This window comes from Bartonella sp. AA89HNZF (assembly GCF_042196905.1).
In the GTDB taxonomy this organism is placed as follows: Bacteria; Pseudomonadota; Alphaproteobacteria; order Rhizobiales; family Rhizobiaceae; genus Bartonella.
The window spans coordinates 1-230,686 of record NZ_JBHIRD010000002.1 but is presented as its reverse complement, the minus strand read 5'-3'; the positions used below and the strand labels follow the sequence as shown (position 1 = coordinate 230,686).

The 230,686-nt window shown below is 37.1% G+C and carries 182 protein-coding genes, 1 tRNA gene and 3 pseudogenes; 80 read left to right on the top strand and 106 right to left on the bottom strand.

All coding sequences use genetic code 11. From position 1 onward, the window contains the following. Window positions 1-340: 340 nt before the first annotated feature. The gene (locus ACFIN0_RS01930; RefSeq protein ID WP_375701801.1) at window positions 341-709 is read left to right on the top strand and encodes a TIGR02301 family protein; all 369 of its coding nucleotides are present in this window, start codon (window positions 341-343) and stop codon (window positions 707-709) included. A gap of 419 nt (window positions 710-1,128) precedes the next feature. Here ACFIN0_RS01930 and ACFIN0_RS01925 read toward each other — a convergent pair whose 3' ends face one another. Then, on the bottom strand, window positions 1,129-2,457 hold the full coding sequence (locus tag ACFIN0_RS01925; protein WP_375606300.1) for a dihydroorotase: 1,329 nt from the start codon (window positions 2,455-2,457) through the stop codon (window positions 1,129-1,131). 64 nt (window positions 2,458-2,521) lie between these two features. Between ACFIN0_RS01925 and ACFIN0_RS01920 the strand changes: the two genes are divergently transcribed. Together ACFIN0_RS01920 and ACFIN0_RS01915 are read left to right on the top strand one after the other, a co-directional pair. Further along, window positions 2,522-3,394 (top strand): YgfZ/GcvT domain-containing protein, encoded by an 873-nt coding sequence (locus tag ACFIN0_RS01920; RefSeq protein WP_375701800.1) that lies wholly within the window; start codon window positions 2,522-2,524, stop codon window positions 3,392-3,394. Continuing rightward, window positions 3,387-4,004 carry a YfbR-like 5'-deoxynucleotidase gene (locus ACFIN0_RS01915; protein ID WP_375606302.1) on the top strand — a complete coding sequence of 206 codons (618 nt, stop codon included), beginning with the start codon at window positions 3,387-3,389 and terminating at the stop codon, window positions 4,002-4,004. The genes ACFIN0_RS01920 and ACFIN0_RS01915 overlap by 8 nt, the downstream gene beginning before the upstream one ends. A gap of 591 nt (window positions 4,005-4,595) precedes the next feature. On the opposite strand, the gene panB is transcribed toward ACFIN0_RS01915, so the two are convergent. The 11 genes from panB to rpoZ all read right to left on the bottom strand — a co-directional run bounded on the left by panB (window position 4,596) and on the right by rpoZ (window position 13,988). After that, on the bottom strand, window positions 4,596-5,411 hold the full coding sequence (gene panB, locus ACFIN0_RS01910) for a 3-methyl-2-oxobutanoate hydroxymethyltransferase (protein ID WP_375701799.1): 816 nt from the start codon (window positions 5,409-5,411) through the stop codon (window positions 4,596-4,598). Beyond that, window positions 5,408-6,268 (bottom strand): pantoate--beta-alanine ligase, encoded by an 861-nt coding sequence (gene panC / locus ACFIN0_RS01905; protein ID WP_375701798.1) that lies wholly within the window; start codon window positions 6,266-6,268, stop codon window positions 5,408-5,410. The genes panB and panC overlap by 4 nt, the downstream gene beginning before the upstream one ends. A 23-nt stretch (window positions 6,269-6,291) precedes the next feature. After that, window positions 6,292-7,038 (bottom strand): DNA repair protein RecO, encoded by a 747-nt coding sequence (gene recO / locus ACFIN0_RS01900; RefSeq protein ID WP_375610149.1) that lies wholly within the window; start codon window positions 7,036-7,038, stop codon window positions 6,292-6,294. 25 nt (window positions 7,039-7,063) lie between these two features. Continuing rightward, window positions 7,064-7,969, bottom strand: coding sequence for a GTPase Era (gene era, locus ACFIN0_RS01895; RefSeq protein ID WP_375701797.1), 906 nt, complete (start codon window positions 7,967-7,969; stop codon window positions 7,064-7,066). Next, window positions 7,962-8,669, bottom strand: coding sequence for a ribonuclease III (gene rnc / locus ACFIN0_RS01890; RefSeq protein ID WP_375606306.1), 708 nt, complete (start codon window positions 8,667-8,669; stop codon window positions 7,962-7,964). Before rnc ends, era begins: the two co-directional genes overlap by 8 nt. Continuing rightward, the gene (lepB, locus tag ACFIN0_RS01885) at window positions 8,650-9,462 is read right to left on the bottom strand and encodes a signal peptidase I (RefSeq protein ID WP_375701796.1); all 813 of its coding nucleotides are present in this window, start codon (window positions 9,460-9,462) and stop codon (window positions 8,650-8,652) included. The genes rnc and lepB overlap by 20 nt, the downstream gene beginning before the upstream one ends. Window positions 9,463-9,540: 78 nt before the next feature. Next, window positions 9,541-9,942: a holo-ACP synthase gene (acpS, locus tag ACFIN0_RS01880; protein ID WP_375606308.1), complete on the bottom strand. Its 402-nt coding sequence runs from the start codon at window positions 9,940-9,942 to the stop codon at window positions 9,541-9,543. Between the two features lie 20 nt (window positions 9,943-9,962). Then, window positions 9,963-10,553 (bottom strand): DUF2062 domain-containing protein, encoded by a 591-nt coding sequence (locus ACFIN0_RS01875; RefSeq protein ID WP_375606309.1) that lies wholly within the window; start codon window positions 10,551-10,553, stop codon window positions 9,963-9,965. Window positions 10,554-10,644: 91 nt separating this feature from the next. After that, window positions 10,645-11,223 carry an orotate phosphoribosyltransferase gene (pyrE, locus tag ACFIN0_RS01870; protein WP_375606473.1) on the bottom strand — a complete coding sequence of 193 codons (579 nt, stop codon included), beginning with the start codon at window positions 11,221-11,223 and terminating at the stop codon, window positions 10,645-10,647. A gap of 16 nt (window positions 11,224-11,239) precedes the next feature. Further along, a complete protein-coding gene (locus ACFIN0_RS01865; RefSeq protein ID WP_375606310.1) occupies window positions 11,240-13,462 on the bottom strand; it encodes a RelA/SpoT family protein in 2,223 nt (740 codons plus the stop codon). 127 nt (window positions 13,463-13,589) lie between these two features. Then, window positions 13,590-13,988 carry a DNA-directed RNA polymerase subunit omega gene (rpoZ, locus tag ACFIN0_RS01860; protein ID WP_273791104.1) on the bottom strand — a complete coding sequence of 133 codons (399 nt, stop codon included), beginning with the start codon at window positions 13,986-13,988 and terminating at the stop codon, window positions 13,590-13,592. Window positions 13,989-14,558: 570 nt separating this feature from the next. On the opposite strand from rpoZ, the gene ACFIN0_RS01855 reads away from it, so the two are divergent. Beyond that, window positions 14,559-15,227: a uracil-DNA glycosylase gene (locus tag ACFIN0_RS01855; protein WP_375606474.1), complete on the top strand. Its 669-nt coding sequence runs from the start codon at window positions 14,559-14,561 to the stop codon at window positions 15,225-15,227. Window positions 15,228-15,275: 48 nt separating this feature from the next. On the opposite strand, the gene smpB is transcribed toward ACFIN0_RS01855, so the two are convergent. After that, window positions 15,276-15,752 (bottom strand): SsrA-binding protein SmpB, encoded by a 477-nt coding sequence (gene smpB, locus ACFIN0_RS01850; RefSeq protein ID WP_012231306.1) that lies wholly within the window; start codon window positions 15,750-15,752, stop codon window positions 15,276-15,278. An 18-nt stretch (window positions 15,753-15,770) separates the two neighbouring features. Beyond that, complete coding sequence (gene dapA, locus ACFIN0_RS01845) at window positions 15,771-16,655, bottom strand: 4-hydroxy-tetrahydrodipicolinate synthase (protein ID WP_375701795.1); 885 nt, start codon at window positions 16,653-16,655, stop codon at window positions 15,771-15,773. Between the two features lie 253 nt (window positions 16,656-16,908). Between dapA and ACFIN0_RS01840 the strand changes: the two genes are divergently transcribed. Then, window positions 16,909-19,002, top strand: coding sequence for a lytic transglycosylase domain-containing protein (locus ACFIN0_RS01840; RefSeq protein WP_375701794.1), 2,094 nt, complete (start codon window positions 16,909-16,911; stop codon window positions 19,000-19,002). A 1,015-nt stretch (window positions 19,003-20,017) separates the two neighbouring features. Here ACFIN0_RS01840 and ACFIN0_RS01835 read toward each other — a convergent pair. Further along, window positions 20,018-20,788 carry an energy transducer TonB gene (locus ACFIN0_RS01835; RefSeq protein WP_375701793.1) on the bottom strand — a complete coding sequence of 257 codons (771 nt, stop codon included), beginning with the start codon at window positions 20,786-20,788 and terminating at the stop codon, window positions 20,018-20,020. 243 nt (window positions 20,789-21,031) lie between these two features. Here ACFIN0_RS01835 and ACFIN0_RS01830 point away from each other — a divergent pair, with 243 nt between their 5' ends. From ACFIN0_RS01830 to ACFIN0_RS01810, 5 genes are all read left to right on the top strand, one after another. Next, a complete protein-coding gene (locus ACFIN0_RS01830; RefSeq protein WP_375701792.1) occupies window positions 21,032-23,209 on the top strand; it encodes a TonB-dependent hemoglobin/transferrin/lactoferrin family receptor in 2,178 nt (725 codons plus the stop codon). Window positions 23,210-23,472: 263 nt separating this feature from the next. Next, complete coding sequence (locus ACFIN0_RS01825) at window positions 23,473-24,516, top strand: hemin-degrading factor (protein WP_375610141.1); 1,044 nt, start codon at window positions 23,473-23,475, stop codon at window positions 24,514-24,516. A gap of 13 nt (window positions 24,517-24,529) precedes the next feature. Further along, window positions 24,530-25,432: a hemin ABC transporter substrate-binding protein gene (locus ACFIN0_RS01820; protein ID WP_375606315.1), complete on the top strand. Its 903-nt coding sequence runs from the start codon at window positions 24,530-24,532 to the stop codon at window positions 25,430-25,432. 5 nt (window positions 25,433-25,437) lie between these two features. Next, window positions 25,438-26,535: a FecCD family ABC transporter permease gene (locus ACFIN0_RS01815; RefSeq protein WP_375610140.1), complete on the top strand. Its 1,098-nt coding sequence runs from the start codon at window positions 25,438-25,440 to the stop codon at window positions 26,533-26,535. Beyond that, window positions 26,532-27,332 carry a heme ABC transporter ATP-binding protein gene (locus ACFIN0_RS01810; RefSeq protein ID WP_375610139.1) on the top strand — a complete coding sequence of 267 codons (801 nt, stop codon included), beginning with the start codon at window positions 26,532-26,534 and terminating at the stop codon, window positions 27,330-27,332. The genes ACFIN0_RS01815 and ACFIN0_RS01810 overlap by 4 nt, the downstream gene beginning before the upstream one ends. Window positions 27,333-28,476: 1,144 nt before the next feature. Here ACFIN0_RS01810 and ACFIN0_RS01805 read toward each other — a convergent pair. Then, window positions 28,477-29,451: a phage tail protein gene (locus ACFIN0_RS01805; protein WP_375610138.1), complete on the bottom strand. Its 975-nt coding sequence runs from the start codon at window positions 29,449-29,451 to the stop codon at window positions 28,477-28,479. A gap of 1,863 nt (window positions 29,452-31,314) precedes the next feature. Here ACFIN0_RS01805 and thiC point away from each other — a divergent pair. The 9 genes from thiC to ACFIN0_RS01760 all read left to right on the top strand — a co-directional run bounded on the left by thiC (window position 31,315) and on the right by ACFIN0_RS01760 (window position 43,025). After that, the gene (thiC, locus tag ACFIN0_RS01800; RefSeq protein ID WP_375701791.1) at window positions 31,315-33,150 is read left to right on the top strand and encodes a phosphomethylpyrimidine synthase ThiC; all 1,836 of its coding nucleotides are present in this window, start codon (window positions 31,315-31,317) and stop codon (window positions 33,148-33,150) included. Next, a complete protein-coding gene (locus tag ACFIN0_RS01795) occupies window positions 33,147-34,097 on the top strand; it encodes an FAD-dependent oxidoreductase (protein ID WP_375701790.1) in 951 nt (316 codons plus the stop codon). Before thiC ends, ACFIN0_RS01795 begins: the two co-directional genes overlap by 4 nt. A gap of 3 nt (window positions 34,098-34,100) precedes the next feature. After that, window positions 34,101-34,298 (top strand): sulfur carrier protein ThiS, encoded by a 198-nt coding sequence (gene thiS / locus ACFIN0_RS01790; RefSeq protein ID WP_375606321.1) that lies wholly within the window; start codon window positions 34,101-34,103, stop codon window positions 34,296-34,298. Between the two features lie 2 nt (window positions 34,299-34,300). After that, complete coding sequence (locus tag ACFIN0_RS01785) at window positions 34,301-35,074, top strand: thiazole synthase (protein ID WP_375606322.1); 774 nt, start codon at window positions 34,301-34,303, stop codon at window positions 35,072-35,074. After that, on the top strand, window positions 35,071-35,676 hold the full coding sequence (locus ACFIN0_RS01780; protein ID WP_375610135.1) for a thiamine phosphate synthase: 606 nt from the start codon (window positions 35,071-35,073) through the stop codon (window positions 35,674-35,676). The genes ACFIN0_RS01785 and ACFIN0_RS01780 overlap by 4 nt, the downstream gene beginning before the upstream one ends. Next, on the top strand, window positions 35,667-36,425 hold the full coding sequence (locus ACFIN0_RS01775; RefSeq protein ID WP_375701809.1) for a hydroxymethylpyrimidine/phosphomethylpyrimidine kinase: 759 nt from the start codon (window positions 35,667-35,669) through the stop codon (window positions 36,423-36,425). Before ACFIN0_RS01780 ends, ACFIN0_RS01775 begins: the two co-directional genes overlap by 10 nt. 446 nt (window positions 36,426-36,871) lie before the next feature. Beyond that, window positions 36,872-37,711: a uracil-DNA glycosylase family protein gene (locus ACFIN0_RS01770; protein ID WP_375701789.1), complete on the top strand. Its 840-nt coding sequence runs from the start codon at window positions 36,872-36,874 to the stop codon at window positions 37,709-37,711. A gap of 73 nt (window positions 37,712-37,784) precedes the next feature. After that, window positions 37,785-40,415: an aminopeptidase N gene (pepN, locus tag ACFIN0_RS01765; RefSeq protein ID WP_375701788.1), complete on the top strand. Its 2,631-nt coding sequence runs from the start codon at window positions 37,785-37,787 to the stop codon at window positions 40,413-40,415. A 288-nt stretch (window positions 40,416-40,703) separates the two neighbouring features. Next, window positions 40,704-43,025, top strand: coding sequence for an ATP-binding protein (locus ACFIN0_RS01760; RefSeq protein ID WP_375701787.1), 2,322 nt, complete (start codon window positions 40,704-40,706; stop codon window positions 43,023-43,025). On the opposite strand, the gene ACFIN0_RS01755 is transcribed toward ACFIN0_RS01760, so the two are convergent. Continuing rightward, window positions 43,022-43,543 (bottom strand): methylated-DNA--[protein]-cysteine S-methyltransferase, encoded by a 522-nt coding sequence (locus tag ACFIN0_RS01755; RefSeq protein ID WP_375606327.1) that lies wholly within the window; start codon window positions 43,541-43,543, stop codon window positions 43,022-43,024. The genes ACFIN0_RS01760 and ACFIN0_RS01755 overlap by 4 nt on opposite strands. A gap of 443 nt (window positions 43,544-43,986) precedes the next feature. On the opposite strand from ACFIN0_RS01755, the gene ACFIN0_RS01750 reads away from it, so the two are divergent. From ACFIN0_RS01750 to ACFIN0_RS01735, 4 genes are all read left to right on the top strand, one after another. Further along, window positions 43,987-44,178 (top strand): hypothetical protein, encoded by a 192-nt coding sequence (locus ACFIN0_RS01750; protein ID WP_375610132.1) that lies wholly within the window; start codon window positions 43,987-43,989, stop codon window positions 44,176-44,178. Window positions 44,179-44,353: 175 nt separating this feature from the next. Continuing rightward, window positions 44,354-47,839: a carbamoyl-phosphate synthase large subunit gene (gene carB, locus ACFIN0_RS01745; RefSeq protein ID WP_375610131.1), complete on the top strand. Its 3,486-nt coding sequence runs from the start codon at window positions 44,354-44,356 to the stop codon at window positions 47,837-47,839. Window positions 47,840-48,086: 247 nt separating this feature from the next. Next, entirely contained in the window at window positions 48,087-48,296 is a 210-nt protein-coding gene (locus tag ACFIN0_RS01740) for a cold-shock protein (RefSeq protein ID WP_012754908.1), read from the top strand. 318 nt (window positions 48,297-48,614) lie between these two features. Beyond that, complete coding sequence (locus ACFIN0_RS01735) at window positions 48,615-49,817, top strand: pyridoxal phosphate-dependent aminotransferase (protein WP_375701786.1); 1,203 nt, start codon at window positions 48,615-48,617, stop codon at window positions 49,815-49,817. A gap of 1,166 nt (window positions 49,818-50,983) precedes the next feature. Here ACFIN0_RS01735 and ACFIN0_RS01730 read toward each other — a convergent pair. Both ACFIN0_RS01730 and trxB read right to left on the bottom strand, forming a co-directional pair. Further along, window positions 50,984-51,889: a LysR family transcriptional regulator gene (locus ACFIN0_RS01730; protein WP_273791217.1), complete on the bottom strand. Its 906-nt coding sequence runs from the start codon at window positions 51,887-51,889 to the stop codon at window positions 50,984-50,986. Between the two features lie 42 nt (window positions 51,890-51,931). Then, complete coding sequence (trxB, locus tag ACFIN0_RS01725; RefSeq protein WP_375606331.1) at window positions 51,932-52,888, bottom strand: thioredoxin-disulfide reductase; 957 nt, start codon at window positions 52,886-52,888, stop codon at window positions 51,932-51,934. Between the two features lie 310 nt (window positions 52,889-53,198). Here trxB and ACFIN0_RS01720 point away from each other — a divergent pair, with 310 nt between their 5' ends. Beyond that, window positions 53,199-54,593, top strand: a complete 1,395-nt coding sequence (locus ACFIN0_RS01720) for a TrkH family potassium uptake protein (RefSeq protein ID WP_375606332.1) — start codon at window positions 53,199-53,201, stop codon at window positions 54,591-54,593. A gap of 1,233 nt (window positions 54,594-55,826) precedes the next feature. Here ACFIN0_RS01720 and ACFIN0_RS01715 read toward each other — a convergent pair. Together ACFIN0_RS01715 and greA are read right to left on the bottom strand one after the other, a co-directional pair. Further along, complete coding sequence (locus ACFIN0_RS01715) at window positions 55,827-56,885, bottom strand: glycosyltransferase family 4 protein (RefSeq protein WP_375607748.1); 1,059 nt, start codon at window positions 56,883-56,885, stop codon at window positions 55,827-55,829. 17 nt (window positions 56,886-56,902) lie between these two features. Further along, entirely contained in the window at window positions 56,903-57,376 is a 474-nt protein-coding gene (gene greA, locus ACFIN0_RS01710; protein WP_375606334.1) for a transcription elongation factor GreA, read from the bottom strand. A 336-nt stretch (window positions 57,377-57,712) separates the two neighbouring features. Between greA and ACFIN0_RS01705 the strand changes: the two genes are divergently transcribed. The 3 genes from ACFIN0_RS01705 to ACFIN0_RS01695 all read left to right on the top strand — a co-directional run bounded on the left by ACFIN0_RS01705 (window position 57,713) and on the right by ACFIN0_RS01695 (window position 62,047). Continuing rightward, window positions 57,713-58,027, top strand: coding sequence for an SH3 domain-containing protein (locus ACFIN0_RS01705; RefSeq protein ID WP_375606335.1), 315 nt, complete (start codon window positions 57,713-57,715; stop codon window positions 58,025-58,027). Between the two features lie 260 nt (window positions 58,028-58,287). Beyond that, window positions 58,288-60,597 (top strand): excinuclease ABC subunit UvrB, encoded by a 2,310-nt coding sequence (uvrB, locus tag ACFIN0_RS01700; protein WP_375701785.1) that lies wholly within the window; start codon window positions 58,288-58,290, stop codon window positions 60,595-60,597. Window positions 60,598-61,264: 667 nt separating this feature from the next. Beyond that, window positions 61,265-62,047, top strand: coding sequence for a BA14K family protein (locus ACFIN0_RS01695; protein WP_375701784.1), 783 nt, complete (start codon window positions 61,265-61,267; stop codon window positions 62,045-62,047). A gap of 69 nt (window positions 62,048-62,116) precedes the next feature. On the opposite strand, the pseudogene ACFIN0_RS01690 reads toward ACFIN0_RS01695, so the two are convergent. Further along, window positions 62,117-62,428: pseudogene (locus ACFIN0_RS01690) on the bottom strand (MBL fold metallo-hydrolase); the annotation flags it as partial. 4 nt (window positions 62,429-62,432) lie between these two features. On the opposite strand from ACFIN0_RS01690, the pseudogene ACFIN0_RS01685 reads away from it, so the two are divergent. Both ACFIN0_RS01685 and ACFIN0_RS01680 read left to right on the top strand, forming a co-directional pair. Next, window positions 62,433-62,831: pseudogene (locus ACFIN0_RS01685) on the top strand (sensor histidine kinase); the annotation flags it as partial. Window positions 62,832-63,313: 482 nt separating this feature from the next. Beyond that, window positions 63,314-63,937: a BA14K family protein gene (locus tag ACFIN0_RS01680; RefSeq protein ID WP_375701783.1), complete on the top strand. Its 624-nt coding sequence runs from the start codon at window positions 63,314-63,316 to the stop codon at window positions 63,935-63,937. A 69-nt stretch (window positions 63,938-64,006) separates the two neighbouring features. On the opposite strand, the gene ACFIN0_RS01675 is transcribed toward ACFIN0_RS01680, so the two are convergent. Beyond that, a complete protein-coding gene (locus tag ACFIN0_RS01675; RefSeq protein WP_375612975.1) occupies window positions 64,007-64,657 on the bottom strand; it encodes an MBL fold metallo-hydrolase in 651 nt (216 codons plus the stop codon). A gap of 144 nt (window positions 64,658-64,801) precedes the next feature. Here ACFIN0_RS01675 and ACFIN0_RS01670 point away from each other — a divergent pair, with 144 nt between their 5' ends. Both ACFIN0_RS01670 and ACFIN0_RS01665 read left to right on the top strand, forming a co-directional pair. Then, entirely contained in the window at window positions 64,802-65,506 is a 705-nt protein-coding gene (locus tag ACFIN0_RS01670) for a response regulator (protein WP_375606339.1), read from the top strand. Window positions 65,507-65,514: 8 nt separating this feature from the next. Continuing rightward, window positions 65,515-66,855: an ATP-binding protein gene (locus ACFIN0_RS01665; protein WP_375607754.1), complete on the top strand. Its 1,341-nt coding sequence runs from the start codon at window positions 65,515-65,517 to the stop codon at window positions 66,853-66,855. Window positions 66,856-66,900: 45 nt separating this feature from the next. Here the strand turns inward: ACFIN0_RS01665 and ACFIN0_RS01660 are convergent, their stop codons facing one another. Both ACFIN0_RS01660 and ACFIN0_RS01655 read right to left on the bottom strand, forming a co-directional pair. Next, the gene (locus tag ACFIN0_RS01660) at window positions 66,901-67,401 is read right to left on the bottom strand and encodes a YbjN domain-containing protein (RefSeq protein ID WP_375610126.1); all 501 of its coding nucleotides are present in this window, start codon (window positions 67,399-67,401) and stop codon (window positions 66,901-66,903) included. 403 nt (window positions 67,402-67,804) lie between these two features. Then, complete coding sequence (locus ACFIN0_RS01655) at window positions 67,805-68,050, bottom strand: accessory factor UbiK family protein (RefSeq protein ID WP_375606341.1); 246 nt, start codon at window positions 68,048-68,050, stop codon at window positions 67,805-67,807. 306 nt (window positions 68,051-68,356) lie between these two features. Between ACFIN0_RS01655 and lgt the strand changes: the two genes are divergently transcribed. The 4 genes from lgt (at window position 68,357) to ACFIN0_RS01635 (ending at window position 72,590) form a co-directional block, all read left to right on the top strand. Beyond that, window positions 68,357-69,235 (top strand): prolipoprotein diacylglyceryl transferase, encoded by an 879-nt coding sequence (lgt, locus tag ACFIN0_RS01650; RefSeq protein ID WP_375701782.1) that lies wholly within the window; start codon window positions 68,357-68,359, stop codon window positions 69,233-69,235. Continuing rightward, window positions 69,210-70,289 (top strand): class I SAM-dependent methyltransferase, encoded by a 1,080-nt coding sequence (locus ACFIN0_RS01645; RefSeq protein ID WP_375701781.1) that lies wholly within the window; start codon window positions 69,210-69,212, stop codon window positions 70,287-70,289. The genes lgt and ACFIN0_RS01645 overlap by 26 nt, the downstream gene beginning before the upstream one ends. A 102-nt stretch (window positions 70,290-70,391) precedes the next feature. Then, window positions 70,392-71,183, top strand: coding sequence for a peptidoglycan editing factor PgeF (gene pgeF, locus ACFIN0_RS01640; protein ID WP_375606344.1), 792 nt, complete (start codon window positions 70,392-70,394; stop codon window positions 71,181-71,183). 474 nt (window positions 71,184-71,657) lie between these two features. After that, window positions 71,658-72,590: a ribose-phosphate pyrophosphokinase gene (locus ACFIN0_RS01635; protein ID WP_375606345.1), complete on the top strand. Its 933-nt coding sequence runs from the start codon at window positions 71,658-71,660 to the stop codon at window positions 72,588-72,590. Here the strand turns inward: ACFIN0_RS01635 and ACFIN0_RS01630 are convergent. After that, window positions 72,587-74,086, bottom strand: coding sequence for a helicase HerA domain-containing protein (locus tag ACFIN0_RS01630; RefSeq protein WP_375701780.1), 1,500 nt, complete (start codon window positions 74,084-74,086; stop codon window positions 72,587-72,589). The two genes, ACFIN0_RS01635 and ACFIN0_RS01630, sit on opposite strands and share 4 nt — an antisense overlap. 287 nt (window positions 74,087-74,373) lie before the next feature. Between ACFIN0_RS01630 and ACFIN0_RS01625 the strand changes: the two genes are divergently transcribed. Together ACFIN0_RS01625 and pth are read left to right on the top strand one after the other, a co-directional pair. Continuing rightward, a complete protein-coding gene (locus ACFIN0_RS01625) occupies window positions 74,374-75,003 on the top strand; it encodes a 50S ribosomal protein L25/general stress protein Ctc (protein WP_375610123.1) in 630 nt (209 codons plus the stop codon). A gap of 76 nt (window positions 75,004-75,079) precedes the next feature. Then, on the top strand, window positions 75,080-75,655 hold the full coding sequence (pth, locus tag ACFIN0_RS01620) for an aminoacyl-tRNA hydrolase (RefSeq protein ID WP_375701779.1): 576 nt from the start codon (window positions 75,080-75,082) through the stop codon (window positions 75,653-75,655). Window positions 75,656-76,071: 416 nt separating this feature from the next. Here pth and ACFIN0_RS01615 read toward each other — a convergent pair whose 3' ends face one another. Then, a complete protein-coding gene (locus ACFIN0_RS01615) occupies window positions 76,072-76,815 on the bottom strand; it encodes a L,D-transpeptidase (protein ID WP_375701778.1) in 744 nt (247 codons plus the stop codon). Between the two features lie 265 nt (window positions 76,816-77,080). Between ACFIN0_RS01615 and ychF the strand changes: the two genes are divergently transcribed. Next, window positions 77,081-78,184, top strand: a complete 1,104-nt coding sequence (ychF, locus tag ACFIN0_RS01610) for a redox-regulated ATPase YchF (protein ID WP_375701777.1) — start codon at window positions 77,081-77,083, stop codon at window positions 78,182-78,184. Window positions 78,185-78,339: 155 nt separating this feature from the next. Here ychF and ACFIN0_RS01605 read toward each other — a convergent pair whose 3' ends face one another. From ACFIN0_RS01605 to petA, 4 genes are all read right to left on the bottom strand, one after another. Beyond that, window positions 78,340-78,780 carry a PRC-barrel domain-containing protein gene (locus ACFIN0_RS01605; protein WP_375701776.1) on the bottom strand — a complete coding sequence of 147 codons (441 nt, stop codon included), beginning with the start codon at window positions 78,778-78,780 and terminating at the stop codon, window positions 78,340-78,342. A 103-nt stretch (window positions 78,781-78,883) separates the two neighbouring features. After that, on the bottom strand, window positions 78,884-79,780 hold the full coding sequence (locus ACFIN0_RS01600) for a cytochrome c1 (RefSeq protein ID WP_375701775.1): 897 nt from the start codon (window positions 79,778-79,780) through the stop codon (window positions 78,884-78,886). Further along, entirely contained in the window at window positions 79,774-81,030 is a 1,257-nt protein-coding gene (locus ACFIN0_RS01595) for a cytochrome bc complex cytochrome b subunit (protein WP_375606353.1), read from the bottom strand. Before ACFIN0_RS01595 ends, ACFIN0_RS01600 begins: the two co-directional genes overlap by 7 nt. A gap of 4 nt (window positions 81,031-81,034) precedes the next feature. Further along, window positions 81,035-81,583, bottom strand: coding sequence for a ubiquinol-cytochrome c reductase iron-sulfur subunit (gene petA, locus ACFIN0_RS01590; protein ID WP_375610118.1), 549 nt, complete (start codon window positions 81,581-81,583; stop codon window positions 81,035-81,037). Window positions 81,584-82,304: 721 nt separating this feature from the next. Between petA and ACFIN0_RS01585 the strand changes: the two genes are divergently transcribed. Then, window positions 82,305-82,781 (top strand): tRNA (cytidine(34)-2'-O)-methyltransferase, encoded by a 477-nt coding sequence (locus tag ACFIN0_RS01585; protein WP_375701774.1) that lies wholly within the window; start codon window positions 82,305-82,307, stop codon window positions 82,779-82,781. Between the two features lie 497 nt (window positions 82,782-83,278). Here the strand turns inward: ACFIN0_RS01585 and ACFIN0_RS01580 are convergent, their stop codons facing one another. Continuing rightward, window positions 83,279-84,532 carry a CCA tRNA nucleotidyltransferase gene (locus tag ACFIN0_RS01580; protein ID WP_375610117.1) on the bottom strand — a complete coding sequence of 418 codons (1,254 nt, stop codon included), beginning with the start codon at window positions 84,530-84,532 and terminating at the stop codon, window positions 83,279-83,281. 245 nt (window positions 84,533-84,777) lie between these two features. Between ACFIN0_RS01580 and ACFIN0_RS01575 the strand changes: the two genes are divergently transcribed. The 5 genes from ACFIN0_RS01575 (at window position 84,778) to ACFIN0_RS01555 (ending at window position 93,090) form a co-directional block, all read left to right on the top strand. After that, entirely contained in the window at window positions 84,778-85,809 is a 1,032-nt protein-coding gene (locus ACFIN0_RS01575) for an AAA family ATPase (RefSeq protein ID WP_375701773.1), read from the top strand. Beyond that, window positions 85,810-86,721: a DUF58 domain-containing protein gene (locus tag ACFIN0_RS01570; RefSeq protein WP_375701772.1), complete on the top strand. Its 912-nt coding sequence runs from the start codon at window positions 85,810-85,812 to the stop codon at window positions 86,719-86,721. After that, window positions 86,718-89,516 (top strand): DUF4159 domain-containing protein, encoded by a 2,799-nt coding sequence (locus tag ACFIN0_RS01565; RefSeq protein ID WP_375609112.1) that lies wholly within the window; start codon window positions 86,718-86,720, stop codon window positions 89,514-89,516. Before ACFIN0_RS01570 ends, ACFIN0_RS01565 begins: the two co-directional genes overlap by 4 nt. Then, window positions 89,513-91,609, top strand: a complete 2,097-nt coding sequence (locus ACFIN0_RS01560; RefSeq protein WP_375701771.1) for a glutamine amidotransferase — start codon at window positions 89,513-89,515, stop codon at window positions 91,607-91,609. The genes ACFIN0_RS01565 and ACFIN0_RS01560 overlap by 4 nt, the downstream gene beginning before the upstream one ends. A gap of 596 nt (window positions 91,610-92,205) precedes the next feature. Further along, complete coding sequence (locus tag ACFIN0_RS01555) at window positions 92,206-93,090, top strand: metallophosphoesterase family protein (RefSeq protein WP_375611167.1); 885 nt, start codon at window positions 92,206-92,208, stop codon at window positions 93,088-93,090. 1,376 nt (window positions 93,091-94,466) lie between these two features. Here ACFIN0_RS01555 and ACFIN0_RS01550 read toward each other — a convergent pair. From ACFIN0_RS01550 to ACFIN0_RS01495, 12 genes are all read right to left on the bottom strand, one after another. Further along, the gene (locus tag ACFIN0_RS01550; protein WP_375701770.1) at window positions 94,467-95,291 is read right to left on the bottom strand and encodes an outer membrane protein; all 825 of its coding nucleotides are present in this window, start codon (window positions 95,289-95,291) and stop codon (window positions 94,467-94,469) included. Between the two features lie 769 nt (window positions 95,292-96,060). Then, window positions 96,061-98,985: a bifunctional [glutamine synthetase] adenylyltransferase/[glutamine synthetase]-adenylyl-L-tyrosine phosphorylase gene (locus ACFIN0_RS01545; protein ID WP_375701769.1), complete on the bottom strand. Its 2,925-nt coding sequence runs from the start codon at window positions 98,983-98,985 to the stop codon at window positions 96,061-96,063. A gap of 90 nt (window positions 98,986-99,075) precedes the next feature. Further along, window positions 99,076-100,458, bottom strand: a complete 1,383-nt coding sequence (locus ACFIN0_RS01540) for an ATP-binding protein (protein WP_375610111.1) — start codon at window positions 100,456-100,458, stop codon at window positions 99,076-99,078. Beyond that, complete coding sequence (locus ACFIN0_RS01535) at window positions 100,455-101,141, bottom strand: response regulator transcription factor (protein ID WP_273791552.1); 687 nt, start codon at window positions 101,139-101,141, stop codon at window positions 100,455-100,457. The genes ACFIN0_RS01540 and ACFIN0_RS01535 overlap by 4 nt, the downstream gene beginning before the upstream one ends. 72 nt (window positions 101,142-101,213) lie before the next feature. Further along, on the bottom strand, window positions 101,214-102,725 hold the full coding sequence (locus ACFIN0_RS01530) for a Do family serine endopeptidase (RefSeq protein WP_375606365.1): 1,512 nt from the start codon (window positions 102,723-102,725) through the stop codon (window positions 101,214-101,216). Between the two features lie 216 nt (window positions 102,726-102,941). Next, window positions 102,942-103,352, bottom strand: a complete 411-nt coding sequence (locus ACFIN0_RS01525; RefSeq protein ID WP_375695447.1) for a cytochrome c-type biogenesis protein CcmH — start codon at window positions 103,350-103,352, stop codon at window positions 102,942-102,944. Between the two features lies 1 nt (window position 103,353). Beyond that, on the bottom strand, window positions 103,354-105,333 hold the full coding sequence (locus ACFIN0_RS01520; RefSeq protein ID WP_375686391.1) for a heme lyase CcmF/NrfE family subunit: 1,980 nt from the start codon (window positions 105,331-105,333) through the stop codon (window positions 103,354-103,356). A gap of 7 nt (window positions 105,334-105,340) precedes the next feature. Then, a complete protein-coding gene (gene ccmE, locus ACFIN0_RS01515; protein WP_375606368.1) occupies window positions 105,341-105,820 on the bottom strand; it encodes a cytochrome c maturation protein CcmE in 480 nt (159 codons plus the stop codon). 310 nt (window positions 105,821-106,130) lie between these two features. Then, window positions 106,131-106,889, bottom strand: coding sequence for a tetratricopeptide repeat protein (locus ACFIN0_RS01510; protein ID WP_375607780.1), 759 nt, complete (start codon window positions 106,887-106,889; stop codon window positions 106,131-106,133). A 234-nt stretch (window positions 106,890-107,123) separates the two neighbouring features. Beyond that, window positions 107,124-108,542, bottom strand: a complete 1,419-nt coding sequence (locus ACFIN0_RS01505) for an ATP-binding protein (protein ID WP_375606370.1) — start codon at window positions 108,540-108,542, stop codon at window positions 107,124-107,126. Further along, window positions 108,542-109,207 (bottom strand): response regulator transcription factor, encoded by a 666-nt coding sequence (locus ACFIN0_RS01500; protein WP_375610107.1) that lies wholly within the window; start codon window positions 109,205-109,207, stop codon window positions 108,542-108,544. Before ACFIN0_RS01500 ends, ACFIN0_RS01505 begins: the two co-directional genes overlap by 1 nt. A 21-nt stretch (window positions 109,208-109,228) precedes the next feature. After that, window positions 109,229-109,465, bottom strand: coding sequence for a hypothetical protein (locus ACFIN0_RS01495; RefSeq protein WP_375606372.1), 237 nt, complete (start codon window positions 109,463-109,465; stop codon window positions 109,229-109,231). Window positions 109,466-109,812: 347 nt separating this feature from the next. Between ACFIN0_RS01495 and ACFIN0_RS01490 the strand changes: the two genes are divergently transcribed. The 4 genes from ACFIN0_RS01490 to ACFIN0_RS01475 all read left to right on the top strand — a co-directional run bounded on the left by ACFIN0_RS01490 (window position 109,813) and on the right by ACFIN0_RS01475 (window position 114,429). Further along, window positions 109,813-111,981: a transglycosylase domain-containing protein gene (locus ACFIN0_RS01490; protein ID WP_375701768.1), complete on the top strand. Its 2,169-nt coding sequence runs from the start codon at window positions 109,813-109,815 to the stop codon at window positions 111,979-111,981. Then, on the top strand, window positions 111,981-112,577 hold the full coding sequence (locus ACFIN0_RS01485) for a DUF1214 domain-containing protein (protein WP_375701767.1): 597 nt from the start codon (window positions 111,981-111,983) through the stop codon (window positions 112,575-112,577). Before ACFIN0_RS01490 ends, ACFIN0_RS01485 begins: the two co-directional genes overlap by 1 nt. Continuing rightward, entirely contained in the window at window positions 112,570-113,109 is a 540-nt protein-coding gene (locus ACFIN0_RS01480) for a hypothetical protein (protein WP_375687388.1), read from the top strand. The genes ACFIN0_RS01485 and ACFIN0_RS01480 overlap by 8 nt, the downstream gene beginning before the upstream one ends. Before the next feature lie 534 nt (window positions 113,110-113,643). Further along, window positions 113,644-114,429 carry a DUF1499 domain-containing protein gene (locus ACFIN0_RS01475; protein WP_375610103.1) on the top strand — a complete coding sequence of 262 codons (786 nt, stop codon included), beginning with the start codon at window positions 113,644-113,646 and terminating at the stop codon, window positions 114,427-114,429. Between the two features lie 1,248 nt (window positions 114,430-115,677). On the opposite strand, the gene ACFIN0_RS01470 is transcribed toward ACFIN0_RS01475, so the two are convergent. Both ACFIN0_RS01470 and ACFIN0_RS01465 read right to left on the bottom strand, forming a co-directional pair. Further along, a complete protein-coding gene (locus tag ACFIN0_RS01470) occupies window positions 115,678-115,839 on the bottom strand; it encodes a hypothetical protein (protein WP_375607786.1) in 162 nt (53 codons plus the stop codon). A gap of 2,298 nt (window positions 115,840-118,137) precedes the next feature. Continuing rightward, the gene (locus tag ACFIN0_RS01465) at window positions 118,138-118,734 is read right to left on the bottom strand and encodes a hypothetical protein (protein WP_375701766.1); all 597 of its coding nucleotides are present in this window, start codon (window positions 118,732-118,734) and stop codon (window positions 118,138-118,140) included. Between the two features lie 244 nt (window positions 118,735-118,978). On the opposite strand from ACFIN0_RS01465, the gene ACFIN0_RS01460 reads away from it, so the two are divergent. The 3 genes from ACFIN0_RS01460 to ACFIN0_RS01450 are packed head-to-tail and all read left to right on the top strand — an operon-like array spanning window position 118,979 to window position 122,425. Continuing rightward, complete coding sequence (locus ACFIN0_RS01460; RefSeq protein WP_375701765.1) at window positions 118,979-120,646, top strand: peptidase domain-containing ABC transporter; 1,668 nt, start codon at window positions 118,979-118,981, stop codon at window positions 120,644-120,646. After that, a complete protein-coding gene (locus ACFIN0_RS01455; protein ID WP_375701764.1) occupies window positions 120,636-121,961 on the top strand; it encodes an HlyD family type I secretion periplasmic adaptor subunit in 1,326 nt (441 codons plus the stop codon). Before ACFIN0_RS01460 ends, ACFIN0_RS01455 begins: the two co-directional genes overlap by 11 nt. Then, complete coding sequence (locus ACFIN0_RS01450; RefSeq protein ID WP_375610099.1) at window positions 121,961-122,425, top strand: toxin-activating lysine-acyltransferase; 465 nt, start codon at window positions 121,961-121,963, stop codon at window positions 122,423-122,425. Before ACFIN0_RS01455 ends, ACFIN0_RS01450 begins: the two co-directional genes overlap by 1 nt. A 224-nt stretch (window positions 122,426-122,649) precedes the next feature. On the opposite strand, the gene ACFIN0_RS01445 is transcribed toward ACFIN0_RS01450, so the two are convergent. Further along, a tRNA-Gln gene (locus ACFIN0_RS01445) sits at window positions 122,650-122,724 on the bottom strand. 875 nt (window positions 122,725-123,599) lie between these two features. Between ACFIN0_RS01445 and ACFIN0_RS01440 the strand changes: the two genes are divergently transcribed. Further along, window positions 123,600-124,202, top strand: a complete 603-nt coding sequence (locus ACFIN0_RS01440) for a superoxide dismutase (protein ID WP_375606385.1) — start codon at window positions 123,600-123,602, stop codon at window positions 124,200-124,202. 82 nt (window positions 124,203-124,284) lie between these two features. On the opposite strand, the gene ACFIN0_RS01435 is transcribed toward ACFIN0_RS01440, so the two are convergent. Continuing rightward, window positions 124,285-126,378, bottom strand: coding sequence for a S9 family peptidase (locus tag ACFIN0_RS01435; protein WP_375610098.1), 2,094 nt, complete (start codon window positions 126,376-126,378; stop codon window positions 124,285-124,287). 855 nt (window positions 126,379-127,233) lie between these two features. On the opposite strand from ACFIN0_RS01435, the gene ACFIN0_RS01430 reads away from it, so the two are divergent. Continuing rightward, window positions 127,234-127,671, top strand: a complete 438-nt coding sequence (locus ACFIN0_RS01430; RefSeq protein WP_012754848.1) for a MucR family transcriptional regulator — start codon at window positions 127,234-127,236, stop codon at window positions 127,669-127,671. Window positions 127,672-127,769: 98 nt separating this feature from the next. On the opposite strand, the gene ACFIN0_RS01425 is transcribed toward ACFIN0_RS01430, so the two are convergent. Together ACFIN0_RS01425 and ACFIN0_RS01420 are read right to left on the bottom strand one after the other, a co-directional pair. Beyond that, entirely contained in the window at window positions 127,770-128,180 is a 411-nt protein-coding gene (locus tag ACFIN0_RS01425) for a SufE family protein (RefSeq protein ID WP_375606387.1), read from the bottom strand. 166 nt (window positions 128,181-128,346) lie between these two features. Next, entirely contained in the window at window positions 128,347-128,664 is a 318-nt protein-coding gene (locus ACFIN0_RS01420; protein WP_375610097.1) for a DUF5330 domain-containing protein, read from the bottom strand. Between the two features lie 1,056 nt (window positions 128,665-129,720). Between ACFIN0_RS01420 and ACFIN0_RS01415 the strand changes: the two genes are divergently transcribed. After that, on the top strand, window positions 129,721-130,554 hold the full coding sequence (locus ACFIN0_RS01415) for a peptidoglycan-binding domain-containing protein (RefSeq protein ID WP_375610096.1): 834 nt from the start codon (window positions 129,721-129,723) through the stop codon (window positions 130,552-130,554). 892 nt (window positions 130,555-131,446) lie between these two features. Here the strand turns inward: ACFIN0_RS01415 and ACFIN0_RS01410 are convergent. The 4 genes from ACFIN0_RS01410 to ACFIN0_RS01395 form a co-directional block, all read right to left on the bottom strand. Further along, window positions 131,447-131,578, bottom strand: a complete 132-nt coding sequence (locus ACFIN0_RS01410; protein ID WP_375610095.1) for a hypothetical protein — start codon at window positions 131,576-131,578, stop codon at window positions 131,447-131,449. 716 nt (window positions 131,579-132,294) lie between these two features. Further along, complete coding sequence (gene ppdK / locus ACFIN0_RS01405; protein WP_375610094.1) at window positions 132,295-134,961, bottom strand: pyruvate, phosphate dikinase; 2,667 nt, start codon at window positions 134,959-134,961, stop codon at window positions 132,295-132,297. A 166-nt stretch (window positions 134,962-135,127) separates the two neighbouring features. Beyond that, window positions 135,128-135,784: a DsbA family protein gene (locus ACFIN0_RS01400; RefSeq protein ID WP_375606390.1), complete on the bottom strand. Its 657-nt coding sequence runs from the start codon at window positions 135,782-135,784 to the stop codon at window positions 135,128-135,130. Window positions 135,785-135,868: 84 nt separating this feature from the next. After that, window positions 135,869-136,369 (bottom strand): DUF721 domain-containing protein, encoded by a 501-nt coding sequence (locus ACFIN0_RS01395; protein ID WP_375701763.1) that lies wholly within the window; start codon window positions 136,367-136,369, stop codon window positions 135,869-135,871. A 202-nt stretch (window positions 136,370-136,571) separates the two neighbouring features. On the opposite strand from ACFIN0_RS01395, the gene mutY reads away from it, so the two are divergent. After that, window positions 136,572-137,630 carry an A/G-specific adenine glycosylase gene (mutY, locus tag ACFIN0_RS01390; RefSeq protein ID WP_375607797.1) on the top strand — a complete coding sequence of 353 codons (1,059 nt, stop codon included), beginning with the start codon at window positions 136,572-136,574 and terminating at the stop codon, window positions 137,628-137,630. A gap of 744 nt (window positions 137,631-138,374) precedes the next feature. Here the strand turns inward: mutY and ACFIN0_RS01385 are convergent. Next, window positions 138,375-139,511 carry a site-specific DNA-methyltransferase gene (locus ACFIN0_RS01385; protein ID WP_375701762.1) on the bottom strand — a complete coding sequence of 379 codons (1,137 nt, stop codon included), beginning with the start codon at window positions 139,509-139,511 and terminating at the stop codon, window positions 138,375-138,377. A 317-nt stretch (window positions 139,512-139,828) separates the two neighbouring features. On the opposite strand from ACFIN0_RS01385, the gene ACFIN0_RS01380 reads away from it, so the two are divergent. The 7 genes from ACFIN0_RS01380 to ACFIN0_RS01350 all read left to right on the top strand — a co-directional run bounded on the left by ACFIN0_RS01380 (window position 139,829) and on the right by ACFIN0_RS01350 (window position 150,607). Further along, window positions 139,829-140,524: an HAD family hydrolase gene (locus tag ACFIN0_RS01380; protein ID WP_375610091.1), complete on the top strand. Its 696-nt coding sequence runs from the start codon at window positions 139,829-139,831 to the stop codon at window positions 140,522-140,524. Window positions 140,525-142,442: 1,918 nt separating this feature from the next. Further along, complete coding sequence (locus ACFIN0_RS01375; protein WP_375606396.1) at window positions 142,443-142,799, top strand: hypothetical protein; 357 nt, start codon at window positions 142,443-142,445, stop codon at window positions 142,797-142,799. Between the two features lie 286 nt (window positions 142,800-143,085). Beyond that, window positions 143,086-143,358 (top strand): hypothetical protein, encoded by a 273-nt coding sequence (locus ACFIN0_RS01370; RefSeq protein ID WP_375610089.1) that lies wholly within the window; start codon window positions 143,086-143,088, stop codon window positions 143,356-143,358. Window positions 143,359-143,567: 209 nt separating this feature from the next. Next, the gene (locus tag ACFIN0_RS01365; RefSeq protein ID WP_375606398.1) at window positions 143,568-143,930 is read left to right on the top strand and encodes a hypothetical protein; all 363 of its coding nucleotides are present in this window, start codon (window positions 143,568-143,570) and stop codon (window positions 143,928-143,930) included. A 637-nt stretch (window positions 143,931-144,567) separates the two neighbouring features. Beyond that, on the top strand, window positions 144,568-145,965 hold the full coding sequence (gene thrC / locus ACFIN0_RS01360) for a threonine synthase (RefSeq protein ID WP_375606399.1): 1,398 nt from the start codon (window positions 144,568-144,570) through the stop codon (window positions 145,963-145,965). An 83-nt stretch (window positions 145,966-146,048) separates the two neighbouring features. Next, window positions 146,049-147,323 carry a M16 family metallopeptidase gene (locus ACFIN0_RS01355; protein WP_375606400.1) on the top strand — a complete coding sequence of 425 codons (1,275 nt, stop codon included), beginning with the start codon at window positions 146,049-146,051 and terminating at the stop codon, window positions 147,321-147,323. A gap of 398 nt (window positions 147,324-147,721) precedes the next feature. Beyond that, window positions 147,722-150,607 carry an EAL domain-containing protein gene (locus ACFIN0_RS01350; protein WP_375606401.1) on the top strand — a complete coding sequence of 962 codons (2,886 nt, stop codon included), beginning with the start codon at window positions 147,722-147,724 and terminating at the stop codon, window positions 150,605-150,607. A 42-nt stretch (window positions 150,608-150,649) separates the two neighbouring features. On the opposite strand, the gene ACFIN0_RS01345 is transcribed toward ACFIN0_RS01350, so the two are convergent. Continuing rightward, window positions 150,650-151,234 (bottom strand): YqgE/AlgH family protein, encoded by a 585-nt coding sequence (locus ACFIN0_RS01345; protein ID WP_375606402.1) that lies wholly within the window; start codon window positions 151,232-151,234, stop codon window positions 150,650-150,652. A gap of 71 nt (window positions 151,235-151,305) precedes the next feature. Between ACFIN0_RS01345 and ACFIN0_RS01340 the strand changes: the two genes are divergently transcribed. Further along, window positions 151,306-152,184, top strand: a complete 879-nt coding sequence (locus ACFIN0_RS01340) for a protein-disulfide reductase DsbD domain-containing protein (protein WP_375701761.1) — start codon at window positions 151,306-151,308, stop codon at window positions 152,182-152,184. 27 nt (window positions 152,185-152,211) lie between these two features. On the opposite strand, the gene rnhA is transcribed toward ACFIN0_RS01340, so the two are convergent. The 4 genes from rnhA to cyoE all read right to left on the bottom strand — a co-directional run bounded on the left by rnhA (window position 152,212) and on the right by cyoE (window position 155,806). Continuing rightward, the gene (rnhA, locus tag ACFIN0_RS01335) at window positions 152,212-152,679 is read right to left on the bottom strand and encodes a ribonuclease HI (protein ID WP_375701760.1); all 468 of its coding nucleotides are present in this window, start codon (window positions 152,677-152,679) and stop codon (window positions 152,212-152,214) included. A 5-nt stretch (window positions 152,680-152,684) separates the two neighbouring features. Then, complete coding sequence (locus ACFIN0_RS01330; RefSeq protein ID WP_375701759.1) at window positions 152,685-153,644, bottom strand: homoserine kinase; 960 nt, start codon at window positions 153,642-153,644, stop codon at window positions 152,685-152,687. Continuing rightward, window positions 153,644-154,699 (bottom strand): 4-hydroxy-3-methylbut-2-enyl diphosphate reductase, encoded by a 1,056-nt coding sequence (gene ispH / locus ACFIN0_RS01325; protein WP_375606406.1) that lies wholly within the window; start codon window positions 154,697-154,699, stop codon window positions 153,644-153,646. Before ispH ends, ACFIN0_RS01330 begins: the two co-directional genes overlap by 1 nt. Before the next feature lie 171 nt (window positions 154,700-154,870). Then, window positions 154,871-155,806: a heme o synthase gene (gene cyoE, locus ACFIN0_RS01320; protein WP_375610199.1), complete on the bottom strand. Its 936-nt coding sequence runs from the start codon at window positions 155,804-155,806 to the stop codon at window positions 154,871-154,873. 344 nt (window positions 155,807-156,150) lie between these two features. On the opposite strand from cyoE, the gene ACFIN0_RS01315 reads away from it, so the two are divergent. Then, complete coding sequence (locus tag ACFIN0_RS01315) at window positions 156,151-156,690, top strand: invasion associated locus B family protein (RefSeq protein ID WP_375606408.1); 540 nt, start codon at window positions 156,151-156,153, stop codon at window positions 156,688-156,690. Window positions 156,691-156,799: 109 nt separating this feature from the next. Beyond that, window positions 156,800-158,218 (top strand): metalloprotease TldD, encoded by a 1,419-nt coding sequence (gene tldD, locus ACFIN0_RS01310; protein ID WP_375606409.1) that lies wholly within the window; start codon window positions 156,800-156,802, stop codon window positions 158,216-158,218. Window positions 158,219-158,761: 543 nt separating this feature from the next. Here tldD and ACFIN0_RS01305 read toward each other — a convergent pair. The 8 genes from ACFIN0_RS01305 to ACFIN0_RS01270 form a co-directional block, all read right to left on the bottom strand. Beyond that, the gene (locus tag ACFIN0_RS01305) at window positions 158,762-160,015 is read right to left on the bottom strand and encodes a class I SAM-dependent RNA methyltransferase (protein WP_375701758.1); all 1,254 of its coding nucleotides are present in this window, start codon (window positions 160,013-160,015) and stop codon (window positions 158,762-158,764) included. Continuing rightward, on the bottom strand, window positions 160,012-160,755 hold the full coding sequence (locus ACFIN0_RS01300; RefSeq protein ID WP_375606411.1) for a TlyA family RNA methyltransferase: 744 nt from the start codon (window positions 160,753-160,755) through the stop codon (window positions 160,012-160,014). Before ACFIN0_RS01300 ends, ACFIN0_RS01305 begins: the two co-directional genes overlap by 4 nt. A gap of 16 nt (window positions 160,756-160,771) precedes the next feature. Continuing rightward, complete coding sequence (gene dxs / locus ACFIN0_RS01295) at window positions 160,772-162,679, bottom strand: 1-deoxy-D-xylulose-5-phosphate synthase (RefSeq protein ID WP_375701757.1); 1,908 nt, start codon at window positions 162,677-162,679, stop codon at window positions 160,772-160,774. Window positions 162,680-162,914: 235 nt separating this feature from the next. Then, entirely contained in the window at window positions 162,915-163,169 is a 255-nt protein-coding gene (locus ACFIN0_RS01290; protein WP_375701756.1) for an exodeoxyribonuclease VII small subunit, read from the bottom strand. Window positions 163,170-163,176: 7 nt separating this feature from the next. Continuing rightward, window positions 163,177-164,289, bottom strand: a complete 1,113-nt coding sequence (ribB, locus tag ACFIN0_RS01285) for a 3,4-dihydroxy-2-butanone-4-phosphate synthase (protein ID WP_375701755.1) — start codon at window positions 164,287-164,289, stop codon at window positions 163,177-163,179. A gap of 15 nt (window positions 164,290-164,304) precedes the next feature. Further along, the gene (gene aroC / locus ACFIN0_RS01280) at window positions 164,305-165,393 is read right to left on the bottom strand and encodes a chorismate synthase (RefSeq protein ID WP_375606415.1); all 1,089 of its coding nucleotides are present in this window, start codon (window positions 165,391-165,393) and stop codon (window positions 164,305-164,307) included. 148 nt (window positions 165,394-165,541) lie between these two features. Then, entirely contained in the window at window positions 165,542-166,360 is an 819-nt protein-coding gene (gene fabI, locus ACFIN0_RS01275; RefSeq protein WP_375701754.1) for an enoyl-ACP reductase FabI, read from the bottom strand. Window positions 166,361-166,488: 128 nt separating this feature from the next. After that, a complete protein-coding gene (locus ACFIN0_RS01270; protein ID WP_375606417.1) occupies window positions 166,489-167,391 on the bottom strand; it encodes a DnaJ C-terminal domain-containing protein in 903 nt (300 codons plus the stop codon). Between the two features lie 321 nt (window positions 167,392-167,712). On the opposite strand from ACFIN0_RS01270, the gene pdxH reads away from it, so the two are divergent. Further along, window positions 167,713-168,336 (top strand): pyridoxamine 5'-phosphate oxidase, encoded by a 624-nt coding sequence (gene pdxH / locus ACFIN0_RS01265; protein WP_375606418.1) that lies wholly within the window; start codon window positions 167,713-167,715, stop codon window positions 168,334-168,336. 438 nt (window positions 168,337-168,774) lie between these two features. Here the strand turns inward: pdxH and ubiA are convergent, their stop codons facing one another. Beyond that, a complete protein-coding gene (gene ubiA / locus ACFIN0_RS01260) occupies window positions 168,775-169,779 on the bottom strand; it encodes a 4-hydroxybenzoate octaprenyltransferase (RefSeq protein ID WP_375701753.1) in 1,005 nt (334 codons plus the stop codon). 90 nt (window positions 169,780-169,869) lie between these two features. Between ubiA and purD the strand changes: the two genes are divergently transcribed. Continuing rightward, window positions 169,870-171,144, top strand: coding sequence for a phosphoribosylamine--glycine ligase (purD, locus tag ACFIN0_RS01255; RefSeq protein ID WP_375701752.1), 1,275 nt, complete (start codon window positions 169,870-169,872; stop codon window positions 171,142-171,144). Between the two features lie 1,086 nt (window positions 171,145-172,230). Here the strand turns inward: purD and ACFIN0_RS01250 are convergent. The 7 genes from ACFIN0_RS01250 to ACFIN0_RS01220 all read right to left on the bottom strand — a co-directional run bounded on the left by ACFIN0_RS01250 (window position 172,231) and on the right by ACFIN0_RS01220 (window position 179,153). Further along, complete coding sequence (locus ACFIN0_RS01250) at window positions 172,231-172,758, bottom strand: DUF6101 family protein (protein ID WP_375609082.1); 528 nt, start codon at window positions 172,756-172,758, stop codon at window positions 172,231-172,233. Window positions 172,759-172,902: 144 nt separating this feature from the next. Further along, entirely contained in the window at window positions 172,903-174,312 is a 1,410-nt protein-coding gene (locus ACFIN0_RS01245; RefSeq protein WP_375701751.1) for an FAD-binding oxidoreductase, read from the bottom strand. A gap of 2 nt (window positions 174,313-174,314) precedes the next feature. Further along, complete coding sequence (locus ACFIN0_RS01240; RefSeq protein ID WP_375607815.1) at window positions 174,315-175,277, bottom strand: L-threonylcarbamoyladenylate synthase; 963 nt, start codon at window positions 175,275-175,277, stop codon at window positions 174,315-174,317. Next, the gene (locus ACFIN0_RS01235) at window positions 175,274-175,915 is read right to left on the bottom strand and encodes a ribonuclease HII (protein WP_375701750.1); all 642 of its coding nucleotides are present in this window, start codon (window positions 175,913-175,915) and stop codon (window positions 175,274-175,276) included. Before ACFIN0_RS01235 ends, ACFIN0_RS01240 begins: the two co-directional genes overlap by 4 nt. Before the next feature lie 279 nt (window positions 175,916-176,194). Beyond that, window positions 176,195-177,103 (bottom strand): 4-(cytidine 5'-diphospho)-2-C-methyl-D-erythritol kinase, encoded by a 909-nt coding sequence (locus ACFIN0_RS01230; protein WP_375606425.1) that lies wholly within the window; start codon window positions 177,101-177,103, stop codon window positions 176,195-176,197. Window positions 177,104-177,323: 220 nt separating this feature from the next. Further along, entirely contained in the window at window positions 177,324-178,175 is an 852-nt protein-coding gene (locus tag ACFIN0_RS01225; RefSeq protein ID WP_375614432.1) for a S49 family peptidase, read from the bottom strand. Between the two features lie 189 nt (window positions 178,176-178,364). Continuing rightward, entirely contained in the window at window positions 178,365-179,153 is a 789-nt protein-coding gene (locus ACFIN0_RS01220) for a tRNA1(Val) (adenine(37)-N6)-methyltransferase (protein ID WP_375701749.1), read from the bottom strand. A 179-nt stretch (window positions 179,154-179,332) separates the two neighbouring features. On the opposite strand from ACFIN0_RS01220, the gene ACFIN0_RS01215 reads away from it, so the two are divergent. The 4 genes from ACFIN0_RS01215 (at window position 179,333) to glyS (ending at window position 185,454) form a co-directional block, all read left to right on the top strand. After that, the gene (locus ACFIN0_RS01215) at window positions 179,333-180,409 is read left to right on the top strand and encodes a polyprenyl synthetase family protein (RefSeq protein ID WP_375701748.1); all 1,077 of its coding nucleotides are present in this window, start codon (window positions 179,333-179,335) and stop codon (window positions 180,407-180,409) included. Window positions 180,410-180,504: 95 nt separating this feature from the next. Beyond that, the gene (locus ACFIN0_RS01210; protein ID WP_375701747.1) at window positions 180,505-182,199 is read left to right on the top strand and encodes a tetratricopeptide repeat protein; all 1,695 of its coding nucleotides are present in this window, start codon (window positions 180,505-180,507) and stop codon (window positions 182,197-182,199) included. A gap of 91 nt (window positions 182,200-182,290) precedes the next feature. Beyond that, a complete protein-coding gene (locus ACFIN0_RS01205) occupies window positions 182,291-183,232 on the top strand; it encodes a glycine--tRNA ligase subunit alpha (protein ID WP_375606430.1) in 942 nt (313 codons plus the stop codon). Beyond that, window positions 183,232-185,454, top strand: a complete 2,223-nt coding sequence (gene glyS / locus ACFIN0_RS01200) for a glycine--tRNA ligase subunit beta (RefSeq protein WP_375701746.1) — start codon at window positions 183,232-183,234, stop codon at window positions 185,452-185,454. Before ACFIN0_RS01205 ends, glyS begins: the two co-directional genes overlap by 1 nt. Window positions 185,455-185,593: 139 nt before the next feature. Here the strand turns inward: glyS and ACFIN0_RS01195 are convergent, their stop codons facing one another. The 9 genes and pseudogenes from ACFIN0_RS01195 to ACFIN0_RS01155 form a co-directional block, all read right to left on the bottom strand. Further along, window positions 185,594-186,088, bottom strand: a complete 495-nt coding sequence (locus ACFIN0_RS01195) for a F0F1 ATP synthase subunit B (protein ID WP_375606432.1) — start codon at window positions 186,086-186,088, stop codon at window positions 185,594-185,596. Between the two features lie 11 nt (window positions 186,089-186,099). Next, window positions 186,100-186,666, bottom strand: a complete 567-nt coding sequence (locus ACFIN0_RS01190) for a F0F1 ATP synthase subunit B (RefSeq protein ID WP_375606433.1) — start codon at window positions 186,664-186,666, stop codon at window positions 186,100-186,102. 143 nt (window positions 186,667-186,809) lie between these two features. After that, window positions 186,810-187,040, bottom strand: a complete 231-nt coding sequence (locus ACFIN0_RS01185) for a F0F1 ATP synthase subunit C (protein ID WP_005773968.1) — start codon at window positions 187,038-187,040, stop codon at window positions 186,810-186,812. A 54-nt stretch (window positions 187,041-187,094) separates the two neighbouring features. Beyond that, window positions 187,095-187,853 carry a F0F1 ATP synthase subunit A gene (locus ACFIN0_RS01180; protein ID WP_375687449.1) on the bottom strand — a complete coding sequence of 253 codons (759 nt, stop codon included), beginning with the start codon at window positions 187,851-187,853 and terminating at the stop codon, window positions 187,095-187,097. 7 nt (window positions 187,854-187,860) lie between these two features. Continuing rightward, window positions 187,861-188,295 (bottom strand): AtpZ/AtpI family protein, encoded by a 435-nt coding sequence (locus ACFIN0_RS01175; RefSeq protein ID WP_375615297.1) that lies wholly within the window; start codon window positions 188,293-188,295, stop codon window positions 187,861-187,863. A 990-nt stretch (window positions 188,296-189,285) separates the two neighbouring features. Then, complete coding sequence (gene der, locus ACFIN0_RS01170; protein ID WP_375701745.1) at window positions 189,286-190,710, bottom strand: ribosome biogenesis GTPase Der; 1,425 nt, start codon at window positions 190,708-190,710, stop codon at window positions 189,286-189,288. A gap of 4 nt (window positions 190,711-190,714) precedes the next feature. Further along, a complete protein-coding gene (locus ACFIN0_RS01165; RefSeq protein WP_375701744.1) occupies window positions 190,715-191,386 on the bottom strand; it encodes a tetratricopeptide repeat protein in 672 nt (223 codons plus the stop codon). Window positions 191,387-191,880: 494 nt separating this feature from the next. Further along, a pseudogene (locus tag ACFIN0_RS01160) lies at window positions 191,881-192,146 on the bottom strand (XRE family transcriptional regulator). 104 nt (window positions 192,147-192,250) lie between these two features. Continuing rightward, complete coding sequence (locus tag ACFIN0_RS01155) at window positions 192,251-194,023, bottom strand: SLC13 family permease (protein ID WP_375606437.1); 1,773 nt, start codon at window positions 194,021-194,023, stop codon at window positions 192,251-192,253. Between the two features lie 354 nt (window positions 194,024-194,377). On the opposite strand from ACFIN0_RS01155, the gene ACFIN0_RS01150 reads away from it, so the two are divergent. Further along, complete coding sequence (locus ACFIN0_RS01150; protein ID WP_375701743.1) at window positions 194,378-196,084, top strand: hypothetical protein; 1,707 nt, start codon at window positions 194,378-194,380, stop codon at window positions 196,082-196,084. 148 nt (window positions 196,085-196,232) lie between these two features. Then, a complete protein-coding gene (nhaA, locus tag ACFIN0_RS01145) occupies window positions 196,233-197,594 on the top strand; it encodes a Na+/H+ antiporter NhaA (protein WP_375610070.1) in 1,362 nt (453 codons plus the stop codon). Window positions 197,595-198,805: 1,211 nt separating this feature from the next. Here nhaA and ACFIN0_RS01140 read toward each other — a convergent pair. After that, window positions 198,806-200,062 (bottom strand): aspartate kinase, encoded by a 1,257-nt coding sequence (locus ACFIN0_RS01140; protein ID WP_375701742.1) that lies wholly within the window; start codon window positions 200,060-200,062, stop codon window positions 198,806-198,808. A 189-nt stretch (window positions 200,063-200,251) separates the two neighbouring features. Between ACFIN0_RS01140 and ubiG the strand changes: the two genes are divergently transcribed. Beyond that, on the top strand, window positions 200,252-200,995 hold the full coding sequence (gene ubiG, locus ACFIN0_RS01135) for a bifunctional 2-polyprenyl-6-hydroxyphenol methylase/3-demethylubiquinol 3-O-methyltransferase UbiG (RefSeq protein WP_375701741.1): 744 nt from the start codon (window positions 200,252-200,254) through the stop codon (window positions 200,993-200,995). A gap of 17 nt (window positions 200,996-201,012) precedes the next feature. Here ubiG and grxC read toward each other — a convergent pair whose 3' ends face one another. Beyond that, entirely contained in the window at window positions 201,013-201,270 is a 258-nt protein-coding gene (gene grxC / locus ACFIN0_RS01130) for a glutaredoxin 3 (RefSeq protein WP_375606442.1), read from the bottom strand. Between the two features lie 46 nt (window positions 201,271-201,316). Then, a complete protein-coding gene (locus tag ACFIN0_RS01125; RefSeq protein WP_375606443.1) occupies window positions 201,317-202,102 on the bottom strand; it encodes a ComF family protein in 786 nt (261 codons plus the stop codon). 196 nt (window positions 202,103-202,298) lie between these two features. Here ACFIN0_RS01125 and ACFIN0_RS01120 point away from each other — a divergent pair, with 196 nt between their 5' ends. After that, complete coding sequence (locus ACFIN0_RS01120; protein ID WP_375701740.1) at window positions 202,299-203,177, top strand: methyltransferase domain-containing protein; 879 nt, start codon at window positions 202,299-202,301, stop codon at window positions 203,175-203,177. A gap of 7 nt (window positions 203,178-203,184) precedes the next feature. Here the strand turns inward: ACFIN0_RS01120 and ACFIN0_RS01115 are convergent, their stop codons facing one another. The 3 genes from ACFIN0_RS01115 to ACFIN0_RS01105 all read right to left on the bottom strand — a co-directional run bounded on the left by ACFIN0_RS01115 (window position 203,185) and on the right by ACFIN0_RS01105 (window position 208,677). Beyond that, the gene (locus ACFIN0_RS01115; RefSeq protein ID WP_375701739.1) at window positions 203,185-204,540 is read right to left on the bottom strand and encodes an L-cystine transporter; all 1,356 of its coding nucleotides are present in this window, start codon (window positions 204,538-204,540) and stop codon (window positions 203,185-203,187) included. 1,951 nt (window positions 204,541-206,491) lie between these two features. Then, on the bottom strand, window positions 206,492-207,865 hold the full coding sequence (locus ACFIN0_RS01110) for a glutamate--cysteine ligase (protein WP_375701738.1): 1,374 nt from the start codon (window positions 207,863-207,865) through the stop codon (window positions 206,492-206,494). A 68-nt stretch (window positions 207,866-207,933) separates the two neighbouring features. Continuing rightward, the gene (locus tag ACFIN0_RS01105; RefSeq protein ID WP_375610067.1) at window positions 207,934-208,677 is read right to left on the bottom strand and encodes a 16S rRNA (uracil(1498)-N(3))-methyltransferase; all 744 of its coding nucleotides are present in this window, start codon (window positions 208,675-208,677) and stop codon (window positions 207,934-207,936) included. A gap of 235 nt (window positions 208,678-208,912) precedes the next feature. On the opposite strand from ACFIN0_RS01105, the gene ACFIN0_RS01100 reads away from it, so the two are divergent. Then, complete coding sequence (locus ACFIN0_RS01100; protein WP_375701737.1) at window positions 208,913-209,056, top strand: hypothetical protein; 144 nt, start codon at window positions 208,913-208,915, stop codon at window positions 209,054-209,056. A 319-nt stretch (window positions 209,057-209,375) separates the two neighbouring features. Here ACFIN0_RS01100 and ACFIN0_RS01095 read toward each other — a convergent pair whose 3' ends face one another. Next, window positions 209,376-211,256 (bottom strand): AsmA family protein, encoded by a 1,881-nt coding sequence (locus tag ACFIN0_RS01095; protein WP_375701736.1) that lies wholly within the window; start codon window positions 211,254-211,256, stop codon window positions 209,376-209,378. A 306-nt stretch (window positions 211,257-211,562) separates the two neighbouring features. On the opposite strand from ACFIN0_RS01095, the gene folD reads away from it, so the two are divergent. Continuing rightward, on the top strand, window positions 211,563-212,462 hold the full coding sequence (gene folD / locus ACFIN0_RS01090; RefSeq protein WP_375701735.1) for a bifunctional methylenetetrahydrofolate dehydrogenase/methenyltetrahydrofolate cyclohydrolase FolD: 900 nt from the start codon (window positions 211,563-211,565) through the stop codon (window positions 212,460-212,462). Between the two features lie 60 nt (window positions 212,463-212,522). Here folD and edd read toward each other — a convergent pair whose 3' ends face one another. From edd to ACFIN0_RS01065, 5 genes are all read right to left on the bottom strand, one after another. After that, complete coding sequence (edd, locus tag ACFIN0_RS01085) at window positions 212,523-214,346, bottom strand: phosphogluconate dehydratase (RefSeq protein ID WP_375610064.1); 1,824 nt, start codon at window positions 214,344-214,346, stop codon at window positions 212,523-212,525. A 55-nt stretch (window positions 214,347-214,401) separates the two neighbouring features. Next, window positions 214,402-215,154 (bottom strand): 6-phosphogluconolactonase, encoded by a 753-nt coding sequence (gene pgl, locus ACFIN0_RS01080; protein ID WP_375701734.1) that lies wholly within the window; start codon window positions 215,152-215,154, stop codon window positions 214,402-214,404. Between the two features lie 10 nt (window positions 215,155-215,164). Continuing rightward, complete coding sequence (gene zwf, locus ACFIN0_RS01075; RefSeq protein ID WP_375701733.1) at window positions 215,165-216,637, bottom strand: glucose-6-phosphate dehydrogenase; 1,473 nt, start codon at window positions 216,635-216,637, stop codon at window positions 215,165-215,167. A gap of 119 nt (window positions 216,638-216,756) precedes the next feature. Continuing rightward, the gene (locus ACFIN0_RS01070; protein ID WP_375701732.1) at window positions 216,757-218,046 is read right to left on the bottom strand and encodes an NAD(P)/FAD-dependent oxidoreductase; all 1,290 of its coding nucleotides are present in this window, start codon (window positions 218,044-218,046) and stop codon (window positions 216,757-216,759) included. Between the two features lie 5 nt (window positions 218,047-218,051). After that, on the bottom strand, window positions 218,052-219,479 hold the full coding sequence (locus tag ACFIN0_RS01065; protein WP_375606455.1) for a glutamine synthetase family protein: 1,428 nt from the start codon (window positions 219,477-219,479) through the stop codon (window positions 218,052-218,054). A gap of 1,589 nt (window positions 219,480-221,068) precedes the next feature. Here ACFIN0_RS01065 and ACFIN0_RS01060 point away from each other — a divergent pair. The 3 genes from ACFIN0_RS01060 (at window position 221,069) to ACFIN0_RS01050 (ending at window position 224,649) form a co-directional block, all read left to right on the top strand. Then, window positions 221,069-222,490 carry a coproporphyrinogen-III oxidase family protein gene (locus tag ACFIN0_RS01060; protein ID WP_375701731.1) on the top strand — a complete coding sequence of 474 codons (1,422 nt, stop codon included), beginning with the start codon at window positions 221,069-221,071 and terminating at the stop codon, window positions 222,488-222,490. Between the two features lie 10 nt (window positions 222,491-222,500). Further along, window positions 222,501-223,721 (top strand): MFS transporter, encoded by a 1,221-nt coding sequence (locus tag ACFIN0_RS01055; RefSeq protein WP_375701730.1) that lies wholly within the window; start codon window positions 222,501-222,503, stop codon window positions 223,719-223,721. Between the two features lie 781 nt (window positions 223,722-224,502). Next, window positions 224,503-224,649, top strand: coding sequence for a hypothetical protein (locus tag ACFIN0_RS01050; protein WP_375608561.1), 147 nt, complete (start codon window positions 224,503-224,505; stop codon window positions 224,647-224,649). 46 nt (window positions 224,650-224,695) lie between these two features. On the opposite strand, the gene ACFIN0_RS01045 is transcribed toward ACFIN0_RS01050, so the two are convergent. From ACFIN0_RS01045 to ACFIN0_RS01005, 9 genes are all read right to left on the bottom strand, one after another. Next, entirely contained in the window at window positions 224,696-225,088 is a 393-nt protein-coding gene (locus ACFIN0_RS01045) for a hypothetical protein (RefSeq protein ID WP_375701729.1), read from the bottom strand. A gap of 446 nt (window positions 225,089-225,534) precedes the next feature. Further along, the gene (locus tag ACFIN0_RS01040; protein ID WP_375701810.1) at window positions 225,535-225,771 is read right to left on the bottom strand and encodes a hypothetical protein; all 237 of its coding nucleotides are present in this window, start codon (window positions 225,769-225,771) and stop codon (window positions 225,535-225,537) included. Continuing rightward, complete coding sequence (locus ACFIN0_RS01035) at window positions 225,696-225,890, bottom strand: NAD(P)H-dependent oxidoreductase (protein WP_375701728.1); 195 nt, start codon at window positions 225,888-225,890, stop codon at window positions 225,696-225,698. Before ACFIN0_RS01035 ends, ACFIN0_RS01040 begins: the two co-directional genes overlap by 76 nt. A gap of 351 nt (window positions 225,891-226,241) precedes the next feature. Then, the gene (locus tag ACFIN0_RS01030) at window positions 226,242-227,585 is read right to left on the bottom strand and encodes an MATE family efflux transporter (RefSeq protein WP_375701727.1); all 1,344 of its coding nucleotides are present in this window, start codon (window positions 227,583-227,585) and stop codon (window positions 226,242-226,244) included. Between the two features lie 122 nt (window positions 227,586-227,707). Then, window positions 227,708-227,848 carry a hypothetical protein gene (locus ACFIN0_RS01025; RefSeq protein ID WP_375701726.1) on the bottom strand — a complete coding sequence of 47 codons (141 nt, stop codon included), beginning with the start codon at window positions 227,846-227,848 and terminating at the stop codon, window positions 227,708-227,710. Window positions 227,849-228,437: 589 nt separating this feature from the next. After that, entirely contained in the window at window positions 228,438-228,815 is a 378-nt protein-coding gene (locus ACFIN0_RS01020) for a hypothetical protein (RefSeq protein ID WP_375701725.1), read from the bottom strand. A gap of 325 nt (window positions 228,816-229,140) precedes the next feature. Further along, a complete protein-coding gene (locus ACFIN0_RS01015; RefSeq protein ID WP_375701724.1) occupies window positions 229,141-229,623 on the bottom strand; it encodes a hypothetical protein in 483 nt (160 codons plus the stop codon). A gap of 405 nt (window positions 229,624-230,028) precedes the next feature. Further along, window positions 230,029-230,199, bottom strand: a complete 171-nt coding sequence (locus ACFIN0_RS01010; RefSeq protein ID WP_375633523.1) for a hypothetical protein — start codon at window positions 230,197-230,199, stop codon at window positions 230,029-230,031. A 65-nt stretch (window positions 230,200-230,264) separates the two neighbouring features. Continuing rightward, window positions 230,265-230,516 carry a hypothetical protein gene (locus ACFIN0_RS01005; protein WP_375701723.1) on the bottom strand — a complete coding sequence of 84 codons (252 nt, stop codon included), beginning with the start codon at window positions 230,514-230,516 and terminating at the stop codon, window positions 230,265-230,267. Between the last annotated feature and the right edge of the window lie 170 nt (window positions 230,517-230,686).

Below are 230,686 nucleotides of genomic sequence, written 5' to 3'. Positions count from 1 at the left end.
ATCGTAAAAACAATCTATTTTATTTGATTAGACAAAAACATTCTGTAGATAGAGATTTTTTCTCTCCTTGAAGAAAACGAGCTTTAAAAAATTCTATAGGCGTTACACTATAAATTTATGTGAAAAATAGATTGCAGGAAGCAAATCTTAAATTTTTCACTACAAAAAACTCCGTCAGTATTTTCAATATTTCATTATGGTTTCCTTACTGTCTCTTACGCCCTATATTTTATAAGTAAGTGAGAATAATGTAACAATTAACCCTATTTTTTGACATCGTTTTCATGACACAATTATTTTATTTGTACAGAGTTTTATTCCAAGGAAAACAATAACAATAATGCGTAATAGATTGATGAACATCATTATTTTAATATTCATTGTAAGTTCAATGCCAACCTTTGCGCAACAATCTCCACCTTATGAGAAAAAATTACTCCGACTAGCGGAAATTTTGGGATCTCTGCATTCTCTTCAAAATCTTTGCGAGACTCCAACAAACCAATGGTATGACTACATGAACGCATTGATTGAAGCAGAAAAGCCTATCCCACAAAGACGCGCTTATTTTTATGAAGCGTTTAATGAAGCATACCGTGCTTTCTCAGAAAATTATCATCATTGTACACAAGCAGCAATTGAAGCCAATCAAAGATACGTTGAGGAAGGAAGAACTTTATCCGAAAAACTCCTCATGCATTATAAATAATTAATCTATACAAAAAATATCTTCTTCAATTTCAGCAATATCAACCATGTTCTCTCACAAATGAGGGGAGCTGTAAACCTACTCTGAAAATAGAGAAATTTTTGAAAAATAATTCCTCGACACGTTTTTATTCTTGTGAGCGTCTTTCCCCTGAACAAAATCGCTCTTTGGCTTCCTGCCTACCCTCAGAGCTTGTTTATCAATAGGTTGGGTTCTTGTTGAACAGATTCTTCTTGACTTCTCACCCATGTTATTACTTAAACTAAAAGTACTAAAGGCTTGACAAACAAGTCTAAAAATATTCACCATACACTTAAAAAAATACTTATGTGCCAAGGAAGCTAGCATGCCTTATATCACCGCTCTAAAAGGCGATGTTTTATGGCATAATAAAATAAAACCTATAAAGTTTAATCTATTTACACCAAAGTTTCTATAAATTTAACAGGCTCTCCTTGTGAAGAAGTAACAATTTCACCTTCCCACATCACACGCATACCACGGATAATGGTCCCAACAGGCCAACCTTTAACCTTTTTACCATCATAAGGTGTCCAACCGGCACGCGAACCAATTAAGCCATTCGTAATAATTTCTTCTCGCTTAAGATCAACAATTGTTAAATCAGCATCGTATCCAACAGCAAGGCGTCCTTTACAGCTTATACCAAAAATACGACTAGGGCCATGTGACGTGAGATCAACAAAACGCTCAAGAGATATCTTTCCTGCATTCACATGTGTCAACATAATTGCTGCTGTTGTTTGCACCCCTGTCATTCCTGAAGGTGAAGAAGGATAAGATTGAAGCTTTTCTTCCAAAGTATGAGGCGCATGATCTGAGCCTAAAACATCAATAATCCCCTGTTGAACACCGTACCAAAGAGCTTCACGGTGGCGCGGCTCACGAATAGGCGGATTCATCTGAATTAATGTACCAAATTGCTTATAATCATCAGCCGTGAGCGTCAAATGGTGTTGTGTCACTTCAATTGTTGCAACATCCTTATGTTTTTTTAGAAAATCAATTTCTTCTTCTGTCGAAAGATGTAACACATGAATCCGAGCCTTCGTCTCATGAGCAATTTTTACCAAACGCTGCGTACATTTTAATGCCGCAACTTCATCACGCCAAATCGGATGTGATGATGCATCCCCTTCAATACGCAGTATTTTACGCTCTTTGAGCCTCGCCTCATCTTCAGAATGAAAAGCCGCACGACGGCGTATATTCTTCAAAATAAGGCGTACACTTTCATCATCATCGACCAAAAGATCACCCGTAGAAGACCCCATAAAGACTTTAATTCCAGCTGCACCAGGAAGTCTTTCTAATTCAGACAATTCATGAGCATTTTCACGCGTTCCTCCAACCCAAAATGCAAAATCACAATGCATTCGATGAAATGCGCGTTTAACCTTATCGCTTAATGTAGCTTCTGATGTTGTCAATGGATTGGTATTAGGCATTTCAAAAACTGCTGTCACCCCCCCTAACACAGCAGAATACGAGCCACTTTCCAAATCCTCCTTATATTCATTACCTGGCTCGCGAAAATGTACTTGGCTATCAATAATTCCCGGTAAAATATGAAGCCCCGTACAATCAATCACCTCACCTGCCGATGCACATGTAAGGTCGCCAATTTCAGCAATACGGCCATTTGTAACACCAATATCACGCTTGCTTCTTCCATCATGATTCACAAGTGTTGCACCTTTAAAAATTGTATCAAATGTTTTAAACATAGCCACGCTCCTTACATATTCCTCTCTTATCGATTATGTAACTTTGAGCAGAAAGGCAAGAACCATGATTGAAAAACAAAATGCCATTTGCTTAAAAAATCGCGCAATTATTCAAATTACAGGCGAAGAAGCAACAGATTTTCTGCAATCCCTAATCACAACAGATGTAAAAAAAATCAACCCGCAAGAAATTTTCCCTGGAGCCCTCTTATCCCCTCAAGGAAAGGTTCTTGCTGATTTTCTTATTGGCAAAAAAGAAGATGGTTATTTGATTGATATTATCATGCCTTTAGCTGATATACTCTACAAGCGTCTGTTGCTTTATAAACTGCGTAAAAAAATAGAAATTACACAACCATTCCAAGAAGTTGTTACAGTTTCTTGGAAAAATGAATCAGATACTTTAAATTTTGATTCAAGTTTTGTTGATAAACGATTCCCAGAAAAAGAAAAAATAATACGAATCTATGGCAAAACATCTTTTTTGGCTTCAGAATATCATAACATGTGGAATCAATTGCGTATCCGTTATGCAATTGCAGAAAGTGGTCAAGATTATGAAGTTGGTAAAGTCTTTCCTCATGATATTAATTACGATCAAATAAATGGACTTGCATTCAACAAAGGGTGTTATATTGGACAAGAAGTTGTTTCACGAATGCACCACCGCCAAGCAGCACGTCGCCGTATTTTAATTGTAAAAGGCCAGCATGAATTGTCCCCTCAATCTAGCATTGAAGCAGGAACAAAAGTATTTGGATCCTTGGGAACATGTGTAGACAATGAAGCTCTTGCTTTACTGCGTATTGACCACGTAAAAGATGCTATGGATCATAACATCCCCTTTACTGTAAAAAACATTCCTGTCACTATAAGCATTGCTGAAAATATGAATTTTACCTTTCCTGAAAATACTGTAGAAAATACGCATGGCTAAAGCTGAATTATTAAAAAATGGAGAAGCACGTGCTTGGCAAAGAATGCTTTCTGGAAGGCGACTTGATCTTCTCAACCCTTCTCCTTTTGATGTTGAAATTGAAGATATTGCCCATGGACTTGCTCGTGTAGCACGTTGGAACGGTCAAACACGAGGAGAACACGCCTATTCTGTTGCACAACACTCACTTTTGGTTGAACAAATATTTCAAAAACTTTTTCCACAATCGGGAAGCAATGAATGTCTTTATGCCCTTCTTCATGATGCTCCAGAATATGTCATCGGCGATATGATTTCCCCTTTTAAAGCTGTCATAGGAAAACAATATGAACGCGTTGAAAAGCGCATCCAAGATGCTATCCACATGCGCTTTTCTCTTCCCGTTGATCTTTCTCAAAAACTTTTAAAAAAAATTAAACAAGCCGACCGTATCGCTGCATATTATGAATCGATTACGCTTGCTGGATTTAATACAGAAGAAGCCCTTCGCTATTTTGGCTCTCCCAATAATATTTTACCCGATGATCTGAATTTATCCTCCTATTCTACCCAACACATTGAAAACGCATTTTTAACGCGCTTTAATGACTTGGATGTCCAAAGATTATAGCCCCTTCGCATTGTTGATTCCTTGTCATTACAGACTCATCACACTGACTTATAATAATAATTCATTGTTTTTTCATTTTGAATGAGAGCTCCTAATATCGTAAGCTTCACTCATTTCAAATCTGTTTATATTGGATCAATCAAAATCATTCTCTTGCACACCACAAGCGGGGCTGGCGTGTGAGTAAAATTTTTTAAAGAAAGAGTTAAAATGCTTCTTATGAACCATCTCAAGTGCTAAGCGCTGTCGCAGCATTGAAAATTGGAAAAGTGTGTGATGATACCGGCTTGCTCTCTTATGAAGCGTAAAGACGGGAGTACTCTATAAATTTTATACACTTCATAAGGGACTTACCACTATACTATTCACGAACGCCGTCGCGAAATAGGTTGGGTACCTTAAGAAAGCTTTCTTTAAAAAAGCATGTGAATTAGCGACCCAATGGCGTTCTGTTTTGCATGAGAGGCGTGACTTCATTAAAGAAATGGAAAAAATCACAGTTCAAATTGCATACAAAATATATTAAAAATGCACATTCATTATCAAAATAACAAATGTTCTCTTGTCAAACCTTTCATCTTAAACTGAAGTTTATTTTAGTTTATAAACTTCATTATCCGCTGGGAAAGCACGAGATGTGACATCCTCTGCATAATTCTTTATTGCAGTTTCCATGGCTTGTTCAAGGTCTCCATAACGGCGTACAAATTTTGGCACATGAGAACCATAGCCCAACATATCTTCCATAACCAATACTTGCCCATCACATTGATTGGACGCCCCTATACCGATCGTAGGGATAGAAAGCTTATCTGTCAGTTTCACCGCTAAAGGTTCAACCATTGCTTCTAAAACAACAGCAAAAGCACCTGCCTCTTCAATCGCTGCTCCATCTGCTTCAATTCTTTGCCAATCATTCTCCTTGCGTCCTTGTGTTTTAAAACCACCAAAACGATTCATTGCTTGGGGTGTAAGACCGATATGCCCCATCACTGGAATGCCACGTTTACACAAAAAATCTATTGTTTCGGCTATATAAACGCCACCTTCAAGCTTAACTGCACCACACCCCGTTTGTGCAAGAATGCGCGATGCATTTAAAAAAGCTTGCTCTGGACTTTCCTCATAAGACCCAAAAGGCATATCAATAACAACAAGAGCTTTTTGAGATCCACGCACCACGGCTTTCCCGTGTGAAATCATCATATCTAAATTAACAGGAAGCGTTGTCTCAAACCCATATACAACCATGCCAACACTATCACCAACCAAAAGGATATCGCAATATGGATCAGCAATCCGTGCAGTATAAGCTTGATAAGCTGTTAAAGAAACAATTGGCTGTTGTCCCTTTCTTGCACGTATTTCGGAAGATGTCATACGCTTTACGGTTTTATGTACACTCATTTTCCATCCTTCTCTTGCAATATATATTGATCAATAAGTCTTACCTCACCAAAGCGGACAGTAAGGAGTAAAACCGCCGGTTTATTCAATGTTCCTTTGATCACGCATAAAGTTTCCATATCCCGTAAATCTATTGCTTCAATGATTGCACGCGTTTCTTGTTGTAAAATATCACGAACAGTTTTGCATAATTTATCAACCGACCGTTCACCTTCATGGTAAAGCTTTTCAGCAGCTTTTCCACTTTTAGGAATAATTTTGGCAGCTTTACGATCTTCTAATGTTAAAAACTGATTGCGTGAAGAGTGCGCAACTCCATCTGCTTCACGTAAAATAGGAACTCCAACAATCTCAATAGGAAAAGCCAAATCTTCAACCATACGCCGAATAATTAAAATTTGTTGAAAATCCTTTTCCCCAAAAAAAGCCTTATCTGGTTGGACAATGTTAAAAAGCTTAGCAACAACACTCGTTACACCACAAAAATGCCCTGGACGTAATTTTCCTATCAAAATACGTGATAATTTTTCCACCTTCACAATTGTATCATTTCCCAGTGGCCACATTTCATCGACAGAAGGAGCAAAAACACATTCAACACCTGCTTCTTTTAACAAAGCACAATCGCCCTTCAAATCTCTTGGATATTGAGAAAAATCTTCATGAGGTCCAAATTGCTTTGGATTGACAAAAATAGAAACCACTACGCGATCACACATTGCTCTTGCATACTGTACTAATGCAAGATGACCATCATGCAATGCCCCCATTGTTGGAACAAAACCAATCGAAAAACCTAAACGTCGTTCCTCTGAAGTATATTGGCGAACTTCAGCAATTGTCTTTAAAATTCTCATTTTCCCATTCAATTATCATCAGATCAACAAATTAATGCCTGTACACCAAATTGGCGCTCAAACAATTGTATCAAATTCATGCGCACTGACGGCTGCTTTATATCTCGTGGCTCCCAGACATGACGCATAAGAAAAAAACCCGTCAGTATAAAACCATTTATTATGTCACTAAAATCAGCAGGACGAGTCATTCTTTGTACAAGAAACTGTGGTAGAATGAGAAGCTTTTTTTTCCAAGGTTCTCCTGCTTCTTCACAGACAGCCCGACCAGATTTTGGTGATACGTAATGAAGCCTTTCCTGACGACCTGTTGCAGCACAACAAGATAAATCAAGACCAAAACCAAGTTCTTCAAGAAGCCGCATTTCAAAACGTACAAGCAATTCTGCATTGATAAATGGTTCATCAAAATTCTGCATAAAAAGGTGTAAAATATCATATAAAATGGGGTGCGGATCACGTTCGGGAAGAAGCCGCAAATGAAAAGCTATCAATTGCAAAGCATAAAGTGCTTCTGGTAGACAGATTAATCGTGCCGCATGTAAATCAAGAGCTTCAAGCCGAAAAAGTCCCAAATGTTCGTCTAAACGAGCCCACCATTCAGCCTCCACAAAATTTCCAGGTTGAAGAAGAGCAGCCATGCGACGCGAGCGCCCCCCTTTTACCACTCCCATATAACGACCATGTTCACGTGTCATAATCTCAAGAATAACACTTGTTTCACCATATTGGCGTGTACCAAGTATAACGGCTTGTTCTTTCCACTTCATTTTACTTTAATTATTTTTAAAAATCTTATTTTAAAAAATCCAATCCCATTTCACGATAACGTTCTGGATCGGTATCCCAATTATCGCGCACTTTCACAAAGAGAAAAAGATGAACCTTTTGATCCATAATTTCCATGAGTTCTTTACGTGCTGCTTGACCAATCGCTTTAATTGTATCGCCTTTTGCTCCTAAGACAATTTTTTTCTGACTCTCACGCTCGACATAAATAACTTGATTAATTTTAACGGAACCATCTGAACGCTCTTCCCAGTTTTCTGTTTCAACCGTTGAGGAATAAGGAAGTTCATCATGAAGACGAAGAAAAAGTTTTTCACGCGTAATTTCAGCAGCAAGATGACGCATGGGCATATCAGAAATTTGATCTTCTGGATAATACCATGGCCCTTCCTGCATCATGTTACTCAGCGCATCAAGTAAATCCTTGCAACCAGAACCGTTTAGAGCAGAAATCATAAATGTTTGCGCAAACTTTACACGTTCATTTATTTTAGTGGTTAACGCTAGAAGAGATGATTTAACAACTGTATCAACCTTATTAAGAACAAGAACTTTTTCTTGTTTCATATTGTTCACAATATCTAACATCATATCAACTTCATCCGAAAGACCACTTTGAGCGTCAATTAAAACAAGCAGAACATCAGCGCTCTTAGCCCCTCCCCAAGCAGCAGAGACCATGGCTCGTTCTAAGCGCTTATGGGGACGAAAAACACCCGGTGTATCGACCAACACAATTTGCACATCATCATGAATGACAATACCGCGGATTAAAGTTCGTGTTGTTTGTACTTTATGTGTTACAATTGAAACCTTTGTTCCAACCAATTGATTAACCAGTGTCGATTTACCGGCATTAGGCATCCCAATAAGCACAACAAATCCAGAACGCGTTTTCATAACGTCACTCATGATCATTTTTTCCCACTGTTTTCCATACACCCTCTCGTCGCAAAATTTTTTCAGCTGCCATTCTTTCAGCATATCTTTTGGAGCTTCCCTGCCCAATCTCTGAAGCAAAACCAGCAATATTTACCTCTACCATAAAAACAGGATCGTGATCTGGACCTGAACGTTTTATAACCTGATAATGTGGTTGTGCATTGCCTTGGATATGCGCCCATTCCTGTAATTCTGTCTTGGCATCACGTCGACCAGCATCCATTTTCTTTGCCCGACTTTGCCAATATTTTTGAATAAAAGGGCGAACGCTTTCCAATCCTCCATCGAGATATATCACAGCAATTAAAGCTTCCACGACATCTGCATGCATATTGATGAGTCGACGCTCTTCGAAATTTTTCATCTCAAAACCAACGTGGATCATGTCAGGAAGCTTCATTTCGCGCGCAATATCAGCACATGTCTGTGCATTGACCAAATGATTCAAACGGACTGATAATTCACCTTCACTTGCCTGAGGAAAAAGTTGATACAGCATTTCTGCAATCAAAAGCCCTAAAACCCGATCCCCTAGAAATTCTAGCCGTTCATAATTTCCTTGTTCCGAATCTTGTACACTCGAGTGTGTTAATGCCTTCTTTAATCTCTCTTCATCTTTAAAACGATGTCCCGTCAGCTTGACAAGCTGATCAATCATTAGACGTTTCATCGTTGTTTCCTTGCTTGATAAGCGGCAAATCATGAACCGTATTTATGAAAGAAAACAAACGCTTCCAACGCACATCAAATGGCCAACGCCAAATCTGCCAAGCACTTGAACCATTACTGATAGAAAAGAAAATCACGCTCGCGCGACCAATAAGATTTTCTTCTGGAACATAGCCTACATCCAAACGACTATCATCTGAATTGTCGCGGTTATCTCCCATCATAAAATAATGTCCTTGAGGAACTTCAAAGACTTCTGTATCGTCAACTTTGGGGATGAAAGCTAAATCAAGTGTATCATAGCTAACACCGTTAGGCATTGTCTCGCGATAAACCTCAACAGGATAGTTCACTTCTGTTATATCAGAATTATCAATCTCCCCCATAAAGTAACGTGAAACAGCCTCATCATTAATATAAAGGACACTTTGACGGACTTGTATACGATCACCTGGTAGCCCAACGACGCGTTTTATATAATCAATCTTCGGATTACTTGGTAAGCGAAAAACGACCACATCTCCACGTTGAGGTTGAGATGCCCAAATCCGTCCAGAAAAAAGAGGAGGAGAAAAGGGGATGGAAAAACGAGAATACCCATATGCATACTTAGAAACAAACAGATAATCTCCCACCAACAAAGTAGGACGCATTGAACCGGAAGGAATACTAAACGGCTGGAAAAAAAGTGTCCGAATAAACGCTGCTAAAAGCAAAGCCTGTATTAAAACAGAAATAAATTCAAGAAGCCCACCTTTTTTTTCTTTTTTATGCACTTTATCTTTTGGGATCATCACCAACTGCCTTCTCATCACAGATATAATTTTTTCATCATAATATTCAAATAACAAAAGCACAATCTCTCACGCCATCTATCCACGTGGAAGTGCTTCGATAATAATAAATGCCTGTGCCCAAGGAAAATCATCTGTTATGCTAAGATGAATAACTGCATCATGATGAGGAGGTAATAACTTTTGAAGTTGCATTTGCGCACGATTTGTTAATTGCATTATTGGTTTACCAGATGGCAAATTAACTACCCCCATGTCTTTCCAATTGATACCACAAGCGATTCCCGTTCCTAAGGCTTTAGCACATGCTTCTTTCGCAGCAAATCTTTTTGCATAGGAAGAGGAGCTTTTTTTGAGATTTTCAGATCTATTTCTTTCAATATCCGTAAAAATCCGTTGGATAAAACGCTCACCATAACGAACCAACATTTTCTCAATACGTCGTATATCAACCAGATCATTTCCAAGACCAATAATCATAAGATATTACCCGATCTTTCTTACGATGAGCGCTTCTTTAAACGCCTTTTTTTTATAATCTTTTGATATCGCTTTTGTTTAAAACGAACCGTTGCTCTGTAAACACCTATATAAGATAAACCACCAAAAACAATACCTAAAAGAGTTCCCCCTAAAATCATAGGACTCATAATTGTGTCCCATGCGCCTTTAAAGAGGAGAGAGAGATTTGACAATGTCAAACCATTAAATAGAGCACGAATTTGCGAAAGAGAAATCTCTTTGACATCGCTAAAAAGTGATAAACAAAAATACCCTACTTTATAATCAGCCATGACAATCAATAAAAATGTGAGTGGATTAGAAAAAATCGTCCCAATGATTGCGGCAGCAAAGTTTGCACGCAAAAGCCAAGAAAAAAATATTGCCAAAATAATATGCAGCCCAAAGAAAGGGGAACACGCTAAAAAAACGCCAACAGCAACCCCTAATGCTACTTCATGCGGTGTTGCTGATATACGCAAAATACGTTTATGTATGTAGCAAAATGAGCGAGAAAATGAACGACGTGGCCATAACCAAAGTCGAATACGCGTTACAAAATCTATTGGTTCTCGACGACGAAAAAGCATATGACTCTCAATATACATCTTTTGATGATGAAATAATCTATATCATCCAAATTAATCTTTTTAAGCTTTTGCACAAAAAATAGAACGACAATTAAATATTTCGACTGCCTGGTTTAATCGCGGGAAGAACAGAAAGATCTGCAGGAAGTGCATCACTAGCATAAGAGGTTATCTCGTATTCAGCAAGCGCAATCAATGGAACTCCAACATTGACCTTACCACCAGAACGATCAAGGATACATGCACTGGCCAATACCTCTGCTCCTGCTGCAACAAGTGCTTCAACAGTCTCTCGAATGGAAAGACCCGTTGTTACAATATCTTCAACAATAACAACCCGTGCACCTTTCTTGATTTCAAAACGACGCAATTCAAAGATGCCATTTACACGCTCTACCCAAAGAGAAGGAACACCAAGGTGACGTGAAGTCTCATAGGAAGGGATAAGACCGCCAATTGCGGGACCAACGACATAATCAATTGATTCCTTGATAGATTCTTTTATTTTTTCAGCCAATCCACGACAGAGCTTTTCCGTCAAATTAGCATGCATGAATACTTTCGCCTTTTGCATATAAGTCGCACTATGGCGCCCCGATGTTAAAATAAAATGCCCTTCTAGAATAGCATCTGCTTGTTTAAAAATATCAATGACATCTTGTGTATTCATTGCAAAATCTTTCTTTTTATCCATGAACCCGCCGTACTGTACTTACTGAACCTGCCTTTTTTAACTGAGAAAAAATACGATTCAAATGTTTTAAATCCCACACTTCCAAATCAATCATAATTTCTGTAAAATCTGGTGCTGTACGGATAAAAGATAAATTTTGGATATTGGCATCGTTAGCAGAAATTATTTGTGTAATTTCAGCCAAAGAACCAGGACTATTTACAACTAAAATATTCATCCGTGCAGGAAAACGTTCATTCATTTGGGCATCAATATCCCAGCGGACATCAATCCATCGTTCTGGCTGATCATCATACGCCATCAAAGCTGAAGATTGTATTGGATAAATAACAATTCCAGCCCCTGGCTGCATAATACCAACAATCCGATCTCCAGGCACAGCTCCTTCTGGTGAAAAGCGTACAGGAATATCTCCACGAGTTCCTCGAATAGGTAATGCTTTAGATTGATGATTTTCAACCATTGTATCCTTTTCATTTTCTGGAACTTTAAAAATCATCCCTTGAGCATTTTCAATATTAAACCACCCTTCTTCCCCAGGCTTAAAAGAGGGCTTTTGTACGACACGCTCTTGATAATCAGGATAAACTGCTTTAATCACATCAGCGGAAAACAGCTCTCCACGCCCAACAGCAGCCAATACATCCTCTACATCTTTACGTGCTAAACGTGGCAAAACTTTCTTCAAAAGGTCTTTTGAAAATTGCTTTCCCATATATTCAAATGAACGCTCGAGAATACGATATCCTAAACCCGAATATTGTTTACGTACTGCTGCACGACTTGCTCGTCGAATAGCTGAACGTGCTTTACCTGTGACAACAAGAAATTCCCATGCTGCTGGCGGAATTTGAGCGTGTGAGCGAATAATATCAACCTCATCACCATTTTTTAATTTGGTCATTAAAGGCATAATACGACCATTGATTTTTACACCTACACAAGAATCACCGATATCTGTATGGACGGCATAAGCAAAATCAATAGGCGTAGCTCCTTTAGGAAAAGCAATTAATCGACCTTTCGGCGTAAAACAAAAAACTTGGTCTTGAAAAAGCTCAAGTTTTGTATGTTCTAAAAACTCTTCTGGATTATCTCCATCAGACAAAGATTGTATCGTTTGACGCAACCATGCATAGGCATTCGTTTCACTTGATAACTTCACAGTCGAATAATTGGAACCGTGCTCTTTATATATGGAATGAGCAGCAACCCCATATTCAGCAACTTCATCCATAGCAGCCGTTCTAATTTGCAACTCAACACGTTGTCTTGAAGGACCAACAATTGTTGTATGAATAGAACGATAATCATTTTGCTTTGGTATAGAGATATAATCTTTAAAACGACCAGGAACCATTGGCCATGTCGTATGAATGACACCAAGAGCACGATAACAATCATTCACGGACTCAACAATCACACGAAATCCAAAAATATCCGATAATTGTTCAAAAGATAATGCTTTACTTTCCATTTTGCGAAAGACTGAATAAGATTTTTTCTGACGGCTTTTAACATCTGCTTTAATGCCATGCTCGAAAAAAAGTTTTGTCAATTCATTTTCAATTGTGGAAAGCAAATCACGGTTGTGTTTCAATAATTCAGAAAGTCGATTGGTAATCGTACGATAACCTTCTGGATTTAAATAAAAGAAAGAGAGATCCTCTAACTCCTCACGCATATCCTGCATACCCATACGGCCTGCAAGTGGCGCATAGATATCCATCGTCTCCTCAGCAATTCGCCGACGTTTATCATCACGCATAACACCAAGGGTACGCATATTATGAAGACGATCAGCAAGTTTGACTAAAAGAACACGAACATCATCAGAAATAGCAATAAGAAGTTTACGAAGATTTTCTGCTTGTACGGCTTTCTTTGATACAAGATCAAGCTTATTAAGCTTTGTAAGCCCTTCAACCAACTTTCCAATTTCAGAACCAAAAATCTGATCAATTTCTGCTCGTGTAGCGCTTGTATCTTCAATTGTATCATGCAAAAGAGCAACAGCAATCGTTGCCTCGTCCAACCGCATATCTGTCAAAATAGCAGCAACTTCTAAAGGATGAGAAAAATAAAGATCACCTGATGCACGCTTTTGATGTGCATGCTTTTTCATTGCATAATCATAGGCCCTGTTTAAAAGAGCCTCATCTACGTCAGACTTGTAACGTTGAACACGTCCAACAAGCTCACACTGACGCATCATACGAGCATATCCTTTATCTTTTCACACCTCTAATCTTTATTGAACATGTCCTATCAAAAAAGACAAGAAAAATAATTGCTCCTTACATGACAAGGTATCTTTACTCCTGTAACATAAATTGCTGCAATTAGTAATCGTCACTTTTTTCTGGAACAACCAAACCTTCAATACCCGCTAAAAGCTCTTCTTCTGACATATGATCAAATGAAGTACCTTCTTCTTGCGACGACGTATTAAAAACACTTTCAGCTTCACCTGAATGGGTAATAAATTCACTTGCCATTTCTGGCTCATCTACTTCCACATGTTTTTGCAGCGAATGAATAAGGTCTTCCTTTAAATCAGCAGGCGACAATGTTTCTTCTGCTATTTCACGTAAAGCAACAACTGGATTTTTATCATTATCGCGATCAACCGTAATCTGCGCCCCTTGTGAAATCTGACGCGCCCGATGACCTGCTAAAAGTACCAACTCAAAGCGGTTATCAACTTTATCAATACAATCTTCTACTGTTACGCGGGCCATTTATGCCTCTTTCTTAAAGATTAAAAAACTTCATAGTGGGTATAGAGTATATACAATAATCAAAATAAAACACAAGAAAAACAACACAAACTTTTATATTTTTTAATTAAAGAACTTATTAAAAAAAAATCTTGGAAAATTTATAAAAATGTATAACCTATTCATGCTCGTTATCAAAATTTCTTTTAAAAGCATTCCAATAGATTGACTTCAAACAAAGGGAGATCTTTCTTGACAGAATACTTGTCTGGAGTCCTTATCCTTTTAAAAGGAATACCTGCTGTTTAAACCCTTTGCAATAACAGCAGCCTTATACATACTTTTTATGATAATATCTTTATCTAAAGAGAGAACTTTTTTCTTTGAACATCATGTGTATTGCACTCTTATTCATCGAATAAATTACTGAAAGATGACCTATCCTTACACAATAATGAGCAATAAGTTTATATTAAACTTTCTTCTAAAAAAGTTTATTTATATTCATTATAGATTGTTTATCAAACCATAACCCGTCATATACGCTATAAAAGACTCAAAAAAATAGAAAAACGATTAATGCCTAACACCATGAATAGCCAATTAACATCGCTTTGCCCAGAACCACCCCCAAATTGCAATTTATGTCCTAGGCTTCATCAATTTATCGCTGGCTGGCGTGTAAAAGAACCAAGTTGGTATAATGCACCGGTGCGCCCATTCTTTCCTTATAAAGGGCCAGACACAACACGCCTTCTTATTGTTGGGCTTGCCCCTGGATTACGCGGAGCAAATCGAACTGGACGTCCATTTACTGGTGATTATGCTGGGCACTTACTTTATTCAACTTTAAAAAAGTTTGGTTTTGCCCAAGGAACCTTTGAAGAAAGAGCAGACGATACTCTTGAACTTATTGATGCAGCAATTGTTAACTCTGTTCGTTGTGTTCCACCAGAAAATAAACCCACCGGTGCAGAAATTAACACGTGCCGCTATTTCTTCTCTCCTCTTTTAACAAATCTTCCCAAACTTAAAGCCGTTATTACCTTAGGCACCATTGCGCACCATTCAACAATACGTGCCCTTAATGCAAAAGTTTTAGCTCACCCTTTTGGACATGGCGAAATCAATAATATCGGTAGATTACGCATCTTTTCAAGCTATCACTGTTCTCGTTATAATACGAATACTGGCCGCTTAACAGACGCTATGTTTCACCAAATTTTTCAAGCAGTAAAAACATACTTAGATCAATGCTAAAACTGTTTTAAATAGCGCTATAAATAAAGGATATCTAAATCGCATCCGTCATCCATATCTTTTTAAAAGTCTTGCTTTTTCACGTCCCCAATCGCGTTTTTTTTCCGTTTCGCGCTTATCATGAAGCTTTTTCCCTCGCGCTAGAGCGATCTCCAACTTAACGCGCCCTCGTTCATTAAAATAAAGTTTGAGAGGAACAAGTGTCATTCCTTCACGAGACGTTGCATTAAAAAAACGTGCCATCTCACGTTTTGAAAGTAATAATTTGCGCAAACGTCGTGGTTCATGATTAAAACGATTAGCCTGCGTATATTCAGGAATATAGCTGTTTACTAACCATAATTCCCCATTCTCAAAACTCGCATAGCTTTCAGCAATATTAGCATGATTGGAACGTAAGGACTTCACTTCCGCTCCCTGAAGGACAAGACCAGCCTCGAGATTATTAAGGATTTCAAAATTAAAACGTGCTTTACGATTGTCAGCAATTATTTTCCGTACGGGCGCGTTCTTTTTTTTATTCATGACTTTTTCAATATCATTTTATGCTTTTAAAAGACCAGCATGGCTGAGGGCTACATCAATAACCTTCTTTGTGCTCTCTGTTAATGGAACAATCGGAGAACGTACAGTCTCACCACAAAGCCCCAATTTTGTAGCAGCATATTTAATCCCTGCTGGGCTAGGTTCAATAAACACAGCACGATTGAGAGGCATGAGGCGATCATTTAATTCTCGTGCTGTTTTATAATCACCACGAAAACACGCAGCTTGAAGCTCTGCACAAAGCTTTGGAACAACATTCGAGGAAACCGAAATACACCCCATACCTCCATGTGCATTAAATCCTAACGCTGTACAATCATCACCGGAAAGCTGCATAAAATCCTTGCCACACTTTTCACGTTGCTCACTAACGCGCTCAATTCTGCTCGTCGCATCCTTAACACCAACGATATTTTTAAAATCTTGATAAAGATCTCTCATCGTTTCCACGGCCATATCGATAATAGAACGACCAGGGATATTATAAATTATAATCGGAATAGAAACAGCTTTGGCAATAGAAGAAAAATGCTTGTATAAACCAGATTGATTTGGTTTGTTGTAATAAGGAGTGACAACCAAAACTGCATCTGCACCAGCCTTTTCTGCATATTGTGCAAGCTCTATAGCCTCACTTGTGCTATTTGATCCCGCTCCCGCAATAACAGGAACACGCTTTGCGACCTGCTTGACACACAATTCTATAATTCGCCTATGTTCTTCATGACTTAAAGTTGCTGATTCACCTGTTGTCCCAACAGGGCTTACACCATTAATCCCTTGTGTAATCTGCCATTCAACAAAATCACAAAATGCCTTCTCATCAATTGCGCCCTTGTTATCAAACGGGGTGATAAGCGCAGTTATAGCTCCCTTGAGCATGATAAACTCCCTATAATGTTTGCTTTTATTTTTTTATAATCGCCTTTTATAAATTTTAAATAGAGCATAATCTTGCTCTATCATTGAAGCAAGATGAATTTCAAAAAAAGCCCTCATAAGATGAAAATGGACCTCCTTAAATGTTGAACATTTCTTTAAAACAAACCGTCTATATTAACGCGTTTTTCACGCTTGTGTTCTAAAAAACCTTAAGTTTTTTTTACAAAAAGCAAGGTCTCAAGGTCTTTTCTCTATGCGTGTATTTTCCACCTCTCTTTTCGTATCAACCTTTACTGCACTTATACTGGCAATAAGAATTTTATTTTCAAGTGCACTTGCACAAACACCGCTTTTACATGGGAAAGTACCAATCCCTTCGACACGTCCTACCCCCATTGCCATAAAACAAGAAGCTCAAGAACCTCTTCAACAGAGACACACGACATCGCACAATACTTCGACACTCAAACAACTAAAAGCTGGATTAGATGCACTAGCAAACAACAATATTGCAAAAACAATAAATCTTCGTAATTCAATGGAAAAACATAGCCTTGATCGTTATATTTTGACATGGGCGCTAGGACTATCAAAGCAAAATAATATACCAAGCTCTGAAATATCTAATGCAATTAACATGCTAAAAGGATGGCCTGGTATAGAAACGATGCAACGCAATGCTGAACGTGCTTTTCTTAACGAAACCAATATCACACACGCCATTATCCAAAAATTTTCTCATCATCCCCCCCTTACAGCACAAGGCATGGCTCTCTTTGCTAAAGCACTCATTGCAACGGGACAAATCACCCGTGCTCAACACATTATTGCACCATGGTGGCATAAAACACGGCTTAATGCACAAGAAGAAGTATTTGTTCTTAAAAATGCAAGTGCTGCCTTAAAACCTATTGATCATTTAAAACGCATGCAGTTTATGTTGTATGCACATCGTTTTGATTCAGCGGCACGCGTTGCAAAATTAGCCCATGCTCAATCTCTTTTTGATGCTTTTGTGGCGGTTGAAAAAAATGATCCTAGCGCAACACAAAAATTAAAAGCTTTAGAAAGAGTATGGAAAAAAGATCCTCTCTTCCAGTTTGCTCGAATGCGCCATCTGCGGCGAACAGAACAATATGATGCAGCCGCAACACTCATGATGAAAACATCACAAGATGCATTCCATCTTATGAACCCTCAATCATTGTGGAAAGAGCAACGCGCCCTTTCTCGTGAAATGCTTGATTTAAACAAACCCCAAATAGCTTATCAACTCGTTGCAAGGCACACCGGTATGACATCTGCATTAGCCGTCGATGCTGAATTTCACGCAGGATGGTATGCACTACGGTTTCTTCATAACCCTAAGTTGGCAATGCAACATTTTTCACGCATTCCTCAACTCTCCTCTTTACCTTTTGCTGCATCACGTGGATATTACTGGATGGGACGAACAGCAGAAACGCTAGGAGAACATAAAAATGCCCAGCTGTACTTTCATCGCGCCGCTCATTTTGGCGCAACGTATTATGGTCAATTAGCCGCTGCGCGACTCAACCAAAAAAAAATTAATATCTCTTTTCCTAAACCAACAATCGCTGAGCGACAACATTTTAGTGCACGAAAAGCGATCAAAGCAATTCAACGTCTTGAAGAAGCTGGATATGCTGAGTTTGCTAAAGTTTTTTATAGAGAACTCGGAAAAAAAATAGAAAGCCCCGGTGAATTAGCTCTTCTGGCTGTTATGGCAGAAAAAAATGGTGACTATTATACCAGCCTCAGAATCGGAAAAATGGCTGCTTTCCTAGGAAAAAATGTCGGAGCACTCTCTCATCCTCTGGGAGCTATACCAGACTCTGCTCATATTTCTGTAGAAGAAAAATCGCTTATCTATGCCATTGCACACAAAGAAAGCGAATTTAATCCAACAGCCATATCACAAGCAGGTGCACAAGGGATACTCCAATTGCTTCCTACAACTGCAGAAGCACTAGCAAAAAAATACTCAATCGCATGGTCTCCTAAAAGATTTAGCAGTGATGCGCGTTATAATGTGACATTAGGCACCCATTTTCTCAATGAACAATTGGAACGTTTTAATGGATCCTATATACTAACTCTTATTGGCTATAATGCAGGCCCCCGCCGTGTCAATGAATGGATCAAGCGCTATGGCGATCCTCGAGGACAACCTCTCGATAACGTCATCGATTGGATTGAACGTATCCCTTATACAGAAACACGGAATTACGTGATGTGTGTCATGGAAAATTACGGTGTTTACAAAGCGAGACTCACTGGGAAAATAGATATAAAAACCGACTTGCTTTCTGGTCGACGGAAATAATATGCCTGAACTTCCCAAGTAGCATTTGAAAGGGTTCATAAGAAGTGTTTTTATTCCTTTTTAAATAGTACCCACATACCAACCTTCTTAGGACGTATAAGAAAGTAATTTTAATTGATTCAGTATTCATAAATTCGAAATGAGAAAACCCTATACTATTTGGGTCTTTTATTTCAAATACAAAATGATGAATTATCATTATAAATCAACAGGTAGTACAAATAATTCATTTCTTCTCAACATAGATGACAATATCATAGAGATTACAAATATAAGAGAAGAGTAAAACAAATAGCTCATCCTTTTACTGTTGCTTATTAGTCAATATTCAAATCTTGTGAAACAGCTTATTTTAAGACTATTTTTTCTGCTTACAATATTTCTATACCCAATAGGGGCGCATTATTGTGTATATCGTTTAGATTATCTCTGATAACAGAAAGAGAGACTCATTGAGTTAGAAAGCCTTAAAGACAAATAATTCTCTTCTGCCCCTTCCCTTTTCATTCGGTTTTACGACTTTTAAATATGTCAATATCTTTTAATAATGAAGATGAATCTTTGCTTTTTTCTCATTTTTACATATAAGCTCACATCCTTTACACAAAACAGAGCATCCCCAAATAGTATGTTTTTCTTATTTATATTATTGTTTTATTTTAATGTTTCTAAGTCCATTTCACAACGGTGTATCTGAAAAGTACTTACGAAAATCTTCTCACGAATGGTATAAAAATCGATTAGACCTTTAATTAATAAAAGCTATAGCTCTATCATCCCTTAACTCTCAATGTTGCAAAAGCCCTTTCATTTAGAGCACTCATAAGAAGTATGTTCACTGCTTTTTAGAAGTTTTTTGTCCATGCTCCTCCTCAACTTGTATCATAAGTAAGCGGATGGTTTTGATTGATTCAACATCAAAAAAATTCGAATAAATTATATTTGAACTTTCATCAAAATTATAAACAATCATTATAAATCAATATATTATAAGAAAATCGCCCCGTATAAAAAATCAGCTAAATATTAGGGATACTCTAATTGTTTTATTCACTTTTGATGGTGGTGGTGGTGGAAAAGAACCAACACGTCGAAGAGCTGCCATCGCTAATCGATCAAGCTCCGGATCACCAGCAGAGACTGCTACACGACTAGAAAAAATACTCCCCTGCTCATGCACCATAAATTCTAACTTCACCGTTCCTTTTGTACGATTGGTGCGCTGTCCCACAATATAATTTTTTTGCCTTTCTAATTGTGATTGTACCTTTGCTAACCACTCCATTAACAACATATCTTCAAGCCCTGCTGTACCGCCGCCCTTGTTGATGGAAGAAGAACGTACCGCCTTTGCATTGGAGCGCTTTACTACAGCCTTTGGCATCGATATTGTTTTTTTGATAAACGCTTTATGCTCCACTTTTTGAGGTAGGGGTTCTTCCAAAGGCTTTAAGTCATCTTGTTCTACTATATGCTGAGGTTCTTCCGATTGAACTTCATCCACGGATTCCAATCCTTCTGACTCCTGCTCTAGGAGATCAGACTGTAATACTTCTTGCTCTGTATTAATATCCGACTCTCTATGAATATCTGGCAAGTCTGTATCAACATCCGGATATACAGTTTCTTGCACAAAAGTCAGCATAATCTCCGATGAGAGCAAGCCATTACTTATACCAGTACTTTGAAAATAAAACTGTGCTGCCAATAATACATGCAAAAAGAAAGCCCCAATAAATGCACCAATCCAAAGAGTTAATAATTGTTTCGTATTTGCAAAATTCATCGTTTATTCTGCCACTATTTTAAGCTTAATATTGGTGTTCAATCTCATTAAAACAGGCTATTTTGAAATTGCAACTTTTTTCTTGACTGATTTTGTCATGTTTAATATGGTCTTCTAATGATTTTGTGCCGTTGTCAAAATCATTCCTACTTGGCTGGCAAGTTTTAATCAGTGAGTCCAGCCTTTTTGTATTAAAAAAATTTCAAAACAGAGAGGGGATGTTTAAAAGGGTTATGATGTGTTATGCAAATAAGACGAAAAAATATCTATAAAAGCTGTGTAATTTTAAGTGCATTATCGGTCTGTATACCTTCATTTGTTTTTGCACAAAATAAAGATGGAAGTGCTGTCACTGAACTTAAACCAATCCTTATTAAAGGAAAAAAAATAGAAGATGCTTCAAATTCAATAACCATTCTGACTGATCGTAAGACCAACAAGAATATTGATGAAAGACAAATAACTGATGTTTATGATGTGAGTCGTCTTAATCCTTCCGTATCCTATAACTCAGAAAATAACAGTTTCGTTATTCGGGGTTTAGATGCAAACCGTGTTCTTACGACAATGGATGGTATTTCTCTTCCATGGTTTAATGATATATTCCGTGGTGGAGGTGGAAACACAACTTTTGATTTCAATGCTCTTTCTACGTTTGATACTATTCAAGGATCAGATTCTAGTCTTTATGGTTCTGGCGCCTTAGGGGGAATCATTGCGTTGCGTACCCTTGATCCTGAAGACCTGATCGTGGAAGAAAAGAATTGGGGAAGCCTTATAAAAGGTGGTTATAATTCTGTTGATAACAGCTGGCGCATCGATCAAGCTTTTGCTGTGCGTAATTACCGGACATTTTTACTTTTTCAAGGATCTTATGTAGAAGGTCATGAGCGCAAAAATATGGGAACAGTAGAAGGGTATGAGGAACGCACGCGCAAAAACCCTTCTCACTTTGATAAAAATAACTTGCTTTTTAAAATTCATCAATATTTGAGTGATAATCACCGCCTTGGTTTTACCGCAGAGCGTTTTGGTCATAATAGTAACACACATGAATTAAATTCGTCTAAAAGATACGCTCCAGGTTCCGTTTATGAGCAGGATAATAAACTTCGTGAGCGTTTTTCTCTTTCTTATAATTATAATGGTAATGGTGATGCAGTTCTTGATGCGTTTAATGGGCAGCTTTATTGGCAAAGGCAATCAAGTCGTTACGTTATGACAGGCGTTCGTGTTTCAGCCCCCAAAGGGGATTATTTGAGAGATAATTTCTTGCGTAATATCAATTATGGTTTCAATGCTGATGCCCTTAAAAAAGTGGATTTTGGCACTATAAACCATACGTTAAAGTTTGTAATGAATGTTTCGTCATCTAAATTTCATCACTATTTGTTAGGTAAAGACAATTGTCATATAAAAGAATACGCTCGAGGATGTCTTTTTGTTCCTGCTAATCGATCAGATTCGCCAGACACAAATGGTTACAATTTAGGTTTTGTTTTTGAAGATGAAATTGGGTTGGTTGATGATCGTTTTCGTGTAACACCGGGAATCCGGTATGATTGGTACAAATATGTTCCTCAGAAAACACCTTCTTATGAGAAAGCTCTGATTTCTGATAAATTCCCTCCAGAAAGAAGTGGTTCACGCTTTTCTCCTAAATTACGCGTGGAGTGGGATGTTCGTAATCAAGTAACGCTCTATGCTCAGTGGGCACAGGCTTTTCGTGCACCACGTATTTCAGAACTTTACGTCTCTTATATCAAACCTTCTGCTTATTACGTGAAAGGGAATCCTGATCTTCAACCAGAAACAAGCAATGGGTATGATGTTGGTTTACGGTATGGAAATGTAAATTTCGGTGGTTCCTTCAATGCCTTTTTTAATCAATATAAGAATTTCATAGATACTGAGGATAGAGGGCCATCAGAGGAATTTAGATTTGCGCGTCGGCATTATATGAATCGTTTTCACGTGCAAATTTTTGGTGTTGAGACAAAAGCCCATTTAGTTCTTAAAAACGGTTTTCATAGCAATGTTGCTCTTGCTTATTCACAAGGAAAAGATCTTGATAAAAAGGAGTATCTTAACTCAATTCCTCCTTTGAAAGCAATTATCGGATTAGGATATGCAAAAGAGGTTTGGGGAAGCGATATTATCCTTACTTTGGCAGCTAAACGTGATAAAGTAGCCGGAGAATCTGATTACCAAAAAATTCCAGGATATCATGTCGTTGATATGACAGGGTGGTGGAAACCATTCGGTGAAACAGGACCTATTCTAAGAGCCGGTGTTTATAATCTTTTCAATACAAAATATTGGAATGTATCTGAACTTCCTTCAGGTAAAAGTTCAACACCAAAAGACTATTATAGCCAGCCTGGTCGTAACTTTAAGGTGTCGTTTGTACAAAAGTTTTAGTCACTTCTGTTAATTATTCGGTCAATAAAATCATATTGATAAAAGGATTAATTATTGTGTTTCTATTTTCAACATCTTTAAAATTACAAAGATTTGGTAGAAAAGTTTTAATTCTTTCTGTTTTATCGTTTTTTGATTGCTCAGCTGTTGGCGATAGAGTGTTATTTTGTGATAGATTGAACTCTTAAAAGAATTTAATTTATTGCCTTGGAATTGTAAAATTTGAAAGTTAGTTTTTGAGTTAAGTAGCATAAGGTAAATTCATGGCACATACAGCTGAAATGATTCTTCGTTTACGTGAAGAAAAAAAAGAAATGCGAAACCGCGATTTTGCGGTTTCGATTGGTATATCTGAAGCGGAGCTTATTGCGGCTTATTGTACCATTGGAAAAGCAAAAAGGCTACAAACTGATGTTGCTACTCTCTTGGAAAATGCACCTCGACTTGGAACCGTCATGGTCTTAACTCGCAATAAATATGCTGTTCACGAAATAACGGGACGCTTTGAAAAAATTGTTCAAAACGAACATATTCCTATCACACTTGGTGAAATTGATTTGCGTATTTTTACAAAACAATGGAAGTTCGGTTTTGAATATGATGTCGTTATTCTTGGAAAACCTACAAAAAGTCTGCAATTCTTTGATCAACATGGCGTTGCTATCTTAAAGGTCTATTCTAAAGATATGACAAATATGGAAGAGTGGAATAAACTTGTTGAAAAGCTCCTTCTTGAAGATCAGTCTCCTGTTCTTAACATTCTTCCCGTTTCTCTCCCAACCCAGTATGACATAACAGAATTGGATATTGAGAGTTTTCGGGATCGTTGGCGGAAAATGACAGATGTACACCAACTTCACAAAATTATTTCCGAATTTAAAATTAATCGACATCATGCTGTAAAATATGTTGGTAATGAATTTGCCGATGAATTACAGGTAAATGCTGTTGAAATAATGCTTAACCAAGTCGCACAACAAGAACTGCCAATCATGTGTTTTGTTGGGAATAAAGGGTGTATTCAAATTTTTAGTGGGACTGTAAAAAATATTAAGCAAATGGGACCTTGGCTTAATGTTCTTGATCCAAGATTTGACCTTCATTTACTCACGTCTGGGATTTCTAGTGTATGGCATGTTCGCAAACCTACCCGTGATGGTTATGTCAGTTCACTTGAAGTTTTCGATAAAGATGATGAGATGGTTATTCAATTTTTTGGCGTACGCAAAGAGGGTCAAAAAGAACGTGAAGATTGGCGTTCTTTATTGAATAGTTTGCCATCATGCCAAGAAAACAGCAGTAACTAAGATAAGGTTAGACATGTTCATATCTCTTTTACATAGGTTATCAAACCTTTTTCTTATGTGTTTACTGCTCTCTCTTACTTGTTTTTCTAAACAAGTGATTGCTGAACCTGCAACGCGTTTTCCTGAAAATGCTCGAATTGTTTCTATCGGCGGAGCACTTACAGAAATTGTCTATGCATTGGGAGCCCAAGATCAACTTGTCGCCCGTGATAGTACAAGCGTCTACCCACAAGAAGCGCTCAAGCTTCCTGTGCTAGGATATATGCGTGCTCTTTCACCTGAGGGGGTTTTATCACTTGCTCCAGAGGGTATATTGCTTGTTGAAGGAAGTGGTCCCGCTTCAACAATTGATATTCTCAAAAAAACATCGATACCTCTGGTGATCATACCAGAAGACTACTCCCGTGAAAATGTGATAGAAAAGATTCGCCTCGTTGGTCAAGCCATTCATCGGGAAGTGCAAGCCGCAGCGTTAATTGAGAAATTGAAGCGTAATTTTTTAGACAACGATGCGCTTTTGGCGAAAGTAACAACACCAAAGCGTGTTCTTTTTGTTTTCTCTGTGCAAAATGGACGCGTCATGGCATCTGGAACAGGTACTGCAGCTGATAGTATGATCAAACTTTCAGGCGCTATCAATGCTATCACCGATTATAAAGGATATAAACTTCTCAACGGCGAAGCATTATTGAAATCAGATCCTGATGTTATTTTGCTTGTAAAACATGGTGCAAGATCAACCAGCATTGATAAGATTTTAGCCATACCGGCAATTCAAGCAACAACTGCAGCGAAAAATCATGCCATAAAACAGATGGATGCTATGTATTTTTTGGGATTTGGTCCACGTACTGCAGACGCATCAAGAGAGCTTATTGAGATACTTTATGGTGCACATCAAAACGGTAAGAGCTGATAAAAATGGTAGACGGTACATCCAGGATGCATTTACCTAAAGAAAAAGAAGGTAAAAAAATAAACCGTTCAAAGCAGGGGAAGATTTTATTATTAAGCTTAATAATATTCCTTATTTTCAGTATTTTTGGTGGGCTCTTGAATGGTGCAGCAAAGGTTTCTTTCGTTGATCTCCTCCATGTGATGCTTACACAAGATTTTTCGGTAAGTAGTAAAACGCGTGATTACCTCGTGCTCATCGACATAAGGCTTCCCCGTGTTATCTTGGGATTATTGATTGGAGCAGCTTTAGCTGTCTCCGGTGTTCTTATGCAAGGGCTTTTTCGTAATCCTCTTGCAGATCCCGGAATTGTAGGTGTATCAGCAGGTGCTGGACTTGGAGCAGTCTTAGCAATTGTTGTCGGCATTGCTTTTCCTGTTTCATTTGCACCTTTTCTAGAGCCTTATAAAGTTATCATAGGTGCTTTTTTTGGTGGACTTTTATCAACGATTATTCTCTACATAATAGCAACACATAACAGCTTTACCTCTATTGCAACCATGCTGCTTGCTGGTATTGCTCTTGGTGCATTAAGTAGTGCTGTTGTCGGAACATTGATTTTTGTCGCAAATGACCAACAACTGCGTGATATCACTTTTTGGAGTCTGGGCTCTCTTGCGGGCGCTACATGGTTGAAAGTATGGCTCGTTCTCCCTTTTATCGTTATTGGTCTTCTTTTCTCTCCCTTTTTATCACGAGCACTTAATGCCCTTGCTCTTGGAGAAGCTGTTGCTGGCCATATTGGTTTCCATATTCAACGCGTCAAAAATATTTCTATTCCCCTTGTTGCTCTTATGTGTGGTAGTGCTGTTGCTGTCAGTGGTGGTATTGGTTTTATTGGTATTATTGTTCCTCATATTTTACGTCAGCTCATAGGTCCTGATCATCGCTATCTCATTCCTTGCTCTGCTCTCTTGGGAGCAGCATTACTTATTTTTGCTGATATGTTTGCACGCTTAATTGTTGCCCCCGCAGAATTGCCGATTGGGATTGTAACAGCACTTTTTGGTGCACCTTTCTTTCTATGGATCCTTATATGCAAACGAGGAACAGACTTTTCATGATTGAAGCGACAAATATTTGTGTTCAGCGCGGAAAAAAACAGATTCTTAAACACATTAATCTTCAAGCTAAAAGTGGTGCTTTTACCATTATTATTGGCCCTAATGGATCAGGAAAAAGTACTTTTATCAAAGCTCTGAGTGGTGAAATTCCTTACAGTGGAAAAATAACTTTAAATGGTTATAATGTATGCCAAACAAAAACTCATGTAATGGCAAAAATGCGCGCTGTACTACCACAATCAACAACGCTCGTATTTCCGTTCTTAGTCCATGAAGTTGTAGGGCTTGGCCTTTCTGTAAACCAATTTAGCACTGCCAAAGCCGAATTGCAAAATCTTATCCAGAAAGCTTTAGATCGCGTTGACCTTTCTGATTATGGTAACCTATATTATCACCAATTATCAGGTGGAGAACAAGCGCGCGTACAACTTGCTCGTGTTCTTTGCCAAATCTGGAAACCTGTTCATAATGGGGTTCCTCGCTGGATGATATTAGATGAACCTATTGCTAGCCTCGATATTCAACATCAAATCATCGTTATGGATATTGCTAAACAATTTGCTCATTCTGGTGGCGGCGTTCTCGCTGTTCTTCATGATCTCAATCTTGCAGCACATTATGCAGATAGCATGATCTTGCTAAAAGAAGGAGAGATTTATTGCGAAGGAAATGCGACTAATGTTTTGACAACACAAAATCTCCGCGATGTTTATCATTGTTCCTTAAACGTTTCTGAATTACCTAAAGAAGATATCCCATTTATACTCCCTCAAACAGCATCCTCTTATGAGATTTAGATCCTAAAGCAGTCAGCTTCAATCTAAAAATTAATGTACCTAGCACAATAAAGTACGCAAATATTCAAGATTCTATTTTATTTTTAATGAACTCCTTTCTATCATCTAACGTCTTCCGCTCGCATCAAAGATATTTTTGGAAAAGACTATCTGTTTAAAATCTTTCAAGATTTTACGTACTAAAAATATTTGAGATTTTGTTTTGCTATCATACTTTTATATAATGCAAGTTTATACGACATAAATATGTATTTTCCTCGCTATTTCTATCACTCTTGTCTTTAATAAAAATGATCCAGAAATACATACAAATACCTTTGTCATAATAATTACATGGATTATTTATATTTTCTAGGGACTAGATAAAAATTAAGTACCTCTTAACAATCTGTAAAAGATTTATTTGTTGCTTTAACGGCGTTATTTTTTCTCATAACATATATGCTTTTTCTTTATCTTTTTTTATATTGATTCTTTATCTATCTCTGTAGTCAATAAAAACATTAAATATAATCATATTTTTATTTTTCTTCCTCTATTAGAAAAATTCTTTATTGGTACATCAAAAGAATTAAACTATTGAATAAAATATTTAAAATAAATTCAATAACGCTTCTTGTCGTCCTCTTAACGCAAAAATAATGCGTAATATAGGGATGAAAAGAAAGTATAACGATAATTTCACTCAAGGAGTATACAATTTACAAATATAACCTACATCATAGCATTGCAAAGAAATAAAATTGATAAAGAGATGAGAAATCTCTTTATGAGATCAATTCGCTGATACAAAGATATACTGTTTTTGTAATAAAACGCTACAAATGTTGCACTTTTTCATGCCTCAGATTGAGTAATTGTATCACTTTAGCCCCTATCAAAACACCTGATGAAAAGATATATCTCCAGATCATTTAATGGCAAATTTAAAATAATTTTTACATATTTTCTCTTCATAATCATACAATTATAATAAATTATATCCTTAACTCTTCCCCCCAATCATTTAAAATTATTTTTTAACTCTCTCAAGTATTGTATAAAGAGTATAGATTTCCTCTTCACATACATAAAAAATAACGCGGAATTGCTCCGCGTTAACAAAATTATCAAAGTGTATAGATTATTTATGAGCAGATCATACTCATGATTTTATAGCATAGACAACAGTTGCATTAACAGGGCGCGTTTCTGTTTCACCCGTATGGGAAAGAGTGATCTTGTGTGTATGTGCACCAGCAGAAGCTGTTGTCCCTTTCAGGGTCGCATTATAGGTATAATGATTTGGTAGTCTTCCAATATCACCAACGGGCCATCCTACTGTTTTATACTCAAAACTGTGTGCATGCTCGCCTGCTTCTTCAATGGTCCCAATATGCGTATGCGATCTTATGCTATCTTGTTGTTTATCTGCAAATTTTCTACCACCATCTAAACCACGGCCATCATCAAAGCCGCGTAAAAACATACCTCTAAAATCAGGAACTTTAAAAGTTCCATAGCTGTTTTTCCCCCATTTATCACCTATTGCCTTGAATAACTGCGGATAATCCTCACACTTATAGGACTTACCATCACATAAAAGCCAACCATTTGGCACACTTTGCATAGCAAATGTTGCAATGAATCCAGCAGGAAAATTTTCTATTTTTGGTGGTGTAGGATTTAATAAATACCACCCTTCATGCTCTTTTATTAAAACACCATTATTATATACCATTTCATAAATGCCACCTCTTTGCAGCTCTCCCCCTTCTAAGGGGATAACCCCCACATCAGTGGCTTTATAGATAAGCTTTTCTCCTATATTATTAACAGTTATTGTCGTCGTGCCAATATTTGTGCCACGAGCTTTAAAACGTATGATGATATCATTGTTGTATTTCTTTATTGGTGAAACTGTCTTTAAGGTAATTAATGTTGTTTTATCTTCCGCATTTACCATAAAGCTTGAGTCAATAGATCCACCATTATCTGCAAGATATTCTCGTACGCGCTGCATCATCGCCCGTGCACTATCATTAACAGAACTAGGCGGCTGTCCTTCTGCCCAATTAATGATACTATCTGAATAAGCATTTTCATCAGCCTTTAGAGACCAATCGTAAATATTAGACATTTTAAACCCCCATTATTTTCATAGTTTTTCTAACAACTTTTCGTTCTGTGCACTAAAATGTGCTGCCGCTGTTGATTGATACATCATAACCACTGCACCATCCTTATTTACGCATTTTATCTCTCTTCACTCCTTCCAATTTTATAACCTAAATTCACCAGACGCTTTTCATAACATTAGTATGAATTCTTTCTCTTCTAATGTATAATGTAACCACCTCATCTGATGTTACTTAATATCTTGTTTTGTTGTTTTGCTGTTGTTATATAATTATTTTTTAAATCTTGCATCTTGTTGCAAAATTTATAAATATTATTCAAATTTTTCCTTATTATGGATTTCATATAACCATTACTGAATGTAATAACTTATCATCCACATAGAAAGTTTCTGATTTAAACATTATCTTTTTTTATTTTTTTTCAATAGTTTAAATCTATCTCGTCGATATTTTATACCATATATTTTAAACAAAGAAATTCTATCTTTTGGCTATCATTTGTATTAAAACTTTAAAAATTAGCTTCAAATTTTTTACATGCTTCATTATCTTTTTATTCACACGCAGATACTTTGTTCTATTTTATTCAATTGATTTCTGAAATTGTGTCACAAAATTAGCACCAATGTTTTTTTGAATAAGCTTTTGTTCAATCTAAATGTATCATAGAAAATATATTCAATATGGACATTTGCTCCACACTTTCATTAAACTGGAAATAAAATACTTTGAAATATCAAATATCACACACCTTCACAAAATTTGAAGGTTGTATCCGATCCGGAAAAAATTAAAAAGCATAACCTAGCCCCTCCCCCAATCTTTATGAACAATATCCTTGTTGTTTAAACGCCCCATAACCAACTTTTCCCCTCCCACACTTAGCACATCTCCCTCTATATATTATTATATGTATATGTTTTTTGCAAGAGCAATAAATCATTCTAAACAACATCTTGCAATTATTGGTGTTCTTCTTAATTCAAGACAATATTATTTTTAATAATAAAGATTAGGTATTGTTTCCCGCTTTTGTTTATCGCATTCTTAATGGAAACATCCCCCTCATGAAGAATAGAATACCCCAAACAAAATATAATGATATTGCATATTACGCACTTTTTAAGAAATATTGCTCAAAATATACTCCTTTCATTTTACGACAGCGCACGTCAATGATACAATAGCAAGCCATTATAGATCATCAGCTTTAAGCTTTTGAAGATACAAGTGGAATCCATCATACATTTTGTTGGCCTCCACTTTTTGACAGCCTCACATCTTAGAATGTTCATTAAATGACATTTGGCTTCCTTTCTTCAAGTGTTTTGCCCCATACGCTCCCACTTATGACGTGCAAGGAAGTGTTTTTATATGAAAAGATATATGATGAGAGAATCTTATGGTATTCTGAGTTATTATTTTAATATGAAAAAAATCTCAATCAGAGCCATAAACTATCTACTTTTTCTCTGATAATCCGCTTTTAACTTTATTCTGGTTTATAAAAGCTTCAATATCATAGTTTATCACTTCATAATATCTATTTACACTCTTAAAAACACACCAAAATCGTTTAAAATATATTTTTATGATTGACAATATAGATATTTAAGCCAACCATATTCGTATTAACAAAAATACTTCAAGTGGGAGGAGGCATGCAAATATTAGAATAGATATTGTATCAGTTTTTCAAAATAACTTTTCTTGAGCTGTATTGGGTTTTCTTTGCTACAAAGCAATACTTACCCCTATTCACCCGAATGCTCGTGATTGATAATTTGAATACATCTCCATCATCGTAACTCCATTAACATCGCAACCTATTTTTGAACTCTGTGTCTATAAGGAAAAAGTTTGTGCAGAAAAATACTCCATCAATTAGTTGTAGCCCCTTTCCCGCTTCACGCAAAATTTATCAACAGAGCCTTCTCTTTTCTGATGTGCGCGTACCATTGCGTGAAATTTCACTGGCTGATGGCAGTAGTGAAAAACCTTTAAACGTCTACGATACTTCTGGCCCCTACACAGATAAAGATATGATCATTGATATTACAAAAGGCCTTCCGGCAATTAGCTTGCCTTGGCTCTCTAAGCGGGATGATACTGAAACTTATCCTGCACGATTAGTTAAACCTGAAGATAATGGATTGACTTCTGATAAAAACCTTACACCAGCCTTTAAGCAAAAACGTTCTATTTTACGAGCAAAAAATGGCAAAGCAATTACACAAATGGCTTACGCACGCGCAGGCATTATTACCGAAGAAATGGAATATGTGGCTATACGAGAAAATGAAGGATTAGTAGTAAAAGAACGGCAGAATGTACCATCAAATGAAACATTTGCTGGATCAATACCAGAAATTTATACTGCGGAATTTGTTCGCAATGAAATTGCTTGTGGACGCGCCATTATTCCACAAAACATTAATCATCCAGAGTGCGAACCTATGATTATTGGACGTAATTTTCGTGTTAAAATTAATGCCAATATTGGAAATTCAGCAGTAACTTCATCTATGGAAGAAGAAGTTGATAAAATGGTTTGGGCCATTCGCTGGGGAGCAGATACAGTTATGGATCTTTCTACAGGACGAAATATTCACAATATTCGTGAATGGATTATCCGAAATTCTCCTGTGCCCATCGGAACAGTTCCTCTTTATCAAGCACTCGAAAAAGTACAGGGTATTGCCGAAAACTTAACATGGGATATTTTTCGTGATACCCTTATTGAGCAAGCAGAACAAGGTGTTGATTATTTTACCATTCATGCAGGATTAAGACTACCTTTTATCCCTTTGACCGTTGATCGGGTAACAGGTATTGTTTCACGAGGCGGTTCTATTATGGCAAAATGGTGTCTCCATCATCATAAAGAAAGTTTTCTCTATGAACATTTTGATGAAATTTGTGATATTGCACGCACGTATGACATCTCTCTTTCATTGGGGGATGGATTACGCCCTGGCTCTATTGCCGATGCCAATGATGAAGCCCAATTTGCAGAGCTTAAAACCTTGGGAGAATTGACAAAAGTTGCTTGGAAAAAAGATGTACAAGTTATGATTGAAGGTCCTGGGCATGTCCCAATGCACAAAATTAAAGAAAATATGGAGCAACAATTAGATCTTTGTCATGAGGCGCCTTTTTATACTTTGGGACCTCTTACAACGGACATTGCTCCTGGTTATGACCATATTACATCAGCAATTGGTGCCGCTATGATTGGATGGTTTGGAACTGCTATGTTGTGTTATGTAACACCTAAAGAACACCTAGGACTCCCCGATAGGAATGACGTAAAAACTGGTGTGATCACTTATAAAATTGCTGCTCATGCCGCTGACCTTGCTAAAGGTTTACCTAGAGCACAATTGCGCGATAATGCTCTTTCGCGTGCACGATTTGATTTTAGATGGCATGATCAATTTAACCTTTCTCTTGATCCAGAAACAGCCTGTGCCTTTCACGATGAGACAATGCCTAAAGAAGCCCATAAATTAGTGCATTTTTGTTCCATGTGTGGACCAAAATTCTGTTCTATGCGTATTTCCCATGATATTCGTGAGGCAGCTGCAATAAGAAAAACAAAAGGGGAAGGTATGATCGCCATGGCCGAAAAATATCAGAAAAATGGTGACCTTTATATGGAAATTGTTCCTCCTCAAAAAAAGAAAGTAAATAGTTGAAGAACATTCTTATCAAAGGTGCAGGTGTAGGCGGCTTAACAGCTGCCTTTATGTTACAGCAAAAAGGTGCTTCTGTTACTGTATCAGCCCCCCCTCATTCACCTATAGGAAGTGCTAGTTGGTATGCAGGAGGAATGCTCGCACCTTACTGTGAAAGGGAAAGTGCAGAACAAATTGTTGAAGATCTTGGTGTACAAGCTATACAATGGTGGCGTAAAACGCTCCCTAACCTTGTCATACAAAAAGGCACTTTAGTGGTTGCACCTACACGAGATAGAGGAGAGCTCGAACGATTTTCTGTACGTACGCATAATCACAAAACTATAGATAATACAGAAATAGCTCATCTTGAACCAGATCTTGCTGAACGTTTTAACTGTGCGCTCTTTTATGAAAATGAAGCCCATATTGATCCTCGCAAAGCACTTATGGCTTTAAAAGAAAAGCTTCTCAACAATGGAGCCTGTTTTGTTGATGTAGAGAAGGCTGAAAAAAATTTTGATATTGTTATTGATGCGACAGGAATAGGACGTTTAGGAAAAGATAAAAATATACGGGGTGTACGTGGTGAAATGCTACTCTTGCGGAGTACAGAAATTAAAATTTCCCGCCCAATTCGTCTTCTTCATCCACGATTTCCACTTTATGTTGTTCCACGACAGAATGATATTTTCATGATTGGCGCAACGATGATTGAAAGTGACTTTGATGGTGCAATCTCTGTAAGATCAATGATGGAATTGCTCAACGCGGCCTATACATTGCACCCTGCTTTTGCCGAAGCAGAAATTGTTGAATCCGGCATTGGTATTCGTCCAGCTTATCCTGATAACTTCCCTTCTGTATGCAAATATGGTAACCATATCTCTATTAATGGATTTTATAGACATGGTTTTCTTTTGTCTCCAGAAATGGCAAAACGAGCAGTGAAATTGGCATTGGAATAAAGCATGCAAATATTTGTTAATGGTGAAACACTTCAAACAGAAGCTCCTTTTCTTAGTCTCTTGCTTGTGGAATTGGGGTATGAAGGAAATTGGCTAGCAACTGCTGTTAATGCTGAAGTTGTTCCTGTAGATGCGCGAGACCAATTTATTTTGCATGAAGGAGATAAAGTGGAAATTTTAAGCCCAATGCAAGGTGGTTAATTATGTTGAATCTTTATGGACGACAATTCACCTCTCGTCTTATGTTAGGTACAGCGCAATATCCTTCTCCTGTCATCCTTCGTGATGCTATTCATAAATCCAATACAGAAATTGTAACCGTTTCATTACGTCGAGAAAGCGCAGGTGGAAAACAAGGAGGGCAGTTTTGGCAATTTCTTCAAGATCTTGGGGTAACAGTGCTTCCTAATACTGCTGGTTGTTATACTGTTAAAGAGGCCGTAACCACAGCGCAATTAGCAAGAGATCTTTTTAAAACAGCTTGGATTAAACTCGAAATTATCGGTAATTCAGACACCTTACAGCCAAATATTTTTTCCTTAATCGAAGCTGCTCAAATTTTAAACAATGAAGGTTTTAAAATTTTTGCCTATACAACGGATGATCTCATTGTTGCTGAAAAACTTTTCGACATTGGTTGCCGTGTTATTATGCCTTGGTGTGCTCCTATTGGTTCTGCCAAAGGACCTCATAATACTGATGGATTGCGTTCTATCCGTGCTTACCTTCCTGATGCTACTCTTGTTATTGATGCCGGCATTGGACGCCCATCCCATGCCGCCATTGCGATGGAACTAGGTTATGATGCAGTACTGCTTAATACCGCAGTTGCTAAAGCAGCTGATCCTGTTTTGATGGCTGAGGCCTTTTCCAAAGCTATTCAGGCAGGGCGTATGGGGTATAAAGCTGGCATGATCGAAGCACGCAATGTAGCAGTCCCTTCAACACCAATCATTGGAAAAGCGGTATTTTCATGAAACTGGATCCTTTTTACCTCATCGTTGATAACGCTGATTGGATTGAACGTTTGCTTCCTCTTGGTATCAAGCTCGTACAATTGCGTATGAAACATGAAAATCAACAAATAATCCGTCAACATATTAAGCGTGCAAAAAACATATGCAATAAATTGGGAACACAATTAATTATTAATGATCATTGGGAAATAGCAATTGATGAAAAGTGTAATTTTATTCATCTGGGACAAGAAGACCTGAGCAATGCTGATCTTCACGCAATTCGTAAAAGTGGTATAAAAGTTGGTCTTAGTACACATGATGAACATGAATTGGATATCGCACTCTCTGCTAATCCTGAGTATATTGCACTTGGTCCTATTTATCCGACAATCTTAAAAAAAATGAAATGGATGCCACAAGGACTAGAGAAAATCAAACAATGGAGAAAACGGATTGGTGCTTTACCTTTAGTGGGTATTGGTGGGTTAACACCAGAACGTGCAGTTAGTGTTTTAAATGCAGGAGCAAATAGTGCTGCTGTTGTGACTGATATTATCCTCCATAAAAAACCTGAAGAGCGTGTACAGCAGTGGATAAAAGTGACACAAACATGGCGTTGACACCTTCCATTCTTATTGTTGCAGGCACTGATCCAACAGGAGGTGCCGGTATTGTTCGTGATATAGAAACCTCTGCACATTTTCAAATAAAAGCAAATTTAGCAATTACTTGTGTTAACGTACAAGATGATAATCGCGTTGTCGAAATCATTCCAATGTGTGGAGACCTCGTCGCTGCGCAAATGCGTGCTGCTCTAGAAGCAAATCCAATAAGCGCAATAAAAATTGGTATGACGGGGACAAAAGCAATTATAGCAGCAATCTGTAACGTACTCAAAGACTATCCCCATGTTCCAGTTGTTTTGGACCCTGTACTTGTCGCTTCATCAGGAGGAAAACTAATAACAGAAACAATCATCGACACTATGATCGATAAACTGCTTCCTCATGTTGATCTTTTAACACCGAATAGAGAAGAACTCGCTCTTCTTAGCCAAAGTCCATTGGCATCTAATGATAAGCAAGCAATACAACAAGCAAAAAAACTTTTGTCATTGGGAGCTCGCTCTATCTTAGTAAAAGGCGGACATGCGGAGGGTCCTCTTGCAATTGATAGCTTCATTGACAAAATTGAAGTCATCAATATTTCTACTCCACGTTTAAAAGGAACAATGCGTGGAACAGGTTGCATTCTATCAAGCGCTATTGCAGCGCATTTGGCACTCAATGAACCTCTCATTTCAGCTGTAAAAAAAGCAAAAGAATATATCCACACATTGCTTTTAACCCATTGTGAAAACTGTTTGTAACGTCTTAGTGTTTTCTCATATAAAAGTAATAATTATATATTTCAATTAATATATTTAATTTATTTAATAAAATCTATTAAATAAATATAATAATAAAAAATTATACTTAATTTTTTAAATAAAATACTACAAAATTCACTTTCACTAAGTATTAAATATAGAATATAATGATAAAAAATATTATCACGCCACTTGCATTCAGTAAAAAATTCTTTTATTATGAGTGAGTTTATTTTGTTTAAAAAGTTGAAATAGCGCAATTTAAACAAATTATACATTTAAAGATGCATATAATCGCGAAAACTCGCATTTTACGATTTGCCTTTTTTGTGAAAAGAGAGAATCCTATCAGCATTCTTATACATTAATGGCTAGCGAATACGTTTATAAAACTTGAAGGATAATTTTGTTTGATCTATAATCCCTAGATCATTAGAAAAAGTAAAATGTTAAATCAAACGCCGCACTCGATTTCCTATGAAGAACTCTTAAACTTTTATAAAGAAAGTGGTGCGGATGCCGTTCTGACAGACTTCCCTATTGATCGTTTTAAGCAGTCTGCTTATTCAGAGAGAAAATTAACGCCTGTTGTTAACATTTCTGGTAATCAACAAACATCTGCCAAAACATCTCCAAGCGTAAAATTAGATAATCATCCACTGTATAATTCTAGTCCTATACAAAACGAATCCGCTGCTATAGAGAGTGCAAAAAGTGCAAAGACACTTGATGAATTAAAATCTGCCCTCCTTGCATTTAATGGCTGTTCACTAAAATTGACAGCAAAAAATACCTGTTTTTCAGATGGAACAGCAGGAAGTCCCCTAATGCTCATAGGTGAAGCACCAGGACGAGAAGAGGATATACAAGGAATTCCTTTTGTGGGAAAAGCAGGGATGTTACTTAATAAAATTCTCGCATCAATTGGCTTAGCAAGAAATAATGTTTACATTGCCAACACTATTCCTTGGCGTCCACCAGGAAATCGTACACCAACACCAAGAGAAGTGGCATTGTGCCGCCCTTTTATTGAACGACACATTTATTTAGCACGTCCTCGTGTTCTTATAGCACTGGGAGGCGTTGCTGCACAGTTTCTTACCGGATCTCAAAATGGAATTATCCGAACAAGAGGGAAATGGCATATCTATGAAAGCGAAGATAATATAAAAATACCTGTTATGCCAACTTTCCACCCAGCTTACCTTCTTAGAACCCCTAGTCAAAAGAAGCTTACATGGATAGACTTCTTAGAAGTAAAAAATCGCCTCGACAGCCTTTTGTAATTCTTTAATCCTATCTTGCTTCTAAAATTAAAACACCCTTCTTTAACTCTTAAAATACTAATGGGAAAAAACTATGAAACAGCCAATAACATCTATTTATCGTTTGGAAGATTACCAACCAACTCCTTACGCTATCCCTAAAACACACCTTTCTTTCCAATTGGCACCAACAAAAACCTATGTTACAGCCATATTGTTTATTGAGCCCCGTCACGATACAAAAGAATTAACACCTCTCGTTCTTTCTGGTGATGGTCTTACTTTAATTTCCGTTTCTATTAATGATGAGATATTAGCCCCAAACACTTATAGAGTGACGCCTTCACGTTTAGAAATTACAACGCCACCAACGGCTCCTTTTACTTTGAAAATGGTCACGGAACTGAATCCAGAAAGCAATCGCCAACTTATGGGGCTTTATCTTTCAAATGGTGTTTATTGCACACAATGCGAATCGGAAGGTTTTCGTCGTATCACTTATTTTTACGACCGCCCAGATGTTCTTTCTACCTATAGAGTAAAAATTGAAGCAGATACCCAAACAATCCCAATCTTGCTTTCAAACGGTAATCTCGTGGGAACAGGAACTTTAGAGAATAATCGTCATTTTGCTATTTGGGAAGATCCTTATCCCAAGCCATCTTATCTCTTTGCTTTAGTAGGTGGAGATCTTGATAAGTTAGAAGACCATTTTACAACTGTATCTGGACGACGTATCGAGCTTGGTATCTATGTAGAAAAAGGAAAAACCGAACGCGCAACCTATGCAATGGATGCTCTTAAACGTTCCATGCGTTGGGATGAACAATGTTTCGGACGCGAATATGATCTTGATGTTTTCAATATTGTTGCTGTGTCCGACTTTAACATGGGAGCAATGGAAAACAAAGGCCTTAACGTTTTTAATGATAAATATGTTCTTGTCGATCCTGAAACAGCAACCGATCAGGATTATAGAAATGTTGAACGTGTCATTGCCCATGAATATTTCCATAATTGGAGCGGTAATCGTGTTACCTGTCGCGATTGGTTTCAACTCTGTTTAAAAGAAGGATTCACTGTTTATCGTGATCAGGAATTTTCATCAGATCAAAATATACGCAGCCTACAGCGAATTGAAAATGTAAAAGCATTAAAAGCGACGCAATTTACAGAAGACGCAGGACCTCTTGCGCATCCTGTACGTCCTCGTCAATATAGCCAAATTAATAATTTTTACACCACAACTGTTTATGAAAAAGGTGCTGAAGTTGTTCGCATGATACGAACTATTTTAGGTCCTACTCTGTTTCGTAAAGGCACTGATCTTTATTTTCAACGTCATGATGGACAAGCTTGTACAATTGAAGATTTTATTACCTGTTTTGCTGAAGTGTCTGGTCAAGACTTCTCCCAATTCATGCTATGGTATGAACAGGCAGGAACACCCAATGTAGAAATCGATAGTCATTATAGCGATGGTGTTTTAACAATTCATACAAAGCAACATATTCCCGCAACCCCACAACAAAATACAAAAAAGCCTATGCTTATCCCTATCGTATTTGGCTTGTTAGGACCTAACGGAGAAAACCTCGCTTATGAAGCGGATACAGATATTCAATCAGACGTTATGCTTTTATCCAAGGAAAGCCAAACGTTTACATTAAAAGGACTGCGTGAAAAACCCGTTTTATCACTGCTGCGAGACTTTTCTGCACCAATCATTCTACACACGCCATTTAATGAAAGTGAACTTATTTTTCTTGCACAACATGATGACAATCACCTTAATCGCTGGCAATCTCTTAATCATTTAATGACGCAAGCTTTGCTTCAAAGCATTCAAGATAAAACACAAGCAGCAAAAGAAACAATCTCCTCTGCTTTGCTAAACCTGATTGAAACAATCATAACAGATGAAACCTTAGAGCCTGAATTTCGTGCCTTCTGTTTAAATTTACCTAGTGAAGTTGAGCTTGCTCATACAATCGGTAAAAATATTGATCCAGATCGTATTCATTACGTGCGCAATCAGTTTCTCGCTTCACTTGCACAAACACATCAAAAACTCTTAACAAAATTTTATGAACAAATGCAAACCCAAGAACCCTATTCACCAGACACTGTACAAGCCGGAAAGCGAGCATTCAAGAACATACTATTGGATTATCTTTCCATTTCTGAGAACAATCCAAATCGTGCGGCGACACAGTATGCAACAGCTGATAATATGACTGACCGAATGGCGAGTATTGCTGTTCTCGTGAAGCGTTTTAATGAAAGTGAGCAGGCACAAAATGCCTTAAATGATTTTGAAAACCGCTATCGACATGACCCTTTGGTTATGGATAAATGGTTTTCTATTCAAGCAATGGTTGCTGGCACATCAACACTCGAAAATGTTCAAAAGCTCATGCAACACCCGCTATTTTCAAAGGATAATCCTAATCGTGTACGATCTCTGATCGGTATCTTTGCCTCTAACAACCTAACAGGCTTTAACAGAGTTGATGGTGCCTCCTATGATTTTCTTTGCCAAATCATTTTAGAAATTGACAAAAAAAATCCACAGCTTGCTTCACGATTATTAACAACTTTGCGCTCTTGGCGACAATTAGAACCCATTCGGCAACAAAAACTTGAAACGGCATTAAAAACGATTGCTGCCGCACCAAAATTATCAAGCGATGTTTCTGATATCATCAATCGTCTACTCACTTGAAACAAAAAAACATTTTAAATCAATATACTATAATATTTTTAAAAATAAACTCTACAAGCTACTTTGATCATCATTAAACCTATAAACAGGCAATCTAAGCCTGTTTATAGGCCATGTTTAAAATGCCTTTTCCTTTTCATATTCCAAATTCATAAAAGTAAAATACTTTTTTTTAAAAAAAGACTGGACAGAAGACTCCTGTTTTGATTCATTGCACTCTCATGGGGTTATTAATGAATATCGAAGCAGTTTTTAAATCACATTATTCCGGAATTAAAGGAACAAGAGATGGCTAAATTGGACGCATATAATGCGCCAACGGAGATATATGCTGATTCAAAATCGAGCGCTCAAAGCCATAAAGCGCAGACAAAGCGTATTCATCTGTTTTCTGGCTCTACCTATCAAAAGCTTCTCTTTATTGAACCTTGGTTGCGACGCTCACTTCCATTTGTCATTGTGGCATTTCTTATTGCGCTTGCAGCAATCCGTTTCGTATCAATCTATGATTGGCGCAACACAATTGATAAAAACACGCATTCTACCATCACTCTCTTAGCTTCTCATATTACCAATACAATCGACCGTGACTTACTTGCCGCCACTCGACAAGGAAAAGCTGCTGCTCTTTCTCATAATCATTTACAAAATATCCTAACCAATTTTCGTAACAAAGGTTTTATAAAAACCAGCGCTGTTATTGCTATTGTCGATCAAAAAGGCAATGTCCTAGCTTCATCAAGTTCCGAGATTGTCTTAGGAAAACCCTTACAGGATTTTACCTCTGAAAGCATTACTTTACAAGCTCTAGGAAAACATGCTGGAATCATGAAAATTACAATAGAAAAAGATATTCCTGCTCTTGCTTCCTTTGAGCAAACAGAAAATGGACAATATGGGGTATTCATCAGTGAAAAAATGCAACATATTTACATGGAATGGCGGAAAGCTCTCTCGTTAAATATAACCATGTTCATTGGAACTAGTGGCGTTATCCTCGCTCTTCTTTATGCTTATTATAACCAAATTGTACGAGCACGCAAAACAGATCTTGTTTCAGAAAAAATTCAAAACCGTATTGATATGGCAATGATGCGTGGACGCTGTGGACTATGGGATTGGAATATGGCCAGTGGACGCGTCTACTGGTCACGAGCAATGTACGAAATGCTCGGCTATGTCCCTCAAGATGCATTGCTCTCAATTTCCCAAATTAGCGCCATTATCAATCCAAATGATGCGAATTTTTTTGACCTTGCTCAGGAATTAATGAGCGGCAAAAAAAAGCATATCGATATTAACGTTCCTATGCGTCATGCTGATGGTCATTATGTATGGATGCGCATTCGTGCCGAAGTGACTGAAGAAGAAGAACCCCATTTGGTTGGTATTTCCTTCGATATTAGTGAACAGCAACAATTGGCTGAACAAACGGCACAAGCCGACCTTCGTATTCGTGACGCGATTGAAAACATTTCAGAATCTTTCGTCTTGTGGGATGCTGAAGGACGTTTAGTCATGTCCAACAGCAAATTTTGCGAATATGCCGCTATTCCTAAACAAATTCTCCAATCAGGTATCCAACGTGTAACCGTCGAAGCCATGGCACGCCCTGCTCTTAGTGAATATCCCCTTAAAGATGATGGTACTGGTAACTTAACCAGTATTCGCCAAACGGCAGATGGTTGTTGGCTCAAAATTAACGAACGACGAACCCAAGATGGAGGATTGGTTTGTATTGGTACTGACATTTCTGAGCTTAAACAACAACAGGAAAAATTTGAAGACAGCGAAAGGCGTCTTTTTTCTTTCATTCAAGAACTCAAACGTGCGAGAGGGAGTGCTCAACAACGCGCAACAGAAGTTGAAAAACTTAATAAAAGTCTGAAAGCAGAAAAAGAACGCGCCGAAAGTGCTAATAAGGCTAAATCAGAATTTTTAGCCAATATGTCTCATGAATTGCGCACTCCACTAAATGCTATTCTCGGCTTTTCAGATATTATGTTACAATCAACCTTTGGCCCTCTTGGTTCACAACGCTATAAAGAATATATGCATGATATTTATAATTCAGGAACCCATCTTCTAACCCTTATCAATGACATCCTTGATATGTCAAAAATCGAAGCTGGAAGATTTACGCTTGATTGTAAAAATACCGATCTTGAACCTATCATTAGTGAAGCAGTACGAACACTAACGCCTCAGGCTCAAGAAAAAAATATTGCTGTTACAACAAACATTACCCCAGAACTTCATGCTGAAGTTGATGGTCGTGCAATGAAACAGATTTTCCTTAATCTCATCTCTAATGCCGTTAAATTCACTCCTTCTGGCGGAAATATTGATGTCTGCGCTTTCAAGAAAAAAAATAATCTTATTTTTAAAATTACAGATACAGGTGTTGGTATTCCACAATCAGCAATTAAAAAACTTGGACAACCCTTTGAACAAGTTGAAAATCAACTTACTAAATCTCATACGGGCTCAGGTCTTGGCTTAGCCATTTCACGCTCCTTGCTAGAACTCCACAAGGGAAAACTTGAAATTACTTCAAAAGAAATGAAAGGAACAACTGTAACGATTATAATGCCCATCACACAAAGTTAAATTTCTCCATTTTGTTCTCGTTGTAGTAAAATCTGTTTCCGTTTGTCCCCCCAACGATACCCTGAAATAAAACCATTTTTACGCACAACACGATGACACGGAATGATAACAGCCAATTCGTTACGTGCACAGGCATTAGCAACGGCACGAAAAGCATTCGGCATACCAATACGGCATGCTAAAACCTCATATGAAATTGTTTCACCACATGGTATATCACATAATACTGCCCATACTTGTCGTTGAAAAACTGTACCATTTATATCTAAGGGAAAATTATATTTTTTTACCAGCTTAGGTGTTTCTATCATGGCTATAATATGGGCAACTTCTCTCTTAAATGTATTGTCACCTACAACTTGTTGTGCATCACCAAATCGTAGCGTAAACTCCTGTAGTAATTGCTCTATAGTGTCTCCTAACGCACTATGACAAATCCCTTTTTGAGACCTAGCCACCAAAAGCTTTCCTATTGATACATCTTTCAGACAAAATCTCGTTTGGGAAATGCTCGGCATTTTATCCTTCTTTATATTTTAAAAAGTTTTGAACATCACCATAAAGTAAAGGGAGAGTATTCACTCTCTTTTAAAAACAAACAAAATCATTCTGAAATTATCTCCTTAGCCATTGTATTAAAATACACTCTCACCCTTTTATGAAACGGACACATCTATAGATTGACGTTCCCTACCCTAAAACGGAAACTTCGACCAGAGCCGATTTATCAACAATCTTATTGTTTATTTAACAGATTCCAACTGAAACCATTTTATATGGTTTATTTCATAAGCTCTCTACAGACAAATTTGGTCCTGAATTTTATCATACGCTCTAACAAAAAACACCTTAATGTGGTAAATTTTCATACCTTATATCACAGCTCTAAACAGCAGTATTTTACGGAACAACACGATAAGTTTCCCATTTTATTGTACGAAATCCCATCAAACCATAAATAATGGCTTATGTTTTACAAGCAATAGAAAAAGCGCGGGGTCTCTTAGGCAAACAACGTCATAAAACACAAAATATGCAAGCAATGTATTGGGAAGATGTTCCGACTTTTTATGCTCGACGTATGATTGAATATTCTAATTTGTTGGAGCACTGTTATTATTTTTTATTAAAGGTCATACTTTTGATAGACTGACGAGATGACTCAACTCAAAAAAGAAATTTATCTTAAATTTTATGAAAAAAAGCATGGAAAAGGTATTTTAATGCTTACTTTCTTTGTCACTTAACTTATAAAATAACTGTAGCTTCAAAACTGAAATATTTTGCCTGCAACAATCGCACATAGATATTTGTCATAGGAAAAAGTCATGCCCAAACGCACAGATATAAAATCTATTCTTATCATCGGAGCAGGACCTATTATCATTGGTCAGGCATGTGAATTTGATTATTCTGGTACTCAAGCCTGTAAAGCATTAAAAGAAGAAGGTTACCGAATTATTTTGGTCAATTCTAATCCTGCCACGATTATGACAGATCCAGATCTAGCTGATGCAACTTATATAGAGCCCATTACGCCTGAAATCGTTGCCAAAATTATAGCCCATGAACGTCCCGATGCCCTTTTACCCACTATGGGAGGACAAACAGCCCTCAATACTGCTTTATCATTAAAGCGTATGGGTATTTTAGACCGCTATCATGTTGAAATGATAGGAGCCAATGCTGATGCTATTGATAAAGCTGAAGATCGTGCTTTATTCCGCCAAGCGATGGCAAAAATCGGTTTGGAAACGCCACGCTCTATGTTAGCCAATGCAACAGAACTGAAAGAAGAAAATCGCCAACAACACGCAAAAACGTGTGCTGAACTTAAAGCAAAGCTTTCTGGTACCGCGCTTGACAAAGCACTCGAAGAACTTGAGCGCAACTGGCGACATACCGAAGCTGATCGCAAACAACATTATATCGCTCATGCAACAGCAAAAGCAGTTCAAGCTCTTGATGTTGTTGGGCTTCCAGCTATTATTCGTCCTTCATTTACCCTTGGTGGAACTGGTGGTGGAATCGCTTATAACCGCTCTGAATTCTATGAAATTATTGAACGTGGGCTTGAAGCTTCACCAACAACAGAAGTATTAATTGAAGAAAGTGTTTTAGGGTGGAAAGAATATGAGATGGAAGTTGTTCGTGATAAGAACGACAATTGTATCATCGTTTGTTCTATCGAAAACATTGATCCAATGGGGGTTCATACTGGTGATTCGATCACTGTAGCACCTGCTCTCACCTTAACCGATAAAGAATATCAATGTATGCGTAATGCTTCGATTGCTGTTTTGCGTGAAATTGGCGTTGAAACGGGGGGATCCAATGTACAGTTTGCTGTCAATCCTGAAAATGGGCGCCTCATTGTTATTGAAATGAATCCGCGTGTTTCTCGCTCTTCAGCGCTTGCTTCAAAAGCAACGGGGTTTCCCATTGCCAAAGTAGCGGCTAAACTGGCTGTTGGTTATACACTTGATGAATTAAAAAATGATATCACGGGCGGTGCAACACCAGCATCATTTGAACCTTCTATTGACTATATTGTGACAAAAATTCCTCGTTTTGCGTTCGAAAAATTTCCCGGTTCATCACCTGTCCTCACAACTGCGATGAAATCTGTAGGAGAAGTCATGGCAATTGGACGCACTTTTCAAGAATCGTTACAAAAAGCACTCCGTGGACTTGAAACAGGGCTTACGGGTCTTGATGAAATTGTGATTCCAGAGCATGCTGAAGGTGATGAAAAAAGTTCTATACGCTCAGCCATTGCCATACCAAGCCCTGATCGTCTACGCTATATTGCTCAAGCTATGCGCACAGGCTTACCTTTAAATGAGATTCACCAAATTAGCAAAATTGATCCGTGGTTTTTAGAACAAATAGCCTCCATCATTGAAATGGAGCAGCGTATCCGCATTCATGGATTACCCCAAGATGCAGATAATTTACGTATGTTAAAAGCTATGGGCTTTTCAGATGCGCGATTAGCCTCCCTTATCGGACAAGAAACCGATTATATCGCAGCTTTGCGTAAATCACTGAATGTTAAACACATCTTCAAACGGATTGATACTTGTGCCGCTGAATTTTCTTCTCCTACAGCCTATATGTATTCAACATATGAAGTTCCCTTTGCAGGTGTAGAGCACTCGGAAGCACACGTTTCTGAACGCAAAAAAATTGCTATTTTAGGCGGTGGACCAAACCGCATTGGGCAAGGTATTGAATTTGATTACTGTTGCTGCCACGCTGCTTTTGCACTGCGTGATGCAGGATTTGAAGCGATTATGATTAACTGTAATCCTGAAACAGTTTCAACCGACTATGATACCTCTGATCGCCTTTACTTTGAATCTTTAACAACAGAAGACGTTATCGCTATTTTAGAAGCAGAACAGGAAAAAGGAGATTTGGTTGGAGTCATCGTCCAATTTGGCGGACAAACACCCTTGAAATTGGCAAGCGCTCTAGAAAAACACAACATCCCCATCCTAGGTACTTCACCTGACGCTATCGACTTAGCTGAAGATAGAGATCGCTTTCAAAAACTGTTATTTAAACTTAATTTAACACAACCTCAAAATGGTATTGCCCACTCCATCGAACAAGCACGCCTCATTGCCCACGAACTAGGCTTCCCCTTGGTTGTACGTCCATCTTATGTTTTAGGAGGACGTGCTATGCAAATTATTCGTGATGAGCGTAGCTTACAAAATTATTTACTTGAGAGTGTCCCTGAATTAATTTCAGAAGATATCAAAGTCCGTTATCCTAACGACACAACAGGACAAATCAATATATTGCTTGGTAAAAATCCGCTTCTTTTTGATACCTATTTAACAGAAGCAATTGAAGTAGATGTTGATTGTCTCTGTGATGGCAAAGAAACACTAATCGTTGGTATTATGGAACACATTGAAGAAGCTGGTATCCACTCTGGTGATTCAGCATGTTCTTTACCAGTCCATACGCTCTCAAATAAAATAGTTACTGAATTAGAGCGCCAAACCAAAGCATTAGCACAAGCACTTCATGTTCGCGGTTTAATGAATGTACAATATGCTATAAAAGATGACACCATTTATGTCTTAGAAGTCAATCCCCGTGCTTCACGTACTGTTCCATTTGTTGCAAAAACGATTGGTCGCCCTATTGCTAAAATGGCTGCACGTATTATGGCAGGAGAAACGCTTCATGATGCTCTTCAAGCTTATGGTGGATTACCTTCTTTGCAGGAAAAACAACATATTGCTGTCAAGGAAGCAGTGTTTCCTTTTGCTCGTTTTTCAGGTGTTGATACACTTCTTGGTCCAGAAATGCGCTCAACCGGTGAAGTTATGGGTCTTGACTATGAGTTTTCGCTTGCTTTTGCTAAAGCCCAACTTGGAGCTGGTGTAAAACTCCCTAAAGAGGGAACTTTGTTCGTTTCTGTAAGGGATGAAGATAAAAAACGCATCTTAAATCCTGTAAAACGTTTAACTGAGCTTGGCTTTTCTGTTGTCGCCACAAGTGGAACACAAAAATTTCTCACCGAACACCACGTTGAAGCAAAAAAAATCAACAAAGTTCTAGAGGGACACCCCCATATTGAAGATGCTATTCGTAATCGCCAAATTCAATTGATTTTTAATACAACTAGCACTGCCAGTGCCATCTCAGACTCAAAATCATTACGTTATGCAGCACTCATGCAAAATGTTCCCTATTATACAACAATAGCTGGAGCCGAAGCCGTCGTAGAAGCGATCAAAGCACTCAAAAAAAGGCACCTTGAGGTACGTTCACTACAAAGTTATTTTAGTTGAATTTTTTTCTACTTAGTAAAATGTACACTATTTTCTTATTTTTTCTTTATATAAAAATTGATTAAGACTTGCTTTTTGTTCTAAAAACTTTTATAGAGGTTTCATCGAATTTTCGGTTACGTGACTTTCTTTCCTGTGCAATCTGCACTTTCGACGAAACTTCTCCCACCTAATTTCGATCTACAGCCGTATTGAAGGGATAAAAGCTTCAATGCTCAATATAATTATATATTCTAAGGAGTTTCCTATGTCTACAGGAACAGTTAAGTGGTTTAATACAACAAAAGGTTTCGGATTCATTCAGCCTAGTGATGGTAGTGCAGATGTATTTGTACACATTTCTGCCGTCGAGCGTTCAGGTCTAAACAGTCTTAATGAAGGGCAAAAAATCTCTTATGATGTTCTTCAAGATCGTCGTTCAGGAAAATTTGCCGCTGGTAACCTTGCAGCACTTTAAAGTTTAAATTCTGCAATATTTTATTTAGAAATCTTCGTCTGTAACGACGAAGATTTTTTATTTTGTATAAAACATTATTTTACCTTGTTAAAATAAAAGACTGCTTATCTCCTTTGTACAATTTATCAAACCTCCTCTATCTTTCCTTATAAATCTTTCATAAAACCTAAGAAGAAATGACCTTGCAAAAATCTCAAAAAAGAAGAATATAAAGCCTATGTAAGAGTATTGTGGAAGTTTTTTATTGCATACAATATAATCTCTTATAAAATATTCTTAAAGCAATAATCATTTGATATAATATAAGGATTTTAAATTATGGCTTTTATTGCCGACAAACTGTCTCGTATCAAACCTTCTGCAACAATTGCTGCTTCTCAAAAAGCCCGTCATTTAAAAGCATTAGGGCGAAATGTTATTACTTTAAGTGCTGGAGAGCCAGACTTTGATACCCCAGACAACATCAAAAACGCGGCTATTGAAGCTATTCGAAGGGGAGAAACAAAATACCCTCCCATATCTGGAATTCCAGAATTGCGCCAAGCAATTTCTGCAAAATTTAAAAGAGAAAATAACCTTCTTTACCAACCAGAACAAATTATTGTTGGTACCGGTGGAAAACAAATTCTCTTTAATGCATTTATGGCAACTTTGAATAGAGGAGATGAAGTCATCATTCCATCTCCTTATTGGGTTAGTTATCCAGAAATGGTCACACTTAACGATGGTACGCCTGTCTTTTTAGAAACAAAAGCGGAATTTTCTTATAAACTCCAACCACAAGAGCTAGAAGCTGCCATTACCCCAAAAACCAAATGGTTTATCTTTAACTCTCCTTCAAATCCATCAGGTGCCGCTTATACATATAATGAACTGAAAAAACTCACCGATGTTTTAGTAAAATATCCTCATGTATATATTCTCACTGACGATATATATGAACATCTCACGTATGAGGGTTTTACCTTTGTTACTCCAGCTCAAGTAGAACCAGCGCTTTATGATCGCACACTCACAATGAATGGTGTTTCTAAAGCTTATGCGATGACGGGCTGGAGAATCGGTTATGCAGGCGGACCACAAGAACTCATTAAAGCTATGGATACCATTCAAGGCCAGCAAACATCTGGCACGAGTGTTATTTCACAATGGGCTGCAGTTGAAGCTCTCAATGGACCACAAGACTTTATCACTAAAAATAAAAGTATTTTTCAAGCACGCCGTGATCTCGTTGTTTCCATGTTAAACCAAGCTCCTGGCATTCACTGTCCAACACCCGAAGGTGCTTTTTATGTTTATCCTTCTTGCAAAGGACTTATTGGTAAGAAAACACCTAACGGTCAATGTATTATGAATGATGAAGACTTTGTCATAGCGCTTCTAGAAACAGAGGCTGTTGCTGTCGTCCAAGGGTCTGCTTTTGGACTTGGATTAACTTTTCGTATTTCTTATGCAACATCAGAAAAACTGCTTGAAGAAGCTTGCTTACGTATCCAGCGCTTTTGCAACAGTTTAACTTAAAATTTTTAACATCATCTCTTGTGATTGTTTTTTTGCCGAATGTTAGTATATCCGAGAAAATACCAGAAACTGCGTCATGGTCTAAATCTATCGATTCAGCAAAAATATCTATGAATAAACACAAAAATAGATGCTGTAGATAAAGATCAAAAAAATCTAGCTATCAAATAAATGAATCGGTCTCTTATCATAAGAGATGACAAGCCTATTCTGCTTTCTCCATTCAATTTATAACTCTAAAAAAGACCGAGCACTTTTAAACACAATTGCCCTTATAATCAAAGGCCCTTACAATAAAATCTCTTCTATTTCTTTCTCAGCTTCTTCTTCGTCCTAAAATGAAGAAGAAGCCACCTCCCATCGTTGTGTAAACAATCCAGTTTCCTTTAAGTTCTATCTAATAACTACTTGATTTACTTCATAGGCTTTATGAACAAGACCTGCCTTAAATATTCATCTCACATTCTAATAAAAAGCACTTCATGTATAAGGTTTTAAATATTTTATATCACGCTCCTAAAAGACAGACTTTTACAGTACAGTAGAATACCCCCTCTCAAACTCCTCATTGAATTTTAGTATTCTTAAAAAAATTGTTGGATATCCGCCAGTTTCGAAATTTTTTCTTTATCATCTTCCCATATATTGCAATTTCTAGGGACTCTTTCAAAAATTAAAAAAAAGCCGGACATATGTCCGGCAAATTTGGAAAATCCTCAGAGATAAAATCAATCTGATAGATCTTCGTAAGGGAACACTCAAGAAAACGAAACTGGGAGGCAACATAATCAAGAGATAATATTCTATGTCATTTTATAAGGAAAAGCACAATAAAGACTTAAGCGTATCTGCTATGCGATAAACACATAGCTTTAAATTTGTCTCCATCATGTACCACTCTCTTTAATTAAATAGTAAAAATGTTAACTACACCATCACACGATTTTCCATTTTTCAATATATAATAACCCTCACCGTTGCTAGCATTCATAAAAAACATTTATCCCTCTTTTCAAAAATATTTACCCGCACAGACTCCCTCCACTTTTAATGTGCAACAAATAATTTTAATTGATTTAATATAGGCAAATTTGAAACGAAAGAATATTACGGGAGTCTCAAGTTGCAAAATAGCTAATTGTCCCTTATAAATTAAGATATTAATATTAAAAAGACCACTGACGGGCTTTTAAAAAAATATAATCTCGAAAAGCATTTAACCTTGCCAAATTCTTTAAATTATAAGGATAACAAAAAAAAGTATCAAAAGAAGGAATATCAACCATATCAGGAAAAAGACGCACTAAATGCTCATCATTATTGACGATATAATCAGGAAGCACAGCAATCCCAAGATCACGCATAAGCGCATTCTTTATTGAGATGATATTGTTGATTTGTAGAACTGAAACGCGCAATGATCCATCACTTCTACCAGCCTTTTCCAACCAATTTAAACCAGACAAATAAGGTGGAACCGGTTCACCGAACGAAATAATACGATGCTCATCGAGATCAGACAATTTTTCCGGCTTTCCATAATTTGCAATATACTTTTCCGAAGCATAAACATGCATATGAATTGTAAAGAGTTTTCTTTGTATAAGATCAGGTTGTTTGGGTTGATGTAAGCGAACAGCACAATCCGCATGACACATTGTCAAATCAAGCTCTTCATCGGAAAGCAAAAGCTGAACCTGCATATCAGGATAAAGACTAAGAAATTCTGGCATACGCTCTGCAATCCACCCAGCCCCCATTCCAAAGGTCGAGGTCACACGCAAGTGCCCCGTTGGTTTTGCATAGCTTTCACTTAATTGCAAACGCACACTTTCAAGCTTCATCAAAACATCATGAGCTGTACGATAAAGAGTTTCTCCTTGTTCTGTAAGAATCAAACCACGCGCATGACGTTGAAATAAGGATACCCCAACCTCTTGTTCTAAAGCCGAAACCTGTCGTGAAACGGCTGATTGAGATAAATGAAGTTTTTGAGCAGCATGCGTAAAAGATCCCGCTTCTGCTGCAGCGTGAAAAACCCTTAACTTATCCCAATCCAACGGTGGCGCCACAATTAATTTTACCTCTATATTCTCTATGTTCTCAATGGGTGACTAACGCTTGAGTATATCCAAAAACCGTTCTGCTTCCAACGCTGCCATACATCCTCTTCCCGCAGCTGTTACAGCTTGGCGGAATGTTTCATCTGTCACATCCCCAGCAGCAAAAACACCAGCAATGCTTGTTGCTGTTGAGTCCGGTGCTGTCCATAAATAGCCACTTTGTTTTTGTTTCAGCTGTCCTTCAAACAGAGAAACAGCAGGATCATGCCCAATGGCAATAAATATGCCCTCTGCATTCACTTTCATCTCGTGACCTGTCTTAACATTTTTCAGACGTGCCCCTGTTACAACAGCGCCCATTGAATCTTGAGCGGGTAGCCCCAAAATTTCTTCGACCACATGATCCCAAAGAACACGTACATTATTACAAGCTAGCAACCTATCTTGCAAAATTTTTTCTGCCCGAAACTGCCCCCGCCTGTGAACCACGCTTACACTTTTAGCCAAATGCGATAAATAAAGTGCTTCTTCAACAGCCGTATTTCCTCCTCCCACGACAATAACGTCCTTATCACGATAAAAAAAGCCATCACATGTCGCACAAGCGGAAACACCTCCGCCCATAAAGGTCTGTTCACTTTCTAAACCAAGCCAGCGCGCTTGAGCTCCTGTTGCAATAATCAGTGCATCACAAGAATATTGTGTTCCTGAATCCCCATATAAAACAAAAGGATACTTCAACAAATCAGCCTTTATAATTGTATCATAGACAATTTTTGTCCCCATATTCTCAGCTTGTTTTGCCATTTGCTCCATCAACCATGGTCCTTGAATGGGATCTGCAAAACCTGGATAATTCTCAACATCAGTTGTAATTGTTAATTGCCCACCCTGCTGCAAGCCCGTCACCAAAACCGGCTTAAGCATTGCTCTTGCTGCATAGATCGCCGCTGTATAACCAGCCGGACCTGAGCCAATAATCAGCAGACGAATATGAGATTGTACCATTAAATCCCCTTCACTTTATTATAAATTAATTATTCTATAAATGATAACGGAATGCAGCCTTTTAAAAAAATATTTTTCAAGAGCCCTAATTATGTTATGTATACTTCTTTTCAAGTTTTATGAAAAGGTCTGATTACCAATTCATCAAGGCGCGCTAATGTTAAGAATTAATCCTTATCCTATAAAGAGAAAAATGTAACTTCTTATGAGCACAAAACCATAATAAAAAGAGATACAAAGATAGGGAACGATCATTTTTCAATTTATTATCAATGTCTGTGCACGTTTTGCCTTAATCATGGGAGGAGCAATGCTTTTGCCAATTTTTGTGGATTTGCACGACAACAATCGTAATTGGATAAGCTTTCTCTATTCTTGTGCCATAACCACCATGTTAGCAACGCTGATTCTTTTAGCAACTAAGGGGGCTACTTGTCGTTTTTCAGCACGCCTTGGTTTTATGCTCACTGTTTGTCTTTGGCTCACAGGAAGCATCGTGGGTGCCTTACCTCTTTATCTTTCCCCTCTACCCATTTCTCTAGCAGGTGCCATCTTTGAATCTGTCTCTGGAATTACAACAACAGGCTCTACAGTCCTTTCGGGTCTTGATAATTTGTCGCGAAGTATTTTGTTATGGCGTTCTATCATATGCTGGATTGGAGGCATCGGTTTTATCGGTTTAGCCCTCTTGATTTTGCCTTCACTGCGTGTGGGGGGAGTACGACTTTTTCATATGGAATCATCTGATAAATCTGAAAAAATATTGCCTCGCATCAACCAAATTGCTAATGGAATTATCATAGCTTATGTTGGTCTCACATTGGCTTGTATGCTTTCTTATTTTGCTGCAGGCATGAATTTATTTGATGCCATTAACCATGCAATGAGTACAGTAGCAACTGCTGGTTTTTCGACTCACGATGCTTCTTTTGGCTATTTTTCTAATACACCAGCTATCTTAATTATCTCAACAATCTTCATGTTGCTTTCTGCTTTACCCTTCGTCCTTTATGTTAAATTAGTTCTTCCTGGACACTCCAAACGCTTCCTTGATCCACAAGTAATTGTTTTTCTCCATATCGTTCTCCTTTTCAGCTTTGCTTTAGCAGTGTGGCTACGGTTTCATGATCATCGCGCTTTCCATTTGGTTTTTCTTGATGCCATTTTTCACCTTTCATCCATTATTAGTACCACAGGTTACAGTGCTGAAGATTATCAACTTTGGGGCCCCTTTGCGCTTGGAATTTTCTTTATTGTTTCTTTTACAGGTGGGTGTGCTGGTTCTACTTCTGGTGGTATGAAAATCAATCGCCTTATTATTCTTTGGCGTATTACACAAACAAATATACAAAAACTTCTTTCTCCTAATGTTGTCGTAAAAGCTCGCTATGATCACTCAAATATATCAAACGATGTTGCTCAAGCCGTTTTATTTTTTGTATGTCTTTATATGTTCTGCCTTGTTATCGGCACTGCACTTTTGCTTACAACCGGTCTTGACTTTACCTCTTCCTTTACAGGTGTCTTAACCGCACTTTCAAATGTTGGTCCAGGCTTTGGAGATATCATTGGCCCTGCAGGTAATTTCTCTACAATCAATGATAATGCTTTATGGATTTTAAGTTTTCTAATGTTAGCTGGACGCCTTGAAATCATAACAATATTCGTCCTTTTTATTCCCGCTTTCTGGCGTGAACAATTCTAATGCATAGAGTATTTTATGCTACCATGATAAAAAATTTACAAGATAAAAAGGCGAGAACAGTATGCGTCATAATATTCACCCCTCACCCAATCTACTGAAGATTTCCTAAAATTTCATACAAAACATCATATCAATGATATAAAAATAATTCAACAAAAACAATCAAATACCAATACTCTCAAAGCCATAACATATAAAACTTCACTTTATTGATCTTCTTTATCAAATAAAGTGGACGCATAGAACATTCTTTTTTACGAATAATCCCTCATGCAAAAATATGAATATTTGCTGATAAAAGTGTTTTTTCTCTTTAATAGAACAACATCTTTATGGAAAATAGAATGCATTCTATTACAAATTTACAAGCTTGTTAAAAAACATCTCACAATACTCATCTTATTCATTTCACAACAATTCTTATGAAAGGTATAAGATATAATTGGTCCCATCATTTTTACTTAAATAATAAAGTGCATACCGAAACCACAACATAAGATACAATTAGCACCATCATATTATTTTTCTGCTGTTAATGTGCAACAGACTGCATTTCAGACAATTTATAAGAAATCTCTTTACACCTTTCTTAAATAGTTTTTATCCGCCACATGCTCTCTTCCAATTGTGACGTGCAAATGTATAGTTTTTATTGATTTACTATAAACAGATTTGACATGGAAGAATCATACGATATTGAAAGTTCTTATTCAAATTGCAAAGATAAATTATTTATATGATATCAATATATTAATCAGAGCACATTTTGTTTATGAATTTCTACTACCCGAAAATATGTACAACTATTTTATCCATGAAAATACTACAGAAAACCTCAAAAATTTTCTCTCATTTAAGATAAGAATTTTTTTGCTCTATATTTAAGTCTTACAAAACGTAATAATATTAGCATGACAGCGTTAAGATAGTGCATAAATCTCTAGACTTTAAAAGTTAAAGTATTATTTTCTCATTCTAAAATATTGCTGGAATTAAAATAATTCTTCTCTCTCCTCGTATGCTTTGTCATAAGCCATATATCGCTCTCAAACCTATAGATTTTTTAATCTTTGATCCCAAACTTTGAGAACTTCTTATAGCGTTATATGAAAGACATGATAAATTTTTTGAAATAACACTTATATAATTGAGATGTTTTCTTGATGATCATAAAAAACCTTTAAAGGAAACACTTTTTATCATTCCTCAAGAAGATTTTTGATATAATATATTTTAAAGTATTTTTTCCGCAAACAGTTCTTTGTAAATACTTCCAATCTCAATTGCCTCCTTTTCCAAAGGAAAGTGAGTACGAACATGGGTTAAAGCTTTCTTTCCGGCCGCTAATGTTTTTTCTACATCAGAAAAATAAAGTTCAATCGCTGCCGTTAAAGCCGAACCATCTCCTGCTTTTACAACCGTTCCTGTTTCTGCTACTACCAACTCTTTATAAGCTCCCGCATCACTCGTTACAACCGCAACCTGTGATGCCATTGCCTCTAATGGTGTTAAACCGAAACCTTCTGTACGAGAAGGTGCCACATAAAGTGATAAACGACGATACCATAAAGGTGTATCCAGAATCTCACCAAGAAAAATAATGCGATCATTCAGATCAGCCTTAGCAATCTTTTGGCGTAATTCTTTTTCAAAATGATAATGTTGTTCTGTCGTACGACCAGCAATAAGTGCTGTCCACTCAGGATAGTGGGGCAATAATGCTATCATAGCATCAACAAATAAATCTGTTCCCTTTGAGCTACGCACACGTCCAAAACATCCTACCGCATATTTTCCTGGAAATCCTGTTGAAGAAAAGTAATCATTAAGAGTCTGTGGTGGCGTAAAACGCCTTACATCCACCCCATGCATAATAACCTTGTGAGGCACTTCTAGATAAGCACCCGTATGCGTACTGGTAGCAATAACTCTATCCATACGGCGAATCAACCATTTGGTAAAAGGCTTATGATGGCGTTGTGAAGCCGATGTGAATATAAGCCTCAGCTTCATTCGCAAGATATCGCGTAAAAAGATCCCACAAAGCATCTCAATATTGCGTCGTGCATGCCAAATACGAAATGATTTCCCTTTCGGACTTTTCCAAAGTCCGAAAAGGTCCCTAAAGGTAAGAGCAGGCAAGTTTTGTGGTAATCCAAATCCCAAAGTAGATATACGCACCCCCTGTTCGCGCTGTAGTGGAATAAGCTGAATAATCGTAGATGTCACTCCCGACAAACGCTTTTTTAAATGAGGCGCAATAACCTCAGTTTCTTCCAAAGAGATACGCATAATAATCCATATGTTATTTAGATGTACTGAACCTTAATGATCTCATAATTATGCGCACCACCTGGTGCATTCACCTCAATCACATCACCTTCTTGCTTGCCAATAAGTGCACGTGCGATAGGCGAAGAAATAGAGATTTTACCAATTTTTACATCAGCTTCTTGATCCCCTACAATCTGATACACTTTTTTTTCTTCAGTATCCTCATCCAAGAGTTTAATGGTTGCGCCAAATTTTATTTTGTCACCTGAAAGACGCGAGACATCTATCACTTCTGCTCGTGCGATATAATCTTCAAGCTCATTTATACGCCCCTCATTAAGACTTTGCGCTTCTTTAGCTGCATGATACTCGGCATTTTCTGACAAATCACCATGTGCTCGCGCCTCAGAAATTGCTTCAATAATCCGCGGACGCTCCTGTTGTTGACGCCAACGCAACTCTTCTTTAAGACTTTCAAAACCAGCTGTAGTCATCGGAACTTTTTCCATAATCCGTCCCTTTCTATTACACGGAAAGTTTAATAAAAATACAAAAAACGGCTTCCAAAATTACTTTTGGAATCCGAAAACTACGATCTTTTTCATTATATAGTACAGTCTCTCTGTTTTCCATATAAAAATAAATAAAGGGAACAAAACATGCACCAATAGTGTTTAAAACATCTCATTTTGGTGTTTAAAATATTAAAATTCACTCTACTGCTGAGTCTCCTAAAGAAGAAAGAATTGTATTTTTTTCTGTTTTATCATAGTCTGGCAAAAGAAATCATATGTGATACGAAGAGAGAAGGATAGAAAATTACTAAAGAAGTTCTTTGCAGTAAAATGAAAAAAATCATAATTTTTTTTATGTTTGTTCCTTTCTTTTTAACTACAACGATATCCGAGGCAGCAGAGGCCTTTGTTACGAGAAATCTTAATTTTAGAGCAGGCCCCAGCACTCAGTATGCGCTTTGTGGCTTAATCTCTGCGGGGGAATTGGTCTTTGTCAAAAACTGTGAAGGAAATTGGTGCCATATCCGATATAACGCTCAAATGGGTTGGGTGTCATCTCGTTATCTTTCATTTAAAGATGGAAATGATCTTTATCACACATACACAATGCCTTTAGTGCCCAAACGTACCGATTATTCTCCATAACAGCCATAATAACTTATGCCCTCTTGAATATCATCATGGAAAAAATGCAATAGTGTCTATGAACAACCACAAATATGCTCCCTCCAAAGAAATACTTCGAAGAATTTGTCTCATAGAAAAAACTTGATCAAGATCCTAATGAAAACTCCAATAAACCAAAACAAATCTGTTCAATAATGTTTTGCTGTTGTTGTAATGAAATTGTAAAAATTAGTATTTTCTTTAAAATCACCAGCACGCTTCTATCAAAGGATACAACAATGAAAAATGGTGTTACTGCAACAGTAGAAGCTCTTTCTGCTCTCATTGCTTCAGGTAATCCTCTTTTTAAGAATGGTGCATTATGGACACCTCACCGCCCTATTCGTCCTGAAAAATCTGAAGGTGGTATTCCATTTCAACTCGAAACATCTTTTAAACCAGCGGGAGATCAACCTCAAGCCATTAAAACTCTGGTTGAGGGAATTCAAAAAGATGAACGTACACAAGTGCTTTTGGGTGTTACCGGCTCAGGAAAAACCTATACAATGGCCAATATCATTGAAAAAACACAGCGTCCAGCTCTGATTTTAGCTCCAAATAAAACTTTAGCGGCACAGCTTTATGGAGAATTTAAAAGCTTTTTTCCTCACAATGCTGTCGAATATTTTGTTTCTTATTATGACTATTATCAACCAGAAGCCTATGTTGCACGCTCTGACACTTATATTGAAAAAGAGTCCTCTATTAATGAACAAATCGACCGGATGCGTCATGCTGCAACACGTGCCGTCTTAGAGCGTGATGATGTTATTATCGTCGCATCTGTCTCCTGCATCTACGGAATTGGTTCCGTAGAAACCTATACGGCCATGACCTTCGAAATAGAAAAAGGGGACAAACTCAATCAACGAAAACTCTTGGCTGATTTAGTCTCTCAACAGTATTATCGACAAGATATCAACTTCGTTCGTGGTTCCTTTCGTGTACGAGGGGATACAATCGAAGTTTTCCCTGCCCACCTCGAAGATCGTGCTTGGCGTATTTCGCTCTTTGGCGATGAAGTGGAAACAATTACGGAATTTGATCCTCTCACCGGACAAAAAACAGGCGATCTTCAATCAATTAAAATTTATGCCAACTCACACTACGTAATACCACGCCCAACACTTAACCAAGCGATGAAATCTATCAAAATGGAACTCGTTCAACGCCTCGATGAGTTGAACGAAGCTGGGCGTCTTTTAGAAGCACAACGTTTAGAACAACGTACAGTTTTTGATTTGGAAATGTTGGAAACCACCGGTTCATGTCCGGGAATTGAAAATTATTCACGTTATTTAACAGGACGAAATCCCGGTGAACCACCCCCAACTTTATTCGAATATATTCCACTCAATTCTCTTGTTTTTATCGATGAAAGCCATGTAACCATTCCCCAAATTGGTGGTATGTACCGAGGTGATTTTCGCAGAAAAGCAACTTTAGCAGAATATGGTTTTCGCCTCCCTTCCTGTATGGACAACCGTCCTTTGCGCTTTGAAGAATGGGATGCCATGCGCCCACAAACAATTGCTGTCTCCGCAACACCTGGACGCTGGGAAATAGAACAATCCCATGGTATTTTTGCTGAACAAATCATTCGCCCAACAGGGCTTGTCGATCCAGAAACAGAAATTCGTCCAGCACGCACTCAAGTCGATGATGTTGTGAATGAAATTCGGAAAACAATTCAAAAGGGCTACCGTACATTGGTGACAGTTCTCACAAAGCGTATGGCCGAAAACTTAACTGAATATCTGCACGAACAAGGTATTCGTGTACGCTATATGCATTCCGACATTGATACATTAGAACGCATTGAAATTCTACGCGACCTTCGGCTTGGCACCTTTGATGTCCTCATCGGTATCAACTTGCTCCGAGAAGGCTTAGATATTCCAGAATGTAGTTTTGTTGCCATTCTAGATGCCGATAAAGAGGGCTTTTTGCGCTCTGAAACTTCCCTCATACAAACAATCGGACGTGCTGCACGTAACGTAGATGGCCGTGTTATCCTCTATGCAGATACGATCACTGGTTCCATAAAACGAGCCTTACAGGAGACACAAAGACGTCGACAAAAACAAATAGCCTATAATGAAGAACACCATATCACACCGAAAAGTATCAAAAAAAATATCGGAGATATTCTCAATTCAGGTTATGAAAACAACCATATTCGTACAAATATCCCTGATGTTATCGAGAAAAAAAATATGGTTGGCAACAATTTAGCATCTCATATTAAACACCTCGAAAAATTAATGCATGAAGCAGCTGCTGATCTTAATTTTGAAGAAGCAGCACGCCTTCGCGATGAAATCAAACAATTACAAAAGATAGAACTAGAACTCGCGGAGAATCCCTTAACACATCATAGAGAACAATCCCCCCAAGAGCCCGTGTTACAACCAAGTCTTTTCTCCAAACCAGACCTTGCACACATGGGATCAACCATGGACACTGGTATTTTGGAAAATCAAAAAGGAAAATCTCGTAAAAACACCCCTAATCAAGCAACAATAAAACGAAAAAAACGCAATCAATGAAGGAGCAAAAAATTTCACACCGCCAAAACTAATCTTTAGCTCTTCTAAAAAACTGACTATCGATGAAGAGCAAACAGTATTGCCCTAAAAATAGATAACAGCAAATATTAAAAATATTCCAATTTTTCTAAGACAACATAAGAGAGGATATTTTACAAAAAATGCCTAAAATTATTGACTTTTCAAAAAATCTTTCTTGTTCAACCTTATTATAAAAATCTTTAAAACTGTAAAAACTTCTAAAATATAAATAAATTCAGACAAACTTTAAAAAATATCTTCCATGAAACAAAATATTACTACAAATATATTATATTTATACAATTATACTACAATATATAATTTAATATTAATCATAATTATATAGTGATAAAACTATAGGCTTTATTTATAAAATAGTTATTAAATTACATTAAATTAATTGATAGGAACAAATTATTCCCAAATAAATACTTTATACAACATAGTAAAAATCATCTACTACCAATACAATCTTATCAATTAAATACATTAAATTGAAATCAAAATTTTGTCAGTATCTATGATAGCTTTTACTAAATGGCTTATTTATTTGTTTTGTCACAATAAAGTCCCAAATTGTTCAGGCTCTATTCAGTTTGAAACGTGTAGGATGTGAAAAATACGAATTAACACAAGGAGCATCATTATGAAAAAAGTGATCAGGTTAGCGGTATTATCAGCAATGTCAACTGTGACCATTTTGATGCCGCTAAATGCAACGCTTGCGGATATGGCATGGAATCGTAGTGACTCTATCTCGAGAGAAATAGATGATATGATGAGGAAGATGCGTAAAGAAACAGATGATGCGATAAGGGAAATGAGGAAGAAAGCTGATATTCTGCCTTGCGGTTTTTCTCGCTCCCATTGTTCTGATAAAAAACGTAGCTTTTTATCTGATGATTTCCAAAAGTTTGTTGATGATTTCCACAAGAGTTCTGATGACAACAAGAGAAGATTTAAAGCCAAACATGAAAGGTCTGTAGCCAAACAGAGTAAGACGGAACAACAACATCATCATCACCACCACCACCATTATCATCATGTTGAAAACAAAACATATCATTACGTCGAGCGCAAAAAGACAAAACACAGTAATATTCATATAGATAACTCAGGAGATGCTTTAGCGGTGGGTATTCTTGGTCTTGCAACAGGTACAATTCTTGGTACAATTTTAAAAAAACCAGAACAGCCACAAGTGGTTTATCAAATAGTACCACAAAGTCAGGTAATTTATCAAAAAGTTCCGCAAAATCAAAGAGTTTATCAAGTGCAGCAAACAGTGGCATATGAGCCATTCCAGCAATCATTAGAATCTGATTGGCTTAACTATTGCAAGAAAAAATACCGTTCCTTTAACCCTAAAACAGGGACCTTTCGAGACCGTAATGGTTTGGAACACATTTGTTATGCCCCAATAAATTAACTTCTGTTCTGCCCTACTAAAAAGTTTTAAATGGCAAAAAAAACGCTTCAAAGCGTTTTTTTTGTTTTCTCATATATTAAAATCTTGAAGAAAAGGATTATTTTGGTGCTCATAGCCTATACTACTTTTGGGATCATGCCCACAGATAAAACAAACATCATCGCCTAAGGGTAAAACTTTTTCTCGAAGGGATTTCATCAATTTTTCATAAGAACAGAAGGGGAAGTCCGTACGTCCAATAGAACCACGAAAGAGAACAACACCCAAGAAGGCTAAGCGCTCTTTCTCATTGAAATAAATAACATGACCAAGGGAATGCCCCAGTGTATGCAAAACCCTAAACTCATGTCCAGCAAAATACACACACTCACCATCTTCTAACTATATCGAACAACGCCCCATGATGCTTACGGATGTAAGCCATGATTTAAGAACCATTCTCACCCGTTTTAAACTTCAGCTAACATTAGCAAATACTGACTTTGATATCAAGCCGCTTGAGCAAAATGTGAGCGACATGCAAAACATGTTAGAAGATTACCTTTCTTTTGCCCGTAGTGAAGAAAGTGAGTGTGTTAAAACTTTTGATTTAAATGCTCTTATGCAAAAATTCTCTACCGATGCACATCTTCACAAACTTCAATTTTCCTACACCATTGAAAGCCCTACACAAATACAAGCACGCCCACGTGCCTTCACGCGTCTCATCAGCAATCTTGTGTCAAATGTATTTTGTCATGCCAATACTGTCAAACTAACAGCCATATCCCAACAAGAATGTTTCCCATATATCAAAAAAAGTTCCCGCAATATATTATATTTATACAGTTATAATATGATATCGAACTCAATATTTAGCCTCACAAGAGAGTAGTGAAACAGGACTGTATTCAATCACACAAATAAGGTGAAATAAGGTTCTATCTTAGCACCATAAGCCTATAATAAAAAACGATAACTTTTATTCATACACCTATTGTTCAATTCATATTGTATCAAGCAATAAAAAAGTACTCATCAATAAATAATTTATAACCAATAGTAAAAAATCTGGTGCTCTAAATACAAGCTGCTTAATTAAGCTTAAGAAGAGTACATTAATTGAAATCAAAATTCTGTCATGATTTTATTTTATTGTATTGATAATAGTTTTAACTAAATGAAATTTTATTTTTTTGTCACAATAAAGTCCAAAATTGTTCAGTCTCTATTCAGTTTGAAACGTGTAGGATGTGAAAAATACGAATTGACACAAGGAGCATCATTATGAAAAAAGTGATCAGGTTAGCGGTATTATCAGCAATGTCTACTGTAACCGTTTTGATGCCATTAGGTCCAACGCTTGCGGATATGGCATGGTATCATAACTATGATATGAGAAGGGAGGCTGGTTTACCGTCTCACAATTTTAGCTCCCATTTTTCTCATAGTGAACATCACTCTTTTGATAATCCCCACAAGCGTCATTATGTTAGCCATAAATGGGGAGCACAACAACACCATCATGTTGAACACAAGACATATCATTATGTCGAGCGCAAAAAGACAAAACACAGTAGTATTAATATAAATAACTCAGGAGAAGCTTTAGCAATGGGCATTCTTGCTCTTGCAGCAGGTGCACTTCTCGGCAAAATTTTTAAAAAACCAGAACAGCCACAAGTTGTTTATCAAACCGCACCACAGCATCAAATTGTATATCAACAGGTTCCACAAGAACAGATAATTTATGAAGCTCCGCAAACGGTGGAATATGAGCCAGTACAACAATCATTAGAATCTGATTGGCTTCAATATTGCAAGAAAAAATACCGTTCTTTCAACCCTAAAACAGGAACTTTCCGAGACCGTAATGGTTTGGAACACGTTTGTTATGCCCCAATAAATTAACTTCTGTTCTGCCCTACTAAAAAGTCTTAAATGGCAAAAAAAAACGCTTCAAAGCGTTTTTTTATTTGCTCATATATTAAAATCTTGAAGAAAAGGATTATTTTGGCGCTCATAGCCTATGCTACTTTTGGGACCATGCCCACAGATAAAACAAACATCATCGCCTAAGGGTAAAACTTTTTCTCGAAGAGATTGCATCAATTTTTCATAAGAACAGAAGGGGAAGTCCGTACGTCCAATAGAACCACGAAAGAGAACATCACCCAAGAGGGCTAAGCGCTCTTTTTCATTGAAATAAATAACATGACCAGGGGAATGTCCTGGGGTGTGAAAAACCTTAAACACATGTCCAGCAAAATGAACGCACTCACCATCTTCTAACCATTGGTCAGGAATACAGATGCAAGCATCAGTGATGCCATAATTTTTTGCGCTTTCGCTCACGGCATCCATCACAGGCTTATCATCGCGATGTGAACCGATAATTTTTACATTAAGCGCTTCTTTCACTTGCATTGCTGCTCCTACATGATCAAAATGACCATGTGTTATCCAAATAGCCTCAACGATAACACCATTCTTTTCGATTACGTCTTGAATTCGTGGCCAATCACCACCAGGATCAACGAGAACCCCCGTTTTACTTTCACTATCAAAAAGCAAAGTGCAATTTTGTTGGAATGTCGTAACTGGAATAATATGTATATTAAGACTACCCATCATATCCTTTTCAAAAATAACTTTTTTAAATTTATAAATAAAACTTTCTTTCCTTTAAGGTAAAGGTGCTGCTCGACAGCTTTATACAACTTATGTAAACTTGCATTTTGTGTAAACTAAATTTTTATCAAGGTTTTTTTAAGAATGAGCAATCACGTTCAAGTTTTGTGTGACGATGCCCCTCACCTTCTTGTGATTGATGACGATACGCGTATTCGCAATCTTTTATTTCAGTTTCTCATTAAAAATGGATTTCGTGTTTCAGTTTCAGCCAATGCGAATGAAGCAAGACGACTGTTAGCAAGTTTAGATTTTGATCTTCTTATTGTTGATGTCATGATGCCTGGCGAAAACGGTATTGATCTCACTCATTCACTCCGCCAAACAAAAGATGTCCCTATCTTCATGTTAACAGCTTTATCAGAAATAGACAATCGTATCCGTGGATTAGAAGCAGGGGCAGATGATTATCTGGCTAAGCCGTTTGACCCTCGTGAACTTCTCCTTCGCATCAACGCCATTTTACGACGTGGTTTTCCCCTTAGCCAACCTAAAATTGAGCAAATCATTTTTGGTCCTTATATATTTTCAATTTCACGGCGCGAACTCAAAAAAAGAGGAGAAATTATTAAATTAACCGATAAAGAACAAGAAATGATGATCATTTTTGCCGAAAATGCAGGCGATACAATTCCGCGCCATAAATTCGCGACCGATGACAGCAATATAAGTGAACGTGCCATTGATGTACAAATCAACCGCCTTCGCCGTAAGATCGAAAAAAATCCAGCACTTCCTATATGGCTCCAAACTGTGCGAGGAATAGGGTATAAACTCTCAATTGAATAGGCACAAGAATGTTCAAACCTTTAAGATTTTTTTTTCGATGGCTAACGAAAAAAATGCCTAAACGGCTTTATGCTCGTTCTTTGATCATTATTATTGCTCCCATGGTGCTTCTGCAAACGGTCATTGCTTACGTCTTTATGGAACGTCATTGGCAAATGGTAACCGAGCGTCTTTCAACTGCTGTCGTGCATGATATTTCAGCCATTATTGATATTATTGAAACATATCCACAACAAGATAACTATGAAGATATCAAGCGTATTGCACAACAACGTATGGGATTAAACATTTCTATTCTCTCTCCTGCCCCCTTACCCCCACCAGGACCTAAGCCATTTTTTGCAATTCTTGATTATTTTTTAAGCGAAGAAATCACCCGACAAATTAACCGTCCCTTCTGGATCGATACCGTAGGAGATTCTGATCTTGTTGAAATCCGTATCCACCTTGGTCACAACATCTTGCGTGTCTTCGCTCCGCGCAGCCAAGCCTATGCTTCCAATACCTCTATTTTTTTAAGCTGGATGGTAGGAACAGCTCTTGTTTTGTTGTTGATAGCAATTTATTTCTTACGCAACCAAATAAAACCAATTCAACAACTCGCTGAAGCGGCTGAAAGCTTTGGGCGAGGTCGTCCCTTACCAAAAGGATTTCAACCACAAGGAGCTGATGAAGTCCGTCGTGCAGGCATCGCTTTTTTACGTATGCGAGAACGTATTGAACGCCAAATAGAACAACGCACCATGATGCTCTCAGGAGTAAGTCATGATTTAAGAACCATTCTTACACGTTTTAAACTTCAGTTAGCATTAGCAAATACTGGCTTTGATATTAAACCGCTTGAGCAAGATGTAAGTGATATGCAAAATATGTTAGAAGATTATCTTGCCTTTGCCCGTGGAGAAGGAAGTGAAAGTGTCAAGACTTTTGATTTAAATGCTCTTATGCAAAAATTCTCCACCGATGCTCATCTACACAAACGTCAATTTTCTTACACCATTGAAGGACCTACAGAGATACAAGTACGTCCCCGTGCTTTCACACGCTTGGTTAGCAATCTTGTATCAAATGCATTTTGTCACAGCACGACCGTTAAACTAACAGCCAATTCTCAACAAGAATCTTTTATATTGATAATCGACGATGATGGACCTGGAATTCATAAAAATATGCGTGCAGAAGTTTTTAAGCCATTTTTCAGAATTGATAAAGCACGAAATCAAGATGCAAGTGGAACAGGACTTGGTCTTTCTATTGCCCAAGACATAGCACGCAGCCATGGTGGCAATATACAATTAGACGAGAGCCCACTCGGGGGATTGCGCGCTATTCTTGATATCCCCCGATGAATCATATTTCAGTAAACAGTCTGTAAAAATAACAAACTTGATATTTTAGGCATTCCCTACAGTTTCAAACAAAGTGTATTGTAATGCCTTGTAAGCGCTTTCTCCCGATAAAGCCACCATCTGAAATGCAACATAATGGCTTTCACAGGCTTTAAGTGCATTTATCAATAATGTTTCAACTTGTATATGGGATGGATGCGCCCCACCAGCCAAAAGAAGACCTTGCCGATAAATAACCGAGTTATTTCTTTGCCAATAATCAAAATGTCCCAACAACAATTTTTCATTAATTGCTAGCAATAAGCGCTGTATTTCGGCTGTTCGAGCATTTTTAATAGAAAGATCAAACGAACAAGCTAAATGAAGTGCTTCATGCTCTTCCATCCATGAAAAAGCAAGACGATAGTTTGCGCGTTTTCCTTCCACACAAACGCTAATTTCATCTTGTGCATCTCGCTCAAACGACCAATCATATTCACAGGCAATCTGTTCGATAAAGTCAACAGGGTGCTCTTTTCTTTCTGTGGCGCAAAATGCAAGCCTCATCACAATCCTCAATCATCTTAAAACATTGTCAACAGAATATAAACCGCTTAAATTGTAACAATATTTGCTACAATCAAACCTCTTACACCAAACAAATACACATTAAAAACATCAACAAAACACAAACACCTAGAACACAATCGCGCTCTTTAGGGAAACCTGATAATCATGAAACGAATCATCAAGTTTTTTCAGTGTATTGATACAATTTGATAGCGCCAGCCCCCCTGATTCAAAAAAATGTATTTTTACCCAAAAAAAATCAAAAATAAACAAATGCTCCGCTCTAACAGACTCAAGATTAAGCATTTTTTAGTTTCACGCATCATATTGAAAAATTGGGGATATTTTTTTGAAGATTCTTTTTTTTAAACTATTTTACTTTTTTGTGTCTGCGTTTTTTTTAATCATCTTTTTTTAAATCATCAAGGCGTCTTTTCAAATCAGCGTTATCAGTATGGATTTTCAGCACCATCTCCTTAAAAGTCTCAAACTCTTCGCGAGAAACAAGATCAAGTTTGTTTGCTATCTTTTCAGCCTGCACACGAAAAGCTGTTCCAGCTTCACGTCGTATGCCTTGCGCAACGTCAGCAGCATCTGTTGCTAATTTTGCTAATTCATCAAGAATACGATTTGATCCATTACGCATAACCTTTTTCCTTAAATTTTAATTATTGACACACGCATTATAGCGTATTCTCATAACATTTAGATACTGTAATTTGTTCCTTTTACTCTATATTTTACATACTGTGCAGATTTTTCATAATGATTTTGTTTCAGATTTTTTAATATTCCTTTTATCACCATATTTTTTTACCGTGATAAATCAGTGGAAATCTCCCCCCCTTTCTGACTAGCCTCCCTACTGACTTGACCATTGTGTATTCATCTGTCATTTTTGACCATCAGAGTCACTTCATATTCATCTCGTATAATGTAAGATGCTTAACTCATGAACAATTTGTCTTGTCCAGCCATTGCTTTTCCGTCTTTTCTTGATCCTGTCATTATCCATCTAGGTCCCATAGCACTTCATTGGTATGGACTTGGTTACGTACTGGGTATTCTTTTTGCTTGGTGGTATGCGCAAAAATTATTAAAAAAAGCATCTCTATGGTATAGAAACTATCCTCCTATGGATAAAGAAAAGATCGGAGATTTTGTTGTCTGGTCTGCCATAAGTGTTGTTGTCGGAGGGCGTTTAGGACAAGTTCTTGTATGGGATCCCATTTACTATTTTAACCATCCAAGTGCTATTATTGCCGTATGGGATGGGGGAATGTCCTTTCATGGCGGACTTATTGGTATTATCATTGCTATGATCTGGTTTGCCCGTAAAAATCATATTAACATACGAGCCATGTTTGATATCATTGCTGCAGGTGCTCCTATTGGTATCGGCGTTGTACGAATCTGCAACTTCATCAACCAAGAATTATGGGGCAATATTACTACACGTCCTTGGGCTGTTTGTTTTCCTCTCGATCCTTACTATTTACCGCGCCATCCAAGCCAGCTTTACGAAGCATTTATGGAAGGATTTCTTCTCTTCATCATCCTGTGTCTTCTTATTTTTGGGTTCAAAGCATTAAAACGTCCCGGTACTGTATCAGGAACATTTATTATAGGCTACGCAGTAACACGCAGCATTTCTGAAGTTTACCGTGCGCCTCAAGAAGATCCAGAATGGTTTTCGACTCTTTTCCATTCTACTGGTTTTACCTATGGCATGGCTTTATCTCTTCCCATGCTTCTTGTAGGGTTTTATCTTCTTCTCCACGCCTTTAAATATAAACCGACAGAAAATGGCCAATCTCAAAGAAAAAATTAAAGAAATTATTGTCCTTAATGGACCAATCACTGTTAGCCAATATATGACGTTGGCACTCACCGATCCCCAATTTGGTTATTATCACACACAAACCCCTTTTGGACATGCTGGTGATTTCATTACAGCACCTGAAATAAGCCAATTATTTGGAGAGATGATTGGCATTTGGACTCTTGCGAGCTGGAAAGCTCAAGGGTGTCCTCACCCTTTTATTCTCGCTGAAATAGGTCCAGGACGAGGAACTTTGATGGATGACATTTTGCGAACCATCCAAAAGCTCTCTCAAACGGCATTTAATGCTGCTGAAATTTTTCTGATCGAAATAAGCCAAAAACTCGCAAAAGAACAAAAAAAGCGCCTTTGCTCTTATCAAAAACAAATCCATAGCATTGAAAATTTTAATCAAATTCCTTCAAAACCTCTCTTCCTCATTGCTAATGAATTTCTCGATACACTCCCTATCAACCAATATATTAAAGTCAATGGAAAATGGAAAGAGCGCCGCATTACAGTCAATCAAAATGGAGATTTTATCTTTATTGCTGCCCCGCATAAACTTCCCTCTTCTTGTCTACAAACCTATTGTTCTAAAGTGCCTGACGGAACAATTTTTGAACATGCCCCCTTACGGCATCAATTCATGCAACAAATCAGCCACCATTTAGTGCAAGTGACAGGTTCTGCTTTACTTATCGACTATGGTGCTTGTGAGCTTGCCTTTGGCGATACCTTGCAAGCACTCTCGAAACATAGATTTCGTGATGTTTTTGATGCCCCTGGTGAACATGATTTAACATCCCATGTTGATTTTTCTTTTTTAAAAAACATAGCTCTTGAACAGGGCTGTTTTGCTGAAATCTTAGAGCAAGGAGAGTTTCTTTTTAAAATGGGGCTACTGGAGCGCGCAAAACAGCTTGGAGTTGGCAAAAGTGCTCCTTTGCAAGACAAAATCCGCCAAGACATTGAACGGCTCGCTGGTCCAGATCAGATGGGAAAATTATTTAAAGTTTTACATTTCAGTGATAAAAATATCTCCATACCTCCCCAATTTTAATGATCGGCGCTTTTGTCAATAAACACATCATTATCTGAAATATTCATTGACAAATATGAACATCTCCATCCTCACTTTAAATAATCTCCATAAGGAACTTTTATGAAATCTATCCCTCATCCCATTCTTGCAAAAAATCTTTCTACTTTACACACCCATGGAATAAAACATGGATTTTTTACACGTCAAGGTGGTTTTTCAAAAAATCTTTATCATAGTCTTAATGTTGGGAAAGGTTCAAATGATCAACCTGAACATATCGTACAGAATCGTCTTTTGATCGCCAATTATTTTTCTATTGAAGCGCAAAATTTAGTCACAGTTAATCAAATACACTCCTGTAACGTTGTCGTAGCTCATCAAGCAACTATCGGTGCACCTCCTCAAGCTGATGCTCTGGTTACGACTACCCCAGAACTCGTTATTGGAGTTCTTACAGCAGATTGCGGACCCATTCTGTTTGCTGATCCACAAGCTGGAGTCATCGCTGCAACTCATGCTGGCTGGCGTGGAAGCTTAAATGGAATTATCGAGAAAACAATTGCTGTTATGGAAAAACAAGGAGCCAAAAGACAATCAATAACAGCAGTCCTTGGACCTTGTATTGGCCCTTATCACTATGAAGTAACAAACGAATTTTACGACCAGTTTATTGATTACCACAGCAAATACCAAAAATATTTTTTAAAAACAGACAAAATAAATCGCTTTTATTTTAATCTATGGGCATTTATTATAAATCAACTCAAAGAAGCAGGTGTTAATGCTTCTTGTGTAGAGCTTTGTACCTATCAAGATGAACAGCGTTTTTTCTCCTATCGCCGTGCAATACACCGCAACGAACCCGATTACGGACGGCAAATTTCTGCTATTATGCTGAAAAATAAAAGATGAACCCCTTTTATGCTTGAGAACAATACCAAAACTGCAAAACTAAACTTTTTACCCAAATGGAAAAATAAACCCCATTGTACTTTGCTTTTCTCACGAAATTATCTACCAGCCCATAAAATATGATAGCCTTCGCTATGATCATTTTCAATGTTTGGTTATAATGATTGAAGGCAAGATAATACTTCTTTTTATTACTCCCTTTCATTCATCTTAAATATGAAACATTCCCCATATTGAAAGTATTTTTATAAAGTAATAACCAAAAAGCTTAATCAATATGTTTTTCTTTGCCGCATGGAGAAAAAACTTTGCTCTAAAAGTAACAAACTTTTGGAAAAAGAGAAAACATACTGCATAGCTCTTTAATAATAATCAATAAAATTGTAATGGTTTTGTAATTGTTTTCTTGCAATTTAATAAAAAGAAATTAAAAACCGTGTCGCATTCCTACCATGATGATTCAGAGGTTCTACTATGAAACTTTTCTGCGGAAATTCTAATCCACGCCTAGCTGAAGATGTTGCAAATTATTTGAACATCCCCTTAGGCAAAGCAACTGTAAAGCGCTTTGCTGATCAAGAAATTTTCGTAGAACTGCATGAAAATGTACGTGGACAAGATGTTTTTGTTTTGCAATCTACATCCTATCCCGCAAATGATCATTTGATGGAATTACTCATCATGATTGATGCCCTTCGTCGTTCTTCTGCGCGTCGTATTACAGCTGTTATCCCCTATTTTGGCTATGCACGCCAAGATAGAAAACCAGGACCACGAACTCCTATTTCTGCAAAACTTGTTGCCAACCTCATTACTGAAGCAGGGGCCCATCGTGTTTTAACATTAGACCTTCATGCAGGACAAATTCAAGGTTTTTTTGATATCCCTACAGATAATCTCTATGCTGTTCCTGTCATTTCTCGCGATGTCAAAGTGCATTATTCTCTTGAAAATGTTATCGTTGTTTCACCTGATGTGGGTGGTGTGGTGCGCGCGCGCGCACTCGCCAAGCGCTTGAACAGTTTGCTCGCTATTGTGGATAAACGTCGCGAAAGCCCCGGTGAATCAGAAGTTATGAATATCATTGGAGATGTATCGGGAAAAGATTGCCTTTTGCTTGATGATATTGTTGATTCAGGTGGAACTTTATGCAATGCAGCAAGTGCTCTGCTTAAACATGGTGCCAATAGTGTCACAGCTTATATCACGCACGGTGTTCTTTCTGGTAATGCAATCGAGCGAATTGCCAATTCAGAGATGAAAGAATTGGTTATTACAGATTCAATCATGCCAACACAAGCTATTGAGAAAACCCATAATATTCGTGTTTTGCCCATTGCCGACCTTATGGGAGAAGCAATAGCAAGGACAGCAGCAGAACAATCCGTTTCAAGCTTATTTGGTTAAAGTGGTTCCTTGGGATCTCCTGGTGCTGTTTCAACACCAAGATCAGGAAATGCAACAATGCGTTGGCCACTAAAATGCGTATGAATAACAATGAGACCGCGTTCTTCAAAGTAGGTTAAAAGTCGGCGTGCACGGCTTAAAGAATGAGTCCCATAAAGACGTGCTAAAAATGCATCGGATGGACAAGGCTTTCCGCCCAATGCGGCTTGAGCCACGTTCAAGAAGACTCCTTGAACATCTTCTTCCAAACTTTCTGATATCTGCAAAATATGTTTCCAATGTTCACTGACAGCCGTTTGTTCATCAACAAAAGCCTGAGCAATAGCCAATTTACGCCGAAACTGTGAAAGATTAAAAGGAACCTTTGACATACCATGGATACGGCAACGAACTGAAAAATCTTGATAAAGCACCGCTGTTGAACGATAAAAAGCCTCAGAATCCTCAAGAATTTCCCGAATAATATGTTCTGCTTGCCCGTCACGCTCAACATCAGAAAGTTCAGGAAATAAACTCAAGTTTTCTTCCAACAGCTCTTGTTTTTTATGTACTACCTCCTCTAACATCTCGTGCATTGATTTTTCCCTCATCGGCTCTCGTGTTTGTTTAAATGGCGTTAAAATTTCCTCTGGTGAAGCAGTAAAAACGAGCTCTTGCACATCATCCCGCTCTGTTGGAAGTGGCATTAATTTAGGACTAGAAGAGCGTGCCAAAGTTTCAACAGAACCGATAATGATTGGTAAGGGACGTCGTGATAAAGCGGGACCTAAAGCGATAAAATTTCCCCGCTCAAGATCTCTAAACATTTCTGCTTGACGACGCTCCATTCCCAAAAGATCAGCAGCGCGCACCATATCAATATCTAAAAAAGTCCGCCCTATTAAAAAGTTTGAAGCTTCAGCAGCAACATTTTTGGCCAGCTTAGCCAAACGTTGTGTCGCAATAACACCAGCAAGACCACGTTTGCGCCCCCGACACATAAGATTAGTCATAGCACTAAGGGAAATCTTACGTGCTTCATCAGAAACTTCTCCTGCAGCAGTTGGAGCAAACAATTGTGCTTCATCAACAACGACAAGCATAGGATACCAATAATCACGTTCCACATCAAACAGTGCCCCAAGGAAAGCACCCACAGCACGCATCTGTTGTTCAGTATCCAAACCTTCAAGATTAAATACTACAGAAACCCGATGTTGTCGAATGCGATGCGCAATACGCGTCAATTCTAGTTCGCTCCGTTGAGCCTCTACAATAACATGACCAAATTTGTCTGCCAAAGTTACAAAATCACCTTCTGGATCAATCACACAATGCTGTACCCACTGAGCACTTTGTTCTAGAAGACGGCGTAAAAGATGTGATTTACCTGAACCAGAATTACCTTGAACAAGAAGACGTGTTGCCAATAACTCTTCCAAATCAAGAAGTGCTGGCATCGATTTATGCAAAGCACGACTCTCTGATATCTCACCCAAGGCAATCTCAACCTTCATAACATCTCCAGTGTTTGATTTTGAACATATCAGCGCATATTGGTTGATTCTCCATCCTGTACCATAATGTGTAACATTTCCTCTTTTTTAACGATAGAAATCATCGATTTTTCCCACAACTCTTGCATCTATGAATAGTTTGAATTATAGAACAGACTTCTGCGTAGACACCCTTGGAGGCAACGCAGAATGGAGCAATCGCTGCTTATCAGCGCATATCTTCATATCCATGCAAAAACTGTTATTGTTTTTGAAGGATCTCCAATCATGTAAAAAGGACTTAAATTATGAGCAAAAGCTACACTCTTAAGGCCGAAAAACGCGAGCGGGTTGGTAAGGGGTCCTCCCGTGAACTTCGCCGCAACGGTCTTATTCCTGCTGTCATTTATGGTGAAAAACAACCTCCTTTGGCAATAACAGTTCCCTATAAAGAAATTTTCTATAAAATTCACGCTGGTGGCTTTCGTACCACCATTGCAACGATTATTCTTGACAAGCAAAAAATTATGGTTTTGCCAAAAGATTATCAATTAGATCCCGTGCGTGACTTTCCCCTCCATGTAGATTTCTTACGCATTTCAGCAAAATCCGTTGTAGAAGTGAATATTCCTGTTCACTTCCTCAATGAAGATACGGCCCCTGGACTTAAAAAGGGTGGTGTCCTCAATATTGTTCGGCACGAAATTGAATGTACAGCTCCAGCAAGTGCTATTCCTGAAGCTATTGAAATTGATCTCTCCAGCTACTCTATTGGTGATTCTATTCACATTTCAGCAGTGCAACTGCCAAAAGATGTGACTCCCATCATCCAAGATCGAGACTTTACCATTGCAACCATTGCAGCTCCTGCTGGCATGGATGTCAGCGATGAAACCTCTGAACAAGAAAATGATGAAGAAGACACGGAAACTTCATAAAACTCAAAAGGCGGAAATTTTTTCCGCCTTAATTTATGAGACATTACCCTTACTCATACTTTGACTGAAAATACACATGTGGCTTATTGCTGGTCTTGGCAATCCTGGTTTACAATATCAAAATAACCGCCATAATATCGGTTTTATGGCTGTTGATGCCATTTATCAGTCCTTCTCTTTTTCTCCATGGTCGAAAAAGTTTCAAGCAGAAATCTCCAATGGTTTCATAGATAATGAGAAAATTTTTCTTATAAAACCGCAAACTTTTATGAATTGCTCGGGTCAAGCTATCGGTGAAGCTTTGCGATTTTATAAATTAGATTTGAAGAATTTGATCATCATTTATGATGAGTTAGACCTGCCTCCGGGAAGAGTCCGTGTAAAAATTGGTGGAGGAAATAATGGACATAATGGTATTAAATCTATTGATACCCATTGTGGTACTAATTATTGCCGTATACGCATAGGAATTGGTCATCCTGGAAGCAAAGAACTTGTTCATCAGCATGTCCTAGGAAATTTTACCAAATCTGATCAAGAATGGCTTCCCCCTCTCTTAGAGACAATCGCAAAAAATATCGCTCTCCTTATAAAAGATGACAAATCCCTCTTTATGAATGAAGTTTCACAAACAATAAAAAATAAGAACTGACCCTAACAGCTTATTTCTCTCATCAATAAAAAAACAACTTTTCTCTATAAAATCTATACATATAACTTATTGATTTATAAAAATTAATTGTTTTATATTCTTGAATAGAAATGCCAAATATCACAAGATTTATTTTAAATCTATTAATAATGAAACCATAAAAACCATTGGCTTACACCTCACAAGTTGGAGGACATATGAATAAAAACTTTTGAAAAAAGAAAGAAAAATGCCTCTTATAAATTTCCTCAAAGGCAAAACCTGTTGGGAAAATATGAAAGCTAGCAAATAAAATAATGATATTTGTACATATCTTTTGAAACAGAGAAGAGGTCTATACTCTTTTTTTGGAGGAAGAGAAGATTGAACAGCAAACCAAAATACCCAAACGGCTCTCTCCAATCTTCTCCCCTAAATTAAAAAAAATCATTTGGCTGAATGGTCGATTGTAGCGGATCGTAACCATTTGATTGTTGACTATAAACTGTAGGAATACTCCTATTGTTTTGCAATACCACAACACGCGAACCAACGGGAACACGATCATAAAGATCGATAATATCTTGATTAAGCAAACGGATACACCCACTTGAAATAGCACGCCCAATTGACCACGATTCGTGTGAGCCATGAATACGGAAAAGTGTATCTTTCCCATTTTTGAACAAATAAAGTGCCCGCGCACCTAATGGATTATCGGGCCCTGGTGGCATTCCTTTCCCAAGATGACCATAACGTTCTGGTTCTCGAGCCATCATAGCTGCAGTAGGAGCCCAATTTGGCCACCGACGCTTGCGCTGTATAACCCCCTCACCTTCAAATGCTAGGCCTTCTTTACCGACACCAATCCCATAACGCAAAGCTTTTCCATTTTCACCAATAAGGTAAAGAAAACATTCTTCCGTATCTATAACCAATGTTCCAGGCGCATAAGATGTATAATAAATCACCTCTTGTCGCCAATATTTTGGATCAATTGTCGCAAGATCAACAGCAGGTAACGAATAGGTCTCATTCGTTACAGGACCATACAAAGCCTGTATTTCTGGTGGAATGTATCGAACTTGTTGAAAAGGTACCGATGACATATCTGACTGACGTGTAGCACATCCAGCCAAAGCCAAAAGTGCTGCAATTAAAAAGGCACAACGAGATAACACTCTTCTATTTTCTCCGATTAATTATTTATGCAGATTTGCATACCATGAAAAACTTAGCACACTATTAACATTAATTCGAAGTTTTCTTATCCTTGTAACTAAGGAGAGCATTAAGATAAGAAGAACTAAGGTAAAAAAGTAGATACCTACTACTTTAGACTTTTTTCTCACTTATCGCAAGACAAGGACTATAACTCTTCTGAAAATATGCTATAAAAAGGAAGCTTTATCTTAACCATAAAATCAGTAGAAAAGAAAGACTCTCATGGGCTTTAAATGCGGTATTGTCGGATTACCTAATGTTGGGAAATCAACTCTTTTTAATGCATTAACAAAAACAGCTACTGCACAGGCTGCCAACTATCCTTTTTGTACCATTGAACCCAATACTGGTGAAGTTGCTGTTCCAGATTTACGAATGGAAAAAATTGCATCAATTGCTGGTTCAAAAGAAACGATTCCTACACGCATTAACTTCGTTGATATTGCGGGGTTGGTACGAGGAGCTTCAAAAGGCGAAGGTTTAGGCAATAAATTTTTAGCCAATATTCGTGAAGTCGATGCCATTGTCCACGTTTTACGCTGTTTTCAAAACGAAGATATTACCCATGTAGAAGGACATATTGATCCTGTTAGTGATGCAACAACGGTTGAAACCGAACTCATGCTTGCAGATCTTGAAAGTCTTGAGAGACGAATCGTACAAATCCGTAAACGGGCAATTGGAAAAGACAAAGAAGCCCTTACAATTCTACCCATTATGGAAAAAGCATTAAACATACTGCAACAGGGAAACCCTATCCGCTTATTACTCAAAGATATCTCTTCTGATGAACAGAACATTCTTAAAAGTTTAAATCTTTTAACCTCCAAACCTGTACTTTATGTTTGCAACGTAAGCGAAAATGACGCCGCTCATGGCAATAGTTTTACCCAAACAGTTGAAAAAATGGCAACAGAGCAAAATGCGCAAAGCATTATCATTTCGGCTTCTATCGAAGCGGAAATCACGCAACTGAGTGATGCTGAAGCCTCAGAATATCTCAATGCTCTAGGACTCTTTGAACCAAGTTTAAATCGCCTTATTCGCGCTGGTTATCATTTACTTGATCTCATTACTTACTTCACCTGTGGGCCTAAGGAAACGCGAGCATGGACAATTGCGCGTGGTACCAAAGCTCCCCAAGCAGCTGGCGTTATTCACTCAGATTTTGAGCGCGGCTTCATTCGTGCACAAACCATCAGCTACAATGACTATATTGCTCTGGGTGGAGAAAGCGGTGCAAAAGAAGCAGGAAAAGCCCGCGATGAAGGAAAAGAATACATTGTGCAAGATGGCGATATCATGTTATTTAAACATAATACTTAAATCTTCACTCTATCTTAATAGTTTATCTTGAAAATTTTGTATTAAGTTCATGAGAGCTTACCGCAAAAGTTCCTAAAGGTCTCCTGAACAAAAAACAGGTGCTACCATTATTGTGACAGCAACTGTTTTATCCATTCAAGAATGGAAATATAAAATTAGCGCGTCCAACGCCCTTCGTATTTAAATGTTGGAGCGTCCTTTAAAGAATCTTTTGTCGCATTTGTAATAAGTTTCCACTTACCATAATCATTTGTCATCTGGATTGTTTCTGGAGAAACGACCACATAACTCTCCCCTATACCAAGGAAACCACCAACTGCAACAACAAATCCCGCAATATTATTTTCACGTAAAATAATATCTTTTACTTCACCAATATTTTCATCTTCTATATTATATACCTTAGCACCTATAAGGCTAGAAGCAACAAAATCCGTTGCTAAAGGTGTTACATAACGCACAGAATTATTTATCCCTACCTGTACAATACCTGTCGAAGAAATCATTTCAGGTTTAAAAGGTCCTTCAAAAGACTGCGCATAAGTACTAGAAATCATCAAAATTGACATAAGAGTAGTACATGAAATTTTTTTCATTTTAACATCTCCGTTTTTACTTTGCTTTTACTTTATAAAACCTCAATGCATTATAAACAGATTTGTTCCTTATGCTTTTTATACTCTTTCAAAACCAGTCGTCTTATCCTTCTTTCTTTATTTCATCTTTTGTTTCTTTCTCAAACTCTTCTTCTAAACTACGCCAAATACGACCTTTTAAAATATAAACAAGCCCTGCAAAAATGATTAAAAATAAAATAACACGAAAACCGGTTTTTTTACGAATTTCCATATGAGGATCGGCAGCCCACATCAAAAAAGCAGAAACATCACGGGCGTAATGTTCAACGGTTTCTGGGGTTCCATCTTCATAAGCAACTACACCATCACTCAAAGGAGGTGCCATAGTTAAAAAATTACTGGCAATAAAATAAGGATTATACCAATAACCATCAGCAACTTTTACCTTCTTCGGCGCTTCCTGATATCCTGTTAAAAGAGCTGTAATATAATCTGGACCAGCCGTATCATAATGAGTCAAAACATCCGTAATTAAAGCAGGAAAAGGTAAAGATACACCACGTGCACGTGCCATCAATGACAAATCTGGAGGATAAGCACCATTCAAAACCTGTCTTGCTTCTTCTTCATACGCAAAGGGAGAAGGAAAATAATCCGTTGCAACCCCAGCACGTTTAAAAAATTTTCCTTCTCGATTAGGACCATCACGCACTTCATACTGCCCCGCCAAAACTTTAATCTGTTCTTGATCATACCCAAGAGCTTTTAAATTGCGAAAAGCCACATATTTTAGCCCATGGCAGCTGGAACAAACTTGTTTATAAACCTTTAATCCGCGCCTCAATTGCGCCTTATCGTAGAACCCAAATGGACCTGAAAAACTCCATTCTTGTTTTTTAGGAACCTGTAAAGGAAAAGAAATAAATCCCTCTTCCTGATCAGAGGCACCACCCGCTAAACTCTGAGCAGAAAAACTCATAGCAACAATAACAACCAGCCCGACAAAAACATTTACCATAGTCTCTTTTTTTTCTGTTTTAAATCTTGCATAATTGAAGAAGGAAGAGAATAATTTTTTTCAAACGCTGGCAAAATCGGCAAAATAACCAAAAAAAATATAAAATAATAAACCGTAGCCAATTGTGTCCATAAAAGAATTTTGTCACTTATTTCTCTTGACCCCAACCAACCAAGAAAAACGACATCAATAACCAACGCCCAAAAGAAAATTTTATAAACAGGTCGATATCTTGCTGAACATATTTTAGAGCGGTCCAACCATGGCACAAAAATTAAAATGCAAATCGAACTGACGAATAAAACAAAGCCAACAAAGTTTGAAGAGAAAATACCAATATCAAAAGTTATAGCACGAAGCATCGCATAAAAAGGCAAAAAATACCATTCTGGAACTACACGAAGAGGTGCCTTTAAAGGATCTGCCACACTATAATTTTCAACCTGCCCCATATAATCGGGCATATAAAACAAAAACCAGGCAAAGAAGATGAGAAAAACAGTAATAGCAAAAATATCTTTGATCAGTGCATAAGGCGAAAATGGAACCGTTTCCTTATCTGACTGTATAGCAAGACCCGTTGGATTTCCTTGCCCAACACAATGAATTGCCCAAATATGAAGCCCCACAAAAAGAAGCAAAACAAATGATAAAACATAATGGAAAACATAAAAACGATTCAACGTTGGTTGTCCTACGACATAACCACCAAGAAGTGTCTCATGCAACCAAGACCCCACTAAAGGAATCGTTTTGAAAAGCCCTGCAATCACTGAAGCAGCTGAAATAGACATCATCCCCCAAACAAGCACATAACCAAAAAACGCTATTGCCATCATGATGATATAAATAAAAATACCTGTAACCCATACCATTTCTCGCATATTTTTATAAGAACCATAATAAAGTCCACGTGCCAAATGGATATAAACAGCAATAAAAAAAAACGAAGAGCCTACACAATGCCATGGACGAAAAAGCCAACCAAACTGCCCTTCACGCCGAAATCGTTCACTAGTTTCAAAAGCCAAATGAATATCCGGAACATAATGCATAGCCAAGACAATACCTGTCAATAGCTGTGATAAAAGCATAATGGTTAAAATACCGCCAAATGTGTAAAAGTAATTAAGATTACGCGGAACAGGAAAAATCACAAATGCATTATAAAAAAAACGAGGAAGAGGAAAACGCTTATCAAACCAACGAGCAAGTGCATTTTTAGGACAATAAGGAGAAAACCTTGTCATAACCTTATCCTATTTTGAGCAAAGTATCAGAAAGAAATTGGTAAGGAGGAATAGCCAAATTATAGTTAGCTGGACCCGAACGCACTCTTCCAGCTGTATCATAAACAGACCCATGACATGGACACAACCACCCTCCAAATTTCCCAGATTGCCCAAGTGTTACACAGCCTAGATGCGTACAAAGATTAATAACAATAAGCCAATTTTCACGTCCTTTACCTGCTGAACGCGCAAAATCTGTTGCTTCCTTTTCACCTTCAAGATTAGGATTGCGCGCTTGACGATCTTTTAGAAGTCTCACTTCAGTAGCGCGCGCATCAGCAATTTCTTTTGCCGTACGATTTCGAATAACAACAGGCTGTCCTCGCCACTTTACCGTTATCGACATCCCCTCTTCAATACCAGAAAGATCAACCTCAACAGAGGAAGATGCCAAAACAGCTTCATCTGGACGCAACTGACGGATAAAAGGCCACATAACCGCTCCCATTCCAACTGCTCCTGCAACAGCTGTTACCAAAAACAGAAAATCCCGCCTCGTTTGCTCACCCATGGCCTTAACTTAAAGAGACACTTTGCTAAAACACCCTTTTTACCATACCCTCTCCCATTGTACAATGCTTGATCACTCAGTTACCTCAATCATAAAAACATCCCCGTAAAAACTCCTGCCATTTGTATGGTTTATACAAAAAACTGTTTTATAATGATAATTCATCATTTTACAGAGTGAATGAAATCCTGAAACACCGTAAGGTTTTTTCATTTCCAACCTATTCATATTAATCAATCAAAATTACTCCCCCGCCCGTGAAAATCAGAGATAGCATGTAAATAAACACTTCTAAAGAAAGATAGTCTTATTATGACCATATCTCTGTAAACAAGTTGAGCTTATCGGTTATTTCTTTAACACATTTACAGCATCTCTCCCTCTCTCAATTCCAACTGGTTGTATGAGTATTTTTTTCGCTTCTGTTTTTGCATAAAAAGCATATTTTGTTGATTTTAATTAAAATGGATGATCTAACCTCATTAAATATCCCACTTTTCAACATAATGAGCCAATCCATTCATGGATCGCTCAATAAAATGAAGTCCCGAATAGGGAGCTTCTCTCTTATCCCAAACAGATCTGTATACATAACTTTTTCCCTGAAATTTAAAGGGAATAAAAATTAACCGTAAAAAACATGTATTTCTCAAAGCATATTTTTCGAATAAATTGTGGTATTTCTTTACAAAGTCGAAAGAAAAGTCATATTACAGAGAACATGACACTTCATATAGCTCTTTTCCAACCTGATATTGCTGGTAATACTGGAACGATTTTACGTCTTAGCGCTTGCTTTGGTTTACATGTGCACATTATTGAACCTGCAGGCTTCAATCTGTCGGATCGTAATCTCAAACGCGCAGGATTGGATTATCTCGAATATGCTTCCTTAGAACGACACATTGATTGGCAACATTTTATAAGCTCCATGAAACACTTTAACCACCGCCTGTTGCTTTTAAGTACAAAAGCAAAAACATGCTATACGCAGATATGCTATCAAAGAAATGATGTTTTACTTTTTGGTCGGGAATCAGCTGGAGTTCCCGATTATGTTCATGAAACGGCCGATTACACACTGAAAATTCCCATGCAACCACAGGCACGCTCTCTCAATCTCGCCATGAGCGTGGCTATAACAACAGGAGAAGCATTGCGCCAAATTGGTTATTATGAAAGAAAATGTATTTTATAAAAATATAAATTATCACGAAAAACAATAATACAACATATAAAGAACAGTTAGAGCGTATAATGCCTATCATTTTCAAACAATTAAGTGCTTGTAAAATAAACATTTCTTAGTGCCCATCACATCCATTTCATATCACCTCATATCACCACCTATGAATGATTAAATACTCCTCATAGTAAAAATCCAGTGAACATCCCCCTCTTTATGGTCATACAAGGTGCAAACCGCTATCACTATTCTCTTTATTCGTTCTCATTTTCGAGAATCCTTATCTTTGAGATGGTTTATAAGAGACATTTTCCCCCTCTGTAATCGTTTTTACTCATACAGCTTCCCCCTCGTGACACGTAAGGCAATAATTTTGATTGATGTAATATGAACAGGTTTGAAATAACCTTACAATATTGTGGACTCTTCTTTCACATGAATAATGATTATTATAAATTAATATGTTGACTTAAAAAATATAAACAACAGTGGGTTTATAAACAGAAATATTATAAATCAATTTTTTCTAATAGTGCATGACGATCCATTAAAAATCCGCTTTCAATCCATATCATTTCTAGCTCTTTAAGCTTTTTTCCTAAAAGTATACCTTTCGTAAAACCTTTTTTTATTAAATCGTTACCATTAATAGGAAAAGTTGGAATTTGCCATTTTTTGGCAAGTTGATAAAGCTTAATATAACCCTCTGCTTTTTGCAAAGCATCACTTTTTTCCAGATGATCAAGATGTGATGCAGCGACAGACAACGATAATTGATCTAAAACTGGCTGTCGTCCATGAAAATAAATCAGTTTTTGCACAAAATGATCAGAACAGTTTTGGTTTATTATTTCTAACTCTGCCCATTCTTTTAATCGCGTTGTTTCCTTAAGAGAAAAACGCAAGCGCTGTGCCATTTCATGAAGACGCATGGGATCAGGAGGAAGAAGGCTTTCTAGCCGTAACAATGGATCAACTTTCCAACCAAGAGCCTGTTCTGTCTTCACCAATGCGTGAATTGCATCAATACCCCATCGTTCTGTTTCAGGGAAAATGAGTGCCAAAATTCTGCTTTGTCGCATCCATAAAAGAGCACGCGTTGGATCAAACGCCGCAAGAAGCTTTTTCATTTCTGCCCAAATACGTTCAGAAGAAAGTTTTTTTAAACCGTGTTTTAAACGAACACATGCCTTCAATCCTTGCACATCAGGTCGCCCTGCTCCATACCACGCAAAAAAGCGAAAAAACCGTAAAATACGCAAATAATCTTCGCCAATACGATCTTCTGCAACCCCAATAAAACGAACTGTTCGGCTAGCAATATCACTCAAACCTCCCACATCATCATAAAGGTTGCCAGCAGCATCACAATAAAGCGCATTTATCGTAAAATCTCGCCGTTCAGCATCTTTTTTCCAATCACGACCAAATGCCACTTTTGCATGACGACCATCCGTTTCAATATCGCAGCGAAGCGTTGTAACCTCATAAGAACATGAATGAGCAACTACTGTTATTGTACCAAACGCAATCCCTGTAGGAATAGCTTTAAATCCTGCTGCTTCTACACGTGCGATAATCTGTTGCGGCAAGCAGGTTGTGGCAATATCAATATCACTAATAGGCTGCCCTAGCAGTTGATTGCGTACTGCTCCCCCTACAATACGCGCCTCTTCCCCCTCCACAGACAAAACACGAAGAAGTGTTTGGATATCACTTTGTTGTAACCACGCAACCTGTTTGAAGTTCTGTCTTATATTCACCCTTTAACCTTTCAAAAAAGTTGTCTTCATTTCTTTAAAAAGCTCTCTTCATAAAACAATTTTTTTAAGACATCCCTTATAAAGCACGTCTATTCTTCCAAAGAAACTTTTCTCTTCTATATGAATATGAAAAAAAACGGCATATGATACTTCATTTCTTCTCATTTTCTGTTACAAACAATAAGATATCCATTATCATGCAGAGAAAATTACCATTTTTGCGACAAACGCCTTAAGGAAGAAATATGAGTCAACATGATCCATCATCCAATTCTATAAAAAAGGTCAATATCAATCATGAGGCTCAAGTCATTATTGATGATATTGATACGGCACACAAAGAGTTGGATATTTTACAACAAGAAATTGACAAAGTTATTTTTGGGCAAAATCAGGTAATCGAATATGCTTTAATCGCTATTTTTGCTGGTGGTCACGCCCTTCTTGTCGGTGCTCCAGGACTTGCAAAAACACGTCTTGTTGAAACATTGGGAACAGTTTTAGGGCTTGATGAAAAACGCATCCAATTCACTCCTGACTTAATGCCATCGGATATTATTGGTTCTGAAATTATGGATTCCGATAAAGACGGTAAACGTTCTTTTCGATACATTCAAGGTCCTATTTTTACGCAACTTCTCATGGCCGATGAAATCAATCGTGCTTCCCCACGGACACAGTCAGCCCTTTTACAAGCTATGCAAGAATATCATGTTACTGTTGCAGGTACCCGTTATGATTTGCCACAACCTTTTCATGTTCTTGCAACGCAAAATCCTCTCGAACAAGAAGGGACCTATCCACTTCCTGAAGCACAACTGGATCGCTTTTTGATGCAAATCGATATTGACTATCCTGACCTCACAACAGAGCGACGGATTATTTTAGAAACAACAAAAGAAAAAAAATCAAATGCAAAACCAATTTTATCCGGCAAAAAATTGCAAAAAATTCAAAATATCGTTCGCAAAATGCCTCTTTCAGAAAATGTGATTGAAGCTATTTTAAAAATTGTCCGCTCATCTCGCCCTCATAAAGACAATAGTCTTGCTAATACTTATGTATCTTGGGGACCTGGTCCACGGGCATCACAAGCCCTTTCACTTTGTGTTCGCGCTCGTGCTCTTTATTATGGACGCTTAGCTCCTTCACTTGATGATGTTGAAGCATTGGCCTATCCCGTATTACAACACCGCATGGCTCTTAATTTTTCTGCCCGTGCTGAAGATATAACCGTAAAAGATATTATTAATAACCTTGTGAAAGATGCTCTTTGAATGGCTCTTGGCAAAAAAGTTTTACAAAAGCCTCCATTGTCGCTGGCAAATGAACTGCATAAGGATACTGGCAAAATGCCATATTTCCTTTTACAAGCGCGTCATATCGCTAATACACTGATAACCGGATGGCACAGACAACGTAAAAGCGGTAATGGGGAAAACTTTTGGCAATTTCGTCCCTATATGGAAGGAGAATCCATTACCCGCATTGACTGGCGTCGCTCAGCGCGTGATGAAAATACATATCTCCGTGAACATGAATGGCAAATGACACAAACCGTTTGGCTTTGTCCTGATCAGAGCGCATCAATGCATTACTGTTCGCGCTTTTCTAAAATCTCTAAAGGTAATCATGCCACTCTTCTTACCCTTACCTTGGCATCCCTTCTTGCACGCAGTGGCGAACATATTGCTATTCCCAACTTAATGTCCCCCACAATGACATCCAATGTCGTAGAACGAATAGCCTTTGCTTTAGAAAATCATTCAGATGAAAATTCATTTCCGGATTTTTCAACGATTACACGCTTTTCACATGTCGTTATAATGAGTGATTTTCTCGACTATCCTGAAAAAATCATCCAACATTTAACCGTTTTAACTACAAAACAGGTGACAGCTCATTTAATTGAAATTTCTGATCCCGCAGAAGAAAGCTTCCCCTACACAGGTCACACAGCATTTTTGGATCCTGAAACGAAAGAGAAACATGTTTCCACTAAAGCAGAAGATCTTCGTAAGAGCTATTGTAAACTATATCACGCAAGGCGACAAGAATTGGTAAATTTTTGCGCACGCCAAGGATGGTCTTATCACGTTAGTACAACGGATCAACCTTTAACAGAGACCATTTTTCATCTCGCAAATACAATGAGCGACTCTCCATTGCAAAAAAGGAGGGCACTTTGAGTTTTGCTGCTCCCTTTCTGTTACTAGGGCTTTTGTTCCTACCGGTCATTTGGTGGCTATTGCGGATAACTCCTCCATCTCCGCGTAAAGAGCTTTTTCCCCCTTTTCGCTTCTTACCCAAACCAACTCATCAACAAGAAACAGCAAAACATACACCTTGGTGGTTGCTCTTGTTGCGTTTAACCATAGCGGCACTTGTTATCATAGCTCTAGCACGCCCCACTTGGAATCAAAAACCAATAAGCCTTTCTGGGTCTCAACCCCTTGCACTCATTATTGATAATGGTTGGGTTTCTGTAAAAGAATGGAAAAAACGCATCTCTATCGCTGAAATACTCCTTGCACAGGCAGAAAAACAGCAAAAAGATATTTATCTTGTTGCAACGGCTGAACATGATATCTCCAATATAGAGCCCCAACCAGCCAAGATTATAAAACAGCATTTAATGCATTTGCAACCGCGTCCTTGGCCTGTCAACCGTGTGCATGCCTTCAAAAAACTCAGCGAAATAACCAAAGGAAAACCTCTTGATATTGCTTATTTAAGTGATGGATTACAAACAAATGAAGATGAGCAAGCTTTTGCTCTTCTTGAAGAACTAAAACCTAGAAACTTCTTGTGGTATTTGACTGATATTTCCGATTTAACCGGCATAACATCCATAGAAAATAACAATGGAAACATGGGCGCGCGTATTATCCGCTCAACAACACACAGTAATACTCCCGCTATACTCAGCCTTTACGATTCAAATAATCAACTTCTCGGTCAATTTACGAACAATTTCTCTGAAGGAGAAACAACAGTACTTGTTCCTTTTAATGTACCACTTGAACTACGCAATGATATCGCTTGGATAAAAATAAACAATCAAAACCATGCTGCTGCAACCTTCTTGGTAGACAGCCATAACAGGATAAGCCGTGTTGCTCTTCTCTCACCCGATACCAATGAAATGGCACAGCCTTTACTTGCTCCATTTTATTACATTATTAAAGCCTTACAAGGTCATACACAGCTTATAACAGCCGGTGGAAGAGAACTTTCAACGGATATTGATCATTTGCTTAAACAAAATCCATCTGTTTTTATTATGGGTGACATTGTTAACATGCCCGAAAATGCAGAAAAAAAACTTTCTGATTTTGTGAATAAAGGGGGAACACTCATCCGCTTTGCAGGAGAAAAACTCAGTAGCGCAGAACATTACGATAACCTTCTTCCGATACCACTGCGCCCAGGCCAACGTTCCCTTGGAAGTATTATGTCTTGGACAAAACCACAAAAGCTTGCACCTTTTGCAAAAAATAGCTTTTTCTTTGGTCTTCCCTTTCCAGGAGATGTTACTGTCTCTCGCCAAATCCTCGCAGAACCAACCCCAGATCTTTTTGAAAAAACGTGGCTTAGCCTTTCGGATGGAACTCCTCTTATTACCGCAGCAAAACGTGGTAAAGGAACCCTCATTCTCATTCATGTTGCTCCTGACCCAACATGGTCTAATCTTCCTCTTTCTGGCTTTTTTGCACAAATGCTGCAAAAATTAATCACATTAGGTTCTAACGAAAACACAAACCTAACACACAGAGAAAAAAGAACAGTGGTACAAAACCCTTGGCGAACTATAGCCGTTGACGGACAATTACAAGTACCATCCTCTGATATTGTTCCACTGGTCTTTGATGCTCAAAATCCACCCCGTCCTTCCTATCATACCCCACCAGGACTTTATGGTGTCAAAAACAATTTTTATGCACTTAATCTCTTAACTCATTCATCGCGCTTGATGAAACAATCATCATTGCCACCTTCTCTTAACAAGAGTCCTTTATCTTACGATACAAAAGAAAAAAATCTTACCGGTCCACTTTTAGGATTAGCCATCTTATTATTCGCCTTTGATAATTTTCTCATTTTATGGATGGGAGGTATTTTTTCTTTCAATAAACGGCATAATATGTTTTTCCTCCCTCTCATAATTCTTATTGCCTTGTTTGCATATGCTCCAATTCTTCATGCACAAACGACAGAAAATCATCATGATAGTGTACAAGCCGCTGGTGCAACACATCTTGCCTACGTTATAACCAACAATCGTGAAATTGATACAACGAGTAAAAGTGGTCTAGAAGCCTTAAGCCAATTTATTGCAGAGCGCACAATGCTTTCCCCTGGCTCTGTTACAGCACTTGATCTCGATAAAGATGAACTCTCCTTTTATCCTCTTATTTACTGGCCAATTGATGTTGAGAGTCCTATACCAACTCCCAAAAGCCTTGAAAAAATAAATAATTTTATGAAACATGGGGGAACAATTTTATTTGACACACGCGATCAGATAAAGAGCAATCTTAATCTTGAAGGAGATGCCACTCCAGAAACGCAAAGATTACGAACCATCTTAAAAGGATTAAATATTCCATCCATTGAGCCAGCATCAACCGATCACGTTGTTGCACGTTCCTTTTATATTATGCCAGATTTTCCTGGTCTCTACCGTGGTTCACCTTTATGGGTTGAATCCTCATCAACAAACAAAAAAAATAAAAATTCTCTTGCCAGTGGTGATAACGTAAGTTCTCTTCTCATCACCGCAAATAACTTTGCCGGTGCTTGGGCACTCGATGAAAAAGGAACATGGAAATATCCCCTTGTTCCCAATGATCCAATGCAACGTCTATGGGCATTTCGCGCAGGTTTAAATATTGTTCTTTATGTGCTTACAGGAAACTATAAAGCGGACCAAGTTCATGTTCCTGCGCTCTTGGAACGCTTTAAAAGAGAAAGAAGGCAATGATACCACTTTTCACTTTTCAGCCTTTCTTACCACTCTTTTGGATTCTGCTCTTAAGCGGAATATCCTTTCTTTTTGTCGTTGTTGGTCTTGTTACGCAACGTCAAGGTTCTATATTTCGTCTGATGGCATTAAGCGCCCTCATCCTTGCTTTGCTTAATCCAATGATCATAAAAGAACAGCGCGAACCACTGAAAAGCACAGTGGGAATTATTATTGACCGCAGCAAAAGCCAAACATTTGGAACACGTACAAACGACAGTGATGAAGCGCGCGCGCAATTAACTCAAGTATTGGCGCATTATCCACAATTTGAACCACGTTTTATTGAAGCTGGAAAACTTGCTGATAATCAGTATGCGCCCTCAACGAATTTGTTTGAGACTTTAACACAAGCAGTATCTGATGTACCATTCTCTCGTTATGCAGGAACCATTTTTATCACTGATGGACAAGTGCATGACATCCCTGACCTATCAGATCTTCATCATAAAGCACCTCTCAATGCTTTGATTACAGGATACTCAGATGAATTTGATCGCCAAATCAAGTTTATTTCTCCTCCACGCTTTGCCCTTGTCAACAAACCACAAACGCTCTCCATTTTGGTAGAAGATAAAGGCCCCGCCAAAAAAACAATACCACAGAAAGCAAATATTACACTAAGCGTCAATGGACAAGACATTGGCCATTATTCTGTAACTCCTGGCGTGATTTTTCAAACTGAAATTACTCTTCCTCATGCTGAAAAAAATATTATCCAAGTTATAACTGATCCATACAAAGGTGAACTAAGCTTTGAAAATAACCGCGCTATAACAATTATTGAAGGAATCAGAGAAAATTTACGCGTTCTTCTTATTTCAGGTGCTCCTTATAATGGAGAACGGACATGGCGAGACCTTTTGAAAGGTGACTCCAATATTGATCTTGTTCACTTTACTATTTTGCGTCCCCCCACCAAAGCAGATAATACGCCCTCAAGCCAATTATCCTTAGTGGTCTTTCCCACAAGAAAACTCTTTGTTGAAGAAATTAATAACTTTGATCTCATCATCCTTGATGGCTACCAGCACTCTACTGTTCTCCCCTTAATCTATTATGATTATATCGCCCAATATGTACAAAAGGGGGGTGCATTGTTGATGGTAACAGGACCTGAATTTACCCAAAAAAACTCACTTGCGAAAACACCTTTAATAAGCATTCTACCGGCATTGCCCAATGGAACTATTATTGAAAAACCTTTTCGCCCCACATTAACCAAAGAAGGTGAGCGCCATCCTGTCACAAGGGGTCTTGCAACACTTAACCTTCCAGCTTCTCAATGGGGACAATGGTTGCGACAAATTGCTATTCAAAATATAAATAACGGAATCGCCCTCATGAAAGGAGCCAATGAACAACCACTTTTAATTCTCTCCCATGTTGATAAAGGGCGTGTAGGCATGTTGCTTTCCGATGAAAGTTGGCTTTGGGCTAGAGGTTTCGAAGGCGGAGGTCCTTATGCTGCTCTTTATCGACGAATTGCCCATTGGCTTATGAAAGAACCAGAACTTGAAGAAGAAAAATTAAGTGCAACCAGCAGCAATCATCATTTAACAATTCGCCGCCAAACCCTCAAAGAGCATCCAGAGCCCGTCGAAATAATCTTTCCCTCTGGAAAAAAAGAAAATATTACTCTCACCAAAGAACAAGAAGGCCTTTTTACTGCAACTGTGACCACTGATGAGACAGGAGTTTTTACCATTAAAAATGGCGATTTAACAATACTTTCTTCTGTAGGGATGCTCGATAATCTTGAGTTGTTTGACTTGACTTCAACACAAGAAAAACTGGCCCCCATTATTAAGCACACTGGTGGCTACATCGGACGTTTACACCCTGAGGGAAAAGAAAATTTTCACCTTCCTCCATTTAAGCTGATTCAATCAAAAACAAGTCCGTCCTCTTCCCCAGCACATTCAATTGTTCTGAAAGAAGCAACAGAAACCCGTTTAATCAATACCTTTTATTTTTCGATATTTTCTGGTTTTTTTGCACTGCTTGCCTGCCTTTTACTGTTGAGCAGCATGTGGTATTATGAAGGCCGTTAAAAAGTCTGAGATTTCGTATAATAGTTTTAAAATTCAGCTTATCTTTTTACGTATTTACTTGTCTTTTGTAATTAGATAACGTATTGATTTATAACTCAAAATACAGTGGAATTCTCCTTATTTCCAATATCCTCATATTAAAACAATAAAAAACATTCTCTTGCGTATTATTAGAAGGGATGCTGTATGGATAGAAACCATTGAAGAAAAGAGTGAAATACCTCTTATGAATCCTCTTAAAGCAAAGCAAGGATTTTCATAAAATTGGGGGAAAATAGTATGATGTTTTTTATTTGCACCTTGTATAAGTGTAGAGATGGTAGTGTACAGTAAGCCCTATATAGTTCACAGAAGCTTTCCATTATAATATCGAGTACCATCGTGAAATTAGCTCAAACGCATTGAGAAATGTTTTTTTTACAAATATGTGAATCTACAACACAATGATATTTTATTAGGGATATTCTATTTGGAACATTCCGCTTGAGACATTCTTTTTTGCAAGCTAATTTTCATTTTACAATCTTTCTTGCCTTTAAGCACTAACTTATCTTATGTTTATTCTTTAAATCGTTTTTAATACTTTACGAGCTTTTATGTTTTATCTTGCCCATATATCGGATGTACATCTTTCCCCTCTCCCGCAACCTTCCCTTTTTGAACTTTCTGGGAAACGTCTTACCGGTTATCTGAACTGGCAAAAAAAACGTAAGAGTCAGATGGCAACAGATGTCCTAGAAACTTTAATAGATGCCTTGAACAAAACAAAACCTGATCACCTTGTGATCTCTGGTGATCTTGTAAATCTTGCTCTCGATAAAGAATTTGTACAAGCTCATCGTTGGCTACTTAACCTAGGAAAACCTCAAGATATTTCTTTGACATTTGGAAATCACGATGCCTATGTCCGCGGCGCTTTACAAAAAGCATGCACTCTCTTTAAACCTTGGATTACAGGTGACATCCCTCAAAAAAGTGCCTTTCCTTATATGCGCATTCGCAAAGATGTTGCCATCATAGCAGCTTCTTCAGCCATTGCGACATTGCCTTTTCAAGCTTCTGGCTATTTTGGTAAAATGCAAGCGCAAACTTTACCGCTCTTTTTAAAGGAAGCAGCACAGCGCAACCTTTTTCGTGTCGTCATGATTCACCACCCCCCCTTTCCAAAGGCAACGTCTTGGCATAAAAAACTACGGGATATAAAACGTTTTCTAGACATTATCAAATACCACGGTTGTGAGCTTATTCTTCACGGACATACTCATTTACCCACATTGAATTACATTGAAGGACCAATTAAAAAAATTCCTATTGTTGGTGTTCCTTCCGCATCACAAGCTTTTGGTGATAAAAAACCGCCCGCAGGCTTTAATTTATTTTCCATTGAACGCTTACAAAATCAATGGCATTGCCAATTACAACGTTATAGCATTATCAACCCCAAAAACGAGATTGCATGTACTGAAACAATTAATCTTTAAACACCTTCATAGTTGCCCAAACAACCAAAAATAAAAACATTTTTATTTCACATCCCTTTGGAAATCATAATTCTTATTTCCCTTTTTCTCCTTAAAAGATAAAGTTTCACCTTCTCTGTCAATAGATCAATTTTTCTCAGACAGTTCCATCTGCTGCCCCACTTATGTGACTAGCTTTTTACAAACTTATCGGTTTTCTTCCTTCCCGCTCTAAAGGACGAAAATTCTACCACATCTGATTTATAAATAATTCGGATTCTTGTCTCACGGGTTCCAGCTGCTAATTGCGCATGTGATTTACTTCACAAAGCTCTACACATAAACCCTGCTTTGAATTTCATCATCCACTCCTCCAAAAGCATCTAATGCCTAAAATCCTTATATTATTACAATGATGATATTTTATAGAATAATAGAGAAGCTCATTCAGCTTCTATACCTGAAAATCAATGGCTAAAAAAGCCAAATAATAACTAAAGTATATAATTTAAATAACCCAACCTACTTGTGATTCATAAACAAATGATGTTGATTGATTTATCGTAAATAGATTTGAAATGATCCATTACTATTTCACTCGAAATTTATTATCGTACATTAAAAAATTAGGAAAATAATAGATTATATTTCGATAACAGACATAGGTAATAATGTTTTTTATGTCTCAATAAATTCCTAATTTTCTCTCTATTTTTTCCTATAAATCACTTTATAATACTCTTTATAATTATTTTATTATTGAATTATATTGCGGATGTAATTTTACGTTCTTTAGAATTTTTTTGCGAGCTTTTTGTTATTAAATAAAATATTTTACGATACCGCAAAACAGAAAAGTTGATTGTATGAAAAATCTTTCAAATAAAATAAAATGCCATTAGCTTGCCAATTCACATGTTGGTTTTAAAAAGCATCTTTTAAAGCACCCAAACCCATTTCCCGACGGTACCTATGAATGATGTAATGTTAAGTCCATTTAGCAACACCATCTTCACGTTTATGGAAAAGCAAGCTCGTATCAAAATCTCACACTTTGCCACCCCCTAATGTAGCGACAGCCTTTAGCACTTAAAATGGTTCATAAGAAGCATTTTTATTCTTTCTTGAATGTTTTTATCTCACGACGCCCCCTCTTTTTGACGTGCAAAAGACATGGTTTTGATCGGTTCAATATGGTATAGGTTTAAAATGAGAAAATCTTATGACACTTGGGTCTCTCACTCAACATGACAAAAAGTAATTTATGTTTACAAATCAAAGTATTGTTCGAATAAAATAGTAGCTCTTTTGAGTAAAGGATATTTACTAGAACATATCTGAAAAATAAAAGCCTCATTCGAAAATGAGACTTTTGAAGTGTTTAATTCTGCAAAAAATTAAAATTTATAAGCTACACCCACACGAAAATCATTTGTCTTGTAGCCCATTTCAAATTTATCCTGTATGAACTTCTTTTTGCCAAAATCTGAATAACGATATTCTGCACGTACAATAATATTATCAGTCATTGCAAAATCAATACCACCTCCAAGGGTATAACCAATCATGGTCTTTTTTTCATCATGCAACCAATCAGAAAAATCAACTTCTCCATTTTTGCTATCAGCTACTGCCGCAAAAACATTCTGAAGCTGCGTATAAGCAATCCCTCCAGAAATATAAGGCATCATACGTTCAAGTGCAAAACCAACTTTCACTCGTGTAGCACCAGACCATTTTTGTTTTAAAGTATGCTGTATAGCCTCAATAGGCAACGCTGGAGATTCCTCCTCATGAGAATCTCTCGTGTAACCTGTTCTTTCTAAAGATTTTGCTATTCCTTCAGGTTTATTTTTTGGTAGAGGGATATCCTTCGTACTTTTTTTATTAGACCACATAACATCCGTATCAATACCTATAATAAAACCATTATCGATATCAATATTGGAACCTGCATAAACGCCCCCGATAAAACCAGAAAGTTTAGGCAAATTCTCTTTTCCAACTGGATTCCATATCCCTGTCTCTTTTTTTAAATAACTTGCAGTCGTTTTGCCTGAAAAGTTTCCAATCTGCCCTCCAAGATAAAACCCTGTCCAAGAAAAAGAAGGCGCTGCAATAACAGGAACAGGCTGTTCAGGAATAACGCTATCCGCTGCCTGTACGATAGAAATTGAAATTAAAGAAAATATAGATGTTGAGATTAAATACTTTGTAATCATAATTGCTCCCCTAAAAGCTAATGTGATACATAAATAATAGTAAATCGTTTCACATTTTTTGCAAAAAATCTATAGCAAAAATGACACAGTTAAAAACTTTAAACTCCTATTTAAAAATAAAATTATTTTTTAATAAATAATTATTATAAATACTTTAAAAAAATTATTTATAATTTTCTTAAATTATTACTTTATAATAGCTTTCATAGATGGATATTTCATTATTATCCATAATAATATAAACAACTCCAATATCAATTTTTTTAAAAAATGAGATATATAATCAATAAAACTTTTTATCATATTTACTTCAATATATTTGTATAATAATAAATAATATATATCCACTACCTCTATAATATTTTATATAAATCTAATATGATAAAAACATTATTGAATATAATTATTGTGTTTAATATCTCTAACTTGATAAGTATATCTAATATAATACTACTGATTTATAACTGATCCATATTCTTGTATCATATACATGAGCAACATCATTCGCTAAAATCTAGTCCTTATTTCTTTTTGTATAAAGAATAACACCTAGAATGACTTTTTTTGATAGAGAAACTCTTTCATGACACTTGAAGAAATAAGTAGAGAATGGTTTTTACTCTCTAGATCTCTCAAACCTATATGACATAAAATATCAAAATTAATATATAAAAATGGAATTAATAATTTTTAAGCTTCTATAATATCTTTTTATGATTTTATCTAATAATCGCATTCAATAATTTCATAAAAGCATTATAAAATACATTTAATGTTTCATGACTTTCGTAAAAACTGAACAGACTAATTGCCCAGTTTCTGCAATTAATTTTTCAACACGAAGCAAATCAGGTTCCCCAACACTCTTTAACAAAAGATCACTTAATCCAGCTGGCATATCATTGGGATCAAGAGAATCATTTAAGCAAAGTCGTATAATTTGACTCAAATTTGTATAAAGACGATAGGCATAATGTAAATCAGCAACACATGACTGATTAAGAAAACTATTTGGTAAATTATCTAAAATATCTGCTGTCGTCTCTCCAATGTGAAACTCAATGACATGCGTAATAAGAGAAAATTGAGCAATAAACTCCAAATCCATAATGCCACCAGACATCGTTTTTAAATCCCATTGATTTTTTGGCGGCTTTTCTTTTGCAATCAAGGAACGCATTTCACATACTTCTTTTGCAACTTCCTTCTTATCACGAGAAATAGCAATAATTGCACACACTTCATTTTCTAGCTTTTGTAAAAAATCAGGATCTCCTGCAATGCCTCTAGCCCTTGTTAAAGCAAGATATTCCCATATCCATGCTTCTTGGCGATAATACTTTTTAAAAAATGGAAAAGAAACAGCAATAGGTCCTTTATTGCCTAATGGCCGTAATCTTAAATCAACGACATAAAGAACACCTTGGCTTGTAAGAGTGGATAAAGCAGAAACGAGGCGCTGTGCTAAACGCGTATAATATTGAGAGATATAAAGAGGCTTTTCTCCATCAGATATTTCTGCATCATCATCGTGTTCATAAAGCAAAACGAGGTCAACATCAGAATCTGCCGTTAATTCGCGACTTCCAAGCTTCCCCATACCCAATATGCCAATACGCCCCCCTTTAATACGACCATGAAGACGAGAAAATTCCTCTTGAACGGTAGCAAATGTTTTTGTAATCATAAGATCAGCAAGCGCAGTAAAAGCAAAACCCGCTCTTTCTCCTGTAATTGTACCATTCAAAATTCGAATACCAATCAAAAAACGTTGTTCATCTGCAAAAATTCTTAAATGGTCAAGAATTTCCTCATAAGAAAGAACATTTTCAAGAAAATATTCAAGCCGTTTTTCTAAATACGTTTTTGTGGGTAATTCTGAAAGAATATTTGGGTCTAACATTCCATCAAAAACATGAGATCTGCGTGTAATAATTTCTGCAAGACGTGGAGCTGCACCCATAATAAGGACAAGCATATCCAAAAGAGAGGGATTAGATTGCAAAAGACTAAAAAGTTGAATTCCTGAGGGTAAGCCCTGTAAAAAACTATCAAAACGCAACATCGCCTCATCAGCTCGCTTTGTCGCGCCAAAAGCTTTCAAAAGAGCAGGTGTTAATTCCGTTAATCTCTCGCGTGCTTCGGCTGATTGCGTTGCTTTATAACGACCACAGTGAAGGGTGCGCATAATACGACAAATATCACTTGCTCTTTCAAAGCCTAAACGGCTTAACGTTATTAATGTCTCTGGATCATCTTCTTCACCTGTAAAAACTAAATTACCAATTTCTAAACCAAGTTCTTGCTCATTCTCAAACAGTGCAGCATAATGTTTTTCAACAACCTGAAGTATTTTTAATAAATCACGGATAAAACTGCTACTGTCTTGATAACCCATTAAATAGGCAACACTCGTGAATTGAACAGTATCATTTGGAAGAAGATGTGTTTGTTCATCTGCAAGCATTTGAATACGATGTTCCACATTTCGAAGAAATGCATAACTTTTTATAAGGCTATTTCTCGTTTTTTCACTGATCCAACCAAGCGTGTGAAGTTCTGCTAACATTGCAACTGTCTGACGTCCACGTAATTGAGGAAAACGTCCACCAGCAATGAGTTGTTGTGTCTGAACAAAAAACTCAATCTCACGAATACCCCCACGACCTAACTTTATATTATGCCCATAAGCTGCAATTTGACCATAATTTTTATGCGCATGAATTTGACGTTTGATCGAATGAATATCAGCAATAGCAGCGTAATCTAAATATTTCCGCCACACATAGGGAAAAAGCTCTTTGAGAAAGTTAAAACCTGCCCTCTTATCACCAGCAACTGGACGTGCTTTAATCATGGCTGCTCGTTCCCAATTTTGCCCACGCCCTTCGTAATAACGCAATGCAGTCCTTACTGGTAAGGCCAAAGGGGTTGAACCTGGATCTGGACGAAGACGAAAATCAAGACGAAAAACATATCCTTCCGCAGTGCGTTCTTGAATGATACGGATTAATCGGCGTACCATTTTAGAAAATACGTCAACACTTTCAGAAAGATTACCAATATGAGGTGATGTTTCATCAATGAAAACAATAAGATCAATATCAGAAGAATAATTAAGTTCCCCTGCTCCTAACTTTCCCATCCCTAAAATAATTAAACCACAGTCTTTTTCTGGATTCTCACGGCTTAATAAATTGATCTTACCATGATCATGCGCTTCTCTTAATAGAAAACGTAGTGCTACACTTAATGCTGCTTCGCCCAAACGTGTCAACCAAGCGCATGAAACTTCGTAAGTAAAAACACCACCCAAATCAGCTAAAGCAATAAGAACATGCGCTTCTCGTTTTTTGCGCCTTAAAGCAGCCATCAATGAAGTTTCATTTATAGCTTCATCTTTATCAATAGCTGTAATATCATCTATAATTTCGCTCAGCCTTGTTTCTATATCAACATTTAATAAAGCACTAAGATATGATGGGTTGGCAATTAAAACCTCACGCAAAAAAGGAGATAAGGTCATAACCGAACTGATAAAATCAATCTGCGTTCCACTCTCTGAAATGATGGAAACAAGCGATTCTAAACCTTCTTTCCTTGCTTGTTCTTCCATGTCTTTTAACCATTGGGAACCACTTTTATCGAGAGGACATAAAGGGAGAAGCTGTGTTTTTAAAAAAGCTTGTTTCATCTCTGCTCCCTTGAAAAGCATTTTGCTTTCCTTTCTATTGCTTTATACTTTTAAAATAGTTGTTACGTATGAAAGTGAAGAAAAATATCTTTAAGGAAATAACAAAACAGCCCTAAGCCCTGGATTTGCATTTTCAAGTAACAATTCACCCCCGTGAAGCTTCATAACCGCTTTTGCTATACTTAAACCAATCCCAAACCCAGGTTGTGTGCGGCTTTCTTCAAGACGAACAAATCGTTCTGTCACTTTTTCACGTTTATCCTCTGCTATTCCTGGTCCATTATCGCTCACAACAACTAATAAATGTTCATCACGATATTCCATTGATAAGCAAACCTTCGCTTGCCTTCCACCTTTAGGCGCATATTTAATTGCATTATCTATAAGATTAAAAATTGATTGTGCAACAAGCTCACGATTCAATTTTAGCTCTTTATCAAATATATCTCCCAACTGAAGTAAAACACCTGACTCTTCAGCAAAAGGTTCGTAAAGCTCAACAGCATCCTCAATAATCAGTTTCATATTCATCATTTCAAGATGTTCAATTGCACTGCTGGCCTCAATACGTGAAATCATTAAAATCGCATTGAACGTACAAATAAGTTGATCTGATTCTGCAATAACCCTATCAAGGACCTGACGATATTCAAGCTTTGTCTTATTTCCTGAAAGCGCTTCTTCAGCGCGATTTCTAAGACGCGTTAACGGCGTTTTCAGATCATGAGCAATATTATCTGATACTTGACGTAAACCAATATTTAACTCTTCAATGCGGTCTAACATAACATTAAGATTGGTTGACAATCGATCAAACTCATCCCCTACTCCAGAAACAGGTAAACGCCCACTGAAATCACCATCCATCAAGCGCTGTGATGCAGCCGTTACATGATCAATCCTTTGTAAAGCTCTCCTGCCAACAAAAAACCATATGAGTAAAGCGCCTCCAACCATTGCAGCAAGTGCAATGATCACAGCTTTGCGAATAACAACAGCAAAACGTTCTGGCTCATCCAAATCACGTCCTATAAGAATCTTCATAGCATTAGGTAAATCAACAATAACCGCCAAAGCGCGATGTTCACTTGTTTTGCCATGTTCTCCAAAACGGGAATACAAAAAAGAGGTAGAAATAAAACCACTCTGATTCAAAAGACCTAATTCAATACGTGCTACATTTCCTGCTAAAATACGCCCCATAGAATCTGTAACAAGATAAAGAAATGCTCCTGGTTGTCTTGAACGATAATCAATAGTGCGCATTAATAAGGATAATCCCCCATAATTATAAGCATTTTCAATATACTTTAATTCTTCATGTAAAGCCTGTTCAGTTTGCTCTGTTAACAATGAAGCAGAAAATGCCGTCATATAAATAGAAAGTCCTGTTGCCACCAATCCAAACAATAAAATGTAAAGTGCTGAAAGCCTTAGCGCCGTCGTGCGCATTATATTAATCAAACGATTCATGCTTTGTTATCTGGTACTTTCAGCATATATCCAGCTCCACGCACTGTATGGAGAAGGGGAACATCAAAATCTTTTTCAATTTTGGCTCTCAAACGAGAGATATGGACATCAATGACATTCGTTTGTGGATCAAAATGGTAATTCCAAACGTTTTCCAAAAGCATAGTGCGTGTAACAACCTGCCCCGCATAACGCATCAAATATTCAAGCAAACGAAACTCTCGTGGTTGCAATAGAATGTTTCTATCACCTCGTTTTACCGTATGTGCTAACCGATCAAGCTCAAGATTACCTACACAGTAAACAGTTTCTGCTTCTTTAGGATTTTTCCGCCGTTGTAAAACTTCAACACGCGCAAGAAGTTCAGAAAAAGCATAAGGCTTTGTCAAATAATCATCTCCCCCTGCACGCAGCCCCGTTACACGATCATTAACTTGCCCTAAAGCAGACAGAATAAGAACTGGTGTTTCATTGCCTTTAGCGCGCAATTCAGCAATAATAGAAAGACCATCACGATGCAAAAGCATTCGGTCAACAACCATAACGTCATAATTTTCCGTGGTTGCTAAAGCATATCCCGTATCTCCATCATAAGCAACATCAACAGAATGCCCTACTTCCAAAAATGCTTTTTCGAGATAATGCCCCGTCTCATGATCATCTTCAATAACGAGTATCTTCATAAAACGTATCTCCATTATTTTATTATGTTGTAGGACAAATATTTAATAAACATTTGTCCTACAACTAAAGCTTTATTTTTTGAAAATTGGAAGAGCAACAAAACGATTTTGATCATTTGTTCGCACTTGTAAGAGTATAGCTTTTCGTCCTAACTGCTGAGCATTTTTGATTGTGTTAATAATATCAGAGATTCGTTTAACCGGTTTATTATTTACTGTCACAATGATATCACCAGGGCGTATCCCTTTATCTGCAGCATCTGAATCGGTATCGACATCCGTTACGACAACCCCTACACCATCATCAGAAGGCATAACAATCAGACCATAATCTTCCAATGTTTCATCTAAATCACTCTGTCCATTTGAATATTTTGAAGTCTCTTTCTTACTTTCATCTTCAGACATTGAAGCGAGTTTAACCTTGATGCTCTCCTCCTTACCTGATCTCCAAATCCCTATGGTTACCATTTCTCCTGGTTTAATATTTGCAATACGTTTCGCCAGCTCACGCGCATCAGCAACTTTTTCATTATTCACTGAAATAATGACATCACCCGCTTTAATACCAGCCTTTTCTGCCGGTCCTTTTAACGGATCAGTAACCAAAGCGCCTTTGGCTTCTTTCAAACCTATTGAATCAGAAATCTCCTTTGTTACCGGCTGAATCTGAACACCTAACCAACCACGTTGAACTGAACCTTTTTCAATAAGTTGTTGTACAACCTGTTTTACAGTCGCTGCTGGAATAGCAAAAGCAATCCCAACATTTCCTCCAGAAGGAGAAAAAATTGCTGTATTAACCCCAACAACCTTTCCATTAAGATCAAACGTTGGACCACCAGAGTTTCCTCTATTAACAGCAGCATCAATCTGAATAAAATCATCGTACACACCAGTGCCAATATCACGTCCACGTGCAGAAACAATACCTGCTGTCACAGTTCCACCAAGACCAAATGGATTCCCAATGGCAACAACCCAATCCCCAACACGAAGCTTTGAATCATCACCAAAATCAACATAAGAAAATTTTCTTTTATCATTCACTTTTAATACGGCAAGATCGGTTTTGGGATCTTTCCCAATGAGCTTTGCATTCAATTCTGTACCATCATCAAGAACAACAGTATAACTTGTTCCATCAGAAATCACATGATCATTGGTCACAATGTAACCATCAGATGAAATAAAAAAACCCGATCCAAAAGCAACAGGACGGAGTCTCTGCGATTGGTGCGGAAATTTATTTTTAGGTTTATCAAAATCATAAAACTCTTTAAAAAATCTTTTTAAAGGATGCTGATCTGGTAATTGATCAAGTCCTGGACCACTAAAAAAGTTGCTAAAGAACCTATCTTCTTTCTTTTTATTGCTCTTTACTTGTACTGCTACAACGGCTGGTTTCACTTGAGCAACAATATCGGCAAATCCCTGTTGTTGCATTAACGAAGTAAATACAGAACTTGCATGAGCCTTTGTCATCCACAAGCTTGATGTACATCCACTAAAAAACAGCGCACTTTCCAATATCGCAGAAAAACTCACTGCGACAAACGTTTTAAAGAAAGCCTTTTTAACCATTTATTCTATGCTCCTATTCAATCATACCTTTATTTCAATTCCGATCACTTATAAAATACCAGACCTTACCGTTTTCTGTCTAAATTATTAAAGTTTTGTAAGGTTTCAGTATTCCCTAATATAATTACAATAAGATTGTCTGCTCATTGCAGATAATCTTATTTTTTCTTTTATGTAACATTTTTTTAATGCAATGACATTTTTGACTGTCCTTTTTCATTCACATAACTCATGATTATTCCGTTTGAAGTGGAAAAATATGATACTTACGCCAATGATAATAATGATCAAAGGCGAGAACCATAAAAACCAAGTTATCTTATTCAACGGTGGTTTCAAGAGAATAAACTCACCATATCGCTCAACAAGAAAGTCAGTGACTTGCTGATTACTATAGCCCATTTTTAGCCTTTCCCGAATTAAAAGCCGTAAATCACGTGCTAAAGCAGCATCTGAATCATCAATTGATTGATTTTGACAAACCGGACAACGTAAATGCGATGAAATATGGCGTGCTCGCGCTTCAAGAATCTTATCCTTTAAAATCTCATCCGGCTCTACTGCTATTGCTAATCGAAAAGGAAACGCTGCTATTAAAAAAAATACAATCCAAAATTTTTTTTTCATCTCAATGTCTTTTCCAAAAATTTAAAGCAAACACTACCTTATTGTACATGCCAATGCGAAACCAATACCCCAAAAGAGAAAGACATCCTCCCATAGCCATCATGAATGCCCCTAACCAAATACATATTACATAAGGCTTCCACCATATGTGCACAACGAGACCCCGATTATCAATATGTCCCGGTACAATATAGAGCTGTGATAAGCCATGATTTTTAAGACCAACTTCTGTTGTTGATGTATTTTGGCTTGAATAAAATCGCTTTGAGGCTGTTACATGACCTACAATGTTTTTATTTTCATATATTTTAAAATAAAACTCCATTGTCGAATAATTCGAACCAACACCATCATACACTGCATCAAAATGAAGCGTTTTATCCGCTATCGTCACCCTATCCCCTACGTTCATGATTAAAATACGTTCTTGCCCAAAACTTGCCACGCAAACAATACCAAATAATGTAACGCCTAATCCCATATGTGCTATTGCTGCACCAAAAGTAGACCATGGCAATCCAAGAAATCTCTTAACGCGTACTGAAAAAGCTCTCTTGCCATATCCACTCTTTCCCCATAGATCCGCTAAACTGCCTAAAAAAACAAACGCTGAAAGCCCAATCCCTAAAACTGCAAAAATATCACGCACAGATGTCGCGTAAAATATTATAAAACAGACGATACCAACCAATACAAAAACAAACCACAACCGTTCAAAAACTGCAAGAAAATCACCGCGTTTCCATGCCATCATTGTCCCAAACGGAACAAACAACAACAGCAAAACCATTAGCGGTCCACAGGTAAGGTTAAAAAAAGCAGCCCCTACAGAAATTTTTTGCCCTGTTAATATCTCAATAAAATAAGGATAAAGCGTACCAATCAATACTGTTGCTGTTATTGTTGTCAGTAACAAGTTATTTAAAACAATAAACCCTTCACGTGAAATTGGTTGAAAAAATCTTTCTGTTTTTAAAATAGGGGTACGCAAAGCAAAAAGAAGAAAAGCAGCTCCCGTAAAGAAAAATAAAAGTGCAAGAATTGCCTGCCCCCGTGCTGGATCAATAGCAAAGCTATGAACAGAAACTAAAAGTCCCGAACGAACAAGAAAAGTTCCCATTAAAGAAAGAGAAAAAGTTAGCAGAGCCAAAAACAAAGTCCAACTTTTTAATATTTCTCGTTTTTCGAGAACAAGAATAGAATGTAAAAGAGCTGTTCCTGAAAGCCAAGGCATAAACGAAACATTTTCAACAGGATCCCAAAACCAGTAGCCCCCCCATCCTAGCTCATAATAAGCCCAATAAGAGCCAACCATAATACCCAATGTCAAAAAACACCAAGAAAGTAAAAGCCACGGACGAATCCCACGCGCCCAAATTCTATCAACATGTCCCATAATCAATGCCGCAACGGCAAAAGAAAAACAAAGTGAAAAACCGACATACCCTAAGTAAAGTAGCGGTGGATGAATTGCTAATGCGATATCTTGTAAAAGAGGATTGAGACCATTTCCCTGCAATGCTGGTGGATTTACGCGTAAAAATGGATTGGATACAAAAAGAATAAATAAAAGAAAAGCAGTTGTAATCCAACTTTGGCAAATTAAAACAAGCGTCTTAAAATCTTCTGGCAAATGTTGGTTAAAAAAAGCCATCAATGCACTAAAAAAAGCAAGACTTAAAACCCATAACAACATAGAGCCTTCGTGGTTGCCCCAAACACCTGTAATTTTATAGAGCATCGGTTTTTCTGAATGAGAATTCTCAACAACGTTCAAAACAGAAAAATCAGATACGACATAAGCATAAATTATCACTAAAAAAGATAAAAGCAGTAATGTAAAAGTGATATATGTTAGAGGAACAACTGTTTGCATTAACAAACGCTCTCTCCACCAAAAACCTAAAGCAGGTAAAAATGCCCCTAATAAGCTTACTGAAAATGCTGCAGCTAAAAAAATATGACCCAGTTCGACAAGCACAATCGAATTATTTCTCCATAATGTAATGTTTTTTCAAACGATCAGCTGTTTCTTTAGGCATATAAGTTTCATCATGTTTTGCTAAAATACGCATCCCAATAAAAAAGCCCTGTTTATCGAAATGCCCTTCTACGATCACCCCCTGACCTTCACGAAAAAGATCCGGTAAGGCACCATTGAAAACTACTTTCTCATGTTTTTTGTTATCCGTTACAAAAAAAACAACGCCTCTCTCTCCAACATATTGAACAGTTCCCTTTTCAACAAAGCCACCCAAACGCAAAGGGCGCCCCGTTAAAATATCTTCTCTTGTAATTTCAGAGGGCATTCTAAAAAAACTGACCGCATGACGCATTGCATACACTATGAGACTTGCTGCAATTGTCATAACCAAACAACATAATAATATGATCAGTAAGCGCTTTTTTTTTCGCTGCTCTAAAATAACCTTCAACGAAGTAGAACTTTTTAAAGATTGATTGTTCATAGACACTCTGCGAAAAAATTTTAAATACGTTATAATTAAGTATCAATATTTTATTTTTTAAGAGCTTTGCACATCTTCTACATAGGTGCAACTTTTTATCCAATCTCTCACCTTTGCTAATAAGCTTACCAATAGCTTTCTTACTTTTTTCACCAATTTTTATTTAATATATAACCACTTATATTGCGCTCTTTCCATTCTTCATTTCTGTTCTTTAATCGTCTCTACACATACCTTTCTCTTCTAGAATGCCCCCTCTTTTATCTTCCTAAACAGCTTTTCTCTTTTATTTTCTCATCTCAATTGACGCCTATTCCTTTTCTTTGTATGGCCCACTCGATAAATCACGTAACTGAATCATCATTTTTTCAACACGTGATCGTCCTGAAAAATTTTCAGGCATTGTGTCAAGAAAGCTTTGTAAAAATTGCACTGCCTGCGCAGTTTTTCCTGCTTGATGCAATGCATCAGCCAACAATAAACGTGGATAAAAATCTGTTGGCGCTAAATCCGCTGCTTTTTGAAAAGCATTTTGTGCTTCTTGCGTTATCATGCCTCCTTCATAACCAACCAATGCTAAACCATATCCTACAAGCCTTGGAGCTGTCTCTCCATTCAAACGAAGTGCATCTAAATAAGCATTGACCGCCTCTTGAAAATGGCGCTCTTCAAGATACCCTACCGCTAACGCATCTGCGAGCTTGCCATCACGAGGTGATCGGAAAAACAGCACTTGTAAGCGAACAAGCTTTTCTTGCTGACTTAGAATTTTAGGATCTTTATCCATTAATTCGCTAAAAAAATAGCTTTTCACTTCCGGATTACCTGTCAGCCCATAAATACTCCATGTGATGAGAAGAACAAATAAAACACTTAAGGCCTTAAGAATATTCCTTTTTTTATAATGCATATAAAGCTTGTTACACTCAATCGTATGCCTATGGCTTCTATCACCATCCATGGTTTGAACTTTTCCTTCTTTCTTTATCCTATCGTCAAAACGGAGTGAAAGAAAAAGAACACTTGCCAGAAAAGCCAGAAAAAATGCTGCAAAAATGAATAAGAGCATATCACTTTTTTCCAATACCAACAGAGAATCTCTCGCTTACCTTTTATCCTCTTCATAAGAAGAGTGATGTGAATTAATAAAAATTCATTTTTTCATGGAGAATATTATAAAATCTATTATATATATCAATTAAACAAAGAAACTAAAAACAATGTTTCCTTACTCTTTAATGTATTGTCTGAAAATACTGCTTTACAAAATTTATAGACATTTCTTGCTTAAGGAGAAAATATGTTATTCTCCCATCTTAGGTAATAAAACTTTTGCATACAACCCACCCAAATCAGAACGTGATAAAAAGAGATTGCCTCCATATTCACTGACCATATCTGAAACAATTGCTAACCCTAAGCCTGACCCTAGTTTACTTTCATTAAAGCGCCGCCCTCTTTTTAATGCCTCATCAATTTTGTCTTCTGTTAAACCAGGACCATCATCTTCTACAAAGATACTAAAATATTCTGTTTCTTCAGCATTTTCTTCTAAACAACAAGAGATCAAAACCTTTGCGCGAGACCATTGAGTAGCATTTTCAATCAAATTTCCTATAATTTCTTCTAAATCTTCCTTCTCTCCAGAAAAAACAATATCATCAACATCCATAATAAATTGAATTTGTTTTTCAGGATTAAGCTTTTTCATAACCCGCACCAAGCGTTCAAGTACACTGCGAACAGACGTATGATAGACAACACTATCGCATTGTGCTGCAATCCGCGCACGCTGAAGATAATGATTGATTTGAGCTTGCATTATTTGCGTTTGCTCTCTCAACAAACTAGCCTTTTCTCCGCGCATCTTATCTGTCTCATTCATAATCACGGATAGAGGCGTCTTCAATGAATGCGCGAGATTACCAACCTGTGTGCGAAATCGCTCGATAATACGCTGATTATTATTAATGAGAGCATTCATCTCTTGTACAAGCGGCATCACTTCGCTTACTAAATCCGTATTCACATAATGAACTCTTCCTTCGCGAATATCATTCAATGCACGTCGAATAAGCTTTAACGGTTGAAAACTAAAGAAAATAATAGCAATATTAATAAGAACACTCCCGAGACCGAAACTCCAAAGAAAAATTTGCAAAGTTCGCTTAAATCCCTTTACCTGGGCATGAGCTTCATCGATATTCCCAACAAGCCGAAAACGTGCAATATGATTTTTATTATCAAGAACAACATCACTCTCAATCACTTGTAGCTTTTGACCATTGTTCCCCGTTATCCGATAAGAGCGAAAGAATTTATTGTCAAAAGGTATATCAACATCACTTGGTGTAAATATCTCACCTGTTCCCAATGAAGGAGATGTCAATCTTCCTTTTAAATTATGGGATATCGAAACAACTTCCCAATACCATCCTGTTGTTGGATCAGAATAACGAATATCATCAATCCCAGCCCCTCCTATCAAGGTACCTTCCGATGACACCGTCACTGTTGCAATAAGACTGTAGAGTTGAGCAGAAAGGATACGCTCTAGGCTTTGTTCAGTTGAACGCTTATAAAATAAAATACTTACTGCAGAAATCGATAAAAGAGAAATAACAACCCATAATGTTGATAAGATCATAACACGTAAACTGAGAGATCGAGTAATTACAAAAAAGAACCTCCTATACCAATTATTCTCTTCAAAAACATTCATTAATCACCTCGCGTTCTCACGCGATATCCCATTCCTCGAATAGTTTCAATCAAATCCACTCCAAGCTTTTTCCGTAACCGACCTACAAAGACTTCCACTGTATTCGAGTCCTTATCAAAATCCTGATCATAAAGATGTTCAGTAAGCTCTGTTCTTGAAATGACCCTGTCACAATGATGCATGAGATACGAAAGCAGTCTGAATTCATAAGATGTTAGTTTAATCAATTGACCATCCACAAAAACACGAGACGTCTTTGTATCCAACAAAACATTTCCGCAACATAATGCACTCGTCGCATGTCCCGTAGTGCGACGAATTAATGCTCGCAAGCGCGCCATCACTTCCTCCAAATGAAATGGCTTCACAACATAATCGTCAGCTCCAGCATCAATACCTTGCACCTTATCAGACCAACGGTCTCGCGCTGTTAGCATTAAAACAGGCATGGAGAGCCCTTCTTGACGCCACTTTTCAACAACACGAATACCATCAATCTGCGGTAAACCTATATCAAGTATCACCGCGTCGTAAGACTCTGTGCTACCTAAAAAATAAGCCTCTTCACCATCGAAAGCACTATCGGAAACATATCCTGCACGTCTTACAGCTTCTGCTAATTGATGGTGAAGATTCCGATCATCTTCAACGATTAAGATACGCATCACAACACCATCTGCCAAAAACTAATCAGCAGGAACAAAAAACTCAACACGACGTAATTTTTCACCATTACGGGCTGGTACAACAACCACAATTGCACACATGTCCTTTCCATCCTGAACAACCGGTTTTGAACGGACGAGAACCCCGCTCTCTTGCGCAGCAGCCTTCTTACCTAATTCAGCACACCCCGAAGCTAGAACATAATCTGCTTCTAAAAAAGCTGCTATTATTACAAACAAGAATTTTTTTTTCATCATAAATATTTCAATAACCCATCTCTTCTCTTCCTTGATAAAGGATAAAAGAAATAATGGTTTTTTTTGGTCGATTAAAAAGTCACAAATGGAAAAACTTTATCCTCTATCTTACAGAAGTAACATATTAACATTAATCCAAATTTTTAAAAAATCAAAAAAATATTTTTAATAATGAGAATAAAATTTATTCAATAAAATAATAAAATATTAATATACTATCTTACAAAAAATGCATAATTCTAAAACAAATTCTTTCTCTGTTATAACTATAGAAAAAAAATACTTCTACTCCATATACTTATTGTAGATTTGTTTGGTTGTATTGCTTTGCCATAGGCTCTCTTTAAATGTTTGATTTTTTTAAAAAAAAGAAAGGGCAACACCGTAAGCCATTTCATAGTCCTGCTCTCATTGAATTAGACGCACGATTAGACACAGCGCTTTATCACATTCGTTCTGCTAACAGTTTTTTCTGGAAAAAGGCAAAAATCGTCTCACAAAATTTTCATCTTCAAGGATGGAAACGTTTTATTGTTGAAGTTCTCGATGAAATACTAACATTAGGGTTGATGGGATTTACTCTTTTCACCATTTTGGGCATTTCTGTTTTTGAACTTACCAAAACAGATTGGTCTTCTCCTAAAAACTTTTCCATTCTTTTTCTCGATCTCTATGGAAATCCAATTGGACACCGTGGTGCAATGCCGGCTATTTCTGTCCCTGTTGAAGAAATGCCTGACACTGTTATTAAAGCCGTTCTTGCCACAGAAGACCGTCGTTTTTTTGATCATTGGGGCGTTGATTTTCAAGGACTTACACGGGCAATTTCACAAAATATTCAAGCTAAAGGGGTGGTGCAAGGTGGTTCAACTCTCACACAACAATTGGCTAAAAATTTATTCTTAACAAACGAGAGAACCATAACACGTAAAATCAAAGAAGCTTATCTTGCTCTTTGGCTAGAAGCAAATTTTAGCAAAAAGCAGATTTTGCAACTTTATCTTGACCGAGCCTATATGGGAGGAAACAATTTTGGTATTGCTGCCGCTGCAAAATTTTATTTTGGAAAAGATATCCGTCATGTATCTTTGAGTGAATCTGCTATGTTAGCAGGACTCTTTAAAGCTCCAACAAAATATGCCCCTCATAGTCATCTCTTTGCTGCTCAAACACGTGCCAATGTCGTCCTTTCTAATCTTGTTAATAGTGGCTTTATGACGAAAAGCCAGATTATCAATGCGCATCGCCACCCTGCTAGGGCCCTTCCCCAAATAGACAATAATCAGCCTGATTATTTTCTTGATTGGGCATTCGAGGAAGTCAAAAAAATGCGCAATCAACTTCCAAGCCATAGTTTAATTATTCAAACGACCCTTGATCCGAATATTCAAAAAGCAGCAGAAGAATCAATTGCCTATCATTTACATCAATATGGTCAACAATATCGTGTAACACAAGCAGCCACCGTTATACTCGATAATAACGGTGCGGTATGTGCAATTGTTGGAGGACTAGATTACAAAAAGAGCCAATTTAACAGAGCAACACAGGGCGGTCGACAACCTGGTTCTTCATTCAAACCTTATGTTTATGCAGCCGCAATGGAACATGGATTATCACCCTCAACAATCGTTCTAGATGCTCCCATCAATTGGGGAGGTTGGACACCCAAAAATAATTCTGGTCGTTATCTGGGAAAAATTGACTTAGCAACAGCTTTAGCCTTTTCCATTAATACAGTCCCTGTTTATCTCACCTACCAATATCTTAACCGCGATACCCAACCTATCATAGATCTCATTAAAAATATGGGGATTAACGCGCATATTTTATCACACAAAACGATGGTTCTTGGCACTTCCAACATGACCCCCATGGATCAAGCTACAGGCTTTAATGTCTTTGCCAATGGAGGAATAGCGGGTAATCGTCATGGGTTTACGCAAATCAAAACAATTGATGGTCGTGTTGTGTGGGATTTCGAACATAACGGAAAAAAACTACACCGAGTTCTGAGTGAACAATCAGCAGCTTATATGAATCAAATGATGGTGGGTGTCACAACACGAGGATCTGGTAAGCGTGCTGCGTTGCCCATGACTCTTGTCGCTGGGAAAACTGGAACATCACAATCTTATCGTGATGCTTGGTTTGTTGGCTTTACGGGAAATTATACGGGAGCGGTATGGATGGGAAATGATAATTTTTCACCGATGAATCGTGCTTTTGGGGGTGGCGTTCCTGCCATGATATGGCATCGTATCATGCTTGCTGCGCATCAAAATATTATGCTCAAACAGCTCTATGGTGTTAAAGATTCTCTCCTTCCTTATCAGCCTCCAGTACTTTCTTCCCGTGTAGATTCTGAAGTTCCTTCCCCAATACCCTCTACGCTTTCTCCTGAAACATTAAATATCGTGCGATTGATTAACAAAGATCTGAAAAAACCATCTGCAATTTCTTCGAAGATGAAAACAACTGGAGATTCAACATTTTTAATTCAAGATATTCACTGATGTTTTTTAATATCACCATTTTCTTTTTTATCTTCGCTTTTTCCATTTTATGTGGAAAACTGAGTGTCGATTATGTGCTCAATTCCTTTCATCATTTTGGACACTTCACAATTGGAAAATGGAGCGCTTATCCACAAGTAGGAACCGCCAATATGGATCCTTATACCCGCGCTCGCACCGCCAAACGAGGCATTGTTTCACTTGGACGAACTGAAGGTATTCAATTCCAGATTTGGCAAGATAACCAAGGGCGTCCACTTCATCATCACTGTCATTATTTGCTCAAAGGCACCATCCCTGAAACCCGTCTTTTTACCCTTTATACAGCTGACAAATCCCTTAAACCCTATACTTCATCCAAAGAAATACCTTTTGAACTTCACACTAACAATATTATCTATGAGCATGACGGCTCATTGCGCATCAATATTTCACCCACACCGCAAACCGGTAATTGGCTTGCAACAATTAGTCAAAAAGAATTCGGGCTTATTCTTACTTTATACGATACTCCAATCATCTCAGCAACGGCATTACAAAAGCTCACAATGCCCTCTATAGAACAAATTCCATCAGGACAAATAAATTGTGATTAGATTTATTTATACCGCACTTCTTGCAATCATTGGCGCTATTATCGTTCATATTTGCGTTCTCTTTCTGATCCCCTATTGGGCACAAGATAATATATGGACAGCACTAAAAAAATCTGGAACCTCTTATCAATTTGTCGATTTTACGCCCAATAATCCTATTCAGCAATCTGCTGATCCACTCTTTCTTCTTAAAGTCTGCAGATTTAATCTTGAAAATGGACCTGTTCATTTAAAAGCTTTGAAAACACAACAATTTTGGTCACTAGCAGCCTACACACACGACGGAATTATTTTCTATAGCCTTAATGACCGAACAGCCCCTGATGCGACACTTGATCTTATCATTGGAAAACCAATACAAATCATAGAACTCAAAAAATCAAAACCTAAAAAAAATGCCAATTCAGTTTTGGTTGCTAAAAATTTGAATGAAGGGTTTGTTATTTTACGTATTTTTGTCCCTTCTTCCCTTGCAAAAAAAGAAAGTGAAGCTTTTCTTTCATCTGCGACCTGTCGCATATTTTATGAATAAAAACGGACTAACCTCTCATTTGTACAATACCTTACTTTCTGTACAAAATACAGGAAGCCTATCAAAATGGTTATCTTTTTTCTCTATTAATCAAATATTCGAATTCAGATTTATCTGATTGTAGATCCCTCAATTTTTTATTGAGGTAGAATGAAATCTCTATTGCACATAATCATATCCTATTTGAGACGCATTATCTGACAGAAAAAACTCCCCGCCATTAGAAGAGAAAAATCAAGAGTAAAGTTCTAAAAATATATGCTGCTAACAACCGTAGAACTTGTTATTTGAGTTTACTTCTTTTTATTTACAAAAATTCCCATAAAATTCGCATCAATGACATGATAAATTATAGAAGAAATATTGTTTACCTTCAATGAAGTGCTAAAATAACCGCTGGAAACTTATAAGACATTACGCATCCTTGACCTCAAAAATAAGTGCTTTATTTTTGGTTTATGAGCAGAAGCTTTTTGTACGATAGGCACTCTGAAAAAACTTGGCTTATAGTTTACAATTGAGGGGAAAAACTTCATGAAGAAGAGATATGTTCGGTTCGTTTCAAGAGCAGCAGTATGGTCCCCTCGATTTGGTGGTTTAGCCTTCTTTATTTTATTATTTTCGGTCATTTTACAACGTTTTTCCGTACTTAACGTAAGCGACTTCATAATCTTGATAGGTATCTCTACTGGCTGTGTAATTATTTCTCTTTTTCTGGCTATTAAAGCACTTCATAGTTTGTGGGTCTATGGTGCTCTAGGGGGAATGAAAGCTTTAAAAGGGATCATTTATTCATTAATAACTGCGACACCATTGATGCTCTTTTTTGGACTTTGGTTTACCTTACCAGCTCTTTACGATATTTCTACCGATACACAAAGACCACCGGCTTTTTTTCGCACAATACGTCCCAGCGATGCTTTACCGCTCAAAAGTGTTTTGACTGAACAAGCAACATTACAGATCTCACAATGGCCAGAAATGTCAGGGCGCCGTTATGATGGATCACCTGACCGTATTCGCGAATCTGTTCTCAATGTTTTAGAAGCCTATGATTGGCCTGTTGTAGCTCAAAAAAAGTTTAAAGGTGAAGAAGATGCGCTTTATATTGAAACAATGGCCAAAACTTTTTACCTTGGCTTTATTTCAGATATTGTTATTCGTTTAACGAATGAAGGGGATACAACTTTTGTTGATATGCGTTCTGCTTCTCGTTATTTGCCAAGAGATTTGGGAACCAATGCTGCTTTTATTATCGATTTTATGGATGCGCTTGATACAGAAATCTCGTCACTTCCTCTTTCTCAAGATGATGAGTAGAAACTAGAAGTATAGTAAGTTATATTAGTAAATCAGCTTATTTTTCAATAAATTATGATATATAAGGAAATAATCACTTTTCAAAAACTATAAACTAAAAATTCTTATACAAAAGATAATATTCTTAAACCTAACCATTCTTGAAATAATGAAAAAGATTAAAAAAATAGGAAATAAAAAAACAGAAATATTGATAATAATATTAAAGTCTCTGTCTAAATGTAATCAGTAAATATTTTTTAAAGTTTAATATTATAAATTATTATAAAAATCATTTTTCATATAAATAACGTATACAAATAAAAACTGTTATAGAAAGTAATATAGTAAATATAATGAAAAAAAATGTCGTGAAAAAAATTTTTTTCACGATTTCTTTGTTACTATAACCTTTAAATTTATAATGTAAAAACATGGAATAGAAAAATATAAAGAAAAAACATGTAGAAGATAATAATTCTGAAATAATACGAATAATATCAATCATAAAAAATCCAAATTAAAAACATATAAAAACAATAAACATTAATATATATTATTTCATATAAAAATTAATAATTTAAAATAATATAAAAAACGAATTTATTATTAATTAATGATTTAATTTTAATATTTTTTTCATTACATACCTTAGATACATAATACAATTTAAATAAATATAATTAAACAAAAAATGCAAAAAATAATTCATAAAATATATTAAAAATATAGATAACAAATAAAATTTCCAAATTAATCTATAATTATAAATTAATAATGAATAATCATTGTTCATAGAAATAACGTATATAAATAAAAAATGTCATAGAAAATAATATAAAGAACAAAAATATTCTTAACAAAATTTTTTTCCAAATTTCTTTTTTACTATAACCTTTAGATTTATAATATGAAAACAATGTATAGAAAAATATAAATAAAGCACCTATAGAAAATAATAATTCTACAATAATACTAATAAGCTCATTCATAAAAAAAATCCAAAATAAATATATAATTTTGTAAAATTATGCACCTAAACCTTCCAGTCAAGTTTGTAGACACATAATTATGCCTACAAGCTTGTTCATTTTACAAATATCTGCTAATTTTTATATTAGCGATAACATTCATAGGCTGTATATCCCAAACCTGTACCAAATCCTACTGCAGAGCCAACTCTTCCTCCTAACATTAGACCTTACACAGCGCCTATTGGTCCTCCAACTGTCCCCCCCCCATAACTCCACCAATTACCACTCCCATATTCTATCCCCTACGTCCCATTGAAAATCCTGCTGAGAGATAATCTCCAACAGTACACCCAGGTCGTGATTCACTGCTTGAAAAATTCATTGATGAAATATTTGACCACGTATTAGAAACATAAGACCAACCATTAGAAAAAATAGAACTAAATGAACCAAACATATAAATCCCCCTTTATATTTTGTAAAAAAACATATCAGAACGATACAATTAAGATGGTTAGCATGCAGTTTAGCACGGCTATTAGCACTCTATCAAGCTACTTAGGGGCTTATTTAGCCAATCGGCTTACGCTAGAATTTGGACGACGCGTTTACACCCATCTTTTAAGGCTCTCCTGCCTGTTTTACGCCATTAGCAAATGGGAGAACTGTTTTCACGTATTGGAAAGATTAATACAATTCGTGCTTTTTAAGAAAAAACTCTGTAAAAAAATAAACTTAGCAAATTTGATTATAAACTTATAGCTACATAAATTTATAGATACGCAAACAATCTATAACAAAAAATAGAATTTTCGTATAGAATGTTGCTTTTTCTATCTCTTTTTAACTAAGTCAGCTCATTTTCTGAAATGTAAAAAGTCTACATAGATATAAAACAAATACTAAAAATAAATCTTATTTAACCTGATAAAAAACATATCATATATAATAATATTTTAATTTAAAATAATTTATCTATTTTACGAATAATTTTATATATATAGAGATATAGATAGAAATTTAGAATGCTATAAATAATAAACTTAACTCAAATAAATCTAATTTTATATTCTTTTCAACTTCTTAATCTAAGTATATAAGAAAAAATTTTTAAATTATACACAATAAGAAAGTCAAAAACATAATATATATAATTAAAAATAATATAAACTTATTTAAATGAAAGTTATTTTTTATAATAAGTTAAATATAGATACTAATATCTAATATATTTAAAAGAAAAATAAATAAAAAAATGCTAAAAAGAACAAAAAGAACAAACCAAATGTCTTAAGCGATTCCTTTATACTATTTTTCCAACTGTCACCACTGTATCTATAAATTAATGCAAATAAAAATATAAAAATAAATATTGAATACAATACATCAAAAACATTACTCATTATCAAAAACATTACTCATTAATAGTGAAATAATATTATCACCAATATACATAATAAACATCCGAAATAAAATATCTATTATCACACACAAAAATATCCCTGAAATCAGTTTAGCCATAGCTTTAAAGTATGTTTACAATATCACTGATCTCAGAAATATCTTACTAGCTATTTTCTAAATAAATTAGAAACAGCCTCCCTCCATTTTACGGATGGCATTGATTGTACTTATCTTTTAAACCGTTAACAGCTCCCATTACTCCGCCTGCGGCTGCTCCTTCCGGACACCACTTAATAAACCAATTAATGCTCCTGTGCCTCCCTTTATGACCGCTGATTCAACATAATCGCCTACTTCACAACTTGGATTCGGATGGCATTGATTGTATTTATCTACCATGGCGTCACCAGATCTTCTAGTCCACCTACTACTGCTCCACTCACAAAGCCAGCACCTGCACCTCCTAGTTTAGCAATAGAACCTCCGACTGCACACCAGCAACACCTCCTACTAATGCTCCTACGATGCCGCCTGCGCTTGCTGCTTGGGAATGAGCGCCTGCGCTACAATCATCTTCTTCTGGAAAAAGCCAACTTTTTGGATGTGAGTTACTAATTGAATTATGTGATGAGCATGCTATTTAGCAAAAAATAAACTATAATTTGTAAAAATATATAAATTATAATAAATAATAAAATACTGATAACAACTTTATTTTATATTATTTTAAAATTCCCATATATTCAATTAATAAATTTGCAGCATAATATAATATAAAAAACCTAACTGTTGATAATGTTGTCCTTTTTATACTCCAGTTCTCACCTTTAAATCTATTGTAAGAAAACATGCAAAGTCCAAATCCAATTGCTGTCATTAAGGAGCTAGTAAAAGTATGCATAACAAAAAATCCAGACTGAAATTTCATCTACTTTATGAAGTCTTTAATATATATAGAAATTATAATTCAAATAATAAACTTAACTTAATTAAGTATAATTTTATATATAAATAATCTTTATAAAATTCCCATATATTTAACTAATAAATTTCCAGCATAATATAATATAAAAAACATAATTGTTGATAATATTGTCCTTTTTATACTCCAGTTCTCACCTTTAAATCTATTGTAAGAGAACATTAAAAATCCACATATAAACGTTGCCAATAAGGAGCCAGTAAAAGTATTCATAACAAAAAAATCCAAAATAAAATATCTATTATTACACACAAAAATATCCCTGAAATCAGTTTAGCCATAGCTTTAAAGTATGTTTACAATATCACTGATCTCAGAAATATCTTACTAGCTATTTTCTAAATAAATTAGAAACAATGTCCCTCCACTTTACGGATGACATTGATTGTACTTATCTATCAAACCGCTAACAGCTCCCATTACTCCGCCTGCGACTGCTCCTTCCGGACCACTTAATAAACCAATTAATGCTCCTGCGCCTCCCTTTATGGCTGCTGATTCGACATAATCGCCTGCTTCACAACTTGGATTCGGATGGCATTCATTGTACTTATCTATCAAACCGTTAGCAGCTCCTCCTAATCCGCCTGCTAGTGCTACTTCCGGACCCAATAATGCACCACTTGCAGCTCCTATGCCTCCGTGTATGGCAGCTGCTTCAACATAATCGCTTGTTTCACAACTTGGTGCCGTATAGCATGCATTGTATTTATCTACCACAGCGTCACCAGCTCCTGCTAGTCCACCTCCTATTGCTCCATTGACAAAGCCAGAACCGACACCTCCCGATCCAGAAAAAAGACCTCCAACTGCACCAGCAATACCTCCTATTAATTCTCCTACGATGCCACCTGCACCTGCTGCTTGGGCATGAGCGCCTGCGCTACAATCATCTTCTTCTGGAAAAAGCCAACTTTTTGGATGTGAGTTACTACTTGAATCATTTGATGAGCTTGAACTACCCATTTAAATCCTCCTTTTATTATTAAAAATAACTGTATCACAACGATACAGTTGAAAATTCATTTTAGAAAATGTCAAATATAATTTGTATAAATAACAATAAAAATACTGTATAAACAATAAATACATTATGTTTATATTACATTCACACAAAATGTATATTTTGTATAAATATAATACTATTTACAATACTGTTTAAATATGCGACATCAATCGCTCTTTCTCTTAAATAAAATCATAAATTCAAATGAGTCATTCACAAGAAAAACCTGTATCATTCTCTTGGTTTACAAGAACAACAAAGAAATATATCTATTATGTCATCGAACTCAGTTGCGTTGCTGTTGTTTTGCGTTTGCTGGGCTTGGTGAATCCTTTTATTTTTCAAGCGATTATCGACCGTATTCTCCCTTTTCAGCGTATTGAAAGTCTCTATGCTATCGTTGTCTTGATGGTTGCTATCATGCTGTTTAGCACAGCTCTTAGCACTCTATCAGGCTACTTAGGTGCTTATTTAGCCAATCGGCTTACGCTAGAATTTGGACGGCGCATTTACACCCATCTTTTAAGTCTCTCCTTGCCCACTTTACGCCGTTGGCAAGTAGGAGAATTGTTTTCACGTATTGGAGAAGTTGATACAATTCGCGGTTTTTTAACAGGAACCATCGCCACAACTGTGCTAAATGTTCTGTTTGCCATTATTTATATTGTTGCACTCTTTTCCATTAGTCCGAAACTTACCTTCATTGTCCTTATCATTTTACCTTTACAAATGGGGTCTTTAGCGTTGGTCGGTCCCTTCTTGCGCCGCCAATTACGCCGTGCTTTCACTCTGCAAGCTGTCCATAAATCGCGCCTTATTGAAAGTTTTACCAATCTTGAAGCCATTAAAGCACACGTAAAAGAATCTGCTCATACAATACGCATGCAAGAAACTTTAGCTCGTAGTTTAGATCAAAGCCTTACAACCAGTAAATTGCATCTTCTCAATGGAGCCATGAGCCATATTTTTGGTGATCTTTTCACTATTTTTATTATCTTTTTTGGTGCTCAGGCAGTTCTTCAAAACCAGATTACGCTAGGGCAACTTATTGCCTTTCATCTCCTCGCTGGAAATGTTTCTGGTCCTATCTTAAGCCTTGCATCCCTATGGGAAGAATGGCAGCATTTGAAAATCTCTCGTCTTCGTTTGGGCGATATTCTTAACTCCCCTTCAGAATGGGAAGAAGAAAAGCCGCCTCTTCAACTCAGCGCTCCTCCTCATCTTGAAGCCAACGATCTCTGTTTTTCTTATGGAGATAAGTCCATTATCAATCATCTTGATATCTGTTTACAACCTGGGCAACCAATTATGTTACTTGGTCCTTCAGGGTGCGGAAAAACAACCTTGGCGAAGCTCCTTTGTGGACTCTACCCCCCAACAAGCGGAAAGATATTGATTAACGCCCAACCTTTACAGAATTTTGATGTCCGTAGCGTGCGTGACACAATCGCGTATTTTCCCCAAAATCCTTGCCTTTTTTCCGGAACCATTCTTGAGAATATGCTTCTTGCAAAACCAGATGCCACTAAAGATGAAATCGACTCTGCACTATATGTTAGTGCTTGCCATGATTTGATTGCTCAGTTGCCTCTAGGACTCAATACTCAAGTAGGAGAGCAAGGTGGTTTTTTATCAGGTGGTCAGCGCCAACGCTTGGCTTTGGCTTGTTTCTTTCTGATAAACCCAAGCCTGCTTATTTTGGATGAACCTACTTCCGCATTGGATGATACTGTCAGTGCACAAATTGTTGAGCATTTATATAAACTTTCGCAAGAACGTATTGTTCTTGTTATTACCCACAAAAGTGATCTCTTCCCTCAGCATGCAACCGTCTTAAACTGTACTGATTTGGAGGCAAAAAATGGCAGATAAAGCTCCCTATTTGCGCCCTTTGTCACCAACGCTTCATATGGTGGTTGCTGTTTTGGTCACCTTATTTCTCTTTATTGTGATCGGCAGCTTTATCGCAAAAACAGAGATTGTTGCACGGGGGCAAGGAAGTGTTATTCCCACCGCTTACGTTCAGCTGGTCCAAGCGCAAAATACAGGACGCATTGAGAAAATTCTTGTAAAAGAAGGGCAATTTGTTCATCAAGGGGATCTCCTTATTCAATTAGATCCCCGTGAAGCCCTCAATGAGTGCGCACGTGTTCAAGCAGATATCGCGCAACAAACCCTTCAAGCACAAATTGCAACAGCTATTTTAACAGCTTTGCATGAAAGTGATCCTTTGGATAAAGATTTTGTAACCAAAGGGCTTGCCTATCTGCCAGTTCCTCCTTCTGGCAACACGACTGCAAGAATAGAAGGGGAAAAACTCATTAGCGCTGCCCTTCAATCTCTCCAAGATAAATTAAGAGCGCTAAAAGCACAAGCGGACCGCGTCGAGCGCAGCGGTGCAACACAACATGCGCAATTAGATAGGTTGGAAGATGATCGTCAATTAAGCCAAGGAAAATTAAAAGCTGCAAAAAGCCTGATGGAAACAAAAGTCATTAGCCAAGCCGTTTATTTAGAGCGTTTACATGATTTTAAAAATGTCGAGCATGAAATTTTAACCAATCAAAGACGTTTGGAAGAAAATGCCGCCGAAATAAACACCCTCCGCCAACAACGGAAAAGTCTCATTTCCGATGAAATCGCCCGCTATCGCCAACTTTCGCGTGAAACAGAACTGAATCTTCAAGGATTAAAAGCAAAACTTGATAGCACTCAATACCATCTTGACCACTTATCACTCTATGCGCCTGTTGATGGACGTATCGATGATTTAAGTATCCATACTTTGGGCGGCTTTGTAGAAGCTGGTAAAACGCTTATGCGTATTGTCCCTGATGCAGGTGGTCTCATTGTTGAAGCGTTTTTTGATAATAGAGATATTGGTTTTTTAGAAAAGGGTCAACGTGCTTACATCAAGTTTTCTGCCTTTCCACCTGAACGTTTCGGTGTTATCCACGGTACAGTCGTTAATGTAGGCGCTACAGCGCGCTATAATAAAGAAATTAATGGTGTCTATGCTGTTTTAATCAAAATTGACCAAGATCACATCACTTTGAATAACAAACAATTTAAATTTATCCCTGGCATGACTGTAACAACGGATGTCATTACCTCAAAACGGCGTCTCATTTCTTATTTCTTTGAACCTATCACCAAAATTTTAGAACAATCTCTAAAGGAAAGATAATGTCTGTAAATGAAAATCCATCACCATCATTCATAGATCCTCTTACGGCTTTGGGTGCCATGGTTGTTTTAATGCTTACATCTCCCTTATACCGCCGCTGGCGAATTTGGGATATAGACCGAAACTTAGGTCCAGCTTTACAGACTGGGCAATACAAGCTCTATAAAAATGAACGTGGAGAATTTTGCGCCTTTATCACTTGGGCTTTTTTAGATGAGAAAAATCATCAATCTATGCTTGAAAAGGGAGAATTTTTACCCGATGCCAATTGGCAAAATGGAAAATACGTATGGTTTATTGATTGTGTAGCACCTTATGGCCATACTGCTCATATTGTACGCGATATGCAACGAAATATATTTCCTGATCAGCGTTATTGTTATGCTGTACGACGTAATGAAGATGGTGGAATACGAAAAATTGCACGCTGGTGTTGCTATAGAGCGCAAAATCCAGCCAAATAGTTTTTCTAAAGCAAGTGCGCATAAACCATTTAAGCCCCACTCTTATAAAGAAAAATCCCTAAAATAACTATTTTGACTATAATTATAGTAAGAGCCACTCCGCTACAGACGCGTATTTCCCCTCTGACCAATCCGATATGAATGGCTAAAGATAATTAAGAGGTTTAATCCACTCTCAACTCTATGATTTCTCAAGTTTATGGTTGATTCATTTCACCAAAGACTGGCTGGGGTACCTGGATTCGAACCAGGGAATGCCGGTACCAAAAACCGGTGCCTTACCGCTTGGCTATACCCCAAAAAAACACGCTTTATAGCGACTCCTGCACCTTATAGCGATTCCTGTGATTGGACGCAATATCTGAAAATCAAAGACCTTACTTTTTTATCATAAAATTTCTGAGTCTTGTATGGCATTGCCATCGATACAAATTCGTAGCAGAAACTGATATACAATTGTGATTTTAACATAAGTAGCAACCATTTATCCACCAATTATTTTGCTCTTTGTATTGATGTCTTAGGAACAGAACATGAAAATCTTTCAGTTTACTCATGTATCTAATAAATTTGCATATGATTTAATTTTCTTGATATATTAAAATCTCATCTTGCTCAATTTAAGAAAAAAGCTGTCACCACATTGGTAACCGGTAAGTGTATGATAGTGCTGCTGTGCTCTTGCATTAAGCATAAAGATGGTAATGTCCACTAATTTTTACATTATATTATTCATGGGTAGCACCATAAAATAAAATCAAGCACATTGAAAAATATTTCCTAAAAAATAACACTTAATATTCTGTTGAAAACATTATGATACACCAATAAACTGGAAGAGTTTTGCAAAAATTAAAAACATTTTATATGGTATTTGAAAAAATAGATATACAAAAACAAGGAATAATAGCTATGTCCATTTACTTTTTATTCAAAAGATAATGATATTCATTACCCGCTCATAGATATAAAAAATCTTCAGAAGCAATCTTTATGTAGACCAATACCCTTTTTGATTGATGAATATACATTTCCTAAAAGCTTCTTTTACAAAAAGAGAGACATTAAAACTATTTCATACAAACTAGGTATTCAACATTTGCTTTTAAATTCGGTAAATGGCAAATTAGGCTTATGAAATAAGCTTAACAATTAGAATCGAGGAGATTTTTAAATGGCTTTTGAATTGCCCCCGTTGCCTTATGATTACGATGCCCTTTCGCCTTATATGTCACGCGAAACACTTGAATATCATCATGATAAGCATCACCTTGCTTATCTTACCAACACCAATAATTTTGTGAAAGAGTTAGGCTTAGAAAATGAAAGCCTTGAAGATATTGTTAAAAAAAGTTTTGGAAAAAATATTGGTTTGTTTAATAATGCAGCGCAGTATTACAATCATAACCACTTTTGGCTTTGGATGAAAAAAAATGGTGGTGGCCAAAAACTTCCTGAAAAGTTAGCAAAAGCTATTGACGCTGATCTAGGTGGTTATGACAAATTCCGCGCTGATTTTATTGCTGCTGCTAGTGCCCAATTTGGTTCTGGATGGACGTGGGTTGCTGTTAAAGATGGCAAGCTTGAAATTATGAAAACCCCTAATGGTGAAAATCCCTTAGTGCACAATGCTCGCCCTATTTTGGGTGTCGATGTGTGGGAACATTCCTATTACATTGATTATCGCAATGCTCGACCGAAGTACCTCGAATCCTTTGTAGACCATTTAATTAATTGGGACTATGTTTTAGAACTTTATGAAGAATGTGAATTTTAAACTATCTAGATAACTTTTTAGTGTATGAAAGTCTCTATAATCCAATAAATTATCGGAGACTTTCATACAGAAGTATTATGGATTAGCAAAAGTCTTTTCCTGCTATCTTTAGAATATATGCATAGATATAGGCAACTTCTTCTAGCTTTGAAAAACGTCCAGCTGCACCAGCGTGCCCTGAATCCATATTAATACGTAATAAAACTGCATTATCGTCTGTTTTTAGGTCTCGTAATTTTGCCACCCATTTTGCAGGCTCCCAGTAAGTTACACGAGGATCTGTTAATCCTGCCATCACAAGTATAGGGGGATAGTTTTGAGCTTTGACATTATCGTAAGGGGAATAGGAAGCAATAAGCTTATAATCTTCTTCTGATTCAAGAGGGTTCCCCCATTCGCCCCATTCTGGAGGTGTGAGTGGCAATGAAGCATCTAACATTGTCGCTAAGACATCAACAAAAGGCACATTCGCTACGATCCCAGCAAAATCCTGGGGAGCTATATTGGCAATGGCTCCCATCAACATCCCCCCTGCTGAACCACCATGGGCAATCAGCCGGTCGTGAGAAGTGAATTTATTGTTTACAAGGTAACGCCCACAAGCAATAAAATCTGTAAATGTATTGTGCTTAAAGAGATGTTTTCCTTTCTCATACCACTCTACTCCCTTTTCTTTTCCTCCGCGAATATGAGCAATAGCGTAAATAAAACCTCTGTTTACTAGAGAAAGTACATTACTATTGAAACTGGCAGGAATAGAAATCCCATAAGCACCATAACCGTAAAGCAGACAAGGCGCACCACCATCAAGGGGAGTGTTTTTGTGGTAAAAAAGTGAAATAGGAATCTTCTCACCATCGTCTGCTATTGCTATAATCCGTCGTGTTACATATGCATCTTTATTATGCCCAGAGGGAATTATTTGCGTTTTTAAAAGCATTCGTTTACAACTTTTCATCTCATAATCAAACACTTGATCAGGTGTTGTCATAGACGAATAGGAAAAACGAATAGTTGGACTGTTATATTCTGCAACTCCTTGCAGACCTAAAGAATAAGCCTCTTCAGTAAAAGCGATGGAATTAACTTGTTTAGTGGTACGTTCCATTACTTTTATACGTGGAAGCCCCTCAAAACGTTCGATCCAGACAAGAAAATCTTGATAAGCATCATGGGATAATATTAGGCACCCAAGCTGATGTGGGACAAACTCAGACCAATTTTCTGATTGTGGAGATGTATATGGCGCTACCATAATTTTGAAATCTTTTGCATTATCTAAATTGGTTAGAATATAAAAGACATCACCACCCTCTGTAAGTGAATATTCAATACCTTGTTGTCGTTTCCGTACACATTGGGGAACAGTAAAAGGTGCCTCAGCAGGAATTAACCAGATCTCGGATGTTTCATGATCATGAATATTAATATAAATAACATCATTAAGCTTAGAACCGCTTACATCTAAGAAAAAACCTGGATTGTCTTCACGAAAAATAAGCTTATCTTGTGATTGATCTGTGTTTAATTGGTGATAATAGAGCTCTGAAGGTCGGTGGTTTTTATCCATCTTAGTATAGAAAAAACCTTCAGACCTAGCATCCCATACAATTTGACCAGATGTATCAGTAATTGTGTCCGTACAGTCAGACAATGTCTCAAAATTACGAATTTTAGCTGTATAGAATTCTGATCCTTTGTCATCATAGGTCCATACCACATGTGTATGGTCAGGAGATTCTTGAACTGAACCAAATTTAAAATATTCTTTGCCTTCTGCCAAGACATCACCATTAAGGTACACGTTTTTTTCTCCGCCATTCCTTGGTGTCCGAAAATAATGTGGTTGTTGGCCTCCGGTAACATAAGAGAATCCGTAAGCAAAAGGACCATGTTTTATAGGAACAGAACTATCATTCTCTTGTATCCTGTTTTTCATTTCTGTAAAAAGCAAATCTCGTAATGATTTTGTATCAGCCATTTGAGCTGATTGATAAGCATTTTCTTTTTCAAGATGCTGTCGAATATTGGGGTCAAGACAGTTAGGATCTTTAAAAACATCTTGCCAGTTAGACGCACGTAGCCAATGATAGGGATCATCACGAAAAATACCATGATATATTTCCTTATGAGTGATTCTAGATGCTTTGGGAGGAATTGCAAAAGTGCGAGTCATACACAATCCTATATTAAAATATGTTAATAGCTTCGTTTATATGTTAGAATCACAATGATTGATGAAAGTGTAAAAATCTATAAGTTCTATTCACTTGCAAAAATAGCACCATGATAATTTTTAAAACTAATACCTTTCTGTTCATTACATATCACAGCTATTGTTTTCTAGGGATATAATACCACTTTTATAATGAAAGTGACGGGTAAAACAATTAAACTATTAGAAAAAGAATTGATTTTTTTTGAAACAGTATAATCGCATAATTTTACAGAAAGGAATAAATATATCTAAAATATTATTATTACTGTATAAAAAATAAAAATGTTCCATCTCCTTTTAACGAATAGTTTTATATTATAAACAATACTATTATGTCATATTTATAATATAGTATGTTTTTATTATTAAATTTTATAAATATAAATAATAAAAATAAATTTAAAACTTATTAAACATAAACTTACTAAACTATAAGTATTCAAAACAAAATATAATAATTTATATATTATATTTTTTATAATTAGTAATTTTATTTTTACGTTCTCAAAAAAAATAAATAAATTTTATCATATATTTTTTTATATTTGTGATGTATTATATATTATGTATGATATGTTATAGGGTAAAAATATATTTTATCATGTAATAATTTCGTTTTTCTTATTGTATATTATGACAAAAAATGGGTATTTATTTGATTTTTTTGTGTTTTGGCAATTTTATAGAATAATTGAATTGACAAAAAAGATTTTTGTACAATATGAAACTCATGTGCATGAGATCTTTATATCATGAGTATATGCACTATATCTCGATTTTGAATTACTCAATTTTAAATTAAAGGAAACAAGAATGGAACATCGTGCAGTCTTAGAGACTGAAAGCAATTTAGTTATTACATTGGTTGCTGATATTGTTGCTGCCTACGTGAGTAATAATTCTATTCGACCGACTGAAGTGCCAAGTTTAATTGCTGATGTCCATGCTGCTTTTCGTAAAGCAGGGAATCTAGAGTTAACAGAAGTCGAAGTTGAAAAACAAAGGCCTGCCGTTAATCCGAAGCGTTCAGTATTTCCTGATTATCTCATTTGCCTTGAAGATGGAAAGAAGTTTAAATCTCTAAAGCGTCATCTCATGACACATTATGGAATGTTGCCAGAGGAATATCGTGAAAAATGGCAGTTAGATAGTTCTTATCCTATGGTAGCGCCTAATTATGCAAAAACACGATCGGCTTTGGCCAAAGAAATGGGGCTTGGACGCAAAAGCAAACGGAAAAAAACTAAATAATCTTATTTTACGAAAAAATGATTTCATGTATAAAGTTTATTTTAGTATACATGTTTTGTGTGAAGCTTTTGTATATATAGCAATTTCTACCAAAGGTATTACATATAGCTTTCGTTACGAATCCGTTTAATCATTGATTTCAGACCATTTGATCGTTGTGGTGTAAGATTTTCATTTAAACCAAGTTTTTCAAAGAGCTCTTGAGCATCAGAATTGCGAATTTCAGAAGCTTTTTTGCCTGAATAAAAAGCAAGAAGTATATAAATGAGTCCACGCACAATATGAGCATCGGAATCACCTTGAAACGTCAATATTGGATCTTCTGAGTTATTACGTGAAGATAAAAGCCACACTTGGCTAACACAACCAGGAACTTTGTGAGCATCGTTTCGAGCGCTTTCCGGAAAAGGTGGCAATTCATAGCCAAGCTCGATGACATAACGATAACGATCTTCCCAATTATCCAAAAGCGAAAAGTTATCTATAATATTACCGATTGTGTCCGCCATTATTTTAGTCCTGTTTCGTTTGAATAATCATTCTTGAATACACTTATAAAAAATAAATATTTATTCTTCCTAACATAAATAACACGAAGAACGTTAAAAATCCTTATTTCAAGATAACATTGCATGGTTTTGTAAAAACTCTTGTATTTCGATTTTGTAAGAAACATTAGGGAAAGTCTCTGATATTATTTTTGTTTCCTAATATGTTCCCTAAATATTCATAAGCAGCTCTTGCACCGTAATATGCGCGCTCGCCAAGTGAACTTAAAAAGGATTTTCCTACTTTGCAGGTTTTTATATTACGGTCACAAAATGCGCCTAAGTCATTTAAGGCTTCCTTAAAAGCAATAATCACATCGCTCGTTGTTGTCTCATTATTTTTGGGGATAGAAGAATGATTACTGCTTGGATCTGCTACAAAAAATGAAACAATGACAAAAATAAAAAATAAAAAAAATGATAATTTGATTAAAAAACGTATCATGGATAATCAATGTACCGCAGTGGTAAATACAATAAAAGAAGCATTTTATCCACCGTTGCTTTATAAACAATTTATAAAATGTACTTTTTATAAAATTGAGTATTCATGTATTGGATCTATATCATTGGCTTTTTTATAAATATGGCACAATTCCGCTGCATAAAATGGGATACATTGTCTATTCAGTAAAAAATTAACATCAAAATTATACACTTACAAGCTGGTCATGTTAATAAACATACTATGATAAAAAATGAGAGAGATAATCATGTTGTGTACATAATTATTTTAAATAATAATCCACCATCTTAGCTTAGTTGAAAAGGCTAACAAGAGTAAACTCTGTTATTCTGATTCTAGTGTCGATAAAATATTTATATTATCTATAAAATTTTTACTGGAATGTTATAAAAATAGTCAACATGTCGATAAAAACATCAAAAAAATAACTGCATCTCTTATGATTACATCTCAAACCAGTTTTTTTCTATAACATTGTAAACATCAATTTAATTGATACTTATGAAAATTATTTAATAGAAGGAATTTATACAAAAATATAATAATATTGATAGATAATTATTCTTACCAAACCGTTTATGGATAAGTAACCATCTATATGTAAATTATAAAGAATAGATAATGATTGTCATCTGTTTAGTGTTATAGGCAAATATTTTCAATTTTAGTTTAAATAATAGCCAAACATATGCCCCAAAATGAAGAATAACGTGGCATTATTGTTTAGATAATTATATGTGATAATGCAGTTTGCAAACACCAAAATGATCTTGAATGCTAATCATTTGGTGCTCTCTTTATACACATTAAAGATTTATATAAAATAAAATGAAATGAATAAAAGTTGATAAGAACTCTTGTTGATTTATCAACTTATAAATTGATATAATGAAGCCGCTCGTTCTAGGAGTTTGAAAGGAAAATCAATAATGTCAATGCACTTTTCGCTGTCTGAAAATAAGAACTGATTCATATTCGTTTCCTAATTTATATTTGTTTCTTTGTAAAAAATAAACGCAACTGAAAATAAAAGTAATGGCAACAAAACGAAAGACATACCGAAAAAAAAATGTAAAACACCGTAAATACTATAGTAGTATTGTTATAACGCTTCTTCTTATAATTTTTCATTTTATTTTTTGGTGTGTAAAAACTCTTTATTTCTATACAAGAAAAAATACTTTATTTTTTGTTGGATCTCTTCTTTTTAGCATTAGTTTTTTATTTATTTCATTTAATGCTTTATTTTTGCAAATGACAACGCATCAAAATATTTTAACTCAAATGAAATTTTCCTCTGTTCAAAGTATAGGTAAGAGCTCTATTTTATCGGAAAAAGAAGAAAAATCACAAGAACTCTCCCGTGTAACTTCTGTACATTCTCAAAGTCAGAACCACACAAATTCACCTTTACCCTCTCAATCAGCAAGCATGCTGGAAAAGCAAAAAGAACTAACAAAATTAGGCCTTTATGATGGACCATTAGATGGACTGGAAGGACCTAAAACACGCCGAGCCATCACTTTATGGAAACAGCAAACTGCTCAGAGAATGCAAAAGAATGTTCTATCTAATCCCGCAACAGATGAAATCGCGATATTAATTAAGCAAAGCGAAATAGAAACAAACAATACAAAAAATATGACACACTTAAAAGAAGCTATTTTAGAGCCTTCTGTTGAAGATATTATACAAGTGCAAAAAGCTTTACATATTTTTGGGAATGAGGAGGTTGTTGTCACAGGAATAGAAGATCAAAAGACGATAGAAGCTTTAAAACAGTTTCAAAAAATATTTGATCTTCCTGTAACAGGTAAAATTAATCACACAATTTTAATGAAAATGCGTGAAGTTGGTTTATTAAATTGAAGTAATCTCTTAATTTATAATGATAATTCATCTTTCGTTTATTTAATATTCCCCTCAAACATTCCTTCATCTCAAGCCCTCTTATATTCAATCAATCAGAATGGTTTTCTTACACATTACATATTGAGCCGTACAATTTGCTGCAAAAAAAACACAACCGATTGCAGAAAAAAGAAATATTGCAAAATAGCAAACGTGCTCGTTCTACCATTTTTATTGCCTCTGATGATAAAAGAACACGAAATTTTTGTAGTATCACGTAAACCTTTCATATCATCGAGCCACGAATTGTCCATATATTATCGTCAATTTGATCTTTATAAATATGATGCAAAGAATTTGTGCAAACATCTGTAAAGATAAGTAGACGTAAGGCTAGTTGTGTTATGATTGTTGTTTCGCAAAGTGTCTGATAAAAAACCAGCACTTCTCTCCAATCTATTGCTGGAAAATTATGTGTTTTATGACATTGTTTTCCTAAGAGAGCGTGTGCGTTTAGTATTGCCTATAAATCAACATCCAAACCTAACGCAGCAGTATGTTTGAAACAAATATTAAGACAGTTTAGTACTTCTCTCAGCTCTCATAGCTTTTGTATGCCAAATGGAGGCAAGAATATTGCGCATCTCTGTTTGTATAATCTCCTTAAAACAGGAAAACAGCCTAATTTGGAAAGAATATGAAAATTTAAGGTAAAAACCAGTTTTTATCTTTGCCATTTCCTTTTAATTCAGCTTTACACCTTTCAATAACATCTAAAGTAATATCTTTAATGGAGATTACCTATTGCCTCATGCTTTTATTTATCACATGTCTTTTTGGCCTCACTCCCCCTCACCTAAAATAAAATGTCCCAAACAGAATATACTTGGATTGCCATTCACGGGCTTTCTTAAAAAACATCTCTAAAGCACCCAAGACCACTTCGCAACAACGCCCGTGAATAATAATAGCAGCCCCACTGCACGCGCCGCGCATCATCTTTACGCTTTTTGTCAAGAAGCAAGCCGGCACCATTACACATTTACCTACCTTCAATTTGTGACAGCTCTTGACATTTGAGATGATTCATAAAAGGCATATCCTTACTTTATTTTTTTATCCACAGACACTCATCCCGCCTATAACACACAAAAAACATGGTTTTGATTGATTCATTATAAAAAAAGTCGAAATGAGAGGATTTTATGATATTTACAGCTTTCATTCAATATAAGAAATAAAAAATTATCATTATAAATCAACAGATTGTGTAACTTTGATATTCCTTCATAAGTGTAAAGACGGTAGCGCATAATGGAGTTTATAAATTTTGGGAAGATTTTCATAAACTTACGGAGAGTTTTACATAATCCCCATTCCACGAATGTCAATGTGAAATGGGGCATCTACTGAGAAATGTCTATCTCAAACAGCATGATATGCAAAAAAATGCATTTGTTTGCAGCATTCTATCTTGCGTGAGGAGCTCATTCCCCTATAAAAAAGCAAATGCATAAATTGACTGCACAATAACACGTTTCTCTCTATCAAGAGGTTCGCCAATAGAAAGTGATTAATAATATATCTTTTGTCTATCCTGCTTTATATTTTCTCTCATAAACCTCTAAAAAAACACTTTCTCGCGTAACATAACTTATCGTGCATTTTAGAAGCATTTTTATTCCCTTTATTAAAGAAAATAAAAAATATATAAAAATTTATTTCTGTAATAACTATACAACAAAAAATATTAACCCATTACATCCTTTTTGCTATTGCGGCCTGAGCTGCTGCTAAACGAGCAATTGGTACTCGAAAAGGAGAACACGAAACATAATCTAGGTTATTTTCTTCACATAAAGCAATAGAGGCAGGATCGCCTCCATGTTCACCGCAAATTCCCAATTTTATTTTTGCACGCTTTGAGCGTCCACGCTGTGCAGCAATGGTAATAAGTTCCCCTACTCCATCACGGTCAATAGATACGAAAGGATCTTGCTCTAAAAGACCTTTTTGAAAATAGGTTGCCAAAAAAGGAGCAGCATCATCACGGGAAATCCCAAAAGTAGTTTGTGTCAAATCGTTTGTTCCAAATGAAAAAAATTCAGCAGTTTCAGCAATTTCATCTGCTCGAAGCGCTGCCCTTGGAAGTTCAATCATCGTCCCAACCATATATTGAATAGTACCTCCCTTTTCTTTCATCACTTCCTCAGCAACCTGATCAATACGCGCTTTTACAAAATCGAGTTCAGATTTAAGAGCAACCAATGGCACCATAATTTCAAGCATAACAGGAGATCCAGATTTTTGGGCAGATTCTGCTGCTGCTTCAAAAATCGCCCGCGCTTGCATTTCTGCAATTTCAGGATAAGTAATAGCTAAACGGCATCCTCGTAATCCAAGCATAGGATTAAATTCGTGTAACTGCTGAGCACGTTCAGCAAGCACTTCAGCAGAAACCCCCATAGCTGTTGCAACATCAAGAATTTCTGCTTTCGTTTTAGGCAAAAACTCATGGAGTGGCGGATCTAACAAACGAATGGTAACAGGTAAACCACACATAATTTCAAATAATTCACTAAAATCTGAACGCTGCATTGGCAAAAGCTTATCTAGTGCTTTACGACGACCATTTTCATCATGACTTAAAATCATTTCACGCATGGCAACAATACGTTCTCCAGAAAAAAACATATGCTCCGTACGACAAAGACCTATACCTTCAGCCCCGAAAGAACGCCCCATACGGGCATCAGATGGTGTCTCAGCATTGGCGCGAACTCTTATACGTCGCATCCCATCAGCCCATTCCATTAATTTTGCAAAGTCTCCGCAAAGCTTAGGCTGCAACATTGCAACTTTCCCTTTGAAAATTTCCCCACTTCCACCATCAATCGTGATAACATCGCCTTTTTTAAAGCTTTCTCCTGAAGCAAATAGCGTATTTGTATTATAATCAATCCGCACACTACCAGCACCAGAAATACATGGTTTTCCCATTCCACGCGCAACAACAGCAGCGTGACTTGTCATGCCGCCACGCGTTGTTAAAATTCCTTCTGCAGCATGCATACCATGAATATCTTCTGGGCTTGTTTCCACACGGACCAAAATAACTTTTCGCCCTTCTGCTGACACAGTTTCTGCCTCTTCCGAAGTAAAAACAATTTCACCGGTTGCTGCTCCAGGAGAAGCAGGTAAACCACGTCCTATAACAAAACGCTCTGCTTTGGGATCAAGTGTTGGATGTAAAAGTTGGTCAAGTGACTTTGCATCAATACGCATTACCGCTTCTTCACGGCTTATTAACCCCTCCTCAACCATTTCAATTGCCATCTTGAGAGCTGCACGAGCCGTACGTTTTCCCGAACGAGTCTGCAGCATCCATAATTTACCTTTTTCAATGGTAAATTCGAGATCTTGCATATCCCGATAATGCTGCTCAAGCTTCTGCGCGATCTGACATAACTTCAAAAAAGCCTCAGGCATAATTTTTTCTAAAGACGGCTTATTTGAACCAGCAACAATACGCGCATTTTCTGTAATATTTTGAGGCGTTCGAATACCCGCCACAACATCTTCTCCTTGCGCATTAACTAAAAATTCACCGTAAAGTTCTTTTTTTCCTGTCGATGGATTGCGTGTAAAAGCAACACCTGTTGCCGAATCTTCACCCATGTTGCCGAAAACCATAGCTTGCACATTAACTGCCGTTCCCCAACTTTCAGGAATGCTATGTAAACGACGATAAGTGACTGCGCGTGCTGTCATCCAACTTGAAAAAACGGCTCCAATCGCCCCCCATAATTGCTGTTCAGGATCTTGTGGAAAAGGGATTCCTAATTTTTCTTCAATATATGCTTTATAAGAAGCAATAACATGTTTCCAATCATCTGCTGTCATTTCTGTATCAATAGTGTAACCATTGCGTTCTTTTACCTCATCAAGAATCTCTTCAAAATAAGAATGGTCTACCCCCAAAACAACGTTAGAATACATTTGGATAAAACGCCGATAACTATCATAAGCAAACCGTTCATTATTAGCTTGTAAAGCAATAGCTTTTACAGTCTTATCATTCATGCCAAGGTTAAGCACTGTATCCATCATTCCTGGCATAGAAGCCCTAGCCCCTGAACGAACAGAAAGCAAAAGTGGTCTTTGCTCATTACCAAATTCACGTCCTGTTTGTTCACCAACGCGTCTTAATGCTTGCTTAACAGATTCCTGTAGCTCTTCTGGGTATGATTTGTCATGTGCGTAATAAAAATTACAGACTTCTGTTGTCAGAGTAAATCCTGGCGGTACGGGCAAACCAAGACTACTCATTTCTGCTAAATTAGCCCCTTTACCTCCGAGAAGATTACGCTCGCTTGCACTTCCTTCTGCGTTTCCATCTCCAAAACTATAAACCCATTTTTTCATTGTACAAATCCTCCCATATCAGCATCAAAACACCATTCAACCTAGGCTTAACTTAAATGATTCAAAATCGGCGAAATAAAAAAGATCGCTTCATAAATGCATAATACCTAACCTTCTTAAAAGAGATAATGACCACATCACCATCTATCTTCTAGAAGATTAAGATTCAGTTTTTAAGAAAACTATCAATCACCGAAAAAAAGTCTTCTACTTTCATAGCACCTTCATATTTATTTCCATTGATAAAGAAAGTAGGCGTTGCTGTCACACCAAGTTCTTTACCACGCTCAAAAGATGCATTCACTTCATCTAAAATGGTCTGATTTTTCAAACACGCAGTAAAACTTTCATCTGAAAAACCCGCCATTAAGCTAATTTTTTTCAATGGTGTCAGAGCATCTTTTCCCCAAACCCACTCATTTTGTTTTTGAAATAAAACTTCTATCAAAGGGAAATAGCGATCTTCTGGTGCACACCGTGCTAACATAAAACCTGCTGTTGCCCGAGGATCAAAAGCATATTCTCGGAAAATCAGTTTCACTTTTCCTGTTTTGATATATTTTTTACGAATTTGAGGAAGTATATCGTTGTAAAAATGTGCACAATGAACACATGTTAACGAAGCATACTCAACAATGATGACTGGTGCATCCGCCTCTCCCTCAAAGCGATCCTTTACTTTACTTGATTGGAGAAGCTCAGCCATATCAACTGTTGCCACTGGTTTGAGATCACGCGCTAAAGCAACTGTTACACTATTTTGTACAATCGTTATGAAGAGAAAAATTATCCCGAAAGATAAAAAAGAACGAAATTTTACCATAAATAATACTTTTCTGTTGGTATTAAACGAATAGGAATCCAATGCTTTCTCATATATTAAAGAAAATATATATAAAATATCTTGCTATTTATTATTTTTTTCCGAGAAAATGCAACAGCCAAGTTTATAAAGTGATTGGCGTAAACTTTTATCTTCAATTCCTTCAAGCATTTTCTCCACGCATTTTTTGTCTTGTTCACTCAAAGTCGACTTTAGAGGCAAATGATTCATAAAAACCGACAGACGCCTTTGTTCAATCTTGATGCGATCAATAGCAATATAGCCAAAAAATCCATTAATTTTATGAAGAAATTCCTCTGTTTCATGCATCAATTTCAACGCCGCAAATCCTTCACATGCGACAACAAGTGTTGCTGGCTGAAAAACTTCATCTTGATCTGCACGACGTTTCCAAATAATTTTAAGCGGCATTGTATGTTCACTGATATCATGGCCCACAATTTGTGGCCAATGCTCTATAAGCTCTACATTTAGCCCTGTCCGTTTGCGCAAAACGGGATCAAGTATTTTGAATACCGTCTCAGAAAGAGAATAAAAGATATGTTTTTTTAGTTGTTTTCTCATTTTTAGATCATTTTTCAACCGTTTACTCAATTACAATAATTTGTTTTATCTAAAAATAATTGCCTCCCTAATTTATAAAATATCAACAAAATAAAAATCCACTCCTCACCAGGGTCTCGACAATAAAAGAGCAAAAAAAAAGAATTACAAAATAAATATTTTTTCTTTTGCATTTTACATCTCTCTATGCTTGAAAACAATCATGTATGAAATTTCTTCGCACCTCCTTTCTTGGTACGATCAAAATCATAGAAACCTCCCATGGCGGATTACCCCCGAAGAGCAAAGACAAGGTATCCGTCCTGATCCTTATCAGGTTTGGCTTTCTGAAATCATGCTGCAACAAACAACAGTTGAAACGGTTAAGCCCTATTTTAAAAAATTTCTGAAATTTTGGCCTGATCTTCCTTCTTTAGCAATAGCCTCACAAGATGATATTATGAAAGCATGGGCTGGACTTGGTTACTATTCACGCGCACGTAATCTTAAAAAATGTGCGAGACAGCTTGTTGAAAACTACGCAGGACAATTTCCACAATCTGTAAAAGAATTGCGAACTCTAGCCGGTATTGGAGAGTATACTGCCGCAGCCATTGCCGCAATTGCTTTTAACCACCCTGTAGCAGTGGTTGATGGTAATGTAGAACGTGTAATAGCGCGCCTTTTTGCTATCGCTTCAATATTACCAAAAGCAAAAGCTGAAATTAAAGAAAAAACACAAAAAATTACTGCTTTAAATCGTCCTGGCGACTTTGCTCAAGCAATGATGGATTTGGGAGCAACCATTTGTACCCCACGCAAACCATCTTGTTATATCTGCCCTCTTCAAAGTTTATGCAAAGCGGCAAAGATGCAACAACCGGAGTCTTTTCCAGTTAAAGCCCCTAAAAAAGAACGCCCTTCAAAAACAGGTAGTGCCTTTGTGGTTCTTAATAAAAACAAACAAATTTATTTGGAAAAACGACAGACGCAAAAACTCCTTGGTGGAATGACCCAAATTCCTAACAATATTGATATAAACAACAAAAATGGGCTCCAAAACGCCCCCTTTCCTGCCAATTGGCAATTCAAAGGGCAAATTACGCATGTTTTTACTCACTTTTCTCTAAAACTCGATGTCTACTATACTGAAGATATTCATGAAATGAATTGTGAAAATGGTTGGTGGTGCAACATTCAACATCTTGCCAAAGAAGCGCTCCCTACTGTTATGAAAAAAGCCATTTCCGTAGCACTTCCCAATTCTTTCAGATTTAAATAACCTTGTTTATTCGTAAACATGTTTGCTAATGGAGACTTTTGTATCCCTAATGACCATTTCTTAATCTTTAAAAGAAAAATTTAAACACGTAGAATATCTCATTTTTTCTATCAATGAGAATTAAGAAGGAATAGAAATCTTAGATTTAAATTTCAGGATCTGTCCTTTGTTCGCTTATGAAGAAGCAAATCGGCACCATCGTTATATTTACCCACCCCCTACGACACCCTTGGCACTTGAAACGGTTCATAAGGGGTACTTTTAGTTCTTTCTTTAACAATTTTTATTCACACGCCAACCCCGCTTATGACATGCAAGTAAGTAATTTTTATTGATTCAATATGAAACAGGTTTGAAATAAAAGAGTTTGACGATATTCCGAGGGCAATTCAATATGAGTTGCGCTAAATTATCTTGATAAATCAATATATTTTACGCACTTTATAGATGCACGTACAAAAAAGCACTTAATTTTGAACTTCTGAATGAACCTTTTAATTCTGATATTTCATTTTTATAAGATTATATTGAAATTTTACTATTTTGGAACTAAAATTAGAACATAGAGTAGAAATTTCTCGTTTTAATTTTTTCTACAAGAAGCGAAAAATACTCGCTTGCCGCTTACAAGCGAGGTGAGTATTTCAATACAAAGCATCTAAGAAAAGCATAAAACGCGCTTGCATCCATCCCAATCGAGATCAGGTACATTGGTGATTAATGGAATGAAGCGATCAGCTTAGTTCATAAAACACCCGTTTTTAACATTTGTGAACGTATGATCATTCTTAAATGATCTATGGACTTTAACCGTCCATTTTCCTCATAATACCAAAATGTCCAACCATTACAACTCTGCGAATCTTGAGCCTTTCTTCCCATTGCGTGAATTGAGCCCGCTTCACCACCATGCATAATCGTACCATCAGCTCTTACAATAGCAGATACTTGCTTTTTCCGATCATAAAGAACTTCTCCAGGATAAAGTAAACCTGCCTCAAGCAAACTGTTGAATGCTATGCGCGGTTCTGCTTTTTTTCTATCTAAAATCGCCAGCTCTGGTTGTCCTAAAGGTTTAACCGCCGCAATCCTTTCACATGCCGCATCAATGTAATCTTGCTCGCGTTCAACCCCAACAAAATCACGCCCTAAAAGCTTGGCAACAGCACCTGTTGTTCCCGAACCAAAAAACGGATCAAGAATAACATCACCAGGTTTACTAGAAGCCATAATAATACGCGCTAATAACGCTTGCGGTTTTTGTGTTGGATGTAATTTACGCCCTGAATCATCCTTTAAACGTTCAGCTCCAGTGCAGAGAGGAAAAAGCCAATCTGAACGCATTTGTAGATCTTCGTTTGCCGCTTTTAAAGCATCATAATTAAATGTATACTTTTTATCTTTTTGATCTCGCACAGCCCAAATAAGTGTCTCATGAGCATTTTGAAAGCGTCGCCCTCGGAAATTAGGCATCGGGTTATTTTTGCGCCAAATAATATCATTGAGCATCCAAAAACCTAAATCTTGTAATGCCGTACCAACTCGAAAAATATTATGGTAAGATCCGATAACCCAAAGGGTTCCATTAGGTTTTAACACACGACGACAAGCAAGCAACCACGCACGGGTAAAAGCATCATAAGCAGCAAAACTCTCAAACTGGTCCCATGCATCATCAACCGCATCAACAAGCGAATGATCTGGACGATATAAAGCACCATCCAATTGCAAATTATAGGGTGGATCCGCAAAAATCATATCAACAGAATGTTTTGGAAGTTTTTCTAAAACGGAAACACAATCTCCTTTAAAAATTTTATTGCGCCATGGCGTCTGGGAGGGATTACGAAGGAAATCTTTTTGAAGCTGAATAACTGTCATGAAAAACCCAACAAAATGAACTGAATTTGCCCTATAATCAACCAAAATAGTTTATAGGCCCGCTTTACCAATCCATATTTACAAAATAGAGTAAACGTATCGTTAAAGTTCCGAAAAATTGATTATTCTTTTTTGTTTTTTAAAGTAAAAAAACTTCCATATGAATGAAGTTTTCTTTTTTCAATATACTGTTCCCCTATCTTTTATTGCGTAAAATGAATAAGAATCATTTTCAAAATATATTTTTATGAAATAAGGTTCTCTCAATGTCGTTTTCATGAAAATTGTTCATCTCGTAACATGTAAAGGAATATTTTATGCCTCAAATAGATCTTATTATTTTTGATTGTGACGGAGTTCTCGTCGACTCTGAATATCTTGCAGCAAAAATTGGATCTCAATTGCTCAAACAAACAGGATATGAAATCTCACCTGAAGAATTGAGCGAACGTTTTGCAGGGCTTATCTTTCGCGATATTCTTAAACAAGTTGAACAGGAAACAGAAAAACCAATTTCTGCTCATCTCATAGATCAAATGGCTGATATTTTTCGTACACAAATAAAAACTGAATTACGTGCTCTTGATGATGTAAGAGAAGCAGTAGAAATTATTCAAACACGCTATCCCTACTGTATCTGCTCTAATGCAAAGAGCATCGATATAAAAGAGATGCTCACCACTGTTGGTCTCTATGAACTTTTTGAAGGTAAAATATTTTCTGCACCTGAAGTTGGAACAAAAAAAACCAAACCTGCCCCTGATATTTTCCTTTTTGCCGCAAAACAATTACAAGTAGAGCCTCAAAACACTATCGTTATAGAAGATTCAATTCATGGTGTACATGCCGCCAAAGCAGCAGGCATGCGTGCCATCGGCTTTACGGGAGGATCACATAGCTATCTTGGCCACTCTAATGCACTTGCAGAAGCTGGTGCAGAAACAGTTATTGCAAAACATGCTCATTTAGGAGAAGTCTTAGAAGCAATGGCAGTATGGCGAGATCTATTATAAGAAATCTCTTGAATATATCAGTTTGTAAACTCTTGTAAGAAGCACTTTTATTCAAATGTCCTTCTCTTCTCGCTGCTCCTTTTATAATAACTTCAATAAATGCGTAATTCACGACATGGGTGAATTGCATCTCAATGTGAAAAAAATATAGCACCTCATTGAGATCATAAGTCTGTTAACCATTGCACGTGCTTTTAAAAAAAGCAAAAAACAGGGGTGCAAACTCATAAAAATTAAGCCCTGCTTATCTATCTCAAATCCGATATCCCAGTCCCAACCACAGCAGCTCATCCTGATAAATTATGAGATTTGTCAAAAAAGGAATATTACGATGCCTTGCTCGATAAGATGTGAAAATCGCTATGCCTCCTTCATCTGATAAAAGAAATCACATGTCATAGTAAACATGTCATAGTAAAATTGTATGGTATGTGCGCCTTAATCATGGAAAAAAATATTAAAATTCGCAGAACCCATGGAACACAAGAGTTTATTGAAAAAAACAAAAGTATTCTTGTTAAATTACACGGGCTTATATTTGCTCAATCCAAATCTCGCAAACTTGTTGAAGGCTTATTTACTTTGCTGCTTAAACAGTATTTTAACAGCATCAATCGGCACAACCTCCCTAAGATTACAAAAAACAAAAAGAATACATTCTTATAAAGATTTGCATTTTATAAAAAACATTTCATACCAAGTAATTTACAGACAACGTATTGATTTATAATCAATAATTAATCATTATTCAAATTAAGCAAAATGCAAAAATGTAGCAACATTAGGAGCTAGCAAATTGTATGGCACTGCCATCTTTCTTCTTTATAAACGCCAAAAACTCTGATACCCTAAGAGTTTTATATTATGGGGCTTTATCATCATATCTATCATTGCACAATAGGCTTGAGTACCTTGAGAACGGTTTCTTTAAAAAAACACATAAATATGAAATATATAATCATGTTAAACAACCTACAGAGATACCAATAGTTGCTTAAAATTTTCCGAAAGCACTTAATAGACTTTTTAAATAAGCAATGAAATCAGATCTTTTTAAAAGTAATCCAACTTTAAGAAAAACACCCTTTCTAAAAATATTAGAAAGGGTGTTTTTCTTAAAGCGGCTTTTCTGTTTGGAAAGAAGAAAGTGTTGAAAAATATTATCTAATACTGATCTTTCGGCACTCATAAATATGTCTAAATTAGATTCTTCTATACACTGCTTTGCATCATAGTAATATGCTGTTCACATTGGCGATAAAAAGATAATATCATTTATCTCTATCCAATTCGAGCTCTACTTTACACTATGAGAGAACTGTACATTTTTTAGTATCTATAACATAAATGTATATAATTAATAGTGAAGTATCATTATGCTATCACGATGCAATTAAATAACCATTGAATAATAACTTAAATAATATCTATATAACACAAATTCTACAATAATGACTATCTATAATAACTACTATAAATAATAAAATTTTAGCGTGTCCATTCATATTTTAATTGTTAAGAATATTTATATAAACATATCATAATTTTCATGTTTTTTATTATACTATCGATAATAAATAATTTTTTATATATTTAATATGTAAAAATTTTGATCATTTTATTATCGATAAATGTATTTATAAAATAATATTAATCTCATTTATAAAAATTATACGATAACAACGTGTTATTTTATATATAACACATAATAAAATATTTCATAAAGTTTTTTTAAAATATTTTTTGTAATTATTACTGTTACTTTTTTACAATAATGTTTATAAAAAATTATATTTATATTTTTATATGTGCTTTTATTATTGACTAAAAATACATATTGAACTATATATGTGTGATATAAATAAACATATATGTATATTTCTTACATATATAAGTTAAAAATATTTGAGGTAAAGTTATGGTAAAAGTATTTAAAAATTATATCTTAAGCATTTTTATAGCGAGCACTTTTTTTATTTCACAAACTGTAAATGTTAATGCAAACTATTTGAAAAATGATACTCCAAAAGAGGAATTTTCTGTTTTCCCAATGGAACAAGTAAAATATGCGAAATCCGATGTAGTTTCTACGACTGCTTTCTATGTTCCGTCTGTAAATTATCAAACAGAACATGGAACAATAGGTGAAGAAAAATTTGAAAAGGTCTTTGAGCCTATGACTGTAAGAGAGGGACTATTGTACGCTGGATATGCAATAAGTTTTATAGGATCGATAATAAATTGGATAAATGATATAGTATTGATGTTCAAGTAATTCAATATATTGTAGAAATATAGAATATATAGCTTCATTATTTTATTATTAATTATTATAAATTTATTACATAATGAAGCTTCTATTTCTCTTATTATAACTATAAATTCTGTAAATTACATCCAAAAATCCAAATTATAAATTTATATACACACATATATATATATTGAATACTATAAAGTATTTGAGGTAAATGATGATTAAATTCTTTAACAATCATATGTTAATTATTTCTATGATATCTGTTTTTTACATTTCACAGACTGTAAGTGTACATGCCAACTACTTGCAAAACAATATTCATCGTGAGAATAGTTTTATTTCTTTAACAGAACAAAACAGAAAGGATGCAATCAGTACGGTTTTTCTCTATACACAAAATCTAAATCGTGGTATGAAAAATGAAATTACCATCGAAGGAAAATTTGAAAAAGTCGTTGAACCTCTTACACTCGGGACTTTTGGTATTGGGATGGCTCTTGGTTATGTATCAAGTACGGTAGGTATGTTTTTAGGATGGATAATCAGCAAAATAATATCCTATTTTAAATCTCGTTAAAATTGAAATTTCATCAGATTAAGACCTTCTCATATGAAATATAAACTATTAACACATTCTGTGTTTATCCATTGTTGATGATAAAAACTAATGAATTATCACAATAAGAGTGAAAAAAGCTTTAAATGCTTCTGTTTCTCTCAATGTGCACTAATTCTGCCGATGCATCTATTCAATTCAGATTAAAATAAAAGTATTGGTGGTAAACTATGATTAAAGTATTGAAAACTTACGTATTAAATATTTTTATAGCAGTTGCTTTTTTGCTTTCACAAGTTATAAATGTTCATGCCAATCATTTGAAAAATGATACTCAATGGGAAACTGTCTCTCTAATAGAACAAGGAAAGAAAAAAACTATCGATATAGCTGCTCTTTATGTCCCAAGTTTCACTCATAGAGCAAAAAGTGAATCTGCCTTTGAAGGAAAATTTGAGAAAGTGTTTGAACCAATTACGCTAGGAGTTTTTTCTACAGTAGGAGCTTTGGGTTTTGGATTCTTAACTGGATCTGTTATGGCCATATTTAGCGGGATAATCGGATGGGCAATAGGAAAAATTAAAGGCAAATAATTCAAAGATACTTAGTTATTTTTTTCTATTTAAAATGAAAACACTTTACAGCCTGCTTCCCATCATTTAGCAGGCTGTTGTATGTTTTCTATGGATAAACTTTAGGTTACCATACTGTATAGCACAAATATAATATCTATTATTATACAAAGTGATAAGTTAAGCTAAAAAAGATTATTCAAAGTATAGATTTGTGCACGAAATGCCATAAAATTACCTTATAAATCTTCCAACGTGAATTCTGAGATGTATCATTTTAACATTCAGTTCAGCAGATTTAATTGTTACAAAGTATTAAGAGCATAAAATAACTATAAATGATTGAGTTTTATACAAAAGTTCTTCAGTAAATGCCATTCTATCTATTTAATTGTATTATTTAAGAAGGTGTACAAGTGAAGATACGTTGTAAAATTTAAGTGAATGAATAATAGAGAGAAAATTTTCGACTGTAAAAGATTTTCTGTGAACATTTGGCGTTTATATCTCAAAAATAAAAATGCTTAAGGCTATTTCCTTTCATTATTGAGTTAAAAAGAAGAAAAGAAGCTCTATCCATTTAATAATTTAAATATTATGAAAAACGTGAAATAAATAACTTCACCAATTTGCCAGAAATAAAAAAAGGATAAGACTTATGGAATATATCAGCACGAGAGGTGAAGCTCCTGCTTTAAGCTTTACGGAAACAATCATGACAGGGTTGGCAAGTGATGGGGGACTTTATTTGCCAGATAAATTTCCTCAGCTATCATTTGATGCGTTACGAGCACTTCGTGGTCAGTCCTATACAACAATTGCTAAAACTATCCTGTGGCCCTTTGTGAATAACGAAATCGAATATACAGCTTTTGAAAATATGATCGCTGAATCTTATGCAACCTTTCACCATCCAGCAATCTGTCCGTTACGACAAACTGGAGCAGATGAATTTATCCTTGAACTCTTTCATGGTCCTACTTTAGCTTTTAAAGATGTCGCAATGCAGTTTCTTTCTCGACTGATGGATTATGTTTTGACTGAAAAAAATAGATGTGCAACGATTATTGCTGCAACATCAGGTGATACAGGAGGAGCTGCGATACAAGCTTTTGCTGGAAAAGAGCACTCAGATATTTTTATTTTATTTCCTAAAGGACGTGTATCACCTGTTCAACAACGGCAAATGACAACCAATCAATGTTCCAATGTTCATGCCATTGCCATTGAAGGAAATTTTGATGATTGCCAAGCTCTTGTCAAAGCAATGTTTAATGATCATAATTTTCGTAAAAAAACAGCGCTTTCAGGTGTTAATTCTATAAATTGGGCGCGTATCATGGCGCAAATTGTTTACTATTTTTCATCAGCTCTTTCCTTAGGAGCACCTGATAGAGCTGTTTCATTTACTGTTCCTACTGGAAATTTTGGTGATATTTTTGCAGGTTATGTCGCAGCCCGTATGGGATTACCCATTGCTCAACTGGTCATCGCAACGAATGATAACGACATCCTTGTACGTACATTGACCAGTGGTACTTACGAAACAAAACCAATAGTCCATACAACATCACCTTCTATGGATATTCAGGTCTCTTCTAATTTTGAACGTTTGCTCTTTGAAAGTGGCAATCGTGATCCAATGTGGATTCGCAATGCAATGGAAAACTTGAAAAAAACGGGTCTCTTTACTCTTGATGAAAAGCAACTCAAAAATATTCGTTCCCTATTTTCCGCTGGGAAAAGCAACATGGCTGCAACAGCTCAAAAAATTGATAGTGTCTATAAGGAAAGTGGCTATCTTGTTGATCCACATACAGCGGTCGCTCTTCAAGTAGCGCGTGAAAACAAAAAACCGCATATTCCAATGATCGTTCTTGCCACGGCTCATCCAGCTAAATTTCCTGATACTATTAAAAGCGCTTGTGGCCTTCATGCTCCATGGCCATCTCATCTCAATGATGTAATGAAACACGAAGAACATTTTATAAATCTTGCTAATGATGAAAAAATAGTAAAAGATTATATTTCTTTAAAATCGCGTGCATCTTATTAAAGTTAGCTGCATTAATTTAAATCAAGAAGATTCTGATACCCTTACAATGAGGTATTTAGCTTATTTAATGGAGTTGTAAATACATGGATGTAGATATCTGTCGCCTAAATAATGGTTTGACTATCGCCACACATACAATGCAACAAATTGATAGTGTTGCCCTCGGAATATGGGTTAAAGTGGGCTCACGCAATGAAACCTCCACACAGCATGGTATTGCTCATCTTCTTGAGCATATGGCTTTTAAAGGAACCGAAAACCGTACTGCTTTTCAAATTGCAACCGATATTGAAGATGTTGGCGGTGAAATCAATGCTACAACCAGTATTGAAACAACAGCTTACTTTGCACGTGTACTTAAAAGCGATATCCCACTTGCTATAGACATTTTAGCCGATATTTTAATGCATTCAAAATTTGACGACAATGAACTAGAACGAGAAAAACAAGTAATCTTTCAGGAAATTGGTGCTGCCCATGACACTCCTGATGATATTGTTTTTGATCACTTTACAGAAACAGCCTTTCGTCATCAATCCCTTGGACGCTCTATTTTAGGAACAGCTAAAACTATTCAATCATTTACATCTACTGATCTCCATGATTTCATCAATAAACAATATAGTGCAGATCGTATGATTGTCGTTGCTGCAGGAGCTGTAAAGCACGAAAGTTTCTTGCGAGAAGTTGAAAGTCGTCTTGGTACTTTTCGCTCCCATTCAACCGCACCTCTTACTAATCTTGCAAATTATGTCGGTGGCGACTTTCGTGAATATCGCGATTTAATGGATACACAAGTTGTTCTAGGGTTTGAAGGGCGTGCTTATCACGCGCGTGATTTTTATGCGGCTCAAATTCTTTCAATCATTCTTGGTGGTGGTATGTCTTCACGTCTTTTTCAAGAGGTAAGAGAGAAACGTGGATTATGCTATTCTATTTATGCTTTTCATTGGGGATTTTCAGATACTGGGCTTTTTGGTGTTCACGCAGCTACCGGACAAGAAGGGCTCAAAGAACTTATTCCTGTGATTCTTGATGAACTTTCCAAGGTCAGCAAAAATATTCACGCCAACGAACTGCAACGAGCACAAACGCAATATCGTGCAAATCTGACAATGTCACAGGAAAATCCCTCTAGTCAAGCACATCTCATTGCTCGCCAAATACTCCTTTATGGTCGACCAATTCCAATATCGGAAACAATTGAACGCCTCAATCTCATCACTCCTAAAAGATTAACTGATTTAGCACATCGTCTTTTTACAAACTCCACTCCAACACTAACTGCTGTCGGACCTGTAGGCCCCCTCATAAATTTTGATGATTTAACGTCAACTCTTTCATACAAGCTAAAGTAAAAACTTCTTTTCAAAGCAGCATCACAATAACATCACATATTTTATCATAAAATTTACCACAAAAGCTCTCCTCATTAAATAAGTTTTGGAAATATTGGGCAAAGAGGTGTACAAAACTACCCAATTCATACTTCATGTGATAAAGATTCTAATCAGTAAAGATATATCCGTGAAATATGGAAATTCATGGTTTAACTTTGCCCTTTTAAAATATAAAACTTCATTCGCTTCAGGTTCCATTGAAGCAGATGGGTATGTGGTCTATTTGTATATAAAATCACATAACTTAAGAAAAAGTGATAACAATTTATTATGTAAATAAATTATAAAAGGTGGACGTTTTTTCTCAAAAATCGAAATGAAAATTAAACATCCTAAAATATTGAGAGTGGGACATTGTGAAGAGTTTGCGTAAAATAATTGACATCATTTTCATTGTAGTCGTTAGTTCTTTTGTCCATCTTACATCAGCACAAGCAATTGAACCAGTTAAAATTTCTTCTCAGGATGCTGCTCTTGATCTCTCAAAAGCAATTGAAATTCACCATACAAACAATTCTATTTTTCAAACAAGTACAGCACCAGGACCAGATGGTATTGTATGGCGTATTGAAGTGCAGGCAAAAAATGAAAAATTTTCCGGAAATTGGGCCGTTTTTTCTCTTGCAAATCCAACAGATGAACAAGTTGATCGTCTCATCGTTGCCCCCCATTACCGCATGGCACGTTCTGGATTTTTTTGGCCAGACCTTGGATCATCAAGGATTCAATCCATAACGCCAAGCGAAGGTTTTTCCCTCGATCGTCAACTTAGTGCAAACTCTGATATCTTTCGTATTACCCTTAACCCTGGTGCTGTTATTACATTTGTGGCCGAACTTAACTCTGCAAATCTACCGCAAATCTATTTATGGCAACCTGAAGCTTATAAAGATGCAATTAATTCTTATACGCTTTATCACGGTATTCTTCTTGGGATATCAGGTCTTTTAGCGCTTTTGTTAACTGTTCTCTTCGTCGTCCGTGGAACAGGGCTGTTTCCTGCAACAGCTGCTGTTGCTTGGGCAGTGCTTTTTTATATTGGTATTGACTTCAATTTTTTAAATAAATTCTTTGCTGTTACACTCACAACCCAACCAATCTGGCGTGCTGGTACAGAAGTAGCACTTACTGCTACACTCTTCATTTTTCTTTTTACCTATCTCAGCCTTAACCGCTGGCATTATCATTTTAGTTACGGGGCTATCGCTTGGACCATTGCCTTTTGCAGTCTAGGAGCCTTTGCTATTTATGATCCCATCAGAGCCGCTGGAATTGCGCGTTTGTCTTTTGGCCTTACCGCTGTGCTTGGTATAATATTAATCATCTATTTCTCAATCAGAAGCTATGACCGCGCCATTATGCTTATTCCAACATGGTTGCTCATTAGCTTTTGGTGTGTTGGAGCCTATGCCTGCATAGCTGGACATTTAAACAATGATATTATTCAGCCAGCATTAGCGGGGGGATTAGTGCTCATTGTTCTTCTCATTAGCTTTACTGTCCTGCAACAAACTTTTTCTAATGACGCTTTCCATGAAGGAATATTTTCCGACCTTGAACAACAAGTACTCGCAGCAAAGGGAGCTGGAAATATTATTTGGGATTGGAATATTGAGCGTGACCGTATTGTTGTACATCCAAACATGGCAACCCTTTTTGGTACTGAAATTCATAACCTCAATGGACCTATGCGCAACTGGATTTCAGCCTTGCACCATGATGATCGTGAACGCTTTCAAGCCGTATTGGATATCATTCTTAAAAATAAAAAAGGGCGCATTGATCAAATTTTTCGGCTTTCTTCTGGTGGTGGTTATTATCATTGGTTTTCTCTTCGTGCACGTCCGGCTATGCAAAAAGATGGAAAAATCACCCGTGTCATTGGAACCATTGTCAATATTACTAACCATAAAAAATCCGAAGAACGCTTATTGCATGATGCAATCCACGACAGCTTAACCGGACTTCCTAACCAACAAATTTTCTTTGATAGACTACAAAATTATACCTCTTTAGCGAAAGCAAATATCAAAATTAGACCAACCGTCTTTATGATTGATTTTGATAATTTTCGCCAAATTAATCGCAAATTAGGTATCGCTGTTGGGGATACTGTACTTCTTATAATTGCACGTCGTTTAAATCGTCTCATTAATTTTCAAGATACCTTATCGCGCCTTTCTGCAGACCGCTTTGCAATTATTTTACTCAGTGAAACAGAACCACAAAAAATTGCAGCATTTGCAGATCATTTGCACAAAACAATTTCAGCTCCTATTTCACTTTCAGAAAATAAAATAATCCTTTCAACCTCTATCGGATTGGTTACATGGAGTGAAAGTCGATCAACTGCTAAAGATATTTTTAATGATAGTGAATTAGCAATGATTCGCGCAAAACAAATGGGTGGAAATCATATTGAACCTTTTCGTCCTAATTTTCGCACTCTGGGTCTCGAACATAATACTCTGGAGAAAGATGTTCATTATGCAATAAAACGTAATGAGATGAAAATCCTCTACCATCCTATTCTTAATTTATCAGACGGACATATTATTGGTTTTGAAACAATTGTAGAATGGCATCATCCCACTTATGGAAATTTAAATGTCTCTGATTTCATAAAAATCGTAGAAAATGAACAAATTGTTATGGATTTGTCACAATTTATCATTGATAATGCCATTATCGATCTTATAAATGTACAAGAAAAGTTTTCCCAACAATCTTTCTTTATTTCAATTAATTTACCAAGCGCAGAAATGATTCATCCTCGTTTTATCAGTCAATTGCGTGCCGCTTTGCTTCGGCATCCGCTCCACAAAGGACGCTTAATGATTGAAATATCTGAATTTGTCTTAAGAAATAATCCTGAACAATCAGCGCACTTTCTTGAACAAATTAAAACACTTGGAATGAATCTCGCACTCGATAATTTTGGAACAGGTTATTCGTCTCTGACCTATCTCGTACGTTATCCATTTGATATGGTTAAACTTGATCGTTCACTTATCTCAATCGACTCTCTTAAGAAGAAAATTGTTCTAAAGTCTATCATTAATATGGCAACAGATCTTAATTTGCAAATTATCGCAGAAGGTGTTGAAAATGAAAAAGAAGCAATCTTCCTCCGTCAAGAAGGTTGTAAATATGTTCAAAGTACACTTGTGACGAAACCGATTGCCATAGAAGAATTAATTACGCTCGTTCAGAGCCATTTCCCTTATAAAATAAAAACATAAGGGATAAAATAACGTGTAAAGTTAAAAAGCTTAGAAAAAACTCTACGCGTGTCCCATTTCAGAAGCAAGATAAGTTGGATCGATACCCATGCGTGTTAAACTTTTATCATACTTGCAGCTTAAATCGCTTTCAAAAAGAAAACTAGGTGATGTAGAACTGATTAGCCACCCATTTGTAGAAATTTCTGCCTCAAGTTGCCCCGCTTTCCATCCAGCATAGCCTAATGCGACCAGTGCATGTTGCGGACCTTGTTCGCAACTGATCGCTTTTAATATATCAATTGTCGCAGTAAAACAGATCTTATCTGCAATAAAAACAGTTTCTTCACAAGCATAATCATCTGAATGAAGGACAAAACCACGCGAAGGATCAACAGGACCACCATAGCGAACTGGAAAATTTTTTATCGGTTCAGAAAGACTTTTTTTTTGGCCACTGTCTATGATTCCTAAGTGAAGCAAAAGCTCTGGAAAATCAATATGATGCAATTGATTGAGAATGATGCCCATCGCACCAGCATCAGAATGCGCGCAAATATAAATAACAGAACGAATAAAGCGTTTGTCATTCATTCCAGGCATTGCTATGAGTAATTGACCACCCAAAAAGCCATTACACTGCTTCATTAATCTGCTATTCTCCATAATTTACATGATAAAAGTTTGTTCATTTAGTACACTAGGAAAATAAAACTCCAATGAAAAAAAGTCACATATTTACAAATTTACAAAATATCGCAACTTTCTTTTATAAAAAGCTTTTAGTTACTTTATGCTTAACATTCTTAGTTTTAAAATTACTTAACATTCCTGTAAATGCTCAAACAGAACAAAAACTCCAGCTTTTCGCAACATCTTGGTATGAATCAGAGGGTGGTCGTATCCGATTAGCAATCACTGAACCTTCTCTTTCTGGAATAAGAGAAGGTATTATTGAAATTGTGCTTAAACCAGGATGGAAAACTTACTGGCGTAATCCAGGTAATTCTGGCATGGCACCATTTTTTAATTTCAATCAACAAGTTTCTTATGAAATCTTTTATCCGACGCCACAGCTTTTTGAAACAGAAAATGATTGGTCATTAGGCTATAAAGATAAAGTGACATTGCCCTTCAATCTTTCTAGTTCAAGCAAAAATTTAAGTGGGGCTTTCACTCTCGGACTATGTAATAAAATCTGTCTTCCATTGACTATTAACTTTGATTTTTCGCCATCTGTTCTTAAAAACAAACATCTTCCCCTTTCCTTCTTAAAAAATGCCCAAGATTCTTTGCCTCGCATGATGCAGAATGCACTCAAAATAAGCGCCGAAAAAAATAACAATACTCTTCTTCTAAAAATAAAAAATAACGACAAAATCACTCCTTCCTCTCTCTTTTTAGATGGAGGAGAAATGCAAATTGGGGCAGCAAAAAAAGTCAGTGATAACGCGGAATATACGCTCTTTAGTGCTCCGCTCTATTTCGTACCAGAAAAAATAAACCAAAAAATTTTTTATACTGTTTCTTTTAAAGATCACGCCTTAAGTGGAACATTCATATTCCATACGCAGCCCCCCTCTCTTGCAACTCCGTGATAAAAGAAAAAGGCTCTCAAACAGCAATTATGCTGGAAAATGTCCATTGTCGCGATATTGAGTAATTGCTTTGCGAGCAAGTGCATCAGCGCGTTCATTTTCAGGATGTCCCGCATGCCCTTTTATCCAGTGCCACCTGACTGTATGACAAGAACAAACATCCTCAAGAGCTTGCCATAGCTCCATATTTTTAACAGGATTTTTTGATGCGGTGCGCCAATTATTCTTTTTCCAATCCTCAATCCACTTAGATATCCCATTACGCACATAAACTGAGTCTGTATAAAGGTCGACCAAACAGGGCTCTTTAAGCGCCTTTAATGCACAAATTGCCGCCATGAGTTCCATTTGATTGTTTGTCGTATGGACCTTACCGCCATAAAGCTCGCGTTCATGACCATTCCAGCGTAAAATTGCCCCCCACCCTCCAATTCCAGGATTCCCTGAGCAAGCACCATCTGTATAAATTTCAACGACTTTTTGTTGAGTTGCCATAAAATTTAAAAACCTAATTCACTTAGCGAATTTACATTACTGAAAAAACAAAGCTTGTGCCAATATTCCCATGGATCTTTCTTAATAACAAAGCTATTAGGAGGTGTATTAAACCAATCATATAGACGTGTGAGTAAGAAACGTAGAGATGCACCACGAGCTAATAAAACCATCTTGTCCAATTCTAAAGGGATCAATGGTCTTATTTTTTGATAATTTTCCAATAACTTACGTGCTTTGGTAAGATTATAGGAATGATCAGGCTCAAAGCACCAAGCATTTAAACAGATCGCTAAATCATAAGCAAAAAAGTCATTACAAGCAAAATAGAAATCTATCATCCCAGAAAGACGATGATTCACAAAAAAGACGTTATCATTAAATAAATCCGCATGAATAATGCCTGTTGGTAAATTTAATGGCCAGTTTTCTTGTAAAAAAACCAATTCCCACTCAATTTTTTGTCCAAATTCTTTTAATAATGCATCTTCTTTTGTTTGACAACGTTGCCACAATAGCTGCCAATCCATAACAGAAAGAGTATTTTTACGACTGAGTGTAAAATCCTGTCCTGCTAAATGCAATTGTGCTAATCCCGTCCCCACTTCACCACAATGATCTATATTGGGCTGGCGGATCCACTCTCCTTCCAGAAAAGTAATAATAGCAGCAGGACGACCTGCTAGTTCACTGATCATCATGCCATCATTTTGAATAACAGGTTGAGGACAAGGAATTCCACGCTGTCCTAAATGCTGCATTAAGCTACAAAAAAAAGGTAAATCATCTTTTGAAATACGCTTTTCATAAAGTGTTAGAATAAATCGTCCTTGTGTTGTCTCTAACATAAAATTAGAATTTTCAATCCCCTCCTCTATACCTTGATAAGACAAAAGTGACCCTATTGCGTAACCCGTTAAAAACGCTTTTAAATCATTTGGATGAATATCTGTATAAACGGCCATTATTCTGCTTTCATTTTAGACATGTCTGTATCTTGATGTTCATTTTTTGTACTATTTTCTTGACCATTAACAAAAGCCATATCTTGAGAGGTTAAAATGACATCACGTAATTCGCGACTCACTAAAAACTTTTCCGTTTCTACCACTGTTTCAGCCAATTCTATTGTGACATCATAACGCTCACGAAATGCTGAAATAATTTCATCAATAATAATTTCAGGAGCGGAAGCCCCTGCTGAAAGACTGACAACAGAAAGAGCTTTTAGGTTTTCAAAATTAATTTCATCAGCGCGCTGAACTAAAATAGCTTGTCGCGCACCAGACTTTTCAGCAACCTCGACTAAACGTCGCGAATTAGAAGAATTTGGTGCTCCAACAATCAAAAACAAATCACTCCCTTTTGCCGCGGCTTTAACCGCATCTTGTCGATTCGTTGTCGCATAGCAAATTGACTCAGCCGCTGGGGCTGCTAATGTAGGAAAACGTTGTTGTAATATATCGATAATTCCTGCAGTATCTTCAACAGAAAGCGTTGTTTGTGTCACAAATCCTAATTTATCTGGATCCCTTGGTTGATAATGCAAAGCATCTTCTATCGTTTCAATGAGCGTCACAGCCCCTTCTTCAAGCTGTCCCATCGTTCCTATCACCTCAGGATGACCAGCATGACCAATCAATATAACATGACGACCGTGACGTTGATGCCGTATCGCTTGTTTGTGAACTTTCGAGACCAACGGACATGTTGCATCAAGATAAAACAAATTATAGCGTTGTGCTTCTTTTGATACAGATTTTGGTACACCATGGGCAGAAAAAACAACCGGTTGAGTGCGATATTCTTCTGGAATCTCATCAAGTTCTTCAACAAAAACAGCTCCCCGTTGCTGCAATCCCTCAACCACATAGCGGTTATGTACAATTTCATGACGAACATACACTGGAACACCATACTTTTTTAATGCAAGAAGAACAATCTGGATAGCACGATCAACCCCTGCACAAAATCCACGTGGACCACAAAGACGTATCGTTAAAGGAGGAAGTCCAGACATAAATCATCCTTAATCTCTATAGCTTTAGTATCATAATCAAACAACTTATCCTTATGCACGAATAATCAATGCAAAAAAACGTGCAATACCATCTTTTACATAAAAACATACTTTATAGTATCTTCTTGTAGGAAAGCTCTTTTAAAATTTGTTTTTTATATTTTCACGCTCCTAAAGAGCGATAAAATACCAAACAAGAGATTCAATCAAAAGAACCCCAAAGATAGCTGCCAAATAAAGTAATGAAAAGAAAAATAGTTTTTTTGCCATCAAAATAGTTTCATTATGTGTATCAGCTTTCCACAAACGATAGGCAAAATAAATAAAGATAATGCTTAAAACTGTTGAAAAAATACCATAAAAAATTCCGCCAAGACCAGTAAAGCAAGGAGCAGCAGCACACAATGCCATCAAAATAGCATAAAATAAAATCTGTTTTTTTGTTGAATGTTCACCTCGTACATTAGGCATCATAGGGATACCTGCAGCCTCATAATCAAGAGATGAAAATAAAGAAAGAGCCCAAAAGTGAGGGGGGGTCCACATAAAAATGATTAAAAATAATAAAAAGCTATCAATACTCACTGTCCCTGTTGTCACGGCCCATCCAATCATTGGTGGAAAAGCCCCAGAAGCACCACCAATAACAATATTTTGTGGTGTGATACGCTTTAACCAAATTGTATAGATAACGACATAAAAGAAAATCGTAAATGCAAGAAAAAATGCCGCAAACCAATTAATGAAGCTTCCCATAACCAATACCGAGAGCATAGAAAGAACCATGCCAAAAATAAATGCCCTTTGAGAGCTGATTTTACCCATGGGAATAGGACGCTTTTTAGTCCGTTCCATCACAGCATCAATGTCAGCATCATACCACATGTTCAGTGCTCCCGCACCACCGCCACCAGCAGCAATACATAAAATTGCTAAAAAACCATACCACGGATTGATAGGAACAGGCGATACAAGCAAACCAACCAGAGCCGTAAAGACCACAAGAGACATAACACGTGGCTTTAATAATGTGATGTAATCACCAATACCGGATTTTGGTGGCGTTGATTTACCATTCACAACCGATAACTCTTCTGAAACTGACATTCCACTCAAAGCTCTTTTCCATTTCTGTCATTCACAAACCCAATATTATCTGACAAATATTATCTAGCGTATGGAAATGACCAATTAAGACCAATCGTATTTTTGAGAAAATATGAAATATCTCTTTCGCACGTATCCCCTAAAAGTAAATGGAAATATTGGCAATAAAAATACATTTTTTCAATCAACGTTCTCTCCACATTACAAATGTATCATAAAAATATATCATATGAATTAATATATTTGGGTAAATACTGATTTTGTGTTATGGTTTTTTATGGGGAATTCATTTTTTTATGTAAATCTATGCATGGTTTTGGGTGTTGAGTCGGATAGGATTTTCTGTGATACTTTATAAATTACTCAAAAAAACTTTTTTTATTGGTGCTGTTCTTTACACACTTTATAGTAGTTTTATCAGTCATGCATTTGCACAAACACCCTATGCACAAGATGTCCCTGCTCCACAAACCTATGGTGCATGGACAAAGGTTTGTGCTCTACCACCAGGTACCCCTAATATGCAGTGTGAAGTTGTACAAAACGTCCATACACAAGGTCGTCATGATATTACCCTCCGCGTTACCTTTTATAAACTTCCTCAAAAGCAAGGCGCTTTGATGCGTGTTTTTGTTCCGATTCGCGTTGAGTTACGTCCTGGTGTTGGCATTAAAATTGACGATAAAGATATGGGAAGAATGGAATATCGTCGTTGTCTTGGTGATAATTGTGTTGCTGAAGCTTTTCTAAAAGAAGACATATTACAACTCTTTTTAAAAGGAAAAATGGCAACCTATTTTATCTTCACAACCCCAGAGCAAGGAATTGGAGGTCTGGTTGACCTTCAGGGTCTTAGCGATGCCTATGCAACCTTACCAACATGAATAAAATCGACACACATTGGACAATTAAAATCTCATCGTATATTTTGAGAGCCCCTTAATTTAGATCAATAAAAATCTTCTCATCCCCCGTAAAAATAGGATAATTCTTATGAAATCGCTGATTGATCATTTTGATATTGCTTCCTCTAAAGTGCAGTCTCTTGTACAGGAAACGCTTCATCATGCGGATGATGGCGAACTTTACCTTGAGTATACAGAAAGCGAAGCTCTTTTATTTGATAATGGACAGCTTAAAAACGGCTCTTTCCATCAAGATATGGGGTTTGGTCTGCGTGTCGTTGCTGGAGAAGCTACCGGATATGCACATTCTAATGAATTATCAGCTGCTGCACTCAAGCGTGCTTGTGAAGCAGCTAAAGCTGTTACCTATAATAATCATGCTGGACCTTATAGTGTAGCACCTCAACAAACAAACAAGAGACTTTATCAACCGCATAATCCCCTTGATGCTCCGTCATTTGAAGAAAAAAGTGCTCTTTTGCAAAAAATTGATGCCTATTTACGTGCGAAAAATGATAAATTACATCAAGTGACTGTTTCTCTTTCCGGCTCGCTACAACATGTTGAAATTTTACGTGCAGATGGATATTTGGTTCGTGATATTCGTCCACTCGTACGACTTTCTATATCTGTGGTCGCAGCTGAAGGCAATCGACGTGAAAATGGTTTCTATGGATGTGGGGGACGACAAGCATTTAACCAATTTATTCGTGAAGACAATTGGAAAGAAGCCGCGGATGAAGCCTTACGTATGGCTTTAACAAATTTAGAAGCAGAAGCAGCACCTGCAGGATCTTTTGATGTTGTCTTAGCCAATGGATGGCCTGGCGTTATGCTCCATGAAGCCGTAGGTCATGGTTTGGAAGGTGACTTTAACCGCAAAAAAACATCTGCTTTTGCTGGACTTTTAGGACAACAAGTTGCGGCAAAAGGTGTTACAGTTGTTGATGATGGAACAATTCCACAACGCCGTGGCTCTCTCACTGTCGATGATGAGGGAACCCCTTCAGGATATAATGTTCTCATTGAAGATGGAAAACTCGTTGGTTTTATGCAAGACAGGCTTAATGCACGGCTTATGGGGGGTAAATCAACTGGAAATGGACGGCGTGAATCTTATGCTTATGCACCAATGCCACGAATGACCAATACAATCATGCTAGGAGGAGATAAAACACCTGAAGAAATCCTTTCTTCACTTAAAAGTGGTATCTATGCTGTTTCATTTGGTGGAGGACAAGTTGATATTACTTCTGGAAAATTCGTCTTTGAATGTACTGAAGCATACCGAGTAGAAAATGGTAAAATTGGTGCACCAATTAAAGGCGCAACTCTTATTGGAAATGGACCGGATGCTATGAAACGTATCACAATGATTGGAAATGATAGTAAACTGGATAATGGTATTGGTATGTGCGGAAAAGCAGGACAAAACGTTCCTGTTGGTGTTGGACAACCTCATCTACGGATTAATAATATGACAATCGGTGGAACTGCGTTGAAGTAAGCTTGCTCATTCCTTCCCAATATTCAATACTTCCCCTTCTCGTTTATCAAGATGGTCTTGTGAAGGATGAATTTTTGCTACAAACATTGATTTATAAAGATAATTGAACGTTATTCATATTTAAATTAGAACCTTGAACACCGTAAGATTCTCTCATTTTAAATTTGTGTCTGTTGAATCAATTAAGATTATTCGTTTGTACGTTACAAGCGGGGGGAAATGCATGGAGTAAAACTGTACAAGAAAGAACTAAAAATACCTATAATGAACCATCTCAAGTGCCAAGAGCTATAGCAACATTAGGAAGTGGCCAATATTACGATGGTGTTTGCTTAAATACACCTTCTTTATGATACATTCGTCTTTTGTATGGAGTAGTGGAGCAACTATCTTTTATGTTTCATAATAAAAAAGTTTAAAATAAAAAACACTTTCTACATTCAGTGCTCGTTAACTCAACGAGAAAAAGATTATTATTGTAGATAAATTTTAGAGAGATTTTATAATAATACTCAAATGAACTATGTCAAAAAAACTTTCAGGCTAAAGCTTCCAACTTTTCTTCTTTTTATTTTTGCTCAAAACAGCAACAACTTCGACATGTGGCGACCATAAAAATTGATCAATTGGTATGATTTTTTCTACTGTATATCCCCCTGCAACAAGAAAAGATAAATCACGAGCAAATGTAACGGGATTACACGAAATTGCCACAACACGTGATATTGTTGCCTTTGCCAGTTCATGTACTTGTTCCTCTGCTCCAGCGCGAGGAGGGTCAAAAACAACGCTTTCAAAACACTCAAGTTCCTTTACAGAAAGTGGATGGCGAAAAAGATCACGTTTTTCACAAGTGACTGTTTTTAAACCAGTTGCAAAACGTGCTGCTGTATTTAGATTTCTTAATGCATCTTCATTATTTTCTACTGCATGAACATTCATCTTTTTTGCCATACGCAAGGCAAATGTTCCTACCCCTGAAAACAAATCAAGAGCATTCTTTGCTTTTTTTAAATGAGTCAAAATAATATTGCCCATTATATGTTCAGCTTCACAAGTTGCTTGAAGAAAACCACCAGAAGGAAATTCAACACGGACATCTCCAAAATAAACCAATGGTTTTTCTTGCTCAACCAAAACTTCTCCGTCAACAGATAAACGTATAATCCCATATGAAAGAGCAGCACTGATCATTTTCTGACAAACACGCTCATCGCGTATAACACAACCGCTTAAAGCGATATCTAAACCGTTTTCAACAGATGTTATCGTTATATGAAACCGTTTGGCATGATTGCTTACAAGAGCACAAAGTGACCTGATATCATCTAGTTTAGACATAATCTCTAAACGCGTCACTGGACATTCTTCAAGAGCTATAATCTCATGAGAGAGATAACGATTAAAACCAACTTTTTGCCCCTGTGGGGTCATGGATGCTGTTAACGTCATCCGACGTCGGCTATAGGGTTTACATTCTATTAAAGGCGCAACAACATTATTAAGTCCATACTTTTTAAGTGCATCAACAACTAATTGTCGTTTCCATACGCAATAAGCATCAGTATGCCAATGCTGAAGAGCACACCCTCCACATTCTCCAAAATGCTGACAAAGAGCATCAACACGTTCTGGTGATTTTTCTTTTAATGCTATACATGTTGCATATTTTCCATGAACAGTAATTTCAGCACACTCTCCCGGTAAAGTAAAAGGAACATAAATAAAACCGTGGGACGTCTTGGAAGTACCATAACCATTTGCTCCAATATAGTCGATTATCACATTATCGTTCACTCTTGTTTTTCTCCGAATAGTAAATATTCCACATTGCCATCACCACCTGTAATGGGTGAAGGAAGTAAACCTTTTGCACGCCACCCTGTTTGAGTATCTAACCAGATAAAAAGTGCCTCAGCGGTTTTTTTAGCACTTGATGGATTTAATATTCCTCCCTTTCCAAGGTGCTTACGACCAACCTCAAACTGAGGCTTTACCAATAAAACAGCTTGAGCACCCTTCTTGGCTAAAGATAAAACGGGAGGCAATGCAAGTTTAAGAGAAATAAAGCTGACGTCGGAAACGATAAGATCAATTTCCCTACCGCCTAAATGTTCCTGTTGAAAATCTCTAACATTTAAGCCTTCTAATAACGTTATAGCCCTGTTGCCCAATAAACGTGCATCAAATTGATGATGCCCAACATCAACAGCAATGACATGGGCCGCTCCACGCTCTAAGAGAACTTGTGTAAAACCACCTGTTGATGCCCCAACATCAATGGCTGTCACTTTATCGGTTACAATCGGAAATGCATCAAGTGCAGAAATCAATTTCAATGCCGCACGGGACACATAATTTTGCGCTGGATCACAAACAAAAATCTCTGCATCATCAAAAACAATTTGCCCAGCTTTAAAAACTATTTTGCCATTAACTTTAACAGTTTTGCGTATAATTGCATCACGTGCACGTGAACGTGTCGTAAAAAAGTTTCTTTCAACTAAAAGAATATCGAGCCTTTTTCTGGAAGCCATCTCATACTTGAATTTTCTATCCCGTTCGAATCTCGCGTCCCAGAGCAGTAAAAACCGTATTTAAAATACCCATAGCATCAAGTCCGACACGTGAAAGAACTTTTTCTGGTGAACCATGACTCAAATATTCATCAGGAAGTTTTAGTGTACGAACTTTCAAACCATGCTCTAAGAGCCCTTCTTGCGCTAAAAATTGTAATATGTGTGCTCCAAACCCACCGATTGCACCTTCTTCAATTGTCACCAAAACTTCATGCTCACGTGCCAAACGACGCATCAAATCCTTATCTAAAGGTTTTGCAAACCGTGCATCTGCAACTGTTGTAGATAATCCTTCAACCTCCAACGCATCAGCAGCTTGCAACACTTCTGACATCCGCGTTCCAAAACAAACCAAAGCAATCCTATTTCCTTCACGCAGAACGCGCCCTTTTCCAATTTCTAATAACTCACCACGTTGCGGTAAATCTATACCAAGACCTTCACCACGTGGATAACGAAAAGAAATGGGACCCTGATCATAGGCTGCAGCTGTACGTACCATATGCATCAATTCAAGCTCATCTGAAGGTGCCATAACAACAAACTCAGGAAGAGTGGACAAAAAAACAATATCAAAACTTCCAGCATGTGTTGCACCATCTGCCCCCACAAAACCTGCTCGGTCAATAGCAAAACGTACCGGTAATTTTTGAATTGATACATCATGAATAATTTGATCATAAGCACGCTGTAAAAAAGTAGAATAAATTGCAACAAAAGGCTTATACCCTTCACAAGCAAGTCCTGCCGCAAAAGTTACGGCATGTTGCTCAGCAATACCAACATCAAACATTTTTTCAGGAAATTTTTCTGCAAAAGCATCAAGGCCTGTCCCTGTTGGCATCGCTGCTGTTATGCCCACAATCTTATCATCATGGCGCGCTTCTTCTGATAAGGCTTCAGAAAATACCTTGGTATAGGGTAGAATATTACTTGATGCTTTAATCTGTTTTCCTGTCGTAACATCAAAACGATTAACACCATGATATTTATCAGAAGATGCTTCTGCAGGTGGATATCCCTTTCCCTTATGGGTGACGACATGCACCAAAACTGGACCATTAGGACATTCACGAATATTTTTTAAAACGGGTAATAAATGCCCTAAATTGTGCCCATCTATGGGTCCCACGTAATAAAAGCCAAGCTCATCAAATAACGTTCCCCCAACCAAAAAACTACGCGCAAATTCCTCTGAACGACGTGCCTTATCCAAAAAAAACTTTGGCAATTTTTCGCTCAACATCTTTACGCGTTCACGCAAATGACGATAAGCAGGACGAGAAACTAGTCGTGCAAGATGTGCACTCATAGCACCTGTAGGCGGTGCAATAGACATATCGTTATCATTAAGAACAACAATCAAGCGCGCATCCAAAGCACCAGCGTTATTCATTGCTTCATAAGCCATGCCCGCAGACATTGCACCATCACCAATAACAGCGATAATATTGCGTCTTGTCTCTGCCTTCAAAGCACTCGCTACCGCCATGCCAAGACCCGCCGAAATAGAAGTAGACGAATGGCCCGCTCCAAATGGATCATACACACTTTCTGAACGTTTTGTGAAACCTGATAATCCTCCCTCTTGACGTAATGTACGTATTTTTTCTCTACGCCCCGTTAAAATCTTATGTGGATAGGTTTGATGACCAACATCCCAAATAATCCTATCCTCTGGTGTATTAAAAACATAATGTAATGCAACAGTGAGCTCAACAACACCAAGTCCTGCCCCAAGATGACCACCTGTTACAGAAACCGCATCAATTGTTTCTGCCCGCAACTCATTAGCCAACTGTACTAAATCAGACTCAGGCAAAGCCCGCAAATCTTGCGGGAAACAAATACGGTCAAGCAATGGTGTTAAGATATGAGACAAAAAAACTCCCTCCTATCACCTTAACTTAAGAGAACGCAACGATAAAAATACATCTTCTCTACTCTTTCATTGACAGTTTTGCATCTTTTTTACTGAAAAATCTCTATTTGAGATGATTTATGATTTTTCTCATTTTTAACTTATTTTATAAAAAAGAAACCAATAAAATTTGCTTTCTATAAATAAGATTATTGCACTGCTTAATCCCGCAATAAATATCCAAAAATATTTAATATTATTGAGCATCAAGTGGTTCTACTCCTTCTGGAGAACCTCCCTCTGAAAGTTGAATTTTTTCAACTTTAGCTTCAGCAACTTTCAAGAGTTTTTCACAATGTTTTTTAAGCGCTTCACCACGTTCATAAATATCTATGGATTGTTCCAAAGGCACATCGCCACGTTCCAAATTTTCAACAATAACTTCAAGTTGCCTCAGCGCTTGCTCAAAACTTAAGGTCGTAATATCCCCCTCTTGTATTTCTTTTTTCATATGAACCTCACAAAATATCTATTCTGGATATACGAATTCCAAAACCTTCTAAATCTAAATAATGACGCTCTTTAGAAGCGTAAACAATAACAGAACTGATTCCTAAATATTTCAAAATTTGTGATCCTAAACCAATTTGGCGCCATTCTTCTTCACGTTCAATTGCCTGTATATGGTTTTCTGAACCGTCTTTTGCCATTTCCTGAATGCTCATAGCTGATTTTTCATCAACACCAACTGATCCTTCACGTAAATAAACAAAAACACCCCGTTTTTCTTTTTCCATCATACGCTGCATGATAGCGGTAACATCTGACGCTTGACCAAAAACATCATTCATAATGTTTTCACGATGCAAACGTACAGGAATATCTTCACCATCACCAAGATCACCAAAAACGATTGCAACATGCTGAACTGTTTCCCAAGGGAGTTGATAACTCTGAACAATAGCAGGTCCTACTGGTGTTTCAATAGCCATTTCTCCAACATGCCTGATCAACATTTCTTTGCGCTGACGATAAGCGATTAAATCCGCAACCGTTATCATATGCAATCGATGTTCTTGTGCAAATTTTGTAACTTCATCTCCATGTTTAACACTGCCATCATCATTGACCAACTCACCAATAACACCAACTGGCGGTAAACCAGCTAATTTACATAAATCAACAGCCGCTTCCGTGTGACCTGAACGCATAAGAACACCCCCTTCATGCGCAATCAAAGGGAAAATATGTCCTGGACGAATAAAATCGTGAGCACCAGCATTTGGATTAGCAAGATTGCGAACCGCTAATGTGCGGTCGTGTGCGGAAATACCCGTCGTTATCCCATGTTTAAAATCCACAGTAACAGTAAACTGGGTCTGATGTGCTGAATTATTATCTGGCACCATAGGAGCAAGATGAAACCGTTGTGCTTCTTCTTTTGGCATAGGTGCACAAACAATCCCTGTTGTGTGGCGAATGATGAATGCCATCTTTTCTTCTGTACAATGGACAGCAGCAACAGTTAAATCACCCTCATTTTCACGGTCATCATCATCTGTCACCACAACAATTTCACCGCGTTCAAAAGCTTTAAGTGCAGAAACAATTTTTTTTTCATCATACACCATTATTCACCTTCTCACTCACCCAACTTGACCGCGATGTCTTAGATAATGGTCCGCAATAGCACAAGCAACCATCGCTTCACCAATGGGAACAGCGCGAATCCCAACACATGGATCATGACGTCCCTTCGTTATAACATCTACATCATGACCATCAACATCAATAGAGCGACGAGGCGTTAAAATTGACGAAGTAGGCTTGACAGCAAAACGTGCAACAATTGGCTGTCCACTCGATATTCCCCCTAAAATACCACCAGCATGATTGGATAAAAAAAGTGGTTTTCCATCATTCCCCATCCGCATTTCATCGGCATTTTCTTCTCCCTTCATGCGGGCTGCCGCAAAACCATCCCCAATTTCAACTCCTTTTACTGCATTAATCGACATAAGGAAGGATGCAATATCTTGATCCAGTTTTGCGTAAATAGGTGCTCCTAAACCTGCCGGAACATTTTCTGCAATGATCTCAACAACAGCACCAACAGATGTCCCCTCTTTACGGAGTTTACTGATATAATCACTAAAAATGTGAACCATCTCTGCGTCAGGTGTAAAAAAAGGATTATTATCAACCTCTGACCAATCCCAACGATCACGATTAATATTATGAGGACCAATTGCTATCACTGCTCCTCGAACCACCAAACCAGGAACAATTTTACGTGCAAATGCACCCGCTGCAACACGTGCTGCTGTCTCCCTTGCCGAAGAACGCCCTCCTCCTCGAAAATCACGAATGCCATATTTAATATCATAAGTATAATCCGCATGTCCTGGACGATATTGATGGGCAATCGAGCTATAATCCTTCGAACGCTGATCTGTATTTCTAATCAACAGAGAAATTGGTGTACCTGTTGTAACCAATGCCGTCCCATTGTCCTGAGCGATAGCTCCTGAAAGAATTTCTACTTGATCCAATTCGCGTCGCTGCGTTGTATATACGGATTGTCCTGGTCTCCGTTTGTCAAGATAAGCTTGAACTTCTGCAAGAGTAAAAATAATTCCAGGCGGACAACCATCAATGACACAACCAAGAGCAGCACCATGACTTTCACCCCATGTGGTTACACGAAACAAATGACCAAATGTATTATGCGACATGAAAAAAGATCCGTTTCTCTGTCAAAATATACGCCAACGACAACATATGTTGAGTTATACACAAAACAGCTCTTTGTTCCAAAATACTCTCAGCCGCTTTTAATTTGGTCAAATTACCGCTGTTCAATAAAACCCTATAAACCAAACTTTATTCTTTAACGACAGAAATGTCTGGTGCATCAACTGCTTTCATACCTATGATATTATAACCCGAATCAACATGATGAACTTCACCAGTAACAGAACGAGACAAATCTGAAAGAAAATAAAGAGCAGAATCACCAACCTCTTCAATTGTTACTGTACGGCGTAATGGAGCATTATATTCATTCCATTTTAAAATATAACGGAAATCACCAATACCTGAAGCTGCTAACGTTTTAATCGGTCCAGCAGATATCGCATTAACACGAATATTTTTGGGACCTAAATCTACCGCTAAATACTTCACGCTCGCTTCAAGAGCTGCTTTAGCAACCCCCATTACATTATAATTGGGAACAACTTTTTCCGCACCATAATAGGTCAGTGTCAAGATTGAACCGCCATCCGGCATCAACTTTTCTGCACGCTTTGTTAGAGCTGTTAGGGAATAAACGGAAATATTCATGGTCATCATAAAATTTGATTCGCTGATATCAACATAACGACCACTTAATTCATCTTTATTAGAAAAACCAATAGCATGAACTAAAAAATCGAGTTTGCCCCATTTCTTCTCTATGGTTCTAAAGACCGTATCAATAGAGACACTGTCAGAAACATCACAATGTCCACAAACAAATCCCTTTAATTCTTCAGCCAAAGGCTCAACACGCTTTTTCATTGCTTCACCCTGATAGGTAAAAGCAAGCTCTGCCCCTGCGCTACTTGCCGCTTTAGCAATTCCCCAAGCGATGGAGCGATTATTGGCCAACCCTAAAATTAAGCCACGCTTACCGTACAATAAACCATTACCCTTAGCCATTAGCGCTGCCCCATTGTTACTTAAAATTAATATTATTCATTTGCCTATGACACAGGTCAACTTTTTCTTCAAGTAATTGGTTTAAAATCAAGCAAAAACTATGCTTTATATATAAAAAAAATTAAAATTTAATCTTTTTGCATTTGCAAAAACTGTTCTAGCGCAACATTTTTACCTTCCGGCAACATAATACGAACATGCACATAAAGATCATCTCTTGTACCACTTTTTAAACGAAGTCCTTTTCCTTTCAACCGTAAAACGCGATCAGAACTTGACCAAGCAGGAATCGTTAAAACCACACGTCCCTCCAATGTCTCAACTTCTTCTTTTGCTCCCAAAACAGCATGTTTAAGAGAAACTGGTAAATCAAGATGAAGTGCCCTTCCTTCAACCCGAAAACGAGGATGTTTTTGAATCTGAATGGTTATTAATGCATCTCCTGCTTGCCCATGAGGAACCTCTTCTCCCTGACCTTTTAAACGAATAGTTTGCCCGTCTTCAATATAATCTGGAAGTTTAATTTTTAACTTTTTTCCATTAGGAAAAACGGCTTCCACCTTTTCTGCGCCAACCATCTGCTCTAATGTTATGGCAAGATTAGCACGAATATGTGCTCCTTGTTGAGGGCGATTATAGTGTGTGGAATTCGAAAAGCTACCGCCTCCCCCAAACAGATCGCGAAAAATATCACTCGCATCAAAACCTGCACCACCTGAAGAGGAAAAATCAAATCCTCTCGCTCTTCCTGAAAAAGGATTTTGTTTATTGTTAAAATTCTCACCAGCACCATAGGCTTGATAAAGTGGTTTTCCTTCCATATCAATTTCACCGCGGTCAAATTGTGCTTTTTTATCTTTATCACCTATAATTTCATAAGCTTGATTAATTTCAGCAAACTTTTCTTTAGCCTTTGCATCATCTTTATTGTGATCTGGATGATACTTCTTTGCTAATTTTCTAAATGCTGATTTAATCTCTTGCGATTTTGCGGTACGTGCCACACCCAGAATCGTGTAGGGATCACGCATATTGCCCTCTTTTCAATTTTTTGGTTTTCAAAATATCAACGGATATGTTTTCAATATCCCTCATAACTTTATCAATCTATTCTAGAGAATAATTTCTTCTTTCTTTATATGTCTATCAATAAACTAAAATACCAGATAAAATGAGATATTTATTTAATATAGCTCATTATCGTCTATGCTAAAGACAAAAATAATGGAACCACTATAAAAATACACGATAGCATTGACTTTTTGAAAATAGGAAAAAATGCTACTTTACTTCGAGATGACAAAGTAAATAAGAAAATGCCTTACCCATGCTCGCTGACATTTGGAGACACTATGAGCAATAAAATCCCAACAGATGATCATTTTATGCAAATGCAAAAACCTTTTGAACTTTTTGCAAAATGGCTTGAAGAGGCAACAATAAGCGAAATAAATGATCCGAATGCTATGGCGCTCGCAACAGTAGACGAAACAGGACTTCCTAATGTTCGTATGGTTCTCCTCAAAGACTACAGTCCCCAAGGATTCGTCTTCTATACCAATTATGAAAGCTGTAAAGGACAAGAAATTTTAAAATCAATGAAGGCATCCTTAGGTTTTCATTGGAAATCGCTCCGTCGTCAGGTCAGAATTAGAGGCATTGTTGAAAAAGTAAGTCAACAGGAAGCGGATGCCTATTTCCAATCGCGACCACGTGGGAGTCGAATTGGGGCATGGGCATCTAAACAATCTCAACCATTAGACAATCGTTTTGTGCTCGAAAAAGCAATTGCTCAATATACTGCACGTTATGCAGTAGGCAATATTCCACGACCGCCTTATTGGTCTGGTTTTCGTGTTAAACCCCTTTCTATAGAATTCTGGTGTGATCGCCCATTTCGTTTACATGATCGTCTGCTTTTTACGCGTGATTGTGTTGAACACAGCAATTGGAAAAAACAAAAACTTTATCCCTAATCCTTCAAGCTTTATCGTTATGAAGACTTTGTCTTCCTAAGGGTTCAATGACTATTTTCTATTTGCAAATTTCTAAAACAAAATGATTAGTTTCCTTTCAATAGAAAAGTTTTATTTTCACTATAAAAGTTGGTTGAGAATATCTCCTACTGCATTGCTTGAAGACAATAGATGCGCAACAAGCTTTTTTAAGAGAAAACACGATATTCAGCAAAAATTATGATTTTATTTTTGTAATTTCTGATAAGAGAAAGTGCACTTTCAATAAAATTTGAAAAAATCGTTATTTCAAACCAGAAAGGTCTGGAATAAAACTAATCATAAAATACAAAAAACTTTGAACATGAAAAAATAATACACTTTAAAATTAATGAAAGTATCTTTGTATTTTCATTCCTCTCCTCATCATCAGAATATATGATTTTATCTAATTTGTTGTTAAGCTGTAGGATAAAACATCATCCATATACCACCACATACTAAACCAGCAAAAATCACAAGACCAATAAGCGAATTAGATTTGAAAAGCCTGAGGCATTGCGCACTGTCATCTATATCGATAACTTTAATTTGAATAAACATATGGATACTTGCCACAAAAACCCCAAAAAAACTAAGAACAGGGACTTCAGCTAAATAAAATGCTAAACTCACGAACAGTACAAAACCACCATACAAAAATACTAAAGCACGCTTGGTTTCTTTACCGAAGAGAAGTGCTGTAGAACGCACACCAACCGTAGCGTCATCTTCTTTATCTTGATGGGCGTAGATTGTATCATATCCTATGGTCCACAAGATTGATCCCACATAAAGTAAAATCGGTGACCAGCTTAAACCTCCAAAGACAACAGCCCACCCCATTAATGCCCCCCAATTAAATGCAACGCCTAAAAAAAACTGCGGCCAATATGTTACGCGTTTCATAAAAGGATAAAATGCAACAGCTATCAATGACGAAATACCTAGAAAAAAACTAAACCTATTAAATTGTGATAAAACGCCTAAACCAACCAAACATTGCACAAGTATAAAAACTTTTGCTTGAAACCGACTCACATGACCTGTCGGCAATGGGCGAGAACGTGTTCTTTCTACCTGAGAATCGATTTTATGGTCAATAAGATCATTCCAAGTACATCCTGCCCCTCGCATAGCGATGGATCCTAGAAAAAAAAGAAAAAGATACCAAACCCAATGAAGCAACATTGATGAAAGAGTATCATAATGCATTTCATAAGAGAGAAAAGCCATTGTTGTTGACCAAAAACAAGGCCACATCAACAATTGCCATCCGATAGGCCGATCCCAACGCGCTAATTGCGCATAAAACCATAAAGAACAGGGAAGTAAACTGTAGACCCATTGTTTGGAAGATGCATCCATAACCCGTCCTTGGCTATTATAGGACTGAACAGGTGCGATATTTTTATTTTTTTTCATCAAATGATTTACCTTTAGTCTTGCGATAGAGACATTTCATTCTTATGAGAAGGAGATGAAATTAATCATCTTCTATGAGAGGAGCAAGCAATGAATATTCTTCTTATTGGCTCAGGTGGACGAGAACATGCTTTAGCATGGAAAATAGCAGCATCACCACTGCTAACAAAGTTATATTGTGCTCCTGGAAATCCTGCAACAACAGAATTTGGTGAAAATATTAATTTAGACATTGATGATCACCCCCTTATTATTGATTTTTGTACAGCACATTCTATTGATCTTGTGATTGTAGGACCAGAAGCACCATTGGTTGCAGGTATAACAGATTCTCTTAATAGCGCTAACATCTGTGTATTTGGTCCTACTCAAAAAGCTGCTCAACTAGAAGGTTCAAAAGCTTTTACAAAAGATTTATGTCATAAGAATAACATTCCTACAGCAAGTTACCAATGCTTTAATGATGCCGCTAGAGCCAAAGCTTACATTCATCAACAAGGTGTTCCCATTGTCATTAAAGCTGATGGCTTAGCCGCCGGCAAAGGTGTCGTGGTTGCAACAACTATAGAAGAAGCATTTAACGCTGTTGATGCCTGCTTCAAAAGTGCATTTGGGGATGCAGGAAACAAAATTGTTGTAGAATCTTTTCTGGAAGGTGAAGAAGCAAGCTTCTTCTGCCTTTGTGATGGTAAAGTTGCTCTTCCCTTTGGATCTGCTCAAGATCATAAGCGTGTAGGAGATGGAGATACTGGAGCAAACACCGGTGGTATGGGTGCTTATTCACCAGCACCCATCATGACCCAAGAAATAGTGAATCGTACCCTTAAAGAAATTGTTGAACCAGCTTTAAAAAGCATGAACGAAATGGGCGCCCCCTTTAGAGGTATTCTCTTCGTCGGCTTGATGATAACGCAAAAAGGACCCGAATTAATTGAATTTAACGTACGATTCGGTGATCCTGAATGTCAAGTTTTAATGATGCGCCTTAAAGATGATATTCTACCAATTTTTCTTGCCGCAGCTCAAGGAAATCTTGAAAATAAACCTCTTCAGTGGTCTGAAAAGACTGCTCTCACCGTTGTTATGGCTGCTAATGGTTATCCAGACTCTCCCCAAAAAGGGACTGTTATTCGTAACGTTGATAAAATAGATACTCTTCCCGATGTGAAAGTTTTTCAAGCTGGTACAGCATTACGAAATGGACAACTCATTGCAAATGGTGGACGTGTTCTCAATATAACAGCAACAGGAAAAACGATTACGCAAGCACAAAAACGTGCTTATGAAGCCGTTGATTATATTGATTGGCCAGAGGGTTTTGTTCGTCGCGATATCGGATGGCGAGCTATTGCGCGAAAAAACTAAATCCTTTGACTATTCTTTTTTACGATTTGATGATTTCACGTAAGAGCATGATACACAAATTTTCTCACTGTTTTACGTTGACCATAATTTTGAAAAAATGAGTGTGCTTTCCTTTGAACAATCAAATATTGTAAATAGGATACCTACTCATGATGAAATAGGAAAAAATTCTGAATCTGAGAATATAATATAAAATGATCATTTTACTGTTATCTTTACTTTAAACGTATTTTCTCATCATTTTTATAAACACTTTCTTTCTTATAAAAATCCTGAAGAAAAACATATATACTATCATTTCTTTTATCTATCGCGTTTTTTAATGAAATTCCGCTTTTACGAAAAATAAAATGCCCAAAAAAGATAGTTATGTTATTCACATACAAATTCTTAAACAATATCTCTCATGCTCATCACTCCCATTTTATGACACTACCTGCAAATAGTATAAATCCATTCTGCCATCTTTCTGGAATAAAGATAAAAACCGATACCATCTTTGTATTTTCCAACTCTCAATATTACGATAACCCTTTCTATCTAAATGATTTTGATTATAAAAGAGAGATGAAATAAGAATGTTCTGCAATATTCAAAGCTCTCATTCAAAATGGAGAAATGATTTATTAAAAAAAATTTAAAAACACTTCCAGTAATTTTCTGATGTTTTAATAATGTGGCAAAAACCCAAAATTATACCGCAAAAAACAGTTTCTATTGTTATGAAAACCGTTTTTACCTCTCCGAAAAAGCGTTTTACATCATCGATTCCTGCTGCCAATGTATGGTGTCAAAAAACTCTCATTTACAATCATTGACTTCCTCTTTGTTTTCAAGAACCAAAAGTCACACCAAATCCCGTCTGTAAAAGTCTGAATTCTCATTGAGCGGGGTCCTCTTGCTTCCCACTCATATGCTGCACTTACACAAAAACCGACAAGCAAACTTAAGAATATTCGCCATATCTTCTAAAAACACTTCATGTGTGAAGTTTACCCCCCCTTATGTTACCGCCCCAAACAACGATGTTTTACGGCACAACAAGATAAATGCTGATAGTAGTACAACAATGAATGCATATTAATATCACTGGAGTGCGATTCGATTCGCAATCACCAAACGCAAGCCGAACGGATTGCTATAACGAAGTAAAAAACGCTTTTGTCTAGAATACGATGTTGTACCAAAAAATCGATGTAAATCAGAACGATCTTTTACAACCAGAATGCGATTATCTTCATTGATCATAAGCATGGGAAGGCCATAAGTATCCGCCCATAACCGCCAATCCAGAAGAACATTATTCAAATCTCTGGAAACCAAAAGCGGTATACAAGCTTCCTCATCTGCATGAAGTAATTCTAATGCAACAGCTCTTTCTCCTGAACGCGTTTTTACGGTACGTGCTGCAATTCCTTGAAAATGATAAGGAGGTATTAAATGCGATAAGCTTGAAGGCATATCCGTTTTAAAAGAAACACCACGCTCATTTAACGAACAAATTACCTTATTGCCCGTTTTGGATGAAAAATATGTCGTAGTTTGTGGCAAATGGCACGGATCTAACCGAAATTCAAGCACCGCTTTTGCCTGATTAAAGCATTGATTAGCCATATACATTATCCCAATTTATCTTAAATAACATACACCCTTTAGCAGCTTTTTCTCATTGGATTATTAAAAGTTTGAATAAAAAACAACTGGTTTCTTTTTTGGTTATTAAAATCTAAACAAAAATGCATGATCACCATTCTTGAATTATAATACTTTTCCAGGATTCATTATCCCTAAAGGATCGAGCATTTTTTTAATCCCTTGCATAATATCCAATGCGACAGGCGATTTAAAAGAACGAAGTTCTTCGCGCTTAAGCTGACCAATTCCATGCTCAGCAGAAAATGCACCTTTATAATTCATCACTAAACTATGAATGCGATGGTTCATTGTTGACCATAACTGCAAAAATACTGTCGTATCAGCCCCTACAGGTTGTGTAACATTATAATGCAAATTTCCATCACCCATGTGTCCAAAACAAACCACCCGTGCTCCTGGAGAAATATCTTCAACAATAAGTGCAGCTTCAGCAATAAAATCAGGAATGGAAGCAAGCGGTACTGCAATATCGTGCTTAATAGATCCTCCCGCCAACTTTTGTGCCGATGATATACTTTCTCGCAATTGCCAAAAAAAATCTTGCTGTTTTAAAGATTGCGCAATAACTGCATCTTCTATCACCGCATTCTTTAAAGCTTCTTCTAAAATACTACTCAATACCGATAACGCCTCATCATTGCCTTGCAACGATGAAATGTTCATTAATACATACCATTCATGTTTCTGCTGGAGAGGAGGCTTCTCACACATCTTATAATCTAAAGCCATTTGCAAACTGAGCTTTGACATAAGCTCAAAACCTGTCAACATCCCTCCTCCATATTCTTGAGCCAGAGATAAAAACTCTAAAGCCTTCGCCGGACTATATAATCCCACCAAGGCAACTGCTTTTCCTTTTATTTTTGGAAAAATCTTCAAAACGGCTGCGGTTATAACACCCAATGTGCCTTCTGCACCAATAAAAAGATTTTTTAAATCGTAACCGCTATTGTCTTTTTTAACAAAACGCAAATCATCTAAAATACGCCCATCCGGTAAAACAACTTCCAAACCAAGACAAAGATCACGCATATTGCCATAAGCCAAAACAGCTGTCCCTCCAGCGTTTGACGAAAGATTTCCCCCTACTTGGCAAGAACCTTCAGATGCCAAAGAAAGAGGGAAAAAACGACCTGATTCATCCACTTTTTTCTGCAAATCCTGTAAAATAACACCAGCCTCTACAACAACAAAATTTCCTTCAAGATTTATAGCTCTAATCTTATTTAATCGCTCCATGGATAAAAGAACGCCCTCTCCTCTTTCATCTGGTTGCTGTCCCCCCACAAGCCCTGTATTCCCCCCCTGTGGTACAATCGGTGTGTGCGTTTTGCTCGCTAACTGCATAATCGATGAGACCTCTGCGCAAGAAGATGGACGTAAAAGTAAAGGTGTTTTTCCATGAAAAAGCCCACGTTCTTCAAGCAAATACGGTGCAATCAACGTCTGATCTGTTATAGCATACTTGGCTCCAACAATTTCCCTAAACCCCTCAATTAATTCCTGCTCCATATTCATTTCTCCTTTGGAGCCGCAGCCCGTATAAGACGATCATTGATAGCCTCCCCTAATCCGTATGATGGAATAGGTTCTACTGCGATACATCTCACTTTAAATGAATCTAATTCCTTCATATATTGAAATAAATGAGAGGCTGCCTCTTCCAATTTTCCATCTTCGCTAAGGTTTAAAATAGAAACAGCATTTTCAGCCCCCATAACACGCTTTGAACCAAATGCTAAAAGCGCTTCACCACTTTCCACCTTTTCTACATTCAAACGAACCGTGGCATTGGGAGCATAATGCGACTTTAACATCCCAGGAGCTTCAATTGCCGCCCTTTGATCTATCCGTTTTAAAGGCTTCCCCACAACTTCTTCAATTTCATCAGCCGCAAGCCCCCCTGGACGCAAAAGATAAATATTTTCACCACAAATCTTAATAATCGTTGATTCAAGCCCTATTCTAGAAAATCCTCCATCCAATATCAAAGAAACAGATTCCCCCAAAGATGCAAAAACAGCCTCAGCGGAAGTAGGACTAAGACGTCCTGATTGATTCGCACTAGGAGCAGCAAGTGGGCGTCCAAAATATTGTACAACTTCCGCAAAACGACTGTCTGGAAAACGAATAGCCAATGTATTCAAACCGGCAGTCGTTAAAGGATGGATATTATGCTGTTCCTTTAAAGGCAAAACCAATGTCAAAGGCCCTGGCCAAAATTCCTCCATTAATTGGCGTGAAAGAAAGTCGATTTTAACATAACGTTCCGCCATTTCGATGCCGCTGACATGCGCAATAAGAGGATTAATTTGCGGACGACCCTTTGTAGAATAAATAGAAGAAATTGCCCTCCCATTGGTCGCATCGCCTGCTAATCCATAAACAGTTTCCGTTGGTAACGCTACTAACTTCCCTTGTTCAAGAAGCGCTATTGCCTCTTTTATCGAAGCACTATTGAGTGGTAGAATCGTCATGATACATCATTCCTATAACGTTCTTTTAGTGGTGCAAAACTATAACGATGTAATCCTACGATTGGACCATATTTATTAAGAGCCGTACGATGAACTAACGTTGCATATCCTACATGCTTCTCTAAACCATAGCCTTTATAAACTTGTCCTGCACATTCCATCATCCGGTCACGCGTTACCTTCGCAATAATAGATGCGGCTGCAATTGAAACCGAACGCTGATCGCCCTTAATCAACGCAATTGCGGGACAAGACAACCCAGAGGGAATATCACGTCCATCAACAAGTACATAGTGGGCTGAAACAGCTAATCCTTTAATACAGCGACGCATTGCTTCTAAAGTTGCTTGTCTAATATTAGATTGATCAATTGTACGAGCGCAAACACTAGCAACTGAAACCGCTAATGCACTTTGCAAAATTTCATGATAAAATCTATTTCGTTGGAGAAAAGAAAGTTTTTTTGAATCATTTAACCCATTAGGAATACGATCTTTATCCAAGATAACTGCTGCCGTTACCACAGGTCCAGCGAGAGGCCCCCGTCCTACTTCATCAACACCTGCTATATGAAAAAAACCCTGTTTTTGCAAATCCAATTCGTACGAAAAATTTGGTTGAAGTGGCACATTAAACATCTTTGATAAATCACAAATACAACAAATATACACTTATTTCTGTAGCCTGCTTATTTTTTGCAAGCATTACAGTTTTAAATAGCTCTTCAAACATTCTGCGAATTCTTACACAAAAGATAAAAACAAACCATGAGATAAAGAGTATCCTATTGTCCATTTTTCTTCTAAAAAATTATTCTAGCATGTATTCATTTTGTTTAAAAAACAAAAAGTAGATTTCTTTAGTTACCCTTTTCATTATGTATAGTAGAATCAAGACAAAATAAAAGTTTTTATTTCTCAAATAGTTCCTAAAGTCATGATCGGTTTTACAAACCAATTTGGGTACATTGATTTGATAAAAAGAGCTGCCTTTTGCGCTGCTTGTTGATTTTTAAAAATGCCAAAACAAGTTGCCCCCGTTCCAGACATACGAGAAAAAAGAGACCCACATTCATCTAATACAGATAACACTTCGGCTAACTGAGGTGCCATTTTTAATGCCGGAGAAAAAAGATCATTACGCGTTTCTTGTAAAACCTCAACCAATGAATCAACAGTCTTTAAAGCGACTGAATCAATTTTTAAAGAAGGATGATGACGCTTCTCTAACGCTTTAAAAACAGCTTGTGTTGAAATTTCTTGTCCATGATTAACCAATACCATTGCCAGTGAACAAGCCTCTTGTAATCGTATAATCTTTTGACCAATCCCTTTAACCAAAAGGGGCTGCTGATATTCTAATGCAAAAAGACACATGGGTACATCAGCACCAAGAACTAAACTCATTTTTGCTAATTTTTCATAAGGGCAATCAAGATTCCACTGTTGATACAACATGCTTACAACCCCAGCAGCATCACCTGAGCCACCACCAATACCTGAGGCAACAGGTAATGTTTTTACAAGTCGAAAAAACGCAGGTTGAGCACTTTCAGGAAAAGTCTTATGCATAAAATCTCGTGCACGAATAACCAAATTATCTGAATGAGAAACAAGCCCTTTTGCAAATGGCCCCGTTAAAACAAACTGGTCACTTTCACAAGACGCATAGTGTAAGCAATCACCGCTAAGACTAAAATAAACCAAACTTTCTATTAAATGATAACCATCAGCACGTTGCCCCACAACATGCAAAGCCAAATTCAATTTAATGGGTGTAAATACATAAGAATGTCTTTGGATCGAAGCTTTTACATGTGATATCATATGACGTAATATTAACCTATACAGAGTTCTTTTATAAATATGCCCCTTTCATTCATACCTGTAGCATAAACCCTATAAACAGCTTGAAATATTCTTAATTGTTTTCTAAATAAGTAATAAATATGGAGAATTCTTATACAAAATAAACTTTCGTATCATTTCAAGCTTTTTTTCTATCATCTGTTTTTAGATAAAATCTCCTCTCGAATGATTTTTGGCCTCACAAACCGTAACGCTGCCAAAGTGCCCGCTCTTCTGCTGCCATCAACGCACTGTCAACTGCTGTATAAACTGTATGAGCAGTCACTCCTGAATGCGTTTTAGGGCTTAAAAAACTTTTTGGAGGCATAATAAGTCGAAGTTTTGCATCATTACCAAAGCGCTCCTTAATAACAGAACGTACATCATTCAATCCGTCAATCAAACCAAGTTCAACGCCTTTTTTTCCACTCCAAAACATTCCTGTAAAGAGATTCAAATCATTTGATAATTTTGTAGAACGCCGCTCTTTAACTAAATCGATAAAAGTTTGATGTACTTCCAGTTGGAGAGATTTCAAATGCTCAATATCCGCCTTTTTTTCAGGCTGAAATGGATCTAGTGTAACCTTGTTCTTTCCTGCTGTGTAAACGCGCCGCTCCACACCAATTTTCTTTAAAAGTTCCGGAAAACCAAAGGAAGCTGAAACCACCCCAATGGAACCAACAATCGAAGAAGGATCTGCAAAAATTTCATCTCCTGCACAAGCAATCATATAACCACCGGATGCTGCTATATCTTCAATAAATACAAGAACCTTTTTATTTTTTTCTTCTGCCAAATCACGAATACGCTTGAAGATTAAACGCGATTGTACAGGTGAACCTCCAGGAGAATTGATAATAAGGGCAATAGCCGGTGCTTTTTTGTACGCAAAAGCCTTCTCTAAAAGACTAGCACATCTACTAAGGGAAAGCGTACGAGATATAGATGCTGATGAATCCATAATCGCCCCTTGAAGGCGAACGACAGGAATTTCTAGTTTATTGGAAGAAAAACGATGGGGAACAAGTTTCTTGATAACGTCAATCAAAACAAAATCTCCTTATAAGTTAAGAAAAATTAAAGAGGACAGGACAACAAAAAGGAACAACGCGATACCATCCAAAAGCGCCAATCAATCCCCACATTACAACCAGAAATATAATTTCATACAAAAGCTAAACCTCCCTAGTAACAAAGTGTAGACTTTAAAGAATAAACTGAAAAACACAAGATACCATTACAAAAGTTCCCACAAGCTTATATATCCATTATTAATTGCATCAATCCGTGGTGAAAAAGTATGACCATTATCTTCATGTATCACCAGTGCCGGTAAAATAGATAAAGCTGCTCTGCTTCCTCGTTTTGCGTAAAATAAAAGACGAATTGCTGCTGTCTTTGCACGTGCATGCACAGGAACGATGCAAATACCACCAAAGCGCCCTTCTAAAGCACGCAAAATATCTACTAGTGATTGTGGTCGTGCAATGAGCCCTAAGTATCCACCTGGCTTGACAATCGCTGCTGCACTCCGCAACCAATTATCAAACATCGCTTCAGGCATAACGTGTGCTTCAGATTTTTGTTGATCAGGTGTCTTGCGATCAGTAGAATTATTAAAAGGTGGATTCATAATCGCAAAATCAAAGCTATTATCTATCAAACCTGCCTTTATACGTTCATTCCCTTTGAAAGTAACATCTGCTTCTAGCAAACAAATGCGGCCAGCAAATTGTTTATTTTGTTTTAGCATAAGCGTTTTTTGAGCGTAAGATATCATAAAAGCCGAACGTTCAACTAAGGTAACATGAACTTTCAGACAACGCGAAGCAACAGCCAGTCCTGCAGCTCCAGCACCAGCACCTAAATCAACAACCTTGCCCTTTAAATCACTTGGAACCAAACTAGCTAATAACATCGCATCCATTCCAGAACGATGACCATATTTATGGGGTTGAACCAAATAAAATTTCCCGCGGTGAAAACTGTCAATTGTTTCACCACTCTGATTCGCTGCTTTATCCATTTAAAAGCCTAATGCTCACCTTTATAAACTGCATTTTTGCCATTCAGCTGCTATTTTAAATTTTTTATTATTTTATAACAATAAGATTACACTCGCTAAAGAACATTTCTTGCCAATAACATTCCAAGCTAACACTTTTAAACGACATCAAAAGCTTGAGTCAAAACCAAACCCCCTTTATGCTAATGAATAAAGTAAATTTTATATATGTCCATTGCAATACTCTAGGAGTAAACACATTGAGTGCAGCTATCAAACCAAAACAAATAAGAAATACTCAAATTTCTCTTCAATCTCTTGTCAATCTTACTCAAAAAGATATGGATTGCGTAAATCAATTTATTCTCTCTATGGCAAAATCAGAGGTTGAGATGATCCCTGAAATTTCTAACCATCTTATTTCATCAGGTGGAAAGCGATTACGCCCAATGATTACGCTCGCTTCTGCTCATATGTTCGGTTATCAAAGTGACGGGCATATAAAACTCGCAACAGCTGTTGAATTTATGCATACAGCAACATTACTACACGATGATGTGATTGATGAAAGTAATTTACGACGTGGAAAATCTACAGCTCGTATGATTTGGGGGAATCAAGCAAGTGTACTTGTTGGTGATTTCCTATTGGGGCAGGCCTTTAAAATGATGGTCGATGTCGGTTCCATAGAAGCGCTCTCTGTCCTAGCCAACGCTGCTGCAATTATTGCTGAAGGAGAAGTTATGCAACTTTCTGCCGCAAAAAATATAAAAACCAGCCCTTCAGAATATCTCAAAATCATCGATGCAAAAACAGCAGCACTTTTTTCAGCAGCCGCTGAAGTAGGACCCATTATTGCTGGCTATGGAAATAAAGAGCGTTCTTCATTACGTGAATATGGAACATCCTTAGGTTTAGCTTTCCAATTAATTGATGATGCACTTGACTATAGCGGTAGTGCTCAAAACTTAGGAAAAAATATAGGGGATGATTTTAGAGAAGGAAAAATCACAATGCCTGTTATTCTCGCCTATGAGCGTGGGAATATGCTAGAAAAAGATTTCTGGAAAAAGGCACTTGAAGATGGCAATAATAATGATGAATCCTTCGCACACGCACAACACTTAATGGAAAAGTATGATAGTATCACAGATACAATAGAACAAGCACGCATCTATGGAAAATATGCAATTGATGCTCTTGTTCCCATGAATGAAAATCTTGCTTATAATGCTCTCGTTGAGACTGTTGAATTTTGTATTGCGCGCGTAAACTGAATTCTTTGCAAGAATCGCAGTATTTCTCAACAAAGTAATGAGATATGATCTATAAACAACACCATCAATTGATTATCTTGAAAAGGATTAGCTCCATGTGCTCTGCAACGGTATCTCGACTTTTTGCCCTCTTTATCGTGGGTATCATGCTGATGCCATCCCTCACCTACAGTAAAATAAGTGCAGCAACTCATACAAGCTCATTTACAGGTGCTTATTTAGCTGGAAGGGTTGCAAATCATGAAAATAAAACAGAACTTGCTATCAATTATTTTAAACAAGCACTGGTTTATCAACCTGATAACATTGAAACACAAAAAGAGCTCCTTGAAGCTATGCTCTCGGTCGGAAACTTTAAAGAAGCTGTCCAACAAGCCCAAAAACTCAAAGAGAACGATGTTATAACTCCCTTTGTTTCCTTAACTTTGTCAGTAGAAAGTCTCATCAAAAAAGATTATAAGAATGCCAAGGCTCTTCTGAAATTAAAGGAACTTCCTACGTCCAATAATCCAATACCTGAACTCATCGGCGCTTGGATTACATTTGGATCTGGACACAAATCTCAGGCAATCGATGATCTTAAGAAACTCAAAGGTCCTGTCTGGTATGATCTTTTTATATCTTATCATCTAGCACTTATGAGCGACCTTGCAGAACGGCCAAAGGATGCAAAAAAATATTTCATTAAAGCACTGAGTAACAAACAGGGAACTCTTATCGCTCCTAATACTTATGAGCGTATTATCATAGCCTATGCCTCATTCCAATTGCGCCATAATATGCGCAACCAAGCCCTTCAAACAATCCAGCATGGCGAACAAATGTTGTCAGGTCGAGAAGTCCTTAAAAACTTTCAAGAAAAAATTGAAAAAAAATCTTTCTTAGAGAGAGTTATTAAAACACCTCAACAAGGAGCAGCCGAGGTATTATATAATTTTGGAACAGCCCTCAACTACAAAAACTCAGGGCGAATTGCACGTATTTTTAAGCAATTATCTTTCGCCTTATACCCTCAAAATGACGCAACACTGTTTCAGCTCGCACACATTTCTGCTAAATTGAACGATCCACATCAAGCAATTAAACTTTATCGCGCTTTATCCCCTAAATCTCCTTATTATAAAGATGGACAACTTCATCTTGCATTCCTTCTTGCCAATAACAACAATTACAAAGAAGCAATAAAATTACTCACATTGTTAAATAAAAAATTTCCCAATGATCGTAATATTTTGATAACGCTCGTTGCTTTTTATATGCAGGACAATAAATTTCTTGAGGCTATTAAAACTCTAGACTACGCTATTACAAAGATAAAAAACTTTCAGCAGGACGATTGGAAACTCTTTTATCAGCGTGGTATTGCTTTTGAACGTTTAAAGCAATGGCCAAAAGCAGAACTTGACTTGCGAAAATCACTTGAATTTTTCCCAAATCAACCGCAGGTTCTTAATTATTTAGCCTATTCCCTTGTGGAACGTGGTGAGAAGCTTGAAGAATCGCTCCGTATGCTACAAAAAGCCTCTGCTTTGCAAGCTCACAACAGTCATATTCTCGATTCTTTAGGGTGGGCTTATTATAAACTAAAAGAATATAATAAAGCAGTGCAAATATTAGAAAATGCTGTCAGATTACAACCTGAAGACCCAACACTAAATGATCATTTAGGGGATGCCTATTGGAAAGTTGGGCGTAAACGTGAAGCAATCTTTCAATGGAACCACGCAATTGACGGAAAACCAGAAAATTCTGAACAAATTCAAGAAAAGTTGAAATTTGGTTTGCAATAAACGATGCTTAACCATAAACCACATGAATAATAAATAGAGAAACTAAAATTACTTTGTTTTTTTGTTTAGTCCAATATAAAGAGTATAAAGCGTGAAACTGCCTGAACATCTTAACCCCAAACGTTCTTTTCAGGGACTAATCTTAACTTTGCAAAATTATTGGGCACACTATGGATGTGCAATTTTGCAACCTTACGATATGGAAGTCGGAGCTGGGACTTTTCATCCAGCAACAACATTACGCTCTCTAGGGCCACGCCCTTGGAAAGTTGCTTATGTCCAACCCTCTCGACGTCCAACAGATGGCCGATATGGTAAGAATCCAAATCGTTTACAACACTATTATCAATTCCAAGTGCTTCTCAAACCCTCTCCGCTCAATCTACAAGAACTTTATATAAAGTCGCTACAAGCTATCGGGCTTGATACAAAACTGCATGATATTCGCTTTGTTGAAGATGATTGGGAAAGTCCCACTCTTGGTGCTTGGGGGCTTGGATGGGAATGTTGGTGCGATGGAATGGAAGTCTCTCAATTTACTTATTTTCAACAAGTGTGCGGCATTGAATGCGCTCCAGTTTCAGGGGAACTCACATACGGTCTTGAGCGTCTAGCGATGTATATCCAAGGGGTTGATAACGTCTATGACCTTAACTTTAATGGTTTAGAGGGAGAAAACAAAATAAGTTATAGAGATATTTTTTTACAGGCAGAACAGGAATACTCATATTACAACTTCGAATTTGCTGATACAAAACTGCTCCATCAGCACTTTATCGATGCAGAACGCGAATGCAGCGCACTTCTTGATGCTGGAAAACCAAATAAAGAAAATGTATTCCATCGCTGTGTTTTTCCTGCCTATGATCAATGTATTAAAGCGAGCCATATCTTTAATCTTTTGCAAGCACGTGGCGTTATTTCTGTAACCGAACGACAAAATTACATTCTTCGCGTTCGTAATCTCGCGCGCCGTTGTGGGGAAGCCTTCTTACTCACAGAAGCTGGACAAATATATACTGGAGAGGCCTAATGTCTGATCTTCTTCTTGAACTTTTCAGTGAAGAAATACCCGCACGTATGCAACGAAAAGCTGCTGCTGATCTTAAAAAAGCTGTTACGGATCAACTTGTGAATGCTGGATTAACCTATAAAGCCGCTCGTGAATATTGGACACCTCGTCGGTTAACATTGGACGTACGCGGACTTTCTATACGCTCCAAAGATGTCCATGAAGAACGCAAAGGTCCCAGTATAAAATCACCACAGCATGTAATTGATGGTTTTCTACGTGCAACAGGATTAAATGATGTTTCTGAAGCGCATATTGGACATGATGATAAAAAAGGTCATTTTTATATTGCTAAAATTGTTAAAAAAGGTCGAGCTGCAGAAGAAATTATTGCCGATATTTTACCGGATATTATCCGCAACTTTCCATGGCCTAAATCTATGCGTTGGGGAAAAGATTCAGCACAAAGTGGTACTTTGAAGTGGATTAGACCTTTACAAAATATTCTTTGCATCTTCGGACCAGAAATTGGCGAAACACATGTTGTTCCGTTTACAATTGGTTCTCTTAAAAGCAATAATCTAACTTATGGTCATCGTTTCTTAAGTGACGGAAAGCCATTCCAGGTGCGTCGCTTTGATGACTATGTTACTCAACTTGAAACACACAAAGTCATTCTGGATGCAGAAAGACGAAAGAATATTATTTTAGCTGATGCTCAAAATCTTTGCTTTGCAAACGGTTTAGAACTGGTTCAAGATAATGCCCTCCTAGAAGAAGTTTCTGGCCTTGTTGAATGGCCTGTTATCCTTATGGGTGATTTTGACAAATCATTCCTTGATATTCCTCCAGAAATTATTCGCTTGACCATTCGAGCTAATCAAAAATGTTTTGTCACCCGTAAACAAGGGGAAAAGATAAAACTTTCTCATCATTTTATTCTCGTTTCTAATATTCTCGCCAATGATGAAGGCAAAGAAATTTCTAAAGGAAATAGTAAGGTTGTCCATGCTCGTCTTTCTGATGCACTCTATTTTTGGAAAACAGATCAGCGTGATTTGCCCGATATTAAACAATTGGAATCTTCTGTAAAAAAATTTGATCTTGATATAAAAAAACCTCTTGATCAAAGAATGGCGCGACTTGATCATTTGAATGTAACTTTTCACGCCAAATTAGGTACACAAGGTGCAAGAGTAGAACGCATCGCTACACTCGCACAAAAAATTGCACCTTTGATACAAGCAGATCCTCTCTTAGCGAAACGTGCAGCCATCCTTGCAAAAGCTGATTTGCAAACAGAAATTGTCGGAGAATTTCCTGAACTACAAGGTGTTATGGGGCAAAAATACGCCCTTCTTCAAGGGGAAGATCCTCACGTCGCTGTAGCAATCGAAGACCATTATAAACCTCAAGGACCAACAGATCGTCTTCCACAAGAACCACTTGCTATAACCGTTATGCTCTCCGACAAAATTGACATGCTCGTTGGCTTTTGGCTCATTAATGAAAAACCAACGGGCTCAAAAGATCCCTATGCGTTAAGACGAGCAGCATTGGGAATTATTAGGCTTGTACTTTCGCGAGATTGGAAAATCAATCTTATGCCACTGTTCCAGTTAGCAACGAATCTTTTCTTACAACAAAAAAATAAATATGAAATCTCTCAAAGAGAAAATCCACAATTGCAGAATCTGCTTCCAGAAAAAACAGAATATATTTTATCAGATCTGTTATTCTTTTTTCATGACCGTTTGAAAATCTATCTAAAAGAGGAAGGCGCTCGTTACGACGCCCTTGAAGCCGTTTTAAATAAAGATTCTGATGATTTTTTATTGGTTGCACGTCGTGTCGAATCGCTTATCGCTTTTATCAACACCCATGATGGAATGAACTTTGTAGCCTCTGTAAAACGTACTGCCAATATTCTTGAAAATGAATTTCAAAAAAGCACAACAATAGCGAATGAAATTAATTTTGAGCTCTTTGTCGAGAAAGAAGAAAAACAGCTCTATCATGCAATCTGTGAAGTAGAAAAAAAAGTTCTTGCTCCCATCAATACAACAAATTTATCATTTGCCCTCAGTGTGCTAGCGCCACTTGGAAAATTGATTGATATATTTTTTGAAAAAGTATTGGTGAATGATAAAAAACCTGATGTTCGTGCTAACCGTCTTGCTCTTCTCAAACGCACTCACATTGTTACACAATCGGTTGCAGACTTCTCAAAACTTGTCATTTAAAATCAAAGAGCCTATTAACTGATAAAAACAATGAAGATAAATTTTTCTTTTTTATGACTTTTATTAATTAATATTGATACTAATTAATATTGAGAAAATTATGCAACCAAAGAGACTGTTCTTTATCTCTCAAATATCATTAATTAAGATATGTTTTCATTTTGATAAATGATTCTTTCTCAAGAGACTCTTTAATAAGTTCATCTACCTTGTTAGCATCTATTTCTCTTGTAATAAGGGTACGTGCTGTAGAAATTGCCAAATCAATAGCCGATGAAGAAACCATGCGCATAGCATCGGCTTCTGCTTGGGAAATTTTTTGTTCTGCCAATTTATTGCGGTTTTTTACATATTCTTCTGCTTTTGCACGGGCTTCAGCAATAACAGATTCAACTTCATGCTTTGCTGCTGCAATAATTTCTTGCGCATCTTTTTCTGCTTCTGCATGTTTGCGTTGATATTCAGCCAATATTTCCTGTGCCTCTTCACGAAGACGCAGAGCCTCATCAAGTTCATCTTTGATACGTTTCGCGCGCGCATCAAGATGGTGTATAACCCTCTGTGGAATTTGGAAATAGACTAAAAGAGCCAAAAAAAGAACTAACCCAACAAATGCCCAAAAAGTATCAGTCATCTTTTTCTTCCTCAATAATCCGCAGTTTTAACAACTGAACGAACAGCCTCTTTGTTGATATCAACGTCAATCAATTTTTTCACAATTTCAAGAGCTACTTCTTCAGCGATAGAACCAACATTTTGCATGGCTTTATCCCGAATTTTTGCTATCTGTTTTTCAGCATCTGCGAGTTTTTTCTCTAAACTCTCTTCAATTTCTTTCCGTTCAAGCTCTGCCTTTTCTTTTAATTCTTCACTAGCTACCTGCGCTATAGCCTGCGCGTTCAAACGCGCTTCTGCTAATTTCCGCTCATAAGTTTCAACAACAATGTCTGCTTCTTGCTTCATGCGCATTGCCTGATCTAAATCAGATGCGATTCGATCTCGCCGTGTTTCAATAACACCGCCAATACGTGGTACAATTACACGGGAGATAAAAAGATAAAACAGTCCGAAAGAAATTGCCAACCAGAAAAAATGCGAACCAAAATGCACAAAATCAAAAGGCGGAAACACACGATTTGCATGCTCTGCCACCTTTTTAATATGTTCTATCGACGTTTCAGTGTTCTGTGCATAAGCGCTTGAAACAAACATCTTCTTTCATCCTTTAAATAGCTTATTAAAGCCCTCTATAACCGATGATAACTGACAAACATCTCTCTGGCATCTCTCTGGTTAAGAGCCTAAAAGGGTAAATCTTTCCTCATGCAAGAACAGATATACCCTTTTGATGATGATTAAACCCCAAAAAGAAGTAATAAAGCAATGAGCAATGAAAAAATTCCCAAAGCTTCTGTAACAGCAAAACCAAAGACGAGACGTCCAAACTGACTATCTGCTGCTGATGGATTTCGTAATGCACCAGAAAGATAGCTACCAAAAATATTACCAAGTCCTAAAGCTGTTCCAGCCATACCAAAGCAAGCAAGACCAGCGCCAATATATTTTGCTGCAAGCACCATTTCCATGTTATTCTCCTTTAAAGCGAAATTGCATTATTCGACGGAAAACCGCCAGTTCTATTAATGTCCTGGATGAATTGCATCATTAAGATACATACAAGTTAAAACCGTAAAGACGTAAGCCTGAAGAAATGCGACCAAAAACTCAAGAGCAGTAATTGCTACAGTCATAATAAGCGGTAAAATCGAACCACCCACACCTACGAGCCCTACCCCAATCATTGAAACAACAAACCCAGAAAACACTTTAAGCGTAATATGACCAGCAAGCATATTCGCAAAAAGACGAAGAGAAAGACTAATTGGACGGGAGAGAAAAGAAATAACCTCAATCATTGTCACCAAAGGTAAAACCACAACAGGAACTCCACTGGGAACGAACAGTTTCAAAAAACTGACCCCATGCTTATAAAAGCCATACCCAATCACCGTCAAAATTACCACCATTGCTAACGAAAACGTGACCATGATTTGAGACGTAACCGTATAAAAATAAGGAAAGAGACCAATAAAGTTAGCAACCAAAATAAAAGTAAACAGAGAAAAAACTAAAGGAAAAAACTGCATTCCCTGCACACCAGATGATTCCCGCAGAGTCGATGCTACAAACTCATAGGCCATTTCCGAAAGAGACTGCATCCGCGTTGGAACCAATCCACGACTCGATGATGAAATAAAGAGAAAAATAGAAGTTACAACAACCGTGAGGACTGTAAACAATGATACATTTGTAAACGATAAATCCATATTTCCTATGGAAATCTTAATCAGCCTTAAAACCTCAAACTGATGAATAGGATCTGGAGCGTGCGCTGTCACTTCAACCTCATTTATCGGACCTCTCATTGGCCCCTTTATTTTGTTTATCTTGGCGCAATACGCCTTCTTTTCCTAATTGACTGGAGGAAACATACCCCACAGACCGAAGAATACTCAATACACCAGCAGCAAATCCAAAGAAGAGAAAAAATACCAATCCCCAAGGCCATGAATCTGCTAACTTATCAAACCCCAACCCCAAAACAATACCAACTATAACACTTGCCAGAAACTCACTGGAAAGCTTAATTGCACCTGCCATCCTTCCTTGTGATTTTTCCCGCTTATTCCTATGCTCCCGCTTCTTTAATGCTTGCTTGCGTACTAAAGCTACGCTTAAGTTCCTACTACGGCATTCCAAATCCTCTGAATGAAGACACTCTCCTTGCTTTTCCTCTTCAGCCTCCTTACAGCTCATAACGGGTTTCTCGCCCATCGCCATCATTGGCTCCTTAATTAAAAAGCAACGTAAGAATACATTTCATAAAACCGTGTGCATCATATTGTTCCCGAATTTATTCGTCAAGATACTAAAAGAAATCTATCACAAGTTATCGTATAAATTTTATTGCAGAAATAACGTATTTTTCAATTTACATGCTTTCTTAAAAAGATATTCCAAGCACCTAAACCGATTTCACGACAGCACCCGTGAATGTATAACGAAAAGTTCACGTGAATAATATAAAACTCATAGAACAACCATTTTTACGTTTAACAAAAGGTGTAAACTAATACCATCTTATTTTCCAACTCCCAATGTTATATTAGTCCTAGTTTTGAAAGAGAACATAGAAAGCTAAAAACAGTATGAGAGCGTTGGTTTTCTCCTTTTATTCGAATAAACTTGCACTTTTTATTTTATGAAAATAATAATAATCAATTGTTTCTATATGATCCTATTCGCAAAGTATTTTACATACGCCATTAAAGGCCCCACCACGAAATGAGCTTGAGGGTATTAAGAGAAGTTCCTTTAAATACAAGATATTAATAAATCTAAAATTTCAAATAGATTAAGCCAATAGAACATAATAAATTTTAAATACGATTACCATACCACTTTATACAATTTTAATCCACTTTTATGAACTTCGCTTTTTACAATTGAATATCCGTAGATTCAGCAAATATTTTTGCTTTTTATTCAAACAAACTATCGTAAGCAAAAGCGCTTATTCATAAGCTTTATTTTTATGAAACGATAATCTAATGCTGCTTTTCAAACAAGCATCATAATTATATTCCCCTACCCTCATATTGCATCTATTCTTGCACTTATAATAACCCATTAAGAGGATTATGTACTCTTTCTTAAATACTCCCTATTAAACTCTTCTCATGACATGCAAATAAATGACCTTTATCAAGATGAGAGAGCTCTATTCAATAGCGCTCATGATAAATGATTATCAATAAAATTAAAGAGTTATCATTTCTTCTTGGAACGTGTCGCAAAAGGATTATCAGAGGCTCGTAATGATATGCGAACTGGTATACCAAACATATCAAATGTTTCACGTAACCCATTGACAAGGTAACGCAAATACGACTGGGGCATACTTTTGGGGCGCGAGCAAGAAATCATAAATCCAGGAGGACGTGTCTTAACCTGTGTGATGTATTTAACCTTAAGTCGACGTCCAGAAACCGCAGGAGGTGGATGATGTGCCACAACAGTTTCAAGCCATTGGTTCAATTTAGCCGTCGAAATGCGACGATTCCATATACGGTGCATCATCATCACATTTTCCATAAGTTTATCAATTCCTTGACCATATTGTCCCGATAAAGGAACAGCTCTCAAACCACGAACTTGAGGAAGAAATCGTGCACATTTTTCATGCAAATCAATCAATGTAGCCTGACTATTTTCAATAAGGTCCCACTTATTAAAAGCAATAACTGGAACACGCCCTTCACGAATCACAAGATCAGCAATTTGTAAATCCTGCTTTTCAAAAGGCATCGTTGCATCAAAAACAATGATCACCACTTCTGCAAAACAAATAGCACGCAAAGTGTCAGCAACGGATAATTTTTCTAACTTTTCTTGAATTTTCGATTTTCGACGCAAACCTGCAGTATCAAACAGTTTAACATGACGACCACGCCATTCCCAATCTACAGAAATAGAATCACGCGTAAGTCCTTCTTCTGGTCCTGTTAACAACCGCTCTTGTTTCAGCATACTATTGATAAGAGTAGATTTTCCTGTATTGGGGCGCCCCGCAATTGCAATCCGAATAGGCTTATTTTCATCGTACATAAGCCCCTCTTCTTCCAAATTTTTTATATCATCACCAACAGATGCAGGCTGTATCATAATATCTTCTTCTTTGTTGTTGTCAAAAGCGCGTTCTGCCCCAACAGCCTCTATAATTGCATCACGAAGATCACTAAGTCCCAAACCATGTTCAGCCGATATTGGGCACGGCTCCCCCAAACCTAATGACCACGCCTCATACTCTCCTCCCGTTGCCGCTCTTGACTCAGACTTATTAGCAACAAGGACTATTGGTTTTCCTGATTTGCGAACCAATGAAGCAAAGTTTAAATCACTTGGTGTTATTCCACTCTTTGCATCAAATACGAATAAAATAAGATCAGCTTCATCAATTGCAACTTTTGTATGAGAACGCATACGCCCCTCAAGTGTATGATCACCTGCTTCTTCCAGCCCAGCCGTATCAATCACATCAAAATGTAGATCTTGAAGTTTTGCCGCATGAATACGCCGATCACGTGTTACACCTGGCTTATCATCAACCAAAGCCAACCTTTGCCCAACCAAACGATTAAAAAGTGTTGATTTCCCAACATTGGGACGACCAACAATAGCAATGGTAAGGCTCATCAATTTATTCCTTATTTGTCTTGCCCTCGGCCTGCATAAGCTCAAGCATCATTCGAGCCCGATCTGTTATTTTTGAACCCAAAGTACCTTCTTTAGAAATTTTCTTAAAATAATAAACCGCTTCATCCATTTTATCCGCTTTGTAAGCAGCTAAACCCAAAGCTTCTCTTGCCGACATACGCATAGGATCGACATCACTTGCCATCTCTTTGACGCGCTTTTTGACATCCTCCAAAGTTCCTGTATCAACTAAAATATAGGCTGCTCGAATTTTTGCAACTTTCCGCAAAATCTGTGGTGCTTTCTCATCCGCTGCAACAGAATCAAAGATCTCCACTGATTTAATCATATCACCTTGCTCCATGAGTAAAGAAGCCTCCCGCAAACGAGCAAGAAAAGGATATCCTCCAAAGTTAGAGTCTTTAACATTCTCCAATTGCTTTATCGCTTTATCAAAATGACGTGTATCCGCAAAATTAAGGCTTTTTATAAATGCGTCACCAATATAACCAGCTTTCTTTATTTGTGCATGATAATAAATTTGATAAATAATTATCATGATGATGAAAAGAAGGACTGCTCCAATAATTGAAAAACCATAACGTCTCCAAAAAGCAAGCGCCTTTTCCTGACGAAATTCAGCATTAACTTCAGCAATAAAACTATCATACGACATATATCATACCTTGTAAAAATTTACTCTCTGCGCTTTTACGCATAAATGGACAAAGATGGTAGCCTAAATCAACTAAAATCTTTAAATTACTGATTTATTTATTTCAAATTGACATGTAACCAAATCAATTGGATTTTTGCAACTGTCTTAGTCAAAAACGATGTAAATGTTCTTTAAGCTTACATCACAACTTTTGAATCTTATAAAAAAATCACTGCTTTAATATTATCCATGATTGCCTACCATCTTCAGCACCCTTCCCTCTCTATTATATGAAAGATATCTTTTAAAGTCTTTAACACAATCATTGTATTGTATTCGATTATAGGATTTTAATACCATTCTTTATTCATCTAGCTTACTGTATTTATATATCTTTTTTAATATGAGGGATACGTAAATAAAAGTTGGGGAATAGAATTTCGCAATAGCCTCTACAAAAAGCATACTTCATGGAGTGTTTCTAACATTTCTTTGAAATCTGCTAACGCCCCTTAAAATAAGACATCTAAAAGTAGCATAAATGCAACAACAGTTTCATGTTGCAACGGATTAGAAGGTTTGATTGTAAAATTCTTTCGACAAAGATAGGCTTCTTTTTTTATAGAGAAGCTTTTTCTTGATCTAAAGCATAGAGTTCTATGATTTTCTCTTCCATGCCTACTGGAACAGATTTTCTACCAATTTCTACAGAAGATAAAAATGACACAGATAAACCTAATTTATCAACTATATTTGAAAGACGTTCTGAATGATCAATGCGAAGTTTTCATAAAATTTTGCCAAAGAAAGTGTATCCCTTCAATTTATCTTTATACAATTAATAACCTTTTGTAATAGATACTCAAAGCTTCTGAAAATATCTTATTGTAATGGCCAAACCCACATAAGCATTGGAACAGCAATAATAACGATCAACACCGCCAATGGAGCACCCAAACGTGGATAATCACTGAAACGGTATCCTCCTGGCGCCATCACGAGCATATTGCTTTGATGTCCGATAGGTGTAAGGAACTCACAACCTGCACCAATTGCAACAGCCATTAAAAAAGCTTCAGGCTTATAATGGAGAGAATGAGCAAAACTTGACGCAATTGGTGCTACCATCATCACTGTTGCTGCATTATTCAAAAATGGCGTAACCAACATAGCTGTCACCAACATAAGCGCTAAAGCACCGGATGGCGGGAAAAATATTGCCAATTGGCTCAACCATTGACCAATGAGCTCCGTACATCCTGTTTTCTCTAACGCTTCACTCACTGGAATAAGAGCCGCTAATAGTACTAATATTGGACCATCTAATGCCTGATACAAATCACGCGCTGGCAAAACACGAAAGATCACCATTGCAGCAGCAGCAGAAAAGAAAGAAAAAGCAACTGGAACAATATGAAAAGCTGTAAAAATAATTGCTATAAATAAAATAGCCAAAGATATAAAACCATGTCGTAAATTTCCAAACACAATATTTCGTTTTGCTAGGGGTAAGCATTTCAATTCCCTTAACAAATTTGGAATAACTGCATCCTGTCCTTGCAAAACAATCACATCTCCAAGATGGAAAATAATATCATCAAGTCTTCCCCGCACCCTTTCATGCTGACGACTTAACGCAAGCAAATTTACATTATAGCGATCAAATAAGGAAAACTCTTTCGCACTAATACCGATAAGAGGTGAATTATGGGTAATGACGGCTTCAATAATATCAATATCACTGTCCTTATCACCTGCAGCAATAGTTCGCCCTTTAGAAAACTCTAAACGAGCAGAGTTCATCACGCTATCTAACCCTGTATGTGATCCTTCCAGCAAAATAATATCATTTTCAGACAAAACAAAATCTGGTAATGGTGAAATAGATACTTTGTTTCTGATGATTTGAATCACCATAACATCACCACTTGATGGCTTAACCAAATCAACAATATTTTTTCCCACAATCGGTGAATTTATTGGAATATGCACTTCTGCAACATAATTACGAATATCAATGGCATCATCAAACGATACACCTGAACGCACACGCACAGGCAAAAGCCAATAAAAAAGAACCAAATATAAAACACCAGCCGTCGCAATAACCGCACCAACTGGTGTAAAATCAAACATCGTAAAAGGTGTTCCTGCTAAGCGTTCTTGCATCGCTGAAATAACAACATTGGGAGATGTTCCTATCTGTGTCATAAGCCCCCCCAATAAAGAACCAAAGGCCATGGGCATCAAAAAGACAGAAGGAGAAACCTGAGAACGACGAGCAAACTGAAAAGCTATCGGAAGCATAATAGCCAAAGCACCAATGTTTTTAACGAACATTGATAACACGACAACAGAAATAACCAAAAAAGCTAATTGAAGACGCACCGATTTCACATCTGGCCATACCCGTTGAATAATAAATTCCATTATACCAGAGCGCGATACGGCCGTACTGACAACAAACACACTCCCCACGATAATAACGATATCATTACTAAAACCGCTAAAAGCTTCCTTCGGACTGACAAGACCAAGAGCACAAGCTATTAATAACGTACAAATAGCAACAAGATCATAACGAAATCGATCCCAAATAAAAACAACCATCATGAGACCAATGATCGAAAAAGCCATTATTTGATTTTCTGTCATAACACTTACCTCTCCCCATTAAATTATAATGAACAAGAACATATTTTTTATGTTTTAAATATTCCTATAAACAGCAGCAAGATAAAAGCAGACATCGAAATATTTTAGGATAATTTTAAAGTGATAAAAAATTATGATGCGCATAAACTTGCCTCTCCTTATTATGCGTGCTTTTCTATAAAGTGCTGAACCCAAAGAAAATTGATAAAAGTTGATAAAGCTATATTGCAAAAAAGATGAGAATAACTCTAATATAGAGCGTAGATAATTGTTGAAACTGGTACACGCTATATTTAAACCTTTGTCGTTGCTTAAAAGAATTTATCTTCACTCTCAATTCAAAGAGTGATAAAAATGAAAGAAGAAAGAATGGTCAATCTTAATAGTGGGTATCAAAGTAACCTCAGATATTGGCTCACTTGCATTATTGGATTTGTTGCTATCTTGGCAATTATAATGGTTGGTGGATTTTATATTGCAAAACCCTATCTTGACAGTTTTGTAAGAAAAGAAATAGCCCGTCATTCCATAAAAGCCGAAACATCTGAAGTAAGCATTCTAGGTAAAATCAATTTGAAGAATGTGACAATACCTGTTCCAGCTGGTACATCACTTAAAATTGGTGCCATTTCTGCCCGTCCTCCTCTTTCCTTTATTCCTGGAACTTTCACACTCTATAATGTTGATTTAAAGCATAATAATATTCATGTGCAAATTCCCCAAATTTCTCTTCGAAGTGTATCTTTAAAAGAAAAAGATAGAACACTCTCATCACATCTTTTACAAACAATGATGCGTATTGAGCTTTCCTCAATTATTGCTCCCAATATACAACTTTCTATAGAAAATAAAAATAAGCAAATAGAAACGGTTGAAGTCAATAATTTCCAGCTTTCTGATTTTAGAAATGGCCATATCCGTTCAGTTAGTATCAAAAGTATGGATCTTAAAACAGTTGCAGTCAATGGTGCCAAACAGATGCAGATTATGGCTAAAAGTGATACAATAAAAGCCCATGACATCGACATCAACTACGCCTATTCTATCATCTTTGGAAAAAACAATACTCTCAATCAAGGTAAAACCGTTACTGGTCCCATTGCTCTGAATAATATAAGCGTTGATATTTTTGAAGAAGCAGAAAAAAACAGCTCTTTCTTTCTCCAACAGTTTAAAACATCTGGTTTAAAGATGAAGCCACTTGAACAAACTCCTGAAAAATTGATCAAAGCTTATCTTAATGCAAAAAAAGAGAATAATAAAACCGCTGAAAAAATAGCACAAAATGGTCTACTTCTAAACATATTGCTCGCCATTACCTCAGCCGATGCCAAAGTTGATAACGTCACCGTTGATATACCACAGTTGAAAGCAACACTCGAATCATTCCAATTCAAACCAAGCTTGTGGAAACAACCTATCCCTAAAAAACTTTTTCTTTCCCTCAATAACCTTTCCGTTTTACCTAAAAAAATGAATGAAAAAGACTTAGAACTCTTCAAAAATTTGAACTTTGAGCGCTTTAATATTTCAGGAAAAATTGATATTTCTTATGATGAAAAAAAACGTATGCTCCTTCTTGATGCAATGTCTTTCGATATGAAAGACGTTGGATCTGGGTACATATCAGCCAAGGTTATTGATGTTGATGAAAAGCTTTTTTCTGGTCAGAAAAATGTAATGATTGCTGCTTCTCAAGACCTTGGCATCAATGAAATCGATCTACAATATAAGGATGCAGGTTTCATTGATAAGCTTTTTTCTTATCTTGCGCAAACTCTTAATGACAGCAAACATGATCTTAAAAAGGAACTCTATGACGATTTCTATCTAATGATGACGCAGACCCCTAACATTCTGTTAAAAAATCATGACGAAGCAGAAAAAATTTCAAAATCCTTAGGTGAATTTGCTAAAAATCCGCAAACATTGAGTGTTAAAATTAAAGCAAAAGATAATAAAGGGCTCACAATAATTGATCTCGAATCTGCTTTACAAAATGATCTATCCAAGGCTTTAAGCAAAGTAGATCTCACTATTAAAAATGAAGCATCGCCTTGAACATTTTGTGCTTTAAACATGATGATCTTGTCTATAAATTAAGAACTTTATTCCTCTTTTTGCTTTTATATGATACAGAAGGCTTCACACAGAGTCATTTACATAAGAGAATATAGAATTATAAAATTGTCGATACTTGGAGTTGTTCATGTCTGATTTATCTTCAAATCGCTTGCCTAATCGCGCTTCTCGTGTCACCAATCAAGCGCTTTCTGCTATCGAGCGTTTTCTCCATATTGAAGCTCTTAGTGGTATTGTTCTTTTATTAGCTGCTGCTTCTGCACTCATTTTTGCCAATTCTAAATATGCTGATCTCTATGAATCTTTTTGGCATACACCTCTTGGTTTTAATTTGGGGCACTTCACTCTTTCATGGGATTTGCATTTTTGGGTTAATGATGCCCTTATGACTATTTTTTTTCTCGTTGCAGGAATGGAAATCCGACGCGAGATTCATGAAGGTGCTCTTTCCGATTTTAAACAAGCAATCTTACCAATTGTTGCTGCAATAGGGGGCGTTTGTTTCCCTGCAATTATTTATTTTATCTTCAACTTTAATGATGGGCATATACATGGTTGGGCCGTACCAACAGCAACAGATATTGCCTTTGCTCTCGGTATTCTTGCTCTTCTTGGAAAAAAAATTCCTTCTAATCTTCATATCATTCTTCTATCACTCGCGATTATTGATGATATTATAGCTGTTCTTATTATTGCTTTTTTCTACTCAACAAACATTGATCTTAGTGGTTTAATGATTGCAGGAGCTGGTATTGCTCTAGTGCTATTCTTTCAATGGATTGGACTTGCATCAGCATGGCTTTACATTTTACCTGGTGCAATCATCTGGTGGGGTTTAATGGTAACAGGCGTTCATCCATCACTTGCTGGTGTAATTTTAGGGATGATGACTCCCGTTTTTCCTACTCGGACTCTTGTAGCGCCACTCACCACGCTCAGCAATGCTATGCAAATTCTTCAAGAAAAAAATATTAAAACAGATCTCCATCATATTTCAACCGCATTGAAAAAAATGCGCAAAGGACAGCGTGCCATAATTGCTCCAGTAACCCGTGTTCAGAAAGCATTGCATCCATGGGTTGCATACGGTGTAATGCCGATTTTTGCCTTTGCAAATGCAGGAGTAAGTTTTGCAAACTTTGACCTTTCTTCCGATAAATCATTCTTGATTGTTCTTGGTGTTGTTATTGGGCTTTTCATCGGTAAGCCGCTTGGCATTATCACCGCCAGTTATCTAGCTGTAAAATCAGGTCTATGCCGCCTCCCTCCTCATATGACATGGACAGGTATTTTACTCATTGGTTTTTTAGCAGGAATTGGCTTTACAATGTCTATCTTTGTTTCAATGCTTGCTTTTAAAAATATTATCCTTCTTGATGCTGCAAAAATTGGAGTACTTTGTGGCTCTGGTTTATCTGCTCTTATCGGTCTAGGATATGGATTTATTTATATTAAGCGCAATAAAGACGTTGCTCATAGTTCCCAATAAACTAACTAAAAATAGACTTTTATACGAGCTTTTTAAAAAGTGATTCTATTCATTTGTTGGATTTGGACAATATTGAACGTAAAAGCCGTTGTTTTACCTCATCTTTACATCTATGAAGATGTAAACTGATATCATCATACTATTTGCCAACCTCTCATGTTGCAACAACTCTTGACACTTGAGAGAATTCATAAGAGACGTTTTTATTCCTTTTTTCAATAAAGTTCACTCACATACCAGTCCCACTTGTAGCGTACACAGAAATAATTTTAATTGATTTAATATAAAGGGATTTGTGATAGGAGAAGCGATCTTTCGTCAAAGCTATTATCCACTATGAAGAAACAATGAATTCCTATTATAAATCAATATGTTATATTTAATTATAACGAAAAAATAAGAAACAATAATTAATAGTAATGTAAATAATATATCTTCATTTGAAGCTATCATTAAGATCTTGGCTACTCAATGCACATGAATAAGGTATATTGAGTTAATCAACACAAAATAACTTTCTCACACATAACTGTGTGTATAAAAATCATAGAGAGTTGTTTCAAACACCTTAACTCCATCATCACAATTTTTACAAGCTGCTGTTTTTATAATAAAGTATATAGACGTTAATTTATTGAAATAATATAAGTTTTTTACAGCCCTTTATAGGCCCAACAGTTCTTCCATCCTCACCTATCACTTATAACGTCAACATAGCAAGCAGACCCAATAATTAGTTAAGTAATCCCGTAGCTCATTTTTCCAACAAATCCATCTTTTCGTTACTGACTTTATTGTCGGTATTATCAACAGCTTTAATCCTAGCCTTCTTTAAAAAACATATTATTTTTTGGGTAAATATATTTTTAAGGATCATTTGTCGTCTTATCACTCGGGTAAGAAAGCAAAATACCGGAAGGTTTTCTTATTTCAAAGCAAAAGTTGCACAATATTGGAAACTGAAAATAGCCTTGGTGCGGCTCGCTTTCTCCTTTATAAGCGTAAAGATGAGTAGTGATTTTTACCTTTACGACTTCATAGTCTCCCAGAGTTAAACTGTCTTCCCGTTTTCAAGATCATGAATAAGTTTAAAATGAGAGCATTTTGCTGTATTGAATAGTTCTCATTTAAGTTCAAAATATAAGTTATCCTTAATAAAAATTATTAATATATATTGATGTCATTGAAACTTTATTGGAACTAAAAAATGCTCACCCCTTATCAAGAGCATAAACAGCATGTAATGTTCTAACCGCAAGTTCAGTGTAAGCACTATCAATCAAAATAGAAATTTTAATTTCTGAAGTCGTGATTGCTTGAATATTAATACCCTTTTCAGCCAAAGCCTTAAAAGCTGTAGCAGCAACACCTGCATGGCTGCGCATTCCAATACCAATCACAGAAACCTTGGCAAGATCGCTTTCAAATTGGAGAACATCAAATCCAATTTCTTTACGATTTTTCTCAAGAAGAGCAACGGCTTTTTCTACATCTGCTGATGGTACAGTAAAAGTCATATCAGTTTTTGAGCCATCTTCAGAAATATTTTGCACAATCATATCAACATTAATGCGCTCTTCAGCCAAAGGGCCAAAAATTGCTGCCGAAATCCCTGGACGATCAGCAAGCCGACGAAGGGAAATTTGTGCTTCATCCTTAGCAAAAGCAATACCAGTAACATTTTGTTGTTCCACAATTTCATCCTCATCGCAAATAAGTGTTCCAGAAGAACTCATTGGATCCTCCATGCCTAAAGCATCAGGATCCTCAAAACTTGAACGCACAAAGGTACGAACCTTATGAACCATTGCCAATTCAACAGAACGAACCTGTAAAACTTTTGCACCAAGAGAAGCCATTTCCAGCATCTCTTCAAAAGCTACCTTTGGTAAACGACGCGCTTTCGGTTCTATACGTGGATCCGTTGTATAAACACCATCCACATCCGTATAAATATCACAGCGATCAGCTTGTACAGCCGCTGCTATAGCAACAGCACTTGTATCTGATCCACCACGTCCTAAGGTAGAAATCCGATTATCCGGAGTTACCCCCTGAAAACCAGCAATAACAGCAACCTGACCTTCCTGAAAACGCTCTATTAAAAAAGATCCATCAATATCAGTAATACGTGCACGGCCATGCGCATTGTCTGTATGAATAGGAATTTGCCAACCAAGCCATGAACGTGCATTCACCCCCATTGTTTTAAGTGTCAAAGCCAACAAACCAGAAGTAACCTGTTCACCAGCAGCAACCACAACATCATATTCACGAACATCTCTATGTATAGGCGAAGCATCACACGTCCACTGAACAAGTTCATTGGTTTTACCAGCCATCGCAGATACGACAACGGCAACCTCATTGCCTGCATCAACCTCTCTTTTGACATGCCGTGCAACATTATGAATACATTCAATGTTTGCTACAGATGTTCCACCAAATTTCATGACAATGCGCGCCATTAATAATACTCTATCTTTACATCTCTTATCTCAAACGGTAATGAGAATAAGATGCTCTATCAACCAATCATTTACTCGACATAGCGAATATCTATCATTTGTGCAAGTTTCATTATGATTATATTAATTTCTCTTGACTTTTTATAAAATCTACTTGACGTGATCATTAAAAAATAAAAGGAAAGCAAAATGATAGATAAAATGCGGACAACTATTGATCAAAGTGAAATTGATCACTTTTCACGTATTGCTACAGAATGGTGGAATCCACAAGGAAAATTTCGACCTCTTCACCAATTTAACCCAACACGCCTTGCTTACATCAGAGAAAAAATCTGTTTAGAGTTTAATCGTGATCCTGTTTCACTTACACCCTTTGACAATTTGAAAATTCTTGATATTGGCTGTGGAGGAGGCTTGTTATGTGAACCAATGGCACGTCTTGGCGCTATGGTCGTAGGCGTTGATGCTTCACAAACGAATATTGAAGTCGCAAAAATTCATGCAGCCCAAAATGATCTTTTAATTGATTACCGTACCACTACGGCAGAAGCACTCGCCAATGAAGGAGAAAAATTTGATATCATCCTTAATATGGAAGTTGTTGAACATGTCGCTGACGTTAATCTCTTCATAGAAGCTACAGCAAAAATGCTGAAACCACAAGGGTTGATGTTTGTCTCGACACTCAACCGCACATGGAAAGCATGGGGGCTTGCTATTGTAGGGGCTGAATATATCCTACGTTGGCTTCCTAAAGGAACACATGATTATAAAAAATTCCTAAAACCTCTAGAACTTAAAAACTTCTTATCAAAAAACGCTCTGACAATCATTGATGAGATAGGTATTACTTATAACCCATTAAACGACAGCTGGAATCGCTCAAAAGACATGGACGTTAACTACCTCCTTCTCGCAAAACGGTCTTAAGAATATCTCATTTACAACTATTGTATGCCTTGTAATAAAGAATTGAGCTTTCCCTCAGCCTCTAAAGCATAAAGATCATCACAACCGCCAACGTGATAATCACCTATAAAAATTTGCGGAAATGTATTACGTCCATTTGCGCGCTGTACCATTTCTTGGCGACGGGATGTAGAAGCATCAATATCTGTATATTTTACGCCTTTTTTATCAAGTAAATCACGAGCTTTTATGCAATAAGGACAACCGGGGCGTGTATAAATTATTATCTCTTTCATAATAGTTTCCTCCAATATTTTTTATAATATTCACTTCAAGTTTCTCTTAAGAAGAGGGATAAATAGAATCTTCTTTGAGGACACGCGAAAATGTTAGCACATCAACCTGTCGTGCACCTGCATCTTTTAATGCAGAGGCTGCTGCCGTAACTGTTGCACCCGTTGTAAAAACATCATCAATCAGTAAAACAGAACATCCTTTAAGGTATTTTTTAACCTTATGCGAAACCTTAAAAGCATTTTTTACGTTAAGTTTTCTCTCTCTTGAAGAAAGACTAACCTGCGGACGGGTATGCCGACAACGAACAAGCCACCCCGGTTTTAAAAGCTTTTTTTGTGATTCTGCAATATAACGTGCAAGCTCAGCAGATTGATTATAACGCCTCTCCCAAAAACGACGAAAATGCAATGGAATGGGGATAATAACATCACAATCATCAATAACCTCGCGTCCAGCAAACATCATCCACTTGGCCATAAATGATGCCAATTCTATATGATCACCATATTTTAAACGCGTTACTAAAGTTCGTGCAAGCCCCTTATGAACAATGACCGAGCGAACACGTGAAAAAGGATAAGAATTACGAAGTGCTTCACCACTGAGAAACCCCTCCCCCATATCACAAACAAAAGGAGTCCCCATAACAGGACAATAAGGTTTTGTGATAAATTGAAGTTCTTTCCAACATTCGGAGCAAATCGTACCATAAGTAGAAACATTTTGCTTACATCCAGGACAAATTGGGGGATAAAGCATTGTTTTCAAGCGTTCAATGCATTTACTTAGTATATCGTTGCTATTTAACGCCGCTTCTCGAAAGTACAACATTATAAATCTAGGCTTTTACAAGTTCCCTGTAGAACAAAAGTTCCTTTGTATTTCCTCAATTTATAATTTTAATTCCTTTAAAAACTCTTACCTTCTATAAATTTATTTTCTTTCATATTATAAACTTGACAGAGCTTGCACAAATAATGAACCTTTTCAAAATATATTCTTTCATAGAGAGAAAGTGTTCTACAATATGTCGCATCCTTTAATTTTTGATCATAACCGCATTGAACAATTCCGCAAACGCGCTTTCCAAAAAGCAAAAAAAGGATATGACTTTTTACTCTCTCACATAGCAGAAGATCTCTATAAACGTCTTAGTACTGTTGATCGCCTCTTTACATTAGCTCTCGATTTACACAGCCATACAGACCTTGCTGCGCAAGCTTTAATGAAGTCTGGAAAAGTTTGTTCCATAGAACGTATTGAAACCGATATGCTTTATCAAAGCCATGATAAAAAATTTCATTTACGTCATCGAGAATTTCTTGATTTACCTCAAAGTTACTGTGACCTTATTGTTTCACTTCTTTCATTACAATTGACCAATGATACCCCTGGTGTTCTAAGCCAGATAAAAAATACTCTTAAACCAGATGGCTTATTTCTTGCTGTTATGGCAGGAGCTGGTACATTAAGAGAATTGCGCGAAAGCCTGCTGCAAGCTGAAAGTGAAATTTATGATGGAGCAAGCCCTAGGGTCTACCCTTTTGCCGACATTCGTGATGCAGGCGCTCTTTTACAGCGTGTTGGCTTTGCCCTTCCTGTAGCAGACGTTGAAGATATCACAATACGTTATAATACAATGTTTGATCTTATGCACGATCTTAAAGCTATGGGAATGCAAAATGCACACATAAATCGTTCACGACGCCCTGTATCCAAACGTTTTTTTCTCCGCGCAGCTGAAATCTATGCACAACGATTTAGTGATCCTGATGGACGTATTCGTGCACACTTTTCTTTCATCTGGCTCTCTGGTTGGGCCCCTCACCCCAATCAACAAAAACCCCTACAACCTGGTTCAGCGCAAATATCTCTTACAGATGTTTTACAATCTAAAAAAACATAACCTAAAATCATTTTTTTAAAATACTTTTATCCGTTGTTCGTAACATTTGACTGGTAATTGTTCCAGCTACCATTGAATCGCTCACGTTTAGAGCAGTACGTCCCATATCAATTAGCGGTTCAATAGAGATGAGTACAGCAACCAAAGTAACAGGAAATCCCATAATTGGTAAAACAATCAATGCAGCAAAGATAGCCCCTCCCCCCACACCAGCAACACCAATAGAACTCAACGTTACAATCCCAACAAGCGTAGCAATCCAAGTAGGATCAAGAGGATTAATACCCATAGAGGGTGCAATCATGGTCGCAAGCATCGCTGGATAAAGACCGGCACAACCGTTTTGTCCAATTGTTGCCCCAAAAGAAGCTGCAAAACTCGCAATGGATTGCGGGACTCCTATCCACTGCGTTTGCGCTTCAATATTCAAAGGAATACTTGCAGCACTTGAACGACTGCTAAAAGCAAATGTTAAAACCGGTAAAACCTTTTTGAAAAAACGAAAGGGATTAATCCCAGAAATGCCAAGCAGTACACCATGAATACCAAAAATTAAGATAATACCGACATAAGAGGCAATAATAAAAACCAGTAAATTTAAAATATCTGAAATACGTGATATCGCTCCTACTTTCGTCATAAGAGCAAAAATACCATAAGGCGTCAAAGCAATCACTATACGGACCAACCGCATAATCCAAGCTTGTGCCACTTGAATAAATAAAAGCGCGTTTTCTCCTTTTTCTGGCTCATCTTTCTTTAAAAGAAGAACCGCTGCACCTAAAAATGACGCAAAAATCACAACACTGATAATTGACGTACGTTTAGCTCCACTCAATTCAGCAAATGGATTTTTAGGAATCATAGACAAAATCATCTTTGGTATATTCATATCTCCAAGTTGAGAAATATGACCTTCAAGAATAGCAGAAACATTTTGCCCTTCATGCACCAAACCATTTGCTGTTAATCCAAAGAAATTAACCACAAGCACGCCAACCAATGCTGAAAGAGCCGTTGTAAAAAGCAATATTGAAATTGTTATTATACTCATCTTTCCAACAGCATAAACAGAATGTAAATGAGCAACCGCTGAAACGATAGAGACAAAAACCAGTGGCATAACAATCATTTGTAACAATAAAATATAGCCTTCACCAACAATGTTAAACCATTCAACGGATTTCAATAAAGTGCCTTCACCCTCTCCATAAACACACTGTAAAATACTACCAAAAATCAAGCCAAGGATAAGCCCTAGCATAACACGGAGTGAAAGACTCCATTGCATTCTCTTACTCTGAGCAATCCACAATAAAAAAATAACAAATAGAAATAAATTGATAAAAAAATTAAATGTCATTGTCTATGCCCAGTCTATATCCACTATTGTTTATGATTGATGTAAATAACATACATACCTCAAAATCAATGCATGATATTTGAAAGTTAAAGTATAAAACTTACAAGGTTTTTACAAAACCATTATTTTTCAATTTATAGATTAAAAGAGAATTTTTTATCTACTAATAAATGTTTAAAGAAAATAAATAAAATTATTTTCCTATTATTTAAATTTATACTCTCATTAAATAATTTAAAAAGAGAAATATAAACAGCACTCATAGCATCTTAATACTGAATAACTCCAACATATCTTATCACTCTCTTTTGCTCTTTGAATTGAAAAGAGCTTTCCAAACAATGGTTAATTAATAATCGAACATTCATAACTTTTCTGAAAAATACAAGATCAAGCCACTCTTGCCAATTTTATGGACGGCACTCTCAACAATTTTGATCAGCACTTCAAATATAATTATTTTATGGATAACACCTTTTACACATTCTTTCTCTGCTCTCAATGGAAGCTTTTTTGTTTTTCGAAATTCTCTTTATAGACATGAAAATATGCCCTCTCAATAACAAAAAAATCTCAAATGTGAAGACTTCGAAAACCACAATACCTATAAAATGCAATACAACTAATAATATAAAACATTACTCAACACACCCTAAAACACAATACCAACAAAAATACCATATATCCTTTTGATATAACAAAACTAAATGATATCAATCGTCATCATAGACGTATTTAATATCGGTCTATTTATTGAAGATAAGGAGTTAAATTACTCATGAAGCGTACCATAACATTTATTGTTGTATCTTCTCTATTGATACTTTTGTTTGCTGTATTAATATCATTTGGATATACTAAAGTGAACGATTTGAATCCGTACAATGAACTTTATCAGTCAAAACCATAAAGACTTAGAATATCATGAAAAAAAGGAAATAGCAAAAGAAGTTATAAAAGTCTTTCAAAGTAAGACAAAACCTGTTACATCTGTAGAATATGATAAGGTATGATATTTAAAAATATTTAATAGAACTACAAATTGAACCTCCACAATTGGATATTTTAAAGCATTATCACACAATACTTGCCTTTTGTGGACGTTTTGCTGTTGTTTGGCAAATAATCCAAAGATGAAGATCTGCTCACTAATCAAATACAATACTCATTTGATTCATTGAAAAAAGATGTTTTTCTCGCAAAACTTGCAGAAGACTTTCATGATCTGATGGCTGAATATGGAAAAAAATTTCTAGATTCTCCAACTCCCATTAACCGAAAAGAACAAATTATGCGTCCAGAGAAAATAATAACATGTCATTTCCTTACCCGTTTTAAAAATACAGCTATTGTCTGCATAATGACAGCGTAATTATATCGTATAATGATAAAAAAAGGGATAAGAATCCTTATAAGATCTGGCTAATAAAAAATGGAAGCAACAAAAAGTTAAGCAGCCCACTCTATGTTTAGCGAACAAAATAAGTATTTGCAGCTTGCCTGTACAACAACTAAATTTTTGTATTTTGTTCCACATAAAAAATACTTCATATTCATATAAACATCGTATATTGAATGATAATAATTTAATATTGGATAAGATTATTAAACACAAATAATATTTTTATTCCTTTATTAAAAAGTGAAAAATATTGTTTTCAGACTTATTCATAAGCGTGATGAGCCAAGTGGATAAAAATATTTGATAACAAGCTAAATATATCTCTTATGATCCATCTCTAAGATAAAGATACAAGATTGAGGTTACGGAAATATCGTGACAGTATTAATCTGGATATAAAAATAACAGGGACTAAGAGATCTTTGTATTGTATCATTTACGAGACAATGTTGAAAGCAAGGGGAAATATTCTTTCTAAGATAAGTGAGTGAATGAGCCACCACAGTGATATGCATTTTTTAAAAAGTACAAAATGTCTTTGCCTCAAATTTAATAAGCACATTCTAAAAATACAGGTTCTACAGACTCATTCCAAATAGAATAGTAATAGGACAACAATTTTTCAGCATCTGTTTGCCCCATTGCAACAACCTCTTCTAAAGGATTAAGAAAATTTGTTTCATCAAAACCATTCGCATCATACTGTTTGCGATTTTTTAGGCCCTTGCGTGCAATAGCAAGGGCTTGACGTGCTAATTCTAACAGAATGGTTTGACGAAAAGGAGTTTTTAACCCCTCTTTTGGAACGCGTTGGCGCAACTCTAAAACTTCTTCAAAACACCAATCTTTTGTCAAAGCCTCCGCCTCATTAAGTGCTTCTCTATCATAAAGAAGCCCAACCCAAAAAGCTGACAACGCACAAATACGCTTCCAAGAACCACAATCCGCTCCTCTCATTTCTAAAAATCTTTTTAAGCGGACTTCAGGAAATAACGTTGATAGGTGATTAATCCAATCTCCCATATTTGGAATTGAATTTGCAACTTGTCCTTTTAATGCTCCATTCATAAACTGACGAAACGTTATATGTGTACAATCATAATAACGACCATCACGAACAACAAAATACATTGGAACATCAAGGGCCCATTCAACATAATCAGCAAAACCAAAACGCTCAGAAAATATAAAAGGGAGAACGCCTGTCCTCTGATTATCCGTATTACGCCAAATTTCAGAACGCCAAGATAAAAAGCCATTTGGACGTCCTTCTGTAAAAGGTGAACTTGCAAATAATGCGGTCGCAATGGACTGTAACTTCATAGATACTTGCATTTTTTGCCGCATATCACTTTCAGATGAAAAATCAAGGTTAACCTGAACTGTTGATGTGCGATACATCATATTAAGACCATTATACCCCACTTTCGGCATATAATCAGTCATTATCTGATAACGTGACTTAGGCATTTTAGGCGTTTCAGCCAAAGTCCACTTTGGACTAGCTCCAAGACCTAAAAAACCTATACCTAATGGTTCTGCAATTTTTTTGAGAAGAGTTAAATGCTCCATCAACTCGTAATATGTATGGCTTACTGATTTTAATGGTGCACCAGATAATTCAAATTGTCCCCCAGGTTCCAAAGAAATGGCTCCCTGATCAACTGATCCTACGAGCCCAATAATATTCTCTTCATCTAAAATAGGTTTCCATCCTAAGGCGCTTTGCATCCTCTCTAAAAGCGCTCGGATTCCCCTCTCTCCTTCATAAGGAACAGGAAGAAAACCATCTCTATAAAACGGAAATTTTTCATGTTCTGTACCAATACGCCAATCACCTTCTGGTTTATACCCCCCTTGGAAATAGCTAACCAAGGAATCTAAGTTATAAATTTCACTTTCATCGGTTATATCAAGCGCCATAACTTATCATATCCTATCATCGGTATCATCGTCTTAAATGAATTGTTTAGAATGATTTTACAGACTTCTCAATCCATTGCCCAATCCCCCACGGTAGCATTAAGAAGAGCCAAAGCAGCAACAGCGGCAGTGTCAGCGCGTAAAATACGCGGACCTAATGATATTGAAACCACAAAAGGATGTTTTTTTAAAAAGCTCCGCTCTTCTTCACTAAACCCACCTTCTGGTCCAATGAGAACACCAGGTGTTGTAACGTCACGCTTTTTAAAAGAAGGTAATGGATTATGCGATTTATGCTCTTCATCACAAAAGAATAAAGGCTGTGTCTCATCCCACTGTGCTAAAAGTTCTGCTAATGATAGAGCAGATACGCATTCAGGAAGAGATAAAATTCCACACTGTTCAGAAGCTTCAATAACATTGGCTTCCATACGCGCCATATTGATACGCGTAACCTGCGTATGATGCGTTATAACAGGCTGCAAAATCGATACCCCCATTTCAACAGCTTTCTGCACCATATAATCCAACCGCGCGTTTTTGAGTGGAGCAAAGCAATAAATAAGATTGGAATGCGTCGTTTGTAATCTTTCTTGATGGATAAGCTGAACCACAACAAATTTTTTCTTAACAATGATAAGTTTAGCAAGCCACTCACCATCCTGTCCATTAAAAAGTAAAATTTCTGCTCCTTCTTTCATACGCAAAACATGCACAAGATAAAAAGCTTGTGCCCCCTCTATCTTTATTTCTTCATTCAAAGCCAATGTCTGTCGAATGAATAATCTTTTAAGTTTATAATTTATGCGCATAAAAATTTTGCCAATGCTCACTATCGTCATCGAGAAAATGAAGAAAAATATATAGCAAAAAGAAAAAAATATATCTATAGAACTATAATATATTAAAGAATTATAGAGTTTTTTTAGCTTTATGAGATAATAATAGGAACTTATAGATCCTTAAGTGATTCTGCTTTCATAAAAGTTTAAATAATGCACCATTCATCTTTGCATTCAGTCATTGATGCATCCGTGGAGGAAAAATATGTCTGCTAAAAAAGCTACAATTATTACGATTACAACCCTCTTAGCCTTTATTTTGATTACAGTGGGAATTGGTTCTGTTGGAGCAGATGGAAAGCATACAATTACCAAAGATGGCTATGGTATTTCTTCTGAGATTCAATAAGCACTGACCGACATCCCTTAAAAATTTAGTGTAACAAAATATTGCTAGCAACCTTCTAAGACTTGCATCAATATTATGAATCTCTTGTATTTAAAAGATTTTATAAGAAGCGCTGTTCTTCCTCTCTTCACTCGTTTATCGACATACCAACCACGCTTATAACGTAGAGGACGATTTTTATGACTCTATCACGAATAGATTTAAAATGAGAGAATCTTACGATAGTGGAATTTCTTATTTAAGTTTAAAAACAACTTTAAATTGTAAACGGATGAGTTATAATTATAAAATAAAATGTTGTATAGACGAAAAACAATACTCAATCTGTATCAGTGGCTTTTGTAATTAAAAAATTACCATGATCTTGTCCTTTAGAGCTCAGAGAAAATGTAAAAGGCCATGCAAGGCTGTTAGCAAGGCATTGAACATCTTTACATAAAGTGTCTGATCTATAATTTTTTCGTAATTGTGCCTGTAGTATCAATTCATTCTGCTTCCCTTGAGAAATAGCAGTTGCAATAGCTCCCTGAATGGATAAACTCAAGTCTGCTGTATGCATCAATGACTCTGTCACTTTCATCACACCTTCTGAAAAGCTTGTCTGGATATCCCAGTGATCAAAAGTTGTGGAAAGAGAATCATCATTTGTTAAAAGAAATTGTTGTTTGTTTGAAAGTCTTGTTTGTAATTCATTCAAATCATACCCTAATAGCCAACCAGAAGACATCTTTAATGTTAATTCACTCTGCATTTTTGTAAAAACTTCCATCCAAGAATCAGCCAGTGTCTGTATCGTTGCAGTAAAATTCGTTTTGCTTTGTATAAATGGAATAAATCCTAAAGCTTCTAGAGCTTCCTGCATATCAATAGAAGCACCTGAAATATTTCCTCCAATACGCACTTTCTGTCCAACTGGCGTAACTTCAATATTACTTTGAATGGATCCACCCCAAATATTCGCATGCCCAAGATCAAAAATACCATGCCCATTTTTTATTTGTATTGCAGCAGCTAAATTTGTGAGTGAAATATTCCCTATTTTAGTTTGTGGTGCAGAAAGTCGTACATCCACCCCAATACAATCAAAATTTGTCATATCAAAAAATGAATTTTTCTTTTTGCTTGAAAAAAACATTGAGCCCAAAATGCTAGAATCTAAGTTATCAAATGCTAAAGAGCCCATAATATTTGGTACAGAATCTTGGAAATCAAGTTCTAAAGCCCCACGCGCACTAGTTTGCCCCATCGTAAAGGTAACATTATTCATTTGGATATGCATTGGTTGCGCTAAAAAATGAGATTCCCATACAATGGGTATTTTTAATTTATGTCCCCAAAACTGATTCCCACCAATCCAAGACAATGTCTGATTCCATCCCGGAGAACGCATCGATACCTTTCCATCAAAAATATAATATTCAGATAACCGAGCCTGTCCTGTAAACGTTATTCCCCCACGCACAGAATTGAGACTTGCCTTAATCTGGCTTTTTCCTCCTGCAAGAAGCAGCAATGCTTGAGAAGCATCAATTGATAACTTTGTAAATTCTCCGCGCCAACGAGCATCTGCACGCAAGCGTACTTCCTCAGTCGATTCAGCCCAATCTAAAGTCGCATTTAATCCTGTTATTTTTTCTGCTACTCCCGAAAAACTATCGTGATACACAAGAACTCCATTTTCAATAACAATCCTCCCAAAAGGTTGTTTCAAAAGATGCTCTAGCTTTGGATGTTCAGGATTATTTTTTAATATTTCACGCGCATTGCGTATTGCCAATCCTAATGCACCTTGTGAGCGAGAAAATCTATCAAAAAAATCTGCTATTGTTTTAACGGGCTTTTCCATAACAAATTGAGGACGCATAATCCGCGTCTCTGAAAAAGAAATATGTCCCCAAAGAAGATCGACGACAGAAAGATCAACTTCTATTGATTCAGCTTCCAATAATGGCGTAACATCATCTATTTTTGATGTTAAAGTAACGCCGGAAAGAAATGCTTTAGGATAAGGGAAAAGATGTAACCGCGGTGGATCACGCAGTTGTACATTATAACCCGTCCATGCACTCAAATCCTGTGCTAAATGAATACGAATCGCATCTGTAGAGACAAGATAAGGTAAAACGAGAATCCCCACTCCAAATAAAAAGATAATTGTAATAAAAATTCCGCTCAAAAATTTTATTATTCTGATGTGCACAACATCCCTCTGCAGTTATCCCCCTATAACAGATTAAATACAAAATTAAATGATCGTTAAAAGATTTTTTATATCCTTATAATTCGCCTTATATATTTTATATCTTCATTATTTTTATTCTTTATCCAAAGTTTATTCAAACAGCAATGTTGCTGCTTCTTTATAAAGCAATTATTTAAAAGTCTCCTAAAACTATAAATCCACAACCTTATCAAACCATTCTTACCGTTATTGCTATAAAACTCTATCGTATCATTAGAAAATGCTTTACAAAAAAACAAACAGCCTGACCGAAAGGATCTCTGAATGAATAATATTATCGACGGGAAAAAACTTGCTGAAGAGATTATCGTAAAAGTTAAGGCCGAAACAACAAAGCTCCGCCGTCACTATAATATACAACCTAGTATCGCCGTTATTATTGTTGGAGATGATCCCGCAAGTCAAGTATATGTCGCCTCAAAAAATAAAAAAGCCGAAGAATGTGGGTTTCTTTCAATCAAACATGTCGTTTCCAAGGAAACCGAAGAAAAAGAACTACTTCAACTTATTGCAACATTAAACTCTGATCCAAAAATTCATGGTATTTTGGTACAGCTGCCTCTCCCTGCTCATATGAATACAAACCGCGTAACACAAGCCATTGCTTTTCAAAAAGATGTTGATGGTTTTCATTATATTAATGTAGGAAAACTCGCGGCAAATGCACTTGAAGATGCTATTATTCCCTGCACACCAGCTGGTGCCATGATGATGATTGAACAACAATGTGGGCAAGATTTATCTGGACTTGATGCTGTCGTTGTTGGACGCTCTAATATTGTTGGAAAACCTATGGCTGCTCTTTTAACAGCAGCCAATGCCACTGTGACAATTGCCCATAGTCGCACCCGAGATCTTGATGATGTGTGTCGAAGCGCTGATATTCTAGTAGCAGCTGTAGGCCGCCCACAAATGATTAAAAAAGACTGGGTGAAAAATGGTGCAATTGTTATTGATGTCGGTATTAACCGCGTTGCTGCACCAGAAAAAGGTATAGGGAAAACACGTCTTGTTGGTGATGTCGATTTTGAAAACGTAAAAGAAAAAGCTGCTGCGATCACCCCTGTTCCAGGAGGCGTTGGACCAATGACAATTGCCATGCTTATGGTTAATACACTCAAAGCTGCTGCGCGATCACACAATCTTCCTATACCAAAATTCTAAGAATTGTAACAATTCATTTTGCATGGTTTCATTGCATATGATTTACCATTTTTACATTCGTCATGTCATAAAAACAGATGCCCCTTGATCTGCACGATTAACGGATTGACGAAACACATGAAAAAGTTCGCGTCCAACACCATGTTCATTTTTTGAAAGATCAGGAGGCGTGGTTGTTCGCGCGTTAAATTTTGCTAAATCTTCCAAAAGAGTTAATTTACCCCCATGAACATCAAGGAAAACAATGTCACCATCCTGCAAACGTGCAATGGGGCCATTATCCACTGCTTCTGGTGTCACATGGAGAGCAGCAGGAATTTTTCCTGATGCCCCTGACATACGACCATCGGTTATCAATGCTACCTTTTGACCGCGATCTTGTAAAACGCCTAAAATGGTCGTTAATTTATGAAGCTCTGGCATACCATTGGCTTTTGGTCCTTGATAGCGAATAACAGCGATAAAATCTTTATCATGCAACGCTCCAGATTTAAAAGATTTTTGTAGTTCTTCTTGATCATTAAAAACAAAGACTGGTGCTTTAATCTGCCAATACTCTGGTTTAACAGAGGAAACTTTTATAATAGCTGTTCCCAAATCTCCCGATAAAACGCGAATACCCCCTTCAGGCTGAAATGGCTTTCTCCACCCCGCTAACACCTTATAATCACCACTTTCCTTGAGAGCCGCTTCACGTACCACATGACCATCAGCAGAAAGCTTTGCTTCAATTGCATAAGCATTGAGATCTTTACCAAAAACAGTAGAAACATCTTCATGTACCAAACCTGCCTCAATAAGCTCGCGAATAATAAATCCCATCCCCCCCGCAGCATAAAAATGATTGATATCTGCTAAACCGTTAGGATAAATGCGCGCTAAAAGAGGCACAACGGATGAAATTTCTGCAATATCATGCCATGTCAATTTAATACCGCAAACAGCAGCTATAGCAATCAAATGAATCGTATGATTGGTAGAACCTCCTGTTGCATTTAATCCTACAATAGCATTCACAAAAGAACGCTCATCAATGATCATACCAAGTGGACTATAATGATCACCAAGATCTGTCATTTCAAGTACACGTTTCGTGGCTTCTTTTGTTAAAGCATCACGCAACGGTGTATTCGCATTAATAAAAGAAGCTCCCGGCATATGAAGCCCCATCATCTCCAGTATCACCTGATTAGAGTTAGCTGTTCCATAAAATGTACATGTTCCTGGTCCATGATAAGAACGTGCTTCTGATGCTAGAAGTGTTTGACGATCTATTTTATTTTCTGCGTAAAGTTGACGTATCTTCGCTTTTTCATCATTACCTTGACCACTTGTCATAGGACCAGCAGCTATAAAAATTCCTGGTAAATGACCAAATGTTAGGGCACCAATCAATAAACCTGGCACAATTTTATCACACACCCCAAGATACAATGCTGCATCAAAGACATCGTGTGATAAGCTTATAGCTGTTGCCATTGCAATTACTTCACGCGAAAAAAGGGAAAGCTCCATCCCCGCATTTCCCTGCGTAACACCATCGCACATCGCGGGAACACCACCTGCAACCTGTGCAACACCACCAACCATACGGGCCGACTCTTTAATTAAGTGAGGAAATTTTTCAAAAGGTTGATGTGCTGAAAGTATATCATTATATGCCGTGATAATGCCAATATTCCCAACGATATTTCCCTTCAAACGCTCTTTATCTATTGCACCACAAGCAGCAAAGCCATGAGCCTGATTGGCGCATCCTAAAAAACTCCGTTTGGGGCGATGAACTTGTGCTTTCGCAATACGATCTAAGTAAATTTCTCGTGTTGATCGAGAACGTTCATAAATCCTTCGTGTAACTGTAGCAATTGTCTTGGAAAGTGCCATATTTCTCTCCCCCTTTCATTGTTTCTTCCCCTCATTAATTGAGAGAGATTACGTTTTATTCACCTTGTGTCGCATATTTTGATTCACTTATTTCATTTTCTGCAGGCGACCAATAAACCTGAACGAGATGAGGGGAATTACGCAAAATTGCCCGAATAGGCATTTCTGTTTCAGCCCCATCTTGACAAGCTTCCTCAAAACAATCGCGTTTCTGAAGACCCTCGAAATGGAGAATAATGCAACGAGATTGCATAATAACTGGCAAAGTTAGTGAGAGTCTTGGCTCAACAGCACTCTTAGCATGAAGGGGTAAAACAAGTGCTTGTGTTCGTAAATCAAGCGCTTGCTTTAAACGATCAGCATCAGGAAAAAAAGAAGCCGTATGTCCATCCTCCCCCATTCCTAAAACAACAACATCAAAGGGTTTAGGCAAAGTATTAACACGACTCGCCGCTGAAAAAGCAGCAAGTTCAGCAGTAATTGCTTTATGATAAAGCCCTACAAAACGTGCTTTTTCTGCAAAATTTTGTAACAAATGACACCGTACCATATGTTCATTTGAACGTTCATCGTGTGTAGGAACAAAACGTTCATCGACCAAAGTGATAATGATCTTTTGCCAATCAATATCCGCTTTTGACAAATAATGAAAAAACAATTCTGGTGTTTTACCACCAGACACCGCTAAAACTGCTCTCTTGCGCTCAAGAACAGATACACTAAGCTCTGCGGCTACTCGATCTGCTAATGCCAAAGCTAAAGTCTGAGGGGTTTCAAAGTCTAAACGATCAATATTCATTCTATACATACTTATTGCTCTAAACTAAATTGTTCCATATACGTCCATCACGTTCTATGAGGCTCATCGAAGCAGACGGCCCCCACGAACCAGCGTTATAACTGTGAACAGGCTGTTTTATTGTTTCCCATCCCTCAATGATTGGATCAATCCAACGCCAAGCAGCCTCAACTTCATCACGACGCATAAACAGTGTTTGATCTCCACGAATAACATCCATTAATAAACGTTCATAAGCATCAGGATTACGTTCAGAAAATGCGGAAGCAAAACTCATGTCTAATGGAATGTGACGAAACCGCATACCGCCATAACTTGGATCCTTAATCATCAACCATTGTTTTACACCTTCATCAGGTTGGAGACGAATTACAAGCCGATTAGAAAAAATTTCATCTAAATCCACATTAAAAATATTATGAGGAATAGGTTTAAAAACGACAACAATTTCAGACATTCGCGTGAACATACGCTTACCTGTTCGTAAATAAAAAGGCGTATTGGCCCAGCGCCAGTTATCAATCTTAACCTTAAGCGCAACAAATGTTTCGCTCTCACTCGCTCTTCCCAGATCATCAAAATAAGACTCTACAGATATACCATTTGATAGACCAGAAAGATACTGCCCACGTACAGTATGCTGCCCTACATTATGGACATCAAGCGGTGTCAAAGAATGTAAAACTTTAAGTTTTTCATCGCGCACAGCATTAGCACTGTTGGTAAATGGTATTTCCATCGCAACCAAACAAAGTAACTGTAGCATATGGTTTTGAACCATATCGCGTAGAGCACCAGTGCTTTCATAGTATTCTGTACGCCCCTCTAACCCTAAAGATTCAGCAACGGTTATTTGAACATGATCAATATAATTGGAGTTCCATAGCGGTTCATAAAGTGTATTAACAAACCGCAATGCCATTAAATTTTGAACAGTTTCCTTCCCAAGATAATGATCAATGCGAAAGATCTGCTCTTCATTAAAGGCGCTTGCAAATACATCATTAAGTGAAATAGCTGTTTTTACATCGCAACCAATTGGTTTTTCAATGATAATCCGTGTTTGTGCTGTCACCAAATTATTTTTTCCCAACTTCATCGCAATATCAGTAAAAAGTGACGAACCAACAGCCAAATAAAAAGCTCGAATATCTGCTGAATCTTGTGATAGAAGGAGGGCTAAATCCTTCCACCCTCGATTTGAGGTAACATCAACAGAAACATAGCTTAAACGTGCAAGAAAACGATTGAGTTCTGTTGAATTGAGATCTTTTGGATGGATATGTTTTTCTAAAGAAATGCGGACAAAATTTTGATATTCTTCACGACTTAGGGAAGTGCGCGAAACCCCAATAATACGTGTTGGCTCATTGAATTGCCCAGCACACTGACAATGATACAAAGCCGGCAAAAGCTTGCGCGACGCCAGATCACCATTGCCACCAAAAACAATACAATCAAAGGAAGAAACTGGAATAATTTTACGCACCATGAACTTGTTTATTTTCCATTCGATTATGAAATCCCATATCACTTATAAAAGCTTTCATCATTAAAGCAGACAGATACTAAATAAGCCATTAATTTTCTTCATTTCAAGCAATGTTTCCATTAAAGGCGATCCATTAAAGAAAACCAACGCATTGCTAAAAATATAAGCGGATAACGCAAAACGCGTCCCCCCGGAAAAGATGAAATCTTTAAGTCTTGGAAATAGGAAAAACGTTCATATTTTCCAGTTAACCATTCTGCGTATAATTTTCCCACGAAAGGAGCCAACATAACGCCATGCCCTGAATAACCACCACAATAAGTTATCCTTGAGAAAAGTTGGCGAACATAGGGCATGCGCTCAACTGTGATGGCTACCGTTGCTCCCCACCGATGGCTTAAATTGATAGAATGTAATTGAGGATAAATTTCAACAATTTGCCGTTTTATACGTTCATCTAAATTTAGAGGATGCTTATTATCATAACTTTCTACACCACCAAATAAGAGACGATTATCAATGCTTTTGCGAAAATAGCGAACCATAAAACGGGAATCATCAACCGATTCCCCCCCTATAAGAATTGAACTATGCTTTGGTAATGGATCCGTTGCTCCAATATAAGAGCGAATAGAAACAATATTTTTTTCAATAAAACGCTCCAGACCAAGTTTATACCCATTTGTTGCAAGTAAAACATGCTCTGCTGTTACACTGCCTTTTTCTGTTATTACTTTCCAATGGTCTCCCTTGCGCCTTACGGTCGTTACTTGTGACTTCTCATAAAGCTTAGCACCAGCATCTTGGGCTTTTTTTGCCAATCCAACAACCAATTTTAAGGGATTTATATGGCCGGTATCCGCATCATAAATACCACCACAATAAAAAAGCGATCCAAGTCGCTCAGATGTTTCAGCCTTATCCATAAAAGTAAGCGCGTGATAGCCATAACGCTGCATCGCCTCAATATGCCGTTGATAAGAGAGAAGATCACGCCTTTTATGGGTCACAGAAAGTTGTCCTACTATCAAATCACACTGACAATCAGGCATCGCGCATAACGATAAAATATCTTTTTTAGCTTCTTCTGCTAAATCAAACAGAACCTTACTGCGCTCAAAACCATATTTTTTCTCTAATGTTTCTACCCACTGCCGTTGCCCCGTTCCTAATTGACCACCATTGCGCCCTGAAGCGCCATCACCAAAACGTGATGCTTCAAACAAAACAACATCCACTCCAGCTTTGGCTAAATGATAAGCAGCTGAAAGTCCCGTAAATCCACCTCCGATAATGACCACATCACACTGTCTGTATTCATCAAAACGTGGATAAGAGGGGCGCTCTTTTAAAGTATCTTCATACCAAGAAATTCCTGGAGAAATTGGATTATCATCAATCGTTGTCATAAAATTTAAACATTCAGCAGGAGATATTCACGCTCCCACGGACTAATTACTTCCATAAAAGTTTCAAACTCTTGTCGTTTGATTGCAGCATAAGTACTGACAAACACATCCCCTAAAATAGCATGTATTGCTGTATCTTGTTCAAACAAATTAACTGCCTCAATGAGTCCACGCGGTAACTCAATATTATCAGCATTCACATTATTTGTCGTTGGCTCATCTGGCTCAATTTTTTGCTGTAAACCAATGAGACCACACGCTAAAGAAGCTGCAAGAGCTAAATAAGGATTCGCATCTGATGAAGGAAGCCTATTCTCGACACGACGCGCTTGAGGAGCAGAACGAGGAACACGAAAAGCTGTCGTCCGATTATCATATCCCCACCGCAAATTAACAGGAGCCGAATTATCAGGTACAAGACGTCGATAAGAATTCACGTAAGGCGCAAGCATCACAAGAACCCCTGGCATATGTTTTTGCAATCCACCAATAAAATGCCGAAAACAGACACTTTCTTCACCATTCTCCTGTGTAAAAATGTTCATACCCGTTTTCTTATCAACGACCGATTGGTGAATATGCATCGCAGAACCTGGCTGCCCCTGAATGGGTTTTGCCATAAATGTCGCATACATATTATGTTTCAGTGCTGCTTCACGAATTGTTCGTTTAAACATAAAAACTTGATCCGCTAATTCAATAGGATCACCATGACGTAAATTGATTTCAAACTGACCTGCTCCTTCTTCATGAATGAGTGTATCAATTTCCAATCCTTGTGCCTCTGAAAAATGATAAATATCATCAATCAAATCATCAAATTCATTCACACCAGCAATTGAATAGCCTTGCCCTCCACCAATTGAACGCCCAGAACGACCAACCGGTGAAACTAAAGGGTAATCAGGATCGGGATTTTTTTGTACCAAATAAAACTCAATTTCTGGTGAAACAACTGGTTTTAAACCCATTTTTGTGTAAAAATGAACCACCGTTCGTAAAACATTGCGTGGTGTATAATCCACAACCTGACCATTTTGATACACAAGATCACAAATCACCTGTGCCGTAGGAGCATCTTCCCATGGCACAATGCTTAACGTAGAAAGATCAGGCTCAAGGCGTAAATCACCATCTGCTTTAGGATATTCAAAACCATGACCATCTTCAGGATAATCCCCTGAAATTGTTGCCATAAAAACTGCTGAAGGCAATGCCAATGATGTTTCCGATGTAAATTTTTTAGAAAGCATCATCTTACCCCGTGGAACTCCTGCTTGATCAGGCGTAATACATTCAATATCCTCTACCTTACGAAAAGAAAGCCATTGTGAAACCTGTTCCCAATTATTCACACCACGTAAACTTTTGAGAAAACGAGAGACAGGTTTAAAATTCTTACTTTTCGTTTGTTTAACATTTTTTACAGCCATAACATACCAACTTTAAAAACAATTAAGTCCTATTTTTATTGTATCAGCCCATGCATAAACGACACAAAAAAAATTTATCAACTGATATTTTTGAAGAATACTATAAGATTCATCAAGGTAAAAGAATTTTACGCTCAACAAGCTATCCTATCACCATAGTGAAAATTGGTACTGCACGCGATACATCGGTCGAACCTTCTCCTTATATAAAACAGTGCGAAATACCATAGGGAACATAACCTAATTCCGATTCAAATAATCATATACAAGCAAACATTGGCGAGAATAATAAAGGCGAGATATTTAATTTCCTTTTGGTTGTAGCAATGCTTAATTAAAAGAAAAGAAACTTTTTTAATATGAAGCAAGTTTTGTAACTCTATTGTTATCCACATAGAAGTAAACACCCTAGGATGGTGAGTAGCCTTTACAGCTAGTGCTTACAAACACTCACCCCGCCATAATATGCGTAAATGTATTTTCAGGATAAGTCATACGCTCAACATTTCCGACATAAAACTTAACCATCGCCTGCATAACAGAGCTATCAACCTTGTTCTGAGCGGATGGTACGACTCTGCACTTATATCAATTCCCACCGCTTGACATTGCACTTCGCACACAATATTTAGAGCTGAGAATCCAGTAGAGCATACCAAATCCAATAGATAGGATTTTTTGCTAATTGCGCCATACGTGATTCAACATTTGATAATCTCCAGCCCACTAAGAGGTGTGTTATTTATATCTAAAAAGCCCAAAAATCAGGATATGAAAACACAATAATATCAATTTTCTTTGAACTAACGTCCTTCATCATCGATCTACCACCATCGTAAAATCTTTTTTGTATCAGTTGCTTTCACATACTTTGACTTATGATCTCGTGATACTGTGCAGACCGAGCACACGCCCCCCATGCAAATGCACCCCATTAAGCCTAATCCTATTGGATTCTAGCAAAGACAATGCAGCACGTAACTTCGTCGCAGTCATACCAAAACGCGATCTATCCCCGTTTGCCAGTACATGACACAATCTCAATGAGATTTTAGGTAATATGTCAAAATGGCGAGCAAGAGCGATGATGTCATGTCATTCAATAATATTATCACACTGGACATTTATATGTTTTCTAATAGATAATTCTATCTCTTCTCGAAGTTTTACAGGGATATTAAAAAATATATCTCTACCTTTAAAACCATCTTTTTGCGCTAATGACATTTCATAACCAGACGCAAATTGCAAGTCCCAGCAACATAACAATGATGCCCCGCATGTCCATTAAAATACCCTGCTTTTTCTCGCCCTAGGCATTCATAGCCCGACCACGTAAAACAGGATACCAATTACAATATCAGACCATAAGGCAGCAAGAGAAAGTTTTTTTATATTTTTATCTTTCCATTGCCTCTTAAACAAGCTAGCCTGTTCATATAATAAGTTATATGTATAATACATATAACTTCTACAAAAGGAGGATTCATTATGTTCCGTGAAAATCTTTGGTAATACACTCGGGTGATTGGGTCACCAGTCGCCTGTCAATAATATAGTGCGAGTTAAGAAATTGGGGGAGGTAAGCTATGCAACTCGTGGATCATCCTTTTGTGAAGTTCGATCAACTCAAGCCGATTTACAACTTCACATATCCGTTATTTCGCACTATTTCAAATGAATTTTACGATTACCTAGACTTTAATAAACTAGCGCACAGTAAGCAGATTCCACAAGCGCGTACCATTTCTCTTTATTTGCATATTCCCTTTTGCGAAACCATCTGTTCCTTCTGTCCCTTTCAGAAAGGGGCCTACAAGCACGTTAAACAAATCGAATCTTATATTTCAGCGCTTACCACAGAGATCAGAAACAAAGGAAATTTCATTCGCTCGCTTAGAGGGCCCATCCGCAGCATCTATATAGGGGGTGGCACACCGTCGCTTTTGTCCGCAGATAATATCCGACACATCGGAAAAGTATTGCATGCCGAATTTGAGCTCTCTTCCTTAGCCGAATTTACACTGGAAAGCGAACCGAAGAGCGTCACACGTGATAAACTTTATGCTGCCCGTGAGATCGGCGTTAACCGGATCAGCTTCGGTATACAGAGTTTCATTGAGCGTTTCCGATCATTGTTTAACCTCACCTCAACACGTGAACAAATCAACAATACCGTGGCTTGGTCACAAGAGATAATTGGACATGTCGGTTTCGACCTACTATATGGCATACACAGCCAGCAAGCCGAAGAACTATTATACGATTTGAAGCAAGCCAGCGAGCTTCACCCTGAAACCATCAATCTCTATGCAATTAACAATCTGGCTATCACGTCGCAACTGCATAAGTCTTACGCACAAAAAGGGCTTAAACCGTCCAGCCTACAGCATCGACAGATGCTTCGCTTATTTAGCGACATCGTTATGCGCAGCTGCGGCTATACGCCGTGTAATGGGCATTCCTATATCAAAATTGCCAACAAAACTCGTCTAACGCTCGCTAAAACGAGTTCAGCTAATTATTTCCGCTATCACAAATATTTGCATGGTTATCATGACGATTATGTCGTTGGCTTTGGGGCGTCAGCACTGTCGATTCCCAGCTCACTCGTCACACGAGCCAATCCCTATCGAAGCGGATACATTACCGACATACAACTTAAAGGCAAATCCAAAGTATACTACAATTGGGTATCAGCGGAGCAACAAGCCTCCAAAGCGTTGTGTATGCGGCTACCTTATAACGGCCATGCCGAAAAAGAAAGAATTGACTGGACCGCACTTCCCTCTTTCGTATACAATAACCTACAACAGCTCATAGATGCAGGTCTCATCGCAGAAAGTGATAACAATCTCCAGCTGACTCAGCGTGGTTGGCAATGGTATTCCAACCTTATGTATTTTCTTCTATCTCAGGAAGACAGGAATATCTTGGACGGCTATGTCTCAAACATGCTGAATACAACCGCCGTACTTGATGGAACAGTGGAAACCTGTGTGGCATCTTAAGGAGAACAGAATGTTCACGCTTTTTTCCAACAAGAACATACGCTATTTTTGCCTAACCGTTAGTCTGCTCGCCTTACTCAGCGGTGCTTTGCGCACTGCCATCCCGCTATTAGCAAGACAATCTGGATATGGCGTAGTCGGAGTAAGTTGGGCGCAAGGTCTCTTCTCATTAGCGTGGCCAATTTTCGGCATCCTTGCAGGCGTTTTACTTGATCGCTGCGACAAAATAAAACTTGCCACCTCAGCTCTCTTCATCTTCATGCTACTGCATATTGTCCTGTTCATACTACTTATGATACAGATTACTCCAGCCGAACAAATTTTCTTCTATGCAACCATTGCTGGATTCATCGTCGTTTCTGCCGAAGCTTATATAATGACGATTCCACCACTTATCATGGAGGGAGAGCGATTGATGACCTTCTACTCTATTGTCTTGTTTTTAGATTTCGGGGTCTCCTATTTTCTTGCCCCTGTCATAACAAGCAGCATTTTAGCGCATAGCACACTGCTATTTCTCGGCCTGTTAATCGTGCTTTTTATCGCATTGATTTTTACCGCTCGCCATGCTGTTCCGACATCGCCAACACCTGATAAAGAAAACATCACTTTCCGTTATATCATTGCCGGCTTTCATTTCATTTTTTCAAATCGGCATCTTACCTCCCTTACATTACTCACATTCTTTCTATCGGTGGTATTTGGAGCATTCCTAACCTCATTCATCTTCTTCGTTACCGACAGTCGGTATCTGGGCCTACATAGCAGCCAATATGGTGTGATGTTTGCGGCCTACGCACTTGGAACAATGGCAGGTGCCCTATTTGCGCCGCGTATACGCTATGCACCGGTGCGCCTAGCTGTTCTCACTGACGGTTTAGGAACGGTTGTCTTGCTGCTGATTCCAGCCTTTTCAAAAAGTGCTGTCGTCGTATGGGGCGTCACCTTTATCGCTGGCGTTGGAGCAAGCTTATGGTTTATTGGTGTTACCGCCTTCAGGCAGCGCCTCACACCAAAGCAACTTCTCGGGCGAGCTAATTCTGCTTTTCGGGTGATAGGCTATGCTGGAACGCCGGTCGGAAGCTTTTTGGTCGGCATCCTTGGTTCTTTTATATCATTGCAGTTTGCTGCCACCTTTATCGCTGGACTACTATTGGTGGCTATCGCGATAACGCTTCCTTTTCTTTGGCAGGCTGATCATATAGACATACCCAACCCTGCCACGAGGTAACAGCTGCTTTTAAAAAAAGACACGGTCAAAAAAGGCACACATACCCTATTACGCAATCGATTGATTTATTCTTTGGACGAGAAAATTATCACCATAATGGCTGATAGAGCCAGCGGCACTATAGAAGCAGCCAAACAAACGCTAAAGACAAAACAGCCCCTTTACGTTGCATTGGGCGATGATCCAACGCCTATATGAAGGATGCAGAGAGCTTATAGCGTACGAAGTGCAATTCTTAACTAAAAACTCCGCCCTAGCAATGCCTACTTATACTCCAGTTAATCCGTCACCCGCTGGACATCAAATGCCTCACCCCTTTACTGCTCCTCAAAATACATTTTGCTTCACTTACGCGCCGTATTCTTCCTTTGTAATTAAAAGAGCAGCCCTCCTTTCCTAGTTTAGGATCTCTGCCTACACAACGCAGCAACAGATACGACCATATATGCAATCACGCCTTAGGACCTGCATAGTAGAAAGCTTAGTTCGAGAGATTCATAAAGCCTATATCCCAATAAATTTGCCGCCCAATCCATCTTTTAAAAGGGCGGTTTTATATAAACCGTTAGAGCAAGCTATGAAATCCTTAGGTGTATTAGAAATAATTGGCGGTTTTTACCTCAGACCAATGTTGATTAACTTTTACTCGTACATATACGCAAGCGGTGCTACTCTTTTCTCAGATAAAAAGGATATAATCGTTACCATCTGACCTATTATTGTTTGAAAATAAAAAAAAAGTATCAGTACGACTGATGATATTGAAGAGCTATCTCATTATGTGGCTGTACTTAATTACGGCATTGGGAAGCTAGACACGCAATCACCCGTTTCTGCGCGCCTTCTGCATGATATTCATAAGATTTTATTACGCGATAAACGCGGTACATCCAAAAGCCTTGGCGAATTTCGCAAAGCACAAAATTAGCTTGTCGGTACGCAACTAAAGACAGCCTCATTCGTACCGCCCACTCCTACCACAGCCCCCCTACTCTCTCTACTACCATCCCCCGCTTAGTAGAATCGCGCCAGCTCATCACCGGTGCCTCGTTAAACACCACACCAGTCTCAAGGGCGGTAAAATGCGCCTTGCCGCATTTAATCTTCAGCATTTCTTTAAGTCGCAAATCAAACTCGCTATTCGTTCCTTTTGTTTCCAGCACAAAGTAAAGCTTTTGTTCGCCATCCCGCTCTAAAAAAAACGTCCAATCAGGCGTGTAAGAACCAATGGGAGTAGCTATTTTAAAACTTCTTGGCAGTTTAAAAAACAATCTTACATCAGAGTCATTATCGAGATTTTGCGCAAACTCTTTCTCAATACGGCTCTCACAAATCACATGATCATAAAGACTTTTCTCATTGACCACCGCCGGCCATATGATAGCCTTTTCCGACCTAATTTTACAGATGTGGGATCAATCTTATTGTGATGCGCACATCCAGAGATTATTTTATCCTCTGCATTAGAACCAAAAACATAAACAATACGCAAGCGGCTTCGGTAAGAAGGACAACCGCTCAATCTCAACCTACACGAAAATGCATGTGCAGGCGAATGCCCCCCATAATATGCAATATTTCAAGCCCGTCCATAGTGGTACCCCTTTTAAAAATTGTGCCTATGGCTTATAATAATCTCCAAAATATACATTTAGCCCTTATCTGAAATAACTCAATTTTGGATTGATGAGAACGAAAACGCGCTGCGATAATCACGTTGTTCAGCCCTAATAACCGGCGCAAGGAAGCCAACCTGCACCACCAACGACTAAATAACGGTATTTCCTATCATTTTTGATCATATCCTCCACCCTTATTGTTTAAAAATATATATTTCATCAACAAGATGTGCGCAGCGAGCCCGTACATTTACGCTGCTAAGTCTCCATGTACGGTTTTCATTCTCAAACGCAAAACCATCTTTAGCTGAAGCAACTTGATATTGCAGTGCCTGTCCATAAAGCATATGCACAACTAGCCAAATATACACAGGGCAGTGCGCATTTTTGGTTGTATTGTCATGAGAGAGAAGACCAAAAGCTTTATCCAAAAAGCATCATAATCTAAATTATCAAGAGCATTCTTCAAAGTCTCTGAATAAGACCTGTAATAAACAGGATTTGCAAAAATAACACCGTCCAGCAGCTGCGATTGTTTTGACAAATGCATGCACTTCAGCACCGCTGATTGTATTGTAATAACTTATAAAAACAACAACTTTTTTAAATGCCTCCTCAACGGCGTATGAATATAAGCACGTTTTTTCTCGTCATTTTTTAAGGTATTAAACTCTTCCAATCTACCGAACTTACTCTTAAATTGAAGCCGAATGATTTTAATAAATCCATATTATTTTAAAATTCAATAAAGAATATTGAGGCTACAATCAAAGGCACTTCTTTTCAATATTAAGCAAGTTTTGTAACCTATATTGTTATCTCCATAGAAGTAAAACAGCCTCTATGGACGGTGAATAGCTATGCCTTCACAGCTAGTGCTTTACAAGCGCTTTTATAACACTCACTCTACCCCAAACATAGGATTGCATTTTATTAAATAACCCACGCGCATATAATTAAAGATAGAAACGATTAAGCTTGCACCAATCATGCCAAGCCAATAGCCAATAAAGTCATATTCAAAAAAATGCGCCATTAGCGCTCCCCCAAATAGGCCTAACCCCCAATAACTTATTGCTACAACAATTGTTGACCAAAACGTATCAAGCAAACCCACAAGTATGCCATTGAGCATAGCTCCTAAAGTGCCAAAAGCAAAAGACAATAAGATGAATGGAAGCAACTCCCAAGAGAAAACAATAACGCGTTCTGAAGAAATATTAAAGATAGTTGTAAGGATAAATTCATAAGAGAGATAAACAACCACTGATAAAAATAAGACATAAGCTACAGCAAAAACTGTGACACTTATACGCAACTGTTTTAGAGCCATATTATTCCTATCTGCTCTATACCACGCTGCTATTGTCGCAGCTGCGCTGGAAATTCCCAAAGCCACCACAGAAATAAGCATATCGAGACGCATCCCTATCGTATGTGCAGCCAAAGATTCGACCCCATAAGCCGTAATCATAAATGCAATGACCGAAGGAAAGCCTTCCGCAATAAGAATACGTATACCAATGGGTAGCCCTACTCGCAGCAATTTTATTATTCGTGAAATCTCTAACTTTGGTCTCAAATAATTAAAGCGAAAAGAATGAAAAGCAGAATTGCGGGACAAAATTATTGCCGCAGCGATAACAATTAAAATACGGATCAAACTGCTCGCAACTCCAGCACCAAAGACACCTAATCCGCTCGCAGAACCTATACCAAAAATAAGCGGCCAAGAGATAAAAAAATTCACGATGATAGCTGCAAGCATAACCCAGGTTAAAGGCTGTGGATTACCAATTGCTGACAGCAATCCCCGGCTATTCACATAAAGATAAAAAAACACCACTCCTATAGCAGCACCACTATTATATTCCTGCGCTATATTGGCAATTGTCCCATCTTGGCCGAGAAAACACAAAATATTCCTCGTGTTGAGTAAAATGATCGCACTCACCGTTCCAATCAAAAGGGAAAGCCCTATTCCTTGATCAAACCATGCCTTTAATGCATATCTATCTTGTCTACGAAAACTTTCCGCAAGTTTTGGTGCAACCGCGGTAATAATACCTAGCCCAAACAACATAACAAAACTAAATATACTCAGAGCTAACATTGTACCACTCAAGGCTTGCACGCCTAAATGCGCTACAAGCGCTGCTTCTGTGAAGGAAATCATCATCTGAGAGATAAACCCAACAGCCAGTGGCATGCCAAGAGATAGCAATTGCTTCATCACAACAAACATTGTGAATACCCTTCCATATTGAAAAGTGTATGAAGCTCGGATCTTTTAAACAAAACAATTGATTTGTTCCGTAAAATCTTTCCATCGCAAGTCTTGTGTAAAAGATGCATAATGAGAACGCATTAAGGTAAGAGGAGAAGCGCAATGCGCCTTATTGTTTTTTTTGGAATGCCATGCGTTTTTTGTACAACATTACACCCCCAAGCAGTTACAGTCGGTGATACAATACTCTTAGCAAGCGTTTGTTCGTCTTGCACATCCATTTTCAGTATTTCCAATAAAATTTTTTGGTACTGCAAGTAATACACCTGTGCTAACCTTTGCTTACTCGCTGCTTACATACGTAAAAAACAAAGCCGACCAAGTTGTCAAAAAACACAGGCATTAGCATTTTTACAATCCATTGTGCCTATACACCAATTAAAAAAGAGCGGTTATGATACATAAGACACCTCGATGCCCCACCGCTACGATCTAAAATTATGAAACTTTAGTTCAACAACCAACGCACAACATTTTACGGACGCAAAAGCACCATCTAGCACTCACTAGGAGAGCATTCTATAACTATACGCACCATGTCCACATCACAAAACCTATAGAGGCTTCATATGAATGATTGCCCTTCCCCAAAATAATAATTTTGGCCGCCTCCGAATCCAATCTGAAGTATTCATTTAACAACGCATCAATATCATATCCTCTTGATATGCTCATTCGCGATATTTCTAGCTAATAGCAGCACAATCATTTGGCGCATGCAAATCGATAAGCATCTCTACTAAAAAATCCATATAAGATGACCCACACACTATTTTTTCCTGTGTCTTTATGTAAGTCATAGGCAAAGTCCTATTCAACTGTATCTTCACTCTCAAACCTCCTCGTCTTTATTAACTTTTTATCAGTATAAAGCCAAGCCAAATTAAGCGGGATAATTAAACATATACAAATCAAGGCAAAACAAAAAGCTGCTTCTATACAAATATTATTTGCTAACCAACTAATCAGTACAAGCGCTAAAATACCAAAAATACGCGCAAGAAAACTAACAACGGATAAAACCGTATTTGCATTATTTTGTTGAATATGTTTAAAAAATTCTGCTTCAAACTGCGTCATAGGAACAGAAAAAAACTGTGAAATACGGTGAATAAAATAATAGGGGCCCTGCTGTTTGCAACGAGAAGCAGAGCAAGCATAACAACAGCACTCAGGACGAGTGAGCACAAAATTATCACCATAGGAGCATATTTTTGCATAAGATATTTAATTACAAAGCGATTAAATAAGTATTTTACGAGAGTATAAGACACAAAGCACAGGCCAAGAATAAGAATTTTAGTCTTTCCTGTCGCATTGTCTAATACTCCTGTCTGTCCCAAAATAAAAGGTTGCCAAAAATGAAATATTGGCTGCAATGCAGCAACAATAAAACCACATATCAATATATAATATAACCCGATTTTTGAGGTAACTAAATAAGTAAAAGCTTCTGTTGCATGCAACAAAGAACCCGAGTCTATTGACTGACTATCCGAAGCGGATGCAATACCTATCCCGTCACCCGACTAAAAAAGAATACAAGCATGAGAAACCCGAAAGAACAAAAATAATATGCCGACTGATAATTATCCATACACAAAACAATAAGAACACCTAGTACACCAGCAATCATATTCATGAATGCCGTTAGTTCCCGCTTATAGGCATTTACTTGGTGGTCGATCAAACTACTCTTGTAACCACCGCTGTCGATTAAGCCTTTAATCCATGTGCTATCAGCACCAGAAAATAAAACAAAGCCTAAAGCATAAATAATTTCTGCCGGAATTAAGACAGAAAGATTAGGCGCGTAGATACATAAAAAGAAGAAGAGCGAAAAAAAGAAACATGAAAAGATAACATTTTGTTTAACGCCGATTTTATATCCTAAAATCCCACAAGGCACTTCAAAAATACAAATAACCGCGCTAAACACAATTTGCAATAAGGCTAACTGTGCTATATTAACGCCCATAAACAAGAAAAAAAGCATGGAAGGGACCTATAATCAGCTGGACCCCGCTCATTGCCCCACAGCCATAGAGCAATTTTTTAACTTCATAATCTATTGTCATTAATATATCCAAAACCTATAAAGCTGGCGGTTTTTTTGCCGCCAGCTTTATATATTTTAAAACCTCAATTCAAAAGGGCACATCGAGCAGCCATTTTCTGCTCACTTACTCGAGCTTTGAGCGCAGCAACATCAACACGCTTAATTTTAATTTTTTTCAGTGGATTATACATATTTTAGTTTTCACAACTTTACCCCCGTATTAAATGAAAACAATTAAATTTAACATGAAGTGTACATTATAGCTACCTTTTGTCAATTTATTATCTTGATATAAAAAGCTTTGCTCTCCCCCTCACCCACGTTAAGTATTTCATGCACCAATCATTCTGCAACAACCACCGCAGCACTTGGAAACTCATGCGCCCCTTCGGGCAAAGTACGCTTATATTCACGCCAATTTATCACCGGCTGGTCGTTAAACGCAACGCTCGTTTGCAGTGCAGCAAAATGCGCTTTACCGCATTTAATCTTCAGTAATTCTTTAAGGCGCAAATCAAACTCGCTATTCGTTCCTTTTGTTTCCAGTACAAAATAAAGCTTTTGCGCGCCATCTCACTCTAAAAAACCGCCCAATCAGGCGTATAAGAACCAATGGGAGTGGCTATTTTTAAATTTCTTGGCAGTTTAAAAAACAATCTTACATCAGAGTCATTATCGAGATTTTGCGCAAACTCTTTCTCCACACTGCTTTCATAAACCACATGATCATACACACTCTTCTCACTCACACGACAAGGCATTGATTTATAATGATAATTCACTGTTTTGCATATTGAATGAGAGTCTCGAATAACGTAAGATTCTCTCATTTCAAACCTCTCTATGTTGAATCAATCAAAATCATTCCTTTGCACGTCACAAGCGGGATGAATGTGTGGATAAAATTTATATAAGAAAGGACTAAAAATGGCTCTTATGAACCGTCTTAATGCAAGATCTGTCGCAACATTGGGGGCTGGCAAATATAATGATGGTGCTG

Coding starts and splice junctions, on each gene's coding strand:
- ACFIN0_RS01930 (WP_375701801.1), top strand. CDS start 341: ATGCGTAATAGATTGATGAACATCATTATTTTAATATTCATTGTAAGT.
- ACFIN0_RS01925 (WP_375606300.1), bottom strand. CDS start 2,457: ATGTTTAAAACATTTGATACAATTTTTAAAGGTGCAACACTTGTGAAT.
- ACFIN0_RS01920 (WP_375701800.1), top strand. CDS start 2,522: ATGATTGAAAAACAAAATGCCATTTGCTTAAAAAATCGCGCAATTATT.
- ACFIN0_RS01915 (WP_375606302.1), top strand. CDS start 3,387: ATGGCTAAAGCTGAATTATTAAAAAATGGAGAAGCACGTGCTTGGCAA.
- panB (WP_375701799.1), bottom strand. CDS start 5,411: ATGAGTGTACATAAAACCGTAAAGCGTATGACATCTTCCGAAATACGT.
- panC (WP_375701798.1), bottom strand. CDS start 6,268: ATGAGAATTTTAAAGACAATTGCTGAAGTTCGCCAATATACTTCAGAG.
- recO (WP_375610149.1), bottom strand. CDS start 7,038: ATGAAGTGGAAAGAACAAGCCGTTATACTTGGTACACGCCAATATGGT.
- era (WP_375701797.1), bottom strand. CDS start 7,969: ATGAGTGACGTTATGAAAACGCGTTCTGGATTTGTTGTGCTTATTGGG.
- rnc (WP_375606306.1), bottom strand. CDS start 8,669: ATGAAACGTCTAATGATTGATCAGCTTGTCAAGCTGACGGGACATCGT.
- lepB (WP_375701796.1), bottom strand. CDS start 9,462: ATGATCCCAAAAGATAAAGTGCATAAAAAAGAAAAAAAAGGTGGGCTT.
- acpS (WP_375606308.1), bottom strand. CDS start 9,942: ATGATTATTGGTCTTGGAAATGATCTGGTTGATATACGACGTATTGAG.
- ACFIN0_RS01875 (WP_375606309.1), bottom strand. CDS start 10,553: ATGCTTTTTCGTCGTCGAGAACCAATAGATTTTGTAACGCGTATTCGA.
- pyrE (WP_375606473.1), bottom strand. CDS start 11,223: ATGAATACACAAGATGTCATTGATATTTTTAAACAAGCAGATGCTATT.
- ACFIN0_RS01865 (WP_375606310.1), bottom strand. CDS start 13,462: ATGATGCGTCAGTGTGAGCTTGTTGGACGTGTTCAACGTTACAAGTCT.
- rpoZ (WP_273791104.1), bottom strand. CDS start 13,988: ATGGCCCGCGTAACAGTAGAAGATTGTATTGATAAAGTTGATAACCGC.
- ACFIN0_RS01855 (WP_375606474.1), top strand. CDS start 14,559: ATGAATAGCCAATTAACATCGCTTTGCCCAGAACCACCCCCAAATTGC.
- smpB (WP_012231306.1), bottom strand. CDS start 15,752: ATGAATAAAAAAAAGAACGCGCCCGTACGGAAAATAATTGCTGACAAT.
- dapA (WP_375701795.1), bottom strand. CDS start 16,655: ATGCTCAAGGGAGCTATAACTGCGCTTATCACCCCGTTTGATAACAAG.
- ACFIN0_RS01840 (WP_375701794.1), top strand. CDS start 16,909: ATGCGTGTATTTTCCACCTCTCTTTTCGTATCAACCTTTACTGCACTT.
- ACFIN0_RS01835 (WP_375701793.1), bottom strand. CDS start 20,788: ATGAATTTTGCAAATACGAAACAATTATTAACTCTTTGGATTGGTGCA.
- ACFIN0_RS01830 (WP_375701792.1), top strand. CDS start 21,032: ATGCAAATAAGACGAAAAAATATCTATAAAAGCTGTGTAATTTTAAGT.
- ACFIN0_RS01825 (WP_375610141.1), top strand. CDS start 23,473: ATGGCACATACAGCTGAAATGATTCTTCGTTTACGTGAAGAAAAAAAA.
- ACFIN0_RS01820 (WP_375606315.1), top strand. CDS start 24,530: ATGTTCATATCTCTTTTACATAGGTTATCAAACCTTTTTCTTATGTGT.
- ACFIN0_RS01815 (WP_375610140.1), top strand. CDS start 25,438: ATGGTAGACGGTACATCCAGGATGCATTTACCTAAAGAAAAAGAAGGT.
- ACFIN0_RS01810 (WP_375610139.1), top strand. CDS start 26,532: ATGATTGAAGCGACAAATATTTGTGTTCAGCGCGGAAAAAAACAGATT.
- ACFIN0_RS01805 (WP_375610138.1), bottom strand. CDS start 29,451: ATGTCTAATATTTACGATTGGTCTCTAAAGGCTGATGAAAATGCTTAT.
- thiS (WP_375606321.1), top strand. CDS start 34,101: ATGCAAATATTTGTTAATGGTGAAACACTTCAAACAGAAGCTCCTTTT.
- ACFIN0_RS01785 (WP_375606322.1), top strand. CDS start 34,301: ATGTTGAATCTTTATGGACGACAATTCACCTCTCGTCTTATGTTAGGT.
- ACFIN0_RS01780 (WP_375610135.1), top strand. CDS start 35,071: ATGAAACTGGATCCTTTTTACCTCATCGTTGATAACGCTGATTGGATT.
- ACFIN0_RS01775 (WP_375701809.1), top strand. CDS start 35,667: ATGGCGTTGACACCTTCCATTCTTATTGTTGCAGGCACTGATCCAACA.
- ACFIN0_RS01770 (WP_375701789.1), top strand. CDS start 36,872: ATGTTAAATCAAACGCCGCACTCGATTTCCTATGAAGAACTCTTAAAC.
- pepN (WP_375701788.1), top strand. CDS start 37,785: ATGAAACAGCCAATAACATCTATTTATCGTTTGGAAGATTACCAACCA.
- ACFIN0_RS01760 (WP_375701787.1), top strand. CDS start 40,704: ATGGCTAAATTGGACGCATATAATGCGCCAACGGAGATATATGCTGAT.
- ACFIN0_RS01755 (WP_375606327.1), bottom strand. CDS start 43,543: ATGCCGAGCATTTCCCAAACGAGATTTTGTCTGAAAGATGTATCAATA.
- ACFIN0_RS01750 (WP_375610132.1), top strand. CDS start 43,987: ATGGCTTATGTTTTACAAGCAATAGAAAAAGCGCGGGGTCTCTTAGGC.
- carB (WP_375610131.1), top strand. CDS start 44,354: ATGCCCAAACGCACAGATATAAAATCTATTCTTATCATCGGAGCAGGA.
- ACFIN0_RS01740 (WP_012754908.1), top strand. CDS start 48,087: ATGTCTACAGGAACAGTTAAGTGGTTTAATACAACAAAAGGTTTCGGA.
- ACFIN0_RS01735 (WP_375701786.1), top strand. CDS start 48,615: ATGGCTTTTATTGCCGACAAACTGTCTCGTATCAAACCTTCTGCAACA.
- trxB (WP_375606331.1), bottom strand. CDS start 52,888: ATGGTACAATCTCATATTCGTCTGCTGATTATTGGCTCAGGTCCGGCT.
- ACFIN0_RS01720 (WP_375606332.1), top strand. CDS start 53,199: ATGCTTTTGCCAATTTTTGTGGATTTGCACGACAACAATCGTAATTGG.
- ACFIN0_RS01715 (WP_375607748.1), bottom strand. CDS start 56,885: ATGCGTATCTCTTTGGAAGAAACTGAGGTTATTGCGCCTCATTTAAAA.
- greA (WP_375606334.1), bottom strand. CDS start 57,376: ATGGAAAAAGTTCCGATGACTACAGCTGGTTTTGAAAGTCTTAAAGAA.
- ACFIN0_RS01705 (WP_375606335.1), top strand. CDS start 57,713: ATGAAAAAAATCATAATTTTTTTTATGTTTGTTCCTTTCTTTTTAACT.
- uvrB (WP_375701785.1), top strand. CDS start 58,288: ATGAAAAATGGTGTTACTGCAACAGTAGAAGCTCTTTCTGCTCTCATT.
- ACFIN0_RS01695 (WP_375701784.1), top strand. CDS start 61,265: ATGAAAAAAGTGATCAGGTTAGCGGTATTATCAGCAATGTCAACTGTG.
- ACFIN0_RS01680 (WP_375701783.1), top strand. CDS start 63,314: ATGAAAAAAGTGATCAGGTTAGCGGTATTATCAGCAATGTCTACTGTA.
- ACFIN0_RS01675 (WP_375612975.1), bottom strand. CDS start 64,657: ATGGGTAGTCTTAATATACATATTATTCCAGTTACGACATTCCAACAA.
- ACFIN0_RS01670 (WP_375606339.1), top strand. CDS start 64,802: ATGAGCAATCACGTTCAAGTTTTGTGTGACGATGCCCCTCACCTTCTT.
- ACFIN0_RS01665 (WP_375607754.1), top strand. CDS start 65,515: ATGTTCAAACCTTTAAGATTTTTTTTTCGATGGCTAACGAAAAAAATG.
- ACFIN0_RS01660 (WP_375610126.1), bottom strand. CDS start 67,401: ATGAGGCTTGCATTTTGCGCCACAGAAAGAAAAGAGCACCCTGTTGAC.
- ACFIN0_RS01655 (WP_375606341.1), bottom strand. CDS start 68,050: ATGCGTAATGGATCAAATCGTATTCTTGATGAATTAGCAAAATTAGCA.
- lgt (WP_375701782.1), top strand. CDS start 68,357: ATGAACAATTTGTCTTGTCCAGCCATTGCTTTTCCGTCTTTTCTTGAT.
- ACFIN0_RS01645 (WP_375701781.1), top strand. CDS start 69,210: ATGGCCAATCTCAAAGAAAAAATTAAAGAAATTATTGTCCTTAATGGA.
- pgeF (WP_375606344.1), top strand. CDS start 70,392: ATGAAATCTATCCCTCATCCCATTCTTGCAAAAAATCTTTCTACTTTA.
- ACFIN0_RS01635 (WP_375606345.1), top strand. CDS start 71,658: ATGAAACTTTTCTGCGGAAATTCTAATCCACGCCTAGCTGAAGATGTT.
- ACFIN0_RS01630 (WP_375701780.1), bottom strand. CDS start 74,086: ATGAAGGTTGAGATTGCCTTGGGTGAGATATCAGAGAGTCGTGCTTTG.
- ACFIN0_RS01625 (WP_375610123.1), top strand. CDS start 74,374: ATGAGCAAAAGCTACACTCTTAAGGCCGAAAAACGCGAGCGGGTTGGT.
- pth (WP_375701779.1), top strand. CDS start 75,080: ATGTGGCTTATTGCTGGTCTTGGCAATCCTGGTTTACAATATCAAAAT.
- ychF (WP_375701777.1), top strand. CDS start 77,081: ATGGGCTTTAAATGCGGTATTGTCGGATTACCTAATGTTGGGAAATCA.
- ACFIN0_RS01605 (WP_375701776.1), bottom strand. CDS start 78,780: ATGAAAAAAATTTCATGTACTACTCTTATGTCAATTTTGATGATTTCT.
- ACFIN0_RS01600 (WP_375701775.1), bottom strand. CDS start 79,780: ATGGTAAATGTTTTTGTCGGGCTGGTTGTTATTGTTGCTATGAGTTTT.
- ACFIN0_RS01595 (WP_375606353.1), bottom strand. CDS start 81,030: ATGACAAGGTTTTCTCCTTATTGTCCTAAAAATGCACTTGCTCGTTGG.
- petA (WP_375610118.1), bottom strand. CDS start 81,583: ATGGGTGAGCAAACGAGGCGGGATTTTCTGTTTTTGGTAACAGCTGTT.
- ACFIN0_RS01585 (WP_375701774.1), top strand. CDS start 82,305: ATGACACTTCATATAGCTCTTTTCCAACCTGATATTGCTGGTAATACT.
- ACFIN0_RS01575 (WP_375701773.1), top strand. CDS start 84,778: ATGAGTCAACATGATCCATCATCCAATTCTATAAAAAAGGTCAATATC.
- ACFIN0_RS01570 (WP_375701772.1), top strand. CDS start 85,810: ATGGCTCTTGGCAAAAAAGTTTTACAAAAGCCTCCATTGTCGCTGGCA.
- ACFIN0_RS01560 (WP_375701771.1), top strand. CDS start 89,513: ATGATACCACTTTTCACTTTTCAGCCTTTCTTACCACTCTTTTGGATT.
- ACFIN0_RS01555 (WP_375611167.1), top strand. CDS start 92,206: ATGTTTTATCTTGCCCATATATCGGATGTACATCTTTCCCCTCTCCCG.
- ACFIN0_RS01550 (WP_375701770.1), bottom strand. CDS start 95,291: ATGATTACAAAGTATTTAATCTCAACATCTATATTTTCTTTAATTTCA.
- ACFIN0_RS01545 (WP_375701769.1), bottom strand. CDS start 98,985: ATGAAACAAGCTTTTTTAAAAACACAGCTTCTCCCTTTATGTCCTCTC.
- ACFIN0_RS01540 (WP_375610111.1), bottom strand. CDS start 100,458: ATGAATCGTTTGATTAATATAATGCGCACGACGGCGCTAAGGCTTTCA.
- ACFIN0_RS01535 (WP_273791552.1), bottom strand. CDS start 101,141: ATGAAGATACTCGTTATTGAAGATGATCATGAGACGGGGCATTATCTC.
- ACFIN0_RS01530 (WP_375606365.1), bottom strand. CDS start 102,725: ATGGTTAAAAAGGCTTTCTTTAAAACGTTTGTCGCAGTGAGTTTTTCT.
- ACFIN0_RS01525 (WP_375695447.1), bottom strand. CDS start 103,352: ATGAAAAAAAAATTTTGGATTGTATTTTTTTTAATAGCAGCGTTTCCT.
- ccmE (WP_375606368.1), bottom strand. CDS start 105,820: ATGAACAATCAATCTTTAAAAAGTTCTACTTCGTTGAAGGTTATTTTA.
- ACFIN0_RS01510 (WP_375607780.1), bottom strand. CDS start 106,889: ATGCTCTTATTCATTTTTGCAGCATTTTTTCTGGCTTTTCTGGCAAGT.
- ACFIN0_RS01505 (WP_375606370.1), bottom strand. CDS start 108,542: ATGAATGTTTTTGAAGAGAATAATTGGTATAGGAGGTTCTTTTTTGTA.
- ACFIN0_RS01500 (WP_375610107.1), bottom strand. CDS start 109,207: ATGCGTATCTTAATCGTTGAAGATGATCGGAATCTTCACCATCAATTA.
- ACFIN0_RS01495 (WP_375606372.1), bottom strand. CDS start 109,465: ATGATGAAAAAAAAATTCTTGTTTGTAATAATAGCAGCTTTTTTAGAA.
- ACFIN0_RS01490 (WP_375701768.1), top strand. CDS start 109,813: ATGTTTGATTTTTTTAAAAAAAAGAAAGGGCAACACCGTAAGCCATTT.
- ACFIN0_RS01485 (WP_375701767.1), top strand. CDS start 111,981: ATGTTTTTTAATATCACCATTTTCTTTTTTATCTTCGCTTTTTCCATT.
- ACFIN0_RS01475 (WP_375610103.1), top strand. CDS start 113,644: ATGAAGAAGAGATATGTTCGGTTCGTTTCAAGAGCAGCAGTATGGTCC.
- ACFIN0_RS01470 (WP_375607786.1), bottom strand. CDS start 115,839: ATGTTTGGTTCATTTAGTTCTATTTTTTCTAATGGTTGGTCTTATGTT.
- ACFIN0_RS01465 (WP_375701766.1), bottom strand. CDS start 118,734: ATGGGTAGTTCAAGCTCATCAAATGATTCAAGTAGTAACTCACATCCA.
- ACFIN0_RS01460 (WP_375701765.1), top strand. CDS start 118,979: ATGAGTCATTCACAAGAAAAACCTGTATCATTCTCTTGGTTTACAAGA.
- ACFIN0_RS01455 (WP_375701764.1), top strand. CDS start 120,636: ATGGCAGATAAAGCTCCCTATTTGCGCCCTTTGTCACCAACGCTTCAT.
- ACFIN0_RS01450 (WP_375610099.1), top strand. CDS start 121,961: ATGTCTGTAAATGAAAATCCATCACCATCATTCATAGATCCTCTTACG.
- ACFIN0_RS01440 (WP_375606385.1), top strand. CDS start 123,600: ATGGCTTTTGAATTGCCCCCGTTGCCTTATGATTACGATGCCCTTTCG.
- ACFIN0_RS01435 (WP_375610098.1), bottom strand. CDS start 126,378: ATGACTCGCACTTTTGCAATTCCTCCCAAAGCATCTAGAATCACTCAT.
- ACFIN0_RS01430 (WP_012754848.1), top strand. CDS start 127,234: ATGGAACATCGTGCAGTCTTAGAGACTGAAAGCAATTTAGTTATTACA.
- ACFIN0_RS01425 (WP_375606387.1), bottom strand. CDS start 128,180: ATGGCGGACACAATCGGTAATATTATAGATAACTTTTCGCTTTTGGAT.
- ACFIN0_RS01420 (WP_375610097.1), bottom strand. CDS start 128,664: ATGATACGTTTTTTAATCAAATTATCATTTTTTTTATTTTTTATTTTT.
- ACFIN0_RS01415 (WP_375610096.1), top strand. CDS start 129,721: ATGGCAACAAAACGAAAGACATACCGAAAAAAAAATGTAAAACACCGT.
- ACFIN0_RS01410 (WP_375610095.1), bottom strand. CDS start 131,578: ATGTGTAATGGTGCCGGCTTGCTTCTTGACAAAAAGCGTAAAGATGAT.
- ppdK (WP_375610094.1), bottom strand. CDS start 134,961: ATGAAAAAATGGGTTTATAGTTTTGGAGATGGAAACGCAGAAGGAAGT.
- ACFIN0_RS01400 (WP_375606390.1), bottom strand. CDS start 135,784: ATGGTAAAATTTCGTTCTTTTTTATCTTTCGGGATAATTTTTCTCTTC.
- ACFIN0_RS01395 (WP_375701763.1), bottom strand. CDS start 136,369: ATGAGAAAACAACTAAAAAAACATATCTTTTATTCTCTTTCTGAGACG.
- mutY (WP_375607797.1), top strand. CDS start 136,572: ATGTATGAAATTTCTTCGCACCTCCTTTCTTGGTACGATCAAAATCAT.
- ACFIN0_RS01385 (WP_375701762.1), bottom strand. CDS start 139,511: ATGACAGTTATTCAGCTTCAAAAAGATTTCCTTCGTAATCCCTCCCAG.
- ACFIN0_RS01380 (WP_375610091.1), top strand. CDS start 139,829: ATGCCTCAAATAGATCTTATTATTTTTGATTGTGACGGAGTTCTCGTC.
- ACFIN0_RS01375 (WP_375606396.1), top strand. CDS start 142,443: ATGGTAAAAGTATTTAAAAATTATATCTTAAGCATTTTTATAGCGAGC.
- ACFIN0_RS01365 (WP_375606398.1), top strand. CDS start 143,568: ATGATTAAAGTATTGAAAACTTACGTATTAAATATTTTTATAGCAGTT.
- thrC (WP_375606399.1), top strand. CDS start 144,568: ATGGAATATATCAGCACGAGAGGTGAAGCTCCTGCTTTAAGCTTTACG.
- ACFIN0_RS01355 (WP_375606400.1), top strand. CDS start 146,049: ATGGATGTAGATATCTGTCGCCTAAATAATGGTTTGACTATCGCCACA.
- ACFIN0_RS01345 (WP_375606402.1), bottom strand. CDS start 151,234: ATGAAGCAGTGTAATGGCTTTTTGGGTGGTCAATTACTCATAGCAATG.
- ACFIN0_RS01340 (WP_375701761.1), top strand. CDS start 151,306: ATGAAAAAAAGTCACATATTTACAAATTTACAAAATATCGCAACTTTC.
- rnhA (WP_375701760.1), bottom strand. CDS start 152,679: ATGGCAACTCAACAAAAAGTCGTTGAAATTTATACAGATGGTGCTTGC.
- ACFIN0_RS01330 (WP_375701759.1), bottom strand. CDS start 153,644: ATGGCCGTTTATACAGATATTCATCCAAATGATTTAAAAGCGTTTTTA.
- ispH (WP_375606406.1), bottom strand. CDS start 154,699: ATGTCTGGACTTCCTCCTTTAACGATACGTCTTTGTGGTCCACGTGGA.
- cyoE (WP_375610199.1), bottom strand. CDS start 155,806: ATGTCAGTTTCAGAAGAGTTATCGGTTGTGAATGGTAAATCAACGCCA.
- tldD (WP_375606409.1), top strand. CDS start 156,800: ATGAAATCGCTGATTGATCATTTTGATATTGCTTCCTCTAAAGTGCAG.
- ACFIN0_RS01300 (WP_375606411.1), bottom strand. CDS start 160,755: ATGGCTTCCAGAAAAAGGCTCGATATTCTTTTAGTTGAAAGAAACTTT.
- ACFIN0_RS01290 (WP_375701756.1), bottom strand. CDS start 163,169: ATGAAAAAAGAAATACAAGAGGGGGATATTACGACCTTAAGTTTTGAG.
- ribB (WP_375701755.1), bottom strand. CDS start 164,289: ATGGTGTATGATGAAAAAAAAATTGTTTCTGCACTTAAAGCTTTTGAA.
- aroC (WP_375606415.1), bottom strand. CDS start 165,393: ATGTCGCATAATACATTTGGTCATTTGTTTCGTGTAACCACATGGGGT.
- fabI (WP_375701754.1), bottom strand. CDS start 166,360: ATGGCTAAGGGTAATGGTTTATTGTACGGTAAGCGTGGCTTAATTTTA.
- ACFIN0_RS01270 (WP_375606417.1), bottom strand. CDS start 167,391: ATGCGTGATCCCTACACGATTCTGGGTGTGGCACGTACCGCAAAATCG.
- pdxH (WP_375606418.1), top strand. CDS start 167,713: ATGAGCAATAAAATCCCAACAGATGATCATTTTATGCAAATGCAAAAA.
- ubiA (WP_375701753.1), bottom strand. CDS start 169,779: ATGAAAAAAAATAAAAATATCGCACCTGTTCAGTCCTATAATAGCCAA.
- purD (WP_375701752.1), top strand. CDS start 169,870: ATGAATATTCTTCTTATTGGCTCAGGTGGACGAGAACATGCTTTAGCA.
- ACFIN0_RS01250 (WP_375609082.1), bottom strand. CDS start 172,758: ATGGCTAATCAATGCTTTAATCAGGCAAAAGCGGTGCTTGAATTTCGG.
- ACFIN0_RS01245 (WP_375701751.1), bottom strand. CDS start 174,312: ATGGAGCAGGAATTAATTGAGGGGTTTAGGGAAATTGTTGGAGCCAAG.
- ACFIN0_RS01240 (WP_375607815.1), bottom strand. CDS start 175,277: ATGACGATTCTACCACTCAATAGTGCTTCGATAAAAGAGGCAATAGCG.
- ACFIN0_RS01235 (WP_375701750.1), bottom strand. CDS start 175,915: ATGTTTAATGTGCCACTTCAACCAAATTTTTCGTACGAATTGGATTTG.
- ACFIN0_RS01230 (WP_375606425.1), bottom strand. CDS start 177,103: ATGATATCACATGTAAAAGCTTCGATCCAAAGACATTCTTATGTATTT.
- ACFIN0_RS01220 (WP_375701749.1), bottom strand. CDS start 179,153: ATGGATAAAGCAGCGAATCAGAGTGGTGAAACAATTGACAGTTTTCAC.
- ACFIN0_RS01215 (WP_375701748.1), top strand. CDS start 179,333: ATGCTAATGAATAAAGTAAATTTTATATATGTCCATTGCAATACTCTA.
- ACFIN0_RS01210 (WP_375701747.1), top strand. CDS start 180,505: ATGTGCTCTGCAACGGTATCTCGACTTTTTGCCCTCTTTATCGTGGGT.
- glyS (WP_375701746.1), top strand. CDS start 183,232: ATGTCTGATCTTCTTCTTGAACTTTTCAGTGAAGAAATACCCGCACGT.
- ACFIN0_RS01195 (WP_375606432.1), bottom strand. CDS start 186,088: ATGACTGATACTTTTTGGGCATTTGTTGGGTTAGTTCTTTTTTTGGCT.
- ACFIN0_RS01190 (WP_375606433.1), bottom strand. CDS start 186,666: ATGTTTGTTTCAAGCGCTTATGCACAGAACACTGAAACGTCGATAGAA.
- ACFIN0_RS01185 (WP_005773968.1), bottom strand. CDS start 187,040: ATGGAAATGGTGCTTGCAGCAAAATATATTGGCGCTGGTCTTGCTTGC.
- ACFIN0_RS01175 (WP_375615297.1), bottom strand. CDS start 188,295: ATGGCGATGGGCGAGAAACCCGTTATGAGCTGTAAGGAGGCTGAAGAG.
- der (WP_375701745.1), bottom strand. CDS start 190,710: ATGAGCCTTACCATTGCTATTGTTGGTCGTCCCAATGTTGGGAAATCA.
- ACFIN0_RS01165 (WP_375701744.1), bottom strand. CDS start 191,386: ATGTCGTATGATAGTTTTATTGCTGAAGTTAATGCTGAATTTCGTCAG.
- ACFIN0_RS01155 (WP_375606437.1), bottom strand. CDS start 194,023: ATGACAGAAAATCAAATAATGGCTTTTTCGATCATTGGTCTCATGATG.
- ACFIN0_RS01150 (WP_375701743.1), top strand. CDS start 194,378: ATGAAAGAAGAAAGAATGGTCAATCTTAATAGTGGGTATCAAAGTAAC.
- nhaA (WP_375610070.1), top strand. CDS start 196,233: ATGTCTGATTTATCTTCAAATCGCTTGCCTAATCGCGCTTCTCGTGTC.
- ACFIN0_RS01140 (WP_375701742.1), bottom strand. CDS start 200,062: ATGGCGCGCATTGTCATGAAATTTGGTGGAACATCTGTAGCAAACATT.
- ubiG (WP_375701741.1), top strand. CDS start 200,252: ATGATAGATAAAATGCGGACAACTATTGATCAAAGTGAAATTGATCAC.
- grxC (WP_375606442.1), bottom strand. CDS start 201,270: ATGAAAGAGATAATAATTTATACACGCCCCGGTTGTCCTTATTGCATA.
- ACFIN0_RS01125 (WP_375606443.1), bottom strand. CDS start 202,102: ATGTTGTACTTTCGAGAAGCGGCGTTAAATAGCAACGATATACTAAGT.
- ACFIN0_RS01120 (WP_375701740.1), top strand. CDS start 202,299: ATGTCGCATCCTTTAATTTTTGATCATAACCGCATTGAACAATTCCGC.
- ACFIN0_RS01115 (WP_375701739.1), bottom strand. CDS start 204,540: ATGACATTTAATTTTTTTATCAATTTATTTCTATTTGTTATTTTTTTA.
- ACFIN0_RS01110 (WP_375701738.1), bottom strand. CDS start 207,865: ATGGCGCTTGATATAACCGATGAAAGTGAAATTTATAACTTAGATTCC.
- ACFIN0_RS01105 (WP_375610067.1), bottom strand. CDS start 208,677: ATGCGCATAAATTATAAACTTAAAAGATTATTCATTCGACAGACATTG.
- ACFIN0_RS01100 (WP_375701737.1), top strand. CDS start 208,913: ATGTCTGCTAAAAAAGCTACAATTATTACGATTACAACCCTCTTAGCC.
- folD (WP_375701735.1), top strand. CDS start 211,563: ATGAATAATATTATCGACGGGAAAAAACTTGCTGAAGAGATTATCGTA.
- edd (WP_375610064.1), bottom strand. CDS start 214,346: ATGGCACTTTCCAAGACAATTGCTACAGTTACACGAAGGATTTATGAA.
- pgl (WP_375701734.1), bottom strand. CDS start 215,154: ATGTATAGAATGAATATTGATCGTTTAGACTTTGAAACCCCTCAGACT.
- zwf (WP_375701733.1), bottom strand. CDS start 216,637: ATGGTGCGTAAAATTATTCCAGTTTCTTCCTTTGATTGTATTGTTTTT.
- ACFIN0_RS01070 (WP_375701732.1), bottom strand. CDS start 218,046: ATGACAACGATTGATGATAATCCAATTTCTCCAGGAATTTCTTGGTAT.
- ACFIN0_RS01065 (WP_375606455.1), bottom strand. CDS start 219,479: ATGGCTGTAAAAAATGTTAAACAAACGAAAAGTAAGAATTTTAAACCT.
- ACFIN0_RS01060 (WP_375701731.1), top strand. CDS start 221,069: ATGCAACTCGTGGATCATCCTTTTGTGAAGTTCGATCAACTCAAGCCG.
- ACFIN0_RS01055 (WP_375701730.1), top strand. CDS start 222,501: ATGTTCACGCTTTTTTCCAACAAGAACATACGCTATTTTTGCCTAACC.
- ACFIN0_RS01035 (WP_375701728.1), bottom strand. CDS start 225,890: ATGCATTTGTCAAAACAATCGCAGCTGCTGGACGGTGTTATTTTTGCA.
- ACFIN0_RS01030 (WP_375701727.1), bottom strand. CDS start 227,585: ATGTTTGTTGTGATGAAGCAATTGCTATCTCTTGGCATGCCACTGGCT.
- ACFIN0_RS01025 (WP_375701726.1), bottom strand. CDS start 227,848: ATGGATGTGCAAGACGAACAAACGCTTGCTAAGAGTATTGTATCACCG.
- ACFIN0_RS01015 (WP_375701724.1), bottom strand. CDS start 229,623: ATGCTTTTTTTCTTGTTTATGGGCGTTAATATAGCACAGTTAGCCTTA.
- ACFIN0_RS01005 (WP_375701723.1), bottom strand. CDS start 230,516: ATGAGAGAATCTTACGTTATTCGAGACTCTCATTCAATATGCAAAACA.